The sequence below is a fragment of the Pantoea sp. BRR-3P genome, from assembly GCF_039621635.1.
Lineage (GTDB): Bacteria > Pseudomonadota > Gammaproteobacteria > Enterobacterales > Enterobacteriaceae > Pantoea > Pantoea floridensis.
Window position 1 is genome coordinate 2,129,965 of sequence record NZ_CP155066.1, and the last position, 227,833, is coordinate 2,357,797.

Here is a 227,833-nt window from a genome sequence, read left to right on the forward strand (position 1 = left end):
CAGCGTACCTGCAAGCCGTTGGCTCGACAATGTTGCCAGTTCGATGGGCAGCGTGATATCGCCTTTGTAGCCTTGCGTGGTCAAACCGCTAACGTCAAAACGCTCGGGCGCTGGCCAAAACCATCGCGCGTTGACCTCCGGCGTTTGCCAGCGGATTTCCGGCGCGACGCCGCCTTCGCCAGGGGTGCGCCAGTAGGTTTTCCAGCCGGGTTGCAGACGAATATCCAGCAGCAGTTGCTGCTTGTCGTTGAAGCTGGCGCTGCGCAGGCGCACCTCGGCGTGGCTATTTTGCGCATTGCGCAGCCAGCCGGTATCGGCGGCCTGCGCGGTCATCGCACAGCTCGCCAGCAGAAGCAGCAGGCTCCTGATTAATAAGTACATGTTGATATCTCCAGTAAATAACAGGGTTTACGCGATGCAGCGCGTCGTGTTATTCCCGGAAGACACAGAAGGTGAGATGCCGCCGTCGCAGCGGTGGAAACAGTAGTGTGCGGTGATAGCCGACAGACTTCGTGGCTGGCGTAAAGCTAGCCATTAACGCTAATAGCAACAGCAGAAAGGGCAATGCAGTATCAAGGAGCGGTGCCGTGCCGCCGAGGGATTTCGCGCTCAGTGCACAGGGCTTTTCGCTGCCGCTGGCATCGTCAACACATTGAGTTTGCCCGGAGGCGTTGATCTGCGGGAACGGCGCGAAGGGCAAATTGAAGCTGCGCTGGACGAGACAAAATGCCAGCACCAGACAAACCAGTGCCAGAATCCATTTTGCGCGTGATAGCGATATCGTCATGCCGCAGCCTCAGAGAAAAGTGCGGGCATTTTATGCATCTACAGCAGAAACACCAAGCTTTGCAGTGTAAACTTTTGTCTTTGTTGTACGGAGCGTTTTTGAGACGGTGGGCATGAATGCCCACCGTACGTGGCAAGCAACCTAATTACCGCACGCTTCACCGTCGGGTCGCCATTCATGGCGACCTCAATCATGCCATCTGGCTAAACAATATCATCCACGACGCCGCCATCAACGCGCAGCGCGGCGCCCGATGTGGCTGAGGCCTGTTTCGAACAGACATACACCACCATATTCGCGACCTCTTCCACCGTGGCAGCACGCTGAATCACCGAACTCGGGCGCTGCGCCATCACAAACTCTTTCGCTAAAACTTCCAGCGGCTTACCAGTGCGTTTCACTTCCTCTTCCATCATGGCGGCAAAACCGTCGGAAAGCGTTGGCCCCGGCAGCACGCTATTCACCGTCACCCCACTGCCCGCCGCCACTTTTGCCAGACCACGCGCCAGCGACAGCTGCGCCGTTTTACTGACGCCGTAATGCAGCATATCGGCGGGAATGTTGAGCGCCGATTCAGAAGAGATAAACACTACCCGTCCCCAGCCGCGTTTCACCATCTCCGGCAACAACGCGCGCGACAAGCGGACACCTGACATCACATTGGTTTGCCAGTAGGCATCCCAGGTTTCGTCATCCACCTCAAAGAAATCCTGCGGTCCGTAAATACCGGCGTTATTCACCAGAATATCGATCGGCGGCAAGCCGTTAAGCAGTTGCCTGACACCCTGCGCACTGCCGAGGTCGGCGATAACGGTATGGATTTTTGCGCCCGCCACCAGGCCGTTGAGCTTCTCGCGTGCACGGCTGACCGATGCTTCACTGCGTCCGTTCAGGACCACTTCCGCGCCGCTGGCGGCCAGACCTTGTGCGATGGCAAAACCTATGCCGCCGGTGGATGCGGTGACCAGCGCTGCTTTACCGTGTAAATCGATATTCATGAAGGTTTCCTCTGTGAGCGTAATCACAAAAGCCTGGTAGAAGCTCAGCGACACGCATTGACGAAACATGCGATTAATCGAAAGACACGGCAAAACACGCGCTTAATTTTCGTCTAATGGCAGCTGTTCAGGCCTCTCCTTTTGCCTGTTGCAGACAGGAATTTAACCTGATGCTGATAAAGCAGGCTGGGCAGCGATGGGCACTCGCAGCTGGCGTTGTAGCCAGGCAAAAGCCGCCGCTTCGTCCGGATCGCGCGCATCCAGTTGCAAAACCGGACCCAGCCCCATCGGCTGAGCGGTTTCCGCAAGCTTGCGCAGTTCCGGTAGATACTCCGCCCCCGGATGCCCGGGCATACGATCCGTCAAACGCGACTGATAACGCGTTACCGCATCATCCGGCGTAATCGCCAGCCACAGCTCCAGCACCCGCGTCACGTTCGCCTTTTGCAATCCTTGCAGCAGTACTTCACGCGGCTGAAAGCCAAACCAGGCGTCGATTATGTAGATGCAGCGCGTCGGCGCCTGCGCCACCACGTTCCAGATCGCCTGATAGGCCGCACAGCCCAGTTGTCGATTGCGCTGCCGATCCACCGGTGCAAAGCTGGCCATAAACGGCTCTTTCAGACCATCCAGCGTTAATACCGGAAAGCCAAACTGCTCTGCCAGTGCGCGGGTCAGCGTGCTTTTGCCGGAAGCGGGAATGCCGTTTACCAGCACGACGATTTTCTCTTCGCTATGGGTTGTCATAGGATATCTATCACCTCCGCAGCGCTGCTGGCGTTGCGCAGGCGCACCAGCGTCTCTTCATCTTCCAGCAGCGTGACAATCGCGCGGATGCCCTCTTCAATATGGGCGTTGCTGTCACGCGCACCGAACATAATCACGATGTCGGCTTTATCGCTGCCATCAAACGAAATCGGCTCATCCAGTACGATCATGCTGAAACAGTCTTTCAGCACGCCGGTTTCCGGCCGTGCATGAGGAATGGCAATGCCCTCCTCAAACACGTAATAAGCGCCGTGCTCCAGCGTGTTGGCGATAACCGCTTCCGGATAGCTGGCCTTGATGTAGCCGCCGTTGACCAGCGGCAGCGCGGCCAGCGCGATAACCTCGCGCCAGTCCATGGCGCTGATCCCGACCTGAATCGCACTCGCTTCCTGCAGCAGCTGTTTAATGCTCATACTGCCTCCTTAAAAGGATTTGCGAATGGTATTACGCAGTTCATCAATTTTAACGAACAGCGGATCAATTTCCTGACGGAAGCGGTGGCTTTTAGCAAAAAGCGTTAATGCGCGGTTATATTCCAGCATTAGTTGCTTTTGCGTATCTTTCGCCTGCGGATTATTCGCCAACTGTTGTTCCAGTTCGTTTATTTTACCGCTGATCGCTTCAGCCTGAAGATCTATTTCCTGTGAATCCTGGCTCTTATTTTCCAAGCCCTTTTTCAAGAATCCAAACATAGCGTCTCCTGCCCCGAATGGCGCCGGGCACCTCAGGTTATTACGTCATAAGTGATAAACTATTAGCGGAACAGCTGAATCTTTTCTACCAGAACATTGGTTACGGCATCGTTAGCCGGTACAAGGAAATTACGTACGCTGTCGTTAACTTTGCCTTTTTCGAATGTCTGTTTGCAGTTCGCTACCCATTGCACGTTCATCTCAGTTCCGACGTTCACTTTCTCAATACCACTGCGCACCGCCAGCCGCATATCTTCATCGCTCACCCCCGTGCCGCCGTGCAGCACCAGCGGTGTTTTCGTGGCGTCAGTGATTTCGGCGAGGCGCTGATGCTGAATGTGCGCTTTACCAGTATACAAGCCGTGTACGGTACCAATGGAGATGGCCAGCATATCCACGCCGGTTTCTTCCACAAAGCGCTTAGCATCATCGACCGTGGTGAAAGCCGTTTCGCTCATGGCGACGACTTTGCCGTCTTCTGAACCGCCAATCGCACCCAGCTCCGCTTCGACTGAGACATCCAGCGGACGCGCCATATCAATAACACGACGCGTATTGGCAATATTTTCTTCAATCGGTAAATGTGAGCCGTCATACATAATAGAGCTGAAGCCAGCATCCAGCGCAGTTTGAATCGCCGCTAAATCGGAACAGTGATCGAGGTGCAAACAGGTCGGGACATTGCGGCTCTCTGATAATGAGCGAATCGCATCCACCAATAATTTATGTCCGAGATATTTCGCGGTACCGGTAGATATCTGAATCATTAATGGGCTATTGGTTTTCTCTGCCGCGCTAAAAAAGGCCGGCAGCATTTCCAGACAGTGTAAATTAAAGGAACCGAGCGCTTTAAATTCACGTTCTTTTGCCACCTGTAACAGATCGGTAAAATTATAAAGTTTCATGGAGCTTTTCCTCATGGGATTTAGATTTCGTGGATTTTCCGTTAACAAACCAGGCGAGAAGCGTAATAAAGACAATAAACAGGGCGACGAACAGCCAGTTATTCTGGAACGCGTGGCCGAGCACCAGCCCGGTACTGATGACATCCGAATCACTGAAGGTCACGCCGGTGAAACCATAGCTTTCCAGCATCGGCACCAGAATCGCCGGCAGGAAGGTAATGAATAGACCGTGAACGAAGCCGCCGATCATCGCACCACGACGTCCACCCAGCGCATTGCCAAACACCCCTGCGGTGCCACCAGCAAAGAAGTTGGTCAGCAGCCCTGGCAGAATCATCGCCAGACCAAACATCGGGAACACCAGCATGCCAACCACCGAACCCAGGGTGGTGGCGAGGAAGCCCACGATCACCGCATTTGGGGCATAGGGGAACATCACCGGGCAGTCGAGCGCAGGTTTGGCATCGGGTACCAGGCGCATGGCAATGCCGCGGAAAGCCGGCACCAATTCATTCAGCAGCAGACGCACGCCGCTGTACAGCACGAACACGCCGCACACGAACTGAATTGACTGCATAAAGGCATACATCAGGTAGTTCATGCCGTTGCTGTACTGGCCGATAAATTCCGGACCGGCGGCAACCGCAGGAATCAGGTACATCGGCACCATCACCACGGCCATCGACAGGTAGGTGTCCTGCAGGAATTTAAAGTTGTCGGGCAGTTTGAGATCTTCGGTAGAGCGCGAGCCTTTGCCGACCACCTTCGCCACCGCCGCCGTCAGCAGATAGCCGATGGTACAGAAATGTCCGAGCGCCACGTCGTCGGAGTCGGTGATGCGGCGCACCACCGGTTGGGCTAGCGCAGGCATGACAACCGCCATAATGCCGCCAAAGATGCCGCCGGTAAGGATCAGAGGTAAGCCTGTTAGCCCCGCTTTATAGCCAATCACCGCACCAATCGTCGCCATCCACAGCAGCGCCTGACCGGTAAGGAAGATGTATTTGAACGGTGTCAGGCGCGCGATAATGATGTTGACGATAAAGATCACCAACAGCGTCAGCGCCACTTCTGAACCCAGCTCGCGGTTCGCTAACCCGGCGATGGCGGCAACGTCGGTGATATAACCCTGCATGCCAAAACCGTGGGTGAAAATGGTGTTCAGGAAAGTTAAGGTACCGACAATAATGTTGATACCGGCCATCATAATTAAGAAACCGAGCAGGGTTTTAAAGGTGCCTTCCACCACCTTGCCCGCCGATTTTTTTTGCAGTAGCAGACCAATCAGGGCGATAAAGGCAATCAGTATTGACGCCTGCCCTAATAGATCTTTTACCAGGAAGTCGATCACACTATTCATGATTAGCAACCTTTAAGTTACGTTCTTTCATAAACGCCACGATTTTTTCTTCAATTTCCGCTTTATCAGTCAGCTTGTTGAGAATAATCACCCGCTTAATTTGCTCCGGGCTGGCATCGGCATTTAACACATCAGCAAACGCTTTCTGAGTTAAAATCATGTCGGATTTAAAGGCGTTGGCTTCAGAAATAGTGGTGTGATCAATATCGGCTTCGATTTCGAGCTTCTTTAATACCGACTTAGCGCTCATCTCGATTGCGAAACTCGATCCAAGACCGCATCCACAGACACATAATATTTTCAGCATGGCTATTTCCTCACAGAATTTGCAGTTGTTTAGCGAGTTTATAATGATGCCCTTCAGTATCGACCAGGCGTTTTTTCATGCTTATTAAATCAATCGGAATCGGTCTATTACTGCCATTAATAATGACCGCTTTATTGCGCATTCCCGACTGAATACAACGCGCGACTTCACTGGCCATAATGGTGCCCTGATAAATCTCTTCACAGGTGGGATCGCCATTTCGCAGGCCATAACCGATAATAGTTTTACGAATACGTACGCCAATCAGCGGTTCAATTTGTTTTATTAAGGTATCGATGGCGCCCTGAAAGCCCGGTGAATATTCACGGGTATAGCCTTCCGAGCACAATATAATCACGCTGTTCTGCGCGGCCAGCCGCTGTGTGATGCGCTCGGCCAGTTCCTGCGGTGCAATCTGGCATTCAGGAATCAGCGCAAAATCCGCATTGGACTTGATCGCCGACTGTAACGTTAATTCACCACAATAGCCGCCGAGCAGCTCCACCATGAATACGCGGCCGGTTAACGCGCGGCCGGTATTGCGTAATTTTGCCACCTCTTTTAATACCTGCTCGCAGGCAGTGGAGAAACCAATACTGTAGTCACTGCCAAAGACGTCATTATCGATAGTCATACCCACGCCAAAACAGTTGACGCCAAATTCGCTCAGCGTGTGCAAAAATTGTAATGAACCGTCACCTCCCGCCATAATTACTACGTCAATACGCAGCGACTTGAGGTGTTTAGCAATGATTTCATATTCCGGGCGAATTAATTTCCTTGTCGTTCTTCCTGACTGCATTACCGGAATTGAAGCGATGGCGTAATCGACTAAATCACGTTGGGATATTTCCCGGTGATTGTTTTCCAGTAAACCAGGAATGCCGCCATTGAATAACACCATTTCCGCTTTTGTCAGACGGGATATTTGATAAACAAAGTTATTAATCCCGGTAACATCTCCACCGCTGATCACCATGCCAATTCTCATTGCCATCATCCTTCATGCTGTGCGTCTGATATTCATTCTTCCGATTAACCGCAGTGCTATTTGCAACGAATGTCACACTTTTGCCATGAATTTGCTGCCAGAGATCGTTGACACAGGGTTTTGATGAGTCTTTTTTGTGATTAAAATCACATTGCCAATTCTGATTAAAATATGAATTATTCATTTAAATCATAAGGTTATATTTACATTTATCTTTGCGCCCCGCTGCCCTTAATATCTTTACTGACGCTCTTTTTCTTTCACTCTATTTTGTGATTTCCCGCGCATTTTTATCGATTACGCGCGTTTATTCCGTGAAAGTTAAAGGGATAATGATTACGTGCGTTATTTCCGCATCCGTGCCAGTCAATGATTGACTCAATGCTGTTGCACTTGTCCAATATGAATGCAAATAATTAGCGAAGAAGAGAGAAGATGAGTATTCCGCAGGAGATGTTGCGTCACCTGGCTGGCGTGGTGGGTGAGAAACAGTTATTAACCCATGCCGATGATAAAGCCTGGTACATAAAAGGCTTCCGTGTGGGGCGTGGCGAAGCGCTGGCGGTGGTGTTACCGCAAACCCTGCTGCAGCTATGGCAGACACTGCAGGTTTGCGTCGCCCATGACGCCATTGTGCTTATGCAAGCCTCAAATACCGGCGTTACCGGCGGATCAACGCCCGACGGCAACGATTACGATCGCGATGTGGTGATCATCAGCACCCGCCAGTTAAAAGGTGTGCAGGTCATTGATCAGGCGCGTCAGGTCATTGCCTTCCCAGGTACCACCCTCACTGAACTGGAACAGACCTTACAGCCGTTGGGGCGTGAACCGCATTCTGTGATTGGCTCATCCTGCATCGGCGCGTCTGTGGTGGGCGGGATTTGTAATAACTCCGGCGGCTCACTGATTCGTCGCGGCCCGGCCTTTACTGAAAAGTCCCTGTTCGCGCGCATCCATGACGATGGCCGCTTAGAAATGGTTAATCATCTCGGTATTGCGCTGGGCGAAACGCCAGAGGCCATGCTGGAAGCACTGACGCAGCAGCAGTATCAAACCGGTGAACAACCTGACTGGCAGGGAAAGATTTGGGCCGAAGATTATGCCGATCGCCTGCGTGATGTCACCGCTGATTCCCCGGCACGTTTTAATGGCGACCTCCGTTATCTGCACGACAGTTCCGGCAGCGCCGGTAAAGTGGTGGTGTTTGCCGTGCGTTTGCCCACCTTTGAGGCCAGCACCGGTAGCGATACCTTTTACATCGGTACCAACGATGAGCATGTGCTGGTGGAACTGCGTCGCTATCTGTTGACCCGCATGAGCGAGCTGCCGTTACAGGCGGAATATATCCATCGTAACGCCTTTGATTTGACGGTGCGCTACGCCAAACATATGTATCTGGCGATACGTAAACTCGGTCCGCAGGCCATTCCGCAAATGATGACGAATAAAGCCAAATGGGATGTGCGCATCAGCCATTTGAAATTCCTGCCGCGCAATTTTGTTGATCGGATGCTGCAATGCTTTAATCAGCTCACACCGAGCTTTATCGCGCCGCGCATTATGGATTACCGCAGCGAGTATCAACACCATTTGATGATCAAAGTTGAGTCTCAGCAAAGCGCTGAGCTACACGTTCTGTTGCAGGCATTTTTTGCGGCTCATCAGGGCGGCTTTTTCCATTGCGATGCCCGTGAAGCGGCAGATGCCTTCCTGGTACGTTTTGGCGTTGGCGGCTGCACCATTTCCTACTGCGATGCGCTGGGTTATAACCCCAATGAGCGGTTGGTCGCCTTCGACGTGGCGCTGCGCCGTAATGATGATGCGTGGCGCCTGACGCTACCGGATCACCTGGCGGCACAGGTGCAGGTCGACTCGTGTTGTGGGCACTTTTTCTGTTTCGTGAATCATCAGGATTATGTACTGAAGCCGGGCTATGATGCCAAAGTGTTTAAGGAAGAGGTGAAGCGGTATCTGGAGCAGCGCGGGGCTAAATATCCCGCCGAGCACAACGTTGGACACCTCTATCAGGCTTCATGCGAGCATGTGGATCACTGGAAGCAGCTCGATCCCACCAACAGCTGTAATCCGGGGATTGGCAAAACCAGCAAGAAGAAGTTTTGGCGGGAAATGTAGCATCGGTAGCCAGGTCGCCATAAAGGGCGACCCTACGGTTATTTAGCGGGATTTCGTAGGGTGCGCATTCAAGCGCACCTGGTCACCATCAATGCGCATCCTGGCGGATTCATCGCGATTGAAACTCAGCAAACATCGATGCGATTATTTCGCGTATGCTTCGGTTGAGATGGTCAACGTCACGTCATCGCCTACCGCTGGCACATACTTATCCAGCTTGAAATCCGAACGCTTAATCACGCCAGTGGCATCAAAACCAATCGCCTCTTTTTTCACCATCGGATGCATGCCCTGCTGATTCAGCGTGGCATGCAAGGTGACCGGCTTGGTAATCCCTTTCAACGTCAGGTTACCTTCCACGTCGAATTTGTTATCACCCTTGGCTTCCACTTTGGTGCTGTGGAATACCGCTGAAGGATATTTTGCGGTATCGAAATACTCAGCACCGAGAAACTCTTTGGTCAATGCAGGTACGTGAGTATCAATTTGCGTAATCGGCAGCGTGACATCAACGCGCGACTGCTGCGGCTGATCCTTATCAAATACGATTGACCCTTTGCTATTCGGGATATCGGCCGTCGGGTGAGAGAAACCAAAGTGCGTCCAGGTCACGATGACCGAGGTGTGCGCCGGATCGAGGGCATACTGCATCGCTGCAGCCTGTGACAAGGGGGCATAAAGCGTAGCCGCCGCCAACAGTGGCAGCGCAAGACGGGTAATGTTTTTCACTCGCAGTTCCTTTTAGTTCGGGATAATGCAGTGAGTGTCGCCCTTTACCTGGTAACTAACCAGTGAAGAGATTTGCTGGTGACTGTCAAATATATTCAAATATATCAATGAGTAATAATCATCATACGATAAAATCACAGCGCGTAAGTAGCATGCACGTTGCTTTCATAGCCTAAAGGCTATAGGTTATTTATAGCAAAAAAGCTATGGGATGGCATTATGTGGGAAATTCTGACAACGGATGTTTTCGATAAGTGGTTCCTGGCGCAGAGTGAAGCACTGCGCCAGGATGTGTTAGCCGCGATGACTATTTTAGGTGAAATGGGACCCCAATTGGGACGCCCTTATGTTGATACGCTAAAAGGTAGCGATGTCCCTAACCTGAAGGAGTTGCGCATTCAGCATGCAGGTAACCCCATCAGCGCATTTTTCGCTTTTGATCCGGTGCGACGCGCTATTGTGCTATGCGCAGGGAATAAAACCGGCTGCAACCAAAAACAGTTTTACCGAACGATGATTCGCCTTGCTGAAACAGAATACCGTAAGCATGTGGCGCAGATGGAGGGATAAGATGTCTACTTTGAAAGAGTTACTGGAAAAACAATCACCTGAAAGCCAGCAGCGGATCGCTAAAAAAGTCGAGAAATTGCGCCAGGAGATTGCCTTGAGCCAGCTGCGTGAAGAACTCAATCTCTCGCAAACTGAATTGGCGCGTGTCATTGGCGTCTCGCAACCCACGCTGGCTAAAATGGAAAATCCCGGCAACGACCCGCGACTCTCCACATTAAAACGTTATGTTGACGCTTTGGGTGGTGAACTGCGTATTGACGTTACGTTGCCCAACGGCAAACACATCGCCTTTCAACTTTGATTAACCAAAATCAACCAGCGATGCCTTTCACGCAGCAGGTGATAGTGAAGGTGCTGTAGCTGCGGCAGCGTCAGTGCCTGGATGGCGGTGCGGTTAAGGATTGGTAAGCCAAGCTGCTGGCGCAGCGCTTCTTCCGCACGCTCGCTGTTGTCCTGGTTTACGCACTGCATCGCTAAGTTCGCCTGCCAGGCCGCGAGATGTGCCGCAGGAATAGCGGCGATTTCGGCAAGCATGTCTCGCATAAAACGTTTGCTGTGGCCAAGCAGCGTGCGCCATGGGATATTCGGCGACTGCAGCGCCAGCAGCAAACCATCAACATCCGCAACTCGCTGATAGCGCGCCGACACCACATAGCCAATTTGCTGCTCTACCCGCAGACGCTGGAAAAAGCGCGTTTCCAGCATCAGCGCCAGCGCACGTAACGCCGCGAGGCTGGCATCATCCTGCTGCAGCAGCGGCATAAACAGTAACAGCGCCTGATCGCTCCCGTCACAGGCAACCGGCATCACGCCGCGATGCAGCATGGCAGGTGGCGCATAGCGTGCCAGCGCGAGGGAGAATTCGCTGAGCAGATGGCCCACGCGCTGGCTTAGCGCACCCTCTGCGCCACACCACGCGACCAACCATTGTGGTGTTGACTGCGGCGGGATCAGTTTGCTGGGCAAAGCGGCCAGCAGCTGACGAATAACGATAGAGTGCGTTGTCTTGATGACCCGATCCTGCACCGGTGCATTAAGCGCCTGTAAAGCCTGATGCATGCTAAGCAAAGCGCGATCGGCGCAAGCAGGCAAATTAAGCACCAGCTGCCAGCTACCCTGTTTTTGCTGCCAGCTGCCGTTGCCACCGGCGTGGCGCAACTCAGCTAGCACCGGACGCAATAAGCGTTGCCGCGCCTGTGCTTCCTCGTCGCGCAACAGCTGATAAAACGCCGGGCGCAGCAGCAGCGTCTCAACCGATTGCACGGGCGCAATCACCGGCAGCGGCTGCGCCACTGGCGGTAAGCGAGGCAACGTTATCTCTGCTGACGCCGGATAAAAGTGAAACGTTGCAGGTTCGGTGGCGAGCCATTGTTCGGGCAACCATTCAGCCAGCTGCAGCGTAAATCCCTGTTTCTGCTGCGGCATACCCTTCAGCTGTTGCTGCGTGAGCAAACGCCTGCGTGGGCGGTGAGGTAACGCAGAGGCAAAGTCAGCCAGATTATCTGGAACCGTTAAGCCAGGCGCAAAACCGAGCGCCCGGCCGCGCAGCTGCTCCAGCGCGGACGAGGCGGCAAAATCCTGCTGTGCCAGCCGCGCATAGTGCTGATGCTGCCGCGCAGGTGCCTCTCTTAACGCGGTGAGATGCTGCCAGAAGTAGTGCTCGATACGTTGCGCCTGCGCGGGAGTAAGCTGCGGCGCACCAAAGCGCAGCGCCAGTAACGCGTGGTGCGTATCCTGCCATAGCCACTGGGCGTTAAAGGACTCACAGAGCCCTTCATGCCGCAGTTGCGCCATTAAGCCGCCGGGTGCTTCATCTTGCCAAAAGGCATTCAGCAAGGTGACGTTGTCACGAATGGTGGGTTCATCGCCGTCAATCAGCAGCGCCAGCCAGAAACTCTCTTCACCCGCCAGCTGCAGCAAACCATCGCCTGGCAGCAGTAAAGGTTCGATTGCCGCTGGAGTTGCACCACCCGTTAATAATCCGCTGCCAAACTGCGACGCCAGCTGCGCCAGTTCATCGAGCGATTGCGGACCTTGCAACCAAAGTTGCATGTTATCAGCGTGATACCAACGCTGATGAAATGTCTGTAACGCCGCCCGCAACTGCGTGACATCGTCACCAAATACCACGCGATTGCCTACGCGAAAGCGTTGAAAACGGCCTTGCAGCGCATCCAGTATCGCCGCTTCACACAGCGTGTCGGCATGGCTTTGCAGCAGCTGATACTCGGCATCAATCACCGCCGCTTCCTGCTGGATGGCCTGCGCACTCAGCAGCGGTGCCGCGAGCATATCGCACAGCCGCTGTACGCCCGCTGATAACGCCGCGGCCGGTAGCTGGCAAAAAAAGGCGCTGCGGCTCAGCTGCGTAGTGGCATTGACCTGGCCGCCCTGCTGCTGCACCCACGGCATGAAGCGATGGTCACCGCTGAAGTTTTCACTGCCGCAAAACAGCAGATGCTCAAGCAAATGCGCCAGCCCCGGCCAGCGATCCGGCTCATCGAGGCTGCCCGCCTGCACGCGCATTAGCACCGCCGCATTGCGTGCGCCGGGCTGATGGTGCAGATAACAGCGCAGGCCGTTGGCGAGCGTGATCTGGCGCGCGTTCATCAGGTGACGCGCTGCTTAAAGATCAGTTCGGAGTTGCTACGGTTACGGAACTGCAGCTGCTGGATTTTGATATCACTGCAGTTAGCCTGACGCCGCGCTTCAAGGATTTTGCCATGATGCGGTGACTTACTGCACACCGGATCGGTATTGTCCGCATCGCCGGTCAGCATAAACGCCTGGCAACGACAGCCGCCAAAGTCCTTCTCTTTCTCATCGCAGGAGCGGCAGGGTTCCGGCATCCAGTCAAAACCACGATAGCGGTTAAAGCCAAACGAGTTGTACCAGATGTCATCCAGCGTGCGTTCCAGCACCGATGGGAACTCAACCGGCAGCTGGCGCGCGCTGTGGCACGGCAACGCGGTACCGTCGGGCGTGACGCTAAGGAAGATCGATCCCCAACCGCCCATGCACGGTTTCGGCCGCTCTTCATAGTAATCCGGCGTGACGAACAACAGATTGGTCAGATTGCCACTGGCGCTCATGCGCTGACGATAATCGGCCACCACCGCTTCGGCATGGGCGATCTGTTCGCGCGTCGGCAACAATCCTTCACGGTTAAGCTGCGCCCAACCGTAGAATTGACAGGTCGCCAGCTCGACGTCATCGGCTTCCAGTTCGATACAGAGATCGATGATCTTGTCGATTTGATCGATATTGTGGCGATGCAGCACAAAGTTCAGCACCATCGGATAGCCATGCGCTTTCACCGCTTTTGCCATCTCCAGCTTCTGCTGGAAGGCTTTCTTCGACCCGGCTAGCGCAGCGTTCAGCGTTTCATCGCTGGCCTGGAAACTGATCTGAATGTGATCGAGGCCCGCGTCAGCAAAGGCGTCGAGTTTTTTTGCCGTCAGGCCAATGCCGGAGGTGATCAGGTTGGTGTAGAAACCGAGATCGCGCGCGGCGCGGATCAGCTCCGGCAAATCTTTACGCGTTAACGGTTCGCCGCCGGAAAAACCGAGCTGCACGCTGCCCATGGCACGCGCCTGGCGGAACACCTCAATCCACTGTTCGGTGGTCAGCTCTTTCTCCTGCTGGGAAAAATCCAGCGGATTGGAGCAATACGGACACTGCAGCGGGCAGCGATAGGTCAATTCTGCCAGCAGCCACAGCGGCGGCGTCACGGTTTTACTCGGGTTCACGACACAGTATCCATTTTTGTTCGATGGCAGATTGCAGGAACTCTTTCACGTCATCGCCTACGCCGCCCGCTTCCGGGAAGCGCGCATCCAGCGTGGCAACAATGGCCGCCACATCCTGTTTACCATCGACCAGTTCAAGGATCATCGTGGCGGTTTCGTTCAGCTTGGCCATGCCTTCCGGATAGAGCACGACATGGCTCTCCTGCGCCGCTTCCCACTGCATGCGGTAGCCACGACGGAAAGCCGGAATCAGATTATCTTTCATATCGTTATACCAACCTTGTGCTGTGCCAGGACACCCGATCGGTGACCGTGTGATAAGGCGGACGCTGCAGCGCATACGCCATGGTCATGGCATCCAGCATGGTCCAGAGAATATCGAGCTTAAACTGGAGGATTTCGAGCATGCGGTTCTGCTGCTCGGCCGTGGTAAACACCTCGAGCGCCAACGCCAGACCGTGTTCCACATCGCGATTCGCCTGGCTCAGGCGACTGCGGAAATAGAAGTAGCCTTCCTCTTTGATCCACGGATAGTGCTGCGGCCAGCTATCAAGGCGCGATTGGTGAATCTGCGGCGCGAACAGCTCGGTCAGCGAGCTGCACGCGGCTTCCTGCCAGTTGGCACGGCGCGCAAAGTTAACGTAGGCATCTACCGCAAAGCGCACGCCCGGCAGCACCAGCTTCTCTGAAAGTAAAACATCGCGGTCCAGCCCGACGGCTTCACCAAGCTGTAGCCAGGCTTCAATGCCGCCTTCGTGGCCGTTGCTGCCGTCGTGGTCGAGTATGCGCTGCACCCATTTGCGCCGCGTGGCGGGATCCGGGCAGTTGGCCATGATCGCCGCGTCTTTCAGCGGAATATTGGTCTGATAATAGAAGCGGTTCGCCACCCAGCCCTGAATCTGCTCGCGCGTGGCATTACCATTGTGCATCGCGATGTGGTACGGGTGATGAATGTGGTAGAACGCGCCTTTATCGCGCAGCGCCTGCTCAAAAGCGGCGGGCGCTAGTGCTTCGGTAATGATCACGATGCAAACTCCTGCAGATGAATCGCCATGCCATCCCAACTCACTTCAATGCCCTGCTGCGCTAAATAGTCGCGCTGCGGCGATTGCTCGTTAAGGATGGGATTGGTGTTGTTAATGTGAATCAAAATTTTGCGTTTGGCCGGCAGCGAGGCCAGCAGCGCCATTAAACCTTGTTCTTCGGCCAGCGCTAAATGCCCCATCGCCTTGCCGGTATTTTTGCCGACGCCGGTGGCGAGCAGCTCGTCATCTTGCCATACCGTGCCATCAATCAGCAGGCAATCGGCTTTTTCCAGCCAGGGCATGATCACCGCATCGGGCTCGCCGAGTCCCGGTGCGTACAGCAGCGTTTGGCCATTGGCGGTGTTTTCAATGAACAGCGCCACGTTGTGGCCCGGCAGCGGACGATCGCGATATGGCGAATACGGCGGCGCATTGCTGAGAATCGGAATCGCGGTGAACTGCAGGCTCGGGCACACATCGACGCGAAATGGCTCCAGCGGTGTTAAGGCATGATGCTGCAAGCCGCCGTTCCAGTGCTGCAACATAGTGAAAATCGGAAAGCCGCTGGTGAGATCGGCATGCACTTCCGGCGTACACCACACCTGGTGCGGACAACCTTCACGCAGGCTCAGCAAACCGGTGGTGTGATCGATTTGGCTGTCGGTGAGAATGATGCTGCCAATGGCCGTACCGCGCAGCACGCCCTTTTTTATCAATTCTGGGGTGTGGGCAATCTGCTGGCTGATGTCCGGCGACGCGTTGCACAGCACCCAATCCTCACCGTTATCACTGACGATGATCGAGGATTGCGTGCGCGCCTGCGCCTGAATAGTGCCGTTACGCAGGCCGCTGCAGTTGGCGCAGTTACAGTTCCACTGCGGGAAGCCGCCGCCAGCCGCTGAACCGAGGACTTTAATAAACATGAAATTTGACCAGAGAGAGAAAACAAAATGCCCGCACGAGCGGCGGGCAGAAGTCTTAGCGGTTGGAGATGTACAGAGTCACTTCCAGGCCCAGACGCAGGTCAATAAACGCAGGTTTTTTCCACATAATATTCTTCCTCTTATTCATTCAAAAATGCAGAGCACGCTCTGCTGGAGATCATTGCAGCTGTGACGTAGATCACATTGCAATCATGACGCGCGCAGATGTTGCGCCAATGTAGCGAGCAGATCAACCCTGATTCGGTAAGGGAATTGTGCTAATCCCGCCAAATCTGTTGCAACACGCGCTGCCAGTTGCCCCAGGCGAGCTGCTCAAGAGCCGTTTGATCGTAGCCCAGTGAGCGCAATAACGCATACAAGCGCGGTAATCCGGAAACATCTTTCAGCGCATCAGGCACGCTGATGCCATCAAAATCGGAACCCAGCGCTACATGATCGCTGCCCATTATCGCGATCAAATGCTCAACATGTTTAACAATTTCGATCAACGGCGTATCGCTATCGCGTTTGCCATCGCTGCGTAAGAAAGCGTTACCAAAATTCACACCTACCACGCCGCCGCTGTCACGAATTGCGCGCAGTTGGTCGTCAGTGAGATTGCGCGGCTGCGCGCACAGCGCATGCGCATTAGAGTGCGTCGCCACCAGCGGCGCCGATGAGAGGCGCGCCGTGTCCCAAAAGGCTTTTTCGTTCATGTGTGACATATCGATCAGCATGCGATGACGATTGGCCGCCGCAATCAGCTGCTCACCAGCCATCGTCAATCCTGGCCCGGTATCCGGCGAATGCGGAAAAGAGCCGCTAACCCCCTCACCAAAGCAATTAGGCAAATTCCAGAATGGCCCGATGCTGCGAACGCCAGCCTGATAGAACGCATCGAGCGCTGCGCCATCGACATCAAAACCGTCCGCGCCTTCGATATGCGCCACCAGCGCCAGCACTCCTTCAGCGCGGCAGGCGGCCATATCGGCGGCGTTGAGGCATAAGCGCGCCCGCCCGTCGGATTGCGCAGCCAGCGCTTTGAGAATATCGAGCTGCTGCCAGAGGATCGCCAGCGGCGACAGATTCTCCGCCGCCCGCAGCGGTGCCACCTCTTGCACATAGCGCGGCGGCGGCACAAACAGGGCGAACAGGCCACCGGCAAAGCCGCCCTGCTGCATACGCGGAAAATCGAGGTGGCCTTTTTCAATGCCGTGAAAGAATGCCTGGGCGGGCGCATCACGATGATGCAGCCAAAGGTTAAGCAGCAGGTCATTATGACCGTCGAAGGTAGTGAGTAACATGAGGCGATCTTTGGTGAAACAACATGCCACCATGCTACGCGCGCGCTGCGGTTTCGCCAAATGTGGGCGCACAAAGGGTTACGTGACGCAGAGGTTGTCAGTTACGCGCGGGTGGTTGTCAGCAATGCGCGAGCCGAGCAGCGTGCTGCCAGGCGAGACTCATCACAACACCACAAGGAGACTGTTATGCTCACTCAACCTGCTAGCAAATACCGCGCGTTTCCGGTTATCGATTTACCCGACCGCCAGTGGCCATCGCGTCAGTTGACGCACGCCCCGCGCTGGCTCTCCACCGATCTGCGCGACGGCAATCAGGCGCTCGCCACGCCAATGGACGGCGCGCGCAAGCTGGAGTTTTGGCAACTGTTACTGCGCTGTGGCTTCAAGGAAATAGAAGTGGCGTTTCCGGCAGCCTCGCAGACCGATTTTGATTTTGTGCGCCTGTTGATCGAGCACAATCACATTCCCAACGACGTAGCAATTCAGGTACTGACGCAGGCGCGTAGCGACCTGATCGATCGTACTTTTGAGGCGCTACGCGGTGCACCAAACGCCATCATCCATATGTACAACGCGACTGCGCCGCTGTTCCGCGAGCGCGTGTTCCGTCAAAGCAAAAGTGAAATCATTGCGCTGGCGTGCGCCGGTGCACGGCAGATTCGCGCCCGCTGTGAAGCACAAACCGCTACTGCGTGGACTTTCGAGTATTCACCAGAAACGTTCTGCTTTACCGAACCCGAATTTGCGCTGGAAATTTGCGAAGCGGTTGCCGCGATTTGGCAACCGGGTCCCACGCGCCCGATGATCATCAACCTGCCCGCGACCGTGGAGGTGAATACGCCCAACGTGTATGCCGATCAGATTGAGTATTTCTGTCGCCACTTCAGCCAGCGATCGCAGGTGTCGATCAGCGTGCACCCGCATAACGATCGCGGCACCGGCATCGCCTGTGCCGAGCTGGCTTTGCTGGCGGGAGCAGACCGCGTAGAAGGCTGTTTGTTTGGTAACGGCGAGCGCACCGGCAACGTTGATATCGTTACGCTGGCGCTCAATCTCTACACCCAGGGCGTTGCGCCGCAGCTCGATTTCAGCGATATCCAGCAGGTGCTGGAAGTGGTGACGCGCTGCAATCAGCTGCCGGTGCATCCGCGCCATCCTTACGCCGGTGAATTGGTGTTTACCGCGTTTTCCGGTTCGCATCAGGATGCGATTCGTAAAGGCTTTGCCGAACGCGCTGAACGGGAAGAAACAATGTGGCAAATGCCGTATCTGCCGCTCGACCCGCTGGATATCGGCTGTAGCTATGAAGCGGTGATCCGCGTGAACAGTCAATCGGGCAAAGGCGGTGCGGCATGGCTACTGGAACAGAACCACGGCCTGCAGCTGCCGCGCGCTTTACAGCAGGATTTCAGCCGATTAGTGCAGCAGCAAACCGACGGCCATGGCCAGGAGATGACGCATCACGCCCTGTGGCAGCTATTCTGCCAGCATTATGGTTTAACGCAGCCCGCACGGCGTTTGCTGGAAGCGGAAAGCCACAGCGACGACAAAGGCGAAACGCGTTTCAAAGCGCGATTGCAGCAAGGTGCGCAGCAGGTAACGCTGGAAGGTAAAGGCAATGGTTTGCTGTCCGCTGCCGTTTCCGCGCTGCATCAGCGCTATGACTTAGCCATCACCATTGAGGATTATCACGAACATACGCTGGGTAAACGCAGCGATAGCCGTTCGGTGAGCTACATCAGCTGTATTAACGCCCGCGGTGAACGGGCGTGGGGCGTGGGAATTGACAATGATGTGGCGTGCGCGTCATTGCAGGCGCTGCTCAACGCGGCGCACGCTTTTCTGCCGCAGGAAAGTAGTTCGCTGGCGTAACGCCGAGCACCCGGCGGAACATGGCGCTGAAGGCGCTTGGGCTGTCGTAACCGAGCTCAAGCGCCACCGTGAGCACGCTTTCTCCCTGAGCTAAACGGGTTAACGCTACGCTCAGGCGCGCGCGTCGTACCCAGTCGCTGAACTGCAAACCGGTTTCGCGACTGAAATGGCGCGCCAGCGTGCGTTCGGCTACGCAGAGTTCAGCGGCGGCGCGTGCCAGCGTCCAGTTTTCCCCCGGCGCGTGCTGAATGTGCTGACACAAACTCAGCAGCCGCCTGCTTTCCGGCAGCGGCAGGCCAAACGGCAGCACATCCATCACGCGGATTTCATCCAGAATCAGCTCATAAATGCGCTCAGCGCGACTGCCGGAACCGTACTGCTCCGGCAACGCCAGCGCGCTGACGATCAACTCGCGCAGCAGTGGCGAAATCTGCACCACCTGACAGCTGGCGGGCAGATCGGCGCGCGCCAGCGGATCAACAAACAGCGTGCGCGCCGCCACCGCGCCGACGATATGTAAAGCGTGGCGCGTTTCGGCAGGCAGCCAGACGCCGCGACTCGGCGGCACAATCCAGCTGCCGTGCTGGGTTTCAACTTTTACCACCCCGCTCAGCGTGTGAATCAGCTGCGCGCAAGCGTGGTGATGCCACGGCTCGGCGTCGCCATGTGCGTAATCATGCGCATACGGCACCAGCGGGCGATGCGTGAAGTCGAAATTGAGCCGCGCGCTCATGCTAGCGTTTCAGATATTGATAAACCGCCGCCAGATCCTGCTCACCATAACCGGCGTCCACCGCTTGCTGCCAGACGTCAACGATGTTTTCCAGCGCCGGTAGTTTGCTGTCGCCCGCCGCGTCCAGCGCCAGTTTGGCATCTTTCAGTGCCCACACCAGATGCATCTGTGGGGTGAAATCACCGCTGGCGATCATACCGAGTTTCATTTTGGCATACGGCGCGGCGAGTGGGCCGCCATCCAGCACTTTCCACAGATCGTCAGTGCTGAAACCGAATTCTTCCGCCAAACGGGTACTTTCCGCCAGGCTCTGCATCAGACCAATCAGCCAGCTATTCACCACCAGCTTCATGCGCGAGCTGGCACCCGCTGCGCCCAGCCACTGCGTACCTTTACCGATGGCAGCAAACACCTGCTCGGCGGCCTGCGCTTTGCTTTGATCGCCGCTCGCCATCACCAAAATTTGCGCATTTTCTGCCGGCGCTTTGGTACCGGAAACCGGCGCATCGATAAACACCACGTCCGGACGCGCGCTTTTGAATTCGGCGATCAGTTGATCGGTGGCTTCCACGCCGATGGTGCCCATCTGGCAAAGGGTTGCGCCCTGCTTAAGGTTGCTGCAGGCATCGTTCAACGCCTGTTGCGTAATAGTCCCATCAGCCAGCATGGCGATCACCACATCCGCGCCCTCAACCGCTTGTGCGGCGCTATCGGCTAAGGTGATGCCAGCGTCCAGCAGATCTTCGCCCCTGGCGCGCGTGCGGTTCCAGCCGCGTACCGTAAAGCCTTTTTTCAACAGGTTGGCGGCAAATGCATGACCCATTGCGCCCAATCCCAGTACCGCTACCACAGGTTGCTGACTCATCTATCCCTCTCTTTTATGCCTACAGACAAAACCGCCAGACTGACAGAATTTTCCTCACGCAGCCAGGCGAGAGATGCGATGAAAAAACATTTTCAACACCGCAAAGAGTAATAATCCGTCATACTATTAACGCTTTTCAAACAAATGAAAAAACGATTAACATACGCGCCATAAATGTTCCATTCGGTACATTCCACGCCCTTTTTTACGGTCTTTCATAATGAAAATAGCTTTACTGCGACAGGCTTCGTTGCTGATGGTGCCCGCAATGTTCCCGCTTGCTGTCATCGCGGCGGATGCAGGCAGCAATACCATGGTGGTGAGTGCCGCACCCGCGGCTTCCGGACTCTCTGAGCTGGATACGCCAGCAGCGGTTAGCGTGGTTTCCGGCGACGATATGCGCCACGCGGCACCGCGCGTGAATTTGTCTGAAAATCTCGCCAGCGTGCCCGGTTTGCAGATACAAAACAGACAAAATTACGCCCAGGACCTACAGATTTCGGTGCGCGGCTTTGGTTCGCGTTCCACTTTCGGCCTGCGCGGCATCCGCATGTATGTTGACGGGATCCCAGCCACCATGCCAGACGGCCAGGGCCAAACCTCCAATATTGATATCGGATCGATTGATCATATTGACGTGCTGCGCGGCCCGTTCTCGGCGCTTTACGGCAACTCTTCCGGCGGTGTGATTAACGTCGAAACCCAAACCGGTCAGCAGCCCACTACGCTGGAAGCCAGCAGCTGGTATGGCAGCTACGGCAGCTGGCGCAACAGTGTGAAAGCCAGCGGCGCAACCGGCGACGGCACGCACGCCGGCGACGTCAATTACACCGTTTCCGCCTCACGCTTTACCACGCACGGCTATCGCGATCACAGCTCGGCACAAAAAAACCTGGGCAACGCCAAACTCGGCGTGCGCATTGACGATGTCAGCACCCTGACGCTGTTGTTTAACAGCGTACACGTGGATGCGCAGGATCCGGGCGGCTTAACCGCCGATCAGTGGAAAGATAATCCGCGCCAGGTGGCCAGCAATGTGACCTTGTACAACGCACGTAAAACCGTCGATCAGACGCAAGCAGGCCTGCACTATCAGCGCCAGATGAGTGAAAACGACGATCTGAGCGTCATGATGTATGCAGGCGAGCGCGAGACCACACAGTACCAATCGATTCCTAAAAGTGCTCAGCAAAGCGCAGGCAATGCGGGCGGCGTGATTTCGCTGGCGCGTCATTATCAGGGCATTGATACGCGCTGGACGCACCGCGACGCGCTGTTCACCATCCCGGTGACGTTCACCGGCGGTGTAGACTATGAAACCATGACCGAAAAGCGTAAGGGCTATCAAAACTTCACCGCCAACGAGCTTGGCGTACAGGGCGATCTGCGTCGTAACGAGCGCAACCTGATGTGGAATCTCGATCCCTATCTGCAAACCGCGTGGCAGCTAACGGATAAACTGTCGCTGGATGCTGGTGTGCGTTTCAGTACGGTGAATTTTGACTCCAACGACTATTACGTGACCGCTACCGATCCGGACGACAGCGGCAACCGTCGCTACCATCGCTGGCTGCCGGCGGCGGCGCTGAACTACGCGATTGATAACAGCTGGAACGCCTACGTTTCTGCCGGACGCGGTTTCGAAACGCCTACGTTGAATGAGTTGTCCTATCGTGCCGCCAATCAGGCCGGCCTCAATTTAGATCTGCAACCGGCCACCAGCGAGACGGTTGAGCTTGGCAGCAAAAAACGTATTGGCAATGGTCTGTTAACCGCGGCGGTATTCCAGACGGATACCAAAAACGAGATCGTTTCCGATAGCAGCTTTGAGGGCCGCACCAGCTACAAAAACGCCGGTGAAACCCGTCGTCGTGGTTTAGAGCTGGGGCTGGATCAGCAATTCGGTGAAAGCTGGCGTTTTAAAGCCGCATGGACCTTGCTGGATGCCCGCTATCGCTCCAACGTCTGCGGCACTGAAAGCTGCAATGGCAACCGCATTCCAGGCATTGCGCGCAATATGGCGTATGCCGGATTGGCCTATGCGCCAGAACAAGGCTGGTATGCTGGAACAGATGTGCGTTACCTGAGCGATATCGCCGCTGATGATGAGAACGATGTGAAAGCGCCGTCTTACACCGTAGTGGGGGTAAATAGCGGTTATAAGTGGCTGGTACAGAACTGGACGTTGGATCTGTTTGGTCGCGTCGATAATCTGTTTGACCGCAATTATATTGGTTCGGTGATCGTCAACGAAAGCAACGGCCGCTATTACGAACCGGCGCCGGGCCGCAACTACAGCGTCGGTTTAACGGTGAGTTATGCGTTTCAGTAAATAAACGCGTTGCCACGATTGATATCCAGGTGCGCATGAATGCGCACCCTACAAAAACCCAGCTATATACACGTAGGGTCGCCATTCATGGCGACCGAAACTGTCTATTACTTCAACAACGCCAGCACGTCTTCCGTTGTGCCGGTTTCACCCAGGCGCGGGAAGATACGTTCAACGCTGTTTTTGTGCGTTTCGGCATTCAGGCAGGTCATGGCATCGGTTGCCAACGTGACGTTGTAACCGAGTTCATAAGCCTGACGCGCAGTGGACTCTACGCCAATAGCGGTAGCGATACCGCAGATGACCACCTGGGTAACGCCACGTTGCTGCAGCTGCTCATGCAGGTCGGTGTTGTGGAACGCGCCCCAGGTCTTTTTGGTGATGGTGATATCGCCGCGCTGCTGCGCCAAATCCGGCACTAATGTTGCCCAATCGGCTGGCAGATCGCCGCCGTGGCGAGGTTGTTCATTACGGCCTGGCGCGCCTCCCGCTACGTTAACCAGCACCACCGGACGTTTTTGCCCCCGGAAGGTATCGGCTAAACGCGCTGAGCGCTCAATCACCTCGTTGGCTTCTAACGGTGCCACGGGCAGCGCGACGATGCCGTTCTGCAGGTCAATCACAATCAGCGCGGTATTGTCATCAAGGGTAGTTAAAGCCATGTTGAGTCCTCTCAGGATTAATGGTCGGCAAGTCGTTGAAGTAAAGGAATGGCGGCCAGCAGCGTTTGCTGCTCGTGTGGCGTTAGCTGTGTAGCGATGCTCTCTACGAGCCAATCATCCCGCTGCGCGCGGTTGGCGGCGATAAGCGCTAAACAGGCGTCGGTGGGCTGATAGCGGGTTTTGCGGCCATCCAGCGGATCGACAGCACCCTGCACCATACCCAGCGCCTGTAAGCTGGCAACGGTCGCGCCCATTGATTGGGTTCGTACCGCTTCCCGAGCCGCTAATTCCGTCACCGTCATCGCACCGTCGCGCACCAGATAACCGAGCACCGAAACCTGCGGCCAGGTGAGATCGCCCGGTGGGGCCGATTCACGCAGGCGGCGCGCCAGTTTGCCATTGATGCTGCGCAGTAACGCGGCCGCGCTATTAAGGTCGCTCATGGCACCTTCTCCTTACTAATGAAGCGCGAGTATATAAATAGGAAGGCAAACTGTGTAGTTTACCTTCGTATCAATTTGTAATTGCGCGCGCTGTCGGCGGGTTTCGTGGGGTGCGGCATTTATGCGCAGCGGGTGTTAGCCGCGATAAATGGCGCCCCTATGGCCGCTGCAAATAGTGGATTAGGCTGTGAAAACGCAGCGGCGTGCTGAGCGGATTGCGATAGCTGTGTGGTTTATCGGCGGCGAACTGACTGGCCTCGCCGCACTGTAAGCGCCGCCATGTGCCGTCCAATCCCAACAGCAGCTCACCTTCCAGCACCACCACTTGCTCAATCACGCCACTTTCGTGCGCTGATGAATCGCTCTGCGCGCCAGCCGCCAGCATCACTTCCAACAGATCAAAACGTAGCGTCGCGTCGTACGGCAGCAGCGGTTTGACCTGCATCTGCGCGTTTGGCTGGCGGAAAGTCGCAGCGCTGCCCGGCGGCTGATCGCTGCCCTGCACAAAGAAAGAAAACGGCACATTAAAGCCGGTCGCGATCTTCCAGAGCGTCGCTATCGTAGGGCTTGATTCGCCGCGCTCAATCTGGCCAAGCATCGCCTTGCTTACGCCTGTGCGTTCCGCTGCCAGCGTCAGGCTCCAGCCATTCGCCTGACGCAGCTGTTTCAGCGCCAGACTCAGATGTTGATGCAGATTTTCCATGTGTTCTCCCCTCTTGCTGGCGCGCAGTGTAGCACTTGTGCGCTATAGCGTCCCATGCAAAAATGTGCGTTATAACGCACAAGAGGATGTAACCTGATGATTACTGCTACCCCGCGCAGCGCTTTCTCTTTTCCGATGCTGATTTCTGGCTTTATCGCCGTGCTGGTGGGTTACAGCAGTACGGCCGCGCTGATTTTTCAGGCCGCACAGGCGGCGGGCGCTGCGCCAGAACAGATTGGGGGCTGGTTTTCGCTGCTCGGCATCGGTATGGGGCTGGCTTCATTGGGTTTATCCGTTTGGACACGCATGCCGATTCTTGCAGCATGGTCCACGCCCGGCGCGGCGCTGCTCGCCACGAGCGTGCAAGGATTAACGCTGAATGAAGTGGTCGGCGTATTTGTCGCGACCAATCTGTTGATTGTACTTTCTGGCATTACCGGCCTGTTTGCCAAACTGATGAACCACATTCCGCAATCGCTGGCGGCCGCCATGTTAGCCGGCATTTTGCTGCGTTTTGGTATCGGCACGTTTAGCGGATTGCAGAGCCATTTCGCCCTGTGTGGCAGCATGTGTTTGGTCTGGCTGATAAGTCGACGCTGGCTGCCGCGTTACGCCATCCTGCTGGCGCTTGTCGCAGGGGTACTGGTGGCGCTGGGGCAACAAACCATCCATTTCCCGCCGCATGCGTTGGCCATCAGTTGGCCTGCGTTTATCATGCCGCAGTTTACGCTGGCATCGCTGATTGGCGTGGGTTTGCCATATTTCCTGGTGACGATGGCATCGCAGAACGCGCCAGGGATCGCGACCTTGCAGGCGCACGGTTACCAACCACCGGTGTCGGCGCTAACGGGCTGGACTGGCTTTATTGCTTTAGTTCTCTCACCTTTTGGCGGGTTTTCAGTGTGTATCGCCGCCATTACCGCCGCGATTTGCATGGGTGAGGATGTCGATCCGAATCCGGCACGGCGCTGGATGGCTGCGGCACTGGCAGGTGTTTTTTATCTGCTCACCGGCTTTACAGGCGGCTTAATTGCCGTGATGTTGAGCGCACTGCCGCCGGTGTTGATTGCCACGCTGGCAGGTTTGGCGTTATTAGCGACGCTTGCCGGCAGTTTGCAGCGCGCACTGGCCGAACCGCAGCAGCGGGACAGCGCGATTATCGCGTTTCTCATCACCGCCAGCGGCATTTCCCTGCTCGGCATCGGCTCGGCATTTTGGGGCTTGCTCGGCGGCGTACTCACTTATTTTGTTCTCACGCCGCGTTCTCGCGCTTAAAACTTCAACAACTTAGGTTTACACGCGGGAAAAACGCCCTGTTTTTCCCCCTTTATCAGCCGTTTGATTTTCCTGCATTTGGCTTAAGATCACTACCATCGCCAAAAACACACACTGTTCTGCCTCAGACAACCACCGATAAGGGCCCAACGAGTGGCAAAAACTTTTCTGCGCAGCGGCAATCTGGATACGGTACTGGCACTGGGTGAAAACGGCCAGCCCGTCTGGACCTCCGCGCTGCAAATCCGTGAAACCTTGCGTCTGCGCCGCCAAACTACGCTGGCCAACTGCCTGGCCATTCCGCAGGCCAATGAGCGCGGTGATCGCCTCGATTGGTACGCCCCTTTTAACGGCAAAGTAAAGTCCTGGCTTGGTGCCAGCGATCGCGAGCGCCGTGAGGCGCTGGAACTGCTGACGTTAAACCAGCAGGATCTTCAGGCGCTGAGCCTGCGTGCGCGTGATGCAGATAATCCTGCCCTGCGTCTTTTCGGTGCGTTGCTAAGCAAAACCCTGCAGTTCCCCGATCAGCAGTACGTTTATCTGGTGGATGGCAAGCCGGTGATTACCTTCTGGGGTTTTGTTGATCCTCAGGCGCGTTCGCGTGATGACGCGCTGGCTTGTCTGCGCGATACGCTTGAAGATGAGCTGCCGCCGCTGTTGCCAGAACCACCGACGGTTACGCCATTAGTGGTTGCGCCGGTTATTGCGCCGCTGATCGAAGTGCCTGCCGTGGCGGCCGAGCCGGTTGCTGAGCCGGAGCCAGAAGAAATCGCACCCGCAGAGGACGTTCCGCCGCCAGAACCGCAACCCGCAGCGCAACCTACCCCGCCTACCCGTCGCGGCCTGCGTCCATTGGCGCTGCTGCTGCCGATTGCGGCGGCGGTTGCCGCTGGCGTCGCCTTCTGGCTGCACAGTGCACCTGAACCCCAGACGCCTGCGGTGGCCGACGCGCCCGCCGTCGTCAGTGCGCCACCTGCGATTGTGTTAAAAGCGGTAAAATTGCCCGCCACGCTGCCACAAACTCACGCGACCGTGATCGTCGCTGCGCCGGAGGTTGCCCCCGTGAAACCTGAAGCCCCGCCGGAAGTGGTGGCTGAGCACACCGAACCGGCAAAAGCGGACGATCTGGTGATGACCACAGAAGATGCGCGTCTCGGCTCAGTGAAATTCATTAATGGTACCTGGCGCGTCACCTTGCGTCAGACCAATCTGCCCACCGGTAAGCCGCCCAGCCTGCGATATCAGATCAAAAATGGTAAAGGCACCGCCACCATTACCCAGGGCGACAACATCCGCTGCAAAGCCGATGTCACCGCCGCGATGACGACCGCCGGCACCATGGAAGTGCGCAGCCGCTATACTGCCAGCTGCAGCGATAAATCGCGCTACCGCATGCCGGAACTGGTGTGTAAAGCCGGTGATGGCATTGCCAGCTGTACTGCGCAATATGGCGCAGACCAGGTGTTCCCGTTGACGATTAAGCGTGAGAGTAAGTAAACATGTTGGCTCCCCTCATCGATGACAAACAGAAAATCACGCTGATTGAAGATAGCGGTGTGCAGTTTCTTGATTTCGGTTTGCGTTTGCCTGCGCTACAGGCACGCCGTCAGTTTGTGCGTCAGACGGCCAACGGCCCGCTGCTGCGCCTGAACGTTGACGGTAACAGCGGCAAGTTTCTGCTCTATCCGGAAGATGGCGGACCGGCAGAAGTGGTGCGTCCGGAATCGGATATCGCACTGGCCGATTCGCTGGCGCTGCTGGCCCATCAATGGCTGCCGCTGCCGGTGCTACGCTGCAACAGCGGACGCCGTTTTATTGGTGGACCGGATAACTGGGCGCGGCTGCATCTGGCGCCGCTCAGCCAGCCCGACGGCGCAGGCAACACCCATCGCATCACCCTTGCGTTCGATACACGTATCGTGCCGGAACAGGATGGCGGCGAGCAGCACGGTTTAAGTAAAGCCGATGCGCAGAACGGCGTCAGTTTCGCCCTTGCGTGGCATAACTATGAGCTGGGCGAATTCCTCGATCATACCTGGGTGGATGGCTGGCTGCGTGAAACCTTTACTCAGCAAGTGCATGCGCAAGAGTCACGTCGTGAGCAGGAAGTGAATCAGGCACTGCGTGAATTCGAGTATCAGGCGCACTACCTCAACCTGTTGGAACTGCTCGGTGAACAGCTTGATTTGGCGGAGATCACCCTGCATGCCGCGTCACACCAAACGCCGGCGGTGAATGTCGATATCATTCTGGATGTGGGCAACTCGCACACCTGCGGCATTCTGGTGGAAGACCACGCCGAAGAGAGCAACGGCCTGCGCCAAACCTATGAACTACAGCTGCGCGATCTTTCCGAGCCGCATCAGGTTTATAACGAACTGTTCGAAAGCCGCTTGGAGTTTGCCGAAACGAAGTTCGGCAAATCTAACTTCTCGCTGGAAAGCGGGCGTGAAAACGCCTTTATGTGGCCATCGCTGACGCGCGTGGGACGAGAAGCCAGCCGCCTGGCGCTGCTGCGCGCCGGTACCGAAGGCAGTACCGGTTTATCCAGCCCACGCCGCTATTTGTGGGATGAAGCACGTTATCTGCCGGGCTGGCGTTTCAACGCCAACGGCAGCAGCGATGAACCACAGGCCACCGCACTGCCGTTCACCCTCTTGATCAATGATGAAGGTCAACCGCTGCACGCGCTGGCAGAAGATGACCGCTTGCCGGTGTTCTCCGCCAGCTACAGCCGTAGCTCGCTGATGACCTTTATGCTGTGCGAACTGCTGGCGCAGGCGATGATGCAGATGAACAGCGTAGCGCAGCGTCAGCGGATGCCGCAAAGCCAGGCGCCACGCCAGCTGCGTCATGTGATTCTGACGCTGCCTTCCGCCATGCCGAAACCCGAGCGGGAAATTTTCCGTCGTCGCATGCAGGAAGCCATCGCGCTGGTGTGGAAAGCGGAAGGCTGGCATCCGGCTGAAGACGATTTCTCCGCCGTCAGCCAGACGAAAAGCCTGCGCCCGGTGCCCGATGTGCAAATGGAGTGGGATGAAGCCACCTGCGGTCAAATGGTATGGTTGTTCAACGAAACCCAGGTCAACTTTGCCGGTCGCGCCGAAGATTTCTTCAGCAGCATGGCGCGCCCGGATCGTCCGCGTGAAGCCGATGAACTGCCGGGCAAAAGCCTGCGCATCGCCTCCATCGATATTGGCGGCGGCACCACTGACCTGGCGATTACCCAATATCGCCTCGACGATGGCCAGGGCAACAACGTCAAAATTACCCCGCGCTTATTATTCCGCGAAGGTTTTAAAGTCGCGGGCGATGACATTCTGCTGGATGTGATTCAACTGTGGATTCTGCCGGCGTTGCAGCAGAGTTTGCAGAAAGCCGGCTTAACGCTGGCCGAACCGCTGATGAACAAATTGTTCGGCCACGACAGCCGCATGGATGGTCAGGCCACGCTGCGTCAGCAGGTGACGCTGCAGCTGTTTATTCCACTGGCGCAGGCGGTGCTTGAGCGTTATGAAAACTGGGATCCGCTCGACAGCCACAGCGAAATCAATGCGCTGTTTGGCGAGCTGGTACCGCAAAAACCGGCAAGCGCGGTGCTGGCGTTTGTAAATGGCGAAATTCAGCGCACGCTCGGTGGCGACAGCCGTTTCGATCTGCTCGACGTGCCGCTGGTGGTCAGCATGGCGCAGCTGCACGGCGAGTTCCTGCAACATCGTATGGCCATCATCCCAGCGCTGCGCGCCATGTGTGAAGTGGTGTCGCTTTATCAGTGCGATGTGCTGTTACTCACCGGTCGTCCATCGCGCTTCCCCGGCATTCAGGCGCTGGTGCGCCATCTGCAGCCGCTGCCGGGCAGCCGTATTTTGTCGCTGGAGGGCTATCACACCAGCGATTGGTATCCGTTTAACAAACAGGGCCGCATTGATAACCCGAAATCGACCGCGGCGGTGGGCGCGATGCTGTGCCTGCTGGCGCTCGATCTGCGCCTGAGCAGTTTCTGGTTCCGCGCCGGTGACTTCGAACCTTACTCCACCATCCGCTATCTTGGCGTGCTGGATGAAACGAGCGCGCTGAGCGACGATAACCTGTGCTACAGCGAGATCGATCTCGACCGCAGCGACTTCGCGCTGGATCGCAAAAGCAGCTTCCGCATCCGCGGCAATGTTTGCCTCGGCTTCCGTCAGCTGGAGAACGATCGCTGGCCGGCGTCACCGCTCTATAGTTTAAGCATTGTCGATCCGACGCTGGCGCGTCAGGTTGCCGGAGAGAGCGTGCTGCGCATTAAACTGGCAGTGCAGCCAGGACCGGATAATTTTGGCCCGGAGCGCTTAGTATTGAGCGATGCCCGCATGGATGACGGCACACGCGTGCCGCTGGAACAACTGAGCCTCAAACTGAACACGCTTTCTGCCACCGGCAACGCGAATGCGCAATATTGGATCGACAGCGGGAGCGTCTGCAAACGATGAGAACTGCCAAAAAAGCCTCGCCGGTTACGCCAGCGAAACGTCTGAGCCTGATGCAGGAAACGCTGGATGGCGCGCTGAACTGGGTGGAAACCCATCAGGCGCACGCGCCGCGGCTGGCAATGGAAGCCGAAACGCTGACGCTGCAGCTGCGTCGCGCACGCGTCGAAAGTCATGCGCTGGCGCGTCAGCTGGCGCGCCCGGTGACGCTGGCGCTGTTTGGTCAATCGCAGGCGGGCAAAGCCTGGCTGCTGAGTGAAATGGTTGGGGACGCGCAAGGTCAACTGATTGCGCGTCTTGGCGACAAGACCCTCAACTATTTCCAGAACATTAATCCCGGCAACGTCGATTTTGCCATCGCTACTCGCTTCAGCCACCAACGTGAAACCCAATCCAACGCCTGGCCGCTGGAGATGACGCTGCTGAGCGAAGTGGAGCTGATTCGTTTGATGCTGGCCTGCGCCAAAACCGAGGAGCAGCCCGATACGCCGCAGATTGACGCGGCACTGCAGCGTTTGCAGCGTCATCGTCAGGACGACGTACAACCTGGCCTGGACAGCGATGCGTTGATCACGCTGTGGGGGTGGAGCCGTCGCCACCATCGTCATGCAGAAGTATTGGATCGTCACTTCTGGCCGCAGGCGATTGCGCTGGCGCCGTGGCTGAGCGTTGACGATCGCGTACAGCTGTTTGCGCTGCTGTGGCCGGGCCAAAACGCGCTGAATGAAAGCCTGCGCAGCCTGATGCATTTGCGCCATCAGCTGCGTCACGCGCCGCGCGTGTTAGCGCCGCTCAGCCTGCTGGTAGACGATGCCGCGCTGCCTGCAGAAAAACTGATCGGCAACGACGCCGACTGGCAGGAGATGATCGAAGTTTGCCCGATCGTCGCCAATCGCGTAGGTAAAGCGCAGCATGTCCCGCTGGGTTTACTGGCGCTGCTGACGCTGGAAATCGCCCTGCCGCTCAGCTCGACGCCGCGCCAGGCATTGTATGATGACGCCGATATGCTGGAGCTGCCTGCGCCGGGCACGCCTGCCGATCGCACACAGCAGGACGAACTGGCGCAGTTACGCCAACGCGATCCCCTGCGCGCCACCCTGCTGGAGCAAAAACGTGCGCTGCTGCCCGGTTTGTACGCCGCGCGTCAAGGCATTGACCTGATGCTGATCTGCACCGCCGCCAGCCAGCGTCAGGACACCGATGTTGCTGCCAGCGCGCTGCGTGAATGGCACATGCATCAAACCGTAGCCGCCAGCGGTGAGAAGCCGCGCCTGATTTGGGCGATTACCCCGCATGACGCGCGTTATCAGCAGCAGCAGATTAACGTCGACGAAGCGGTTCAACGGCAAATTGGCCAGCCGGGGCAAAGCTGGGGATCGATGCTGGCACTCGATCGCGCCGGGGTTGATCGCATGGGCAGCTGGCTGCAGGATGAAATGCAGCCGGAAGCACGACGCGATCGCCTCGCGCTCCAGCTCAGCGCGCTGCAGCAAAAACTGGTGGAACGCCTGCAGCCGTGGACGGAATCCAGCGCGACGCCAGAACAGGCAGCGCGCAAACAGGCGATCTCCGATACGTTGCTGAAATGTTTGCAACATCGCACCGGTTTGCACGGCGAACTGCTGGAGCGTTTGCAGCCTTCGCGTGAAGCGGTGCGTCAACTGTGGCTGAGCCAAAGCAGCAGCAATCATAGCCAACACAGCGCCAAAACCGCCGCCGCCGAGCAGAGCTATTTCGGCATCGGTTTCGAGTTTGATCTGTTTAAAGACGAACCGGTGACGGCGGCTGAGCCGCGCAGTTCCGGTGGCCAGCGCGATCAGCAATTCCCGCAGCAGGTGTTTGCGCTGTGGCTGGAGCATTTGCGTCAGCTGCCGGAGAGCCGCAGCCTGCTGGCGCTGCTGAATGTCGATAAGCCCACGCTGGAGCTGCTGGTGGAAGAGCTGATCACCGCCAGCTTCCGCCTCAAGGTACTGAGCAAACTGCAAAGCACGCTTAACGAACCGGATGCGCAAGCCAGCGCACATGAAGCGCGCACCGATCGACAGGTGTCCCGCGCGATGACGGTACTGGGTGACTTTGTGGCGTGGCTAGGCTTTTTACAGCGTCCGGAAAGTGAACGTCCGGAAAGCCGCGTCAATCGTGGTCAGACGATTTTTGCTCGTCCGCCTGCGCCAAGCGTCAGTTTCTCGCCGGGGCAGCGTTTAACGCGTCTTTCGGCCGCTCCCGCCAATCATACGGCATACTACATCTATGACTGGCTGGTGGGGTTAAATTCGGTGATCGTCGAGAACAATGGCTACACCGGCGGCGGCGATCTGCCGGCCAATGCGCGTCAGATGTTAGCGATTTTGCTGCTGCCGCTGCACGCCTGATTTACCCTTTTCGTACCAGGCGCAGCTCGCCGTCCAATTGCTGCTGCGCCTCTTCCAACAATGCCAGTACGGGCGCGAACTCTGCACTTACGCTGGCATCCTCCGCATGTTGCAAAACGAGCGTTGCAGGCAGCGCCATGCCGCCAGTCAGCCAATCCCACAGCGCATCAAGGTTGTTGCCAAAATCATCTGTAGCCGCACTTTGCTGCACCAGCGCGCGGTAAAACGCCTGGCGATCCGGCAAGGTTTGAAAATCAAAATGGAGTGTCAACATGTTTAAGGCACCGGTTTGAAGCTGCGATAGTGATCGGTGGTGAGGAAGATCAGCCCATCCGATGAGTAAAGCAGACGATCGGCATCGCGGTGGCCGCAATCGTAATTCACATCGGCTTCATACCATTGCCTGCCCGCCTGCATCGGCAACCTTTTTTCACGGTTGCTAAAGCGATCGCCACCAATAGCGCGGCCCGGCAACACTTCACACAAATCGCCCTTGCCCGGGTTCCAGCCCTGACGACGCGCCTCATTTTTGGTGAGGTAAAGATCGGGTAATCGATGGTGCTGCTGCACCCAACGCGCCACGGTGTTGGCATCGGTGAGCTGAGAAATGTCGGGGTGACTGTTCGCCCATTTGTCGGACAAATGCGGTTTTAGCCCAAGCCATAGTGCGGCCAGGATCAGAATTAAGGCAATCCAGAGTTTCTTTGACATGGTGACATCCTGAATGACAGGACGCAGATAATAACAGATTTAAAACGGAGAAAAACGCGGGCCAGCATCGCTGGCCCTGGCGGGGGTATTACTGCATCGCGCTGGCGGATGGCGCAGCGTGACGGCGCCATGCTCCCGGCGCTACGCCATATTGGCGCTTGAAGCTGCGGTTAAACGACTGCTGCGAGTCGAAACCGAGTGAGATTGCCACGTTAAGAATCGGCTCATTGCTGGTGGTTAGCCTATCTGCCGATTTTTTCAGTTTTTTGTTACGGATGTATTCACCCAGCGGATAGCCGGTGTGCTCTTTGAACATACGCTGCAGGTGCCACTTCGAATAGCCCGCGCGCCCTGCTACGGTGTCCAGATCCAGACGTGCTTCAATGTTGTTATCAATCCAGTCGATCAGATCGTGAATAAATGCGTCGCTCATCATCCCATTCTCTCCCGTCGCCTTTGCGAACAGTATCAGTATCAGTTGCAATTACACTTTAAGGGTGACTGATGATGGCATTTAATGCAAGTTTTATTATTGCATTAAATGCCGCACTGCGCGTAGGGGCTTTGATCGCTTTGCAACTCAATGATCAAAACCGCACATAAAGTGTATCAGATATTCTTGCAGATGCAGTTTGCACAAGCCTACACTCGTCGCGTTTTAATGCAATCTTTAAAGTTGCAGATTTTTCGTACGTCTCCTTTCTTTTTCACCAACGCGGAATAACAACAATGCATCTGCAAACAAATGGGGTTCGTCGGGCAGTAAGCCTGTCAGGAGTGATGTTGCTGGGAAGCCTGCTGGCCGGTTGCGATCGCGGAGTGGCGCAAAACGCCCCGCCGCCGCCGCCCGAAGTGAGTGTCGCGCAGGTGGTTGAGCAAAAAGTCAGCCAATGGGATAGCTTCAACGGCCGTTTCGAAGCGGTGCAGAGCGTACAGCTGCGTCCGCGCGTTTCCGGCTATATCGATCAGGTTAATTATCGCGAAGGCGATGAAGTGAAGAAAGGCCAGGTCCTGTTTACCATCGACGATCGCACCTATCGCGCTACGCTGGAGCAGGCGCAGGCCGAGCTGGCAAATGCGCGTAGCCAGGCGGCGCTGGCACGCAGTGAATCGGCACGTACCGATAAGCTGATCGGCACCAATGTGGTGTCACGCGAAGAGTGGGAACAGCGTCGTTCTGCGGCGAATCAGGCGCAGGCCAACGTGCTGTCGGCACAAGCCGCAGTCGATATGGCGCAGTTGAACCTTGATTTCACCCGCGTAACCGCACCGATTGAGGGCCGCGCCAGCCGCGCGATGATCACCACCGGTAACCTCGTCACCGCGGGCGACAGCGCCAGCGTGCTGACCACGCTGGTGTCGCAGGATCGCATGTATGTCTACTTCGATGTCGATGAAGCCACCTATCTGCACTATCAGGCGATGGCGCGTAAAGGCGAAAATCGCGGATCGCTGCCGGTTGAGGTGGCGCTGACCGGTGAAGAGGGTTATCCGCATCGCGGTACCGTGGATTTCCTCGATAACCAGCTCACCGCCAGCACCGGTACCATCCGCATGCGCGCCTCGCTGGACAACCAGCAGCGTCAGTTCACGCCGGGCCTGTTTGCGCGCGTGCGCTTGCCGGGCAGCGCTGATTTCACCGCGCTGTTGATTGACGATAAAGCCGTGCTGACCGATCAGGATCGTAAGTACGTTTATGTGGTCGATGCGCAGGGCAAAGCCCAGCGTCGCGATATTCAGGCCGGTGATTTAGCCAATGGCCTGCGCATTGTGCAGCAGGGCCTCAAGCCCGGCGACAAGGTGATCGTTAACGGCTTGCAGAAAGTCTTTATGCCTGGCATGCCGGTGACCGCCCAACCGGTGGCGATGCGCTCCGCTCAATAACCTTCGAGACTGCCTTTTATGGATTTCTCCCGCTTTTTTATCGACCGACCGATCTTCGCCGCGGTGCTGTCGATCTTGATCTTTACCACCGGACTGATCGCCATTCCGCTGCTGCCGATCAGTGAATACCCCAACGTGGTGCCACCCAGCGTGCAGGTGCGCGCCGAATACCCGGGCGCTAACCCCAAAGTGATTGCAGATTCCGTGGCGACGCCGCTGGAAGAGGCCATCAACGGGGTGGAAAACATGATGTACATGAAGTCGGTGGCCGGTTCTGATGGCGTGCTGGTCACGACCGTGACCTTCCGTCCAGGCACCGATCCGGATCAGGCGCAGGTGCAGGTGCAGAACCGCGTAGCGCAGGCCGAAGCGCGTCTGCCGGAAGAGGTGCGCCAACTTGGCCTCACCACGCAGAAGATGTCGCCGACGCTGACGCTGGTAGTGCACATGTTCTCGCCGCACGGCAAGTACGATTCGCTCTATCTGCGTAACTACGCCACCCTGAAAGTGAAGGATGAGCTGGCGCGCCTGCCGGGCGTTGGTCAGATTCAGATCTTCGGTGCCGGTGAATACGCGATGCGCGTATGGCTCGATCCCAACAAAGTGGCGGCGCGAGGCTTAACCGCTTCCGACGTGGTTAGCGCGATGCAGGAGCAGAACGTGCAGGTCTCTGCCGGTCAGCTTGGTGCGGAGCCGCTGAAGAAGCAGAGTGATTTCCTGCTGTCGATCAACACCCAAGGTCGTCTTGAGAGCGAGGAGCAGTTTGGCAATATCATTCTGAAAACCGCCGACGACGGCACGCTGGTGCGCCTGCGCGACGTGGCGCGTATCGAGATGGGTTCCGGTAGCTATGCGTTGCGTTCGCAGCTGAATAACAAAGATGCGGTCGGGATTGGTATTTTCCAGGCGCCGGGTGCCAACGCCATCGACTTGTCCAACGCGGTGCGCGACAAAATGGCCGAGCTGGCCACCCGCTTCCCGGACGATGTGCAGTGGGCCGCGCCTTACGATCCCACCGTATTCGTGCGTGATTCGATCCGCGCTGTAGTGCAGACATTGTTTGAAGCGATTGTGCTGGTAGTGCTGGTGGTGATTCTGTTCCTGCAAACCTGGCGCGCTTCGATCATTCCCCTGCTGGCCGTGCCGGTTTCGGTGGTCGGTACCTTCAGCATCCTCTACCTGCTGGGCTTCTCGCTCAATACCTTGAGTTTGTTTGGCCTGGTGTTGGCGATCGGTATCGTGGTGGATGACGCCATCGTGGTGGTAGAGAACGTTGAACGTAATATCGAACAAGGTTTGTCACCCACCGCGGCGGCGCATCAGGCGATGCGGGAAGTATCAGGACCGATTATCGCCATCGCGCTGGTGCTGTGTGCGGTGTTCGTACCGATGGCCTTCCTGTCGGGCGTGACCGGTCAGTTCTACAAGCAGTTTGCTGTGACCATCGCCATCTCCACAGTGATCTCGGCGATTAACTCGCTGACGCTCTCTCCGGCGCTGGCGGCGCTGCTGCTGAAACCGCATAACGCGGCGAAAGATATGCCGACGCGCATTATTGATCGCCTGCTCGGCTGGCTGTTCCGTCCGTTCAACCGCTTCTTCCAGCGCAGTTCAGATGGCTATGAATCACTGGTGGGCAAAACGCTGCGTCGGCGCGGCGCGGTGTTTGGCGTTTACGTGCTGCTGCTGGCCGGTGCGGGCTTTATGTTCCATACCGTGCCTGGCGGCTTTATTCCGACGCAGGATAAGTTGTATTTGATTGGCGGCGTGAAAATGCCGGAAGGTTCTTCGCTGGCGCGTACCGATGAAGTGATTCGCAAGATGAGCGAAATCGGCATGAATACCGAAGGCGTGGCCTATTCGGTCGCTTTCCCCGGTCTGAATGCGTTGCAGTTTACCAACACGCCAAATACCGGCACGGTGTTCTTCGGCCTGAAGCCATTCAACGAGCGTAAGCGTAGCGCGGCGGAAATTAACGCGGAGATCAACGCCAAGATAGCTAAAATTCAGCAAGGCTTCGGCTTCTCAATTATGCCACCGCCGATTTTGGGTCTGGGACAAGGTTCTGGCTATTCGCTGTACGTGCAGGATCGCGCTGGACTGGGTTATGGGGCGCTGCAAACCGCCATCAATACCATGACGGGCGCAGTGCTGCAGACGCCGGGCATGATGTTCCCGATTTCCTCCTATCAGGCCAACGTGCCGCAATTGGATGTGCAGGTGGATCGTGACAAAGCCAAAGCGCAAGGCGTGTCGTTGACCGAGCTGTTCAGTACGCTGCAAACCTATTTGGGATCGTCGTACGTTAACGACTTCAATAAGTTTGGACGTACCTGGCGCGTGATGGCGCAGGCGGACGGTGATTTCCGTGATAGCGTGCAGGACATTGGTAATCTGCGTACCCGTAACGATCGTGGCGAGATGGTGCCGATTGGCAGCATGGTCAATATCACCACCACTTACGGCCCCGATCCGGTGATCCGCTACAACGGCTATCCGGCGGCGGACCTGATTGGTGATGCCGATCCGCGCGTACTTTCTTCAGCGCAGGCGATGCAAAAGCTGGAAGAGATGTCCACGCAGGTGCTGCCGAACGGGATGAATATCGAGTGGACCGATCTGAGCTATCAGCAATCGACGCAGGGCAACACCGCGCTGATTGTGTTCCCGGTGGCGGTACTGTTGGCCTTCCTCGTGCTGGCGGCGCTGTATGAAAGCTGGACGCTGCCGCTCGCGGTAATTCTGATCGTGCCGGTGACCATGCTCTCAGCGCTGGTCGGCGTGTGGCTGACCGGCGGCGATAACAACGTGTTTGTGCAGGTTGGCCTGGTGGTATTGATGGGGCTGGCTTGTAAGAACGCGATTCTTATCGTCGAATTTGCGCGCGAATTGGAGATGCAGGGCAAGAGCATTGTCGATGCGGCGCTGGAAGCCTGTCGTCTGCGTTTGCGCCCCATCGTCATGACTTCCATCGCCTTTATCGCCGGTACTATTCCGCTGATTCTGGGCGAAGGCGCGGGTGCGGAAGTGCGCGGCGTGACCGGAATTACGGTGTTCTCAGGGATGTTGGGCGTCACGCTGTTTGGTCTGTTCCTGACGCCAGTGTTCTACGTGACGCTGCGTAAGCTGGTGACGCGCAAGCAGCCACAAGCGGAAGTGCAGACGGCGTAAACGTTAAGTGTGAGATGAACAATCCGGGCCAAGGTGCCCGGATTTTTTATGGCTGGAGTTCGGCGAAAAAAAAGGTCGCCACGGATGGCGACCCTACGGGATTGGTGCGGTTTTAGCGACCTTTTTTACACAGGTCGGCGAGTTCGAGGTCGGGCAGCTCTTCACAATTGCTGGTGTCGTTATGCTTCAGCTCGGCCAGCGCATCCGCCACGGTGCGGGTTTCCAGCACTTTCAACGAGGCTTCTTCAGCCTCTTCAGCAATCGATTTGAAGTACCAACACAAGTTGGCGCTCACCAGGCAACGTGGAGCAACGTCCGGACGTGAGGCCCAGAGCTTTTTGTCCTCTATCACAGAGGTGTAGATGTCACGCAGCGTGATTTCAGCAGCCGGACGCCCCAAATGAATGGAGCCAGTGCGGCCAAGCGTTGAGACGATGATGCCATCTCGCGTGAGCGGAACCATCAGTTTCCGAATGAAACTGGGATTCGCTTCAAGACCATACGCCAAAATGGCACTGGTCGAGCGTTTACCCAATTGCTCCGCCATCGCTACGCTCAAAACCATCTGCAAAGCTGTCGGGAAGCGGTAATCAAGCATTTCTATATCCTGAGTTGCGGTTATCTTGTTGTTTTTATGCCGCGACAGTGAGTAATCAATGAGCAATAAATATAACAAACACTGTTGCTTTTTAGAAGGGCCAAATAGTACGACATGTGGTTATAACGCATGCCGGAGCGTCATTAAATAACCTTTATTATCAATAAAATAAATCAATATCAGATGCTTATTCCGCCTCAATTATCAGATGATGATAAAGGCATAAAATGCAAACTTGATCTCACTTACCGCACTATCAGTTCATCCTGTCCAGCGTTATCCGTTCTCAACTCCTCTACCAAACTTCATTCAAGACAAGGTGTTTCTATAGAAGAAACAATTCAATTATTTTTCTTTGTAAATTAAGTACCTATACTCTTTGACCAAAAGTGCGATTTGTGATGTTGATCACGATCAATATCGCGCAAATCGCCAATCGATTTAATGCTGTCAGACGAAGGCCGTTAGCGACATTTTTCAGCGAAAATTAAGTTCTGGTGAAAAATAAATTTCCCCGCTAGGCGAACGTTAAATACACCGTTCTTTCAGCATAAAAATTATGGAAATACAGAATGAAAACTTCATTGAAATTCGCTGTTATCGCTATCGCTGTTGCCACTTCGTTCAATGCGTTCGCTGATACGAAAATAAGTAATACGTTATCAGGGCCGTCCGCTGAATCATTTGGTCAGAATTATGTGAACGCTAAAAATGAAACCAGCCAAACAATGAGCAATTTTGGCAAATCATACATCGATGCTAAAAACGGCGTTCAGTCCTCTTATGTAAAAAACGATCCTACTGGCACACCTTTAGCAGCGGGTTCTATCAACGTCAGTGCGGGCAGCCTGCCAGCGAACACACCGGTTAACGTGCAATCGAATGATGGAAAAATAACCACTGTTGCGGCTTCGACTCTCTCTCCCGCGGTACAGGTCTCTGTTCCACATGTTGATGCCATCATCAACAGCCCGTCATTGAAAGGTGGACAACAAAGCCACGACCATGGACATACGCACAATGGTGGCCAGGGCAATGGTGAAAGCAACGCAGCGAACACTAACAGCGCACACGGCATGGGTGGGGCAAACCACATTGGCGGCGGCGCTGCACAATCAGGTAGCCAGAACGTCGGTCATTGGTGAGGCCATCACTCCTGATATGAAGCGTAAATTTAGAACCATTGAAAAAAGCATTAAGGCCGAACACCTGCAGCGTGGACAACGACTCATTGCGCATGAAGGTTTCACTCATCTGATTGATGGACTGGAGTGGGACGACAAAAATCAGGTTATTTCAGTGATAGTCGAAGGGCAGCGCTGGAAATATCGCTATTGGAACATCGTCTCTATTCAAATTCAGGAAGAAGAGGATGCGTCAGAAAGGAATGCGCTATGACAGCAAAAATATCTGTTGCCAAAGCCGCTGCGGTTGTTGTCCTTGCGCTGCTCATTTTGCTGGGGATCGTGCAGATGACATATTTACGCCATCTGCCGCATGGCAGCGATCTGTTCAACGCCGCACTGCTGGTTGAGCTGGTGAATGCCTTTCTCATGTGGAAATTCGCGACGGCGAGCAATTGCTGGACGCTCTATTCCTGCGCAACATTTTTCATTGTAATGATGATTATTGGCCTTTGTTTTATGGCATATGGCGAAAATATCACCGGATTGTCTTTTTTTACCGTCACCGGTATCGCAAAGCTGGTCTTAATAACTATCGGCAATCTGGTGGTTTGGGGGGCTCTGCTGACCCCGTTCCGTCTGAGCCGCCGTGCGACAGCATTGGCAGCGGCCAGATCGAAATTTTGATTTATATTTTCTCCTGCACTGCCAGGCTGGCGCGCGGGAGTTTTTGCTTTAATAGCACCACCAACAACACGTTACACAGCGCCAGCAGGCACAGTAACCACAGCGTGGCATTGGCACCAAGATGCTGGAAGACGTAGCCACCCACCAGCGGGGTTAAAGCCTGGCCGATCAACGCCGGGCGGGCCATCCGCCCTACCACTATCGCGTAAGCTTCGGGTTTCACCATTACCAGCGGCAAGGTTCCACGCACGATGGCACGTAAACCGTTGCCGGCGCCGTATAACACCATACTCAGCACGGCAAACTGCGGATAACACGCTAGCAGCAATAAGCCGAGCGCCACTAAGCCTACCGAGAAAAAAGTGGTCCAGATGGGATGACCACGCTTAAACGCGATATCGACAATACGCGAGCCAACCTGACACGGCCCCAGAATGGCGCTGATGGCTAAAGCCGACGTCAACGTGTGTCCGCTGGCTTGCAGCAACGCGATCAGCTGCACGGAGATGGCTGTCATGATCACTGAAGCGAGGGTGAATATGCTGCACAGCAGCCAGAACAGCGTTGAAGATAATTCGGTGCCATCAGCTGAGGTTTTGGGCTTTGCCGTAGAAATTTTAGGTTCTGGCGCGGGCAGCGCATAAAAATACGCAGGCAACACCAGCAGGCACAACATTCCCGCAAGGGTAAAACAGGCGCCGCGCCAATCCAGCCAGTGAATTAGCAGTGCAATGCCTGGCCACACAAGGGTGGTGCAGAAACCGGAAATCAGCGTGATGCCCGTGATAGCACCGCGCGCCTGGCCGCCATACAGCGTTCCAAGCGTGGCAAACAGCGCATCATAAAGGCCCATCGCCATACCGATACCGATGACCAGCCAGGCAAAAAGGAACAGCAACAGATTATGGCTTAGGCCCATAATGATCAGCCCCAGCGCCATCACCGCCCCACTCCCGGCGAGCAATAGACGTCCATAGGAACGGGAAATCAGACGGCCACTTAAGGGTGCCAGCAAACCGGAAACCAACATACCGAGTGATAACGCACCATAAACCCATTGTTGCGACCAGCCGGTTTCCGCCACGATAGGATTGGCCATTACCGCCATTAAATAGAAAGAACCGCCCCAGGAAAGAATTTGAACTAATCCCAGCGTAATGATAGCGGGAACAGGGGGCTTTGGCTGAGAGGTCACGACAGTTTTCCGTTAGCAGGCAAAGCATTGTTATAACACGCTAATCCTGGCGGAAAAATCCCGACCTTTCCTGCTCAGCAAAATTGTGCGCCCTTCTGGCAGATTGGCACCAGAGCGAGTATGCTTATTAGCATGTTGTAACTATAATGAGGTTTTTATGGCGCGCTATGATTTGGTGAGCGATTTACATGAATGTGTGAACGCATTGGAGCGGGGTTTAAATGCTTTACGCCAGCAAGTTGAACAGCAACCGTTGCTGATCGCCCGCGTGTTTAGCCTGCCGGAAATTGAAAAAGGCCGCGAAAATGATGAAATTGAACGCATTGCGGTGACGCAACATTTAGGTAAAACCGCGCGCGACATGGCGCTGGCCCACTACTGCCGCCTGTTTATGCAACATCAATCGGAAAAACTCAGCACGAAAGCCGCCGTGCGCTTGCCGGGTGCGATCTGTATTCAGGCCGACGGTGATATCCACGATCGCATCACCCAACAGGTGGCAGAAATCAATGCCCTCAAACTGCGGCTGGAACAGTTAATTACCGTAGAGTCCGGCTTACCAAGCGAGGCGCGCTTTGAGTTTGTCCACCAACATCTGCGCGGCCTGATTACTCTCAACGCTTACCGCAGCGTGACGCTACTCAATTCGCCGGATAGCCTACGTTTCGGCTGGGCGAATAAAAACATTATCAAAAATGTCACGCGGGATGCGGTGGTCGAACAGCTGGAACGCAGCCTGAAGGCCAATCGTGCCCAGGCACCGTGGACGCGGGAACAATGGGCGGAGAAAGTTCAGCAAGAACTGGAGGCGCTTCTCGCGTTACCGGTTGGCGCCAAACTGAAAATCAAACGCCCGGTAAAAGTACAGCCGATTGCTCGCGTATGGCGCGCCAGCGTTAAAAAGCAGGTCCAGCTTGCCTGCCCCTCTCCCCTACTGGTGCTGTGTCGCGATAAAACCCAGGTACCCATTTTGGGGGAACTGCTGAACTATGATGCGGAAAATGTCGCGTATCGCCACAAACCGTTGGCTCAGCCGCTACACCTGATCATTCCGCGCCTGCATTTATGGAGCGACAGGTTGGCATAAAAAAAGATCAAAATGCGTGCATCCAATTCGCCACCTTCTCTCGTATATCCAGATGTGAGCAACTTCTTCGCTCCCTTCTAAGAGGATTTATGATGAAAAAGCTAATGAGCATTGCAGTCGTATCCGGCACCTTACTGTTCACCGCGGGCGCATTTGCCGCCATGGACAATGGCTCGGTGATGGTAGGCGGAGCCGCGATGTACCCGCAAAAAAACATCGTCGAAAATGCGCTTAATTCCAAAGATCACACCACCCTGGTGGCGGCAGTCAAAGCAGCTGGCCTGGTAGAAACCCTCGAAGGCAAAGGGCCGTTTACCGTCTTTGCGCCAACCAATGCGGCTTTCGCTAAACTGCCTGCCGGCACCGTTGATAATTTGGTCAAACCGGAGAACAAAGCCAAACTGACCGCGATCCTCACTTATCATGTGGTGGCCGGTAAATACGACATGCAAGCGCTGGAGAAGAAAATTAAGCAAGGTGGCGGACATGCTGAGCTGAAAACCGTAAACGGCCAGCCGCTGTGGATCATGAACAATGGCCCGCACAACATTCAGCTGAAAGATGGTCAGGGCAATGTGGCAAATATCAGCACTTATGACGTCAATCAGAAAAATGGCGTAATCGATGTGATTGATACCGTATTGATGCCTAAGTAATTGCCTATACTCGGATTGGGCGTTTTAGCCAACCGGGATAAATATGGACGCAAAGCTGACTGAACGGCTAGAGAAATTATTGCCGGCGATCGCTAAGGGCGATCGCCGCGCTTTTGAGCAGCTTTATCGACTCACTTCACCGCACCTTTACGCCCTCGCCTTACGGATGTTGCGCCAGCAAGGTTGGGCTGAAGAGGTGCTGCATGACTGTTATCTCACCATTTGGAACCGCGCAGCATCTTATGATAGTGCCCTTAGCGCCCCAATGACGTGGATGACGCACATTGTACGTAATCGTTGTATTGACGGTTTGCGAAGTGGGCAAGCGCGCGCGGCACTGGCCACCGAGGTATTTAATGATGAGCTACAGATCGCCGAAGAACAGGATCGCAATAATTGGCACGATCCGGCGCAAGCCAATCGCCTGCGACACTGCATTAGCCACCTGAGCAGCGAACAGCAGCAAAGCATCACGCTCGCCTATTATCAGGGGATGTCACACAGTGATATTGCCGCCTGGCTGCAGCAGCCGATTGGCTCGGTAAAAAGCTGGATCCGCCGCGCGCTGGAGCATCTGCGGGAGTGTGTGGGCCTATGAACGATAGACAACAACGTGATGATGCGTTAGCCGCAGAATATGCGCTGGGAACATTAAGCGGCCTTGCGCGTTTGCGCTTCGCGAGAAGGCTGCACACTGAGCCGGAACTCGCGGCTAGCGTGGCGCGCTGGCAGACCTTGCTGGCAGGGCTCGATAGTCAGCTCGCGCCCATCACTCCGCCAGAAAAAGTGTGGAAAAAGATTACGCTCAGCTTGCCTGAGAAACCTGTGGTGCAGGCTAAACGCTCCTACGCTGGTTGGATGGTGGCCGCCAGTATTGCGGCGATTGCATTGATCGTTCAGCTTTTTTTGCAGCCCGCAACGCTCTCGCCATTAACCGTGTTGAGCGACACACAGCATCGTGAACGATGGGTGGTAAGTGCTGATAACAAACTTAAGCAACTGAGTTTGACGCCGCTGCATCCGATCGCGGTCGCCTCCAGCAATAGCCTTGAACTGTGGCTGATTCCGGCCGGCAAAGCGCCGATTTCGCTGGGCTTGCTCAACAGCAATACTGCCACCGCCATTGCGCTAAACGATCGCGAACTTACGGGCACGGGCATCATTGCCATCAGCCTGGAGCCGCAGGGCGGATCGCCTACCGGTCAGCCAACCGGACCGGTGTTGTACAGCGGGCAGCTGTAGCATAAAAAAAGGCCGTTCAGATGAACGGCCTTCATAACAGTTAGCGGCAGATTACTGCTTCATGCTGCCAACCATCTCCTCCGGACGTACCCACTCGTCAAACTGCTCTTCAGTGAGATAACCCAATTTCAGCGCCGAACCTTTCAGCGTCAGGCCCTCTTTATGGGCTTTCTTGGCGATTTCCGCCGCTTTGTCGTAACCGATATGGGTGTTGAGCGCGGTAACCAGCATCAGCGACTCGTTCAGCAACTGATCGATACGCTCGCGCACCGGCTCGATACCGATCGCGCAGTGGTGGTTAAAGCTGTCCATGCCGTCGGCCAGCAGGCGCACCGATTGCAGGAAGTTGTGGATCACCATCGGGCGGAAGACATTCAACTCAAAGTTGCCGGATGCGCCGCCAATGTTTACCGCAACATCGTTGCCCATCACCTGACAGCACAGCATCGTCAGCGCTTCGCACTGCGTTGGGTTTACTTTGCCCGGCATAATAGAGCTGCCCGGTTCGTTTTCCGGGATAGCGAGTTCGCCAATACCGCAGCGCGGGCCGGATGCCAGCCAGCGGACATCGTTGGCAATCTTCATCAGCGAGGCTGCCAGACCTTTCAGTGCGCCATGCGCGTGCACCAGCGCATCACAGGTTGCCAGCGCTTCGAACTTGTTCGGCGCGGTAACAAACGGCTGTTTGGTCAGTTCGGCCAGCGCTTTTGCTACGCGCACTGCGTATTCTGGATGCGTATTCAGGCCGGTACCGACGGCGGTGCCGCCGAGTGCCAGCTCCGCCACGTGTGGGATACTGTTTTCGATGTGCTTGAGATTGTGCTCCAGCATTGCGACCCAGCCGGAGATCTCCTGGCCCAGCGTCAACGGCGTTGCATCCTGCAGGTGGGTACGACCAATCTTAACGATGTCTTTAAATGCCTCGGATTTCTCACTCAGCGTCTTTTTCAGTACATGAATCTGCGGAATCAGCTGCTCCCGCACGGCGATGACCGCGGCCACGTGCATGGCGGTGGGGAACACATCATTCGAGCTTTGGCTTTTATTCACGTCATCATTCGGATGCACCAAACGGGACATGCCGCGCTCGCCGCCCAGAATTTCACTGGCGCGGTTAGCCAACACTTCATTCATGTTCATGTTGGTCTGGGTGCCGGAGCCGGTCTGCCAGATCGCCAGCGGAAACTCATCACTGTGCTTATCAGCCAGTACTTCGTCAGCGGCTTTCAAAATCGCTTCTGCACGATCGGCAGGCAGCAGGCCGAGATCCTGATTGACCTGAGCTGCCGCACGCTTGGTCAGCGCCAGCGCATGCACCAGTGCCACCGGCATCTTCTCGGTTGAGATTTTGAAATGCTCCAGCGATCGCTGCGTTTGTGCGCCCCACAACTTATCTGCCGGTACTTCGATCGGTCCCATTGAGTCTTTTTCAATGCGATTGGCTGCCATGACTACGTCTCCTTAGCTCAGATTTTGAGGTTTCCGCTCCCAACGCCTTCCCGCGGCGCTGCAGAACGAGCAAGATTGTCACATACAAGAATTTAACATTATGCGAGCCTATCGCGTTTATTGCACATGTTCGTGTATTTTCTATGGCACTTTCTGCTTTAATAAGCCTATTTACTTACGGTTATTAAGGGTAAACGATGCAAAAATTGAACAATTCGCTGCAAAATTACGCCTGGGGCAGCAAAACTGCACTGACTGAACTTTACGGCATTGAGAATCCGCAGGGATTGCCGATGGCAGAACTGTGGATGGGCGCGCACCCGAAAAGTCCTTCAACCGTGGAGATCAACGGTGAAGCGCGTTCGCTGCGTGAGGTGATTGATGCCGATAAGCCAGCGACGCTGGGCAAAGCGGTCGCTGAACGGTTTGGCGAGCTGCCCTTCCTGTTTAAAGTGCTGTGCGCCGATCAGCCGCTGTCAATTCAGGTCCATCCCAGCAAAGCCGCCGCTGAAGAAGGTTTTGCGCGTGAAAATGCGGCAGGTATTCCGCTCAGCGCCGCCGAACGCAACTATAAAGATGCCAATCATAAGCCGGAGCTGGTGTATGCGCTGACCTCCTTCCAGGCGATGAACGGCTTCCGCGAGCTGCATGAGATTGTCTCGCTGCTTGAACCAGTAGCCGGTGCGCATCCGCAAATCGCGCACTTCCTGGAAAATGCCAACGAAGCCAATCTGGCCAAACTGTTCGCCACGCTGTTGTCCTTGCAGGATGAGGCGAAATCGCGCGCGATTGGCGTATTGAAATCCGCGCTGAATGCCCGTGAAGGCGAACCATGGCAAACCATTAAAGCGATTGCCGTCGATTATCCGGACGATAGCGGGCTGTTTTCCCCGCTGTTGCTCAATGTCATCACGCTGCAACCAGGCGAAGCGATGTTCCTGTTCGCTGAAACGCCGCACGCCTATCTGAAAGGCGTGGCGCTGGAAGTGATGGCGAACTCCGATAACGTGCTACGCGCCGGTCTGACGCCGAAGTTTATCGATATCCCGGAACTGCTGGCTAACCTGAAATTCCACGCAAAACCGGCGGCGACGCTGCTGACGCAACCGCAGCGCGACGGCGAAACGCTGAATTTCCCGATTCCGGTGGAGGATTTTGCCTTCGCTATCCATGCGCTCTCAGCGGCGCCGCAGGCCCTGGCGCAAAACAGCGCTGCCCTGCTGTTTTGTATCGAAGGCCAGGCGGTGATTGAGAAGTCTGGTCAACAGCTGGTGCTGAAGCCGGGTGAATCCTGTTTTGTCGCCGCCGACGAGTCACCGGTGAGCGCAGCAGGTACCGGACGACTGGCGCGCGTGTTTAATACGCTGGAGTGATCCGGCTGACGCTTGCAGCATTAACTGCTATTCTTTCAAACTATTAATTTAAAACGCCTGCGGGCGTTTTTCTTCACCCGTCGCGCACCGACCAGCGGCGTGCGGACGCAAGGATAAGGACGACACAGCGATGAAAAAGACCAAGGTTGCCGTAGGTGTGATTGTGGCGCTCGGCGTGATTTGGACTGGTGCTTCATGGTTTACCGGTAAACAACTGGAAAGCCACATGGATGAGATGTTGCAGAATGCCAATGCGCAGCTGAACGCTTACGCGCCCAATAGCCGTTTGACGCTTAGCTATCAGGATTATCAGCGTGGCGTGTTCAGCAGTAAGACCAAACTGGTGGTGCAGGCCAGCTCGCAAACCAATGACAATCCGCTGTTGAAGCCTGGTCAAAGCATCGTGCTGAACGAGACCATCGATCACGGTCCTTTCCCGTTCGCCCAGCTGAAACGTGGCAGCCTGATCCCAAGCATGGCGTCAGTGCACACCGAGCTGGAAAACACCGATGCGGTGAAGAAGTTATTTGAACTGACTAACGGTAAATCACTGGTTAACGCGGATACCCGCGTGGGCTACAGCGGAGCCACCGACACCGATCTCAACCTGTTAGCCGTGGATTACAATAATGCGCAAACCGGCGATCGTCTGGCGACCAACGGCGGCACGCTCAACATCAGCGCCGACAGCAAAGGCGATAAAGTCAGCCTTGATGGCGATTTCTCCAGCATTGCGGTAACCAGTAAAAATCAGGTCGACATGCCGGTGCTATTCACACTGAATGGCCTGAAACTGAGCGGTGATACGCATCTCAGCCCGGAAGGCGTGCGCGTGGGCGATCAATCGGTTTCCCTCGATAAACTGAATGCCAGCATCAACGGCCAGGAAGGTCTCTCGCTGGAGAACCTGAAAACCACCTCTTCCTTCGATAATAAAGACGGCAAGATTGGCGGCAAGCTGGACGTCAACGTTGACAAAATCACCCTGCAGAAGCAGCCGTTTGGTGAAGCCAAACTGGCGATGACGTTCGCGCAATTCGATGCGCAGGCCGTGAAAGCCTTCTCCGACACCTACAATGCCCAGATGCAGGATCTGCTGAGCCAGCCGGGCGTAGCGGAAGATCCGATTCGCTATCAGGCCAGCGTGCAAACTATCCTGCGTAACAACCTGCCCACGCTGTTAAAAGGCTCGCCAACCTTAAGCATTGCGCCGCTGAGCTGGAAAAATGACAAGGGCGAAAGCAGCTTCACTCTGAACCTGGGCTTTAACGATCCGGCTACCGTGACCGGCGAAGCGCAAAGTTTGGGGGCCGCAGTGGATCGCGTGCTGAAAACCCTCGACGGCAAGCTGACGGTTAATATGCCAATGGCGACCGAAACCATGCGTCACGTTGGTTTGGCGGAAGGCTATCAGGGCGACGATGCGCAGAAATTGGCGGACCAGCAGGTGAAAGGTTTAGCGGCGATGGGCCAGATGTTCCGCCTGACGCAGCAGCAGGATGACAACATCGTTACCAGCCTGCAGTACGGCAACGGTCAGGTGACGATGAATGGCGATAAGATGACGCTTGAGCAGTTCCTGTCACGCTATATGCTGGGTGCGCCAACCAGCGAAGGTATGCCGGAGTAATCATTCGTGGGCGGTCGACCGGCCGCCCTTACGCTTCCCCACGCACCAGCTGGGGCGGCACGATCAAACTTTGTATTTCCGCTTCCGGCTGTGCCAGTCGCTGCATCATTCGTTCGGCCGCTCGCCTTCCCACGTCCCGCGCTTCGCTGCTGACAAAGGTCATGGTGGGATCGTGCAGCTCGCGCTGCGGATCGTCGTTGAATCCAACCAACGCCAGCTGCTGTGTGTAATAACTGTCTACCGCCCCTTCGCCAAACGTTCGCCCACAGCGCAGTGCACCAAAATAGCAGCCGAGCGCGGTGCTGCCGTTGTGCGCCAGAATCGCCGTGATGCCCGGATGTTGCCGTAATAACTCAAGCGTCAACGCCGAGACGCTTTGCTGACGATCGTCGCACTCAATAATCCAGTCAGATCGAAAAGGTAAGCCGTACTGCAGCAAGGTGGCACAATAGCCGCCAATCCGTTCAGCGCGCGTCAATGACGAACCTAATCCGCCCATCCAGGCGATGCGTTGATGTCCCTGTCGAATCAGATATTCGGTGGCCATACGCGCGGCCTGGCTGTTGTCGGGACGTAACGAATCGACATTGTCCAAACTGCTGGCGCGCGCGGCGCAGACTAAAGCAATGCTCTGCTCCTGCGCTAACGGTACCAGCGTTTCCGCCTGTGCTACCGCACCGCCGAGCACAATACCCTCCGCACCCTGCGCCACCAGCGTATCAAAGCACCGTTTAAGGTGCTGCCCATGCTGACCGCTTTGCGTTAGCACCAGCACTTTGCCCTGTTGCTCGAGCACTTCGCTGAGTCCAGCGGTCATCGCCGCATAAAACGGTTGGCTGAGATCGCGCACAATCAAGCCGATCACGCCGCTTTCACCACCGCGCAAAATGGATGCCGAGCGATTGCGGACGTAGCCGAGCTGTTCAATCGCCTGGTTGACGCGTGTGGCTGTGGCGGGTGAGATGCGCCCTTTTCCGGAGAGCACCAATGACACGGTTGAGACCGAAACCCCGGCGACCAATGCCACGTCATGAATAGTGGTTTTCTGCTGGGACATAGCGTTCCGTTACCAACGTCCAGATACAAAGGGCTAAAACGTTACACTGATTTCATCAAAAATAAAGTCTGCAATTAGTCACTCTTTGTGATTATAGCCACAAAAATAAGTGATAAAACGTTTTATCATCCTTGACCACATTGAACACCTTCCTTTTTATTGCCAGGAGAGAATATGCCCGCTAGCCGTCCTAAAATGTCGCTTTGGGAGTTTTTCCAAAGTCTGGGTAAAACCTTTATGTTGCCCGTCGCCCTGCTGTCGTTTTGTGGCATTCTGTTAGGGATTGGCAGTTCACTCAGCAGCCACGACGTACTTACGCTGATCCCACTGCTCGATCAGCCGCTGCTGCAGTACCTGTTTATCTGGCTGGCGAAGATCGGTTCTTTTGCCTTCAGCTACCTGCCAGTGATGTTTGCTATCGCGATTCCTCTGGGCATGGCGCGTGAGAACAAAGGCGTCGCGGCTTTTGCCGGCTTTGTCGGATATGCGGTGCTGAACCTGAGCATCAATTTCTGGCTCAACATCAATGGCATTCTGCCCACCACCGATGCGGCCGTGCTGAAAGCCAATAACGTCCAAAACATCCTTGGCATCCAATCGATAGATACCGGTATTCTCGGTGCGGTGATTGTTGGCATCGTGGTGTTCTGGCTGCACGAACGTTTCCATAACATTCGCCTGCCGGATGCGTTGGCGTTCTTTGGCGGGACGCGCTTTGTCCCGATCGTCACGGCGATGGCCATGGGCGTGCTGGGCTTAGTGGTGCCGCTAATTTGGCCATTCTTTGCGCGCGCCATTACCGGCCTTGGCTGGGTGATCAACAGCGCTGGTGAATTTGGCCCGATGATCTTCGGTACCGGTGAACGTCTGCTGCTGCCGTTTGGCTTACAACATATTCTGGTGGCGATCATCCGCTTTACCGATGCTGGCGGCACGCTGGATGTGTGCGGCAAAAGCGTCAGCGGCGCATTAACCATTTTCCAGGCGCAGCTTGCTTGTGCGGACACGCACGGCTTTGCCGAGAGCGCCACACGCTTCCTGTCACAGGGTAAAATGCCGGCCTTCCTCGGTGGCTTGCCGGGCGCAGCCTTGGCGATGTATCACTGCGCGCGCCCTGAAAATCGCCACAAGATTAAAGGCCTGCTGATTTCCGGCGTGGTGGCTTGCGTAGTAGGCGGCACCACGGAACCCCTCGAATTCCTGTTCCTGTTTGTCGCGCCAGTGCTGTATCTCATCCACGCGCTGCTGACTGGCTTAGGCTTTACCGTCATGGCGATACTCGGCGTCACCATCGGCAATACCGACGGTAACGTGATCGACTTCTTCGTCTTTGGTGTGCTGCATGGTCTCTCAACTAAATGGTATTGGGTGCCAGTGATTGCTGCGGTGTGGTTCGTGGGTTATTACGCCATCTTCCGTTTTGCGATCAGTCACTTCAACATCAAAACGCCGGGCCGCGAAGTTGAAACTAACAGCGTTGCGCAGCAGGTTAGCCGTGCGAGCGTAGGTAAATCTGGCTTTAATACGCCGGCGATTCTGTCAGCGTTGGGCGGCGTGGAGAACATCGCCTCGCTGGATAACTGCCTGACGCGCCTGCGTTTGACCGTCGTCGATATGAGCAAAGTGGATGACGCAGCGTTGAAAGCTAACGGCGCGATTGGCGTGGTGCACGTTAATCAAACTAACCTGCAAGTGGTGATGGGGCCGCAGGTACAGTCGGTGAAAGACGAGATGGCGCACCTGATGAGCGCAACGGTGTAATGATGCAGGATTTCGATTTTAATCACGTGGTCGATCGCCACGGCAGCTGGTGTACGCAGTGGGATTTCGTCGCCGATCGCTTCGGCGTGGCGGACTTACTGCCCTTCACTATCTCCGATATGGATTTCGCCACCGCCCCGTGCATTGTTGCGGCGCTCCGGCAGCGACTCGAGCATGGCGTGTTCGGGTACAGCCGCTGGCAGCACGCTGATTTTCTCTCCGCACTTCAGCACTGGATGCGCAGCCGTTTTCATACTGAAGTCCCGGCAGAATCATTCGTTTATGGTCCGTCAGTGATTTATATGGTGGCGCAACTGCTGCGCCACTGGACGCAGACCGACGATGAAGTGCTGATCCACACGCCCGCCTACGATGCGTTTTACAACACCATCAACGGCAATCAGCGTCACGTGCTGGAACTGCCGCTGCAGCGTCACGGTAACCAATGGGTTTGTGACATGGCACAGCTGGAAACGCTGCTGGCACGCCCGCGCTGCAAAGTGATGCTGCTTTGCAGTCCACATAACCCAACAGGAAAAGTGTGGCAATTGCAGGAGTTGCGGCAGATGGCGGCGCTGTGCGAACGGTACGGCGTCAAGGTTATCAGCGATGAAATCCATATGGATATGGTGCTAAGTGATATGCCACATACGCCATGGAGCCAGGTGGCAACTTCCGATTGGGCGCTGTTTACCTCGGCTTCCAAGAGCTTCAATATTCCGGCGCTGACCGGCGCGTGGGGCATCATTCCCAACGAGCACGATCGTCAGGTATGGTTTCGCGCGTTGAAGCAACAAGACGGCCTCTCCTCGCCGGCGGTGATGGCGATCGCGGCAACCATCGCCGCCTATCGTGATGGCGCACCGTGGCTGGATGCGTTGCGCGCTTACCTGCGCGGCAATATGCAACATATCGCCCTGCGCCTGAATGCTGAGTTTCCGCAGCTCAACTGGCAGCCGCCCGCTGCCACTTACCTGGCGTGGATCGATCTTAATCCGCTGGACGTTGATGAACAGGCGCTGCAACAGCGCCTGATACAGCAACACAAAGTAGCGATCATGCCTGGTTCGACTTACGGTACGGCGAGTCGCGGTTACCTGCGTCTCAACGCCGGTTGCCCGCGCAGCAAACTCGATGATGGGTTGGATCGGCTGATCGCCGGGTTAACATCGTTCTAAAATGCCACGGATGCTGATTAATTCAGCATCCGTTTTACTGTTTGCGCAAATCGCTGGCGCTGTTGCGCAAGATGTTTTTATAATCCTCTGCACTTTATGAAACTTAAGCGAGTGCGCCATGATTGATCTTAAACTCCCCCTCACCGACATTCACCGCCACCTTGATGGCAATATCCGCGCACAAACCATTCTCGATTTAGGTCGCCAGTATAATCTCGCGCTGCCCGCCGATTCACTCGATGCATTGCGTCCGCACGTGCAGGTTACCGCCAATGAGCCGGACCTGGTGAGCTTCCTGCAGAAACTGGACTGGGGCGTGAAAGTGCTGGGCGATCTTGATGCCTGCCGTCGCATTGCGCTGGAAAACGTCGAGGATGCGGCGCGTGCCGGTATTCATTATGCGGAACTGCGCTTCTCGCCGGGCTATATGGCGATGACGCACAACCTGCCGATTGCCGGCGTGGTTGAAGCGGTGATTGACGGCGTGCGTGCCGGTATTGAGCAATACGGTGTCGATGTGCGCCTGACGGGCATCATGAGCCGTACGTTTGGCGAAGAAGCCTGCCTGCGTGAGCTGGAAGGTTTACTGGCGCATCGCGATGGCATCACTGCGGTCGATTTGGCAGGCGACGAGCTTGGCTTCCCGGGCAGCGAATTCTTAAGCCACTTTAATCGTGCACGCGATGCCGGTTTCCGCATTACCGTGCATGCCGGTGAAGCGGCGGGCCCGGAGAGTATCTGGCAAGCAATTCGTGAACTGGGTGCTGAACGTATTGGTCATGGCGTTAAAGCGATTGAAGATCGCGCGTTGATGGATTTCCTGGCCGAGCAGCGCATCGGGATTGAATCTTGCCTGACGTCGAATATTCAAACCAGCACGGTGTCGTCGTTGAATAACCATCCGCTGAAAACCTTCCTGCAACACGGCATTCTCGCCACCATTAACACTGACGATCCGGCCGTTCAGGGCGTTGAGTTGGCACATGAATATGAAGTGGCGGCGCCGCAGGCAGGATTAACCGCTGAAGAGATGCGTCAGGCACAGGACAATGGCGTGACCATCGCGTTCCTGAATGATGCAGAAAAAGCAGCGCTGCGCGCACGCGTAGCGGGCTAAAACATTCCCTCTCCCGCATGCGGGAGAGGGTTAGGGTGAGGGATAAAGCGCACGGAGTCTTCTTTCCCTCACCCCGGCCCTCTCCCAAAGGGAGAGGGAGTAAAGCGAGTATCAGCGCTCCCAACGGAAAGGTAGTAAGCGATTATCGCAACGACATCGTCTGGCGCTTCTCGGCAGACTGCAAGCCCAGCTCGATCAACTCCATCACCTGAATCGCCTCTTCCGCCTGCACCGGATTGGCACCGGTACCCGCAATCGCATCGCGAATGCCTGCATAGTACGCCGGATAGTTGCCTGGCAGCGTTAGCAACTCTTTTTCGACCATCACATCGCCTTCCGCCAGCGTCAGCGTGCCGTTGCGCATGTCATAGCCCCAATCTTCCTGCGGCGGCCGTTCACCTGCTTTCAGACGATCTTCCTGCGGGTCAAGACCATATTTGACGTAGCTGCCGCGCGTGCCGTGTACCACGAAGCGCGCAGATTCTGCCGCCACCAGCATGCTGGCATGCAGCACCACGCGGCGGGTGGGATAGGTCAGCACCGCATGGAAGTAATCGGTGGTTTGTGCGCCTGGACGCAGCTCCGCCATATCCACATTGATAGCCACCGGCGTTCCGAACAGCTGCAAAGCCTGATCCAGCACGTGCGGTCCAAGATCGAACCAGATACCGCTGCCCGCACCTTTCATTTCGCGCCAGCGCTGACGCACTTCCGGACGGAAGCGGTCAAAGTGGGATTCAAAGTAGCGTACTTCGCCCAGCGTTCCCTCGTTAAGCAGATTTTTCAGCGTCAGGAAATCACTGTCCCAGCGGCGGTTATGGAACACTGATAGCAGCAGACCTTTGGCCTTTGCCAGCGCATCCAGTTCGCGAGCTTGTGACAACGTCACGGTAAAGGGTTTATCGACCACCACATGTTTACCGGCGTTCAGCGCCGCTTTGGCTAACGGGAAATGGGTGTCATTCGGGGTGGGAATAACAATCAGGTGCAGTGTCGGGTCATCCAGCAGCGCTTGTGGATCGGAAACCACCTGCACTGAAGGCCAGTCTGCATGCACTTTGCTGGCATCGCTGCTTGAGATCGCCGCCAGCTCAACATCCGGCGTACCGGCGATCAAGGGTGCATGAAAGGTTTTGCTGGCAAAACCGTAGCCAATCAGGCCGACACGTAATTTATCGCTCATTCTCATTCCTCTTGTTCGTTACCAGACTGATTTAAGACGAATCAGTCTATAAGAACAAGGCGGAATCACCTGAAAACTCAGGAAATAGCACTCCGTGCGGATTGCCAGCTCTCATGCGCCACTAAAGCATCCTGCGCATCCTGACTGCGGCGGCGGAAATCACTGGGGCTAACACCCACGCGTTTGCGGAACACGCGCGAGAAATAGAGTTGGTCATCGTACCCCACTTCACGCCCCACCGAGGCAATCGGTTCCTGGGTGGTTTGCAGCAGCAGCTTGGCGCGGATCACGCGCTGGTCCTCACGCCAGCGCAGTAGATTAATCCCCATCTGCTCACGGAACAGGTGTGCCAGACGTGACGGCGATAAACAGACGTGGCGCGCCACCTCTTCAATCTTCACCTCGCCCGCCAGATGATTGGTGACGTACTGACAGGCTTCAATCACGCGCGGATCGCGAATTTGCTGATGGCTGCGCGGATCCTCTTCCACTGCACGCAGCAGCAAACGCTCCAGCAGATTCATCGCCAATTCTTCGGCGAAACGGCGCCCGGAGTTGTGCGTCTGTTCGATACTGGCAAACAGGCGATCAAACTCGGCGCGCTGAGCTTCCGACAAACGTAACCGCCCGACGCCCTGACTTTCATCCTGCCACTGCAGCCAATCCGTCCAGTAAGCGCGTGGACGGAAATAGACCCAACGATGGAACCAGCACGGGCTATCCGGCGCGCGGCCATAATAGTGCGGCGTTTTCGGTTGAAACAGCAGCAAATCACCGGGTTCACAATCGAAAGCCGATTCACCATCGAACACGCGGCCCTGGCCCTTGATCGTCAGGTTCAGAATGTAGCCTTTCATGCCGTGCGGACGGTCAATAAAGAAATCCAGCGCGTCGTTGGCGTTAATCGGCGTCAATCCCGCCACCAGCCAGGCGTTAAAGGGATAACCCGGCAATAAGGGATTCTGCTGCTCACTCGGGGGTTCACGGTGGTACATAGTGCCCTCACTTTTCGCGTGAAATGCGCTGAGCGCGCCCTAAATGAGTCGCTCAGCCGGGGGTTATCAGGCGGCTTTATTTTTCTGTTTGTAACGGTCAAAAATCACCGCCGCTAACAGTATCAAACCGCGCACCACATACTGTGAGAATGGCGAGATATTCAATAAATTCATCGCATTCTCAACCGTACCGAGAATCAGCACCCCCGCCACCACGTAAGAAATTTTGCCGATGCCGCCTTTCAGCGAGACGCCGCCCAGCACGCAGGCCGAGATGACGATCAACTCATAACCGAGTGAGGTCATCGGCTGGCCGCTGGTCATGCGTGAAGCCAGAATGATCCCCGCCGCCGCCGACACCAAGCCGGACAGGATAAAGATAATGATGCGCGTACGCACCACCGGCACGCCCGCCAGACGGGCAGCCTCCTCGTTGCCACCTATCGCCAGCGTATTACGACCAAACGTTGTTTTATTCAGCAGGAAGCCAAACAGCACCATGGTCGCAATTGTAAGCCAGATGGGCGCGGGCACGCCGAGCCAGTTGGCGTAGCCCAGCGTAAAGAAGCGCTCATCTTCGATTCCCACCGCTTTACCGTCGGAGAAAATGTAGGCCAGGCCGCGCACAATCTGCATGGTGGCCAGCGTGGTGATTAAGGCGTTGATTTTCAGTCGGGCGATAACGAAACCGTTGATAAAACCCGTCGCCATGCCCAGCAATAAACCAGCTGCCACGCCAATCCACAGGCTTTCGGTCATGTTGATCACCACGGCGGTGACCACACCGGCGCAGGCGATCACTGAAGCCACAGACAGATCAAAGTCACCAGACGCCAGGCAGAACAGCATGCCGCACGCCACCATGCCGGACATCGACATCGCCAGGCCGAGCCCTTTCATGTTGATGATTGAACCAAAGTTCGGCACAAAAATGGCACAGACGATAAACAGCAGCGCGAACACCACCAGCATGCCGAAGTTGTCCCAAATTCGCCCCAGCTGCAAGCCATTGCGCTGTACCGGTGGCGTGTTGGAAGTGGTAGATGAAGCCATTATTGCTCTCCTTTACATCAGGCCACGGCGGCCGCTTGAGGGGTTTTCGGCATCGCCAGGCTCAGCGTCAGCTGCTCTGTGGCGGTATCGTGTGGCAATTCACCGGCAATTTCGCCTTCGCGCATCACCAGAATGCGGTCGGCCAGGCCCATCACCTCGGGCAGATCGCTGGAGGCAAACAGCACCGCAATCCCCTTCTTCGCCAGCTGATAAATCAAGTTGTAGATTTCGTGTTTGGCACCGACATCAATGCCGCGCGTCGGCTCATCCAGCAAAATCACGTTCATCTCTTCCGACAGCCAACGCCCCAGAATCGCCTTCTGCTGGTTGCCGCCGGAGAGGTTCATGATCAGCTGCTGCGGACCGGGCGTTTTGATGTTGAGCGAACGAATATGGATATCCGCGTTTTTCGCTTCCCAGCCCGGTTTAATCAGGCAGCCGGCGGTGAGATTGTGGCGACGCGCGCTGATGTTGATGTTATCGCGCACCGAATGCACCGGAATGATGCCTTCCGATTTGCGGTCTTCCGGGCACAGCATAATGCCGGCGCGGATCGCATCTATCGGCTGGCGAATATTGAGCTTTTTGCCATCCAGCGTCACCGTGCCGCCACGCAGTTTGGTGGCACCAAATAGCCCTTTCATTAGCTCGCTGCGTCCCGCGCCGACCAGACCAAACAGACCGACAATTTCACCCGCACGCACCGTCAGCGAAATCGGCATACGCACGCCTTTCGCCTCAACATTGTCCAGCTGCAGCCGCACCGGCCCCAATTCACGCGGCGCGTAACCATAAATATCCCCGAGATTGCGTCCCACCATCGCCTGTACCAGATCATCGTGATGGGTGTTTTTCATGTCGGTGAATGTGCGCACGTAGCGGCCATCTTTGAACACGGTTATGGCATCGCTAAGGGCAAAAATCTCCTCCATGCGGTGCGAGACATACAGCACGGTGCGGCCCTGCTCGCGCAGCTGGCGGATCACGCGAAACAGATGGTCGATTTCGCGCGCTGACAGCGAACTGGTGGGTTCATCAAAAGCGATGATGCGTGCATTACGCGCCAGTGCTTTAGCGATTTCCACCATCTGCCACTGACCCAGCGACAGGTATTTCAGCGGCATATCCGGGTCAATATTCATCCCCAGATTTTGCAGCTGTAACCCGGCTTCATAGCGCAGCAGTTTACGATTCACCAGCCCACGCTTGTGTGGCAGCTGGCCAAGATAGATGTTCTCGGCCACGCTCATTTCCGGCACCAGATGCAGCTCCTGGTAAATGATGGCAACGCCGGCATCCAGCGCATCCACCGTATTGTTGAAGCTCTTCGGCTGGCCTTTGATGCGAATTTCACCGCCGCTCGGCTGATAGCTGCCGCTGAGGATCTTTAACAGTGTCGATTTACCGGCACCGTTTTCCCCCATCAGCGCGTGCACTTCACCGGCGCGGCAGCTGAATGAGATGTCCTGCAGCGCTTTCACGCCCGGGAAGGTCTTGCTAATGCCATGAAACGAAAGAAATTCAGAATCTAAGTTCATGGTTACTCCTCAGTCATTGGCCGAGGTGCGCATAAATGCGCACCCTACAAAACCGCATCGTAGGGTCGCCATTAATGGCGACCGCTGATGCTTACTTCAGCCCTTTCTTATCCAGTTCGGCTTTGAAGTTATCGCGGGTAATCAGCACCACATCGGTGACTTCGGTGAACTTCGGCGGTTCCTGGTCTTTGGTGACCCAGTTGTAGAGCATTTCGCTGCTCTTATAACCGTGCACGTCCGGGCTTGGCAGCAGCGAGCCGTAGAAACCGGTGGCGGACCCTTTCGACAGCTCACTCACCGCATCCACGCCGTTGATGCCGATACCGATGACGTCCGGCGCTTTAAAGCCCTGACCTTCAGTCGCACGCACGCCGCCCAGCACGGTGTTATCGTTCATGCCGAGAATCAGCCAGTGTTTCACTTCCGGATGCTGCACCAGCAGCGAGTTGCCGGCATCAAACGCGCCTGGGATATCGTTGGATTTGGTCGGCACCTGATAGATCTGCTTTTCCGGGAAACCGGCGGCTTTCAGGGCGTCCATTGAACCGCTGGTACGACGACGCGCGGTGTCGAGCTCATTAGCCGTGATCGCCATCACGCCGGTCTCTTTCACATCCCAACCGCGTTTCTGCATCTCTTTGTAGAGTTCTTGTCCCTGGCGCTCACCAATTTTGGTCGCCGCCATCATCACTAACGGAACGGTATCCATTGGTTTGCCTTTGGCGGTGACGAACTGGTCGTCAACGGCAATCACTTTCAGACCATAACCGCGCGCTTTGGCGACAATCGCCGAACCCAGCTTAGGATCAGGCGTACAGATAACGAAGCCTTTCGCGCCGCTGGCGGCGAGGCTATCGATGGCGTTGAGGGTTTTCTCGCCGTCAGGCACCGCAATTTTGATCACTTCAAAGCCAAGATCCTTGCCCGCTTTATCAGCGAATTTCCATTCGGTCTGGAACCAGGGTTCCTCCGGTTGCTTAACGAGAAAACCGAGCTTCATGGTCTCGGCAATAGCGGATTGTGACATAACCGCGGCGAGGCCAACCGCCGCCAGCGCTTTAGTGAATTTATGCATGATGCTCTCCGGCACAATGGTGTTTTTGGCTGTTATTAAGTAATCGATGTAAACGCTACCAATCAAATTTACTTGTAGGGCAAGGCTGAAAATCAGTGCGTTAGCGCAACGGTTGTGCAAAGGCTGCGCAAACGCTGGGCTAGTTGTAGCGGGAATGGAAAGGAAAAATGTAGAGCGGTATCACATCCCAAAACGATGACAAAATCCTCCATATATTCAGCGAATTTAACCGGCCATTAACTTTTGCTATGGATCACACAACCTTACCGATGACAGAAAAGTGCATATTCTCAGCCGCTGATGACTAACCGCTAATTGCCCCCCATTCCAGGATAGAGCCAGATAACTCACACAGGAGAATCCCAATGGGTGCTGGCACCATAACAATTGGGCTGGATTTTGGCAGTGACTCGGTGCGCGCGTTGGCCGTGGATTGCCACAGCGGTAAAGAGCTGGAAAAAGCCGTCGTGAATTACGCACGCTGGGCCAGGGGGGAATTCTGCGATCCCCATAGCAACCGCTTTCGCCATCATCCGCAGGACTACATTGATGCGCTGGAACAGGCGATTGTGGCGGTGGTGAAGGCGTTAACACCGGAGCAGCGCGCTGCGGTTGTCGGCATCGGCGTCGATTCCACCGGATCCACACCGGCACCGATCGATCGCGATGGCAACGTGCTGGCGCTGCGTCCTGAGTTCGCCAGTAATCCGAATGCGATGTTTGTGCTGTGGAAAGATCACACCGCGATTGAGGAAGCCGAAGAGATCAATCAGCTGTGTCGCAGCGGTCGTTTCAACGACTACACCCGCTATATTGGCGGCGTATATTCGTCGGAGTGGTTCTGGGCCAAGATACTGCACGTGTCGCGCGCGGATGCTGCGGTGCGTGATGCGGCAGTGTCTTGGGTGGAACTGTGTGATTGGGTTCCCGCGTTGTTGAGCGGCACCACCGCACCGGCACAACTGCGGCGTGGACGCTGCGCCGCCGGGCACAAATCGCTATGGCATCCGGAATGGCAAGGCCTGCCACCGGCTGATTTCTTCAACGCGCTCGATCCGATCCTGAACGAAAAGCTCGACTCCCCGCTTTTCACTGAAACCTGGACCGCCGATATCCCGGTCGGCACGCTGAGTCGCGAGTGGGCGCAGCGTCTCGGCTTATCCGAACAGGTGGTGTTGTCGGGCGGTGCTTTTGACTGCCATATGGGCGCGGTTGGTGCTGGCGCGCAGCCTTATACGCTGGTGAAGGTGATTGGCACCTCAACCTGCGACATCTTAATCGCCGACAGCGACACCGTCGGCGACCGCGCCATTAAAGGCATTTGCGGCCAAGTGGATGGCAGCGTGGTGCCGGGCGCGATCGGCTGTGAAGCCGGTCAATCAGCATTTGGTGATATTTATGCCTGGTTCAGCCGCCTGCTGGGCTGGCCGTTGCAACAGGCCGCGCTGCAGCATCCGGAAATGCAGCCGCAGCTGGCCGCATTGCAAAAGGATCTGATCCACAATCTCACGGAAGCCTGGGCCGCTAATCCCCAGCTTAATCACCTGCCAGTGGTGCTGGACTGGTTCAACGGTCGTCGCACGCCGGATGCCAATCAGCGCTTAAAAGGGGTGATCACCGATCTCAATCTCGGTACCGATGCGCCTGCGCTGTTTGGTGGCCTTATCGCCGCCACCGCTTTTGGCGCGCGCGCCATTATGGAGTGTTTCGAGCAGCAGCAGATTCCGGTGCAGAGCATCCTGACGCTCGGCGGCATTGCACGCAAATCCCCCGCCATCATGCAGGCCTGCTGCGACGTAATGAACCGGCCGCTGGATATCGTCGCCTCTGACGAATGTTGCGCGCTGGGTGCCGCCATTTTTGCCGCCGTGGCTGCTGGCGTATATGCCGATGTACCTGCTGCGCAACAGGTAATGGCAAGTCCAATCGACGTGACGCTACAACCCAACGCCGAGCGCGTTGTGGTTTATCAGCGCCTTTATCAACGTTATCAACACTGGTGCCAGGCCGCTGAACCGCAGTATGCCGCACGCACCGCATCCGCTCAGTAAAGGAGAGATTTAATGGAACAGCACAACGCACAACAGGTGTGGTTTGTTATTGGCACGCAGCACCTTTACGGCGCGGAAACCTTGCGTCAGGTGGAGCAACACGCTCGCCAGGTGATGGAAGGATTAAATCAGGCTGGAACCTTACCGGTGCCGCTGGTGCTGAAGCCGCTGGTGAAATCACCCGACGAAGCGCTGGCCTTGTGCCGTGATGCTAATCACGACAATCAGTGCGTCGGCATCATTACCTGGCTGCACACCTTTTCTCCGGCCAAAATGTGGATTGGCGGCCTGAGCATCCTGAATAAGCCGCTGCTGCAATTCCATACCCAGTTCAACGCAGAAATTCCGTGGGACAGCATGGATATGGACTTTATGAACCTCAACCAAACCGCACACGGCGGCCGTGAATTCGGCTTTATCGGCGCGCGCATGGGTTTGCAGCACAGCGTGGTGACCGGCCACTGGCAGGATAAAACCAGCCAGCAGCGCATTGGACGCTGGATCAATGCTGCACTGGCGAAACAAGCCAGCCAGCAGCTGAAAGTGGCCCGCTTCGGCGACAACATGCGTGAAGTGGCGGTGACCGAAGGCGATAAAGTGGCGGCGCAGATTCAGTTCGGCTACTCGGTGAACGGCTGGGGCGTCGGTGATTTGGTCGAGGTGGTGAACAGCGTCAGCGATGGCGACGTCAACACGCTGATCGACGAATATGAGAGCCAATATCGCTTTAGCGAGGTGGCCGCCGTCAACGGGGATAAACGTCAAAACGTGCTGGATGCGGCGCGCATCGAACTGGGACTGAAGCGCTTCCTTGAAGCCGAAGGCTGCAAAGCCTTCACCACCAACTTCCAGACGTTGCATGGCATGACGCAGCTGCCGGGTTTAGCGGTGCAGCGCCTGATGGGCCAGGGCTATGGTTTTGCCGGTGAAGGCGACTGGAAAACTGCCGCGCTGCTGCGCATCCTCAAGGTACAAGCGGGCGCACGTGCGGGCGGGACCTCCTTTATGGAGGATTACACCTATCACTTTTCACCGGGCAACGATTTGGTGCTGGGCTCGCACATGCTGGAAGTGTGCCCGTCTATCGCCAAAGAGGAGAAGCCGCTGATTGATGTGCAGTTCCTCGGCATTGGCGCTAAAGCCGACCCGGCGCGCATGATTTTCTCTACGCCGGCAGGACGCGCGGTGAATGCCAGCGTGATTGATCTCGGCGATCGTTTCCGTTTGCTGGTGAATGTGGTGGATGCCATCGAACAGCCAAAACCGCTGCCGAAACTGCCGGTGGCGCGTGCGCTGTGGCGTGCGCAGCCGTCCCTGGCCACCGCCTCCGAAGCCTGGATTCTGGCCGGCGGCGCGCACCACACGGTGTTTAGCCAGGCGCTGGATTTGGATGATATGTATCTTTACGGCGAGCTGAACGGCATTGAAGTCGTGGTGATTGATGAAGAAACGCGTTTGCCGGCCTTTAAAGATGCACTGCGCTGGAACGAGGCGTATTACCGCTTAGCGCGTTGAAGTGAAATGGATTAACCAAGGCCGCGATAATTCGCGGCTTTTTTGTTGGCAGCGGTCGCCATAAATGGCGCCCCTACAAAAGTCGATCCGGAGTTCTGTAGGGTGCGCATTTATGCGCACCAGGTGTAAACAGCAATGAAATAGTCTACAAGGCCTTTCCTGGCCGGAGCACCCAATCCCACAGCCACAAGGCAAACCAGGTGGCCATAAATGGCCACCCTACGATGTTTCAGAAACAATGGGGTTTAGTACTTAAGAGATTAAACGCTTAACCGCCGCGTTCTGCTGGCGATCCCACATCACGGTCAGCAGACGTTGCAGCGCGATAAAAGCGAACAACAGAATGCCGATGGCGATTTTCGTCCACCACGAACTCAGGGTGCCATCAAAGTTAATCCAGGTCTGAATCAATCCCTGAATTAACACGCCGAATAGCGTGCCCAACACCGTGCCCACGCCGCCAGACAGCAAGGTGCCGCCAATCACTACCGAGGCAATGGCATCCAACTCGACGCCTAATCCCGCTAACGCATAACCCGCCGAGGTATAGATAGAGAACACAATGCCCGCCAGCGTCGCCAGCGTGGTCGATAACATATAAATCTTAATGGTGGTCGCGCGGGTTGAAACGCCCATCAGCTGCGCCGAGGTCAGGCTGCCGCCAATTGCGTACACCTGATTACCAAAGCGCGTGCGGTGCGCCAGAATAATGCCGCCGATCACCACTATCAGCATAATAACCGCCAGCAAACTGAGTCGGCCGCCGCCCGGTATCTTCCATGCCAGACTCGACAGCGTGGTATAGAGCGGATGGTCGATAGGAATCGAATTCTCCGACATCAGATAGCTACAGCCGCGCAGGAAAAACATCCCCGCCAGCGTAATGATGAAGGCCGGGATTTTCAGCGCATCAATCAGCCAGCCCATCATCGCGCCAAACAGCGCGCCCATCGCCAATACCAATGCAAACGCCAGCAGCGGATCGAGATGGTAATCGCCAATCACCCGCGCCAGGAACACCCCGCTAAAGGCAATCACCGCGCCCACCGACAAATCAATGCCGCCGGACAAAATCACAAAGGTCATCCCCACGGCAATAATCCCGAGGAAGGCGTTATCAGTGAGGATGTTGCAAATCACGCGCGTCGAGGCGAAACCGGGGAATTGACTGAGGCAGAATAGATAACCCGCGACAAACACCAGCAGCGTGATCATTAAAGGCAGATGACGTTTAATCATTTCGGGCGTCTCCGTTTTAGCATGGCAATAAAGCGAGGCGACTGCAGCAACAGCACGCACATCACCACCACCGCTTTCACCACCTGATTGAGTTCAGGCTGGAAGCCGGACAGTAGAATGCCGGTGTTCATTGATTGAATAATCAGCGCACCAATCAGCGACAGCACCAGATTAAACCGTCCACCCATCAGCGAGGCGCCGCCAATTACCACCGCCAGAATCGCATCCAGCTCCAGCCACAAACCGGCGTTATTAGCATCGGCACCGCGAATATCCGCCGCGACAATCATCCCCGCAACTGCCGCACACACGCCGCTGATAACATAGGTTGACATCACCACCAGCCAGCCATTGACGCCCGCATTACGTGCCGCGCGCAGATTGATGCCCACCGCTTCGATAAACAGCCCAAGTGCGGTTTTGCGCGTCAGCAGCCATACCAGCAACGCCACCAGCAGCGTAATCCACACCGGCACCGGCAGTAGCCACAGCGAACCGCTGCCGAACCACGCCAGGCTATCGCTATTAAAGGTGACAATTTGACCTTGGGTAATCAGCTGCGCCACACCGCGCCCCGCCACCATCAAAATCAGCGTGGCAACAAACGGCTGAATTTTGAGGAGCGCCACCAGTACGCCATTCCACAAACCACACGCCAGACCCGTGCCGAGCGTGGCCAGAATAATAAAAGGCAGACTGTGTCCCGCGACGGTTAAGGTCGCCGCCGTGGCCCCGGCTATCGCCATCACCGCACCCACGGACAAATCGATGCCGCCGGTGGCAATCACCAGCGTCATGCCAATGGCCAACAGCGCAACCGGCGCAGCACGATTGAGGATATCAATCGGACTACCGAACAGGCGCCCGTCCTGTATATGGATGGCAAAAAAGTTATTCGCCACCAGGCTATCCACCAGCAGCACCAGAATTAACGCAATAATCTGCGGCATCCCAGGCGGCAGCTTCGGCTTACGCCGTACGGGTTTTTCATGTGTCATAGGGGATTCAAGCATGTTGTGCTCCTCCATCGGCGATGGCATTGACGATGGATGCCACCGATAGCTGCTCTAGCGGGATTTCAGCCACCTGCTTCAAATCACGCATGATCAATACGCGATCGGCATAGCCCACCAGCTCTTCGAGTTCAGAGGAGATAACCAGTAGCGCCAGTCCGTCGGCGCATAAGGTCTCAATTAAGCGAATGATCTCAGCGTGCGCGCCCACATCAATGCCGCGCGTCGGCTCGTCGAGGATCAGGAATTGGGGTTTGGTTACCAGCCAGCGCGACAGCAGCACTTTCTGCTGATTGCCGCCGGACAGCAGCTCAACCGGCTGATCGGCATGCGGCGTGCGAATACCCAGACTTTTAATAAAGCGTTCAGCAATCTCCTGCTGCTCACGGCGTTTGATTGGCCGTAGCCAGCCGCGCTGCGCCTGCAGCGCCAGAATGATGTTTTCGCGTACCGAGGCAGCGCCGATAATGCCGTCAGTTTTACGATCTTCCGGGCAGAAGCCCATGCCGAGGCGTGATGCTTTCGCCGGTGTGCGAATGTTTTGCACCTTGCCTTTAATGGTCGCGGTGCCGCGATCGGCGCGGCGAATGCCAAACAGTACTTCCGCCGTTTCGGTACGACCTGAACCCAGCAAACCGGCCAAACCCACCACTTCGCCGGGCCGCACCTGTAAATTGAACGGTTCGATGGTGCCCTTCTTGCCATAATCTTCAAACGAAACGATTGGCTGGTTGCTGCGCAGCGTACTGCCCTGACGCTGTAAGGCGGTTTCCAGCAGCTCGCGGCCCAGCATCAGTTTGATCAGTTCAATCTGCGGCAGCGTGGCGGTATCCCGGGTGGCAATAAACTGCCCGTTGCGCAGCACGGTGATGCGATCGGTTATGCGGTAAACCTGGTCGAGAAAATGGGTGACAAAAATCAGGCTCATCCCTTTGGCTTTAAGCTGCGCCATCAGGGTAAACAGCATTTCAACTTCGCTGGCGTCAAGGCTGGCGGTTGGCTCATCCAGAATCAGTACCTGCGCAGAGAGATCCACCGCGCGACAAATCGCAATGATTTGCTGCATCGCTACCGAGTAGTGGCCGAGTGGGCGCGTCACATCGAGCGCAAAACCGTAATTGCGCATTAACGTATCCGCATCACGTACCATGCGTTTACGGTCGATCATGCCAAAACGGCGCGGTTCACGGCCAATATATAAATTATCCGCCACCGACATGTTCGGCAGCAGATTCACTTCCTGGTAAACGGTGCCTATGCCCATTTCCTGCGCATCGGCGGTATTGTGTGGCGTAATCGCCTTGCCATTGAGCGTAACTGTGCCGGCATCACGCGTATAGACGCCGGTCAGCACTTTGATCAGCGTGGATTTGCCCGCGCCGTTTTCGCCCAGCAATGCCATGATCTCGCCTTTGCGAATGCTGAACGAAACATTATCCAGCGCTTTCACGCCGGGAAAACCTTTGCTGACGCCGCTGATGGTCAGCAGTGCGGTTTCATCGGAGGTGCTCATCAGGTTCTACCTCGCCTTACGTCATCAAAAACCGCCCCGCAGGGCGGTTGCGGGGATCAGTAACCCATGCCTTTTTTGGTATCGAGCTGCGCCTGCGCGGAGTCGGGCAGATACAGTTTCGATTCGGTTTTGATGATTTTTGGCGGCAGCGTGCCGTCTTTCTTGAATTTCTCCAGGGCGTCAAAGGCCGGCCCCGCCATGTTTGGCGTTAACTCCACGTTGGCATTGGCTTCACCAGCCAACATCGCTTTATAGATATCCGGTACGCCATCAATTGAGCCGGTAAGGATATCTTTGCCTGGCTTCAGGCCCGCTTCTTTAATTGCCTGAATGGCACCGATAGCCATGTCATCGTTATGTGCGTAAACCATGCAGATATTTTTGCCGTTGTTTTCCGCCTTGATAAAACTCTCCATCACCTCTTTACCCTTACTGCGGGTAAAGTCTCCTGACTGCGAGCGAATCACTTTGATGTTGTTATGGCCGGCGATGGCTTCGGCAAAGCCTTTCTTACGGTCAATCGCCACGCTGGCGCCAACCGTGCCTTGCAGCTCAACGACATTACATTTTTTGTCAGCAACGGTTTTCACCAGCCAGTCGCCAATCAACTTGCCTTCCAGCACGTTGTCCGCGGTGACCACCGCCATGTAGAGGGACTTATCTTTCACCACGATAGCGCGGTCTAACAGGAACACCGGGATCTTGGCGTCTTTCGCTTCTTCGAGCACCGGTTCCCATCCCGTTTGCACCACGGGCGCAATGAAGATGGCATCGACACCCTGTGCAATGAAGGAGCGTACCGCTTTGATCTGGTTCTCCTGCTTCTGCTGACCATCAGCGATTTTCAAGGTGATACCGCGCTTCTGCGCTTCACTTTTCGCCACGTTGGTTTCCGCTGAACGCCAGCCAGATTCCGAGCCAACCTGTGAGAAGCCCACCGTCATATCAGCGGCAAGCACCGACGTACTCAGTGCCGAGCTCACCATGGCGGTTAAGAGTAAACGTTTCCACATAATTTCATTCCTCTGAAGGGAGTGTGCTGTAGGGGTACAAAACGCGAATTAAGCCTGGCCTAAAAGCGCGTAAACAAGCGCGACATACCTCACAAATCAGAGTGAATTAAAGGAGTTACGCGAATGGGTATAACTTATAAAGTCTAATCGTTATGGACAAAACGACTGGTGCTCAACGCTTCAGTCGTTAAATAAATGTAATAAACAGAATCGGTTATGCAGCAAAGTACTGGAAACGATTACAGCGAATACGTAAAGAATGGTTGTGGGCAGAACCCGCGAGGAATTATGAGATTTGTGATTATTCGCACAGATTGTGAATGACAGTTTCATTGCGTGTTCATGATTTTGCCAACCTGCTCGGAATAAATAACGAATTACCCGGCGACATTAGAGGAAAATACTATTATAGAGACGCACAAATAGCGGCCTTGATTAACAGGCCAATTATGGTGAGTTTTTCTCACAACCCCGGGTATCGCGCGTTTTAATTTGCCTGATATCGCGCAATAAATGCGCGTTAAAAAAGTTAAAAGGTCACAAAAGTGTCCTTTCATGAGCGAATTAGCGCATGTTGTCTGAATTTTGTATTTTTTTATAAGCAGCGTATGGACTCTGGCCGCCCGCTCCCTATACTTGGGCACTTCCGAGTACTTTATTTTTAAATGGCAATCATGACTGCATTAGATTACCTGCTGAAATTCCGTAAGGTGAATAATCTCGATAGTCTGGAAAAGCTCTATGACCATCTCAATTATTCGCTGACTGATGATAATGAGATCATCAATATGTATCGTGCGGCTGACCATCGACGTGCCGAATTGGTTTCAGGCGGTCGTTTGTACGATCTTGGACGCGTGCCTAAAACTGTATGGCGCTACGTGATCTAATTGATTCCCCCTCTCTTTATCTGCGCTTTTGCGTTGTCCAGGTCGGGCGTGTCCCGTTTGGACATGATACGCTCTGCATCGCCCTCTTTTCGCAAACAGGATCTTTGAGATGATCAAACAAGTGAATCCGCCACGTATTGCTGGCTGGCTGCTGCTGCCGCTGGCGTGGCTGATTATGACCATGCTCACCAGTGCGCTTGTCGTGGCGATGTATTTGAGCCCGCTATTTAATACCGAATTGCGTACTACGCTGTTTTCACACGGCGGCACGCTGCTGACGCAATGGTCCATTTCGTTGCTCACCGCTGCTGTCGTCTGGCTTTACAGCATTTGGGTGTGCTGGATTTTCTGTAAACGTTCGCAACGATTACCCCGCCATTACATCTTGTGGTTGCTGATGACCGTGCTGCTGGCGCTAAAAACCTTCGCGTTTACTCCGGTTGCGGACAGTAAAGCGATTCAGACATTGCTGTTGTCGCTGCTGGCTGCGGCAGTGTTTGTGCCCTATTTCAAACGCTCGCAACGCGTAAAACAGACGTTTATCCAGCCCGAATGACGCCAGTTTCGTCAGCAATTTAATTCTGAGTGCTCTCAACGACCACACAAGCGGCGTGAAGGTTGAGATGCACCTCTCAATTCCGGATAATAGACGCCTTTCGGCTTCCCAGGTTAAAAAATGACCGATTATTTACTTCTCTTTATTGGCACCGTGCTGGTGAACAACTTCGTGTTGGTCAAATTCCTCGGCCTTTGCCCATTTATGGGCGTGTCAAAAAAACTGGAAACGGCCATTGGCATGGGACTTGCCACCACTTTCGTGATCACGCTGGCGGCGATCTGCGCCTGGCTGGTGAATCATCTGATCCTGGTACCGCTCGATCTGGTTTATCTGCGTACCATGGCCTACATCCTGGTCATCGCGGTGGTGGTGCAGTTCACCGAAATGGTGGTGCGTAAAACCAGTCCGTCGCTCTATCGTTTACTGGGCATCTTCCTGCCGCTGATCACCACCAACTGTGCGGTGCTGGGTGTGCCGCTGCTGAGCGTCAACCTGAACCACACTTTCCTGCAGGCCGCGCTGTATGGCTTCAGTGCTTCACTCGGCTTCTCGCTGGTGATGGTGTTATTCGCCGGCATGCGCGAACGTTTAGTGCTGGCTAACGTCCCTGCACCATTCAAAGGCAATTCGATCGCGCTGATCACCGCAGGTTTGATGGCGCTGGCCTTCATGGGCTTCACCGGGCTGGTGAAATTCTAATGACCGCGATTTGGATTGCTATTGCGGTACTCGCGGCGCTGAGCCTGGTGTTTGGCGCCCTGCTCGGTTACGCCTCGCGTCGCTTCGAGGTGGAAGAAGATCCAATTGTTGAGCAGATTGATGCCATTCTGCCGCAGAGCCAGTGTGGTCAGTGCGGCTATCCCGGCTGCCGCCCGTACGCGGATGCGGTGGGTAATAACGGCGAGGCAATCAATAAATGTGCGCCCGGTGGCGAGCAAACCATGCTCAAGCTGGCATCGCTGCTCAACGTTGAACCACAACCGCTGGACGGCGGTGCCGAGGTGCTGGAGCCGATCCGTACCGTGGCGTGGATCGATGAAGCGAACTGCATTGGCTGCACCAAATGTATTCAGGCTTGCCCGGTTGATGCCATTGTAGGCGCCACGCGCGCTATGCATACGGTGCTGAGCGACGTCTGCACCGGCTGCAACCTCTGCGTTGCGCCTTGCCCAACCGACTGTATTGAGATGCGCCCGGTTGCCACCACCACGGCCAACTGGAAGTGGAATCTCGACACCATTCCTGTACGGGTGATCCCGGTAGAAACCCATGCTTAATTTGTTCAACCTGTTCCGCAAAGAGAAACTGTGGGATTTTCAGGGCGGCATCCATCCGCCGGAAATGAAAACCCAGTCAAACGGTACGCCGCTCAGCCAGCTACCGCTGCCTGAACGCTTTATTATTCCGTTGAAACAGCATATTGGCCATGAAGGCGAAATTTGTGTCACACCCGGTGACAAGGTGCTGCGCGGGCAGCCGCTGACGTTTGGCGGCGGACGCATGTTGCCGGTGCACGCGCCGACCTCCGGCACCATCGAAGCCATTGCGCCACATATGACGGCGCATCCTTCCGGTTTATCGGAGCTGTGCATTTTCCTGCGCGCCGATGGCGAAGACCGCTGGACCACGCTCGATCCGCAGCCCGATTATCGCGCGCTCTCACGTGAAGACGTCGTTAAGCGTATCCACGATGCCGGTATTGCTGGTCTGGGCGGTGCGGGCTTCCCCACCGCCACCAAACTGCGCGGCGGCCTGCGCGGCGTCAAAACGCTGATCATCAATGCTGCAGAGTGCGAGCCGTATATTACCGCCGACGATCGCTTAATGCAGGATTGCGCCGCAGAAGTGCTGGAAGGTTGTCGAATTCTCGCCTGGGTACTGCAGGCTGAACGGGTGTTGATCGGCATAGAAGATAATAAACCGGAAGCGATTGCCGCGCTGAAAAAGGCCTTAGGCGGCGATCGTGAACTGCAAATTCGCGTCATCCCCACCAAATATCCGTCCGGCGGCGCCAAACAGCTCACGCAAATTCTGACCGGACTCGAAGTGCCGCACGGCGGACGATCCACCGATATCGGTGTACTGATGCAGAACGTGGGCACCGCGTGGGCGGTGAAGCGCGCCATCGTTGAGGGCGAACCGATTACCGAACGCGTGGTAACGCTGACCGGTGAAGCGCTGGCGCGCCCGCGCAATGTGTGGGGACGGCTTGGTACGCCGGTTAGCCACCTGCTGCAGCACGCAGGCTTTACGCCAGGATCACGTCAGATGGTGGTCATGGGCGGTCCGCTGATGGGCTTTACTCTGCCATCGCTGGATGTGCCGCTGGTGAAGATCTCCAACTGCATTCTGGCCCCTTCCGCCAGCGAAATGGGCAACGATCAGGAAGAACAATCCTGCATTCGCTGCAGTGCCTGCGCCGATGCCTGCCCGGCCAAGCTGCTGCCTCAGCAGCTGTTCTGGTATAGCCAGGGCGGCGATCACGACAAAGCCCGCGCGCACCATATCGATGACTGCATTGAGTGTGGCGCCTGCGCCTATGTTTGCCCAAGTAACATTCCGCTGGTGCAATATTATCGCCAGGAGAAGGCTGAACTGCGCGCTATTGACCTCGAGGCGCAGCGCACCGCCGAAGCGAAGGCCCGTTTTGAAGCGCGGCAGATGCGTTTAGAACGCGAAAAACAGGCGCGTGAAGCCCGCCATGAGCAGGCTAAACAGCGCGTGGCGAGTAGCGATCAGGGTGAACGCGATGCTGCCGTGGCACGCATTAAAGCACGTCAGGAAAAAACGCCGGAACAAGATGCTGCCGAACGCGAAGCGCGTCACGCTCAGGCCTTAGCCCAGCAGGCCGAGAAACAAGCCGAAACTCAGGCGCTGAGCCGACAAGCTGTTGATCCGCGCAAAGCTGCGGTTGAAGCGGCGATTGCGCGCGCTAAAGCCAAAAAAGCCGGAGCGCAACCAGCTGAGATAGCGCCGGCCGCGGAGGCAGAAGTCGATCCGCGTAAAGCCGCAGTTGAAGCGGCGATTGCCCGCGCTAAGGCTAAAAAAGCCGCCGCCGCGCAACCGGCCGAAGCCACACCGGCGGCTGAACCCGAAGTCGATCCGCGTAAAGCCGCAGTTGAAGCGGCGATTGCCCGCGCTAAGGCTAAAAAGGCCGCCGCCGCGCCACCGGCCGAAGTCGCACCGGCGGCTGAACCCGAAGTCGATCCACGCAAAGCCGCAGTTGAAGCGGCGATTGCCCGCGCTAAAGCCAAAAAGGCGGCGGCTTCTGCCGCGCAGCCGTCAGAAGTATCAACACCGCCTGAAGTGGAGGCTGCTGCCTCTCCTGACCCCGCCGACCCACGCAAAGCGGCGATTGCCGCTGCGGTCGCCCGTGCCAAAGCGCGTAAAGCGCAGCAGCAGCCTTCGACGACTGAGGAATAAATGGCTTTTCGTATTGCAAGTTCTCCTTATACCCACAACCGCCGCAGCACCGGCAATATCATGCTGTTGGTGGTACTCGCCGCGCTGCCGGGCATGGCTGCACAGTGGTATTTCTTTGGCATTGGATTCCTGATTCAGGTTTTGCTGGCCATCGCCACCGCATGGGCAACCGAAGGGGCGATTCTGCGCCTGCGCAAAGCTCCGGTGGTGCCAACCCTGTCTGATAACTCTGCTCTGCTTACCGCGCTGCTGTTGGGTATCAGCCTGCCGCCGCTCGCGCCGTGGTGGTTGGTGGTGTTAGGCACGATTTTCGCCATCGTTATCGCCAAACAGCTGTACGGCGGCTTGGGGCAAAACCCGTTCAACCCAGCCATGGTTGGTTACGTGGTGCTGCTGATCTCCTTCCCGGTGCAGATGACCAGCTGGCTGCCGCCTGATAGCTTACAGGCCATCAAGCCCGGTCTGATGGATTCGCTCAGCATGATCTTCACCCACCACACGCTGGCCGGTGAGACCATGCAGCAGCTTCAGCTCGGCGCTGATGGGGTTAGCCAGGCGACACCGCTGGATACGTTCAAAACCGGTCTGCGTGCCGGACACAGCGCCGAACAGCTGCTGGCCGAGCCAATCTATACCGGCGTGTTAGCCGGCCTGGGCTGGCAGTGGATTAATCTCGGTTATTTATTGGGTGGCGTATTGCTGCTGGCAAAAAATGCCATTCGCTGGCATATCCCGGTAAGTTTCCTGGTTTCGCTGGCGTTCTGCGCCACGCTCGGCTGGCTGTTCTCGCCGGAATCGCTGAATTCACCGCTGATTCACCTGTTCTCCGGCGCCACCATGCTGGGTGCGTTCTTTATTGCTACCGATCCGGTAACGGCATCGACCACTAATCGCGGACGCCTGGTTTACGGCGCGCTGATTGGCCTGCTGGTGTGGCTGATTCGTAGCTTTGGCGGCTATCCGGACGGCGTCGCTTTCGCTGTATTGCTGGCTAACATTTGTGTGCCGCTGATTGATTACTACACCCAGCCGCGCGTTTACGGCCATCGCAAGGATTGAAGATGATCGAGGCTATTCGTAAAAATGCGGTAACGCTGGCAGCTTTTGCTGTGATTACCACCGGCGTGACGGCGGTGGTTAACTATGTCACGAAACCCACGGTAGAACATCAAACTGCACTGCAACAGAAAAATCTGTTAGATCAGGTGGTGCCGACCGATCTGTACGACAATCACATCCAGCAAGAGTGTTTTCTGGTGACTGATGCCGTGGCGCTCGGTAATGATAAGCCGCACCATCTCTATATCGCGCGTAAAGGCGACCAACCGGTGGCGGCGGCGCTTGAGACCACCGCGCCAGATGGCTATTCTGGGGCGATCCAGATGTTAGTCGGTGCCGATTTCCATGGCAAAGTGCTGGGCGTGCGCGTTGTTGAGCATCATGAAACGCCGGGGCTCGGCGATAAAATCGAACTGCGTATTTCCGACTGGATTAACAGCTTTAACGGCAAGGTGATCCACGGTGCAGATGATAAAAATTTTGCGGTGAAAAAAGACGGCGGTGAATTCGACCAATTTACCGGCGCAACCATTACGCCTCGCGCCGTGGTGAATGCCACTAAGCGCACCGCGCTGCTAATTGAAACACTGCCAGCGAAGCTCGCTTCGTTGCCTGAATGTGGAGATGCAAATGAGTGAAGCCAAAAATTTACTGGTCGGCGGACTGTGGAAAAATAACTCTGCGCTGGTCCAGCTGCTCGGCCTGTGTCCGCTGCTGGCGGTCACCTCTACCGCCACAAACGCCTTAGGCCTGGGTTTGGCAACTACGCTGGTGCTGACCATCACCAACAGCGCAATTTCAGCCTCGCGCCGCTGGGTGCCTGCGGAAATCCGTATTCCTATTTATGTCATGATCATTGCGTCAGTGGTGAGCTGCGTGCAGATGCTGATCAATGCCTATGCATACGGTTTGTATCAGTCGCTCGGCATCTTCATCCCGCTCATCGTCACCAACTGCATCGTGGTGGGCCGCGCCGAAGCGGTTGCGTCAAAAAGCAGCATTCCATTGTCCGCGCTGGATGGCTTTGCCATCGGCATGGGCGCCACCTGCGCGATGGTGACGCTGGGGTCGATTCGCGAACTGATTGGCAGCGGCACGCTGTTTAACGGAGCGGATCAGCTGCTAGGCCCGTGGGCCAAAGCGCTGCGCATTGAAGTCGTCCATTTTGATTCACCGATGCTACTGGCGATGCTGCCGCCGGGTGCCTTTATCGGCCTTGGCATGTTGTTGGCGGGTAAATACCTGATCGATCAGAAGATGAAACAGCGCGCGGCCCTTCGCGCCGCAGCACCAGACGTAGAGCCGCAGGGCGCAGCCGGGAAAGTGGTGTGAATAAAGAGAAACGTCACCAGATTTTGACGCGCCTGCGCGATGAGAATCCGCATCCAACCACCGAACTGAACTTCAGCTCGCCGTTTGAATTGCTGATCGCGGTACTGCTTTCCGCACAGGCGACGGACGTGAGCGTCAATAAAGCCACCGCTAAGCTCTATCCGGTGGCGAACACGCCGGCGGCCATATTGGCGTTGGGCGTCGATGGCGTGAAGGAATACATCAAAACCATCGGCCTGTTTAATAGCAAAGCCGAAAACGTCATCAAGACCTGCCGCATTTTGCTGGAGCAACACGCTGGCGAAGTGCCGGAAGATCGCGCGGCGCTGGAAGCGTTGCCGGGCGTGGGCCGCAAAACCGCCAACGTGGTGCTTAATACCGCGTTCGGCTGGCCGACCATTGCCGTTGACACCCATATTTTTCGCGTCAGCAATCGCACCCGTTTTGCCCCCGGCAAGAATGTCGAGGAAGTGGAAGATAAGCTGCTCAAAGTGGTACCCGCCGCGTTTAAGGTTGATTGTCATCACTGGCTAATTTTGCATGGCCGCTACACCTGCGTGGCGCGTAAACCGCGCTGCGGCTCCTGCCTGATCGAAGATTTGTGTGAGTTCGACGCCAAAACCGACCTGTGACACGCTGCCGATAGCCACGCAAAATCGTGCGCTGGTTGCAAGCGTTAGGCATTGCTTCCTTGCTCGAAAGCCAGCGTGCAGACATCGCCATCGCCGCGCGGCACTGCGATATCGTGTTTGATGCGGTCGGCGGGGACATCGGGCAATCGATTTGGCAAGCGCTGCCCACGGCGGCTGTTTGAGGCGCTTTGGCCGCTGTTACGTGTCAGTGATTGCGGTGAGGTAGAGATTTTCCCGCTGGCACAATGGCGCGAGGCGATCCACTGCTATCATCAATCGGGCCGGGATCGTAAGCCGTTGTTACAGCTATTGTAATAACGGTCGCCATGAATGGCGTAATGCCGCTCACTTAAGCAAAAAAATGCCTGTTTATGCAGGTGCGCATGAATGCGCACCCTACGAAAAACCGGCGATATTCACGTAGGGTCACCATTCATGGTGACCGATTCACGCTTAACTGACGAGCATTACGCCATGAATGGCGACCTTACGGCTGCTTTACGCGATTGTCGTCAGGTGTAGGTTTAGCCTGCGGCGGCCTGCAGCCAGGCGACCACCAGCGGCGATAACCGATTTTGTAGCGCCGCCCGCTCAGACTGGAATAACGTGGCGACGAAGAACGGGTGATCGGTTAACTCAATGCCGCGCACGTCGCCTTCAAGATCCCAGGAAGTCACCCGTAGATTTTGTGTCGCCAGTGCATCACTGAATTCCGCATTAACGCCAAAGTTGCAGTGATAGCCTTCATCACTCTGCAGGGCGCCATAAGCACGCGCAATGCGTGAGTCTGGCTGGAAGCTAACGGTACCGCGCTGTTCCACCAGCGAACAGGCCAGCGGCGCAATCACCCAGCGGCCAGCAGGATCGGTTTCGGCATGCGAGGCATCTGCCCAGCCCAGCACATTACGCGCGTACTCCACGATGGCATACTGGAAGCCCCCGCAAGATCCCAGAAAAGGCTTTCCGCTTTCACGCCCCCAACGCAGCGCGGCAAACACGCCTTCATCATTAAGATAAGGACTTCCCGGTACCAGCCAAATCGCATGGTAGTCGGCGAGGTTATGCTGCTCGAGTTCAGGCGTGGCAATCCAGTTTGCGTTGACGTTCAGGGAAAGGGCTTGTGCGGCAAGTTGTATAGCGGGAGGAATAGCCTGATGTGCTACGGCATTTGCACGGTAATCGCCAATCAGGGCGACACGAATCGACTGCGTCATGATTACGTCCTTTCAGGGAAAAAAGGAGGTTACAGCAAAGTTGCCACGCTGTCTAAATAGCAAAACCGGTTTCATTTTCTGCCTTTCGTTTCCACGCATTGCGTTTAAAGCAGCATCTTTATGCGGCATAAACCGCCTTAAGGTGAGGAAATATTCGACAATCGCCAGCGGCGCAAACGTTTACTTCTTTTGCCGATTTAATTAATTCGTGGTTTTGTGCGCAGGATCAATTAATTAGCGTTCTGGAATCTTTTGACTGCTTAATATGCTCATCAATCAATCTATTGTGCTTACATTGTGAGCATAGACAATAAAATAATTGGTATAAATTACGTACTTTAGCGTTATATTCCAAAAAACAGCGCAGAAGCAGTTTATATCAGGAAAAAGCGCTTACAGATCTCCATTTAGCATCTTTCTCCTGATATAATACCGCACAGCAAGATTTAACACTGATTTACAACTTTGTATAACGGCATTAACCCTACCTATTGCAAGTATTTCAGCGTGCAGAAAATGCTTGCCCTGATGGACTGATTCAGCCAAATTAGTCGCCGTTTTTCCTTTCTAATAACAATGTTGCGCGGGATTACCCAGCCCGACGCAGACTTAATTCCTGTCGCAAAACAGGCTATGTATAAACTGAGGTACATGTGTCAACTGCAAACAAACACACTGAAGGGGCGCCAAGCCTCAACGCTTTTAAGCAACCCAAAGCGTTTTATCTGATCTTCTCCATCGAGCTATGGGAACGTTTTGGCTACTACGGCCTACAGGCCATTATGGCGGTTTACCTGGTGAAGCAGCTGGGGATGTCCGAAGCGGACTCCATTACGCTGTTTACCTCGTTTAGCGCGCTGGTTTACGGTTTAGTCGCCATTGGCGGCTGGCTCGGTGATAAAGTGCTGGGCACCAAACGTGTGATCGTGCTGGGCGTTATTGTACTGGCGCTGGGCTACGCACTGATCGCTTTCTCCGGCCATGACACCTCAATGGTCTATATCGGCATGGCGACCATCGCCGTCGGTAGCGGCTTGTTCAAAGCGAACCCCTCCTCCCTGCTTTCGACCTGCTATGAGAAAGATGATGCGCGCCTCGACGGTGCTTTCACCATGTTCTACATGTCGATCAACATTGGTTCGCTGTTCTCCATGATGCTGACACCGTGGCTGGCGGCAAAATATGGCTGGGGCGCGGCGTTCTCGCTCTCCGTGGTGGGTCTGGTCATCACTCTGCTGAACTTCCTGTTCTGCCAGCGTCTGGTGAAGAATTACGGCTCCAAGCCTGATTTTGCTCCCTTGCAGATGGGTAAATTACTGATGACGCTGGTCGGCGTAGTGGCGTTGGTTGCGCTGGCGGCCTGGCTGCTGCATCACCAGAGCATCGCACGCATGACGCTGGGCGTGATTGCCGCGGGTATCGTAGTGATCTTCGCTAAAGAAGCCTTTGCTCTCAAGGGCGCTGCACGTCGTAAGATGATTGTCGCCTTCCTGCTGATGGTTGAAGCGATTGTGTTCTTCGTGCTCTATATGCAGATGCCAACCTCACTCAACTTCTTTGCTATCCGCAACGTTGAACACGCGATTCTTGGTATCACTTTTGAGCCAGAGCAGTTCCAGGCGCTGAACCCGTTCTGGATTATGCTGGCGAGTCCGATTCTGGCCGCGGTGTATAACAAGCTGGGTGACAAAATGCCGATGCCGCACAAATTTGCCATCGGTATGGTGCTGTGTTCAGGTGCTTTCCTGGTGCTGCCGTTTGGTGCCAAATTTGCCAATGACGCCGGGATCGTCTCTGTTAACTGGTTGATTATTAGCTACGCCCTGCAGAGTATTGGCGAGCTGATGATTTCCGGCCTGGGCCTGGCGATGGTGGCGCAGCTGGTCCCTCAGCGTCTGATGGGCTTTATCATGGGTTCATGGTTCCTGACTACCGCCGGTGCCGCGATGATTGCCGGTAAAGTCGCTAATCTGATGGCAGTGCCCGAAAACGTAACCGACCCGCACGCTTCGCTGGCCGTTTACAGCCAGGTATTCCAGCAGATTGGTATCGCCACCGGCGCAATCGCTCTTCTGATGTTGATCACTGCGCCGCTGCTTAATCGCATGACACAGGATGATGAACAAACTGAACTGAAACGCGCTAACGCGAATCAGTAAAATCAGAGCCGGGCATGTCCCGGCTTTTTTTCACCCACTCTCTCATCTTCCCATTGTTCGCATCCCCTTTAACGTTTTCTGCCGTCAACGCTTCGCTTTTCACTCACTTAACTTCATCATGACAGCTCACGGTTACCAGACGGGAACAATCATGGATAGGTTTGATGAGCTAGAGGTATTTGTTGCTGTCATTCAGCAAGGCAGCCTGGCGGGTGCCGCGCGTCTATTACAGCGATCGCCACCGGTTATTACCCGTACGCTGAATACGCTCGAAGCGCGTCTTGCAACGACCTTGATTGAGCGCACCACGCGCCAGTTGGCACCAACGGAAGCCGGCTGGCAGCTGTTTGAACAGGCACAACGTTTGCTAAGTGACTATCAGCGTGCCGTGGACAGCGCTCATCATAGTGGCCTGCACGGCCTGCTGCGGGTAACGGCGCCGGTGCAGTTCGGTCGCCGGCACGTTATGCCCTTAGTCAACGCCTTCTTGCAGCGGCATGCGGAAATGCAGATTGAAGTGGTGCTGAGCGACAGTTATCAGGATCTGATCGAAAACGCTCTGGATATCGCCCTGCGAATCGGCGAGCTGCAAGACTCCTCGATGGTGGCGCGTCAGGTTGGCAGCGTACGTTCAACGCTGGTTGCTAGTCCTGAGTATCTAACACGAGCTGGAACGCCAACGCATCCCACTGAGCTCGCGCAACATGCCATCGTGACGAGCCTGCGTCATACGCGTGAATGGCGTTTCGCCCAGGATTTGCGGGTGCGTATTGCGCCGCGTCTACGTGTAAATGATGTGGAGAGCCAACTGGAGGCCCTGCGTAGCGGCCAGGGTATCGGTCGTTTATTGTCGTATCAGGTTATTGACGATATCCATGATGGTAAGCTTTTGCATTTACTGCCTGAGTGGGAACCCGCACCGTTGCCGGTACAGTTGGTGACACAACGTGTTAAAAATATGACGCCCAAAGTCCGGCATTTTTGGGATTTTGCGCTCGAAAAGCTGCCGTTACTGCCCTGCTTTGCTGAATAAAAGCTGAAGGATAACCGCAAATCCTGAACGCGATCATTGGTAAAAATAGCGGGCAGACTTATGCTACCTCGATCGCAACATCACTTCAGGAGAAGCCTCGATGAAACTCTATTGCAAGCCCGGAGCCTGTTCACTTTCACCGCATATCGTCGCGCTTGAATGCGATTTGGACTTTACGCAGGTCAATGTCGATCTACAGAAGAAAGTTACCGAGCAGGGAGACGATTACTGGCAAATAAACCCGAAAGGACAAGTGCCGGCACTGCAGTTAGATGATGGCAGCATACTGACGGAAGGTGTGGCTATTGTGCAGTATCTGGCGGACCTCAAACCGGATCGCAATCTGTTGGCGCCGACGGGCAGCCTGACGCGCTACCACACCCTGGAGTGGCTTAGCTTTGTGAGTAGCGAATTGCACAAGAGTTTCAGCCCGCTGTTTCGCTCGGATACGCCAGAAGAGTACAAAAACATTGTGCGTGCACAGCTGGAGAAAAAGTATCAGGCGGTGAATCAGGCGCTGCAGGATAAGCAGTGGCTGTTAGGGCTGCGCTTCACCGTCGCGGATGTCTATCTGTTCGTGGTGACCCGCTGGGCTAAAGCTATCAAGTTGAATCTGAGTGGACTGGATGCGCTGGAAACCTGGTTTAGCCGCGTCGCGGAGCGCCCTGCGGTGCAAGCGGCGATGAAAGCAGAAGGTTTGGTGTAAACATTGATGCCAGGGTGCGCATGAACGCGCACCCTACGAAAACCCGGCTATATCCACCCAGGGTCGACGTGCATGGTGACCGATTCACGCCTAACTGAGCGGCATTAAATCACCGCACATTCTGTAGCGGCGCGATTTATCGCGCAATGAACTGCGCCGCGACAATGTGTGCGCTTAAAGCTTTTCGGCTGAGAAATGCTGGGTCGGCTTAGCAATTGCGTCCTGCGCCGCCACTAGCTGCAATTCATACTCGCCCATTTCGTGGGTTTTCAGCATCACCTCATATACCGCAGCGGTGATGTGCTCAAGTGCATCCTGCAGCGACTTACCGTGCAGCAGATCGACCAGCAGCAGACCGCTGGTAAGGTCGCCCACGCCCACCGGCTGACGCACGCCAAAGTCCACCAGCGGACGGCTGATGTGCCAGCACTCTTCGGCGGTGACCAGCAGCATTTCAAAACGGTCACTACGGCGTCCGGCACGCGCCAGATGCTTAACCAATACCACTTTCGGGCCCACCGCGATTAATTCACGCGCGGCAACCACCGCCTGCTCAATATTGGAGACTTCATGTCCACTGAGCATTTCCAGCTCGAGCAGATTTGGCGCGATAATATCGCTCGCAGGCAAGGCCATTTTGCAATGGAATTCCGCCACGCCCGGTGCCACGATACAGCCTTTTTCCGGATGCCCCATCACCGGATCGCAGAAGAACCATGCCTTCGGATTCGCCTCTTTGACCAGACGCACGATCTCCAGAATCTGTTCGCCCTGCTCGGCCGAGCCTAAATAGCCACTCAGCACCGCATCACAGGTTTTTAAACGATCGACAGCAGCGATACCTTTGACGATATCCGTCAAATGCGTAGCAGGCATCACGGTGCCGGTCCAGTGACCGTACTGCGTGTGATTAGAAAATTGCACGGTATTCAGCGGCCAAACGTTTGCGCCCATGCGGCGCATCGGGAATTCGGCGGCGCTGTTGCCGGCGTGTCCGTAAACAACGTGAGATTGAATTGCGAGGATATTTTTCATTATTGCCCTGTACTGCCTTGCCATGAAAAAAGGGCCGGTTGCCGGCCCTCAACGCTTACTGCCAGTTAATCAGGCAGTAATGTTTTTTACCGCGACGCAACAGCGTGAAGCGTCCAAACAGTTTATCGCTATCGCTGAAGCGGTACTCAGCATCTGACTGCTTTTCACCGTTAAGTGATACCGCGTTAGAACCGATCATGGTGCGTGCCTGACCGCGTGATGGTACCAACTCTGCTGCCACCAGCGCCTGCTGCAGGTCGTCTTCCGCATTCAGCGTAATGGTTGGCATACCGTCCTGCGCCAGCTGCTCGAAGTCAGCTTCGGTCATTGCGCTCAGGCTGCCTGAGAACAGGCTTTCGGTAATACGCTGCGCCGCCGTCAAACCGCTTTCGCCATGCACCAGACGCGTCACCTGCTCGGCCAATACATATTGCGCACGCGGTGCTTTACCGCTGTTTTTATCTTCTTCTTCCAGCGCATTGATCTCTTCAATACTCATGAAGGTGAAGAATTTCAGGAAGCGATAAACGTCGGCATCCGCCGTGTTGATCCAGAATTGATAGAACTTGTACGGACTGGTTTTCTTCGCGTCCAGCCACACCGCGCCACCTTCGGTTTTGCCGAACTTAGTGCCGTCAGATTTGGTGATCAGCGGTACGGTTAACCCCCAAGCCTGCTGCTGATGCAGACGGCGCGTCAGATCGATACCTGATGTAATGTTGCCCCACTGATCGGAACCGCCAATCTGCAGCACCACATCGTGACGCTTGTTCAGTTCGGCAAAATCATAACCCTGCAGTAGGTTGTAGGAGAACTCGGTGTACGAAATACCCTGATCTTCGCGATTCAGACGCTGTTTCACCGCTTCACGGTTGATCATCTGATTTACGGAAAAGTGCTTGCCAATGTCGCGCAGGAAGGTCAGCACATTCATGCCGCCAAACCAGTCATAGTTGTTAGCCGCGATGGCGCTGTTATCACCGCAATCAAAACTCAGGAATGGCGCAACCTGATTGCGGATTTTATCTACCCACTCACCCACGGTTTCCGCGGTGTTGAGTTTACGTTCTGCTGCTTTAAAGCTGGGATCGCCAATCAAGCCGGTGGCACCACCCACCAGCGCGACCGGCTTGTGTCCGGCATCCTGAAAACGCTTCAGGCAGAGCAGCGGCACCAGATGGCCCAAATGCAAGCTATCAGCGGTCGGATCGAAGCCGCAATAGAGTGCAATTGGCCCTTGCGCCAGTCGCTCTGCTAACGCTTCTTCATCCGTTACCTGGGCGACTAAGCCCCTTTCTTGCAATTGTTGTATCAGGTTACTGCTGGTCATCACTGACTCCAAATTGATCAGACTGCACCTTGGCTGGTACACAGCTTTCCGCCGACGCGCGGAGACGAAAAAAAAGAGGGCTATAGCATAAAGCGCTGACGCCAACTGCGCCAGCGTTGAAAGGCGTTAAAACGTAGTTTTACGGGGCTAAGCGGTCAATCGTCCAGCCATTTTCTGTGCGCTGGTAGAGGAAGCGATCGTGCAGGCGATGTTCGCCGCCCTGCCAGAACTCCATGGTATGAAATTTAACGCGGTAACCCCCCCAGAAACTTGGCAACGGCACTTCGCCCTGCTGGAATTTCTGTTTGAGTTCGAGAAACTTACCTTCCAGCACGCCACGTGCCGAGATGCGGCTCGATTGCTTCGACACCCAGGCGCCAATCTGACTGTCGCGCGGGCGGCTACTGAAGTACTTCAGCACGTCGAGCGGCGACAGTTTTTCCACTTCACCCAGCACCATCACCTGACGTTCCAGGAAGTGCCACGGGAAGTGCAGCGAGATGCGCGGGTTCTCAGCCAGCTGTAGCGCTTTGCGGCTGCCAAGGTTGGTGTAAAACACCATCCCTTTATCGTCGTAGTGCTTGAGTAACACAATACGCTGATACGGCTGACCGCTGCTGTCAACGGTAGCCACCGTCATCGCCGTTGGATCGGGCAGCTGTGCAGCACAGGCCTGCTGCAACCACTGCTCAAACAGCGCCAGAGGCGTTTCTGGCAAATCTTTACGTCGCAGCCCACCGCGGGTGTATTCACGACGCAGATGGGCAATATTTTGCAAGCTGTCACTGTCGCTCATGCTGTTTCTCATTCTCTGACGTTTACTTAACGGACGTATCCGCGTTCTGCAATGCACAATCATTAATCACGATTTTGTTGTTACGTTCAACAAAAGCGCTATCGCCTTTTGACCAGAAGACGTAGGTACCATCACTGTAGCGCGCGCCGGATGCGGCTTCGGTTTGTGTCAGCGTCAGCGGTTTGCCATCAAGAATAAAGCTTACCTGCTGCTTTGCGTTATCTTGCGTGACCGTCAGCGGCAGCGTGCCGCACTGGTAATGCAACTGCTGCGGCGTTTGCTCTGGTTTATGCAGCATGCCGCAACCGCTTAATATCGCAATGCTCGTCAGCACTATCACCCTTTTTTTCATGTTCACCTCTTAACGTATTGGTCGGGCATTGGCCGGATAAATCGCGCCCAATACACTCATTTGTTGTGCGCCGGTTACTGCCGGCAAGTTTCCCGGTAAACCATTCAGCGTGCGAAACGCCAGCCAGGCAAATGCCAATGCTTCCATATCATCACCGCGAATGCCCGCTTCGTCGGTGCTACCCACTTCAGTGCCTGGCAGGTGTGCTGAGAGACGCGCCATCAGCAGAGGGTTCCGACCGCCGCCGCCGCATACCATCAAACGGTCGCAGCCGTGATTAAGTTGCACCTGTTGCGCAATGGTCAGAGCCGTGAGTTCACTGAGTGTGGCCTGTACGTCCTGAGGAGCCAGCGCCGGAAAACGCTGCAATTGCTGTTCGATCCAACCGAGATTGAAGTATTCACGCCCGGTACTTTTCGGCGGCGGTAGTGCAAACCAGGGATCGCTCAGCATCAACTCCAGTAGTGCAGGAACCACCTGACCGCTACGCGCCCAGGCCGCATCTTTATCATAAGGCAGGCCTTTATTGCGCCAAATCCATGCATCAAGCAGCATATTGCCAGGACCGGTGTCAAAGCCGCGTACCGGTTGCCCGGGGATCAGCAGGGAGAGATTCGCGATGCCACCAATATTCAGCACCATGCGGCGCTCTACGCTATCCATTAGCAGCGCCTGATGAAAGGCCGGTACCAGCGGCGCGCCCTGCCCACCCAGCGCCATGTCACGACGGCGAAAATCACCAATCACCGTAACCCCGGTGGCGGCGACAATCTGATTGTTATCCCCAATTTGCAGGGTATTCGGCGCATCGCTTTGCGGCTCATGCCATACCGTTTGCCCGTGACAACCAATCGCCATGATGTCGCTGGCCTCGAGCGATTGTTGCTTCATCAGCGTCAACACTGCGTCGGCGAACAGCTTGCCTAAACGCGTATCGAGTTGCCCAAGTTGCGATAGCGTGAGCGGTTGTCCCTGGCAAATCGCCAACACCTGCTGCCGTATGTCCTGCGGTATGGGATGGCAGTAGCTGGCCTGCTGCGCCACCATCTGGCCATCAATCGCTGCCAGCACCACGTCTACACCATCAAGGCTGGTTCCAGACATCACGCCGATATAGCGTCCTGATTTCATCGCGGTTCACTCCCTTAACATCATCTGGGTTAAGCCTGGCAAATTACACAGGCTAATTCTATGATAAAATTCCGCTTTTCAGCGTCACTGCGCCATCTATTCCAGCGAAGAAATATTTTCGTCATGTAATTGAATTTTTGTTGAGGGGAGATGGTCTATGCTTCGCCCAGCCGCGTTTTGTTCGGACTTAGCGTCAATTACTAGCTTTCTGTCTTATACTCTTTGCAGTACAGGATGAGAACATGGTGTTATTTTGCATTAAGGAGCGTTCTGATGATTAAGCGTTATGTAGCCGTGGCATTAGCCGGCTTAACTCTGGCAGGTTGTGCCAACAACGACACCCTCTCCGGGGACGTTTACAGTGCCAACGAAGCCAAACAAGTACAAAGTGTTTCTTACGGTACGCTGGTATCGGTTCGTCCGGTAAAAATCCAGGGTGGCGATGAGAACAATGTGATTGGCGCGATTGGTGGTGCGGTACTGGGTGGATTCCTCGGTAACACCATTGGTGGCGGTGCGGGACGCAGTCTGGCGACTGCGGGCGGTGCAGTACTCGGTGGCGTAGCCGGTCAGGGCGTTCAGGGTGCAGTCAACAAATCTGACGGTGTTGAGCTGGAGATCCGCAAGGATGATGGCAACACCATCATGGTGGTTCAGAAGCAGGCCGCCAGCCGTTACTCGGTGGGTCAGCGCGTTGTGATGGCCTCCAACGGCAGCCAGGTTACCGTTTCTCCGCGTTAAGCAGGCAGATAAAAAAAACCGACGCTGGGCGTCGGTTTTTTTATTTCTCGCGGTTGTGAAATTCGAGAATGTTTTTTTCCAGTCGCGCAATCAGCGTCACCATCTGATTGATCTCCTCCAGGCTGATACCGGAGAGAATGTCATCGCGCGTCGCATCAATCACATTTTCGACCTGTTCAATGATAGGCTCAGCCTGCTTGGTCAGTTTGATACGCTTAGCACGGCGATCGTTGGCACAGGTAGCGCGCGTAATTAACCCCTTTTCTTCCAGCTGATCCAGCGTGCGCACCAGCGAAGGTTGCTCAATGCCAATCGCCTTTGCCAGCTGAATTTGCGACTGTTCTGGTGGAAGTTGATGAATGTTGTGTAACGTTACCCAGTGTGTTTGAGTCAACTCGAGCGGTTTCAAACGCTGATCGATTAACGCGCGCCAAATGCGCACTAAGCGAGATAGATCGGTTCCCAAGGGCGTATCCATTGCATCTCCTTATAATTAGCTTGCTAGCTATTAAGCCAGATTTTACACTATTCTGCGAGTTTACTGGGCAAATTACAAATCCCACCCCGGACGAAACGCTTGCTGTCTAGACTCTATTGAGATGATTCCCGGTCAAAAAGGATGATGACACGTGTCCCTAACCGCTTTTTCCACCAGCGCACCGCTAACCGATCTGGTTTTCGGCGCCTCGCTATTTTTTCCACCGCTGTTTAAAGCGGTACTGCTCGGTTTCTTTTTCTGGCTGCTGATCCACCCGCTATTGCGTGGCTGGATGTACTCCGGCGATGTCTGGCATCCCACGTTAATGGATCTTTCCCTCTTTGTACTTTGCGTTGCGAGCGCATTGTGGTTACTGAGCCTCGGATAAATCACTATGAAATTCAACCCTTTTAAATACTTTTCAACCGTAGTGATCTTTGCACTGGCTTTACTCGCGGGATGGTGGATGTGGAATTACTACATGCAATCGCCGTGGACGCGCGACGGCAAAGTGCGCGCCGAACTGGTTGATATCACGCCCGAAGTTTCAGGACGCATTGTGGCGCTTGAGGTGCGAGATAATCAGTTTGTGCACAAAGGCGACACGCTGCTCAAGCTCGATCCCGTGCCATGGCAGATTGCCGAGGCGAACGCCGAAGCGCAACTGGCTAAAGCGCAGGCCGATCTCGCCAAGGCGCAGCATGAAGCTAATCGCCGTGCGAGCCTGCCGCGCAATGTGATTTCAGCGGAGGATATGGACACATCGCGCTTAACTGCCAATGCGGCGGCAGCCACAGCGAAAGCTGCGCAGGCCAGTCTCAATCAGGCGCGCTGGAACCTCGATCAAACGACCATCACCGCGCCCACCGATGGCTGGATCAGCAACCTGACGCTGCGCACCGGCAACTATGCCAGCGCCGGCACGCCGCTGTTCGCATTAGTCGATAGCCACTCTTATTACGTGATGGGTTATTTCGAAGAGACTAAATTGCGTCACATCCAACCCGGCGCGGCGGCAAACATTGTGTTGTACAGCAACGGTGCACGCTTAAAAGGCCAGGTGGAAAGTATTGGCCGTGCGATTTATGACCAGAGCGTCGCCAGCGATGGTGGCCTGGTGCCCGATATTAAGCCCAACGTGCCCTGGGTGCGTCTGGCGCAGCGCGTGCCGGTACGTATTCGTTTGGACGCGCTGCCGGATGGCATGGCGCTGGTCGCAGGCACCACCTGCACCATTTCTATTGCCCACTGAGGCCGCGATGAATTTTCAGTGGCTGGCCTGGCAAAATTTACCCTGGATAAAAGCAACCGGTGGCGAGTGGCGCTACGCGTTGCGCAACGCTATTGCGATGTGCCTGGCATTGACCATCGCCTATGCGCTGCAACTTGACGAGCCTTATTGGGCGATGACCTCGGCGGCGGTAGTGAGTTTCCCCACCGTTGGCGGTGCGATCAGTAAAAGTTTGGGACGTATTGTCGGCAGCCTGCTTGGTGCCTCAGCGGCGTTGTTGATTGCCGGGCATACACTAAACGAACCCTGGCTATTTGCCTTTTTCATGGCCGGCTGGCTGGCATTTTGCACCTGGATTGCCAATCACTACCAAAATAACGTCGCTTATGCGTTCTCGCTGGCGGGCTACACCGCCGCTATTATTGCCTTTAGCAGCGTAAATATCACCGACGTGACCCAGCTGTGGGATATCGCCCAGGCGCGTGTCTGTGAAGTCATCTCAGGCATTCTGTGCGCCGGACTCATGATGATGATTCTGCCCAGCACGTCTGATGGCAGCGCACTGATGAGTTCGCTGCGCCAGATGCATGCGCGCCTGCTGGATCATGCGGTGCTGCTATTGCAGCAGGGCAGCACCGATAACGTCCGTACCGCGCATGAGAATGTCATCAGTCAGATTTTGACGATGAACCTGCTGCGTATCCAGGCATTCTGGAGTCATTACCGCTTCCGCCGGCAGAACAACGTGCTGAACTATGTGCTTCATCAGCAACTGCGACTTACCAGCGTCCTTTCCAGTCTGCGCCGGATGCTGCTGAACTGGCCCGATGCGCCACCGGAACTCTACAATGCGATGTCTCAGCTGTTGCAAGAGCTCGCCGCACCGCAGTGTGATAAGTACCGGCTGGCGCTGATCCTGCGCGGCATTACGCCGCCCGCGACCGGCGATTTTCGCCAGCGCGCCTTTGTACAGCGCCTGCGCTATTTTTGCTGGGTATACCTCAATGTAAATCGCTGGATTCGTTTAATTGAACGCGCCGACGCTGATACCCGCTTCCAGCCGCCATATGCCCCTTCGCTGGCGCGCGAGAGTGACAGCGCAGAAGCCGGCTGGAGCGCATTACGCACTTTTAGCGTGATCATGCTCGGCTGCGCCTTTTGGATCATCACCCAGTGGGATGCAGGCGCTGCCGCGCTAACGCTGACGGCGATTGCCTGCGTGCTCTACTCCTCCGCGCCTTCGCCGAGTGGTAGCGTATCGCTTCTGCTGAAAACCTTGCTATGGCTATCCGTGTTTAGCTTTGTGCTGCAGTTTGGCCTGATGGTACAGATTAGCGCGCTGTGGCAATTTTTACTGGTGCTCTTCCCGCTGCTCATCACTTTGCAGTTATTCAAATTGCAGCAGAAGAAGCGCGCAGGCATGTGGGGGCAATTTATTGTTTTTATGGGATCGTTTATTGCCGTTACCAATCCGCCGGATTGGGATTTTCAAAGCTTCCTGAATGATAATCTGGCCAAAGTGTGCGGGGTATTATTAGCGTGGTTAGCCTTTCAGGTATTGCGTCCCAGTTCCGATGCACGCCGCAGCCGTCGCCATATTCGCGCCTTGCGTCATGCCTTCCTCGATCAGTTACGTCGCCATCCACGGCTGAGTGAAAGCCATTTTGAATCGCAGATTTATCACCACATTAGTCAGCTAAGCAGTAGCCGCGATGAGCAGGCACGAGTCTGGCTGTTGCGCTGGGGCGTGGTGCTGCTGAACTGTTCGCACATTGTCTGGCAACTCCGCGAATGGCAGCCCGCATCCGCGACCTTAACTCAGATGCGCGATAGCGGCCTGCAGGATTTACAGCGCATTATGAGCCTGCGTGGCGTACATCACACTGCGTTACAAGCCACGCTGGATGAGTTGGAAACGATGATTAATCAGCTTCAACGGCAGCCGGAGAGCGAAGCCAACACTCTGGCCGGTATTTTGTGGCGGCTGCGCTGTTCACTTGCACAGTTAGCGCAGGCAGTACCGGATTGATCACTGGCAATACTGGCTGGTTTGACGGTTGAAATCGTCCTGCAACTGTTGCAGCGATTTCTGACCTTCAAACCGGGTTTTATCCTGTTCGGACATGGGCTCGATCACCAGCGCCCTCTCTTCAGAAGAGTAGATAAAACGTCGATTCAGCGTGCTCCCCGTGAAACTTTTACCCTCAATGGCACCACAAACTACCGTCATTGCATGACGATACGTTTCACTGCGGACAAAATTGGTTTCGGTGGCGCTACGAAATACATTTTCACAGCCCTGGGCTTTTAGACGCTCAACGGTGTGCTGAGTCAACCATTCGCGACCGCGGGCAATATTTTCACAGCTGCTGCGTAGCGGATTAGTATCGATGGTGCGCTGCAATTGCCGGCTGGCATCCAGACGCAGCTGCGTGTCATTCGGCTGATCGCATCCTACCAACAATAAACATAACAGCATCATCCCACGCGTTTTCATTCCTGCCCCTGCACGTTTTATTCCTGAATCAATATCATAGGACGGAAAAAACGCAGAGAGTAGCAACAAAATGGGTCAACTTTTTTCAGGCGCGATTAATGAGGGCGACAAGGCGCTGCCGCCCCAGCCGTTAAATGACGCCGCAGGCGAAACGTGCCCCGCCGCCGCCGAGCGGTTGCGGATGGTCGGCATGATTATCACCGCCAACGTGCACCATTAACGCTTTACCTTTGATTTCACTGAGAGATTTAATGCGTGGTGCAACCACGGGATAATCCGCTTTGCCATCTTCCGTGACGAACAGCGCGGGCAGATCGCCCAGATGCCCATCGGCATATGGCCCAAGATGTTTGCCGCTGTTTTGCGGATCGAGGTGTCCTCCCGCCGCGCCGGCCGCTACCGTTTTGCCATCGGACTCACCCGGTTCGCAGCTACCTTTGGCGTGCACATGGAAGCCATGAATGCCCGGCTTCAGGCCGGTTAAGGCGGGCGTAAATTGCAGACCATAGGGTGTTTCGCTAATGGTGACTTTACCTATGGCCGCGCCAATGCCTTGCGCCGTGGTTTGATGCAGCGTGACTTCTTCAGAGGCAGCTTGCGCGCCAGCGGCGCAGGCCAGAGCAAGCATAACAATCAGGGTTTTCTTCATAACGTCTCCTTACGGTTGAGATACTCACTAAGCCTGGACCGCTTTCATCCAGGCTGCCGTAATTTGACGCAGTTTTACGCTTCAGGGCACATCGTAGCCGATTGCGGCTTTACGAATACGGAACCACTGTTGGCGATCAAGCGTTAACTGGCTTGCTGCCACCGCTTCGGTAACGCGTTCGGTTTTACCTGAGCCGATAATCGGCAGTGGACGACTTGGCAGTTTCATCACCCACGCATACACCACCTGCTCGATATTGCGCGCGCCAATTTCCTGCTTCACCTGTTCAAGCTCATCACGCAACGGTTGATAATGCGGATCGTTAAACAGTCGGCCGCCGCCCAGGCACGACCATGCCATGGGGCGAATACGTCCCTGCTGGCACTGATCGAGCGAACCGTCCAGCAGCGCGGTTTGCTCCAGCGGTGAAATTTCCAGTTGGTTGGTGACCAAACTGAAAGGTAAGCGCGATTGCAGCAGTGTGAATTGGGAAGGCGTGAAATTAGAAACGCCAAAATGGCGCACCTTGCCGCTCTGATGCAGTGCAACAAAGGCTTGGGCAATTTCATCCGCGTCCATCAACGGATCGGGACGGTGAATGAGCAGGAGATCGAGGTAATCAGTATTGAAATGACGCAGTGAGTTTTCGGCACTGTGCAGAATATGGCTGGCTTCGGTAATGTAGTGACCGATACGGTGTTCTGGTTTTGCACGCGTTGCAATACCGCACTTGGTGACGATCTGCAGTTTTTCGCGTAATCCCGGCGCCAGCCGCAGCGCAGCGCCAAAGGCGGCTTCACACTGATAATCGCCATAAATGTCGGCGTGGTCGACGGTGGTGACGCCGAGAGAAAGATGGTGCTCAATGAATTGCACGACCTGCTGTGGCGTCATGCCCCACTCCATCAAGCGCCAGTAGCCCGCGATCAGCGGTGAAAAAGACGGTCCCTGCGGTGCAATTAGTTGCGGTTGTAACATGGTTAAACTCCCTCAATCACAAATCCAGATGGCGAAAGCAGGAGTATAACGGAACGGCAATCCAGCGCTTTGTTAAAACAGCTCTGGTTGTTGCGGATCATGATCTTCATCGAGTTTCTGCTGGCGATGCAACCGCAGCCAGCGTTGACGGCATAAACGCAGCACATCTCGCTTTTGCGCATCGGTGAGTTTCATCCAGTTAAAGCGCTCTTCCCGGCTGCGCAAACAACCACGACAATAGCCACGCGCATCACTTTGGCAAATGCCACGGCACGGGCTGGGAACAGGAAAAAACTCTAATTGTTCGGCCACATCCACTCCGGAATTAACATCTGGTTGCACAGCGATCACAGCTTGATGACATAGTACAAAGAGTAAACGTTAATTGCTCGCAATCAATACATCGCCGCACTTCGTAACCACTGTTTACCAAATATCCAGCAAGATGATGTTTTAGATTGGGTATGTTTAACCTTGGTTAAGGTTTTCCTCATATTGTCTTCATACGATTGTCACACTACTCCCTACCGTTGAGTTTTCATGAGATTCCCGAACACACTGCAGTGCGGCACCAGCGGGTTTAACCTAATTGCTGCTCTGTTCTTTGCATTCGTACTGAATGCACTTTTCTTGCTGCGCGCCTGGGAAATGATTCCCTACGATCATCTTCACGACTATCTGTTTGCCGCCAGTATTCCAGTCGTCCTCGCCTGCGCTTTTTATTTTCTTTTCTCGCTTGCTGCATGGCCTTATATCCGTAAGCCATTGCTGATTGTGCTGGTCTTCATCAGCGCCGCCGCCAACTATTTCATGCACAGTTTCGGCACGGTTATCGATGCCAATATGATGCAAAATGTCTTTGAATCGGATCCGCAAGAAGCCGGGGCATTGATAAGCAGTCGCTATGTGGTATGGATGTTTTTAATGGGCGTGATACCGGCCGTCGTCCTCTGTTTAGTGCGCATTCGTCGGGGACAACGTTGGTGGTGGAATCTATTACAACGGCTGGTCAGCGCGTTGGGCGCGATATTATTGATTCTGCTGATGGCGGTACTGTTTTACAAAGATTACGCCTCGCTGATCCGCAATAACAAAGGTCTGGTGAAAATGATCACGCCAGCCAATATCGTCAGCGGTACTGGCCATTATATCGATCAGCGCTATCTGCAAGGTGACCAGGCGCTGGTGAAAATCGGACAGGATGCACACAAAGGCCCGTTAATGAGCGCAGCAGCCAAAAAAACGCTGGTGGTATTAGTGGTGGGTGAAACCGCGCGTGCGGAGAATTTTTCACTCGGGGGCTATGGGCGAGAAACTAACCCAGAACTGAAAAAACAGCAGGTGATCTATTATCCAAATGCCACCTCCTGTGGTACAGAAACCGCCATTTCAGTGCCCTGTATGTTTTCGAATATGCCACGCGTGCACTATGACGCGAATCTGGCGCATCATCAGGAAGGCGTGCTCGACATCCTTGCCCACGCTGGTGTCAGCGTGCTATGGCGTGAAAATGACGGTGGCTGTAAAGGCGCCTGCGATCGTGTACCGCACACGGACATGACCCAATGGAAATTGCCGGAATATTGTCATGACGGTTTCTGTCAGGATGATGTGCTGCTGCACCGCCTTGATAACTATATTGCTGGCTTACACAACGACGGGATGATTGTGCTGCATCAGATGGGCAGCCACGGTCCAGCCTATTATCAGCGTTACCCCGCGCAGTTCCGCCGGTTTACACCAACCTGTGACAGCAACCAAATCCAGGATTGCGACCATCAGGCGCTGGTCAATACGTACGACAATTCGCTGCTCTACACCGACGATATGGTCAGCCGCACCATCGATAAACTGAAAGGGCTAAGCGACCGCTTTAATGTGGCGCTGATTTATCTCTCTGACCATGGCGAATCACTCGGCGAACGCGGCATGTATTTGCACGGTGCGCCCTATCTTTTTGCCCCAACCCAGCAAACGCACATCCCTCTGCTGCTGTGGATGTCACCCGGCTATGCCGCCGCCTTGCACATCAACGCATCCTGTTTGCGCCAGCAAGCAGCGGACGCGAAAGTCTCGCAGGACAATCTCTTCCATACGGTGCTTGCCATGTTTAACGTGCAAACACAGGCGTACCAGCCGCAGCTGGATATGATCAGATCGTGCCAAAGCTGAGCCGGACAGTTGCATTAGACTGACTGGTCTAATAACCTGCGTGCCATGAATAAGACATCGCAACGCATCGACACCCGTGAACATCTGCTCGCTACTGGCGAGCAGGTTTGTTTGCAGCGCGGTTTTACCGGCATGGGGTTGATCGAGATGCTGGCGCTGGCAGACGTCACCAAGGGCTCGTTCTATCACTATTTCCGCTCAAAAGAAGCGTTCGGCGTGGCGTTGCTTGAACGCTACTTCGCCAACTTTTTACAGCAGATTGAACAGCAATTAAACCAGCCGGGTCTTACGCCGACTGAGCGTCTGTTACAGCATTTTCGTTATGCCGAAACGCTGTTTATCGAGCAGGGCCATATTGTGGGTTGCCTGGGCGTGAAATTGTCCGCAGAGGTGTGCGATCTCTCCGAGCCGATGCGTGATGCATTGCAGCATGGCGCTAATGCGATTATTGCCGCCTACACGCGCTGCTTAACCGAGGTAGCGGCTGAGCAGCCGTTGCCTTTTAACCAAACGCCGCAGCAGCTGGCACAGCGTTGTTACTTACTTTGGCTGGGTGCCAGCTTACAAAGCAAGATTTCCCGCGAGCCTGGCCCCATTAGCCTGGCTCTTGAAACTATCGAACAGTGGCTGATAAGTCGCTGATTTTTAAAAAACCGCAGTTACTAGACGACCGGTCTTCCCAGAGGAGTCATTATGGCGAGTAAGCAGTTGTTCTCCCCACTGAAAGTGGGCGCGATTACCGTACCAAACCGCATTTTCATGGCCCCGCTGACGCGCCTGCGCAGTATTGAACCGGGCGATATCCCCACGCCGCTGATGGCTGAATATTATCAGCAGCGTGCCAGTGCCGGTTTGATCATCACCGAAGCAACCCAGATCTCTTTCCAGGCGAAAGGCTATGCCGGTGCGCCGGGTCTGCACACTGAGCCGCAAATCGCCGCCTGGAAATTAATTAATGAAGGTATCCACGCTGCGCACGGTCACAGCGCCGTACAGCTGTGGCATACCGGCCGTATTTCTCACAACAGCGTGCAGCCAGAAGGTAAAGCGCCGGTGGCACCAACCGCGCTGGCCGCAGGCACCCGCACCTCTTTGCGTGCCGCCGATGGCAGCGTTTATCGTGAGGATACGTCGCTGCCACGCGAACTGTCGGTAGCTGAAATTCAGCAGATTGTGAAAGATTTTGGCCAGGCGGCGGCAAATGCACGCGAAGCGGACTTTGACCTGCTAGAACTGCACTCTGCACACGGTTATCTGATGCATCAGTTCCTCGCGCCAGACTCAAACCAGCGCAACGATGAATACGGCGGTTCCATCGAGAAACGTGGCCGTTTCGCACTGGAAGTGGTGGATGCGGCGATTGCCAACTGGTCGGCCGATCGCATCGGCATCCGTATTTCGCCTATCGGCGCCTTCCAGAACCTGGAAAATGGCCCGGAAGAAGAGAAAGCCGCACTGTGGTATATCGCGGAACTGGGCAAACGTGGCCTGGCGTATCTGCATCTCTCCGAGCCAGACTGGGCGGGTGGCCAGCCTTACAGCGATGCCTTCCGCGAGAAAGTGCGTGCGCTGTTCCCTGGCGTGATCATCGGCGCTGGCGCTTATACCGTCGAAAAAGCCGACGATCTGATCGCGCGCGGCCTGATTGATGCCGTGGCCTTTGGTCGCGACTTTATCGCTAACCCGGATCTGGTGGCGCGTCTGCAGCAAGATGCCCCACTCAACCCGCAGCGTCCAGAAAGCTTCTACGGCGGCGGAGCAGAAGGGTATACCGATTATCCAACGCTGTAAGTAATGGCTGCCGCTGTGGATAGGCGGCAGCGTTGTTTCATCAGTGTGTATACTAAGTTGTCTTGTCATTCACTGATGACGTTTTAAAAAAGAGGATGTTATGCGTTTACTTCACACCATGTTACGCGTTGGCGATTTGCAACGTTCAATCGATTTCTACACCCGTGTGCTAGGCATGCGCGTGCTGCGTCAGAGCGAAAACACCGAGTACAAATACACCCTTGCGTTTGTTGGCTACACCGAAGAGAGTGAAGGCGCGGTGATTGAGCTTACTTACAACTGGGGCGTGGATAAATACGACCTCGGCAATGCTTACGGTCATATCGCGCTGGGCGTGGATAACGTGGCTGACACCTGCGAGCGTATCCGCAGCGCTGGCGGCAACGTGACGCGTGAAGCGGGCCCGGTAAAAGGCGGCTCCACCATTATTGCGTTTGTTGAAGATCCAGACGGTTATAAAATCGAGCTGATTGAAAACAAACATGCCGGTCACGGCCTCGGCAACTAATGTTGCTTGTCAGCCTGCTTATTTGCGGGCTGACTTCCCTCTCCTGCTGCACCCTCCTGCGATTTTTGCCATAATGCGCGCTGCCCTATTTATTGCCATGAGATCCTGATGTCTGAATCGAACGCTTTAAACGCTCTCCACCAACGCTTCCGCGGTTTTTATCCTGTAGTGATCGACGTCGAAACGGCCGGTTTTAACGCGCAAACCGATGCGCTGCTGGAAATTGCGGCCACCACGCTCAAGATGGATGAAGATGGCTGGTTGCATCGTGATGAAACGCTGCATTTCCACGTGGAACCGTTTGAAGGCGCCATTCTTAATCCAGCGGCGCTGGCGTTTACCGGTATCGATCCCACTAATCCGCTGCGCGGCGCCGTAAGTGAATACGAAGCCCTGCATGCCATTTTCAAAATGGTGCGCAAAGGCACAAAAGACAGCGGCTGCAATCGCGCCATTATCGTGGCGCATAACGCCACTTTCGATCTCAACTTCGTGATGGCAGCCGCCGAGCGTGCCAGCCTGAAGCGCAATCCCTTTCACCCTTTTGCCACTTTTGATACGGCCGCGTTAAGCGGTTTAGTGTTCGGGCAAACGGTGTTGGCGAAAGCCTGTAAAGCGGCAGGAATGGATTTTGATAGCACTCAGGCGCACTCGGCACTGTATGACACCGAGCAAACCGCAACGCTGTTCTGCGAACTGGTGAACCGCTGGAAGCGCCTTGGCGGCTGGCCGCTGGCTTTTGATGAAGCGCCGAAGGAAGACGCATCGTCCGAAGAGTAAAAGAAAAGGCCGACATCGTTGTCGGCCTCCTTCATTATTCCGCTTCTTTATACTTCTCTGCGGTTTCTTTCAGCAGGGGCTGAAGTTCGCCGCGCTGGAACATCTCAACGATAATGTCGCAGCCGCCAACCAGTTCACCATCTACCCACAATTGCGGGAAGGTTGGCCAGTTAGCGTACTTAGGCATTTCAGCGCGGATATCCGGGTTCTGCAGAATGTCCACGTAGGCGAAACGCTCACCACACGCAGAAAGCGCCTGCACGGCTTGCGCCGAGAAACCGCAGCTTGGCAGCTTTGGCGAACCTTTCATGTACAGCAGGATCGGGTTTTCTGCGATCTGACGCTGAATTTTTTCAACAGTACTCATTATTGCCTTCCTTAAAGCTTCACTTCGTGTTTGTTTATTGTAGCGATTTCGCTCCCGTACTGAAAACGGGATTTTACGTTAGCGTCGGGTAATCGCCATGTTTGTTAAGTTGGGCCGCCACAAATAACATTTTCATATCATTATTAGGCATGACTAAATTAATAATTAGCAATAGTTTCGCTGCGTTAACCAGCTGAATTAGTTCATTTTTGCGACAGAATCAATCTGGTAACAGTTTAATGGAAAAAGGCCTTACCTTTTGCAAAAAAAGTGGATTAGAATTGCCTCGGCGCTGATCGTTTGATCAGATTACTCTCACTCTGCCGCAGTCTGTTTGTTTCCAGCCTGCTGAACCTAAAACCGGATTATGCGTTTACTGATTACGCTTTTCATACTGGCTTTTGCCCAACTGTTCTTTAACGTGGCCTCTGCGTCTCCGCATGCGCCGGTTAATGCCAGCTCGCAAAAAGCAGAGAAAAAGAGCGCACGTGAAGACGAGCGCCGCAAACGACGTCCGGTGAAAACCACTACGAAAAAATCGCGGCTGCCTGCCGTCCAAAAACTCAAAATTAAAAAACAGGCAAAGCCAGAAATCGCACTGACTAAAACCAGCCGCAAAAAATCCCTGCTAAAACCCACGACGAAGAAATATGGTCATCAACGACAGATAAAAAAAGCCGCAGACGTCGACGTTGATGATGAAGCATTGCCGCTCACCGGCATCAAAATGAGCAAGGCGCATCGCCAGCGTTATCAAAAGGCGCGTGAAACTGCGATGACAAAATTAATGGGCCAGCTCGGCAAACCTTATCAATGGGGCGGCACCTCCCCGCATACCGGCTTCGACTGCAGCGGCCTGGTGTGGTACGCCTATAAAGATTTGGTGAAGTTCAAGTTCCCGCGCACCGCCAATGAGATGTATCACCTGCGCGATGCTGCACCAATTAAGCGTGAAATGCTGGAAAAAGGTGATTTGGTGTTCTTCCGCATCAATAATCGTGGTACTGCCGATCATGTTGGCGTGTATCTCGGAAATGGCAAATTCATTCAGTCGCCGCGTACCGGCAAAGATATTCAGATTAGCGCGTTGGGTGAGGATTACTGGCAGAAACACTATGTTGGGGCGCGTCGTATGATGACGCCGAAAACCATTCGTTAGTTGTTGCGCAACGCGCAGAAAAAAGCCGGACGCTGCATTGAGCTGCTCCGGCTTTTTTTATTAATGCATGATTGCAGTAAAGCTAAAGGCAATAATCATTAACAGAGCACCAACGGTTGTCATTAGCGCCAGCTTCAAATCCGTACTCATTACTCCTCCTTAGTCACACATTTCTTAGGGTTAAAGCGATTTTCGCACAGCGATGGGCAAAAATCTCGTGTTATCCGCCCGGGCTTGCTAGAATCGCCGCCTTTCGTTGCGCAACACATTTTGTGCAGGCTGTGTTTACAGCGCGATAAAGTGATTTTGTCTGCTAAACCACACCGTTTTGCCCCTTATTTTGGGCGATAAAAGCATTAGCAGACGCAAACGTTTAACAATATACTTATCAGTAAGTTGCGATAAGCCCAGGAGTACCATTTTCATGGCAACAATTAAAGATGTGGCAAAACGCGCGGGTGTTTCGACCACCACGGTTTCGCATGTCATCAACAAAACGCGTTTCGTAGCAGAAGAGACGCGTAACGCCGTATGGGAAGCGATCAAAGCATTGCACTACTCGCCAAGCGCCGTGGCGCGTAGCCTGAAAGTCAATCACACCAAAACGTTGGGCCTGCTGGCGACCTCCAGTGAAGCGCCCTATTTTGCCGAAATTATTGAAGCGGTAGAAAATCACTGCTTCGATCGCGGCTATACGTTGATTCTGGGTAACGCGCATAACGACTTACAAAAGCAGCGCGCTTATCTCTCCATGATGGCGCAGAAGCGTGTCGATGGATTGCTCGTGATGTGTTCAGAATACCCCGATGATTTGCTGCAAATGCTTGAAGAAAATCGCAATATCCCGATGGTTGTTATGGATTGGGGCGCTTCGCGCGGCGATTTTACCGATACCGTGCAGGATAATGCATTCCAGGGTGGCTATCTCGCTGGGCGATATCTGATTGAACGTGGTCACCGCGACATTGGCGCAATTCCGGGGCAATTGGAGCGCAATACCGGCGGCGGACGCCATGCCGGTTTCCTTCAGGCGATGAATGAAGCGGGCATCACTGTGCGCCCGGAATGGATCGTTCAGGGCGACTTTGAACCGGAATCGGGTTATCAGGCGATGCAGCAAATCCTTAATCAGAAACAGCGCCCCACCGCCGTGTTCTGCGGTGGTGACATTATGGCGATGGGCGCAATTTGCGCAGCAGATGAAATGGGTTTGCGCGTGCCGCAGGATATCTCAGTGATTGGCTATGATAACGTGCGCAACGCGCGTTATTTCACGCCCGCCCTGACCACCGTGCATCAGCCTAAAGCCGAATTAGGTGAAAAAGCTTTGGAGATGCTGCTCGATCGCATCACCAGCAAGCGTGAAGAGCCACAAACCATTGAGGTTCAACCCACGCTGATTGAGCGCCGCTCCGTGGCAGACGGGCCATTCCGCGACTATCGTCGCTAGTGTGTCACTTCGCTGAGCCATTCGTGGTTCAGCGTTTCGGCATCCCCGAGATAGGCTAATAGCCAATCCAGCGCCGGCGACGCGCGCTGTTCTGACCAGCTAACGCAGCAGGGGCTGTCTGGAAAGGCCTGCGGCAATTGCAGCTCCACCAACGCGTGGTTATCCAGCAGCGGTCGAGCTAAATGGCCCGGCACCATCCCAACGCACAATCCTGCCTGCAAGCAGTCGAGCCCGGTTTCCCATTCTGGCACCACCAGGCGCCGCTGATTATCGAGCGTCCATGTCATGCGGCGCGGCAACGCTCGCGAGGTATCTTCTAGCACCAGCGAAGGCCATGCCCGCAGAGTTTCATCATCCAGTTCAACGCTACTGACTAAAGGATGATGAGGACTCACGACACAGCGCCAGTTAAGCGCCCCCATATCCTGAAAAGCAAAACGTCCCCCAACCGGAATTGCCTGAGTGGCGCCAATCGCGACATCAACGCGTCCATCAGCTAACGCGTCCCAGACGCCATTAAACACTTCATAACTGATGATCAACTCCATGTCCGGGAAATGGCGATAGAAGTCCTTCACTAATTGCCGCGTACGCTGCGGTTTTACAATACAGTCAATGGCGATGCTCAACTCACCGCGCCAGCCATTGGCCAGCTGCTGGCACTGCCTGCGGGTGGCGAGCATTTTTTTGATAACAGATCGTCCTTCACGCACAAAATGCTCACCTGCCGGTGTCATTACCACTTCCCGATGCTGGCGCTCAAAGAGCGGTACCGCCAGCCAGGTTTCCAGTTGGCGTACGGTATAGCTGATGGCAGAAGGCACACGGTGCAACTCCTGCGCCGCGGCGCTGAAGCTGCCGGTTCGCGCTACGGCATCTACCACTTCAAGCGCGTATTCTGACCACATGAATTCACCTTCAAAAAATTTAACAGCACTGTGCAAATATTAGCGTTTCACAAAGCGTGTTGCATCCTTTTACACTCCCCCGCGTTCAACCTGCCCATAAGAGAAATAACATGTTGTCGTCTAAAGCATTTATGCCCTACCTTGCCGTGCTCAGCATGCTCGGCTTTCTTGCCACGGATATGTATTTACCCGCCTTTGGCGATATGCAACGTGATTTTGCCACTGCACCGGGCACCATCAGTGCCAGCCTGAGTCTGTTCCTTGCCGGCTTTGCTTGTGCGCAGGTCTTTTGGGGACCGCTGTCAGATCGCTACGGTCGTAAACCTATTCTGCTGGCGGGCTTAGCCATCTTTGCACTTGGCTGTCTTGGTATGCTTTGGGTGACCGATGTACGCCTGATGCTGGCGTTACGTTTTGTGCAGGCGATTGGGGTATGTGCTGCAGCGGTGAGCTGGCAGGCATTAGTCGTTGATCGCTATCCAAAAGCACAGGCTCATAAAGTTTTTGCCACGATTATGCCGCTGGTCGCCTTGTCACCGGCGCTCGCTCCGCTGCTGGGAGCCTGGCTAATCAGTCACTTCCACTGGCGCAGCATTTTTATCACCCTCACGTTTGTCGCGGTGGTATTGCTGGTTGGCACGCTGCGGTTAACCTCGCCGAAACGCGAAAACGTTGCTAAGAGCACCCAGCCCGGCTGGCTAACTTTACTTAGCACGCGAGTGTATAGTGGTAACGTCTTGATTTATTCAGCCTGCTCCGCAAGTTTCTTTGCCTGGCTGACCGGTTCGCCCTTTATTCTCGCCGCCGCCGGCTTAACGCCTGCCGATATTGGGCTGAGCTATATTCCTCAAACCATCGCCTTTTTAATGGGCGGATTTGGCTGCCGCGCGCTGCTCAACCGCTATCAAGGCGCTCAATTGTTGCCATGGTTGCTGGTGCTTTACAGTTTGAGCATCCTTAGCCTGTTTGTGGTGGCATTAATGCCAGCAACGCCACTGTTTGCATTGCTGATGCCTTTCTGCGGCATGGCGCTCGCTAATGGCGCAATCTATCCCATTGTGGTGGCTAGCGCGCTCTCTCCTTTCCCGCATGCGACCGGGAAAGCAGCAGGTTTGCAAAACCTTTTCCAGCTAGGTCTGTGTTTTGTTGCCAGCCTGCTGGTCTCTGCTGGATTAGCGCATGCGCTCTACAACACCACACTTGTCATGGTAGCAACCGTCGCACTCGCTTGGGTTGGCTTTGTCTGCCAACGCGGTGTAAGCGCACAAAGTGATATTGCCCACACTTCCCGTCCCTGCGAAGATAATCATTAAGGCAACGATTATCGTTAGCAAACTAACGATAAGCCGTTGAATATTGACCCACGTGAGCATATAATCACTGGGTCAGTATTTCTGCTATAAATCAATAATATAAATGTAATACCTTTACGACTCTGTCGTGGGATGGCGTCTGCACGATGCTGCTGTGTTGCGTCAAACTGTTCAATTCAAAAGCATACCTCTGTAAAACGTCGGATTTCTGGCGCACGGAATTTCCGTGAGTTCTCTCACAGCTCTTGAGAAATTGACTATTCTATTTCTCAGGTTCAGATCGGAAGGTGATGGAGAAGCTATGAGTTCATCTGTTATAGAAGAAGTGAGCCTTGAAGAAAACCACTGGTATCGTATCGTCAATGAACTGCTAGAGCGCGCTGATATTGCAGTGAATGGCACTCGTCCCTGGGATATTCAGGTAAAGCATCCAGATTTTTTTAAACGCGTCCTGGAAGAAGGTTCACTGGGCTTAGGTGAAAGTTACATGGATGGTTGGTGGGAGTGCGAACAGCTCGATATGTTCTTCCATCGCGTATTGAAACACCATCTGGATAAACAATTACCGCGTCATTTCAAAGACACGCTGCGAATTGCAGCGGCACGTCTTACTAATTTACAGTCGAAAAAGCGTGCCTGGATTGTCGGTAAAGAACATTACGATTTGGGTAATGATCTTTTCTCACTGATGCTCGATCCCTATATGCAATATTCCTGTGGCTACTGGAAAGATGCGGACACGCTGGAAAATGCGCAGCAGGCAAAACTGGATATGATATGCCGTAAGCTGCAACTTGAGCCCGGCATGACACTTCTCGATATTGGCTGCGGCTGGGGCGGATTAGCGGAATATGCCGCACGTAATTATGGCGTGAAGGTGCATGGCGTTACCATTTCTGCCGAGCAGCAGAAATTGGCACAGCAACGCTGTGAAGGATTAGACGTTACGATTTTGCTGCAGGATTATCGCGATCTTAATCAGCAATATGATCGTATTGTTTCCGTCGGCATGTTTGAACACGTCGGGCCGAAAAACTATGCCACTTATTTTGAAGTTGCCGATCGCAACCTAAAACCAGACGGCATATTTTTACTGCACACCATTGGTGCCCTCAGCACGGATATGAACGTTGATCCGTGGATTGACAAATATATCTTCCCGAACGGTTGTCTACCGTCTGTTCGACAAATCGCCGAAGCCAGTGAGCCTCATTTCGTTATGGAAGATTGGCATAACTTTGGCGCAGATTATGATACGACGCTAATGGCCTGGCATGAACGATTCCAAATTGCCTGGCCACAGCTGGCCGAGAAATATGGTGAACGGTTTAAACGCATGTTCGACTATTATCTCAATGCTTGCGCGGGTGCATTCCGCGCGCGTGATATTCAGCTTTGGCAGGTCGTATTCAGTCGCGGTAAAGAGGGTGGTTTGCGCGTAGCGCGTTAATTATCTGATGAAAAAATCAAGGCGCCAAATGGCGCCTTTTTTATTGCGTTATTCTGTGCTATCCGCGTGAATTAAGGCCGCTTCTCGCTGAGCCAGTACGCGTTCAACGGTATCCACAATCGCCTGGGTATGGGGATCGATCTCAATGTTGACCTTTTGACCCAATCTCTTGGCGCCCAGGGTGGTACGCTCTAATGTTTCTGGGATGAGGTGGACACAAAACTTGCTTTTAGTGACATCGCCTACCGTCAGACTTATTCCGTCTATTCCCACAAAACCTTTATGCAGAATATATTTTATCTGGCTGGCGTCCTGCAATTTAAACCAGATTTCGCGATTATTTTCTGACTGGATTATTTTGCAGATCTCCGCCGTGGTCATAATATGACCGGACATTAAATGGCCGCCAATTTCATCACTGAACTTCGCCGCACGTTCAATATTCACCACATCACCAGCGCTTAATTCGCCAAGGTTGGTGATGCGCAGTGTTTCTTTGATCAAATCAAAGCTAACAAGATCGCCCTTAATCTCTGTCACGGTCAGGCAGCAGCCGTTATGCGCCACTGATGCGCCCAGCGCCAGACCCGGCAAGAGATCTGCGGGTAAACGTACAGTATGAGTGCGAAACAGCTCTTTTTCTTCAATGGCAACAATCTCAGCCGTGCCTTGCACAATTCCAGTAAACATAATCTCAGCCTCTGCAAAGTTTGCGTCAGTTTATCACAGCTTGTCAGCCACAGCTTAATTTGGCGGAGTTCAAACTTTACACAAATAACGAAACAAAATGCGAACAACGTTTGGCGGAAGCCATCGCGACCGCTACACTATGCCGCGCATTCTTTGGGGATTTCTCCCCGCTCTCTTCTTAAATTAAGCAGGTGTTACGTGCAGAAGTATTTTACAGAAGCGCGTCAATTGCTGGCCCTTGCGATCCCGGTCATCCTTGCTCAGGTGGCTCAGACTGCAATGGGATTTGTAGATACTGTTATGGCCGGTGCGGTAAGCGCCACGGATATGGCCGCCGTTGCTGTCGGCACCTCTATCTGGCTTCCCGCCATTCTGTTTGGCCATGGTCTACTGCTGGCTTTGACGCCCACCGTTGCGCAACTCAACGGTTCAGGACGACGTGAACGCATCGCGGAACAAGTGCGTCAGGGATATTGGATGGCGATCGGCGTCGCACTATTAATTATGGTGGTGCTGTGGAACGCCGGCTACTTGATTAACACCATGCATGATATTGATCCTGCGTTGGCCGCGAAAGCCGAAGGGTATCTGCATGCGTTGCTGTGGGGAGCGCCCGGTTATCTCCTCTTCCAGGTAATGCGTAACCAGTGTGAAGGCTTGTCGAAAACCAAGCCTGCGATGCTGCTCGGCTTCCTCGGATTAATGGTGAACATTCCTCTTAACTATGTATTCATCTATGGTCACTTTGGCATGCCGGCATTGGGCGGGGTTGGATGCGGTGTTGCAACGGCTTCGGTCTATTGGGTAATGTTCCTGGTGATGCGCTTTTGGGTAAAACGCATGGCGAATATGCGCGATATCCGTATGAACGCACGCTGGTCTGCGCCTTCAAGAGCTATCCTGTCTCGCCTGTTCACGCTGGGCTTGCCGGTGGCTTTAGCGCTGTTCTTTGAAGTGACCTTGTTTGCCGTCGTCGCTCTGCTGGTGTCACCGCTCGGTATTGTCAAAGTCGCGGGTCATCAAATTGCGCTTAACTTCAGCTCGCTGATGTTTGTCTTGCCGCTGTCGCTGGGTGTGGCAACGACCATTCGTGTTGGCTATCGGCTGGGGCAAGGATCGACCGAACAGGCGCGGGTCGCCGCATGGACTGGACAGGGTGTAGGCATCAGCATGGCGGTGCTCACGGCAACGTTTACCGTGATCTTCCGTCATGATATCGCTGCGCTGTATACCGCGAATCCGGAAGTGATTACCCTTGCCGCGCAGCTGATGCTGCTGGCGGCTCTCTATCAGTTCTCCGACTCGATTCAGGTGATTGGCAGCGGCATACTGCGTGGTTATAAAGACACCCGTTCCATCTTCTTCATCACCTTTATTGCTTACTGGGTGCTGGGTTTGCCCGTGGGTTATGTGCTGGCGATGACAGATTGGGTATTACCGAAGCTCGGTCCTGCCGGATTCTGGTGCGGCTTTATTGTCGGACTCACCTCGGCAGCCGTAATGATGATTTGGCGTATACGTCGTTTACAGCGCTTGCCCGCGCAGGTCATTCTGGCACGTGCTGCGCGCTAAGTTCCTGAACGTGCATTATTTGCTTCCCAGCGGCGAAAAAAACGACGCATAGCACAGTTGCTGGTCAGTCACCGGGGAAAATCGCTTTTTCCCCTTGCCAGCATCACGGCCTGCCGTTAATATTCGTCCCCGCTGTCGCCCTGACAGCGTGTTGCGCTCTTAGCTCAGTTGGTTAGAGCACCACCTTGACATGGTGGGGGTCGATGGTTCGAGTCCATTAGAGCGCACCAAGTGCGTCCGTAGCTCAGTTGGTTAGAGCACCACCTTGACATGGTGGGGGTCGGTGGTTCGAGTCCACTCGGACGCACCAATTACTGAATTTTCTGAATGCGCTCTTAGCTCAGTTGGTTAGAGCACCACCTTGACATGGTGGGGGTCGATGGTTCGAGTCCATTAGAGCGCACCACTCTGGTTTATCTCCTTGCGCAACACCCTTTTCTTGATCTGCATCGTTTTTCTGGCACCGCTTTTATATTGGTTTTCGTATACTTAGCGACTATACTATGCCGCGTTGTTCCACCTGAAAGGTTTCAGCGCTAACGTGCCTATGCAAACAACTCACATAATTTGCGCAACACTGCTCAGCCAGTTCTCTCGCGTACTGCATAACTTCTCTGCACGCTTTGCTTTCGTCTCCTATTCTTATTTCTGTGAAATCCGTTCCAACACCATACACATTCTCACTTCGGTGCCGTATGCATCGAATTCCGACCTTTATCATCCATCACAACTTACAGAAAACCTGACATGAAAAAGACCAAAATCGTTTGTACTATCGGCCCAAAAACCGAATCTGAAGAGATGCTGACCCAATTGCTGGAAGCAGGCATGAACGTTATGCGCCTGAACTTCTCTCATGGGGATTACGCCGAGCATGGTCAACGCATTACTAATATGCGTGCCGTTATGGAAAAAACCGGTCGTCAGGCCGCCATTCTGCTGGACACCAAAGGCCCAGAAATTCGCACCATGAAGCTGGAAGGTGGCAATGATGTGTCGTTGAAAGCGGGCCAAACCTTCACCTTCACCACCGATCAATCGGTAATTGGTAACAGCGAACGTGTTGCCGTGACCTACGCCGGTTTCACCGAAGATTTGAAAATTGGTAACACCGTGCTGGTCGATGATGGCTTGATCGGTATGCAGGTAACGGAAGTCACTGAAAATACCGTGGTATGTAATGTACTGAACAACGGTGATTTGGGTGAGAACAAAGGCGTTAACCTGCCGGGTGTTTCCATTCAGCTGCCTGCGCTGGCCGAAAAAGATAAACGCGACCTGATCTTCGGCTGCGAGCAGAACGTTGATTTTGTTGCAGCATCCTTTATCCGTAAGCGCTCTGACGTGCTGGAAATCCGTGAACACCTGAAAGCTCACGGCGGCGAGCACATTCAGATCATCTCGAAAATCGAGAACCAGGAAGGCTTGAACAACTTCGACGAAATCCTGGAAGCCTCTGACGGCATCATGGTGGCACGTGGCGACCTGGGCGTTGAAATCCCGGTTGAAGAAGTGATCTTCGCGCAGAAGATGATGATCAAAAAATGTAATAAAGCACGCAAAGTGGTTATCACCGCAACGCAAATGCTGGATTCCATGATCAAAAACCCACGCCCTACCCGCGCGGAAGCAGGCGATGTGGCTAACGCCATCCTTGATGGTACCGATGCGGTAATGCTGTCTGGCGAGAGCGCAAAAGGCCGTTATCCGCTGGAGTCGGTTACCATCATGGCAACCATCTGTGAGCGTACCGATCGCGTGATGAAATCCCGCATCGATTCACTGCAGGACTCACGTAAACTGCGCATCACCGAAGCGGTGTGCCGTGGCGCGGTGGAAACTGCCGAGAAGCTGGAAGCTCCACTGATTGTTGTAGCCACCGAAGGTGGTAAATCAGCGAAAGCTATCCGTAAATATTTCCCGGATGCCACCATTCTGGCGCTGACCACCAATGAAACCACTGCTCGCCAGCTGATTCTGAGCAAAGGCATCGAAACGCATCTGGTTAAAGAAATTGCCTCAACTGATGATTTCTACCGCATTGGAAAAGAAATGGCGCTGGAAAGCGGATATGCGCAAAAAGGCGATGTTGTGGTAATGGTATCAGGTGCATTAGTACCAAGCGGAACGACAAACACCGCTTCTGTGCACGTACTCTGATTACCTACTGAATATTTATTTAAAAAGCGCCTTTTACAGGCGCTTTTTTTATTCCTCGGGTAATACAAATAGTAGAAATTTCCAATCGAAATTAACTATTCAAAATCTCGTATGATTAAGGTTAGTCCGATTAAATCTCTCTGTTTTAGCTAATTATTTTCATCATCTTCTGTTAAATGCTGTTTCTTTGAGCGAACGATCAAATTTAAGCATGTTCTCATCAAAAATTTATTCTCAACTCAAAAAGCTTTGTGTAATACTTGTAACGCTACATGGAGATTAACTCAATCTAGAGGGTATAAAGAATGAATCGTACTAAACTGGTACTGGGCGCGGTAATCCTGGCTTCAACTATGCTGGCTGGTTGCTCAAGCAACGCTAAAATCGATCAGCTGTCTTCAGACGTTCAGACTCTGAACGCTAAAGTTGATCAGCTGAGCAACGACGTGAACGCAATCCGTTCTGACGTTCAGGCTGCTAAAGATGACGCAGCTCGCGCTAACCAGCGTCTGGACAACCAGGCTCACTCTTACCGTAAGTAAGAGTTCTGGTTTGAAAAATGGTGCCCATGTGGCACCATTTTTTTTGTCTTGATTCTGTGATGCGCTGGCCCGAATTTAAGGTTGCGTCACCGCTTCACCTTTGGCCTCGACAATCTTTGTCTGCTCCGAACCCCTTCCCTGCTGTATCTCTGCCTCATCCGTTACCGGCTCTCCGCTGCTCACTAACACCGGCATACCAGAACGGCGCGTTATCGCCTCCTTGATCAGGGCCGTATCGCTCCCCGCGCTCTTAATGAAAGATTTCAGCGCAGTGGATTGTGCAATCGGCATCGTTTGCGGATCGTCCTGCTCATTGCGCGACAAGGGCTGATGCACCTCAACGTAACGCTTACCGTCAGGTTCGATCGCATACTTGATTGGCTGGTTGATGACCTGCACGCGCGTTCCTTTTGGCACGCTATTAAACAGTGCTTCGATATCATCAGGACGCAGACGAATGCAGCCCGAGCTCACTCGCATACCAATCCCGAAATCCGCATTGGTACCGTGAATCAGGTACTGCCCGGTACCGCGCGCCAGACGCATGGCAAACAGGCCCATGGGATTATCCGGTCCTGCTGGCACCACGCCAGGTAAGGTGATGCCCTCTTTGGCATAGCGTTTGCGGATATTGGTGGTCGGTGTCCAGGTTGGATTTGGGATTTTCTGGCTAATGCTGGTGACCATCGTCGGCGTCATTGCGCCCAACTGACCGATACCAATCGGGTAGACCACGACACGATCTTCGCCTTTGGGATAGTAGTAAAGCCGCAGCTCAGCAAGATTAATGACGATTCCTTCACGTGGCGCATCGGGAAGCAGCATCTGTAGCGGTACGGTCAATTGGGTGCCCGCTTTCGGCAGCCAGGGATCGACGCCAGGATTGGCCTCTAGCATGCCAAGTAAGCCTATCTTGTAATGCGCTGCAATGCGCTCTAGCGGCCTTTTGTCATCAGGTACGATGGTCAGGGTATTCTCGCCAATTAAACGGCTGTTATCGGCAGGCAGGGGATATTCCGTTGCAAATGCAGGTGCAGAGAGTCCGCAACAGGACAACAGCAATGCACCGGCTAAACGTAAGGCAGGTTTCATGCAATTTTCTCTTTGTCGGATAGAACAGACCCCGGTCATGCCGGGGTCTGGAGAGTGTAACTTAGCTGAGGCTCTGAGCGTTATGTCGGATCGCGCGAATCATCGCTTCAAGCCCCTGCGAACGCGAGGGGGTGAGATGTGAGGTTAGCGCTAATTCGCCGAACCAGTGACGCACATCGAGATCGAGAATCTCCGGCGCCTTAAGCCCTTGATACAGGCTAAATACCACTGCAATCAAGCCTTTAACAATGGCAGCATCACTATCACCTTCGAAAGCGATGGTACCATCCGCCTGTGGTGTCATGCGTATCCACACCTGGCTCTGACAACCTGAAATTACGTATTGAGGCTGCTGTAAGCTTTCGGAGGATTCTGGTAATTTCCCACCGAGTTCAATGATGTAGAGGTACTTCTCTTCCCAGTTTGCGCAACGATTAAAGTTACGCACCAGTCTCTCTTTATCTGGCAAATTCGCCATGAATCACTCCTGAAATCTGCTCAACCACCCAGCAGACGATGAATACGGGTTAAACCTGCGGCCAGACGATCGGCTTCCTCTTCGGTATTGTACAACGCGAAGGAGGCACGACACATTGCCGGCACCGCATAATGACGCATCAGCGGCATCGCGCAGTGATGGCCAGTGCGGATCGCAATACCGTATTGATCAAGGAAGCTGCCAACGTCAAACGCATGATGCTTGCCGAGGTTAAAGGCAATCACACCGCTGCGGCTTTCCGGACCATAAATAATCAGATCCGGTACCGACGCCAGCTTATCCAACGCATAGCGCATGAGCATTGATTCGCGCTGATGAATCACATCAAGGCCCAGCTCGGTGATCCAGGTTAACGCTGCACCAAGACCGATGATGCCGCCGGTATTGGGCGTACCCGCTTCAAAACGCCACGGCGCAGTATTCCAGGTGGTGCCCGTTGGCAACACAACCTCAGAAATCATCGAACCGCCGCCTTCCCATGGTGGCATAATCTCTTGCAACGCTTTACGCGCGTACAGCACACCAATGCCAGTCGGACCATAAATTTTATGGCCTGAGAACGCGTAGAAATCGCAGTCAATATCCTGCACATCCACCGTGTGATGCATCACCGCCTGCGCGCCGTCCACCAAGGTGACTACGCCGGCCGCTTTCGCCTGCGCGACGAGGGCTTTCACCGGGTTAACCGTGCCGAGCACGTTAGAAACGTGAGTCACCGCCAACAAACGGGTACGGCTGTCGATCAAGCCGCTCAGCTGCTCCAGCGCCAGTTCACCCTGCGCATTAAGCGGCAGTACGCGAATCTCTGCGCCGGTGCGCTGTGCCACCATCTGCCACGGCACGATGTTCGCATGATGCTCCATCTCGGTAACGATGATGTTATCGCCCGGCTGCAGCTGACTGCCACCCCAGCTGTTCGCCACCAGATTGATAGCTTCAGTGGTACCTTTGACAAAGATGATCTCTTCGGGCGTAGCAGCATTGAGGAAACGCGCCGCCTGATGACGTACGTTCTCCATGTCGGTGGTCGCCTGCGCGCTCAGCGAATGGATACCGCGGTGCACGGCTGCATAGCCGTGCTGATAGAAATAACTTTCCGCATTGATGACCGCGAGCGGGCGCTGTGCGCTGGCCGCGCTATCAAGGTAGGCCAGCGGATGTCCGTTGACCTCACGTTTCAGAATCGGAAATTCCGCTCTGATGCGTTCGAGATCGAAACTCATGACTCAACTCCCGGGATACGCGCGGCAATGCGCTGCAGCACCACCTGACGCAGTACCGGATTCTCCAGCGTTTCGGTGAGTTCAGCGGCAAAAGCATGAATGATCATACGCTGGGCGGCAGTCTCATCGATGCCGCGCGAGCGCAGATAGAACATCTGCTCTTCATCAATACGACCAATGGTCGCACCGTGGCTGCACTTCACGTCATCAGCATAGATTTCCAGCTGCGGCTTGGTGTCCACTTCCGCCAAACGGCCCAGCAACAGGTTATTGTTGGTCATTTGGCCGTCGGTTTTCAGCGCGTGAGGTGCCACTTTAATCATACCGTTAAACACCGCACGCCCTTTGTCGCGCGCGATAACTTTGTGCATCTGACGGCTAATGCAGTGGCCTTTATTGTGCTCGAGGTAGCTGCGGGTATCGCACACTTCCTGATTCACCGGCAATGACAAGCTATTAATCGCCAGATTGGTATTTTCGCCATTCAGCTGCGCACTGGTGTTGTGGCGCGATAAGCCGGCCCCCAGCAGGAAGCTGGTGGTTGACACATTCGCATCACGGCCCATCACCACGTCATTGTGCGCGAAGTGGTAAGCCTTCTCGCTCTCGAATGACAGTTTGATATGCTGCAGTTTAGCGTTATCGGCCACGTCGAAGGTAAAACGTGCGCCGGTAAAATGCGCCACATCATTCAGAGTGACGTAGTGTTCAATCACTTCCGCTTCTGCGCTGGCTTCCAGCTGCAGATGGTGACGATGATGCACGGTAGTAGTGCCTGCATCCTGACCGCTGGTAATGTGCAGCAGATAAAGCGGTTTGGCCGCTGATTTGCCACGCGCCAAACGAATCGTCGTGGCCTCTTCTGCCAGGCTTTCGGTCAGATGCAGGAACACTTCCGGCTGAATCGGTGCCGGCAACGGACGACGATCGGAGGCTTGCGCATGTTGAATCTCAAACAGGCCAGTATCGCGACTGCTTAACTCGGCATGGAAACGGCCATCAACAAACACCAGACGCACCGCATCAATTGGCAATGCCAGCGCATCAACCTGTTCCGCGCTCACGTCCTGCGGCTGAGGCAGCACAAACTGCTGCGCCAGCAGACCATCAAGCGGCGTGTACTTCCAGTTCTCATGCTTACGCGTCGGCAGGCCGACACGCATCAGTTGCTGCCAGTGCTGCTGTGCCTGCAGTGAACGGACTTCACCGCGCGATTCAAACAGATGATGCCACTGCTGCAGAGCGTTATCACTCTTGGTCGGTAAGCCAGCCATAGCCTTGCTCCTCCAACTGTTTAACCAGTGAGAAATCGCCAGACTTAACGATTTTACCCTGATACAGCACGTGTACATGATCTGGCTTGATGTAATCCAGGATGCGCTGGTAGTGCGTAACGATGATGAAAGAGCGCTTACCGTCGCGCAGGCTGTTCACGCCTTCTGCCACGATTTTCAGCGCATCGATATCCAGACCGGAGTCGGTTTCATCAAGGATGCACAGCTCAGGTTCCAGTGCCGCCATCTGCAGGATGTCATTACGCTTCTTCTCACCACCGGAGAAGCCGACGTTTACTGAACGGGTCAGCAGATCTTCCGGCATCTTCAGCAGCTGGATTTTGTCTTCGATAAAGTCCTGGAAGTCAAAACGATCCAGCGGCTCCTGTTCACGGTATTTACGCACCGCATTGACGGAAGTCTGCAGGAAGAACTGGTTGCTGACGCCCGGGATTTCTACCGGATACTGAAACGCCATGAAGATGCCTTCACCGGCACGCTCTTCGGGCTCCAGCTCCAGCAGATCTTTGCCCTTAAAGGTGACCGAACCGCCAGTGACTTCGTAATCTTCACGGCCAGCCAGCGTTGCTGACAGCGTACTTTTACCGGAACCGTTCGGTCCCATGATGGCATGGACTTCACCCGGCTTAACTTCAAGGTTCAGACCGCGCAAAATCTCTTTGTCTTCAACGCTAACCTGCAAATCTTTAATGCTTAACATACTCTTTCCTTCACATTGCTTCCGGCAACGGGCATCAGCCCACACTGTGCTCAAGGCTGATAGCTAACAATTTTTGCGCTTCCACGGCGAATTCCAGTGGCAGCTCGGAGAAAACGTCTTTACAGAAGCCGTTGACGATCATTGAAATCGCATCTTCTTCGCTAATGCCACGCTGCAAGCAGTAGAACATCTGATCTTCACCGATGCGCGAAGTGGTCGCCTCGTGCTCCAGATGTGCCGTGTTGTTGCGCGTTTCCACGTACGGGAAAGTGTGCGCGCCGCACTCAGCACCAATCAGCATCGAATCACATTGGGTGAAGTTACGCGCGTTGGTGGCGGTTGGCATGATTTTCACCAGGCCGCGATAGGTGTTCTGGCTCTTACCGGCAGAAATCCCTTTTGAGATGATGGTCGACTTGGTGTTTTTACCAATGTGAATCATCTTAGTGCCGGTATCCGCCTGCTGGCGACCTGCGGTCAGGGCAACGGAATAGAACTCACCAATCGAGTAATCACCGCGCAGGATGCAGCTAGGATATTTCCAGGTGATCGCTGAACCCGTTTCGGACTGCGTCCAGGACATCTTACTGTGATCGCCTTCGCACAGCGCACGTTTGGTCACGAAGTTGAGGATACCGCCCTCGCCTTCACCGCCCGGGAACCAGTTCTGTACGGTGGAATATTTCACTTCGGCATTTTTGTGGATAATCACTTCTACTACGGCTGCGTGCAGCTGATAGGTGTCACGCACTGGCGCGGAGCAACCTTCGATGTAGCTGACGTAACTGTCTTCATCGGCCACCAGAATAGTGCGTTCGAACTGACCGGTTTTTGCCGCATTGATGCGGAAATAGGTCGACAGCTCCATCGGACAACGTACGCCTTTCGGGATGTAAACGAAGGTACCGTCGGAGGCCACAGCGGAGTTCAGCGCAGCAAAGAAGTTATCGTTTGGCGGCACGACCGTGCCAAGATACTTCTGTACCAGCTCAGGATGATCGTGAATCGCTTCGCCGAAGGAGCAGAAAATGATGCCCTGCTCGGCCAGCTTGTCGCGGTAAGTTGTTGAGACGGAAACGGAGTCGAAAATAGCGTCGACCGCGACTTCACGTCCTTCACGCACCGGAACACCTAATTGGTTGAAAGCATCTTCTACTTCCTGAGTTAAATAATCGCTGGACGCGACGCTGCCGGAAGTTTGGGTAGCGCCGGGTTCAGACGCACAGCTGTCGTCGCAGTTGCCGCAGGACGGCGCGGAGTAGTAGCTGTAATCCTGATAATCCAGTTTTTCGTAGTGCGCTTTCAGCCAGTGCGGCTCTTCCATCTGTTCCCAGGCGCGGAACGCCTTCAGACGGAATTCAAGCATCCATTCAGGTTCGTTACGTTTGGCCGAAATCGCGCGCACCACATCTTCATTGATGCCGTGGGCAAATTCGTCGGTTTGTAACTGGGTAAAGAAGCCCTCTTTATAATTGAGCTTGCCTTCCCACATTTGTACATCGTCAGATGCTTCGCTGTGTCGTGACATATTTCACTTACTCGACGCCAAAGCTCTCACCGCACCCGCAGGCGTGTTGAGCTTTAGGGTTGTTGAATTTAAAAATCTGGTTAAGACCTTCGCGGACATAATCCAGCTCGGTACCGTCAACAAACGGCATCGCCTGAAGCGGCACAAACAGTTTTGCGCCAAACTGCTCAAACTGCAGGTCGTCATCGGCAGGCTCTTTCACCAGGTCCATAACGTACCCAAAACCGGCACAGCCGGACGTTTTCACACCCAGTTTCAAACCCTTGACTTCAGGGTCTTGTTCTACCAGGTTAAGAATCTGTTTCGCTGCCGATTCGGTCAGCGTGAGCCCTTTCCAGACGAAATCTTCGGGTGAAAAAGAGTCGGCATTAACTGATGACATTGTGCTACCTCATAAGTCTGGGCCTTTTCAGGCTATCCCCCTATGGTAGTGATATCAGATATCACTTCAACCTCTTGTTTTGCAGGGATAATCATCTCGTGCTATTTTTACTGCTGCTTTATTAAGCATAGTCGCTTCAAAGCAGATTGACGGCGGCATTCCCGTGCACACCACTGCAACGTAACCCCTTAAATTGGCGCAAAATTTTATAAATCAATTTTACGTTTCATTCATAATTGATAGGTTACGCCTTTCTAGTATGTAAAGAAATTGTTATTGCCGATTTTATTAACAGGCAGAGGGAATCAATAAAATTCACGGCGGGAATTGCATTCCTGACACGGTTGAATATGATAATGATTATCATTAACCTATTTAAGGTGGCGATATGACGCTTACCGTCTCAGCCTGGTTACAACATAAAATCGACGACTATAAGTTTGCGGTGCGCGATATCACCGTGGACTTCTATATGGCTCAGGCAAAGCTCAACCGTACCGATTGCACCCTCGAACAGCTGCGCCGTTTCAACGACACCTGTCTCGACATGGCAGAAATCTGTGAGATAAATGGTGACGACCACAGTTTTTTGCACGCCATGGGTAAGCTCCATCACCGCTTAGTCCAGGAGATGGGCAATGCCGATCGTGACCGTTTATTTCGCATTCAGGCCTATCAACTGGCGCGCCTGTCATTAACACGTTTGTGTCATCAACTGGCGCTCAGCGGCGAGTGGGATCAAGCTACCCGCCTGCAGAGTGATTTCGTCCGTCACGCAGGCTGGATATTCTAATCCAGCTTTGTGACGACTCCTACAATTTGTTTACATCATTTCCAGTAATGCTTGCAACGGATGACGCATCCCGTTGCCTTCCGCGCGCTTCACCTGACTGCGACAGGAGAAGCCGGTAGCCAGGCAGCGTTGTCGTGGCAGCTTTTGCAGCTGTGGATGCCATGACAGCTCGTAAATCCCCAGCGAATTCTCCAGATTTTTACTTTCATGGCCGTAAGTACCTGCCATGCCGCAACAGCCTACGTTGACGTTCTCCAGCTTCGCGCCAAAGCGAGCAAAAATGCCCTGCCACTGATTCGGCGTGGACGGCAGTGCCGTTACCTCGGTGCAGTGCGCGAACAGATACCAAGCCTCGCCGCTGGCAGTTTGCACCGCACGCTCAGCCAGCGCCGTGTGCAGCCATTCGTGCACCAGCTGCACGTTAAACTCACCGCGCTGCTCACCCAGCACCTGATTGTACTCATCGCGATAACAAAGCACGGTTGCCGGATCGACGCCCACCATTGGCACGCCAAGTTTCGCCACGCGATTGAGGAAATCTGCGGTTTTACTGGCGGTACGCGCAAAGCGCTGCAGGAAGCCTTTTACATGCTGCGCTTTGCCATTGGGAGAGAACGGCAGTAACACCGGGCGATAACCGAGCTTTTCGATCAGCTTGACGAAATCGGTCACCAGCTGCGCTTCGTAATAGCTGGTAAAGGGATCCTGCACCACCAGCACACAGTTTTCACGTTGTGTGGTCTCCATTGCCTCTAGCTGCTCCAGCGTGAGGTTCATCGCCGGATGACCGCTCAACTGTTGCTTGAGGCTCGGTGATGACAGCAGCGGCAAATCCACCATGCCAATGTGCGTTTTACTGATATCGCGCATCCACGGCTGTTTCAGGAAGAAGTTGAACACCTTAGGGGCTTTCGCCATCAACGGCGCATAACTCTCAACGGTTGCCACCAGATGATCGCTCACTGGACGCAAATAGCGGGTGTGATAAAGCTGCAAAAAGCGCGAACGGAAATTCGGCACATCAATCTTGATTGGGCACTGCGTCGAACAGGCTTTACAGGCCAGACAACCCGACATCGCCTCTTTTACCTCATGGGAGAAGTCATATTCCCCTTTCTTCGCGTGCCAGGAATTACGCGTGCGTTGAATCAAGGTGCGCAGGCTGGCCCCCTGTTTGGGCAAAGCATGTTCCAGTTGCAGAGGATCAACCCCCTGCTCAGAGAGCAAACGTAACCATTCACGCGTTAACGTGGCGCGGCCTTTCGGCGAATGAATGCGATTACGGGTAATTTTCATCGACGGGCACATCGGGCTGTTCACGTCAAAATTGAAGCACAAACCGTTGCCGTTACACTCCATCGCACCGCGCCACTCATTGCGCACCGTGACGGGAATCTGACGATCGTAGGTACCGCGTTTCACCGCATCCACCTGCATCATTGGTTCGTTGCTCTTCAGCGGTGTGCAGATCTTGCCAGGATTGAGGCGGTTGTCGGGATCGAACGCCGCTTTAATACGACGTAGCTCATTGAACAGCGTTTCACCGAAGAATGCCGGGCTGTACTGTGCGCGGAAACCTTTGCCGTGCTCGCCCCACAATAAACCGCCGTAGCGGGCGGTTAGCGCGACCACTTCATCGGAGATCTGCTTCATCAACAGCTCCTGCTGCGGATCGCACATATCCAGCGCCGGACGCACGTGCAACACGCCCGCATCCACGTGGCCAAACATGCCGTAACTCAGGCCGTGGCTGTCGAGCAGCGCGCGAAACTCAACGATGTAATCGGCCAGCTGTTCTGGCGGTACCGCCGTATCTTCAACAAACGGTATCGGCTTAGCGCGCCCTTTGGCGTTACCCAGTAGGCCCACCGCTTTTTTGCGCATGTTATAGATGCGCTCAATGCCGGCCACATCGTTACACAGCTGATAACCAATGACGCCGCCGGATTGCTGCAGCATTAATGCATCCAGACGCAGGCACAGCGTGGCAATTTGCTGCTCGATCAGTTCGGCATCATCACCGGCAAACTCCACGATGTTCAGGCCCAGCATCTCTTTGTCTGGCACATCGGTAATCAATTCATGCACCGAGTGCCAGACGATATCTTCACGCGCCAGGTTCAATACTTTCGAGTCAACCGTTTCCACCGACAGCGCTTTGGCTTCCACCATAAAAGGTGCATTGCGTAACGCCGAGTCGAACGAATCATATTTGATATTCACCAAACGACGCACTTTGGGAATGGGCGTGATATCCAGGCGCGCTTCAGTGATAAAGGCCAGCGTACCTTCCGCACCGCATAACAGGCGCGTGAGATCGAAGGTTTGCAGATCATCGCTGAACACATGCCGCAGATCGTAACCGGTGAGAAAGCGGTTCAGCTTAGGGAATTTTTCCAGAATCAAACTGCGCTGTTCACGGCAGCGCGTTAATACCTGCTGATAGATGCGCCCTTCAGCGGTTGGCGTGCTCGCCAGCTGTTCTGCCAGTTCGGTTGGCATCGCGCGCGTATCGAGGATATCGCCGCCTAACAGCACCGCGCGCAGCCCTTCGACGTGATCGGAGGTTTTGCCATACACCAGCGAACCTTGCCCGGAGGCGTCAGTATTGATCATGCCACCCAAGGTGGCGCGGTTACTGGTAGAGAGTTCCGGCGAGAAGAAGAAGCCGTAAGGTTTTAGCCACGCATTAAGTTGGTCCTTCACCACGCCCGCTTCAACCCGCACCCAACCCTGTTCGGTGTTGATTTCGAGGATGCGGTTCATGTAGCGCGACATATCAACCACGATGCCCTGATTAAGCGATTGCCCGTTAGTACCGGTGCCACCACCACGCGGGGTGAAGACCAGGCTATTAAAGCGCGCTTCTGCGGCCAGACGCGCAATTAGCGCCACATCAGCCGTCGATCGCGGAAACAGCGCCGCATCAGGCAGCAGTTGATAAATACTGTTATCGGTGGATAGCGACAGGCGATCGGCATAGCTGGTGGCCGTATCGCCAGTGAACCCTTGCTCTTTTAAGGACTGCAGGAATGTCAGCACCAGTTGAACGAGGCCCGGTGCCTGAGAAATCTGTGGGATCATTATTGAGTGACCGAGATGTTGTAAACGTTTGCGTCGTGATTTTTTTCAGCCCTTGGTTTTATCATACTTTTTTGCCGCACGCTGTTTTTTCAGGAAAGCGCATGGCCGCCGCTGCTTTTCCTGTTTAATTTCCCGGAAATAGATCATCATTAATTAGGGCCGTTCAGCCCCACTCTGAAGGATTCAATCGAGGTTAAATGTTGTGATGAAAAGCCTGCAACGCGGTATGGATTTACCGCAAATGCTGTTCTCGTTGATGTTCATTCTGATCATGATCGTCGCCTGTCTGTGGGTGGTTCAGCCGTTTATTCTGGGCTTCGCCTGGGCCAGCATGGTGGTGATCGCTACCTGGCCATTGATGATCCGCCTGCAACAGCTGATGTGGGGAAGACGCTCGCTGGCGGTTATTGCCATGACGCTACTGCTCTTACTGCTGTTCATTATTCCTATCGCTCTGCTGGTAAGCAGCTTAATTGATAACAGCGCGCCGGTGATCGCCTGGGCAACGCAACGCCATTTGGTGATGCCCGATTTTGCCTGGCTACGTGACATTCCTTATGGTGGCAACAAGCTTTATTCGAGCTATCACAAATTAGTGGATGGCGGAGGATCGGCGATGTTGAGCCAGGTACAACCCTATATAGGTCGTACTACCGGCTTCTTTGTGGCGCAGGCCGGACACTTTGGCCGCTTCATGATGCATCTCGTCGTAATGTTGCTGTTCAGCGTGCTGCTGTATTGGCGCGGGGAGCAAGTTGGGCAAGGCATCCGACATTTTGCTTACCGTATGAGTGGTCGCCGCGGTGATGCCGCCGTGCTGCTGGCAGGTCAGGCGATTCGTGCCGTGGCGCTTGGCGTGGTGGTCACGGCGCTGGTACAGGGCGTGCTCGGCGGCATTGGCCTTGCCATTTCCGGTATCCCCTATGCCACATTATTAACCGTGCTGATGATTCTGACTTGTCTGGTGCAACTCGGCCCGCTGGTGGTGTTAGTCCCGGCCATTATCTGGCTGTACTGGAGCGGTGATACCACGTGGGGCACCGTGCTATTAGTCTGGAGTTGCGTGGTAGGCACATTGGATAGCGTGCTGCGGCCGGTACTGATTCGTATGGGCGCGGATTTGCCGATGATCCTGATTCTTTCCGGCGTCATTGGTGGCTTAATTGCCTTTGGCATGATTGGGCTGTTTATTGGTCCCGTAGTGCTGGCGGTCTCTTATCGCCTGGTAACGGTGTGGATGCATGAAGCACCCGAGCCGGATGATGATATGCAAACGGCTATCGAAGCGCTTGACGATCACGAAGAACACCCACATTAAGTTTTGTCGCGCACCGTTGTAGGGTCGCCGCGCGTGAATGGCGACCCGCTTTACCCCGCCCCGTAAGCATTACGCTCTGCAAAGTAACATTGCAATTTCTCCGCTTTAGATTGGCCTTACTTTAACCGGCCTAATGCCACTTCATCGTCATCGGTCATTACCCTGCAGGAATTATTTTTTTTCATAAGCGATTTTTAAGAAAAAACGATGTTTTAGCGGCTTTAGCGGGGTTTGGCTAATGGAATGATTATTTTTCGGACTGAATCAAGGGGGTACACCGATGAAAATGACCATGAAAGATTATCAGCTTTAAACTAATAAGAGGATTCTTAAAGACGCCACAAGGCCTGATGAATAACATGTTTCCTATGTTTGAAATCAAGCTACTGATTTCTAAACAACCTTATTCCCCTGAGTAAAGTGAAGAATTGCTGTGTGTAGTCTTTGCCCATCCCCTGTGATGGGCTTTTTTTTGCCTGTTTTTCACGTAAAAAGATAAGGCCAGCAGCGCTGGCCTTAATGATTTCATTAAGAACACATTAGATTCACCTCTAACGTGTCTTTATTCCTCTTGATCAGTGTTTCGCGGCGTTCAGTTCTGCCAGACTCAGCCATGTCTCTACTACCGTGTCTGGATTGAGGGACAGGCTGTCAATGCCCTGCTCCATCAGCCACGCGGCAAAATCCTGATGATCAGATGGACCCTGACCACAGATCCCCACGTATTTACCTTGTTTCTTCGCGGCTTTAATGGACATGGAGAGCAATGCTTTGACGGCATCATTACGCTCGTCAAACAGCGCTGACACCACGCCGGAGTCGCGATCCAAACCCAGCGCCAGCTGCGTCATGTCGTTGGAACCAATCGAGAAGCCATCAAAGTGCTCGAGGAACTGCTCTGCCAGCAAGGCATTTGAAGGGATTTCACACATCATAATGACCTTCAAACCGTTTTCGCCGCGCTTCAGGCCATTTTTCGCCAGCTCCGCAACCACCGCTTCGGCCTGATCCACTGTACGCACGAAGGGGATCATGATTTCGACGTTGGTCAATCCCATTTCATTGCGCACACGTTTCACCGCCTCACACTCCAGCTTGAAGCAGTCGCGGAAGCTGTCAGCCACATAGCGGCCGGCGCCACGGAATCCCAGCATCGGGTTCTCTTCTTCCGGTTCATAACGCTCGCCGCCCACCAGGTTAGCGTATTCGTTAGTTTTGAAATCAGAGAGACGAACGATAACGCGCTTCGGCGCAAACGCCGCCCCCAGGGTGGCAATCCCTTCTGTCAGACGACCGATGTAGAACTCAATTGGATCATCGAAACCTTTCATCATCTGGCGAATCTGCTGCTGCAGCTCAGGCGTTTGCTGGTCGAACTCCAGCAGCGCTTTCGGATGCACGCCAATCATGCGGTTAATGATGAACTCCAGACGCGCCAGACCCACACCTTCGTTCGGCAAGCAGGCAAAGTCGAAGGCGCGATCGGGGTTACCGATGTTCATCATAATTTTCAGCGGCAGATCCGGCATGGTATCCACCTGCGAGCTGGTGACTTCAAAGTCCAGCAGTTCACCATACACATAACCGGTATCACCCTCGGCACAGGACACCGTCACCTTCTGACCATCTTTCAGATGGTCGGTTGCATCACCACAGCCCACTACGGCAGGGATGCCCAGTTCACGGGCGATAATGGCCGCATGACAGGTTCGTCCACCGCGATTGGTCACGATCGCTGAGGCTTTCTTCATAATCGGTTCCCAATCGGGATCGGTCATGTCAGTGACCAGCACATCGCCTTTTTCAATGCGGTGCATTTCACTGATGTCATGGATAACTTTAACTTCACCGGCACCGATGCGATGGCCTATGGCGCGTCCTTCTACTACGACCTTGCCCTTGCCTTGCAGCGTATAGCGCTCCATCACCTGACCGTTAGATCGCACTGTTTCCGGCCGCGCCTGCACAATAAACAGCTTACCGGTGTGGCCATCTTTCGCCCACTCAATGTCCATTGGGCGCTTGTAGTGCTGCTCAATTAGCACCGCCTGACGCGCCAGCGCCTGCACTTCGTCATCGGTTAAACTGAAGCGATCGCGCTGCTCTTGCTCGACGTCTTCAATGCGCACCTGCTCGCCATGTTCCTGTGAATCGGCGTAGACCATGCGCAGCTTTTTCGAGCCCATGGTACGGCGCACAATCGCTGGGCGATTGGCTGCCAGCGTCGGTTTATGCACGTAGAACTCATCCGGGTTGACAGCGCCTTGCACTACCATCTCACCCAAACCGAACGCCGAGGTGATAAACACCACCTGATCAAAGCCCGATTCAGTATCAATGGTAAACATCACGCCGGACGATGCGAGATCCGATCGTACCATCCGTTGAATACCTGCAGAGAGCGCGACGCCGCGATGGTCGTAGCCCTGATGCACACGGTAAGAGATGGCGCGATCGTTAAATAAGGAAGCAAATACGTGCTTAACCGCGATAATCACCGCGTCATAGCCCTGCACGTTCAGGAAAGTCTCCTGCTGACCGGCAAATGAGGCATCGGGCATATCTTCGGCGGTGGCCGACGAACGCACAGCGAAGGAGGCTTCGGCATCATCAGCAGAGAGTTGTTCGTAGGCACTGCGAATCGCCGCTTCCAGCTCAGGCTGGAATGGCGTGTCCACCACCCATTGACGAATCTGTTTACCCGCTTGCGCGAGCTCAGCAACATCATCAACATCCGTTTTATCCAGCAAATCATAAATGCGCTGGTTCAGTCCGCTTTGATCGAGAAACAGATTAAACGCGTAAGATGTGGTCGCATAACCGTTGGGAACGGAAACACCCAGCGACGACAAATTCGTAATCATTTCTCCGAGGGAAGCATTCTTGCCCCCCACCCGATCAACATCATGCATGCCAAGCTGGTTGTACCAGAGCACTAGCGACTGTTGGTCTTGAATGGACATTGAGATTATCCTTTTAAATGATTGGTTCACATATGGAACATTTTGCTATTCGCAGAAATAGCTTGGCACAACCCATAAATAAAGACTAAGTGTTGAATCGTTAAAGCAGGAAAAGAGCGGCAAAATAGGATTAGTACCCAGAATTAATGATGTTGCGCAAACGGCCGATTTAACGCTAACAAACTGCTATATCGTTATTTTTCCCTTTTTCAGAGGGTTAGCCATTGATTTACGTTGCGCAACGCCTGCAAACTTTATTTCATGCGCGAAAAAGAAAATGCGCGAAAATAACGCTTTTCAAAACAGCATTTCATCTAATATTGATTATCAACGTGCTCATTTTCGCCAACGAGCAGTAAACAGTATGGATATTTCATTTCTTATCACTTTAAAATGAAATAGTAAGGTTGATGATATCTGTCATTTATAGACATGAGGGTTAAGCAGACTATGAGCACTGAACGTAGCGTCTTCTACATTTCTGATGGTACCGCCATCACTGCCGAAGTGCTGGGGCACGCGGTGCTTTCACAGTTCCCGGTTATCACCAACAGCGTCACGCTACCCTTTGTGGAGAATGTTCAGCGTGCACAAGCCGTGAAAGCGCAGATTAATGCACTCTATCAGCAGAGCGGCGTGCGGCCGCTGGTATTCTTTTCGATTGTCACGCCCGATGTGCGTGAAATTATCCTGGAGAGCGAAGGCTTTTGTCAGGATATCGTTCAAGCGTTGGTGGCACCGTTACAAAGCGAATTAGGTGTGGCTTCGATGCCGGTGGCGCACCGTACGCATGGTTTGACTGCCAGTAACCTTGGCAAATATGACGCGCGCATCGCGGCAATCGACTATACCCTCGCGCATGACGATGGCATTTCCCTGCGCGGCCTTGAAGATGCACAGGTAATTTTGCTTGGCGTGTCGCGCTGCGGTAAAACGCCCACCAGCTTGTACCTGGCGATGCAGTTTGGCGTGCGGGCCGCTAACTATCCGTTTATCGCCGATGATATGGACAATTTGAAGCTGCCGCCGGCGCTGCGTGCGCATCAGCATAAATTGTTTGGATTAACTATCGATCCGGAACGTCTGGAAGCGATTCGTCAGGAGCGTGCGGAAAATACTCGTTACGCTTCGCTGCGCCAATGTCGTCTGGAAGTGGGAGAAGTAGAAGCGCTCTTCCGCACCAACCAAATTCGTTACCTCAACAGTACCAACTATTCGGTGGAAGAGATTGCCACCAAAATCCTCGATATCATGGGCCTGAGTCGTAGCATGTATTAACTGCCTTCTGTAGGGTCGCCATTTATGGCGTAATGCTGCTCACTTAAGCAAATCATTGCCTGATTATGCAGGTGCGCATGAATGCGCACCCTACGAAAACCCAGCTCTGTAAACGTAGGGTCGCCATTTATGATGACCTCATCGGTATTACGATCGTAAAGCCTGGCTTCCGTCTTGTTTTAAGACCTTTGTTTTTAGCAGGTTGAATTCGCAGGCTAATGGTTTATTGTGATCACCATCACTTCCCGGTATTTCACCGCTGCGAAGAACCATTTTTTGAGAATCCGAATGAACAAGACTGATGAACTGCGCACTGCGCGCATCGGCAGCCTGCTGACTCCAGCTGCGCTCGCGCATGAACATCCTATTTCGGCGGAAATCGCCGCCAACGTTACTGCGGCCCGTCAACGTATTGCACGTATTCTGACCGGCGAAGATACGCGTTTGCTGGTCATTATTGGCCCCTGCTCGCTACACGATCCTAAAGCAGCGATTGAATACGCTAAACGTCTGAATGAACTGCGTGAACGTCATCAGGATCGGCTAGAGATCGTGATGCGCGCCTACTTCGAAAAACCGCGTACCGTGATTGGCTGGAAAGGTCTTATTTCCGATCCCGATCTGGATGGCAGCTACGATGTGAATCGCGGCATCGCTATCGCACGTAAACTGCTGTTGGATATCAACGCGCTGGGCATGCCGACCGCCACCGAATTCCTGGATATGGTGATCGGCCAGTTTATTGCCGACCTGATTAGCTGGGGCGCCATTGGTGCTCGCACCACTGAAAGCCAGATACACCGTGAGATGGCTTCAGCGCTCTCTTGCCCGGTGGGTTTCAAAAACGGCACCGATGGTAACGTGCAAATCGCGGTTGATGCGATTCGCGCCGCGCGCGCCAGTCATATGTTCCTGTCGCCGGATAAAAACGGTCAGATGACCATTTATCAAACCAGCGGCAATCCACATGGTCATGTCATTCTGCGCGGCGGTCGTCAGCCAAACTATCACGCTGAAGACGTGGCGGCGGCGGCGGCCAACCTGCGCGATTTCAATCTGCCAGAACAGCTGGTGATCGACTTCAGCCATGGCAACTGCCTGAAACAGCATCGTCGCCAACGGGATGTCGCCGATGATGTGGCGGCGCAAATCCGCGCCGGTTCACGAGCGGTCGCGGGCGTGATGATTGAGAGTTTCCTGCAGGAAGGGAACCAGAAAGTGGTCAGCGGCGAAACGCTGATCTATGGTCAGTCAATCACCGATCCGTGTCTCGGCTGGGAAGAGAGCGCTGAGGTGCTGGAGAAACTGGCTGCCGCAGTCGACAGCCGCTTTAATTAACGCCTAGCTCGAACAACTTACCTCAAGCGTTTTGCCCCACTCAGGCGGCCGTTGGCGCAGCTCCGCGCTCACGGCCGCATCGCTATAGGGTTGTTGCAGTGCGTTATGCAGCTTTTCTAATGCGCCCGTTTCACCTTTCTCTACCTCTTCAATCACCTGCTGCGCCAGATAATTGCGCAATACCAGCGCTGGATTGGCCGCCTTCATCACCGCCTGACGCTGCTCGTCGCTAGCCTGATCGCGTAACAAGCGCTGGCGGTAATCGCTATACCAGCCATCAAAAGCGGCGCGGTCGATAAACTCATCACGCAGCGGCGAGCGGGTTTCATCCTGCTGCGTCTCGCTAAGCATGCGGAAAGTCAGCGTGTAATCGCTGCGCTCTGCCGTCATCAGCGCCAGCAAGCCGGTCAGGATGGTGTTGTCGTTACTCTCCGCGGTCAGCAAACCGAGTTTGGCACGCATCTTCTCACCCCAAACGCGCATCAACTCGCTTTCATAATGGCTTAGTGCCTGCTTGAGCTGCTCGGTGGTCATCAGGCCGGATAACGCGTGAGCCAGGCGATTCAGATTCCACAGACCAATCATTGGCTGATTTTCGAAGGCGTAGCGCCCCTGGTAATCGCTGTGATTGCAGATGTAACCGGGCTGATAGTCGTCAAGGAATCCATAAGGCCCATAATCCAGCGTCAAGCCAAGAATCGACATGTTATCGGTATTCATCACGCCATGCGCAAAGCCAACGCTTTGCCAAAGTGCTATTAATCCGGCCGTGCGTTTAACGATATCGGTAAACCACAGCAGGTAGCGATCGGCCTCATCCTGCAGGTGGGGCCAGTGATGGCGAATAGCGTAATCCGCCAGCATGCGTACCTTGTCCTGCTCGCCGCCGTAATAAAAGTGTTCAAAATGGCCGAAACGCAAATGGCTCTCGGCGATACGCATTAGCATCGCGCCGCGCTCCTGGGTTTCACGCAGTACGGGCTCATCACCAATCGCTAATGCCAGCGCACGCGTGGTAGGAATGCCAAGGTGGTGCAACGCCTCTGATGCGAGAAACTCGCGCACGCTGGAGCGGATGACGGCGCGTCCGTCACCCATACGCGAATAAGGCGTTAGCCCCGCGCCTTTCAAGTGCCAATCAAGCTTGCGTCCATTCGCCAGCTGTTGCTCGCCGAGTAAGATACCGCGTCCATCACCCAACTGTCCGGCCCAGACGCCAAACTGATGGCCACTGTAGACCTGCGCCAGCGGCGACATACCCGGCAGCATTTCACGTCCTGACCACACGCCATGACCGCTGCCCTGAAACAGAGCATCATCTAACCCCATCTCCTTTGCCAGCGCAGCATTGTGGTAAAACAGTCGTCCTCCCGCCAGCGGCGTTGGGTCCAGTGCGGTGTAGAATCCAGCTAATTCTTGCTGCCAGCTATTCGTAAATTGCATCGATACTCCTGAAGGTGCACTTAGATAAGGCACCAGCATTGAGTTTTTAACATAAGGAAGAGTGTAACGCTGACGCTGCCAGGATGACAGGTGAAAGGATTACTGCTGAGAAGGCGTGTGTAAATTAAGATCGGAATAAATGAGATCGCTTAATCGGTCGGCTTTTACCACCGGAAACAGGCTACCCTGCAGATGTGCGCCGCGAAGCGTGGTCATTTTTTCCAGCATCAAATTATCATCAATGCCGCAAATAATAATTTGCTCGGCGAAATCCGAAAAGTTATCGATAACCGTCTGAATAAATGGCGTAAAGGATGCACGTTTAGCCAACTCTTGAATAAAGGTTTTATCCAGTTTTAGCACGCTAAACAGATTATCGTACACCGCGGTTGCCGGTGCTTTTCCTGCACCAAATTGAGAAAGCGATAAGCGGAATTCCCGCTGTAAAGCCGCGAGCAACGGTTGCTCTTTACCCAATGATAATTGTGGAAATGCTTCACTGATATCTAAAACAAGAAAAGAAATTTGTTTGAATTTCCTTAACAAAAACTCGCTGGATAAAAGCGTATTTGCCATCGAATCATCAATACGAACCAAAGCGATAATTTGATTAAGCTCAAAAAAGTCGCGGTACTTTTCCAGCAATGAAAGCTGGCTCTGGAGCAAACGCAATTGCTGAGCATCATCTAACTGTGGCAACAGCAGATCCTGAGGCAGCGTAATAGGCGCGCTATCATGAACAAATTGCGTAACCAGCTCCACCGCGGTCAGTTGGCCCGTCGGAGAGTATGCTGGATAAAACCAGGTTTCCGACTGATAGTCGGCAGATAAATGGACTTTCATTTTACAAGCCAGAGGCAGTGGCAATTAGCGCATCGTATATCAACGAAAACAGTCAGGCAATAGGACCAAACGTTAGAAGAGAAGACGTTTTTTGTACTATTACGCTGTTTTAAGCCGTAAATAACACTTAAGCCAAATAGCCGGGGTTAATGTCCATACCAATTAAATAAACTTAGCTTTATTTTTAGTATTAAATCAATGGCGGGTAAAGTGCCATTTTAAATGATAGTTAAATATCGGCACAATTCGGAATTAATTCAGGGTGGGATAACCTTTCTTTTTTCGCGCCTTTTAACGCACAAGTAAACCGCGTTTAGATGCGACGCGCCTGCCAAAATACTTTACGCCAGTAAACATTATCCAGCGAAGAGCGAATCACACCCTGGCTGGTAGAGGCGTGAATAAAGGTATTGTCTGTATCATAAATACCCACATGCAAACCATTTTCACCGCTGCCGGTTTTAAAGAACACCAAATCGCCTGGCAGCAGTTCATCCTTGTCGATGCGCGTACCAATATCGGTCTGATCGATCGTTGAGCGCGGCAGCTGCATATCAAATTTATCGCGGAAAGTGAGATAGACAAAGCCAGAACAATCGACGCCACCGCGACTAAGACCGCCATAACGATACGGCGTTCCCCGCCAGCGGCTCAGCTGATCGTTAAGTTGGGCAATGACGGTGATGGAGTCAGACAGGCGACCATTGGGTGGCGGCGCGTGATGGCTACAGCCCGCCAACAACAGTGCCAGAATAAAAATCAGTAGCCGCATCAGTGTTTTCCTTCATCCCTCGCTCGGCAAACACTTTAGCGGCAAAGCGCCTCAGCGTGCAATAAGGTCTCAGGGAATAAACAGCAGCGGCCCTTGTGGGGTATCGATTTGCTCAAACGTGGTTTGGTAGAGCGGCGCTAATTGGGCTGCGGTTAACACCTCTTTGCCGCTTCCCTGGCGCACGACGTTGCCTTGGTGCATTAACCACACACGATCGGCATGGCGCAAGCTGTGATTGAGATCGTGCCCGCTGGCAACAATCGCCAGACCGCTGTGACAAAGTTCTGCCAGCAACCTGTCAACAGCCCGCTGCTGTGCCACGTCCAGTGCACTCATCGGCTCATCCAGCAGCAATACTTTCCCGCGTGGATTGAGCTGCGGATGAATTTGCATAACCACCGCCGCCAGGCGTACGCGCTGCCACTCCCCGCCGGAAAGCTGCGTTAGGCTGCGCAATAATTTGTCTTGCAGGCCGAGCTGGTCTAACACATCGTGCAAAATAGCGTCCGCTTGTACCGCCTCCGTGGCAGCGTGCATGCGTAAATAGTGCCATACCGGCATTTGTCCCGGCGCTATCTGCTGCTGTGGCAACCAGCCACGCAGCTGCGCCAGTGCAGCACCGCTCATGGCGGACAGCGGCTTGCCATCCAGCAGAATCGTACCCTGACTTGATAGCAGGCCAGAAAGCACAGTCAGCAAAGTGCTTTTCCCTGCGCCGTTCGGCCCGACCAGATGCACCAGCTGACCGGCATTGACGTTCAGGTCAACGGGAGCCAACCGTCCTGGGACGCTGACTCCCTGACACTGCAATACCATTTACCCGGCCAGCGCCTGCTCAATGCTTTTCAGGATAATAGGATCGTCTGGCGTCATATCCGGCGAGAAGCGCGCAATCACTTTGCCCTGCTTATTGATGAGGAATTTCTCGAAATTCCACAGGATGTCGCCCGGCGCTTTCGGCGCGCGGCCTTTGCTCTCCATCCTCTCAAGGAAACCGCTGCCTTCCGGGCGTTGCGCCACCGGTTGCGCCGCAGTCAATTGGGCATATAAAGGATGACGATGCTCGCCGTTAACGTCGGTTTTATCGAACATCGGGAAGGTCACACCATATGTGGTGCTGCAGAAGGTTTTAATCTCTTCATTGCTGCCCGGCTCTTGCTCGAGGAATTGATTACACGGAAAGCCCAGTACGCTGAAGTTCTTATCCTGCCAGGCCTTCTGAAGCGATTCTAGCTGCTCATACTGTGCCGTCAGGCCGCATTTTGATGCCACATTCACTACCAGCAACACTTTTCCTTCATATTCCGCCAGCGTGGTTTTTTCGCCGTCTAACGTAACCAGTTCTGTTTGATAAATGCTCATAGTCGATTCCTGTTGTTGATAACAAGTTGCCAGCCAAAGCTAGCGCGAAGACTTCACTAATAACACGATAAACAGCGGCGCGCCGAGCGTGGCAGTGACGACACCAATTGGCAGTTCAGCGGAGGTGAGCACCAGCCGCGCAATGATATCCGCGCCAAGTAGCACACCCGCACCGGCCAACGCCGCGGCGGGCAGCAGATAACGATGATCGCTAAACCCACTCAGCCGCAATAAATGCGGGATCACCAGGCCAACAAAACCAATCGCACCGGCCATCGCCACACTCACGCCGACCAGCCATCCCATCGCCAGTACCAGAAGATTGCGCCACAGCAGCAGAGGTAATCCCAACTGACGCGCCGAGGTTTCGCCCAGCGCCAGTAAATTCAGCGTTCGTACGGTAGTTAGCAGCAATAGCGTTACCGGCAGCAGCGCCAGCATCATCCCGCCATAGCGCCAGTCAATGCCGCTGAAGCCGCCCATCATCCAGTACATCAGCTGGCGCAGATCGAGACTGGTGCTAAAGTACACCGCCCACGTCATGATGGCGCTACAGATAATGCCCAGCGCCACGCCGGTTAGCAGCAAACGGCTCACTGACAGCTGTTTATGGGCAAAATGCAGCAGGATCAACGTGATCAGTAAGGCTCCCACCATCGCCGCCAGCGCTAAGCTCCAGAGCGAACCGTTGCCGAGCATCACGCCTAATACCAATCCAATGCCTGCACCGTTGGAGACGCCAAGTAAACCCGGTTCAGCCAGTGGATTATTAAACAGCGCCTGCATCACTACCCCGCACACCGCCAGCGCCGCGCCCACCAGTAGCACCGCCAGCGTGCGCGGCATACGCAGTTGCCAGACGAACAGCTCGCCACGGGTCGAAAACCATTGGCCAGGAGAAATCCAGCTATCACCGGCACACAGGCTAAGTCCGATGAGCAGCATTAATAGCACGCTAAGTGCGATGAGCCAGCACTGACTGCGGCGATTTGCCTGACGGGCAAGCTGATCCAGCAGAGTCATAGGTAAGATTGGCTGAGAAAACAGAGATTTGATTGTAGTGGGATTGCAGCAAAAAGAAAGCGGCGCTGTGCAGGCGCCGCTGGAAGTGCATTACTGATGCGGGGGAATTGGCTGACCGTGATTATCATGCTGCTGATGATCATCGTGCTGATCGTGGCGCTGCTGCGGATGCGGCTGACGCGAATTCTCCTTGTGCGACCCATTGCCCGGATGCTGCGCCTGCCAACCGTTACCATTCCAGTAGCCGTGCGGACCCTTGGTGCCAATGCGCTGATTGTGATGCTGCTTCCACCACGTTGGCGCACGCCAGTCGTAGCCATCCCAATAGTAGCCGCGCTTATCCTGATCGCCGATATGAATCGAAACGCCCGGCGAATTGATATTAACGGACACGTTGGCGCTTGCCAGCAGCGGCATCCCTAATAGGATGCTTAATAAAAGTGCTGTCTTTTTCATCAGCGAAACCTCTTGTAATGTGATGGCGCTGTTATAACAAATAGCTTGCAGCGGTCACTATCAGCGGGTCCCGATTTTCGTCATATTTTCTGCATACTTACGAAATCCTTACATCATGTATAAATCATGCAGAACGGCCAATTTTCAGGCAAAAAAAAGGCCGCTAAGCGGCCTTTTTGTCGTACTGAAATTAGTCAGCATCCTTGGGTGTCGCGTTCTCGACGCGACTTTTCAACTTCTGTCCCGGACGGAATGTCACCACTCGGCGCGCGGTGATAGGAATATCTTCCCCCGTCTTCGGGTTACGGCCCGGACGCTGGTTTTTGTCACGCAGATCAAAGTTACCAAATCCGGACAGCTTTACCTGTTCTCCGTTTTCCAACGCGCGGCGAACCTCTTCAAAAAAAAGTTCCACCAACTCTTTGGCATCGCGTTTGCTCAACCCGAGTTTTTCAAACAGGTACTCTGACATTTCAGCTTTTGTAAGCGCCATAGGTTCAATCCCTCAAGGTTGCCTGGAATCGCTCTTTTAATGCCGCAACGCATTTGGCAACGGTCGCGGCAATCTCCTCTTCTTCGAGTGTCCGGCTGGTATCCTGCAAAATTAGGCTAATCGCCAGGCTCTTTTCGCCTTCGTTTACGCCCTTACCACGGTACACGTCAAACAAGTTTACGCCAACTACCTGATTTACGCCAACTTTCTTACACTCCGCAATGATATCTGCTGCAGGCACGTTTTCAGCCACCACAACGGCGATATCACGACGGTTTGCCGGGAAGCGGGAAATCTCGCGCGCATCAGGCAGGACGCGGTCTGCGACCTTATTCCAAAGCAGTTCAAACACTAAGGTGCGACCGTTAAGATCCAGCTTACGTTCCAGCTCTGGATGAACCACCCCGATAAATCCGATTCGTTCGCCGCGTAAATAAATTGCGGCACTTTGTCCTGGATGCAGCGCCGGATTGGCTTCCGCACGGAAGGAAATCTCATCAAGTTTACCGGTCAAATCCAGCAGCGACTCTAAATCGCCTTTCAAATCATAGAAGTCAACCGTCTGACGCGCCAGATCCCAATGCTCTTCGTAGCGATTACCGCTTAAAACACCGGCCAGCATAAGATCCTGGCGAATGCCCAGATCGGCCTGTGTATCAGGAACAAAGCGCAAGCCGCTCTCAAACAGGCGTACACGCCCCTGCTGACGGTTTTGGTTGTACACCACCGCACTTAGTAAGCCGGTCCACAGCGACAGACGCATCGCCGACATATCACTGGAGATGGGGCTTGGCAGAATCAGCGCTTCTTCGCCCGGATGCAGCAACTGCTGTACCTTCGGATCAACGAAGCTGTAGGTAATCGCTTCCTGATAGCCTTTATCGACCAACAGATTTTTCGCACGCTTCAACGACAAATCAGCTTCACGATGCTGAGTCATGATCAGGCTGGCTTTAACCGGCACATCAGGAATGTTGTTGTAGCCGTAAATACGCGCGACTTCTTCCACTAAATCCTCTTCGATGGCCATATCGAAACGCCAGCTTGGCGCAACGGCTTGCCATTCACCCTTGCCGATTGTCACTTCGCAGCCGAGACGCGTCAGGATATCCGTCACCTGCTCGTCGGCAATGACGTGACCAATTAAGCGGTCTAACTTTTCACGACGCAGCGTAATGGTGGCGCGCGGCGGCAGTGCACTGGCGTCAGTTTGATCGATCACCGGGCCCGCCTCGCCACCACAAATATCCAGCAGCAGCTGCGTGGCGCGTTCAATCGCCTTGTGCTGTAGCGCCGGATCGACGCCACGCTCGTAGCGATGCGAGGCATCGGTATGCAGACCCTGACGACGCGCGCGGCCGGTAATTGCCAGCGGATCAAAATAGGCACATTCGAACAGGACGTTTTGCGTCTCTTCGTTGACGCCAGAATGCTCGCCACCAAAGATGCCACCCATCGCCAGCGCTTTGTGGTGATCGGCAATCACCAGCGTATCGCTGCTCAGTTTGGCTTCGGTGCCATCCAGCAACGTCAGCACTTCGCCCTCTTTCGCCATGCGCACCACGATGCCGCCTTCGATGCGATCGAGGTCAAACGCATGCATCGGTTGGCCCAGTTCCAGCAGCACATAGTTAGTGATATCGACGACAGGATCGATTGAGCGAATGCCGCAGCGACGCAGCTTCTCACGCATCCACAACGGCGTGGCGGCTTTTACATTCACCCCTTTCACCACGCGGCCAAGGTAGCGTGGGCACGCGGCGGTCGCATCGACGCGAATCGGGAACGTATCGGCGATGGTCGCGTTAACCGGCTCAATGGCCGGTGCAGTCAACGGTAATCCGTTCAGCACCGCGACGTCACGCGCAATACCGATGATGCCGAGGCAATCGGCGCGGTTTGGCGTCACGCTAATTTCGATGGTGTTGTCATCCAACTGCAGATAGCTACGGATGTCGGTACCAACCGGTGCATCGGCAGGCAGCTCAATGATGCCGCTGTGATCGTCGGAAATACCCAGTTCCGAGAATGAGCACAACATGCCTTCAGAGGGTTCACCGCGCAGTTTTGCCGCTTTGATTTTGAAATCACCCGGCAGTACCGCGCCAACGGTGGCAACCGCGACTTTCAGACCCTGACGGCAATTTGGTGCGCCACAGACGATATCCAGCAGGCGATCTCCACCGACGTTGATTTTGGTAACGCGCAGTTTGTCAGCATTAGGATGTTGGCCGCACTCAACCACTTCACCCACGACAACACCGTGGAACGCACCGGCAACCGGCTCCACGCCGTCGACTTCAAGTCCGGCCATGGTGATTTGCTCAGACAGCGCAGCGCTATCCAGGGCTGGATTTACCCATTCGCGTAACCAGAGTTCACTGAATTTCATTGGATAACCTGCCCTTATTTAAATTGTTTGAGGAAACGTAAATCATTTTCGAAGAAGGCGCGCAGATCGGTCACACCGTAGCGCAGCATGGTGAGACGCTCCATGCCCATGCCAAAGGCAAAGCCGGAATACACTTCCGGATCGATGCCCACATTGCGCAATACATTGGGATGTACCATCCCACAGCCCAGCACTTCCAGCCACTTGCCGTTTTTACCCATCACGTCTACTTCAGCAGAGGGTTCGGTAAACGGGAAGTAAGAAGGACGGAAGCGGATTTGCAGATTCTCTTCGAAGAAGTTGTTCAGGAAATCATGCAGCGTGCCTTTCAGGTTGGTGAAGCTGATGTCTTTATCGACGATCAAACCTTCCATCTGATGGAACATCGGCGTGTGCGTCTGATCGTAGTCGTTACGATAAACGCGTCCTGGCGCGATGATGCGGATTGGCGGCTGCTGATTTTTCATGGTACGAATCTGCACGCCTGAGGTTTGGGTACGCAGCAGACGCGTGGCATCAAACCAGAAGGTGTCATGGTCGGCACGTGCCGGGTGATGGCCCGGAATGTTTAATGCATCGAAGTTGTGATAATCGTCTTCGATTTCAGGCCCGGTTACCACCGCAAAACCCAATTCGCCAAAGAAGTTTTCGATACGATCGATGGTACGCGTCACCGGATGCAAGCCGCCATTCTCAACGCGGCGACCCGGCAATGACACATCGATAGTTTCGGCAGCCAGACGCGCGTTGAGCTCGGCGCTTTCCAGCGTCTCTTTACGGGCAGTGAGACGGTCTTGCACCTGCTGCTTGGCGTCGTTGATAACCGCACCTGCGGCCGGGCGCTCTTCTGCCGGCAATTCACGCAGGGTGGTCATTTGCAGCGTCAGGTGCCCTTTCTTACCCAGAAATTCGACGCGCACGGCGTCCAGAGCAGCGATATCCGCCGCCTCGTCGATGGCGGCCGTGGCACGGGCCACCAGGTCTGCGAGTTGGGACATGATTTCCTCTTCTTCCAGCCGGGCTGGTCAGTTCTCGTTGGGATCGTGTGATCCGATTAAGTGTCGCCAGAAACAAAAAAGCCTCCACGAGGGAGGCTTTCAGCGCGATTTTTCGTTTCTTTTCTTAATGCGCAAAAGCCCCTGATGTTCAGGCGCTAAAGTAAAAAAAGAAACGGAAAATTGCAGCATGCATGCTTGCGTTACCTGGTAATGATAGAAAACGCACTATTGAAATGCGCAGCGGCCAAAATGTCAATCTTTTGCGTGAGTTGCAGGCAATAAAAAAGGGAGCAAGCTCCCTTTTTCAACTGACTTACGCCAGAGCTGATTTTGCTTTTTCAACAAGTGCAGTAAATGTCACTTTGTCGAATACAGCGATGTCAGCCAGAATCTTACGGTCGATTTCAATAGAGGCTTTTTTCAGGCCATTGATGAAACGGCTGTAAGAGATACCGTTCTGACGAGCCGCAGCGTTGATACGTGCGATCCACAGTTGACGGAACTGACGCTTACGTTGACGACGGTCACGGTAAGCATACTGACCAGCTTTGATAACAGCCTGGAAAGCAACGCGGTATACACGTGAACGTGCACCGTAGTAGCCTTTAGCTTGTTTTAAGATTTTCTTGTGACGTGCGCGAGCAATTACACCACGTTTAACGCGAGCCATGTGAGCTCTCCTATATCATATTCTGTGACGCCTTATACCCTGCAAGCCAATGGCTGTTACGCAACGTTTTCAGGCAAATTTATAAAAAGTTTACTTATGCGTACGGCAGGCAGGCAATAACCAGACCCAGATCGCCTTTAGACACCATGCCTTTCGGACGCAGGTGACGTTTACGCTTAGTAGACTTTTTAGTCAGAATATGACGCAGGTTTGCGTGCTTACGCTTGAAGCCACCAGAAGCGGTCTTCTTGAAGCGCTTAGCGGCGCCACGTACAGTTTTAATCTTTGGCATTTTTACAAATATCCACTTCGCATTGTTAATAAAATGAATCAGATAGGCGAATAAAAATCCGCACAACGCAAGCGCTGCGCGGTTTTATTACTTGAAGGCCTACTGCTTCTTCTTAGGAGCGAGCACCATGATCATCTGACGACCTTCGATCTTCGAAGGGAAGGATTCGACAATCGCCAAATCCATGTCTTCACACAGGTCTTTACGGACGCGGTTAAGCACTTCCATACCGATCTGCTGGTGCGCCATCTCACGACCGCGGAAACGCAGCGTGATTTTGGCTTTATCGCCCTCTTCCAGAAAGCGAATCAGGTTGCGTAGTTTGACCTGATAGTCGCCATCATCGGTACCAGGACGGAATTTGATTTCCTTAACCTGGATAACTTTCTGCTTCTTCTTCTGTTCCTTAGAAGACTTGCTCTTTTCATAAAGGAACTTGCCGTAATCCATAATACGGCAAACCGGCGGTTCGGCGTTCGGGCTGATTTCAACTAAATCTACGCCAGCTTCTTCAGCTTTCTCAATGGCTTCACGCAAGGTGACAATGCCAAGTTGCTCACCGTCTACGCCAGTTAAGCGCACTTCGGTGGCTCGGATTTCGCCGTTGATACGGTTCGGACGTGTTGGTTGTACTCGTTTTCCGCCTTTAATAACCTGTTTCCTCTAATTGGTGAAGATGTCGGCTGCGAATCTCTTGTTGCAGCTTCTCAACAAACACATCTACGTCCATGCTCCCAAGGTCTTTACCACGGCGGGTGCGCACGGCAACTTTGCCTGCTTCCACCTCTTTGTCACCGCAAACCAGCATATAAGGGACGCGACGTAATGTGTGCTCGCGGATTTTAAAGCCTATCTTCTCGTTTCTCAAGTCTGCTTTGACACGAATGCCCGCATTCTGCAATTTCTTTGTCAATTCGCTGACATATTCTGACTGACTATCGGTGATATTCATCACCACAGCCTGCACCGGCGCCAACCAGCTCGGGAAGAATCCTGCGAATTCTTCGGTCAGGATGCCAATAAAGCGCTCCATCGAACCGAGAATTGCACGGTGAATCATTACCGGTGTCTGGCGATCGTTGTTTTCGCCTACATAAGTAGCGTCCAGACGCTTAGGCAGGGAGAAGTCTAGCTGAACGGTGCCACACTGCCAGGCGCGATCGAGGCAATCGTACAGGGTAAACTCAATTTTCGGGCCATAAAATGCACCTTCTCCCGGCTGATATTCGAATGGAATCTCATTCTCTTTCAGGGCTTCTGCTAAATCTACTTCCGCACGGTCCCACATTTCGTCGGTTCCGATACGTTTTTCCGGACGGGTCGACAGTTTCACCACGATTTTTTCAAAACCGAAGGTGCTGTACATGTCGTATACCATACGGATACAGCTGTTCACCTCATCACGTACCTGATCTTCGGTACAGAAGACATGAGCATCATCCTGAGTAAAGCCACGCACGCGCATCAGGCCATGCAACGCACCTGAAGGTTCGTTACGATGACAGCTACCAAATTCCGCCATACGCAGCGGCAGGTCACGATAGGATTTCAGACCTTGGTTAAAGATCTGCACGTGGCCTGGGCAGTTCATGGGCTTGATGCAATATTCACGGTTCTCGGATGAGGTGGTGAACATCGCTTCTTTGTAGTTTTCCCAGTGACCCGTTTTTTCCCACAGCACGCGGTCCATCATAAACGGACCTTTCACTTCCTGATAGTCGTACTCTTTCAGCTTGGTACGCACAAACACTTCCAGCTCGCGGAAGATGGTCCAGCCGTCATTGTGCCAGAACACCATGCCCGGCGCTTCTTCCTGCATGTGGTAGAGATCAAGCTGCTTACCGATTTTACGGTGGTCGCGTTTTGCCGCTTCTTCCAGGCGCTGCAAGTAAGCAGCCAGCTGCTTTTTATCCGCCCAGGCCGTACCGTAAACACGCTGCAGCATTTTGTTATCGCTGTTGCCGCGCCAGTAAGCCCCGGAGATTTTCTGCAGTTTGAAGTGATGGCAGAAACGCATGTTCGGCACGTGCGGACCGCGGCACATGTCGATATATTCTTCATGATGATACAGGCCAGGACGATCGTCATGGCTGATGTTCTCGTCAAGAATGGTGGTTTTGTAGCTTTCGCCACGCTCAGCAAACACATCACGTGCTTCCTGCCAGCTCACCTTCTTCTTAACCACATCGTAATTGCTTTCAGCCAGCTGGTGCATACGCTTTTCCAGCAGCTCAAGATCTTCCTGCGTTAAGGTGTGGTCCAGATCAACGTCATAATAGAAACCGTTATCAATCACCGGGCCGATAGCCATCTTGGTATTTGGCCACAGCTGCTTAATCGCATGCCCTAACAGGTGCGCGCAAGAGTGACGAATGATTTCTAAACCGGCTTCGTCTTTAGCGGTAATAATCGCTACCTGAGCATCTTCGGTGATCGGATCAACCGCATCAACCAATTCGCCATTCACGCGACCGGCGATACAGGCTTTCGCCAAACCCGGCCCAATATCCAAAGCGATATCCATTACGCTGACGGGACGGTCAAAGCTGCGCTGGCTGCCATCAGGAAGAGTAATTACTGGCATTTCATATCCTTAATTGCAGTGGTAAGCCACACGAAAGCCTACATGCAACAATCAGTTTGGTAATAAGTAACCCGGCGTAATGTCAGACCCACGTTGTCGGAATGACGCCAGGAATGTAAAGCGGCGATGATAATAGCAGCTTTCGCTGCCGATCAAAACCCGTGCAGAGATTCGCTAAGCTAAAGAGAAATAAAAAAAACCGCCGCGAGGCACAGGCCTGGCAGCGGTGATTTATATCGGGCTCGCTTACATTGCGTATGAGAGCTGGATCGTCGTTTTGGTATCAGTACGATCCGGTGCAGATTCTGGCGGATTGTTATTCCAGGTCACGTTGTAACCCAGTTTCAACGCAAAGTGGTCATTAATCGCCACCTGCAGCGCAGTTTCTGAGTTCAGCGTGGTGTCTTCACCGAAGCTGCTCAGCACAGATACACCCTGAATAAATTTGGTGGTATCCGTCAGCTGCCATTGATAGCTCACCGCACCGTAACCCAGCGCTTTGGTTTCATGTCCGCCATCATGGAAGTCGTCGTAACGCACACCTGGACCGACTTCAGCACGCAGTGAGTGAACAGGACCGTTAAGGATCTGACGACCATAACCGGCAGTCAGTACATCGCGTGAGTCATAACCGTTGAAACGGTCACTCAACCAGCTTGCCTGGCCAAACAGGTAATCGGCGCTGTTGAGGTTATAACGACTACGGCCACCAATGTTGTAGGTCTCAGACGAACGCTCATCATTTGAAGAGTTGTTCGAAGCGTTGCCCCACAGACTCAATGCGGTATTGGTTTGGTACCATGTCATATTGGTAGCAGCACTCAGCGACGAGCTGGTGGTGTTACCGGTTTGAGCCAGATAACCCGCTGATAGATTGCCTTCAAACGGTTTTTTTGCCGTGGAAGGGTCATCCATAGAGGTGAAAACGGCGTTATCTGCAAATGCCTGGTGACAAAATGCTCCAGCAGAGAGCAATAAAACAGCGGACAGCTTGTTGAAGGCTTTCATTAAAAGTAACCCGTACGACAGTTTAAAAAACGAAGAGTTTGAAGCGTTTCTCCGGCCAAGCAATGCAATTTAGCGTAAGTTTTGTAAAAAAGCATGTACTCACAAAAAAAGCCTAAAAAGTCGCTGAAGCGCTTATTTAATGGGAATCTTCCCATTTTCGCTGCGCATTATAGGAGGCAATTAATTAAATAGCAGCCCAAAAGCCACAAGAATTTTCCGAACCTTATTGACGAAGATTTACCCTCCACTTAGCAGCGTTAAATCGCCTAAAATTCGCTCTATGTTGCCTGCTGGTCTACGCTGAAATCTGTTCGATAACAATGAGGTGAATAATGAGCGACCATGATGTCAAACGTTACATTGTCACGTTGAAGTATCAAGAAAATGGATTGGGTGACCTCCAGTCGGTTAACAGTGCAATGATCAATGCTGGATTTAGCACCACTCTCAGCGATGATGACGGCCATCCACACGAACTGGGAACCAATAGCTTCGGTTTCGTCAGTGCTTTAGAGGAACGTGAAGTGGCAGAGCAAGCGGCGGGCTATGCCGAAATTGCCTTGAAACATAAACCTGAGGTTAAAATCACGACGCTGGAAGCTTTTTTGAAAGAACAATCCTGACTCATTGCAAAAAACGGCATCGACGTCAGGTTTGCTGAAGTTTTGCGCGTTACAATCGAACTTACACAGCGAATAAAGAGGATTACCCGATGTGGTCAGCCATTAGTCGACTGTTAAGCGAGTACGCCGGCGATGCCGACATTACCGAACGTCAGGAACTGCCCGGCGGCGATGTCCATCCGGCATGGCGCATTCGTTATGGCGAGTTAGATGTGTTCGTTAAATGCAACACTCGCGATATGCTCACCCTATTTAGCTGGGAAGCGGACCAGCTTGATCTGTTAGCGCGCACGCAGACCGTACGGGTGCCAAAAGTGTATGGCGTCGGTAACGATCGCGACACCAGCTTCCTGCTGCTGGAGTACATCTCGCCCGAGCCGTTCAATCATCAAAGTGCTTTTCAGCTCGGCCAGCAATTAGCGCATCTGCATCAATGGAGCGAGCAACCGCAATTTGGCCTCGATTTCGACAACAACATCACGACCACACCACAACCTAATAGCTGGCTACGCCGCTGGTCGGTGTTTTTCGCTGAACAACGCATCGGCTGGCAGCTGCAGTTAGCAGCGGAAAAAGGCGTGCATTACGGCGATACCGAACTGATTGTTGATTGCGTACAGCGCGCGCTGGCCAACCATCACCCGCAGCCTTCTTTATTGCATGGCGATTTATGGCCAGCCAACTGTGCGGGCAGCGCGAACGGGCCCTGGCTCTTTGATCCGGCTTGTTATTGGGGCGATCGTGAATGCGACCTGGCGATGCTGAGCTACTACGCCGATCTTCCGCGTGAGATTTTTGATGGCTACCAGGCTGTGTGGCCGCTGGCGGACGGTTTCTCGCAGCGACAGCCCGTTTATCAGCTCTATTACCTGCTCAATCGCGCCAATGTCTTTGGCGGCAACTGGACCGGCGCAGCGCAATTGGCCGTCGGCCAGTTGTTAGATGAAGATGTATTGGGAGAACGTCAGGCCAGACCGGCCTGACGCTTTACAACATACCGAGCAGCTTCAGCACGAAGTATCCGGCGATAGCGATAATGACGGGCAAAATATAGAGCGGAAAAATCTGTAAGAAAATGGTGTGACGCGGTATGTGGATTTTATCTTCCAGCTGCACACGCGTTCGCCCTTCACTTCCTTTGGCCTGCTCCAGAATCAACTGATCCTCAATACCTTCTTTAATGTGGCGTGACTGACGCCACATGCGTGCGCCTGAAGCCTGTAACGCGATGCCAACAAAAATCAGAATGTAGATCAGCCAAAAGCCCACATTCGTGCCGCCGTGAAATTCCGGTATCGGCGAGTTCTGCCAAAACACGTTAAGAAACGGCGTATTGAATTTCACCATATCGACCATCACATGCACAAAATCGAGCATCACCGCATCAATGCCGGGCTGCTTTTCACTGTGCTTAAACATATAACCCAGTAGCGAAATAAGGGTGGACAGCAATGCAGGTATAAAAATCACCCAACCAGCCACGCGCTTAAGGATGGCGATGCGGCCAGCCTGTTGGTAAGTCATGGAGTCTCCCTGAACTGATCATCGTTTTGCCTAAGTCTACCTGCACTATCGCAATTTTTCCTGAAAAATGCGTAACCTGCCGTAAGTCGGCTTTTTTGAGCACTCGTGCTAAGGTAAGCAAAATGTCTTAGGGAGCAGTTTTATGTCATACCGTCGTCCTGTTTTGGCCGCCATCTTTGATATGGACGGATTGTTGATTGACTCTGAACCGTTATGGGATCGGGCTGAGTTGGATATTTTCGCCAGCCTCAATGTGAATATCACCCGCCGCCATGAATTACCGGATACGCTAGGTCTGCGCATCGATCAAACCGTGCGCATGTGGTTTGAAGCGCTGCCCTGGAGCGGTCCGGACCAGGAGGAAGTGACAAAGCGCATCATTGCGCGTGCGATCGCGCTGGTTGAAGAGACGCGTCCGCTGCAGCCGGGCGTGGAGCAGGCACTGCAACTGTGCCAGCAGCAAGGTTTGAAAATCGGTCTCGCCTCCGCTTCGCCCCTGCACATGCTGGAACGCGTGCTGGAGATGTTCGACCTGCGCAGCTACTTTGACGTGCTGGCTTCAGCCGAAGCGTTGCCCTACAGCAAACCGCACCCGCAGGTTTACCTGGATGCGGCAGCCAAACTGGGGATTGATCCCTTGAACTGCGTAACGCTGGAAGACTCGTTCAACGGCATGATCGCCACCAAAGCGGCACGCATGCGTTCGATTGTAGTACCTGCGCCCGAACATCGTGATGATGCGCGCTGGTCGCTGGCGAATGTTATTCTTGATGATTTAACCCAGCTCAAACCCGAGCATCTGCACGGTTAACCGTCGCCCGCTGAACGCGGGCTTTTTTATGCAATTTGATCAACCGCTCAAATAAATAAAACATCGTTTCATTTTTATTGAATTCACATCCCATCCTGCCTAAGATGCCCAAAGACCCGCATCGGGACCACTTCCTTTGACTCTTGAGAGGCCTGAGATGGACGTTCGTCAAAGCATACACAGCGATCACGCCAAAACCCTCGACACCGCCGGTTTACGCCGCGAGTTTCTCATCGAGAAAATTTTCGACGCCGACAATTACACCCTCACCTACAGCCATATTGACCGCATCATCATCGGTGGCGTAATGCCGGTGCACACAGCAGTCACTATTGGCCATGAAGTCGGCAAGCAGTTAGGCGTCAGTTACTTCCTCGAACGCCGCGAGCTCGGCGTGATTAACATCGGCGGACCGGGCTTAATTGAAGTAGACGGCAAAACCTGGGAGATTGGCCAGCAGGAAGCACTGTATGTTGGGCAAGGTGCGCAGAGCGTGATTTTTCGCAGCAGCGATGCCCATCATCCCGCGAAGTTTTACTACAACAGCGCACCGGCGCACACGCGTTATCCAGACAAAAAAATCACCCTCAACGAAGCGGTTAAAGCCACGCTGGGCGATGCCGCCACCTCGAATCGTCGCACTATCAATAAATTCATCGTGCCGGATGTGTTGCCTACCTGCCAGCTGACCATGGGCTTAACCCGCCTCGATGACGGTAACTTGTGGAATACCATGCCGTGTCACACGCATGAGCGCCGCATGGAAGTCTATTTCTACTTTGATATGGCCGATGACAGCGCGGTATTCCACATGATGGGCCAGCCGCAAGAGACGCGTCATTTGCTGGTGCACAATGAGCAGGCGGTGATTTCCCCCAGCTGGTCGATTCATGCTGGCGTCGGTACGCAGCGTTATACCTTTATCTGGGGGATGGTAGGTGAAAACCAGGTGTTTGATGACATGGACCACGTCAACATCAGCGCGCTGCGCTAACAAGGAGCAATCATGATACTCAATGCATTTAATCTGGAAGGCAAAGTGGCGCTGATTACTGGCTGCAATACCGGACTGGGCCAGGGCATGGCGCTCGGTTTAGCGCAGGCGGGTTGTGACATTATTGGCGTCAACCGCGCGGGGCCTGACGATACCCAAGCTAAAGTCGCGGCGCTAGGACGCCGCTTCTGGTCGATACAGGCCGATCTCACACAATCTTCCGTGGTTCCACACGTTGTTGAACAGGCGGTAGCCCACGCCGGTCGTATTGATATTCTGGTCAACAACGCTGGCATTATTCGCCGCGAAGATGCGCTTAATTTCAGCGAAAAAGATTGGGATGATGTGATGAACATTAACAGTAAGAGTCTGTTCTTCCTGTCGCAGCGGGTGGCGCGTCAGTTTATCGCGCAAGGCCATGGCGGCAAGATCATCAATATTGCCTCAATGCTCTCGTTCCAGGGCGGCATTCGCGTGCCCTCCTATACCGCCTCGAAAAGCGCGGTGATGGGCTTAACACGCCTGATGGCAAATGAATGGGCAAAACACGGTATCAACGTCAACGCCATTGCGCCGGGTTATATGGCGACCAATAATACTGAGCAGTTGCGCAGTGATGAAGCGCGCAATGAGGAGATTTTAGGCCGTATTCCTGCCGGACGCTGGGGCATTCCTGACGACATGATGGGGCCGATTGTCTTCCTCGCCTCAAGCGCTGCAAACTACGTGCACGGTTACACGCTGGCTGTCGACGGCGGATGGTTAGCACGCTAAGCTAACCCCTTATTTTCCCGCGTCATTGTGGCGCGGGAAAGCAGAAATTATTAACGCTTCGTTACAGCGTCACCATTCTCATTTACTGGATAAATCCCTATACTGGATGCATCGACAGTTTTATGCAGCCAGGTTCCATCATGACGGCCGAAGGCCATATCATTTTTGCCATTGCCAGCGCCATTTTTGCCAAGCGTGCGGAACTGACGCCAGTCCTGGCCAGCGCCGACTGGTGGCATTTGGTGCCTGCTGCATTGCTAACCTGCCTGCTTCCCGATATCGATCACCCTAAATCCGTGTTAGGCCAGCGGCTAAGGTGGCTATCGCACCCCATTGCCCGCGCTTTTGGTCACCGCGGCTTTACTCACAGTTTACTGGCCGTGGCGGTGGGGTTGTGGCTATTCCAGATTAACGTGCCTGCCGACTGGTTTTTGCCCGCTGATGTGCTGCAAGGCATGACGCTTGGCTATCTCAGCCACATCGTGGCCGATATGCTCACCCCCGCAGGCGTGCCGCTGCTGTGGCCCTGCCGTTGGCGCTTCCGCTTACCAATTCTTAATAGTCAAAAAGGTAACCAACTTGAACGCGCGCTTTGTCTCGCGCTGGTCGGTTATGCCTTATGGTTCCCGCCCGGAATGCCCTCTTTTGGTGCCAATGGCTGGCCGGAACAACTGTTCAATACGCTACAAAATGGCGTCGGTCGCATGGTTAATGGTCGAAACGGTCAATAACCACTCAAATACAGCGATAAAGTTATAAAACATTCTTTTTGGGTATAAGCCCGCCCAACGCTGAACTGATAACATTCTAAATATTCCCTAACGGGGACTTACTGTTATCCGCACCATCATAATCTGCTGGCGCGGCACACTCTGGAGTTGAGCATGGATTTTCCCCTAATCATTAATATTGTGGCGTTTATCGCGCTACTGATTCTGTTGAATCGCATTGGCAACCAAAGCTGGAGCCTATCAAAGCGCGTGCTGACCGGTCTGGTATTAGGCGTGGCCTTCGGTCTGGCGCTGCAAACCATCTACGGCGAAAACAGCGCCACGGTAAAAGCGTCAATTGGTTGGTTCAATATCGTCGGTAATGGCTACGTTCAGCTGTTGCAAATGATTGTGATGCCGCTGGTTTTCGCTTCGATTCTGAGCGCCGTTGCGCGTCTGCATAATGCCTCATCGCTGGGTAAAATCAGCGTGCTAACCATTGGCGTGCTGCTGGTGACAACCGCGATTTCCGCGCTGGTCGGCGTACTGGTTACCGGCCTGTTCGGCCTAAGCGCTGAAGGTCTGGTACAGGGTGCGCAGGAAACCGCGCGTCTGAGTGCGATTCAAAGCAACTATGTTGGCAAAGTAGCTGACCTCAGCACGCCGCAGCTGCTGCTGTCGTTCATTCCGAAAAACCCGTTTGCCGATCTGGCCGGTGCCAACCCTACTTCCATCATTAGCGTGGTGATTTTCGCTGCCTTCCTCGGCGTGGCGGCGCTGCAACTACTGAAAGATGACAAGGTCAAAGGCGAGCGCGTGCTGGTGGCGATCGATACTCTGCAATCCTGGGTGATGAAGCTGGTACGTTTGATCATGAAGCTGACGCCGTACGGTGTGCTGGCGTTGATGACCAAAGTGGTGGCCGGCTCCAATCTGCAGGACATCATTAAGCTGGGTGGTTTTGTTGTTGCATCGTATCTCGGTCTGGCCATTATGTTTGCCGTGCATGCCCTGCTGCTGTCGGTCAACGGTATCAATCCAATGCGCTTCTTCCGTAAAGTGTGGCCGGTGATCACCTTCGCTTTCACCAGCCGCTCCAGCGCCGCGAGCATTCCGTTGAATGTGGAAACGCAGACGCGTCGCCTCGGCGTACCCGAATCCATTGCCAGCTTCTCTGCATCGTTTGGTGCCACCATTGGTCAAAACGGGTGTGCGGGCTTGTATCCGACGATGCTGGCGGTGATGGTTGCTCCTACGGTTGGCATTAATCCCTTCGATCCGATGTGGATTGCCACGCTGGTGGGTATCGTGACGCTGAGTTCCGCCGGTGTGGCGGGCGTCGGTGGCGGTGCAACGTTTGCCGCGCTGATCGTGTTGCCGGCGATGGGCCTGCCGGTCACGCTGGTCGCGCTGCTGATCTCCATCGAGCCGCTGATTGATATGGGCCGTACCGCGCTCAACGTTAATGGCTCAATGACGGCCGGTTCACTTACCAGCCGCTGGCTCGGTTTGACCGACAAAAAAGTGTTAGAGAGCGACGAACATGCTGAATTGGCGCACCGCTAACGCACCGCATTAACACAACGGCAGGCCAATGGGCCTGCCGTTTTTTTATGTCCTTTTCTCCCCAATTCCACCCAATCATGGCGGCTGTGTCAGGAAAGCGTTAAGCATAGTAAACAGAGGAAAAATCGACCGCTTTTCGCTTGAGTTTTGCCGCCAGAAGGCCAATTCTGCTGCTAATCACAGCAGGAGAATCACCGATGAAAAATGTTATCGCCTCGGTGCTGGCGTTAACCTTATTAACACCAGCTATCAGTCATGCGTATCCCGGCGGTTGGGGCCCTGGTCCGCATTGGGGGAGAGATCCCCATTGGGGAAGAGGCCCGCATTGGGGTGGGCCTGGCCCGCTACGCTTCTTACCTGAAGCGGCAACGGCGGTGCTGATTGGCGGACTCACCTACTACATGCTGAATGGCAGCTACTATCAGCGTCAGGGCGACACTTACGTGGTAGTACAACCGCCTGACAGCCCGCCCGCTGGCGGCATGCGCGTGCTCGATTTCAATGGCAAGCGCTACTATGTGCAGGAAGGCCATTACTACCAGCGCGAAATCGGCGGCAGCTATATTGAAGTGCCTCGCCCTTACGGCTTATAAGCCTACAACGAAAAACGGCCCGTCAATGACGGGCCGTTTATTATTCTGCTGCGCTTATTGCGCCGCTTGCGGGTCGGTATCGTAATCCTTACAGCTCTGGAAGCCGTAATTCATCACGCGACCGGTATCGTTATAGCTCACGAAGTAGGTCTGCGGTTTACCGTCACGCTCGCCAATCACGTAAGTCTGGCAGGTACCGCGCGCATGAACCATGGTGATTTCGGTTGAGGCTGGACCCGCGATCTGACGCACTTGATCACGCGTCATGCCTTTTTTCACATCCTTTACCACCGGCTTGGTTACGTAGCTTTCAGCTTTGTCATAAGTCGTACAACCCGACAGGGCTGCCAGCGTCATAGCGGCAGCGATACATCCCATCACTTTATTCATGTTGTTGTTCCTCGTTTTTTTGTCCATGTGAAGTAAGCCTGGAACATAAATCCAGATTTATCAACTTTATGGGATAAATTTCACCAAAATCTTAAGCGTCAGGTTTTCGTAAAAATGCTGTGTTGATGCGCCAGGGTTCGTATAATCACCCGCGAAAAAATACCGATAGCAATGAATTAAGACTGAGGATAAATGACACCTGCACCTTCTCACCGCCTGGTTTATGCCATTACGCTGGGGCTACTCGCGGCACTCGGGCCACTTTGTATCGATCTTTATCTACCTGCGCTGCCGGAACTGGCGCGCGATCTGCACACCGAAACGGCCACGGCGCAGCTGAGCCTAACGGCAGGTTTGCTCGGTTTGGGGGCCGGTCAGCTGCTGTTTGGACCAATGAGCGACAAATTTGGTCGCCTCCGTCCGTTACTGTTATCGCTGATATTGCTGTTTATTGCCTCGATTGGCTGCGCGCTGGCAAAAGATATCAACGCGTTGCTGGTGGCTCGTCTGTTTGAAGGATTGGCCGGTGCGGGCGGCGCCGTGCTGTCGCGCGCCATTGCCCGCGATATGTACAGCGGCCATGAATTAACGCGTTTCTTTGCTCTGCTGATGCTGGTCAACGGCCTGGCACCGATTGGTGCGCCGGTGCTGGGCGGCGCGTTAATGACGGTGCTTAACTGGCGCGGCATTTTCGTGGTGCTCGGCTGCATTGCCATTGTGTTAATTTTCCTCACGCGCTGGAAGCTGCATGAAACCTTACCGGCCGAACGTCGTAGCCAGGGCTCGATTTTTTCAGCGTGGGCAGCACTGGGCCAGGTGGTGACGCATCGTCAGTTCATGGGCTTTTGCCTGACGCAGGGTTTCATGATGTCCGGTATGTTTGCCTACATCGGGGCGTCACCGTTTGTGCTGCAGCAGCTTTACGGACTCACGCCGCAAGCATTCAGCTTCTGCTTCGCCGCCAACGGCCTCGGCCTGATTATTGCATCCCAAACCAGTGCACGCCTCTGCCCGCTGTGGGGAGAATATCGCGTGTTGAAAGGCGGTCTTACGCTGGCGTTTGTGGCGTCAAGCTGTTTACTACTGGCTGGACTAACAGGCGCCGCGCTGCCGATCCTGCTGGTGGCCCTGTTCTTCACCATTGCCAGTAATGGCGTGATTGCCACTACAGCCTCCTCCCTGGCAATGCAGAGCCAGGGACATCGTGCGGGCAGCGCATCGGCGGTTATCGGCGTGTGTATGTTTACCTTTGGTGCCATTAGCGTGCCAATCACCGGCCTGGGCGGCACCTCGGTGGTGAGCATGACGGGCACGATTTTTGGCTGCTTCATGCTGGCGATTGTGTCGTTCAATATATTGGTACAGAAATCAAAAAGCGCCTGATTTGTAAGCTTTTAACTTCGGCAATAATCCGTGCGGCTTGTTGTTTGGGGGCAGAGGCGTTAGCTTTAGCAGATGATTCGCATTGTGCCGTCAGGCTACTGACTTGAGGAGAGGTCCATGTCATTGCAACAGGAAATCATTGAAGCCCTTGGTGTTAAGCCCGTTATTGACCCGCAGCAGGAGATCCGCGTCAGCGTTGATTTCCTGAAATCCTATCTGCAAGCCCACCCGTTTTTGAAAACGCTGGTCCTCGGTATCAGCGGTGGCCAGGATTCCACGCTTACCGGCATTTTGTCACAAACGGCAATTCGCGAACTGCGTGCAGAGACCGGCGATAATGACTACACCTTTATCGCCGTACGCTTGCCGTATGGCGTGCAGGCCGATGAGCAGGATTGTCAGGATGCGCTGGCATTTATCCAGCCGGACCGCACGCTGGTGGTGAATATTAAAGAAGCGATCCTGGCCAGTGAACGTGCATTGAAAGAGGCGGGTATTACCGTTTCAGATTTCGTGCGTGGCAATGAGAAAGCCCGTGAGCGCATGAAAGCGCAGTACAGCATTGCCGGCATGACCAAAGGTGTGGTGGTAGGAACGGATCATGCGGCTGAGGCGATCACCGGCTTCTTCACAAAATACGGCGATGGCGGCAGCGATATCAATCCGATCTTCCGCTTGCACAAAGGCCAGGGCAAACAGCTGCTGAAAACGCTCGGCTGCCCGGAACATCTCTATCTGAAGCATCCGACGGCCGATCTGGAAGATGATCGCCCCGGCTTGCAGGATGAAGTGGCGCTTGGTGTCACCTATCAGCAAATCGACGCTTATCTGGAAGGCAAAACCATTGATGCCGCCGCGGCAAAAACCATTGAAGGCTGGTATCTGAAAACCGAGCACAAACGTCGTCCGCCGATTACCGTGTTCGACGACTTCTGGAAGAAGTAAGCGCTCCTCCTTTCCCGCCGTCTATGCGGGAAACTTTCTCCTCCCCGCTGACTGGCGAGAAAAAGCACACTTTGATACACTGGATGGACAACCAGTAATCGGAGTGTGCTTTGGTCAGACGTGCAGCCAGCCACCGCCTCGATTTCGATGCGGCAGCAATCTATCAATATCCCGAACATCTACGTCAATGGCTGGAAGGGTTACCTAACCAGCCAGGCGTGTATACCTTCCATGGCGAAAATGAAAATCTGCCGTTGTATATCGGCAAAAGCGTTAACCTGCGCAGTCGGGTCATGGCGCATTTTCGTACGCCAGATGAAGCCAGCATGCTGCGTCAGGCGCGGCGCGTGACCTGGATCCCCACCGCAGGAGATGTCGGTGCGCAGCTGCTGGAAGCGCAAATGATCAAAACTCAGCAGCCGCTATTCAACAAGCGACTTCGTAAAAATCGTCAGCTCTGTTCGCTGCAATTAGGCGACGGCGCGCCGCAGGTGGTTTATGCGAAGGATCTCGACTTCTCCCGTTCGCCCAATCTTTATGGCCTGTTTCGCAGCCGCTTTGCCGCGCTGGAGAAACTGAAAACACTTGCCGATGAGCAGCGCTTGTGTCACGGCCTGCTGGGACTGGAATCGTTGCGTCCGGGGCGAGGTTGTTTTCGTGCGGCGCTTAACCGCTGTGCCGGCGCGTGCTGCGGAAAGGAGTCGGTTGCTGCGCATCAGCAGCGTCTGCATGCCGCCTTAGAGCAGATGCGTATCCTGTGCTGGCCGTGGCAAGGTCCGGTTGGCATGGTGGAGCGCGGTGCCGATATTACGCAAATCCATGTGATCGATCACTGGTTCTGGCTGGGTTCGGTGAGTAGCGAAGCCGAAGCGCGCCAGCTGCAGCGTGCCTCGCACGGCTTTGATCATGATGGCTACAAAATTCTCTGCCGTCCGCTGCTCTCAGGCGTGTTCCCGCTGATCGAGCTATAAAAAAACCGCCAACGTTGCCCAAAGCATCGAACGCAATGGACAACGTCGGCGGTCTCTATTCAGTTAGCGAAAATGCTTATTCAGCATCAGCCGGCGCTGGCGGGGTTTTGCCATCGTGCGGGCCTTTTTCCGTTAAGCGTTTCTCAAAGTTCGCGTTGTACTGTTTTTTCTGTTCTGGCGTCAGCACGTTATAGATTTTGTTCTGGGTTTCCATCATCTGCAGAGCGCGATCTTTCGCGTTCGCGGTCATCTTCTCGGCCTGCGCTTCGGCTTTCGCGCGGTCAAAGGTATCGGAAGCGATGATGGCATGGTCAGCACGACGCTCTTCCAGCGACGGGCGTTTCATCTCTTTATGGCTATCTCGCAGGATAGTTTTGATTTGCGCTTTCTGCGCATCCGTCAGATTCAGTCCTTTAAACATCATCTCCATGCCGTGATGGCGCATCGGCGGCTTGTGCATCGGTTTTTCACTGCCCGCTGGCGGCGGAGTCAGGTTGTCTGCCGCAGCATGGACGATATTTGCAGCACCAAGAGCCATTGCGGTAGCCAGGAAAACAGAAGTTAATTTACGCATAATATTGTCCTTACTTATCAGTTTAATGACGACAGCCTGTGTCGCGTCTTCGGAAACAAGCATACGACGCTGAACGTCAACTACTCAGAGGCTGAGTAAAGCCCTGAAAGCATAAAAGACAAAAATCAGGCAATCATGGAGAGAAAGCGAAGAAATGCGTGAGGAATTGAAAAAGTTTATGACAATCAAAGGAAAAAGGCAGGAATTAAGGAGGAGTGTAACGGCATTGTCGGTTTTCAGAAAGGGAAATGTGGGCGGTGCCAGCGTCATCTCCGAAATGTCCCTCTCCCATCGGCGGGAGAGGATTAGGGTGAAGGTGAAAGCACATTAAAGCGCCAGCGCCTGCGTCTGCTCATTCTCTTCCACCAGCATCAGTCCTGCACGTAATCCTGGTGCAACGTGAGGATTGGGAAACAGCACAAATTCGCGCGCTTGCTGCACGTAATAGCGCGTGTCGCCCTCCTCTGCCAGCAGCGTGCCCTGCGGGAAGGCGGTAAAGTTCAAGGTTTCCGGCCCCATATGCAGGACAAACTTCTCACCGTGGCGGGTAATTTGCTGCGCCACGCGATAATGACGCGGACGTTCACGCACTTCCGGCAACGTCTCGCCATACAGCAGCGCCGCCAGCGCCTGCTGTACCCCAGCAAACTGGCTCAAATCATTTTCACCAAAAGGTAAAGCTTTTCCCAGCTCCAGCGTGCAGCTCGCCGCATCATGGTGTTCACAGCTGTAATGGGTAAAGGTCCCGCCGGGGGAACGATGGAACACCAGCGCTTCCAGTTCCGCCGCCGCTAACCAATGCATAAATTCTTCAGGCCACGGATTCGGATTGAGCGGCATCACGCCAAATCGCGCATGATATGAGCCGCGAATAGCAGTATGCAGATCGAGATGCCAGCGCACTTCATGATCGAGGCAGGCACGCCAGAAATTCTCCAGCTCCTGCTCCAGCTGTAACACACGCTGCGCTTCCGGCACATCAGCCACCTGCTGCCAGCGTCCGCCAAACAGCCGGTTGATATCGTATTGCTGATAGCGTTTACCGCTGCGTAACGCCGCGGGATTACCTAAAATCACCAGCAGGCGCACCGCTAGCGGCTTTTCACCTTTTAACAGCGGCGTCAGCAATAGGTTGAGAATTTCAACCGGCGCGGTTTCATTGCCGTGAATGCCAGCGGAAAGCACCAAAGCCTGCTGCGTCGCGGTATGCGGTGTGAGGGACAACAGTCCCTCATTATGCCATTGCCAGCGGAGATGTTCGTTGCTGCCCTCTTTTTGCTGTGGCGGCACACCAGACAGTGTCTGCTGTAAAAAATCCTGCATGTTCACTCCTTTTTTAACGACGTGGGGCGAACCTCTCGCCCCGGCGTTAACGCTGAAACGCGTAGACACTGCCTAAGTCTAGCAGCTGCGTCAGCTCATCCAGCGCAATGCGCCCTTCACGCAGAAGCTGCGGATCGGCTAAATCCGCCTGGGTTAAGCGATCGCGATAGTGACGGTCAACCCAATCATTCAATGTGGCGAACAGACGATCGTTCATCAGTACGGCTGGATTCAGCGCCTGGCGCTCAGCTTCCGTTAACACCACGCGCAAGCGTAAACATGCTGGACCGCCACCGTTAAACATACTTTCTCGCAGGTCAAACACGCTAAGTTCACGAATGGGGCCGCCGCTCTCCACCAGCTCACTGAGATAGCGCCACACGCCAGCATGTTGACGCGACTCTTCCGGCAGCACCAGCAGCATGCCACCCTCAGCACGTTGTAACAGCTGGCTGTTAAACAAATACGTATTTACTGCATCGCTAACCGAGACGCTATCACGCGGCACTACAATCGGCTGGAAACCGCTGACGCGCGCGGCGAGATCGTTGAGCAGTTGCGGTTGATTAACAAATGCATCCTGATGGCAGAACAGCACCTGCTGATTACTCACCGCAATCACGTCGTTATGGAATACGCCCTGGTCAATAACCGCTGGATTCTGCTGGGCAAACAGCGTGCGCTCAGGGTTAAGCTGATGCAAACGCGCCACCGCTTCGCTGGCCTCACGCGTTTGCCGTGCCGGATAGCGTGCAGGTGTGGCACCCTGCTGCTGGCCATCACGACCATAGATAAACAATTGCACGCCAGCTTCACCATAGTCAGCGCCAAAGCGATTATGATTCGCCGCACCTTCATCACCAAACTGCGCCACCTGTGGTAACGCATCGTGCACGCTGAAGTGCTGCGTGTCGCGGAAAATGGCGCGCAAAAGATCGGCCGTTTCCGGCGCTTCGATAGCGCGGTGGAATTTGTTATTGAGGTTGGCGATAGTGAAATGGACGCGACCATCGGCGCTGTCAGCCGAGGGAGAAACCGTAGCGGCATTCGCCACCCACATAGCTGAAGCCGAGCTAGCCGACGAAAGCAGTTGCGGTGCCTGCTTTGCCGCTTGCGCCAGCACTTGCTCATCGCTGCCGCTAAAGCCAAGTTGACGCAGCAGCGGCAGATTAGGACGCTCATGCGGCGGGATGACCCCCTGCACGTAGCCCATATCAGCCAGCGTTTTCATCTTCAGCAACCCCTGTTTCGCCGCCAAACGCGGATTCGAAGGTTGCAGCTGATTGCGCGTCGACGCCTCATTACCAAACGACAGCCCGGCATAATGGTGCGTCAAACCGACCAATCCATCAAAGTTGGCTTCAAACGCTTTCATTATTTTGCTCCCTGTGGCGAGAAATCGAGTCCCGGCGACAAGCTGGCAGGCATTGCCAGACTTGGACTTTCCAGCGAGGCCATCGGCCAGGCGCAGTAATCTGCTGCATACCACGCACTGGCGCGGTGGTTGCCCGAGGCACCAATGCCACCAAATGGCGCGGTGCTGGCCGCGCCGGTGAGCGGTTTGTTCCAGTTAACAATCCCGGCGCGCGCCTCCAGTAACAGTTGATCAAACTGCGCGCGCTGCGGTGAAATCAAGCCGCATGACAAGCCATAGCGAGTGTTATTGGCGATAGCAATCGCCTGTTCAAAGCTGTCATAGCGAATCACCTGCAGCAGCGGACCAAACACCTCCTCATCGGGGAGGTCAGCAACATCCGTCACATCAATAATGCCCGGGGTGATGATTGCGCTGTCACGATCCGGCCAATGCATCGCCAGTAACACTTTGCCGCCGCGTTCAACGTGCTGCTGCCAGGCGGCAAAAATCTGTCCGGCCGCCGCTGGCGAGATGACGCTGCCCATAAATGGCTGCGGCTCTGCGTTCCACGCGCCAGGCTGCAGGCGTGCGGACACCTCGACTAAACGTTGCAGGAAGGCATCACCTGCCGCACCCCGCTTCACCAGCAGACGGCGTGCACAGGTGCAACGCTGTCCAGCAGTAATAAAGGCCGACTGAATGGCAATATGCACCGCGCCATCGCGATCGGCAGGATCATCGACAATCAACGCGTTGTTGCCGCCCATCTCCAGCGCCAGCATTTTTTCCGGCTGACCGGCAAACTGACGATGCAGGTGGTATCCAGTGGCGGCGCTGCCGGTAAACAGCAGGCCATCAATTTGTGACGCGTTCGCCAGCGCCTGACCCGTTTCACGGCCGCCCTGCACCAACGCAATCACTCCTGCGGGTAATCCCGCTTGCTGCCACAGCTCAACGGTTTTTTCGGCGGTTTTAGGCGTCAGTTCGCTCGGCTTAAACACCACACAGTTACCTGCCAGCAGCGCAGGTACAATATGACCGTTTGGCAGATGGCCGGGGAAATTGTAAGGACCAAACACCGCCAGCACGCCGTGTGGACGATGGCGCAGTGAGCTTTCACCTTCCGCCTGCTCGCCGGTGCGACTGTGGTAAGCCTTAATTGAAATGGCAATTTTATTGATCATCGCCTGCACTTCCGTCAGGGTTTCCCAGCGCGGCTTGCCGGTTTCCTGCGCGATGGTTTCCGCCAGCGCGGTTTTATGGCTTTCGAGTAAACGCGCAAAGCGCTCTACCCGTTCCTGACGCTGCGTAAAAGGCATTCTAGCCCACTGCGGGAACGCCGCGCGCGCCGCTTCACAGGCTGCCGCTACTTGCTCACCGCTGGCGGCCTTGCCCTGCCACAGTGTCTCGCCGGTAACCGGATTGTTTTTGCTCAAGGCGTCAGCGCCGCCGGTCACCCATTGACCATTAATAAAATGCGTCATGCTTTTTTCTCCTCGCGACACAGCGTGACCACACGCAGCTCATCGCCATTGTTACAGTGCAGCGCCGTGCGCTGGCGCTCATTAAGACGCACCACGCCGGAAGCGATATCTACCGGCAGCATCGCTACCCGGAAATGTTGGTAATCTGCATTGGCCACCAGGCAAAGCGGCCAGCTCTCCTCGGCTTCTCCCTCGGCGGCATGCAGTAGCCGACTCTTGCGAATGGCGCGGATGCGATCGATTTCGCACTCCAGCGTGGGGCCGCCGTCAAAGATGTCGACATAGTTGAGGTAGCGGAATCCTTCTGCCTCCAGCACCGCGCGCGCCGGTGCCGTTTTGGGGTGCACCTCGCCAATCACTTTTTGCGCCGCTTCAGACAGGTAGTGAATGTAGAGCGGATGTTTCGGCATTAGCTCGGCGATAAACGCTTTCTGTCCGGTGCCGCTGAGGAAGTCCGCTTTACTGAACTCCATGGAGAAGAAGCGGCTACCTACGCTATCCCAAAATGGCGAATGCCCGTTGTCATCGCTGACGCCACGCATCTCCGCGACAACACGTTTCATAAAGCGATCGCGGAAGTTAGCCATAAACAGAAAGCGCGATTTCGATAGCAGATGACCATTCTTGCCATCGCGATAATCGGGATCGAGAAACAGGGTACACATCTCGCTGCTGCCGGTGTGATCGTTGCTCAGCGATAGCGTGGGCAAACTGGCGTAAACGTTAAGTTCTTTCGAGGCATGCACCTGCGTCCCCACGCGGAAGTTATACCAGGGATCCTGCAAGCCAACGGCGACCTCAATGGCACAGATGCCGACGGCGCGATTGTCTTCGCTGTCGGCCAGCACGAACACATAGCCTTGTTCGGCACGCGGCAGCGCGCCTTGCCAGGTGAGCAGCGAACGCTCAATGCGGGCTTTGAGCGTATCGCTATCCGCAGGCAGCGAGGTTAAGCCGCCTCCGGTTTTGCCCGCCAGCGACAATAACTGCGCAAGATCGTCACGTTCGACGGGGCGAATGACCATCATGATGTGGCTCCTTTGAGCACGCGTTCACAGGCACGTTCGAAGCGTGCCAATCCTTCCTTCACCTCACGCTCGCTGATGTTGAGCGCGGGCGCAAAGCGCACCACGTTGGCGCCAGCAATCAGAACCATTACGCCCTCTTCGGCGGCAGTAAGGTTGAACTGTTTGGCTTTACCGGCGAAGTCGTCATTGAGTACCGCGCCAATTAACAAGCCAAGGCCGCGTACTTCTTTAAATACCGGCAGACGCTGATTCAACTCTTGCAGCGCGGCGACAAACCATTGATGACGCTCGGCCACGCCCGCCATGAAATCAGGCTGATTGATCAGCTCCATCACTTTTCCCGCCACGGCACCGGCCAGCGGGTTGCCGCCATAGGTGGTGCCATGCGTACCCACGCCCATCACCTGCGCCAAATCTTCGCGCGTTAACATGGCACCAATCGGGAAGCCGCCACCCAGCGCTTTAGCGGTGGTGAGCACATCTGGCGTCACACCGTAGTGCATGTAGGCATACAGCGAACCGGTACGGCCTACGCCGCTCTGTACCTCATCAAAGATCAGCACCGCGTGATGTTTATCGCACAGTTCACGCAGACCGCGCAGGAAGGAAGGGTCGGCAGGCAGCACGCCACCTTCACCCTGGATAGGCTCGACGATCACCGCGCAAGTTTGATCATTAATTAACGCCGCCGCTGACGCCAAATCGTTAAAGACTGCATGGTCAATCGCCGGAGGCAGCGGAGAAAAATCGCGGGAGTAAGCTGGCTGCCCACCCGCAGTCACGGTGAACAGCGTGCGGCCGTGGAAGGCATTCTTAAACGCCACGATGCCATTTTTCTCGGCCCCGAAACGATCGTGTGCCGTTTTACGCGCCAGCTTAAGTGCCGCTTCATTCGCTTCAGCACCGGAGTTACAAAAGAACACGCGGTCGGCAAAAGTGACATCAATCAGCTGTTTGGCAAGACGCAGGATCGGTTCATTGGTGTAGCCATTCCCGGTATGCCACAATTTACCGGCTTGCTCAGTCAGCGCCTGTTGTAACGCAGGATGTGCATGACCCAGCGCGTTAACGGCAATGCCGCCGGCAAAATCGATATACTCTTTTCCCTGCTGATCCCACAGCGTCGAGCCCTCAGCGCGTACCGGTACAAAAGCCGCCGGAGCATAAACCGGCATCATCCATTGATCGAAATCGTGACGCGAAACCTGCAGTGACATAGCCCGTTCTCCTGCTTCACATTTAGCAAAGCCTTTGTTTTAAAATTGTTAAAAATGTTAAGTGACCGCTCTACTGTATATTGCAGTTAGCGTGCCAGCCAGCAGGGAAAATGCATAAATGCCTGGACACTACGAAATATCAATAACTTAATCACCACCACTACTCACATAAATTGCATAAAAAGTGAATAAATGTCTGATGAACGTTGAACGCCAGAGATTTATTTAGCGGATTTATGCATCTGCAAAATGAAATATTGCTTTTGTGATCGCACAGGAAATATTTCGCCAAAAAGGCGCAGCTGAAGCACTTTTTTGGGGCATACATGCTCGCGCGTGGTGCAAATAAAGATAAAAAGTGGGTCGAACCGGGCGTGCTCAATGTCAGAGTGTTTTAACAATTGCGTGGCAGGGTTGAATATTATTTAAGCAGGCATGCGTTTATCCAACGTTCAATATCATTTCATGACGAAGGTTATTATCATAATGGAAATAAACAGACACAAAGCCATGAACCAAGTAATTACCCTGCTAATGATTAGCCAGATTTGAATATTTCCTTTCGAACAATAATGCATAGGCTTGTGCTATTTAACCAACAATGAATTTAAGATATTTACGCATCTTTAATTTATAAAAATTGCACTAATATCAATTAACTAAGTATTAGTTCTAGTTTTAACCCTTGCTTATTATGGATAAGTTTCTCCAATGTAAAATTCCGCATAATGGAATTAAAGATTAAAAATCACACAAAAAGCCAATTGGAAATATTTAGTTACATATATTGCACTGTCGATCTTGAACCTTTTGTGTCATTTTCTTTTCACCCCAAAGCTGGGGATAAAATTAAAAAATATCACAGGGTAAAAATTAAATGATGAAGCGCTCCTTACTGGCAGCAGTGATGCCTTTACTGCTGGGACTTTCTACGGCTCAGGCCGCCGAAATCTATAACAAAGATGGCAATAAGCTGGATCTGACCGGCAAAATTAACGTCTCGCATCTGTTTTCTGATAACGATGCGGCCGATGGTGATAATTCGTCTTATACCCGTCTGGGCTTTAAAGGCGAAACCAAAATTAATGACCAACTGACCGGATATGGTCAGTGGCAGTACCAGTACAGCTTGAGCAACTCTGAAGGCACCGACGCGCAGACAGGCAACAAAACCCGTCTGGGCTTTGCCGGTCTGAAGTTTGGTCAGTTCGGTTCCGTGGATTATGGTCGTAACTATGGCCTGATCTATGACGTGCTGGGCTATACCGATATGCTGCCATTCTTCGGCGGTGATTCCGGTTATACCGATGCATTTCTTTCTGGCCGCTCGGGCGGCGTGCTGACCTGGCGCAATAAAGATTTCTTCGGTCTGGTAAAAGGCTGGAGCGTGGCCGCTCAGTATGAAGGTAAAAACGATCGCACCGATCCGAGTGTCGCCGTGCGCCGTTCGAATGGGGATGGCTACGCGCTCTCTACCTCCTATGATTTCGATTTCGGTTTGAGTTTGGTCGGCGCATACGCCAGCCTGGATCGCACCAATGCGCAGAACCTGGCCACACGTGGTGAAGGCGAGAAAGCACAGCACTGGACTGCCGGCCTGAAATACGATGCTAACCAGATCTACCTGGCCACCATCTACGGCGAAACGCTGAACGCCACGCCAATTAGCGGTGGCTTTGCGAACAAAGCAGTGAACTTTGAAGCGGTTGCGCAGTATCAGTTCCTGAACGGCCTGCGTCCCTCTGTTGGCTATGTCTCGTCGAAAGGCAAAGACATTGAAAATATTGGCGATGCTGACATCTTTAAATACGTTGCAGTCGGCGTAACCTACTACTTCAACAAAAACATGTCCGTGTACAGCGAATATAAAATCAACCTGTTGAAAGACAACAATGCGCTGAATATTCCAACTGACGATGTGACCGCGGTAGGTTTGGTGTATCAGTTTTAACCGGCAGTACCCTCATGGCATCTTCGGCTAGTGTCGGCTGAAGATGAGCAAAGGGCAGCGCAAGCTGCCCTTTTTTGTTTTCTCAGGGTGCCAGCAAATTAAAGCGGCTCTCCTGGTCCTGATCCAGCGAGAATGGCGGCTGCAGCTGTAGGATGATTTCATTCGATGTGACGTGATTCTGCTTAGTGTCCTCCAGCATCACCGACAAGCGATAACTGTTGCGAGCCCCTGGCGAGCTATCCCACGCGGGGATAATCACGCTCCAGCCCTGTGGATCATTCGGATTCGCGCCTGGCGTCAGGCTCAGCGCCTGGGTATCGCCCTGCCACAGCACTTTCGCGATGGGATTGGTGCTACGAATCTGCAATTTAAGCGGCAAACTTTCCCCGCCATTCAGCTGCCACGGCGGCGTAGCGAGAAATACCGATAGCGTTTTACGCTGACGGAACTCCAGCACCGGCGTGGTGGAACGCGTGACATTATCGTAGCGGCTGCCGCGCAGCGAGTGTGCTTCCGCAACGTTATTGGGGCTCAACTGCTGGCTCAGCGCCACACCAAAACGGTAGTTGAGGCGTAAGCCCAGCTGATCCTGACTTTCACCGGTATCACTGGTTTTATGGCTGGCCGACAGCGTGACCAGCGGCACCGGCGTATAGGTCACACCAAACGTCAGCGCTGAAGGATTATGGTAGCGGTTACCGGAACTAAAGAGATCAACGTCATCCCCCAGATATTGCTGCCAGCTGACCGATGCGCCTAACTGACGATACTGAGGCAAATAGCCCTGCGTGGTGAAGTCATAGCCACGCGCCAGACGCTGCTGCTGGAAGGGATCGCGATCCTGCCACCCTGACAGCGGGGTGTAATAATTGGCGGAAAAACGCAGATAATCGCCCCACGCTTCCGTTCCCAGCGAGGCACGTTGCTGCCCGCTATTGAACATACGATCGACAAAACCGTTATAACCCAGCAACCATTTACCCGCGACCCAGCGCTGGCCAAGGCCAACGTTGCCCACCAATCCATCATCGGTCTGATGAAACCCCACTTGGCTGAACGTCAGATAACGGTAGTTATCGGCCCAGGGTGTCAGCAGTGAGGCGCCGCTACCGTTGAAGTTTCCGTCGATATCGACGTTAAAGTCGATCTGCGCTCTGCCATAAGGTGACAGCAGCGACTGCCCTTCATCCACCAGCCGACTTCCCACCTCATCGCGGAAATGATTAAAAGCCCAGAGGCTGGCTTGCTGGCTCAGGGCATTATCATCACTGCTGTTCTGGCTGGCTTCGCCAATACTTTTCGCGATGGTCGCCAGTTTTTTATCGAATGCCGCCGTTTCGTCCTGGTAGCCCAATGCTGGCAACGCATCGGCCATTTTCTGAAAACGTGTGGGATCGCTAAACGGCGTATCCGAGAGTTTAGTATCGGTAATCAGCGCCAGAGCGGGCGTGGCAGCGGCCAGTAAGGATATGCCAGAAACGTAACGCACGCTTTTGAGTGATAGCAAAGTAGATAACATAGTCAAAAATAGGGTTCGGCTCAGCTCATAATTAGAGGTAGATCACAAAATTGCATCTGTCTACCCTAGCACATTCTGCGCTAAGTGCCGGGGATGTCGGGTGCGGATTAGGACAATGACGAGCCGGGGACAACGATTTTGCTGAGCGGAAGGGTTAAGAAAACGTGCGGCATCGTGAGGTTACGGCACGCGTTGACCAGGTGGGCATAAATGCCCACCCTACGCAGTTTTGTAGGGTGGGCATTTATGCCCACCGCTAGCCAAAAATTAAAACCCTAAGCTATCCAGCAGGTCATCAACCTGATCCTGGTTCGCCACCACGCCGGGTGCATTGGCATGGATCTGCGGACCATTCAGCAGGCTATTGCCCTCTTTACGGGCCGCCGCGTTCGCTTCTGGCATGTTTTCCAGCAGCACCATCAGCAGTTGACGTTCGATCTCCTGAATCACATCCATCATGCGCTTGATCACCTGACCGGTAAGGTCCTGGAAATCCTGTGCCATCATGATTTCGAGCAACTGCTTATTGGTATACGACGTGTGTCCCGGAACGTCAGTCAGGAACTGGCGCGTATCCGAAACCAACTCGCGCGCATCGGTCAGTTCAATCGGATTTTCAAACCACGCGTCCCAGCGGCCTTTCAGCTGGTTGGCGTTGGCTTCCATTTGGTCCTGGTGTGGCTGCGCGGCTTCAACGCAGTTCAACGCACGTTCAGCCGCCTGCGCCGTCATTTGCACAACATAGTCCAGACGATCGCGCGCGTCAGGAATCGCTTCCGCCGCTTCAGCAATCGCCTGGTCTAACCCGAGCTCACGCAGACTGTCACGCAGCATGCGCGTCAGTGAGCCGATGCGGGTAATAATGTCGTGTGCCGAGGCTTCTTCGGTTGATTTCGGAAGGTCGCTCATCACATCTCCTTACATACCCAGTTTTTCGAATATTTTGCCTAACTTCTCTTCCAGCGTGGCGGCAGTGAACGGTTTCACTACGTAGCCACTGGCACCCGCCTGTGCTGCCGCGATGATGTTTTCTTTCTTCGCTTCGGCGGTCACCATCAGCACCGGCAGTTTACTCAGCGCGGCATCTGCACGAATGGTCTGCAGCAGTTCCAGACCGTCCATGTTGGGCATGTTCCAATCAGAGACCACGAAATCAAAGCCGCCAGCACGCAGTTTGGTCAGCGCATCCACGCCGTCTTCTGCTTCTTCGACGTTATTGAATCCCAGCTCTTTTAGCAGGTTACGGACGATACGACGCATCGTATTGAAGTCATCCACCACCAAAAAGCGCATATTTTTATCAGCCATATCTACTCCTGTGTTGTCTCGTCCAGCAGGACGGGCTCGTTAAATTCGCAATGCCTGTCCGGCGCTAATTTTCGCCAGCATGTGCTGACTGATGTGGCCTAAATCGACCACTTCACTGGTGCCGCCCATCGCAATCGCTTCGCGCGGCATGCCAAATACCACGCAGCTGGCTTCATCCTGGGCGATGGTCCAGGCACCCGCGCGATGCATTTCCAGCATCCCGGCCGCGCCGTCATTCCCCATCCCCGTCAGGATCACCCCAACCGCATTTCGTCCTGCATGGATCGCCACCGAACGGAACAACACATCCACCGAGGGCTTGTGTCGGTTCACCGGCGGACCGTCATTCAGTTTCACCACATAGTTGGCGCCACTGCGCCCCAGTTCCATGTGCATTGCGCCCGGCGCGATATAGGCATGGCCCGGCAAAATACGCTCGCCATCCTCCGCTTCTTTCACGGTGATCTGGCACAGCTTGTTCAGCCGCTCGGCAAACGAGCGGGTAAACCCTGGCGGCATATGTTGCGTAATCAGTAGCGCCGGGCTGGTGGCCGGCAGCGGCTGGAGTACGTGGCGAATCGCCTCGGTGCCGCCGGTGGAAGAGCCGATGGCAATCAGCTTTTCGCTACTCAGCAGTGGACCGGCCTTAAGCGTCACCGGCATCGGCGAGGCCGCACGCGCATGCAGCTTGGCGCGCGCTGCGGCGCGAATCTTATCGGCAATCATCTGGCTATAGGCCAGCATGCCTTCGCGGATGCCGAGCTGCGGTTTGGTGACGAAATCCACCGCGCCTAACTCCAGCGCGCGCAGCGTCACTTCAGAGCCTTTGCCGGTCAGTGAAGAGACCATCACCACCGGCATCGGACGCAGGCGCATCAGCTTCTCAAGGAAGTCGAGGCCATCCATGCGCGGCATTTCCACATCCAGCGTTAACACCTGTGGGTTGTATTGTTTGATTAAATCCCGTGCCACCAGCGGATCTGGCGCACTCGCGACCATCTCCATATCGGGATGGCTGTTGATGATTTCCGTCATCAGCTGACGCATTAGCGCAGAGTCATCCACGCACATCACGGTGATTTTGCTCATCGTCTTTCCTTGCTCAGTCCATAGACTGTCTGTCCACGCAGCCAGAACTCTTTGCTGATCTGACTAAAGTTCTCTGAATGCCCGGCAAACAGCAGGCCGCCGGGTTTCAGCAGGGGCACGAAACGGCGCAGAATCTGTTCCTGCGTCTCTTTATCGAAGTAAATCATCACGTTGCGACAAAAAATGGCGTCGAACGGACCGGGCAACGCCCAGTCATGAGCCAGTAAATTCAGTTGCGTATAGTTCACCATGTTGGCGAGGTCAGGACGCACGCGCACCATGCCTTCGTGCGGACCGGTACCGCGCAGGAAAAAGCGCTGCAGCTGCGACTGCGACAAGGTGCGCAGCTCTTCCTGGCGATAGACGCCGGCAACGGCTTTTTCTAACACCTGCGTATCGATATCGCTGGCATGCACCTGGAACTTGCCCGGGCCGGTGCCCAGCGTTTCTGCCAGCGTCATGGCAATGGAGTATGGCTCTTCGCCCGTTGAGGCGGCCGTGCTCCAGACGCTGTAATTACCCGTACGCTTGCGCGCATGTTCCGCGAGGATCGGAAAGTGGTGCGCCTCGCGGAAGAAGGAGGTCAGGTTGGTGGTCAGCGCATTGATAAATGCCTGCCACTCCGCACTGTTTTGGTCCTGTTCCAGCAGCGCCAGATAGCGGCCAAAGTCATCAATATTCAGCATACGCAGGCGACGCACTAAACGGTTGTAAACCATCTCGCGCTTATGGTCGGCCAGCACAATGCCCGCTCGCTGATAGATCAGCTGGCTAATACGACGAAAATGAGTATCCGAGAGCGGTAAACGCTGCACCATTTGCGAGAGCAGCGTTGTCGCTTCACTTTGATCCAATAACGTCGATTTCTTCATTTCAGGTCACCCGGCAACAAACTGATTAAATTGTGATACTGCGGTTGCTACTGTGCTGCCAGTCGCGCCATGCTTAGGGGCCGCCCTGCGGCGGCCACAAGGGTTAAAAGGTTTCCCAGTTATCGTCAGAGCTACGTGCGCCTGCGGGTTGTGCCAGTGTTTTTGGCGCTACCGAACGCAAATTTTTTGCCGCTGTAGATACGTTAACGGCCTGAACGACAAATTCTTTACCAATATTGAACACCGCAACCGACTGTTTCAGTCGACTTGCCTGATCTTCCAGCGCGGCGGCGGCAGTGGCAGACTCCTCAACCAACGCGGCGTTCTGCTGCGTGACGCGATCCATCTCATTCACCGCCAGTCCAACCTGATCGATACCACGACTCTGCTCGTCCGACGCCGAGGCGATTTCGCCCATGATGTCGGTGACGCGCGTGACCGCATTCACGATATGCGTCATGGTTTCGCCAGCGCTCTCTACCAGCACTGAGCCGGTGTTGACGCGGCTAACCGAGTCTTCAATCAAGGCTTTAATCTCTTTGGCCGCTTGCGCACTGCGCTGTGCCAGGCTGCGCACTTCACCCGCCACCACAGCAAAACCACGGCCCTGCTCACCGGCGCGCGCGGCTTCAACCGCTGCGTTCAGTGCGAGGATGTTGGTCTGGAAGGCGATGCCATCAATCACGCTAATGATGTCAGCGATTTTCTTCGAACTGCCGGTAATCTCTTTCATGGTAGTAACCACGCCATCCACCACTTTGCCGCCCTGCTGCGCAGTTTCTGAGGCGGTTAGCGCCAGCTTCGATGCCTGGCGGGCGTTTTCCGCGTTCTGTTTCACCGTGGCGGTAAGCTGCTCCATGCTGGCCGCTGTCTCTTCCAGCGAGGCCGCCTGCTGCTCGGTACGCGAGGAGAGATCGTTATTGCCCATGGCGATTTCGCTGGCACCGGTATAAATGGCATCGGAGCCATCACGTACGGTACGCACCGTACTCGCCAGCGCTTGCTGCATCTCTTGCAGCGAAGTGAGCAACTCGCCAATCTCATTGCGCACGTTGATTTCCACCTGCTGCGTCAAGTCACCGCGGGCGATATGACGGATATGCTCGATGCTCTGCTTCAGCGGACGGATCAGCACGCTGCGCATGCCGCTCCATACCAACGCAATCATCAGCAAGGTCACCAGCAACGTGCCAACCACCAGCATGATGGATTGGCTGTAGGCCGCGTTATTGGACTCCACCCCTTTATTGGCCAGCACGATGTTGTAGGCCATCCACGCGTTGTAATCTTTAGCAAATTTGTCCTGGAATCCTTGCGTCGGCTGATCGACAAATCCTTTGAAATTCCCGCTTCCCAGGAAATCGATCAGCTCGCTCAGCGCCCTACGATAGGCGTTGTAGTTGGCCTGCAGCGTCAGTACGTTTTCCGCCGTTTTGCCCTTTTCGGACAAATTGGCGTTAAATTCGGCGAACCCCGCATCCGCGTTTTTCAACTCCTCACTTGCCAGCGCCACCAGATCTTTTACGGTAGCGCCCGATCCCGCCTGCTGGCTGTCCAGCAGATAGCGGATCCCCGCACGGTTCAGCGTATTACGCGCCTGCACCAGCGATACCCATGAGGTGCCCATCGCCCGCTGCAGCGTGCTGAGACGCTGGTTATAGGCAAAATTATCTTTATCGGCTTTCACCGTGGAATAGAACACTCCCCCCGAAAACAGCTGCAGTAAGGCAAACAGCGCCAGCACAAACAGCAGGCCGGAAACAACACGAATACGACTAAACATAAACACCTCATTGGTTGGCGGAACGCTCCTGTTATCGGCGTATGCGAGGGGATCTTTATGTGTGTTCGTAGAGGGAAAGAGGAAGGAGGTCGCCATCAATGGCGACCCTGCAGGTGAAGTACCGGTTTCGTAGGGTCGGCATGTATGCCGACCTGCTACTCCGCGTTAAAACGTTTCCCAGTTACCGTCGCTGACCGGCGCGGCACCCACTTTGCGCGGCGCGTTGATGACCTGACGCGCGAGGGGAGTTTTGACCGGCTGAGCCTGCGATGCACGCGGAATGCGGAACACCGACACCGACTGGCTGAGACGGCTGGCCTGCTCTTCCAGCGAAGCGGCAGCGGCGGCGGACTCTTCAACCAGCGAGGCATTCTGCTGCGTGACGCGATCCATCTCGGTTACCGCTTGCCCTACCTGGTCGATGCCACGGCTCTGCTCATCGGAAGCCGAGGCAATTTCACCCATGATATCGGTGACACGCGTCACCGCGCCGACGATATCATTCATGGTTTCACCAGCGGTGCCCACCAGCTGAGAGCCGTTATTCACGCGATTAACTGAATCTTCAATCAGCCCTTTGATCTCTTTCGCCGCCTGGGCGCTGCGCTGTGCGAGGTTACGCACTTCACCGGCCACCACCGCAAAGCCACGGCCCTGCTCACCGGCACGCGCCGCTTCCACTGCCGCGTTCAGTGCCAGGATATTGGTCTGGAAGGCAATGCCATCGATCACACTGATAATATCGGCGATTTTCTTCGAGCTACCGGCAATGTCATGCATGGTACGGACAACGCCGTCTACCACTTCTCCACCTTTGCGCGCGGTATCAGAAGCGCTTAGCGCCAGCTGTGATGCCTGACGCGCATTCTCGGCGTTCTGTTTCACCGTGGCAGTCAGCTGTTCCATGCTGGCAGCCGTTTGCTCCAGCGACGCGGCTTGCTCTTCGGTACGCGCCGACAGATCGTTGTTCCCGGCAGAAATTTCGCTGGCCCCCGTGAAAATGGCGTCGGAACCATCACGCACATTGCTTACGGTGCTAACCAGCGACTGCTGCATCTCATGCAGGCTGCTCGCCAGCTGGCTCATTTCGTTACGTCCTTCCACCGCAATGGTTTGGGTAAGATCGCCCGCCGCGATATGACGAATATGTCCCAGTAATTGATGCAGCGGCTGGATCAGCACGCTGCGCAGGCCAAACCAGCAGCCGATAATGACCACCACGACAACCAGCGCAACCGCCGCCAATAGCCACATCATGGTCTGGAAAGCACGCTGATTTTGCGCCACGCCTTCCGCTGCCAGCTCACTTTGCGCGCTGCGCCACTCTTCGTAGGTGGCTTTCATTGCCACCTGTTTGGTTTCGATATTTTGCGCAAACATGCCTTGTAGATCGTTCGCCTTCAGGCGTTCCAGCATCGCTTTCAGCCCGTCGTTAAACGCAGCGTAGTTGGCTTCTAACTTATCGCGCAGCGCCTGCGGCAAGCCCGGCGTGGCGGGCAAACTGGCATAACGCTGATAATGGCCCGCGGCGACATCGAGCTGTTTTTCGGTTTGCGCAATCAGCGCGCCGAGCTGACCGCCGTTAGCCTGCGCGGCCATGGTGCCTTGCATACGCAACATGGCGCGATTCAGTACCGTGCGCGTTTGATTCAGTTCGATCCAGGCATCGGACATCGCCGCCACGTTGTTGCTTGAGATCTGCGCAACGGCAAATGCCTCTTTATCCTTTTGTAATGCGGACCAGAACAGGCCGCCAGAAAGTAACTGCAAAGCACCAAAAACCAGCAATACGACGATTAAACTGGTCACAACATTGATTCGTTTTAACATGGGGTCTCCAGAAATGTGTTTCGGCTCCCCCAGTTATCGACCGGCAATCTGAATTTTTCAGGGTGCCTACACGAGTTTACGAATTAAAATTCTGTGTTTTAGTGTGATTGCAGTGTTTTATAACTAAAGAAATTAACACTAAAAAAAATGCGCCTTTATCGGGTGAGCGATAAAGCCGCATTTTCAGGGGTGTTCTGGTCGCCATAAATGGCGACCCTACGGGTCAATTGTGTCCGGTCGGCATTGATGCTGACCGGACTTTCAGCGAATTAAAACGTTTCCCAGTTACTGCCGCCTGCCGCGGCGATCACCGCTTTACGCGGTGCGCTGAGGGTTGGCGGCGCAATCTGCGGGTGACGCATACCCGCAGTTGCCTGCGGCGACGAAGATGCAGCACGCGGCACGCGGAACACCGCCACCGACTGGCTCAAGCGGCTCGCCTGCTCTTCCAGCGAGGCCGCCGCTGCGGCAGACTCTTCCACCAGCGAGGCGTTCTGCTGCGTGACGCGATCCATCTCCGTCACGGCCTGGCCGACCTGATCGATGCCGCGGCTCTGCTCATCTGACGCCGACGCAATTTCTCCCATGATATCGGTGACGCGTGTGACCGCATTGACGATATCGCTCATGGTTTCACCGGCGGTGCCCACCAGCTTCGAGCCTGAATTGACGCGGTTCACCGAGTCCTCAATCAAGGCTTTAATCTCTTTCGCCGCCTGAGCGCTACGCTGCGCCAGATTACGCACCTCACCCGCGACGACCGCAAATCCGCGCCCTTGTTCCCCGGCACGCGCGGCTTCTACCGCAGCGTTCAGTGCCAGAATATTGGTCTGGAAAGCGATGCCGTCAATCACGCTGGTGATATCGGCAATTTTCCTCGAACTACCGGCGATGTCGCTCATGGTACGCACCACGCCCTGCACCACATCGCCCCCCTTCTGTGCGGTTTCTGACGCGCTCAGCGCCAGCTGCGACGCCTGACGCGCATTTTCCGCGTTCTGTTTTACCGTTGCGGTTAGTTGTTCCATGCTGGCCGCGGTCTGCTCCAGTGAGGCAGCCTGCTCTTCAGTACGCGCCGAGAGATCGTTATTACCGGCGGAAATCTCACTGGCTCCGGTAAAAATGGCATCCGAACCGTCGCGCACATCACTCACCGTACGCACCAGCGACTGCTGCATATCATGCAGGCTGGCCGCCAGCTGGCTCATCTCATTACGGCCCGTCACAACGATGTGCTGGGTGAGATCGCCCTGCGCGATATGCTGGATGTGTTGAATATTCCCGTTGAGCGGGATAATCAGGATTTTGCGCATGCCAAACCAGCACAGCACAATCACGGCCACCACCAGCGCCATGACCGCGCTCAGCAGCCATATCATGTGCTGATACGCCAGGCTGTTGGCCGCCGCGCCCGCCGCCGTTAAACGGTCCTGGTCGGCACGCCACTGGCGGTACTCTTTCAGGAATGCACTCTGGCTTGGCGCCACCGGGACCTTGCCGGCCTGCACTAAATCTTTTGCCACCAGCGCATCCTGCATCTGAGCCAGCGCGCGCGCGTAAGCTGAATAGGTATCATCAACCCGCTGATTCAGCGCAGCATCCTGTCCCGGCGTATCCGGCGTGGCTTTAAACAGCTGGTAGTTATCCGTCGCATCTTTCTGGAAGGCTTTGCTGTCTTCATACAAGCCCGCCACATCCGCTTCACTGCCGCTGAGCTTGCTGGTTGCCATGCGGAGCTGGATGCGGGTTAATACCACGCGGCTTTGATTCAGACTCATGAAGGCATCGTTGATGGCGGCGATATTTTTGCTCGCCAGCTGTGAAACGTTAAAACTGTTTTTGTCATCGCTCAGCGCTTTGAAAAACAGCGAGCCGGACGACAACTGCAGAAAACCAAATACCAACAACACCAGCAATAAACTGGTCACAACGCGGATTTTCGTAAACATAGCTTGCCCTGGAAAATGAAGAAAAATCGTACAGAGCAGTTATCGACTGAGCGGCTGGAATATTGAGGAAAAACGCGGGTATTTTACTGTTTTCTTGTTTACTAACAAAGAATTAGTTCACAGACGTGATGATAACGGGCCGCCGCAGCGACCCGTTGATTTCTTACGCGGAGCGCAGGTTGTCCACCAGCGCCATCTCTTCGCTGCTCAGCAGCTTTTCGATGTCGACCAGAATCAGCATACGTTCACCCAACGCGCCAAGGCCGGTGAGGTATTCGGTAGACATGGTGACAGCAAATTCCGGTGCCGGGCGAATCTGCTCTTGCGTCAGCGACAGCACATCCGAAACGCCGTCAACCACAATACCCACCACGCGCTGAACCAGATTCAGCACGATCACCACGGTATTTTCGTTATATTCCACATCCGGCTGCGAGAATTTCACTCGCAGGTCGATAATTGGCACGATCACGCCGCGCAAATTGGTGACGCCTTTGATGAACTCTGGCGTATTGGCGATGCGGGTGACCTGATCGTAACCGCGGATCTCCTGCACTTTCAGAATGTCAATGCCGTACTCTTCGTCACCCAGAGTGAAAACTAAGAATTCCTGGCCAACGGTTTCGCCAGCGATTTTGGTCACGGTTGCCATGTCAGTCATTTTTTTACCCTTTGGTTATCTATTACGCTGCGGCACCGGCCACACGTTTTTCACGGTTCAACGATTGCAGTGCTGAGACATCCACAATCAGCGCCACGCTACCATCGCCAAGAATGGTGGCGGCTGAGATGCCCGGCACTTTGCGATAGTTGCTTTCAAGGTTCTTCACTACCACCTGATGCTGCCCAATCAGCTGATCGACCAGTAGTGCGTAGCGACGGCCTGCGCTTTGCAGGATCACCACGATGCCTTGCGTGGCGTCTGTTTTGGCGTTCTCTACCTCAAACACATTCCACAGCTCCACCAGCGGCAGATATTCGCCACGCACTTCCAGCACGCGCTCGCCGCCGGCCAGCGGTTTCAACTCTTCGGCGGTTGGCTGCAGCGATTCCATCACCGCGTTGAGCGGCAGAATGAACACTTCATTCGCCACGCGCACCGACATGCCATCAAGGATCGCCAGCGTCAGTGGCAGCAGAATGCGAATGGTGGTGCCTTTACCCTGCTTCGAGGAAATTTCGACGTGGCCGCCCATCTCCTGAATATTTCGTTTCACCACGTCCATGCCCACGCCACGGCCTGACACGTCGGTAACCTGCTCGGCGGTGGAGAAGCCCGGGGCGAAGATCAACATGCCGACTTCTTCATCGCTCATGCTTTCGCTGACCGGCAAGCCGGATGAGAGCGCTTTGGCCAGGATGCGTTCGCGGTTGAGACCGGCACCGTCATCGATCACTTCGATGCAGATATTGCCGCCCTGATGTTCCGCAGACAGCGTGAGATTACCGACCGCGGTTTTGCTGGACGCGAGGCGTTTCTCCGGGGTTTCGATGCCGTGATCGAGGCTGTTTCGCACCAGGTGCGTTAACGGATCGATGATGCGTTCGATCAAACTCTTATCCAGTTCAGTCGAGCTGCCGAGTAGCGTGAGCTCCACTTCTTTGCCCAGCTTGCTGGCCAAATCGCGTACCAGGCGTGGGAAGCGGCTGAAGACGTACTCCATCGGCATCATACGAATCGACATCACCGATTCCTGCAAATCGCGGGCGTTGCGTTCCAGCTGTCCCATGCTATTCAGCAGGTCACCGTGTGCCACCGGATCCAGCGCGCCAGAACGCTGCGCCAGCATCGATTGGGTGATCACCAGTTCGCCCACCAGGTTAATCAGCTGGTCAACTTTTTCCACCGCCACGCGAATGCTGCTGGATTCGCTCACTTTCGCCGGTGCCGCTGCACGCTTAGGCTCGCGTTTCGCGGCGGGGGTAATCTCGGTCACGGTGGCAGTTTGTACCGGTGCCGGTTCCGCGACCACCGCGTCGGCCATCGGCGTCTCGGCAGCAGCGGGGGCGCGCTCTTGCGGGAAGAGGATTTGTGCTTCTTCCAGCACAAAACAGAGCACGGCGACGATGTCATCCTGGCCCACGCCATCAATCGTGACCTCGAGTGAATTCGCGCTCTTTATCACATTGCTGACCGTGCCAAGGTTGCCGAGCTCTTCCAGCATTAGCTCCGGTTCTTTTTCTTTCAGATCAACCAGCTGCAGGCGCAGGCCTGAGGTAGCAGCCGGCGCAGCGATGGCCACCACCTCGGCGATTTTTGCCGCTTCAGGCGCGATGCCTTTTGCTTCCAGGGCCAGCTGGCGCAGCGCTTCGCAGATGTATTTAAAACTTTCTGCATTCGGCTCCTGCGCCGTTTTATAGGCATCGAGCTGTTCTTGCATAATATCTTTGGTTTCCAAAAACAGGTTGATGATATCGGTGCTGAGCTGCATCTCGCCGCGGCGCGCACCATCCAGAATGTTTTCCAGGATGTGGGTGGTTTCCTGTAAAACCGTAAAGCCAAACGTACCGGCGCCCCCTTTGATGGAGTGGGCGGCGCGGAAAATGGCATTCAACTGCTCGGAATCGGGCTCCTGGGGATCGAGTCCCAACAGGTGTTGCTCCATATCCGCTAACAGCTCATCGGCTTCATCAAAAAACGTCTGGTAAAAATCGCTGATGTCCATGCTCACGGGATCACCTCGGCTGTGAGGGTTGGTCTGGTGTCACCGCGCCAGCCGCCGGTGTGGCCACTGCCGCAGGTGTCGCTGTCGCAGCCGGCGCAGCCGGTGTCGCAGTGGAACCTGTCGGAGCAGTCGGCGCAGCCGGTACAGCAGGTGCGGTAATGTCGGGAATAATTTGCGCCGGGTCGCTCACCTGTACGGCATCGCTCTCGGCATTCTCTTTTTCAATCGCCGCTTCGGTGTCGTGATTCAACACCAGCAGGCTAATGCGGCGGTTGACTGCATCATTAGCACCACGGTTTTTCAGCTTCATGGTGTCGGCCATACCGACCACACGCAGCATTTTGCTGCCGTCCAACCCACCGACCATTAACTCACGACGTGAGGCATTGGCACGATCTGCCGACAGTTCCCAGTTGCTGTAGCCACGATCGCCGTTGGCATACTGGATATCGTCGGTGTGGCCTGACAGGCTAATTTTGTTGGGAATATCGTTCAGTACCGGAGCGATGGTGCGCAGAATATCGCGCATGTAAGGCTCAACTTCCGCACTGCCGGTTTTAAACATCGGGCGATTCTGGCTATCGATAATCTGAATACGCAGCCCCTCCTGCACCATATTAATGATCAGGTGCGGACGCAGTGCTTTCAGGCGCGGATCGGCTTCAATCAGCTGGTCGAGTTTTTCACGCAGACGATTCAGGCGAATCTCTTCCAGCTTTTTTTTCTGCGCATCCATATCAACGATTTTCTTCACTTCTCCCTTCTGCTGCGTGGGATCGTCACCGCCGCCAGGGATCGGGCTTTCACTGTCGCTGCTGCGCTGGCCGCCGGTTAATGCCACCCGCAGCGGGGTTTTGAAGTATTCCGCAATTTGTACCAACTCTTTGGGGCTGGAGATGGAGAGCAGCCACATCACCATAAAGAACGCCATCATCGCCGTCATAAAGTCGGCATAGGCAATCTTCCACGAACCGTGGCTGCCATGGTGACCTTTATGTTTGCGCTTTTTAACCAGCACAATGGGGCGATTGCCAGCTTTCATGAATTCTCATCCGAAGTTTGTTTCGCCGGGTTCTTCGCGTTACGCACATGCTCTTCCAGTTCGGTAAACGACGGGCGCTCGGCGGAATACAACGTTTTGCGACCAAACTCGACCGCAATCTGCGGCGCGTAGCCGTTCAGGCTGGAGAGTAATGTCACTTTCACGCACTGCATCATCTTGGTGGTTTCGGCACATTTCTGACGCAGCACGGATGCCAGCGGCGAGATAAAGCCGTAGGCGAGCAGGATGCCGAGGAAAGTACCGACCATCGCATGGGCCACTAATGCCCCTAACTCTGCCGCAGGACGATCGGCCGAGGCCAGCGCGTGAACCACGCCCATTACCGCCGCCACGATGCCGAAAGCCGGTAAGCCATCACCCACCGCGGATATACTTTGCGCTGGTACTTCACACTCGTGTTCGTAAGTTTCGATCTCTTCATCCATCAGGGCTTCGATTTCGAATGCATTCATATTTCCACTAACCATTAAACGTAAATAGTCGGTAATAAAGTCCACCAACTGTTTATCGGACAAAATACGTGGATAGTTAGCAAAAATTTCACTCTGGTTCGGGTCTTCAATATCGCGTTCTAATGACAGCATGCCCTGCTGGCGTGATTTCGCCATCAGTCGATAAAGCAGCGCCATTAAATCCATGTATACGGCTTTGTTATATTTCGAGCCGCGCATTAACAATGGCAACGCTTTTAATGTCTTCTTGATCGACTTGCCATTATTGCCGACTAAAAAGGCACCAATACCGGCCCCGCCGATAATCAGCAGCTCCGACGGTTGATAAAGCGCACCTAAATGTCCACCGACCATCATGTAGCCGCCCAACACGGAGCCGACGACCACGATATAACCCAGAATAATCAGCACAAAAAATCCTTACGTCCGTAACGTGTTGATGGAAGTTAAGCCAGAGAGCCGCAGGTGTTATTCGCTAATCGCAGGCAAAAAAAAAGCAGCGGTATTAACCGCTGCTGGATGTTTTCCACGATGCGAACAAACTTAAACGGCGCGTTTAACCTGTTCATCCAGCAGTTGTGGAAAGGTATCGGCAGAATCTGCAGAAAGTTTACGTCTTTTTACGGCACGTGATGGCGGCTGGCACAGGCTGCAGACAAAGCTGCCGACTGGCTGGTGTGCGTGGTTGATAAAGCTACCACCGCAGCACTTACAGTCAGAAAGTTCCAGCATGCCGCTTTCAACGAATCGCACCAGGGTCCATGCGCGCGTCAGCGCCAACAGCGGGCCCTCGTCCGATTGCGGACACTGCTCAAGGTATAAACGATACGCTTTGATCACCGCTTCAACGCCGCTGCTTAATCCGGTTTTTAACAGGAACTGCCAGGCGTTACAGAACATAGAGGAGTGGATATTTTGTTCCCAGGTCATGAACCAATCGGTTGAGAATGGCAGCATGCCTTTCGGTGGGGGTGCACCGCGTAATTCTTTGTACAATTTAATCAGGCGTCCGCGGCTCAATTGCGTTTCGCTCTCGAGCATTTGCAGACGCGCGCCCAATGTAATCAGCTCCATTGCCAGCTGAATATCGCGCGCTTCCTGAACAATACTTTTTTCACTCATTAAACGGCCCTCTTCTTCGCAGAAACGTCATCTTTCGACGCGTTACGCAGTAAGCGGCTGGATAATAAAATACCGGTGTGGATTTGCTGCAAGTCATCCACGCGTGACTCTTGGGTCAGACGATTAATATGGTTGTGATCGGTAAAGCGGAACTGGCAAACCAGTTGATTGGTTTCCGCTAATTTTACCATCTCAGGTAAAGTTAATTGTGACAATGCATCCGCCATCGATTCATCGATGCCTAAACGAAACATTGCTGAAGCTTTTTCCTGGTTAATTAAACGCTGAGCAAGAAGCAAATATGACAAATTGATGTCATATATATGTTTTAGTAATTCTGATGTACCCATTTTTTTCCATCCTGATAGACGCGACACATATACGGCCACAGAATTAAATGTTCTATGGTTCGGGCTGCTGGTTGGTAAATCTAAAGATGGCAAAAAAATAATCAGGCTTGAGCCAACGCGTTCCTGACCGTTTCATTTCCTGTCAGGACACTGATCAGTAGTAATCAAAACTCCAGGCCATTCTTTGCTTGAGTTGTAACCATCTTCCGTGACGTCTGCTTACAGTTTTTTAAGACTATTCCGAAAACAAGGCAAATCTATATCGTCTGATTTCGACATACAACGTGAGTGGCGCGAAATTTTAGATAAAGTGTGATCTGCGTCACACTTTTAAGGCAAATTTTTTTCTGAAACCTTCAGCATCGCTTTTATGTTGTGCGTTTTTTGTACGAATTCGAATTGTTTCCTTAATATTTCATCGATGCGCCACCGGTTTTAGTCTCTGCCGGAGATTGCCATTACCACACGATCAGTTATCTGCCCATCTGCACTATTAGTGCTATATCCCTCTGTAATAGCCGTTATATGCAGGATAATACTCCGAAACAGAGCGAAATTATTCGCTTCTAAATTAATCACTTACAGGGAATATTGCCTGCAAGCACCATTACTATGCCGCAAGCGAAGCGTGAAGACTGGGCGCGCTGCGCCAGGGAACTGTCAGTAGATCGTAGGGAGTGTTTAGCGTACGACAGGGTATGTAACAGAGCGTTACATTAGAGAATTGAATGAATCAGCGGATTTGCGGTTTATCTCACGATAACTATCGGCGTGCCACGACGAATCTTTAGGGTTGCGACAAAAAAAAGCGCTTTTTGCCGTTTGACCGCCTGCTTTTTAACCAAAATGTGCTTTTTTTCTGATGTGTCAGCCCATTACGGCATTAAGAAATGAAATCGATTTCGTCAGGTTATGGTGGCGCGTGAAAACGCTTTGCAGTACAGCGGGCAGCAGGACACGATTCAGGCTAATAAAGTGGCAGGCTGCAAATGGAGAGCGGGTAGTTTGTGGGGTATGCGATGCGATGCGTGTAGGGCCACCATTGTTGGCGGCCCTGCATGACCAAAGGGTCTGTCTTACGCTAATTTGGGAAAGGTAGCGACTTTATTTACCGTACCGTGATCTTCACTACGCACCGGCAAGGTATTCAGATCTTTCAGGAAGCTTTCACGCCAATGTGAAATGTCCTGTTTGCGCAACACGGCCATCATGTCGTTGTAGCGCGAAATACGCTCGGTACGCGGCATGGTCAAGGCGCGATCCAGCGCGGCCGCTACGTCATCACGATCGTAAGGGTTAACGATCAGCGCGGACGTCAGCTCCTGCGCCGCACCGGCAAAGCGCGATAGCACCAGTACGCCTGGGTTATCGGGGTCCTGCGCCGCAACATACTCTTTCGCCACCAAATTCATCCCATCACGTAATGGCGTTATCAAGCCAACGTTGGTCAGGCGGAAGATCTTCATTAACAGGCGGCGATCGAAGTGCTGGTTGAGATAATAAAGCGGCGTCCAGCCCAAGGTGCCGTATTTACCGTTAATGCGCCCCGCTTCGGTTTCCAGCTGGTGACGAATGTCCTGATACGCCTGCACATCACCGCGTGAGGTTGGCGCAATCTGCGAGTAACGCACTTTGCCGCGATGCTGCGGGAAATTCGCCAGCAAGGCTTCGTATGCCAGAAAACGCTCTGGCAGACCTTTTGAATAGTCCAGACGCTCGCAGGCAATAATATTTTGCAAATCACCCAGATCGCGTTTCATCGCGGCCATCTTCGGTGGCAATGGTCCTTCAGCCATCTCTTTAATGGTGTCCGGCTCGATACCAATGGGATACACCTCGGTCATAAAGGTGTTGCCAAAGGCACGGTGCTTTTTCTCACCTTTATTCTGCAACTGCGTTAGCTGGCTCAGGCTATCAAGGAACGCAACGCGATCGGATTCTGTCTGGAATCCCAGCAGATCGTAATCGCTCATCATCTCCAGCAGTTCCTGATGCGGCGGCAGAGCGTTGAAGATCTCTGGCGTCGGGAACGGAATATGCAGGAAGAAGCCAATGCGGTTATTAATGCCGAGTTTACGTAGCTCGGCAGCAAACGGCAGCAGATGATAATCGTGGATCCACAGAATATCGTCCGGCTGCAGCAGCGGTTTTAGGCGCTGCGCCAGTAAGGTATTTACCCGACAGTAACCGTCCCAGGCTTCACGTTGATACTCAACCAGATCAAGGCGATAGTGAAAGGCCGGCCAAATCACGGTATTCGAAAACTGGAGATAATATTGATCGTAATCGTTCTGATTGAGCGGCAATGACGCGTAGGTAATTCCGTTATGCTCGAGCTGCGTGAGCTCTTCATCCTCATCTTCACCAGAGAACTCGCTAATCTCTCCGTTCCAGCCAAACCATAATCCTCCGGTATCTTGCAGTGCATCCAAAATACCGACAGCAAGTCCGCCTGCGCTGGCCTTGCTGCCATCGGGAATAGCGATACGGTTAGATACGACGACTAAACGACTCATAACCTAAACTCCTTACCAACATTGTCATGTTCTAGTTGTAATAATAGTTGTTCAAGCCAGTGCCACACTGCCTCAACGCTGTTCAGACGATAGCGTGCGTGGCTGGCACCTTCACCGACTTTGACAGAAATCCCCTGCATCGCGTTCACCGCGAGAAATCCCTTTTCATCTGTCAGGTCGTCTCCCACAAATACCGGAATACGTCCGATAAAGGGGGCTTCCTGCATAAACTCACGCACCGCGGCACCTTTATCAATGCCCTGCGGTTTCAGTTCTACGACACATTTTCCTGGCTGAAGCGCCAGCTCGGGAAAACGTGTTACGGCATCTTCCGCCAGCTGCATAATGGCGTTTTCGTACTGCGGCGCATTGCGATAGTGCAGCGCGAAAGCCATACCCTTGACTTCCAGCAGCGTGTCGGGCCATTGATCCAGCGTTTGCTGCAGCTCAGTTTGCAAGGTATGGGCGATATCGCCCGGCAAGCTGTGTCGATGGACGTGTCCGCTGGCATCACGCCGCTCAGCGCCGTGCACGCCGGCCGCTGGCGCTTCAAGTGGCGCAACCAGTTCATCCAGTTGCGCAATCGGGCGTCCAGAGACCAGTGCTAACGCGCCGTGGCTAAGATTGGAAATGTGTTGCAGGTGCTGGCGAACCGAGGCGGGAATTGAAACCGACTCGGGCTGCGACTGAATCGCCGCCAGCGTACCGTCGACGTCAAAAAAGAAGGCATAAAGTCCGCCGCTCAACGACGGCAACGTGTTGTTCTGATTAACCGCGGGGGTCACGACTCTCCTCCTGTATCCTGGGGTTTCGCTTCTGTGGACGTTCGGGGACAGGTTGAATGAGAGAGGCGGTTAAAAACCGCAGAATGGCGTGCGAGGAGATTTTGCCGACAACACGGTATTTCGATAGTTAACTCCCCACAAACAAACATGATCTGGACTCACATGGCAACCTGACAGCGAACATCGTCAGCTTTAAGTGTAGACGTAGATCACGATATTGCCAGATGCATACGGCTTCGCTATAGGATAAGTGGCCGTTTTAAGCTTCAGGCAGGAAAAAAATTGCGTCCGTGGCTTTTCAGGCGCTTCGCTTAGTTTTGTGACTGCCGCAACCTCGTCGGACACCACCATGCCGGCAAACATTTCCCAGATTAAGCCGACTTGATTCGGCGGCAAAGATTGTCATATGGTGCGTCTACCGCGCGGTCACAGTGCGGAGTTACGGCTCTTGAGAGCATAAATCAGCGCATTGAGATGACTTCAGGCAGGAATCAGGATGATGGAAAACCGATCAACTTCACATTTTGGCCATGTCAGGGTGGGAGGTAGAAAATGATGCCGCAAAACTACAGCCAGCGCGTTCACTTCTATTACTGCATTTTGATTGCGCTGAAAATCAATGCCAAAACGAAAAAGTCGGGTGGAGTACGCGGTAAGAATAACTTTCTGCTTAAGTGGCTGCGCAATGCGCAGAACAACACCATTTTCCCTCCGGATATCACCAGCGAAATAGAGTGGTTGCGCGGCAAGATTATCAGTTCCGGCCCCGATACCGATTTGGAACCCATGCTGCAATATGTTTATGACACCGCAAAACGCGCCGAGAATATGCGTCTAGGTTCCTGATCGCCCCCGCCAACGCTGGCTGCATCGCTGGCAGCCTTTCGCCATTTCCGCCCTGCGCACTCTTCGACTCTCCGTTACTTTCCTCTCACTTGCGCGTCGCCAGTCCAGCAGGCGGGAAACAGCGCTTTTATTGAGAAAACGCAATATAAACATCCCTTTTACCCCGTAGATCTAAATAGGGTTAAATCATTTTATCTTGATGATTTTAATCAAAAAAAATAAAATATGGCATCTACGTGAAGGTAATTAACATGATTAACAGAATGATCCTCAATGAAACGGCTTACTTTGGTTCGGGTGCTATCAACGCCATTGTTGATGAGATTAACAAGCGCGGTTTTACCAAAGCGCTGGTGGTCACGGATAAAGATCTGATCAAGTTTTCTGTCGCCACCCGCATTACCGACCTGCTGGCGCAAAACGGCCTGGATTATGAGGTTTATGATCGCGTGATCCCCAATCCAACCGTAGAGGTGGTACACGCGGGCGTCACTGCATTTCGCCGTGCGGGCGCGGATTATCTGATTGCCGTGGGCGGTGGCTCGCCGCAGGACACCTGCAAAGCCATCGGCATGATGATTGCTAATCCCGAATTTACCGACGTGCGCATGCTGGAAGGTGGTGCCGCCACGCGCCATCCCTCGGTGCCAATTATTGCTGTGCCCACCACATCCGGCACGGCTGCAGAAGTCACGATCAATTACGTCATCACCGATGAAGAGAAGAAACGCAAATTTGTCTGCTACGATCCGCATGACATCCCGGCGATCGCTATTATCGATCCCGACATGATGGCCAGCATGCCAGCCAGCCTGAAAGCGGCAACCGGCGTAGACGCACTGACCCACGCCATTGAAGGATTTATTACCCGCGGCGCCTGGGAACTGACCGACATGTTCCATCTCAAAGCGATTGAGATTATTGGCCGTTCGCTGCGTGATTCCGTGAAAGGTGTGTCAGCCGGCGTGGCCGATATGGCGCTGGGGCAATACATTGCTGGTATGGGCTTTTCCAATGTCGGACTGGGGCTGGTACACGGCATGGCGCACCCGCTGGGCGCTTTTTATGGCACACCGCACGGTATCGCCAACGCCGTGTTGCTTCCGCATATTATGGCTTTCAATGCGGAATATACCGGTGAGAAATACCGCGATATCGCGCATGCGCTGGGTATCAAAGGCGCCTATGAATGTTCTTTGTCGGAGGCGCGTACGCTGGCGATTGACGCCGTGACCCGCCTCAATCGTGACATCGGTATTCCGCTCAAATTACGCGATATCGGTATGCGGGTGGAGGATGCCGCAGCATTGGCCGCGGCCGCCTATGACGATATTTGCACCGGTGGAAATCCCCGCGAGTGTAGCGTTGAGATGATTAAATCACTCTATCTTGAGCTTTTCTGATCGCAAAAATAAAAGCAGCTGTAATTTATTATGGCTGCTGTCTATTTATTCCTCTCCGTTTTTATTACCTGCTGGCAGATTAATCCGGAAAGTTACCGATATCATCCATCACGCCGCCTTTAAGCGCGTAGCTGTCGAGGGATGTGCCATAGTTTGTGTTGGCATGAATAAAAGGATCCCTCGCTATGTTTGGTTTTTTAACGTCTATGTTCGGTAGTCCAGAGGCGCTGGTGCAAGTGATGACTCGCCAGGATATTCAGGAATCGATACAGGAAGGCGACAGAATAATTATCGATGAAGATGGTAACGCCTCGGTAAATGCATTGAGCCCTGAAGTACAGCGCGATTTTGCTCAGCATGTCATGACGTTGAAGGATATTTAAATGGGTACCGCAATATTTATGGTCATGATGGTATGCGGCTACTGGTATACCAGTCGTGATATGTCGAGTCGCTTAAAGATTAAGCGTTCGTTCGGCTGGGATGTCTATTTTCTTATTGCACTTTATGGCTGCATATTTGTGCTACAAGGCGTGCTGGCAACGGGAATAATCTGGCTCATATTGCTTATCGCATCGGGGGTGAACAACGCTTTTGCGCTGTCGTCGATGGAGAATGTTCACTGGAATGTCGATTTCATGACCTGGAGTTTTTTAGGCATTCAGGCACCGGTCGTATTGATGCTGGCCTTCGCCATTCTGTTTTGTATGTATCGCTCTAACTGGGCTGTCAGCGCACGCCTTAATCCGGGCAGCCGCAAAGAGCTTTATCAGCGACTTTCGCGCTCTAATGGCATTGAGCAGCTATTACTGCAGTGCATGGAAGAAGGTGAATTAGCCTGGGTGACGCTGAAATCAAAGCGTATATATATTGGTATGATTCATGCCGCTACGTTCGAATATGCCAACACGGCAAATATTGTGTTGATTCCGATGCTCAGCGGTTATCGCGACGCCCGTACGCTGAATCTGGCGATCGAGCATAACTACAGTAAGTGGTACCACAATCACAGTATTGATTTCTCTTCCACGCCGAAAAGCGCGCTGGAATTTCGTAAAGTGATTATGGTGCACCAGATAGAAAGCCTGTCACTTTTTGATCCTGCCAGCGCCAGCGCATTAGCGATGGATAAGCAAAGCGGGAGTAAACGTAAATGGCTGAAGCGATCCGTCGCGAAACGTGGCTATCCGTGATTTAAGCGACTCAGTTCAACATGTGCTGGCTTACTCTCTGCATAGGTTTACGCTATATGAAGCCAGCTCCTCTTGCTATCAACTTAGAATAATAAGGGCATGATGATGGACTTTAAAAAGTTCGAAGCTATTCTGCATTTGCGCAAAGAAATGCATTTCACGGGAATTGAGTTGCAACACCGTGAAAATAAAAGTGAATTCTATGCGCTGGGTATGAATAATCATACGCAGAGTCAGCTTTATATTTGCACGCTTTCTAATGAAAGCTCCTCACAAGCCCAGCTGAAGCAGTTTCGCACCTGGTTACACAGATTTAACATTGATAGAGCGAAACAGAAAGCGGCGCTATTGAAAAAAGAGTAAATTTTTTCACGATAATATTTTGGCTTAACCCGCGCATTTATCACACATTATCGCTTAATTAACGCTTCGCTTATTTATTCCTTCCCTCAACACAACGCACGAAAAAGGTATCGCCGTCTATTTCCCTATGCCAGACTGTATATATATACAAGCATCGGAGGTGATGTTGAGAGATGAAAACCGTCCAACACCGGACCTTTATGCGCTCATCGGTATGGCCGTCGCGGAGTTCATCAGGGAGGAGCGCGTTTTCAAAGCGCATGATATTTCTTTATCGCTTCATGTAATGAAGTCAGGGACAAAGGATAAAGAGTTGCGGCGCCTGTGCGATGCCGCGATGCGGTTACTGGCAGGTATGATGCACTAAATTGCCCCCCACGGCTGGGGGGGCAAAAATCAACTATCAGGCATCGTCTGGCGTATAGCCCACAACGATTTCCAGCGTTCTACGCAGGATATCGCCTTCAGCATCGGTATCCGCAGATTCCAGTGCCATAATCAGGCAGAGAATGATCGATTTATTACTGACGCGCCCTTCAGTGGCCAGCACGTGGCGAATAACTCTATCCAATACTGCCGATTCATGCTTTAGGCTGCTGTCTGCATTGCGAAAATGCTCTGCCAACTCAATGTCAGGCAGTGCAGAGTAGAGGTCGTGATTTTCCGACATGATTCCAGTCCCGTACTGATAGCGATACGTTCAAATGATAATTCACTAAACACGAGGCAAACGCTTAATGCTTGCGGTTGCTGCCAGACTGTTCCTTATCACCAAATAGCGGCAGAACATTGTCCCTGTTTGGTTGCTCTTCCCGCAGTTTCTTACCCGCCAGGATGCTGTTACGCACATCGGTAATAGCGGCGATAATCGCTTCACGCTGTTCGTGGTCGGTGCTCTGCTCTTTCATACATATAAGCTGATCAATCAGCGCTTGAGTATTTACCGGCCCCGCCTTTTGCAACAGCACTAGCGCCGCTTCCCCGATTATTTCATCGATTATTTTCTGGTATTCACTTCTATTCATAACGAATCTCTGAATGCCGCTTCGCCCTCAACCCGGCACACGGCAAAATGGGTGCGCTACACAAGTCAGTGTAGCGCAGTACAGCCTGTCACAGGTCATACACAAGGAAGTGCGTTATCAGAGTAAAGTCTTATAGTTGTACAACCTGGACGTCAAATCAGTTCTTAGCTTTCACGTTCGAACAACAGACCGATCAACTGATGATAATGGTGCTCTTCTTCCGCATTGGAAGCGAGTTCAAGTCTGCGCAGAAGCTTGGTGCAAAGCGATTTGCGGTTCAGATTACGTCCTTCACGCAGGATTTCGACCACAACCTGTCCTAATGTTTCTTGCTGCGATGGCAGAGACGCTTTGCTGAAATAGTTGGCAATGGCCTCGACTGAACTTGGCGTATATCCGTTCTGACGCATAATTGACCCCAATAAATTAAAATGTTAGGTCAGCTGACCTAATGAAAGTTGTACAGGTTAATCTAAAGCTGTACAAAAAGCTTACTGAACTTATACGGGGGTGTTTGTTGCAAAAAGTGCTAATGGGAGCGGATTCGGATAATTGGAAACTTATTATTTCCAAATTCGTGAGCCCAGCGCCGGCAGCGACCGGCGCGTGAGCCCTGTGGCGTCAACTGTCGTCTCCATCCGCAGAGGGCATTCTAACGCTCCCTTCCTGTCGACTCAGGCCACGTAACGCCGAATGGGCGCGATTATCGCTTTCTGCCGGCTGACGATGCGCCATTAACCATTGGCGGGCATGCGCAATGCGCTCCAGCCGCTGACGACTTTTCTCGTTTTCCGACATGCGCGCAAGTTCGGCCAGCAGCGAGTAGACGTTGACTTCCTCGCGACGTACCAGCAAGGCGTAGGCCGCTTCACCGATAATTTTAGGTTGCGAATCTGACATCTTTTACCTCCTGAGAATATGGGCTTACGCTTGCTTCTCAGTGTTAACTATAGATCATCGGCTTCCCGCCTTACGCAGCGCGTGCTGCAACGATACTGCGGTATTATCGGGTAATGGTTGTCAGTTAAGACATGAAAACCCTCATTACCGAGAGCACACCTTGTAGCGGCGCAATGTATTGCGCGATAAATCGCGCCGCTACGGAAGGTGCGGTGATGTGAGACGGCGCTTAACTGTTCGGCATTACGGTATTATCGGGTCATTGAGTAAGAAGATAAAGATCGACGCCGATGCTGCGCGCATTTGTTAACAGTAATCGCCTGTTTTCTTGGGTTTTTGTTACTAACACGCTATGGTAAGTGCCCTTCGGTCATGATTGTGATGACCGACGATAAGGTTAATAACAAGAATGAGAAAGGATAGCTGGCATGGAGTTCACCATACGTAAAGCCCAGGCGGAGGATGCAGAGCTGCTGCACCAGCTGGGACGCATGACCTACAGTGCGCATTTCAAGCATATGTGGGTTTCCGCAGAAGAACTGGATGCCTTTATCGACAAAGAGTACGGCCTCATCGAGCTTGCCAGCAGTCTGGCCGCACCGAATGAGAGCTGGCTTATCGCCGAGACGGACAAACCCATTGGCTTTGCCAAAGTCACCTGGAACACACCGGTACCGGATTCAGGCATGAGCGGCGCACTGCTGAACAAGCTGTATCTCAACCCGGAAGAAACCGGCAAGAATTACGGCAGATGGATGTTCGAGAGCATTATTAATGAGGCACGCGATAAGCGCGAAGGCTACTTGTGGCTGGAAGTATTAGGCGAGAATGTCCGCGCACGTAAGTTCTATGAAGCCTTCGGCATGCAACACATCAAAGACATTCCATTCATCACCGCTTCGCAGCAGAGCACGCTGCAGATTTTGGGGATGATGATTTAGCCTTCGTATCCCGTTTATGGCTTGCCTCTGCATGGGCAAGCCGCGGACTTTCACTAAAATTAAATTCCCTTTCCTGCCAAGTGTTTTGCAGATAGTCGCCGGTACTGGCTTGATCAACCTGCCCACTCGATATTACTGTATACACATACAGTAATAATTTGAGATCGCAGCCATGCAGTTTTATCAGCCCGCGGAAATCCGCGCCATTGTAGACTTCCCTTTATTCATTAGTCGGGTGCCCTGTGGCTTTCCCTCACCGGCTCAGGACTACGTTGAACAGCGCATCGACCTCAACCACTTTTTAGTGGATCACCCCAGTTCAACCTACTTCATCAGAGTAAGCGGTGATTCCATGATTGAAGGCGGTATTGCGGAGGGGGACCTGCTGGTGGTAGACAGCTCCCCCAAGCCCAGGCACGGCGATATTGTGGTCGCCTCTCTCTCGGGTGAATTCACCGTCAAACAACTTATGCTGCGGCCCTACCTGCACCTCAAACCCATGAATGCGGCCCATGCGATCATCCCCATTCCCGATGTGGATCAGTTCGAAGTCTTCGGCATCGTCAAACACGTGATCAAAACGTTGGGCCGCTAATGTTCGCCTTAGTGGACGTGAACTCTTTCTACGCCAGCTGCGAAACCGTGTTTCGCCCGGATCTGCGCGGCAAACCGATTGTGGTGCTGTCCAACAACGACGGCTGTATTATTTCGCTGAGTAAAGAAGCCAAAAAGCTCGGCATTAAAATGGGTGCGCCCTACTTTAAACATCGCGAAGAGTTAACGCGCCATAACGTGGTGGTGTTCTCCTCCAACTATGCGCTTTATGGCGATATGTCGCGGCGCGTGATGGAGACGCTGGCGCTGATCTCCACACGCGTCGACGAGTACTCCATTGATGAAGCCTTTGTTGATGTCACCGGCATCGACGCCTGTATGACGCTAGAACAGCTGGGGCGGGATATTCGCGATCGCATCTATCAGGACACGCATCTGCGCGTGGGGGTCGGTATTGCCCCCACCAAAACCCTCGCCAAACTGGCCAACTGGGCCGCCAAGCGCTGGACCAAAGCCGAGAATGTGATGGATCTTTCCGCACCGCTGCGCCAGCGTGAATTGATGAAGCGGGTCAAGGTTGAAGAGGTATGGGGTGTCGGTCGCCGCTTATCGAAAAAGCTCAATCTCATGGGCATTGATACCGCGCTGCAGTTAGCTGAAACGCCCACAGCGTTGATCCGCAAACACTTCGGCGTGGTTCTGGAGCGCACCGTACGTGAATTATGCGGTGAGCCTTGCCTGGCGTTTGATGAGGTGGTCCCGAATCGGCAAAATATATTGTGCTCGCGCTCGTTTGGCGACCGCATTACCGACTATCACGATATGCGCGAGGCTATTGCCAATTACGCTGCCCGCGCCGCCGAAAAGCTGCGCAGCGAGCGGCAATATTGTCGCCATATTGGCACCTTTATTCGCACCAGCCCACACGATCCGCATCATCCCTATTATGCGAATGCCGCTAGCCAGACGCTTATTACGCCAACTGCCGATAGTCGTGACATCATTCAAGCGACGCTCAACTGTTTGGATCGCATCTGGGTTCCCGGTAAGCGCTACATGAAAGGCGGCGTGATGCTGGGGGATTTTTTCAGCGATGGCGTGGCGCAGTTCGACCTGTTTGCCGAATATCAGCCGCGTCACAACAGCGAGCAGCTAATGGCACTGATCGACAAGATGAACGCCCACCAGCGCGGTGCGTTATGGTTTGCCGGACAGGGTATCCAGAAGCCCTGGGCAATGAAGCGTGAGATGCTTTCACCGGCATATACAACACGTTTATCCGATCTTCCCGTGGCAAAGTAACCTTGATGCGCTTCGCTTTATTGACGCCTATCGCTAAATAATCGAGGCCAATTATTTCTCATGAATGGGTTATTACCAGCCAATGCAAATTGTTAATAAGGTAACGTTAACCATTTCCTTTCCCTTGAATTAATAACAGGCCAATGCGATATTCTGGCGATATCATCCTTCCCCTACACCGTTAAATTTGATTAACACCCGGAGGCAGTATGTCGAGTGAAGAGAGAGTGAAAGAACTTGAAGAGAACGTAAACAGGCTGGAAATCGAAGTTGCTGCCTTGCGCGAACTGATGATCAAGCAAGTTGCGGTAAATAACATCACCTTTAAGGGAAAATATGATGAGGTTATCATTCAGCTAGCAAAAGAATATGAAGAGCGCGGGTTAGAGGATGAGCTAAATAGCCAAATGCACGAAGCGCTTCGTCAATATATCAACTATCAGCTGCCGACGGTGGAATAAGCCAGAGACGAGAATGTCAGTCGGTTACTCCCTTCTCTGCTCTGGCAACGCCGGCATATCGATCCCTTGCGCACGATTACGCCCGCCACGCTTCGCCCTATACAAAGCATGGTCGGCATGCTCCAGCAGTTTTACTGCGGAAACCATGGCGGGCGTGGACGTCGTGGCGCAGCCGGCGCTAAGCGTCACGTGACCGAGCGGTGAAGAAGCATGGGGCAGCTTCATCATCCTCACGGCTTCTACCGCGCGGTTAGCCAGCGCTATCCCCTCATCGAATGCGGTATCCGGCAAGATAAGCGCAAACTCCTCCCCACCGTAGCGGGCCGCCATATCCGATCGCCTCACGGATAACGAAGCCAGTAGCTCACCTATCACCTTCAACCCTTCATCTCCCGCAATGTGTCCGTAGGTGTCGTTGTAATGTTTGAAAAAATCGATATCGATCATGATGAGCGAAAGGGGTTTACCGCTTGCGGCCGCGTTGCCCAGCGCTTCACGGAGGAAGCGATCGAATTCCCGGCGATTCGCTAACCCGGTAAGCCCGTCAATATGTGCGAGCTTGTCCAGCGACAGATTGGCCTTGTGCAGCTCATCTCGTAGGCTGGTCAGTTCCTGCTGATAGCGCAATACGCGCCGTGCATGACGCAGCTGAAACGTCCCCAGTAATAAGATGGTCAACAGCAGAATCAGGCTGAGGATAATGTCCTGCCCCCGCCCATTAATCCAAATGCTAAAGAGATCGTCGGCGTTGTAACCCGCGGCGACGATGATCGGATAGCGATCAGAACGCGCAAAGCCAAAGATCCGCGCTTGCCCGTCCAGCGCCGCCTTCCATTGACCGCTGCCGCGATCCATTTTGGCGAGCATATGCTGAAACAGCGGACTTGAGGAGAGATCTTTACCAATGTAACTGTCTGGCATCGGACGGGCATAAAGCACGGTGCTGTCGGACAACATTAATACCAGCACATCGCGTTTGCCGAGCTCGTAGTAGCTGTAAAAACGACGGAAGTAATCCACCTTTATGGTCGCCAACAATACCCCTTTGAATCCGCCACTGGCATCGCTCACCCGCAGGGATACGGGGATTACCAGATCGCCCGTGCTGCGGCTGCGAATCACCGGGCCAATGTGCAGGTTATTGCGTCGGTTGCTGCGCTGATAAGTAAAGTATTCACGATCGGCGTTATTGATGTTGCTGGGCACGCGATCGGCAGAGGTCGCGATCCATGTGCCGTCCGCATCGTAATAAAACAGTCCGTGCAGTTGCGGCAGGCGGTGCTGCAACTCACGCATAGTATGGCTCAGATCCGCCCCCTGAATCCCTGTCGCCAACTGCAGTTGCAGATCGCGCTGTATCTGTCTCAGCGAAAGTTCTGCCTGGAGAAAGGTATCTTCCGCCTGGCGCGACTGCGACACGGCGAGATTCATCGCCGTTTCCTGCGTTTGATGCACCGTGGCCAGCCAGTCTTCCCGTAGCGTCCAAAGACTCATACCGACCACCGTGAGGATCAGGAAGAGACCGGACAGCACAATGCTTTTCAGCAGGCCAGATTCGGTGTTGACCTTTTTATCCATTTTCCTTTTTAACGGCATTGTGTCCTCTGTTTTAAGCCCACAACAGAGTTAAGCATGTAAATAACAGAGGGGAAGTTGATAGTGGATAAATCAGCGAGTGAAGGTGAACTATCAGATTAGTCTCTGCGGATAATCGGCTGGGATGAAATATCAATACAACCGCTTAAAACGCCGCGGTGACTCGCAGATAATGGCAGGTTAGCGCGCCATCACTACCGCCTATGACCGTTACAAGCGAGTACGGTAGTATGAGTCGACCACTTTCCGTGGTCGACTCATACCGCACGCGTTACATACGCGATCGTTGGGCCAGCGCTATGCGGGCTTTTTTATGATGGCTTCAGAGCATGACTAATGCCCTGAGCCGCGAAGATCAGCGCCAGATGGCTGAGCCCCTGAGGCATATTCCCTCGCCATGACTGCGTGCGGACATCATACATTTCATTGAAAATGTCGACGTTACCCTGACGATTAAGCGCGACCAAAATCTCTTCCATCATCGCTTCTGCACCGGCGCCATCGCCCATGGCCGCCCAGGCTTCCACCATCCAGAAAGAGCACGCCAGGAAAGTACTCTCCTCTTTATCTACGTTGCTATAGCGATAAAGCATCGCACCGTTATTCCCCAGTTCGCGCCGGATTACGCGATAAGAGGAGAGCATCCTTTGCGGATTAACGCTGTTGCCATAATGGTGCATCAGCGTCAGCGCGGCATCGACCTGCTCATCACTGCCCACATAAAAGGTATAGCTCTGCAGCGTCTCAGACCAGCAGTGCGTTTCGATCCAGTGGCTAATGCGGTCACGTTCTCGCTTCCAGCGTTCAACCCAGGTGGGCTCAATGTATTTCTTTTCGGCCAATACCACCGCACGATCTAAAGCCAGCCAGCATGCCATCTTCGAATGGGTATAGTGCTGTTCTTCCGGCAACTCCCAAATGCCAGAATCCTTCTGGCGCCAGCTATCCGCACAGCAGTTTGCCAGCTCACCCAGCAGGCGCGCGGTGGTGAGGTCCAGCACGTGTCCGGCCTCCACGAAGCCCTGCGCCGTGGCCAGCATATCGCCGTACATGCTGAGCTGAACCTGATCGCGCGCGTTATTACCAATACGCACCGGCTGCGAATCCTGATAGCCGCGTAACGCTGGATAGCGCTCCTCAGGGACTTTCTCACCTTCCAGGGTGTAGCAGGCGCGGAGCCGTACGCCATGATCGATGATGGTCTGCGTGAGCCAGGAGAACGCGGCTTTACAATCTTCCAGCGCGCCCAGGCAAATAAAGGCTTTAATGATCAGACAGGCATCGCGTACCCAGGCGTAGCGGTAGTCGTAGTTCTTCTCTTTGCCGATACCTTCAGGCAGTGATGTGGTGGCGGCCGCCGCCAGCGCGCCCGTCGGCGAGTACCAGAGAAATTTCAACGACAGCGCCGAACGTATCACCAGCGGCGCATAACGGCCGCTATAGCTCAGGCTGTTGACCCAGTCACGCCATGCCGTGTCGCTGGTTTCGATGCGGCCATCAATGGCATTCATGTCCGGAACCGCCAGCGGCTCTTTTTCCGTTACCAGCAGGGCACAAAGCGAACGTGCGCCTTTGCTCACGGTGAGCGTGCCGGTCACTAATTCATCGTCGATATGATCGAGAATAATGTCTTCACTGGTGCGCAGCATCGCCATCAAATCGGCAATGTGATACACCTTGCCCTGTGCGCTGTCCGCAATCCACGGGGAACGCGTCTCGGCGGCGGTGCCGAAGCGCAGCGTAATTCTTAAGGTCACCTCACCTGCCAGCCCCTCAATACGCCTGGCCAGTTCACTCCAGGGTAAGCGCCCTGCCAGCGTGCTATTGATCGATTCTGTTAGCAGCACCGACCCGCTATCGGTATCGAAACGGGTCTCAAGCACATTACTTTTTTCGCGATAGTTGCGCGTGACGCGGTAATCCGCCACGGGGACGATCTGAAAGAAACCGCCAATCTGTGGATCAAGTATTTGGTCAAAAAGGGGTTTTGAATCGAGATTAGGTGCGCACCACCAGTCGATAGAACCATCTGGCGCAATAAGCGCCACGGATCGTCCTTCCCCAATTGCCGCATAGTCACCCAGTCCGGCGAATCCATTAATACGTTGCGGATGAGAATATTGCTGATTTTCCAAAATGGTTTTCCTGAAGAGTTTAACAATGTGGACGCCGAATGCAGCCACTAAATAACTGCCACGATCAAGGCTAGTTCAGATTTCAGAATAAAAATGAAAATCACACGTTAACGCGATAATCAGGAATAACTGGTTACCTTAATAAATGATTTCGGGTGATACTTAAATTCACCTTTAATCCAACTTATCAGGAAGGATATTTCTTAAAATCCTCATCATGCTCGACTTTCAAATAAACAATGCTAAACCTGAAAGTGAAATAATATTTTTGCGGGAGAGGACAGATGAAGAAGATATGGATTGGGTTAACGTTGGCGGCCGCACTAAGCTGTTCTGTGATGGCCTCGCAAGGCGTGTTTGAGATTAAGCCAATGGTGACCGACGCCCACACTCACCAGCCGGAAAAATAGCCTGCAGAGGGCGGAGCAATTCACTCCGCCCACGGCTTTTATGCCGCTACAGTCAATGCTTTCTTACTGCGCGACCAGACCCGGTGGGACGCCATTACGGTCAGGAAATCATCCATCAATGTTCCCTCCGCTTTGGCGGCTTCCACCAGCCCCTCCTCCGTTTCACTGTCCTGCACGTTGAACTGCGCTTTAAACCGACGCGCATCGCCGCTCAGACCAATCGCTTTGAGGTGTTTATAGGCTTCCAGCAAGAAATAGCGCGCATCACCGCTGAGCAGTAACGCATCGATATTGCCATCAGGCACAATCACCGCGTCGAAGGTGAGCGAAGGAAGTCCGGTAAAGGTCGCGTCAATCGGCAGAACGGAACCATCATCGGCCAGCACTTGCCCCATATGCGCGGCCAGCAGTTTAGCATGCACACCTTTTGCCTTCAGTGCCTGAAGGATGGCAAGAACGTCGGCTGCTTTCGTGCCGTCACTGAGCAGTAAGGCCACCTGGCGACCTTTAACGTCACCACTCGGCTGCGCATACAGACTCAGGCTTTCATCTTTTTGCAGGCCATTCACATCTTTTGGCGGCGCCGTCTTAAGCTGCTCATCGCTCAGCTTGAGGCCCAGATTTTTCGCCACGCCTTGCGCCAGGTTGACATCGATTTGCAGCAGATGATCAACGACGCGCTCACGGATATAAGGACGCGCCACCTTACTGAGCTCAAACGAGTAAGCGCCAATAATATGTTGCTGCTCTTCCGCTGTCTGGCTCAGCCAGAACAGCCTTGGCTGGGAGTAGTATTCACCAAACGACGGACTGCGCTCGCGTACTTTGCTGCCTTCCACCCGCTCCTGATAGCTTTCGAATCCACCCTGCTTGGCCGCCGGAGGGACTTCGCGCGGCCAGTTATTGTTGATCGAGTTGGGTTCATAGTTGGCCGGGTTAGTGTCGATTTCCGTACGATGCATGCCCTGTCGCTGGAAATTATGGTAAGGGCAAACCGGACGGTTAATCGGGATCTCATGGAAGTTGGGGCCACCGAGGCGGCTAATTTGCGTATCGGTGTAGGAGAACAGTCGTCCCTGTAGCAGCGGATCGTTGGTGAAGTCCAGTCCCGGAACAATGTGTCCCGGATGGAACGCTACCTGCTCGGTTTCCGCAAAGAAATTGTCTGGATTGCGATTGAGTACCATTTTACCGACCAGCTCAACCGGTACCAGCTCTTCAGGAATGAGTTTTGTCGCATCAAGAATATCAAAATCGAATGTAAACTCGTCTTCCTCAGGTATTAGCTGCAGGCCTAATTCGTATTCCGGGTAATCACCGGCTTCAATCGCTTCCCACAGATCGCGGCGGTGGAAATCGGGATCGCGGCCCGTAAGCTTCTGTGCTTCATCCCACAACAGCGAGGCTTTGCCGGCAACCGGTTTCCAGTGGAATCGCACGAAGGTGGCTTTACCCTCCGCGTTAATCAGGCGGAAGGTATGAATGCCGAACCCTTCCATGGTGCGATAACTGCGCGGAATACCGCGATCGGACATCGCCCAAATCACGTTATGCAACGTCTCAGGCTGCAGCGACACATAGTCCCAGAAAGTGTCATGTGCGCTCTGTCCCTGTGGAATTTCGTTATGCGGCTCGGGTTTTACCGCGTGAACAAAGTCCGGGAATTTGTGCGCATCCTGAATGAAAAATACCGGGGTATTGTTGCCGACCAAATCAAACACGCCCTCATCGGTGTAAAACTTGGTGGCGAATCCACGGATATCACGCACGGTATCGGCCGATCCGGCGCCCCCCTGCACGGTGGAAAAGCGCACGAAGACAGGTGTGGTTTTGTCGGGATCGCTGAGAAAGCCGGCTTTGGTCAGGGCTTCTAACGAACGATAGGGCTGGAAATAGCCGTGTGCGGCTGAACCACGCGCATGGACGATACGCTCTGGGATACGTTCATGGTCAAAATGCGTGATTTTTTCACGCATGATAAAGTCTTCCAGCAACGTTGGCCCACGCGAACCCGCGGTAAGCGAGTTCTGATCGTTTGCAATCCGCGTGCCCTGGTTGGTCGTAAGCCCGGCGTTTTCGCCATTTTTACGATACTCATCAAGCTGCTCAAGTTTCGCGTTTTGCGTCTCGGGGGCTTTAATGCTGCCCGGTGCAGTGGGCTGTTTGCCCGGTGGCGTCGGTTCTGCCGCAGGTTTATGTCCTCCGCCCTGCGGCGCTAAATCCCCTAATCCCGGTTGAGATGTTTCAGGCCCTTTATGCGGGGCGGTATGTTCTAAATTCTGTTCTTTTTTTTCTTTCGACATGTCACATGCTCCTTCAGGTTAAGACCCCATTAACTGTAGAGCATAAAATCAGAAAGATTGCCGCTTCATGTCTAAATGATGCGCGAATGAATCAATAACATTGATTTAAAGAGGCGTAATTTTAAACGAAGCGTTTAATTATTTTTTTAGACTTACTCGTTCAGTCACTAAATACCCGTTTCGCTTAGGTTGACTTGACGCAAATAATAGCTTGTCAGAGTGGATTAATCAGGGACATCTCTTTTCTGGTTGCAGGCCGGGTTAATCGTCACGGTCGACATCGCGTAAAGGATGGCGACCGTGGCGCCACAAGCGGGCAATTTAGGGTTTAAGGATAACCTTGGTCCAGCCATCGTCGCGATCGTCAAAATGACGGTAGCCGTCGGGCCCCTCTTCCAACGATAAGCGATGAGAGATAATACTGCCCGGCTGAGCTTTATCTGTTGCAATTAGCCGGGCTAACTGGCGGTTATACGCTTTTACATTCGCCTGGCCAGTACGAATTGACTGCCCTTTAAACCAGAAGCTACCAAAATCAAACGGCATTTTACCGACCTTTGCCAGCTCACTGGCTGCGTTTGGATCCTGCGGAATAAATACCCCCACCACGCCAATACCGCCGGTTGCTTTGGTCGAGGCGACCAGGCTATTCATCGTCGCGCTATTGTCTTCATGTCCATGCCGATTACAGCATTGGTAGCCCACACATTCGCAGCCGCAATCCGTACCACGGCCATTGGTCAGCGCAAGAATTTTCTCAACGGCATCTTCCCCCACGGCATTGATTGCCGTAGCGCCCATTTTCTCTGCCAGCGCAAGACGGTCGGCATGCGTATCCACCACGAAGACCTGTGATGCCCCTTTGATCACGGCGGAATGGGCCGCCATCAAGCCTACTGGCCCGGCCCCATAAATGGCTACACTATCGCCGGGCCGCATACCTGCGAGTTCGGTCGCATGCCAGCCGGTGGGGAAGATATCTGACAACATGACATAATCCTCCTCCTTCTCTTGCGCATCCGAAGGAAGCACAAGGCAATTGAAATCGGCAAAAGGCACCCGCAGCAGCTCGGCCTGGCCCCCTTCCCAGGCGCCCATCTCGGCAAATCCATAGGCAGCCCCCGCTGTGCCCGGATTGGCTGTCAGGCAGAAGCCGGTTAAGCCTTTTTCACAGTTTTCACAGAAACCACATCCGACATTAAAAGGCATGCAAACGTAGTCTCCGACCTTGATACGTTCTACTCCGCTGCCAACTTCAATCACCTCTCCAAGATTTTCATGACCAAAAATACGCCCCTCTTCGAAGCTGGTACGCCCTTCATACATATGTAAATCTGAGCCGCAGATATTCGTGGTCGTAATACGAATCAGCGCATCTGTTGGGCGGACAATTTTGGCATCCGGTACATTTTTTACCGATACATCAAAAGGTCCGTTATAGACGATAGCTTTCATGCGTTATTGTCCTAATTAATGGGATTTAATTTTAGGTGTGCTAATAAGCGCACCGCGAATGAAATGGCTCGCTTATCCCGATTGATAAAAAAGTCACCTTTATACCCTGGCATAAATACTCAGAAGTGGCGTTTGTTATTACCGGTGCGCTTGCAGTGCAATCGTGAATATTTGTGCCAGACTTAATCCAGCATGAACGAATAAATCCATGGAGAGACGATGAAACCTATTATTTTGGCTTCGGTAATAATGATGTTTAGTTTAGGTGTGAGTGCCGCTGAAGGTGGATTCAAAGCCGGGGAAACCCCGCCGCCGCAGAATAAACAGGATGCGGGTTACAAAGGTTCTGAAGATACCGGACAGACCGCAATATCCCAAATACGGGATTTCCGTCAGGGAGGATACGTTACGCTGGAGGGATATATCGTCGAAAAATTAAAAGGTGACAGTTACAAATTTCGCGATAACACCGGAAACGTAACAATTATCGCAGATGCAAAGGCCTTTAAGGGAAAAACCTATTCGGCAGATGACAAAGTCCGCGTCAGCGGAAAAGTGTATGGTCACGGGGAACAAACCACATTAAAAGTCGCGCGTATTGATGAGCCCTGAAAACCGAGAGTGAAAGGATGAAAAATCTGCACCGAAGGGCTTAGCGGTGCAGATTTTCTTTGGCGCCGATTTCATTAGCCTGCGGTTTTGAGCAAAGCGCGCAACACCACTTCAAGTTCCGTCTCACCCATTACCCGTTCTGCCTGCGGCTTTTCAAAGCAGATCCACTCCTCATTGAAGCCATCGATCATCCGCATGCGCGGTAAAGGATGCTGATGCCCCTGCGAACGAAAAATCGCTTCCCACGCATCACGCTCGACGGCTTCCGCAACCACCGGGCGCCCTAGAATGGAGGCAAACGTGTTAGCAATGTCGTTGGGTGTCACGCGCTGCGGGCCTTCTAACTCAACAATGCGTTTCCCCTGCCACTCTTGCTGCAGCAACATTGCGGCCAGGGTGCCGACATCAGCGGTGGCGATCATCGGTACCGCTTTATCCAGCGGATGCAAATAGCTGTGAATCACACCATTATCACGCGCAGAGACGACATCTAATGCGCAGTTCTCCATAAACCAGCCCGGACGCAGGAAAGTAACCGGCAGATCCAGTGCATTGAGCGCCTGCTCCAGCAGGGTACGCTGGGTTAACAGGTTCGTTTTCTCGGCCTGAGCACCAATGGTCGAGAGGCAAACCACTTTCTCAGGCGATGCGCAACGAATAGCCTGGACCACTGCATCAATGATGAGGCGGGCGGCGGGAAATCCCGGCGCGGGATCAAAATCCGACGGGGGAAGAATGAACACGCCAGTCGCACCGTTAAACGCATCGGCCAATGCGCTGGCATCTCTCATTTCGGCAAAGGCAACCTCACAGCCCAGGTCCTGCCACTGGGCAGCCTTACTGACATCTCGCATTACGCCGCGCACGGGAAGATTGTTGCTGAGTAAGGCGCGCGCAACTGCGCCGCCAACCTTTCCGGTAATACCAGTGATCACATACATGGGTTAATTTCCTGTTTGCTTAAAGAAACGGTACGGACGGCAGTATAGGAAACCCGGTTAATTGACAGAATGCACATCGACTCATTACTTTGATGACATAGAATCACCCTGCGTATGTGAGAAATTTTGATGAGCATTGATGGCCGTTTGTTGTCAAATATCAGCGTGTTAGCCGCTATCGTACACAGCGGCAGTTTTGCTCGCGCGGCTGACGCGCTCAATTTGTCGCCCTCTGGCGTAAGTCGTGCGGTGACACGTCTGGAAACCAGCATCGGCGTACGACTGTTTGACAGAACCACCCGCGCCGTCACCCTGACAGATGAGGGGCGGACACTGTATGAAGAGATAAGCCCATTGCTGGCGGGCATTGGCGATGCGGTGAGTCTGGCCTCCGGCGCTTCCACCGCGATACATGGGCGGCTGCGCATTAATGTTGATCCCTTTTTCTCACGCCACATTCTGGCGCCGCATATTGATAGGTTTATGCAGCGCTATCCGGAGATTGCTCTGGAGCTGGTGGTGCGCGATCGGCTTGGCGATATGGTGGCTGAAGGTTTTGATATTGCCGTGCGCTTTGGGCATCCACCCACGTCTTCGCTGGTTGCACGCAAGCTACTGGAGACGCGCACGGTGACGGTCGCATCGCCAGACTATGTGCGTCAGCATGGCCAACCTGCCACACCTGACGATCTGGCTCATCACGCCTGTATCCAGATGAAAAGCACCATGACCGGGTTGCCGCTCGAGTGGGAGTACCGTTTAAATGGCGACGTGGTTGCGGCCAAAATTTCCAGCCGCCTGATGGTCAATGAATCCGGCACGCTGCTCGCGGCCTGTCTGGCGGGTGCCGGTATTGCGCGCATCAAAGCCAGCGGTATTGAAACGCTGCTTGCTGAAGGCCGCTTAGTAGAATTACTCACCGAATGGCAAGGCGAGCGTTTTCCGCTTTACGCCTTGTATCCTTCGCGGCACCTTCCCCCTGCCAAAGTGCGTGCCTTCATCGACTTTGTTATCCAGCTACTGAACGCTGAGCGTCAATGAACGCGCTTTTGCCGCCTTACGCCGCCTGCCACTCCGCGACGAGCGTTTTCACTAGCTCTGCCGCAGGCATCTCTCGCGCCAGTGCAGCGCCCTGACCGGCCCACTGAGCACCAAATCCATGATCACCTTTGGCCGCTGCAGCGGCAGCCAGCGCTTTGCCTAGCGCGTAGGCCAGCGGATAAGGCGGAATGGAATCCTGCGCAAATCCACGCGCCAGGTGGCAAAAATCGTTAGTGATACATCTGGCCGAACGGCCAGAGATGGCCGCAATAATCTCGGTGCTATTGGCCTGCTCGCTGTTTAACGCTTGGCGATAAGCCGCATTGGCGGCTGATTCCGGGCACAAGATAAACGCGGTACCTAACTGTACGCCCGCCACGCCCAGCTTGAGCATGGCAGCAATTCCCGCACCATCCATCACCCCACCCGCGGCAATTAATGGCAGGCGCGAAACCTTGCGAAGCGTTTGTACCAGCGTAAAGGTGCTGAGCTGCTGATCTTCATCTGCAGGATTAAACATCCCGCGATGTCCCCCGGCCTCAATGCCCTGCGCGACAATAAAATCGATGTCGGCGGCTTCGATAGCCTGTGCTTCAGCAAGGCTGGTTGCGCTCGCAAGCGTAATAATGCCGCGGCTTTTTAATCGCTGCACAAATGCGGCGGAAGGTAACTCGAAATGGAAACTCACTGCGGCAGGTGCGTTAGCCAGCAGCACCTCCAGCATCGCGTCGTTATCGAGGAAAGTTTGATAAATCTCCGACAGCGACGCGGGCAGCGCCGCATCATAACGCTCAAATACGGGCTGGAAGCGTGTAATCCACGCCTGTTCTAACTGCGCATTGCGCTGTACCGGCGCGTGACAAAAGACGTTGACGTTAATGGGCGCGGAGGTCAGAGAACGTGTTTTACGGATCATGATATCCGCCTGCTGCGGCGTTGAAGCACCTACGCTGATCGATCCCAGCGCGCCGCTATTACTGACCGCCGCCGCCATTTCCGGCGTGGAGACGCCCGCCATCGGCGCCTGGATAATCGGATAGGTAAGATTGAGCGTCTGACACAAAGAAGGGTTCATCATTTACCTGCTTAATTCGCTATGCGTTACCACGTTAAAGCCCTCTTCACTCTGGGGCGCAACGAAGTAGCTGCTGATCAGCGCAAACTGCGCATCGGTTGCGGCGAAGTCATGCTGCCCGCTGGCGTTGCGCGCATGCAGGCGTGTTTTACACACGTCATCGGGCACATCAAGATAATGGAGCTGATGCTCTGCCCCGGCGCTATGGATCACCGCCTTCATCCACTGCCGTTGATTGACAGTATTGGCTGGAAAATCCAGCACGACCGAAACGCCACGCTGCAACAAGGCGATCAGGTGCGGCGTCATCGCGTTACGCAACTTACCCGCACAACGCAAATAATCAGCCACATCATGCATCTCTTCGGCAAACAGATGCGCCAGCCACGCATCCTCGCTGACGATCACCGCACCCGTATGCTGCGCCAGCTGATGGGCCAACGTTGATTTCCCGGCAGCAATTTTGCCACAGAGCAGATGTAAGGTCGGGCGGGATGTCGATGCGCACACAGATTCCATAAAACGGCTCCAGATAAGATGACGCATTAACATGCCGCGAAATTGCCGCCCAGTAAAGGCTGGCAGCTACACTTAGAACATCGCTACCTAGAACAGGAGAAACCCGATGCATAAAATTGACTTTCCGGTCAGCAAAGCGCGGAAATATCTGGAGCCGGGTCCGGTGGTGTTAGTGAGTTCTCAGTATGAGGATCGACGCGACATCATGACGCTCGGCTGGCACACCATTCTGGAATTTTCGCCGTCGCTGGTTGGCTGCATGATCGCTGGCGGCAACCACAGCCATGACCTGATCCGCCAGAGCGGCCAGTGCGTGATCAACGTCCCATCGGCGGATCTGGTCGACAACGTGGTGGCGATTGGTAATAGCCACGGCGATCGCCTTGATAAGTTTGATGCCTTTAAACTGACGCCTGAACCGGCAAGCGTGGTCAATGTCCCGTTAATTAATGAGTGTTTTGCCAGCTTTGAGTGTCAGCTGTATGACGATTCGATGGTGAATAATTACAACTTCTTCATTTTCGAGATCGTTAAAGCGCATGTCACCGAAACGCCAGAGTTTCCGCCCACGTTGCACTACACGGGCGAAGGCCGCTTTAGCGTGATGAGCAAATTACTGCTCGATAAGCGCGATGACTTTAAGCCAGAAATGTTAATTTAACTGCTTGAATTGCTATAGGCTTGACCCCACTTTGATGCTTTCGCCCTGACAGGAGTAAAAAACAATGGCAACCGAATATGCGGTGATCGCAGGTGGCTGTTTCTGGTGTACCGAAGCAGTTTTTAAAGATGTGATTGGCGTGGAGTCAGTCGAGAGCGGTTATACCGGCGGCGCACGTCCGAATCCGACTTATGAGCAAGTGTGCAGCGGCGCTACGGGCCACGCGGAGGCGATTCGCATTGGTTTCGATCCGGCGCAGGTGAGCTATGGCGATCTGCTGGATATCAGCTTTGCTACCCACGATCCAACCCAGCTGAACCGCCAGGGTAACGATATTGGCACGCAATACCGTTCGGCGATTTTCCCCGCCAACCCCGAGCAGGAAGCCGAAGCGATTGCCGCCATTGCGCGCGCGCAGGAAGGCCTGAGCGATCCGGTGGTGACCACCATCGAGCCGCTGAAAGAGTGGTATGCGGCGGAAGGATATCATCAGGATTATTGGGAAGGTGCCGGGCAGCGCAACGGTTACTGCATGGCGGTGATCCCACCGAAATTGCAGAAGCTGCGTAAGAGCTTTGCTAATCGCGTTAAATCGAGTTAATTCCGAACCCCAGGTGCGCGTACATGCGCACCCTACACAATCAAACCCGGCACGATGCCATGGATGAGAGTACGCGACCTTCCCTCTATTATCCGTCATACTAAGCGCCCTCTTCTCTACCGAGAGCGATCATGTCTTCTTCACAGCAAGGAATCGCGGCGCGTAAGCAGCCGATGAAGCTTAATACGCTGGTTACCCTGATGCTCAGCGCGGTCATTGTGCTGGTGCTGCTCAGCGTGCACATGTTTTATTTTTTCCAGATTGGCGCCTCAACCCGCGCGCAGCTGGAAGATAAAGCCATGGCGGTGGCGCGCACCCTGGCGGATTCGCCCGAAATACAGCGCGCGTTAGCCTATCCGCCCAATGGTACGCGCATCCAACCGATTGCCAAAGCCGTTGAGGAGAGCAATAACCTGTTGTTCATCACGGTGACCAATATGGACGGCATCCGCTATTCGCATCGCAACCCTGAACTGATTGGTAAACACTTCATCGGTGAAGATATTGAGCCGGCCCTGCACGGCCATGAGAACGTCTCGGTGAATCAAGGTTCACTGGCGAAAGCGCTACGCGTCTTCACCCCGGTTTTCAATGCGCAGCATCAGCAGATTGGCGTGGTGGCGATTGGCATCTCGCTGGATGCCGTCACCGTGCAGATCAACCAGAGCCGCTGGAGTATCCTGTGGACCATTTTTATTGGTACGCTGGCGGGCGCTATCGGTACCTTTATCCTGGTACGCGTGCTGAAACGCATTCTGTTTGGTCTTGAACCCTACGAAATTTCGACGCTGTTCGAACAGCGCCAGGCGATTCTCAACTCGCTGAAAGAAGGCGTGGTGGCAATGGACGACCAGGCGCAGGTGACGCTGGTGAATCAGGCGGCACGTTCGCTGCTTAACGATCCGATGGCCAGCGGCATGATGAGCGGCGACCGTATTTATGATGCTTCGGTGATCAACGATCATCTGCAGCATGTGTTGCACAACGGGAGAGCGCGCCGTGATGAAGAGCTTAATGTGAATGGGCGCGTATTACTGAGCAATACCGTACCGGTGCGAAATCAGGGGCGGATTATCGGCGCCGTGTGTACCTTCAGGGATAAAACAGAAATCAGTCAGCTAATGCAGCGCCTGACGGGCATGGTAAACTACGTTGATGCGCTGCGTGAACGTTCGCACGAGTTTATGAATAAGCTGCATGTGATTTTAGGCCTGCTGCACATGAAAAATTACGCGCAGGTAGAAGCCTATATTCTCAAGACCGCCAACAATTATCAGACCGAAATTGGCTTCCTGCTCGATAAAATTAAGTCGCCGGTGATTGCGGGTTTTCTGTTGAGTAAAATTAATCGCGCGTCAGATTGTGGTCATCGCCTCACGATCAGCGATGCCAGTTTCTTGCCTGACAGCGGCAATGAGCAACAAATGGCGGCCCTGATCACCGTGATCGGCAATCTGATTGAGAACGCCCTTGATGCGCTCAGCGAGCAGGTTGAGGGTGAGATCCACGTCATGCTGCATTATCAGAATGGCTGGCTGACGTGTGAAGTGAGTGACGACGGTCCCGGTATTGAAGCTGAACGCCTGAATACCATTTTCGAAAAAGGCTTCTCTACTAAAGGTGAAAATCGCGGCGTCGGACTGTTTTTGCTGAAGCAGCAAACGGAAAACCTCGGCGGCAGCGTGAGCGTAGAGTCTGAAGCCGGGGTATTTACCCAATTTTTAGTCCAACTTCCCTGGGATGGAGGAAACCAATCCGCATGATCAATGTGCTAGTGGTCGACGATGACGCCATGGTCGCCGAGCTGAATCGCGCTTATATCGGCCAAATACAGGGCTTTAACTGCTGCGGCACCGCCTCGACGCTGAAGCAGGCCAAAGAGATCCTGTTTAACAGTGATACCGAGGTCGATCTGGTGCTGCTGGATATCTATATGCAGCAGGAAAATGGTCTCGATCTGTTGCCGGAATTGCGCACGGCGCAGAGCGCAGTCGAAGTGATCATCATTTCGTCCGCCGCGGATGCGGAGAATATCAAAACTTCGCTGCATTACGGCGTGGTGGATTATCTGATCAAACCATTCCAGTTCCCGCGCTTTGAAGAGGCGCTGACCGGTTGGCGACAGAAGAAATCGCTGATGGACAATCAGCATTACTATCAGCAGTCCGATGTTGATTTGCTGATTCACGGCAGCCCGGCAACGCAGCACGACAATAAGCGACTGCCAAAAGGCTTAACGCCGCAGACGCTGCGCACGCTGTGTCAGTGGATTGATGCCCATCCAGGTCACGAATTCTCAACCGATGAGCTGGCGGCGGAAGTGAATATTTCGCGCGTGTCCTGTCGTAAATATCTGATTTGGCTGGCGCAGATTAATATTCTGTTTACCAGCATTCACTATGGCGCGACCGGTCGACCGGTATATCGCTATCGCCTGCAGCCGGAGTACCATTCGCTGCTGCAGCAATATTGTCAGTAACGCAGCTGCCAGGCGAAATCGCGCTGCTGGAACTGGAAGTGGCGCGGCGAGGAGCAGATAATCTGCCGATCGCGCGTGACAAATACCGCATCGATGTCGGGCTGGTCAGCGAGATACGCCAGCCCTTGCTCTACGCCCATGCCATACAACAGCGTGGTATAGATATCACCATCAATTGAGCGATCGGAAATCACCGTCACGCTCAGCAATTCGTTATCGAGCGGATAACCGGTTTGCGGATCAAAAATATGGTGCCAGCAGCGCCCATCCAACTCAAAATAGCGCTCATAAATCCCCGACGTCACCACCGATTTTCCCTGCACCTGCAGCACGCCTAACAGTTCATCGTCGCGGCCAAACGGCTTTTTCAGGCCGATGCCCCAACCTTGCGGCTCATGCGGCGGCGAGCCCAGCGTTTGTACGTTGCCGCCCAGATTGATTAGCGCCTGCTGCACGCCCTGTTGGCGCAGAAATGCCTGCACGCGATCGGCGATATAGCCTTTGGCGATGGCACCCAGATCGATCTCCATGCCCGGCTGCTGCAGAAATACCGAGCAATCGGCGGAATTAAGCACCACCTGATGCGGATCGGTCAGTTTCAATAGAGCAGCAATCTCGTTTGCCGGCGGCACTGCGCGCCCCTGAAATCCAATTTTCCAGCGCTTCACCACCGGCCCGATAGTGAAATTAAACGCGCTTTCCGGCAGCAAACTCACGGCGTGTGCCACGCTGATTAAGGCAAATACCGGCTCGCTCACCACCACCGGATGATGACCAGCCGCCTGATTGATCGACATCACTTCAGATTCAGCGCGATTAACGGTGAAGAGATTTTCTTGCTGTTTAATGAGTTGAAAAACCTGGCGGGCTAACGTGGGATTGTCATCGAAGAGTTTAAGCAGAATGGGCGAACCCATGAGCACGGCAGAGTAAGAAAAGACGCCAGCGGTCATTGTGCATGCCTCTAAAGAAAATGATGCCCGCACGAGGCGGGCATCTTTACAGCTTAGTGTCCTAGCGCCAGTTTAGCGGCATTGTGACCGGCTTTGATACCAAAGATGATGATATCTGCCACCGCGTTACCGCCGATGCGGTTTGCACCGTGGATGCCGCCGACCACTTCACCTGCCGCCCACGCGCCTGGAATCACCGCTTTCTGTGCATCCAGCACCGCAGTATCGGTGTTGATGGTGACGCCGCCCATGGTGTGGTGCACGCCCGGTGCGATACGAATCGCAAAGTACGGACCTTTATTCAGCGGATGACGCAGCGCCGTTTTACGGCCAAAGTCTTCGTCATCCTGCTTCGCCACGAACTCATTGTAACGACCCAGCGTGGTTTGCAGCGCTTCCTGATCCATGTTGAGTTTCACCGCCAGCTCGTGCGGAGTGGGTGCGCTGATCACGAAACCTTTGGCGATATATTCATCCGCCGCTTTGTTATTGGCGCGTACCTGCTCATCAAACACGATCCATGCGCTCTTCTCTGGCAGCGCAATGATCTCAGCAGAGACTTTGTCACGGGTTTCCATTTCGTTATAGAAACGCTTGCCCGCCTGGCTAACCAGAATCGCCCCGCCGCCGCGCATCGCTTCGGAAATCAGGTACGAGGTGGTTTGTTCAACCGTTGGGTGAATCTGGATTTCGCCCATATCGACGGTATCCGCACCAATGTGCTGCAGCATGGCGATGCCACTACCGGTTGCGCCTTTATGGTTCGTGGTGACGAAACCATCCAGCTCAGGGCGATACTTCACCACCATTTCGCGGTTAGCACTGAAGCCGCCGGTCGCCACAATCACGCTTTTCGCGTTGATGATGCGGCTATCGTTGTACTCATCCACTACTTTCACGCCGGTGACCGCACCGTTTTCCATCAAAATTTCGGCGACCGACGTTTCCAACAGCACTTCGATATTGCGCTGATTAACGTTCTTCACCAGGCCGCTGATCAGGAAACCACCCACCGCTGAGCGATCTTCCGGACGGTGCGTACGATCGATGCTCATACCGCCGGTGATGGTGATGTCGCACAGTTCAATCTGTTTCGCCGCCAGCCACTCAATCGCTTCGGGCGCTTGCTCAACGAACTCGCGCAGCAGCACCGGGTTGTTTTTGAATTTGCCGCCTTTCAGCGTCTCTTCGTAGAACAACTCTTTGCTGTCTTCAATGCCTTTCAGCTTCTGATAACGGGTTTCTGCCGCGTTCATGCCGACCGACGCTTTGATGGTGTTACCGCCGATGGTGGGCATCTTCTCGATGATCACGACGCGTGCGCCATCGTCATGCGCCTGAATCGCCGCCGCCAAACCGGCACCACCGGTTCCGACTACTACCACATCGTAATTGACCGGCGCGTTCGGGTTGCCGCCCTCTTCAATCACATACTCTTTGCTCGAGGTGGTCATGGCGCGGGATACCGCTTTCTTCAGCGCTTCACTCTGCGTGGTGGCGCCGGTGATGGCATCAACGTGTGGACTGTTCGCCACCAGAATGCGTTCACGCAGGCTTTCAAAGGTGCTGGTGAAATCGACGTCGAGGCTCGGGTCCGGCACCAGCGAGATATCGGTGATACGGTCGGTGTCGAGCGTGACGTTGATTTTCAGCTTCAGCGCTTCGGCTTCCACTTTCGCCTGATAAACGCCGGCTTTGTATTTACGACCGGTATCGCTGACGTCACGGATCATGGCATCCACCAGCGAGAAGCGCCACAGCGGTTCTGGGATGGTGAGCGCTTCGCGCTTGGTGCTGTCGATGTACAGCTCCATGTGCTCATTCTTCATGACACGGTCGGTCCAGTCGGGATACGCAATGCAGGCTTTACCTACCGCGACCAGATCAAAGCCATGCTCCAGCGCATTCTCCGCGTCTTCTTTATTCACCACACCGCCAACGCCAATCACCGGCACTTTTGCCAGGTTAGGTGAGCGCTGTGCCAGATATTTGGTGATTAACGGGGTCGGATCTTGCGTGTCGACAATAGACGGACGCAGCAGCTGGCCGACAGAGAAGTGCACATAGTCCAGACCACGTTCCGCCAATTTCTCCAGCAGATAAAGCGTGTCATCCCAGCGGATGCCAGGGACTTCCAGCTCTTCCGGTGAGAAGCGATAACCAATAATGAAATCCGCCGCGGCGAAGCGGTCAGCCATTTTGTGGGTAATCTCTAGCACTTCCATTGGGAAACGGGCGCGGTTATCGCGGCTGCCGCCCCATTTGTCGTCGCGCTGGTTGGAATTGGGCGAATAGAACTGCTGAATTAAATAGGTGTTGGCACCATGGATTTCGACACCGTCGAAGCCGGCTTTAATGGCACGGTTCACCGCATCACCAAACTTGGTGATCATCACGTCGACTTCTTCTGCGGTCAACGCCTGCGGCTTGGTTGCACCCTCACGCGGCGCCGCAATGGCACTTGGCGCGACCGGCGTTTTACCGCCAATCAGCGCAGGTTCCACCATACGGCCGCCATGATAAATCTGCAGAATCGCTTTTGAACCCTGCGATTTGATGGCATGCGCAATTTTTGCCAGACCGGGGATTTTGTTATCGCTATCGATACCGAGCGCGCCGGGGAACGCCGGACCACGGTTATCGACAAAACAGCATTCAACAATGACGGTACCGATGCTGCCGGCACGTACGCGGTAATATTCGACAAGGTCACTGGTAACACCGCCGTCAAAGTAACCGGTACAGGTGGTCATCGGTGCCATAACCAGGCGGTTTTTAAGCACTGCACCTTTCGGTAACGTAAGCGGATTAAGAATCGGGGTGAGCGTATTCATGATGAGCAACTCCAAAATTAAGAAACTTTGTATTCAATTCTTTGGCGGTTCGGAGATTTTATAATTATTTAAGTGGTCCGATTTCATGGTGTAAATATACCATTTTATTTAGTTACATAACCTTATTCGTTAGTTATATAAGTTTTACCTTTGGAAATAATATTTGATGCTCATGTCTCAAAGCTTCGCTTCGCTAAGTTTTAACCAATACTTGACAAAAATCAACTTTTTCCTTACATTTAAAACAAATCCAGTCTTATCATAAAGATAAAATGCCTCCTTCCGCTCTTTTTTGCTTGATTTTTGGCGTTTCGTTAACACCGCACGGTTATTTTTCACCTAATGGTTCGTTTATTAATGCACGCATGCTTAAAGCAAAAAAACCACTAATAAATTTTATTGATCTGGATCAAAATAGATATTTTAATTAATCGCATCATAGCCACATTCAATTGATAATTCGCGTATCAAATTTTCCTGAAAGCGATTTATTTAAAAGCCAGTTTTAAATGTCACGACTAATCTGTTAAAAGAGTTTTGTAACTAAAAAAATCGGATTGATTCGGGGCGTACAAACGCATTCTCCATAACTTGCAGACCAAAACTATGAACACACAAACAACCCAGAGTGAATCCCTACAAGCGCCGCCTGCGGCGCCGGGGAAAAAGAACCGCCTGATCATGTTGTGCCTGCCAATTATTGTGGCCGTGCTGTTGCTGCTGGTTCCCACCCCTGCGGGACTGGAACCTTATGCGTGGCACTTCTTCGCTATTTTTGTCGGCGTGATTGTCGGGCTGATCTTCGAGCCATTGCCGGGCGCCGTTATCGGCTTAACCGGCGTGGTGGTGATTGCGCTGTTCAGCCAATGGGTGCTGTTTAGCCCGGCGGAACTGGCCGATCCCAAGTTCAAAACGGCGGCGCAGTCGTTCAAATGGGCAGTAAGTGGCTTCGGCAACTCTACGGTCTGGCTGATCTTCGGTGCCTTTATGTTCGCCGCGGGCTACGATAAGACCCAGTTTGGCCGCCGTCTGGCGCTGATTCTGGTGAAATATCTCGGCCGTCGCAGCCTGACGCTCGGTTATGCCATTACCTTCGCCGATCTGCTGCTGGCGCCGTTTACGCCTTCAAACACGGCGCGCAGTGGCGGTACTATCTACCCCATTATCGCTAACCTGCCGCCGCTGTACGGTTCAAAACCGAACGATCCGAGCGCGCGTAAAATTGGTTCTTATCTGATGTGGGTAGCGATCACCGCCGCCTGTATCACCAGTTCCATGTTCCTCTCAGCACTGGCTCCTAACCTGCTGGCGCTGGCGCTGGTGAAAAGCGTGGTCGGTTTCGATATCTCCTGGGGCATGTGGTTCCTCGCCTTCCTGCCGCTGGGCGTGCTGCTGATTCTCACCATGCCGCTGCTGGCTTACTGGCTCTATCCGCCAGAAGTGAAAGTGAATGATGAAGTGCCACGCTGGGCCACCGCTGAGCTGGGTAAACTGGGCAAACTGAAACGCAATGAAATCCTGCTGCTGGGCTTTGTTGTTGCCGCACTGATGATGTGGATCTTCGCTACCGCGTGGATTGAGCCAGCCATGGCCGCGCTGTTGGTTATTGTGCTGATGCTGTGGACTGGTGTTCTGAACTGGAATGACATCACCAGCAATAAAGCGGCATGGAACACCTTCGCTTGGTTCGCCACGCTGGTTGCGCTGGCTGATGGTTTAGCCCGCGTTGGCTTCATCGCCTGGCTGGGTAAAGAGGGTGCCATGTTACTGCAGGGCTATGACCCACAAGTTTCTGCTGTGGTCCTGCTGGTTGCCTTCTACCTGTTGCACTACCTGTTTGCCAGCACCACGGCGCACACCACCGCACTGCTGCCTGCCATGCTGACCATTGCAGCATCAATCCCAGGCATCAACATGCCGGTATTCTGTCTGATGATGTGTGTTTCTTTAGGTGTGATGGGCATTATTACGCCATACGGCACCGGCCCAAGCCCGATTTATTACGGCAGCGGCTATCTGCCAACTAAAGATTACTGGCGTCTTGGTACCATCTTCGGTGCGTTATTCTTGGTTCTGCTGATGGTTGTCGCCTATCCATGGATGGTGATGATGTTCTGATGATGTTGCTTCGGTGTTAAAACGGAGCCGCGCATTACCGTGAAAATGTTATGATACTCGCCAGTCAGCCCCTGCGGAGGGCTGGCGAGAGAAAACCAAATAACAGATCGCCTAATTTGTCGCCCGTCATGCTGGCGGGCAACACGAAGCTAAGTGAGCCAACATGTCGAACAAACCCTTCTATTATCAAGATCCCTTTCCTCTCGCCAAAGATGATACCGAATACTATCTGCTGAGCCGCGATTACGTCTCCGTGGCCAACTTCGATGGTGAAGAAGTGCTGAAAGTGGATCCCAAAGCGCTGACGCTGCTGGCAAAGCAGGCATTTCACGATGCTTCCTTCATGCTGCGCGCCTCGCATCAGGCACAAGTGGCATCGATCCTCGCCGATGACGAAGCCAGCAAAAACGATAAATACGTTGCCCTGCAGTTCCTGCGCAACTCTGAGATTGCCGCGAAAGGCGTACTGCCAACCTGCCAGGATACCGGCACCGCGATCATCATGGGTAAAAAAGGCCAGCGCGTCTGGACCGGCGGTGGCGATGAAGCCGCGCTGTCGCAAGGCGTCTACAACACCTTTATCGAAGATAACCTGCGCTATTCCCAGAACGCCGCGCTGGATATGTATAAAGAGGTGAATACCGGCACCAACCTGCCGGCACAGATCGACCTCTACAGCGTCGACGGCGACGAATACAAATTCCTGTGCATCGCTAAGGGTGGCGGTTCCGCTAACAAAACCTATCTGTATCAGGAAACTAAAGCGTTGATTACCCCTGCGAAGCTGAAGAACTACCTGGTCGATAAAATGATGTCGCTGGGTACTGCAGCCTGTCCGCCATACCACATTGCCTTCGTTATTGGCGGTACCTCAGCGGAAAGCACGCTGAAAACCGTTAAGCTGGCATCAACGCACTACTACGATTCACTGCCGACCGAAGGTAATGAGCATGGTCAGGCTTTCCGCGACGTACAGCTGGAAGAAGAGCTGCTGAAAGCGTCGCAGGAACTTGGCCTGGGCGCGCAGTTTGGTGGTAAATACTTCGCGCACGATATCCGCGTGGTACGTCTGCCGCGTCACGGCGCCTCCTGCCCGGTTGGCATGGGCGTCTCCTGCTCCGCAGACCGTAATATCAAAGCCAAAATCAACCGCGAAGGTATCTGGATTGAGAAGATGGAAGACAATCCTGGCCGCTACATCCCGGAAGAACTGCGCCAGCAGGGCGAAGGTGAAGTGGTTCATGTTGACCTGAACCAGCCAATGAGCGAGATCCTGAAGCTACTGTCGGCCTATCCTGTCTCAACCCGTCTGTCACTGAATGGTACCATCATCGTGGCGCGCGATATTGCGCACGCCAAGCTGAAGGAGCGTATTGATAACGGCGAAGGTTTGCCGCAGTACATCAAGGATCATCCGGTTTACTACGCGGGTCCGGCCAAGACGCCAGAAGGCTATGCTTCCGGTTCACTCGGCCCAACGACTGCGGGTCGTATGGATTCTTACGTTGATTTGCTGCAGGCGAACGGCGGCAGCATGGTGATGCTGGCCAAAGGCAACCGCAGCAAACAGGTTACCGATGCGTGTCACAAACACGGCGGTTTCTACCTCGGCAGCATTGGTGGCCCGGCAGCCGTGCTGGCGCAGCAAAGTATTAAGAGTCTGGAATGCGTGGAGTATGCCGAACTGGGCATGGAAGCGATCTGGAAGATTGAAGTGGAAAACTTCCCGGCGTTCATTCTGGTGGATGACAAAGGTAACGACTTCTTCCAGCAGATTCACAATAACTGCGCGGCCTGCGTGAAGTAACCCTTTACCTGCCTCAAACTAAAATCCGCGGCTCAATGGCTGCGGATTTTTTCGTTTCTCATCATCTACGTGGGCCTACACACCACACATTTGCACGTCTAACAGCATATCCACATCGTCGTCATTCTGACCAATCACGTAAATTGCCTGACGCCCTGGCAAATTCACGGTAATGATGTTTTGTTCCTCGGCATCCAGCACTTCATCGTGCAGTTCCGCAAAGTCATACAGCGTATTCATCTTTTCTCCTTAAAAGCAGTGCATCACTTTACTCGCTCTGAGTTATTACTATCGGCAAGACCTGGCTTAATTTCATGAGGAAAAATCTGTATTCGTGATTCAGGCACTGTGACACGCCTAAATGACGCTGTGATGACGACGGCAGCGGTTCGCCCCGCTGCCGTCGTCGATTAGAAGAAGCCCAGCGGTTGCGTGCTGTAACTCACCAGCAGATTTTTGGTCTGCTGATAATGATCGAGCATCATTTTGTGGGTTTCACGGCCAATCCCCGATTTCTTATAGCCACCAAACGCCGCGTGCGCTGGATAGAGGTGATAACAGTTGGTCCACACACGTCCAGCTTTAATCGCGCGTCCCATACGATAGGCGCGATTAATATCCCGCGTCCATACGCCTGCACCCAGGCCGTAAATCGAGTCGTTGGCGATGGCGAGCGCTTCCGCTTCATCTTTGAAGGTGAGCACGCCAACCACCGGCCCGAAGATCTCTTCCTGGAACACGCGCATGCTGTTATCGCCTTTCAGCAAGGTCGGTTGGATGTAGTAGCCGCTGGCAAACTCCTCGCCGATTTTCTCCACCCCGCCACCGTGCAGCACTTGCGCGCCCTCTTGCTGCGCAATTTCCAGATAGGAGAGGATCTTGTCGAACTGCTGCTGCGACGCTTGCGCCCCAATCATGGTTTCGGTATCCAGCGGATCGCCACGTTTGATGGTTTTGATGCGTTTCATTACCGCCGCCATAAACGGCTCGAAGATCGACTCCTGCACCAGCGCGCGTGATGGGCAAGTACACACTTCGCCCTGATTGAGAAAGCCGAGTACCACGCCTTCTGCCGCCTTCTCGATAAAGCTCTCTTCGGCATCCATGATGTCTTCGAAGAAAATGTTTGGCGATTTACCACCCAGCTCGACGGTTGACGGAATCAAACTTTTCGCGGCCAGCTCGAGAATATGGCCACCGGTTGCGGTGGAACCGGTAAAGGCGATTTTGGCGATCCCCGGATGCGACGCCAGCGCTTCGCCGGCCTCTTTGCCGTAGCCGTGGACCACGTTAATCACGCCTGGCGGCAGCAAATCCTTGATCACCTCCATAAACAGCGTAATCGACAGCGGCGTTTGTTCGGCGGGTTTTAGCACCACACAGTTGCCTGCGCCGAGCGCCGGAGCCAGTTTCCACGCGGCCATCAGCAGCGGGAAGTTCCACGGGATAATTTGGCCCACCACGCCGAGCGGTTCGTGAAAGTGATAGGCGGCGGTGAATTCATCAATCTCTGCGGCGGTGCCTTCCTGTGCCCGCACGCAACCGGCGAAATAGCGGAAGTGATCGACCGCCAGCGGAAGGTCGGCCGCCAGCGTTTCGCGCACTGGTTTACCGTTATCCCAGGTTTCATTGACCGCGATGTATTCCAGATTCTCTTCAAGGCGATCGGCAATTTTGAGCAGCACCAGTGAACGTGCCTGCGGTGAGGTTTTGCCCCATGCATCGGCCGCCGCCTGCGCCGCTGCTACGGCGTTATCGATATCCGCACGATCCGAACGTGGAAACTCGCCAATGGTTGAAGCATTAATCGGTGAGGTGTTGACGAAGTAATTACCGTTCACCGGCGCAACAAATTCGCCGTTGATAAAGTTGCCATAACGCGATTGCAAAGTAATGAGAGAACCTTGTTCTCCTGGAGCAGCGTAACGCATGGTATTCCTCCTTGCGGGACTGAGTGGCTATTAACAACTGTGAAACTTGTTATTAACATTGAGCGATCAATGCCAGCCTGTCAGATCGCAGAGCCGGAAACTGTGACCTCACCGTGGGAATCCGGCGCAATAGACGGTGCGATGCGCGATAAACAAGGCGCTTAACCGATCGGCATGACGTTATTTATTGCGCGCTTTTGCGCAACAGGCGCCAGATAATTCCGAGTTTTCCCGGTGATGCTGCAAAAAACGAAACATAGGCGAAATATGCGGTCAATATGAAGCAGGATACTAACCAGGAGAAACAGATGTTGGCTTCAGCCCTGACGTTAATGCGCGCCAAAGCGAACTTTGTTCAGCAATTTATCCGCAACCCGCGCAAAATGGGCAGCATCACGCCCTCTTCCGCCGCGCTGTGCCGCACCATGTGTGATGCGGTGAATTGGGATCACAGTTTGCGTATCGCTGAACTCGGCGCCGGTGACGGCGTACTGACGCGCCATTTGCTGGCCCGCATGTCGCCGCAAGCCCAGTTGGATGTGTTCGAAATTAGCCCGGAGCTGGTTAAAAGCCTGCGCGGCTTACCGGACCCGCGCATGCAGGTGCGCGCCTGTTCTGCGGAGTATCTTTCCGGCGAATATGATGTGATTTTTTCTGGTTTGCCGCTGCTGTCATTGCCACCGGCAACGCGCGATAACATTTTGAATGCGGTGCATGATGCGCTGGGTCCACGCGGCGTATTTGTGCAGTTTCAATACACCTCGTTTACCCAGCCTAATTTGTCACGCTACTTTACCTGGGAGCGCCAACGCGTGCTGAAGAACATGCCACCCGCATGGGTTTACCGCTGCACGCGGCATTACGCACCTTGAGCCTGCACGCGCGGCTGCAGCCGCGTTTGCTGCCAGAAGCTGCGCAACAGTTCACGTGACCAATCTTCGCCTGTTAATGGCGTGCCGTCATCGCTGATGCCAGCCGGTAAACAGGCAGTCATGATGCTGCGGGTAAACTCGGGATGAAATTGTACCGACAGCGCCTGCGGTGAATAACGCAAAATCTGGCAGCCATCGAGCGCCGAACTCGCCAGCACCTGCGCATGGGGCGGCGGCGTTAATACCGATTGGCGATGTGACAGCCACGCCTGGAATTCACCCGGCAAAGGGGCCAGCCACGGATCGCTTTTTGCCCAGTCGCTACACGTGAGCGGTTTGAGCCCACGCTCCCAACCATTCGGGTTATCGCCCACTTTGCCTCCCAGCGCATATGCCATCAGCTGATGGCCGTAGCAGACGCCAAGCAGCGGCAATTCGGATTCGAGCGCGCCCCGGATCCATGCCGCAGTACGTTCGCTCCAGTCGGCGTGATCGGTCACCATCGCCCAGGAACCGCTGAGAATCGCACCGCTGACGCGGTCAAACGCCGGAAAATCATCGCCAAGATGCGGACGCACAATCACATAATCATCGGGCTGCAGTTGCAGCGCGTCGATAAACCACTGAGGTTGTTCACCAATTTGCGCCACAACCTGCTGCGGCGGAACGTCGAGTTGAATCAGGGCAAGGGGTAAAGCGCGGGTCTGTGTCATGCCGAATACGTTCCTCATAATGGTCGTGTTTCGGACATCCACTTTGCCAGTAAATCAGCGACATGTCTTATTTTTTTCCTGCATAAGCGCATGCGCGAAAGAAAAAATTTTGCCGCCTGTGCCCGAAGTCATCACCTTCATGCCATCATTAGGCGGAGCTTATTTTGATTAATCCGTGAAGGAAGACATTGTGGCAGTGCGGCATTTTTTTATGGTTCTGATGGTGGTTTCCATCTGGGCCTTCAACAACGTGGCGGTAAAGTGGGGATTACTGGAACTTCCGCCGCTGTTTCTTACCTGGATGCGCTTTGTGGTGGTGGCGATGGTGCTGATCCCCTTCTGCCGCATCACCCGCCAGCAACTCCCCTGGCTGCTGACGCTGGCGTTCACCTTCGGCTTTATGCACTTCTCGCTGCTGTTTGTTGGCATGCGCTACACCGATGCCGGCACCGGAGCCATCGTGGTGCAACTCGGTACGCCGATTGCCATGCTGCTGGCGATGGTAATATTAAAAGAGAAACTGCGGCTGGTGCAGTTGATAGGTATCGCCATTTCGTTAAGCGGCGTGGCTGTGCTCTCGGGCAGTCCAACCATTCCTGCCTGGTGGGTGTTGTGTATCTTACTGTGCAGCGCCTTTGGCTGGGCAATCAGCAATATGATTGTAAAAAAATCGCCGCCGATCAAACCTCTGACGCTCACCGGTTGGATCTCCTTCCTCGCCGTGCCCATCGTTGGCGCGGCTTCCTGGCTCACTGAATCACAGCAGTTTTATGCGCTGAGCCACGCGGGCTGGCGCGGCTGGTTTGGCATTCTTTACAGCGCTATCGCCTCGTCTATTGTGGCCTATACGCTGTGGTACGCCTTACTGAAGAAATATAACGTCAACCTGATCATGCCCTACTCGCTGCTGACGCCGGTGCTGGCGGTGCTGATGGGCGTGCTGGTGCTCGGCGATAGCATGAACAGCTTTAAAATTCTCGGCGCTTCGCTGGTGATTTTAGGTACGGCAATTGCGGTGATTAACCTGCGCAACCTGCGCATGCACGCGCGGTTTCCGCGTTTACGCCGTCGTTAAATTCGCTCTGCTATGCTTGAGTTTCGCGCGTTATCCGGAGACTCAACATGGATTATCAACGTGCTGCCGCGCTGTGGCAGCAAATGTGGCAGGGATTGCGTGGCGCGGACCCGCTTCCCACGCTCACTTTTCTCCAACCCGATACCTTCGCCTCTGCCTTCGCCGTTAGCGAACTTGCGGCCACCAGTATTGGCCTCGCTAGCCAGGCGCTGAGCGATTTACTTGGCCAATCCCGGCCGGTGAGCGTCAATGTACGCCTCGCTTCACGCTGGTTTCAACACAGCGTTGTCCCCTTGAATCGTCCACCTGCCGCGCTTTGGGATGAATTTGCCGGTGATTATGCCAGCGCCGACGGGTGGATCCGCCTGCATACCAACGCCGCGCATCATCGGGCGGCAATGGAGCAGGTGCTTGGCCAACAGGCCAACCGAGCCGCTCTGGCGCATGCCGTGGCGCGCTGGCCCGCCGCCGCGCTGGAACAGGCGGTGATTGAGGCAGGCGGCTGCGCCGCGCAGATGCGCAGCGAAGCGCAATGGCTGCAGCACCCGCAAGGCAGCGCGGTGCAACAGGAACCGCTGATCGCCCAGCAGGCCAGCGACGCAGCGCCAACGCCAGATTGGCCATTATCGCCCGCGCGGCCGCTGCTCGGCGTACGCGTGCTGGACCTCACGCGGATCATTGCCGGCCCGGTGGCGACACGCTTTCTTGCCAGCCTTGGCGCAACGGTGCTGCGCATCGATCCGCCGAACTGGCAGGAGCCGACGCTGGAAGAAGATATCACCTACGGCAAACGCTGCGCGCGTCTCGACCTCAAATCCCGCGCGGGCCGCGAACAGCTGTGCCAGCTATTGCAGCACAGCGATGTACTGGTACACGGTTACCGCGCTGATGCGTTGGAAAAATTGGGGCTGGATGCGGATGCCCGACGCCAGCTGGCGCCAGGGCTGGTGGATGTCAGTCTGAATGCGTGGGGATGGAGCGGCCCGTGGCGCAACCGGCGCGGATTCGATAGCCTGGTGCAGATGGGCTGCGGCATTGCCGAGCAAGGCATGCGCTGGAGCGGCAGCGGCAAGCCGACACCGCTGCCGGTGCAAGCGCTCGATCACGCAACCGGCTATCTGATGGCGGCGGCGGTGCTGGAAGGTTTACGTCAGCGTCTTACGCAAGGGGTGGGCTGGCAGGCACGTTTGTCACTGGCCCGCACCGCGCGTCTGTTGCAGCAGCACGGCGCCGCACCGGGAAATCGGCAAAACGGTATTCATGCACAGCACGATGACGCACTTAGCACCATTGAGATTAATCAGTGGGGGATTGCAGAGAGATTGCGTGCCGCGGCATATCTGCCCGGCACGCCAATGATCTGCGCTACGCCAGGCGTGAAGCTCGGCAGCAGCGCAGCAAGCTGGTGATACTCAGGCGTCGTCGCCCTGCTCTTCGTTCAGCTCGTCGTACATCGCCTGAATCGCTTCCCGGCTGAGCGCCGCCAGCGTGCGATAAAATGCCGTGGTAGCGTGAGCTTCCACTTTGCCAAGGAAGGCGCCGCACCACGGCAGCAGATACTCGTCGAACAGCGCCAGCTGCGCAGCGGATTCATCCTCTGCCGACTGATCTTCCAGCCACGATGCCGCCAGCAGCAGCACGCCGAAATGATCGGCCGGTGCGTCGCTCAGCGGCATGCCACGTGCGCTAAGAAATGCGCGCACGTCCGCTTCAGCGACACCGTTCGGCCACTGTGACGCATACGGCGGAACGCTGCACTCGCCGCCAACAAACAGCGCGTTATAGTCAGCAGCCAGCGCCTGCGGATCGCTATTCTGCTGCAAACGCGACAACAGTTCGTCCTGCTCTAGCGGCCACTGCTGTTGCAGTTTGCCTTCACGTAGCAGAGTGAATAGCGGCACCAACAGCGGATCCTGAGGTTGACGATTAAACAGCGAACCGATGACGCGGCAGAGAATGGAAAACTCATTCATGCAACAGAATTCCTTGAGGCAAAAAAGTTAAAAATCAGCAAATTCAGCAATGTGTTTGCCGGTGCGCTGTTCGAGGAAATCGAGCAGGCGACGCGGCGTGACATTTAACACGCGATCTTCAGGAAAATCCACTTCGCGGGTGATGCGAAGGCAGTGTTCGAAATGTCCGAGCGTGAATGCCGTATGCGAATCAGAACCAAACGCCAGACGACCACCCGCATCGCGCACCGCTTCCGCAATGGCGCGGCAGTTTGGTTCGCTGCCCGGACGCGAATGGGTGAACGAGGAGTTATTGATCTCCAGCGCCACATCGTAATGCGCCGCAGCTTCAGCAATTGCGCGGATATCCACCGGGAACTTCGGGTTGCCGGGATGCGAAATAATATGCACCTGCCCGCCCGCCATCGCCGCAATCATCGCTTCGGTGTGATGCGCTTTATCGCGCGGCGCATACACCGGTTCATGGAAGCCCGCCACGATCAAATCCAGCGCGTCCAGCATCGGGCCGCTGCAATCAATTTCGCCCTGCTGATTTTTAATGTTGGCTTCAATACCGCGCAACACGCCGACGCCATCAATCACGCGTGGCCAGATACGCATGTTGACAAAGTGCCAATAATGCGGCGCATCGGCCATATCCGGACCGTGATCGGTAATCGCAAACAGTTTCAAGCCGTTTTGTTTCGCCTGAGCGACATAATCATGCAGCGTGCTGTAAGCATGGGTACTGGCGACGGTGTGCATATGTAAATCAACGGGATACATCTTCATCTCCTGACTCAATGTGAATTAATAACCGCGTCGGCGATCGACCAAACCGCTCGGCTGTTGGCCTTGCTGCACAGCAAGTATGGCAGCCGCAATGTAATCCATCGCCTCACCCGGTAAAGTAATGGCCGCAGTATGTGGCGTAATTGTGACATGCGGATGAGACCATAACGGATGATCCTGCGGCAGCGGCTCGGTCTGGAACACATCCAGCGCTGCGGCGGCAAGCTTGCCGCTGTTCAACGCGGCCAGCAAATCGGCTTCTACCACATGGGCACCGCGCGCCAGATTAAGGAAACAGGCACCGTGCGGCAACACGCGCAGCAATTGGCTATCGATTAAGTTCGTGGTCTCCGGTGTGGTGGGCAGCAGATCGATCAGCACCTGGGTGCCATCGAGGAAAGCATTCAGCCGATCGCGTCCGTGGAAACTCTGCACGCCGTCAATCTGTTTGGCGGAGCGGCTCCAGCAGCGCAACGGGAATCCCCACTGACGCAGGCTTTCCAACACGCTGCGGCCAAGGACACCCGCGCCCAACACGCCAATGGTGAAGTTTTCGCGATCGATAGCGTCAAGCTCCTGCCACTGCGCCCGCTGTTGCTGCTGACGGTATTCAGCGAAACGGCGGAACCACCCCAACACGCACCAGTTGGCATACTCCTGCATCTGACGCGCCATGCCGGTGTCTTCCAGGCGGAACAGCGGCACGTCATCAGCTAGCATCTGGGGATTGTCGCGCAGCTGTTTGAGGATTTCGTCTACTCCTGCCCCCATCGCAAACACGCCTTTTAGCTCACGCCCCGCCAGCATCTCAACGGGCGGGGAACGTACCACCGCATAATCGGCCGGCGCATTGTCGCCCGGCTGCCACTGGCGCACGCGCGCTTCGGGTAAACGTTGCTGCAAACCGTCCAACCAGCTTTGCGGCGCCAGCGACGGGTGATACCAGATAATCTCCATACTGCTCTCCTTTTTTTGCCTTCAGCCTCAGGCAAATAGCGATACAGGGCAAGCAAAAACCGTCGCCTCACGCAATTTCTCGCGTGATTAATTCAGGATGCTTCACATTTCCACCGCTATGCGAGGCTAAGCGGCGCGATAACGACTAAAGTTGTTCGGGTGGTCAATGCGTTAGCACACCACCTTTTCGGACAAGGAGAAAAACCGATGATAAAAAATGCCGTATTTACGCCCGCGCGTCTGACTTTTTTATTGAGTGCCGCGCTGCTGGCGGGTGCCAGCGCCGCACACGCCGATGACCAAAGCCGCATGCTAAGCAACCAACCGCAGCCACCGGATGTGCGCCTGGGACCGTTGTTCAATGCGGTACAGCAGGCTAAATTTTACCCTGATCAGAAAACCTTCGCCGACGCGGTACCGAAATCGAATCCTTCTTCGATTCTGGCCGACTGGCAGATGCAAAAAGGCCAGCGCAATTTTGATCTCAAGCATTTTGTCGATAGCAACTTTACGCTGCCACAAGAGCAGGACAAATATGTGCCGCCCTCCGGTCAAAGCCTGCGCGAACACATTAATGGATTGTGGCCGGTGCTGACGCGCACCGCACAGAGCGCCAGCCAGTACGATTCACTGCTGCCGCTGCCGAAACCCTACGTAGTGCCAGGCGGACGTTTCCGCGAGGTTTATTACTGGGATAGCTACTTCACCATGCTGGGCCTGGCCGAGAGCGGCCACTGGGATCGCGTGCAGGATATGGTGGAGAACTTCGCTACCGAGCTCGACAAATATGGCCATATTCCTAACGGCAACCGCAGCTACTATCTCAGCCGCTCGCAGCCACCGTTCTTCAGTTTAATGGTTGACCTGTTAGCGACGCATAAAGGTGATGATGTCTATCGCCAATACCTGCCGCAGCTGCAGAAAGAGTACGACTACTGGATGGCGGATAGCGACAAAGTGGCGCCCGGCCAGGCCAGCAAACGTGTTATCAAACTTAGCGATGGCACGCTGCTGAACCGTTATTGGGACGATCGTGATGCGCCGCGTACCGAATCCTGGCTGGATGACGTGACGACGGCGAACAAAGCGCCAGAGCGTAATAAGCAGCAGGTGTATCGCGACCTGCGTGCGGGCGCGGCTTCAGGCTGGGATTTCAGTTCGCGCTGGTTTACCGATGCGCATAATCTGGCCTCAATCCGCACCACCCAGCTAGCGCCGGTCGATCTCAATAGCCTGCTGTTCCATCTTGAGCAAACGCTGTCCAAAGCAGCAAAACTGGACAAGCAGGATGACAAAGCCAAAGCGTTTGCGGCGGATGCGGAAAAACGTCAGGCGGCTATCAATCGCTATCTGTGGAACGACAAACAAGGCTGGTATGCCGATTACGACTTCCAGAAAAAGCAGATTCATCCACAGCTGACGGCGGCGACGCTGTTCCCGCTTTACATGCAGGTGGCGAGCGATAAGCAAGCCGAACGCACCGCTTCCGCAGTCGAGAAACAGCTGCTGAAGCCGGGCGGTTTGGTAACGACCACGGTAAATAACGGCCAGCAATGGGATGCGCCAAACGGCTGGGCACCGCTGCAATGGGTTGCGGTGGAAGGTCTCGAGCATTATAAGCAACCGAAGCTGGCACAGCAGATTGGTCAACGCTTCCTGCAAAACGTACAGGCGACGTATGACAAGGAGCATAAGCTGGTTGAGAAGTACGTGGTTGAAGGCGCTCAGTTGGGCGGCGGTGGCGGCGGTGAATATCCGTTGCAGGATGGCTTTGGCTGGACCAACGGCGTGACGCTGAAACTGCTCGACAAATATTGCCCGAAAGACAAAACCTGTAATAGCGCCGGCGATATTCCCAATATGCCGGCGTTGACCAGCGTTAAGTAAGTTATTTCCTCATCGGTTCCCGGTGCGCATCAATGCGCACCCTACAAAAACCACTTCATCCTGTCGTAAGGTCGCCATTCATGGCGACCAAGCTTGCGCTTAATCCACCAACCTCATGCCATAAAAGGCAATCCACTCGCCACTCTGTGCCTTTTTCTCACAACCTTCTTACAACAAATTCACACCTTGAAACACCCGCATTAAAAGATAATAATTCTCAATCTAATATCGATACCTATTCCCATTAATAACAACAGGAACCCTCATGACATCGCTGTTTACCCTGAAACGTGGCCGCATGCTGTGCGCACTTGCGTTGGCATTACCCGCCGCAACCTTCGCTGAAGAATCGATTGTTGTCACGGCTCAGCCGCAAGAGAGCGCAACATCACCCACGCAAGGCTATCTCGCCACGCGCAGCAGCGGTGCCAGTAAAACCGATCAGCCGTTGATCACGACGCCGCAGTCCATTTCGGTGGTGACGCGTCAGCAGATGGAAGATCAGGGCGCACAGGATCTCAATCAGGCGCTCGGTTACACGCCAGGCGTATTCACCAACTTTGGCGGTGCCGCTACGCGCTACGACACCATCGCCCTGCGTGGATTCCACGGTGGCGATGTTGATAACACCTTCCTCGATGGCCTGCGCGTCATGAGCGATGGCGGCAGTTTCAACATCCTGCAGGTGGATAACTGGTTTCTCGATCGCATTGATGTGATAAAAGGCCCCTCTTCCGCGCTCTACGGCCAAACCGTACCTGGCGGCCTAGTGAATATGGTGAGTAAGCGTCCGCAGTTCGCTGAAGAGGGCCATTTCCGCCTTTCGACCGGCACCAACGCCACCAACAGCGCCGCGTTTGATTACACCAACGCCATCAACGATCAGTGGGCATTCCGCTTAACCGGCATCACGCGTAACAGCGATACCCAGTACGATCACACCCGTGAAGAGAAGTATGCGATTTCACCGCAGCTGATGTGGCAGCCGAGTGAAGACACCAATTTAGTCTTGCGCGCCTATCTGCAAAAAGATCCTTCTGGCGGCTATCACGGTTCGGTGCCGGCTGAAGGTACGCTTTACAGCCACAATGGCCGTAAGCTGAGCGACAGTTTCTACGAGGGCGACAGCGCCTACGATCAGTTCAAGCGCCACGAACAGATTTATAGCTATGACTTCTCACATCGCTTTAACGATGTATGGTCCGTGCATTCTACCGGCAGCTATAGCCATTCGAATACCGCGCTTGATCAGGTGTATCAAATTGGCTGGAATGCCACCAATCCGGACCTGCTGAATCGCTATTTCTCCGGCGAACGTTCTTCACTGAGCGCATGGGCTAACGACAACCAATTGCAGGCCGATTTCGCGACGGGCGCCGTGCAGCATCGCGTGACGCTGGGTGCCGAGTATCATCGCTACAAAAATGACATTACCGAAGCCAGCGGAGCCGCCAGTTCGCTGAATGCCTGGAACGGCGATGAAGTGGGCATCATGCCGGACTTCGCCTGGACCTCGCAAACGCGCCGCTACTATCAAACCGGCCTGTATTTACAAGATGAGCTGCAGCTCGATCGCTGGCATCTGGATCTTTCCGGTCGCTATGATCGCATCGTGTCGGAAAACGGCACCAGCCGTCGTCAGGACGATCACATCAGCGGACGCGCCGCACTGCTGTATGCTTTCGAAAATGGCGTATCGCCTTACGTCAGCTGGAGCCAGGCGATTACGCCAGCGTCATTAACCGATCCTAATGGTAATCAGCTGAAACCGACCACTTCCGAGCAGTATGAGGCGGGTGTGAAATATCAGCCGGTCGGGACGCGCGATATGTACACCATCGCCTTATACGATTTGACCCAGGATGATGTCGCCAACCGTAACGTGCTGGACGGTACTTATACGCCATCGGGCAAAGTGCATTCACAGGGTATTGAGCTGGAAGCACGCAATCAGCTGACCTCGCGTTTCAGCACCATCGCCGGTTACACGTTGAATCACCTGCGCTTCAAAGATTCCGTGGACGGCAACGATGGCCATACGCCGTATGTCACGCCGAACAGCATGGCGTCTTTATGGGGTCATTATCAGTTTGATTATGGCTTAAGCGCCGGTGCCGGTGTGCGCTATATCGGCAAACAGTGGGCAGATAACGAAAACACCACGCGTTTGCCATCCGTAACGCTGTTTGATGCATCGGTACGCGCGGATCTTGGTGCGTGGAATTCACAGCTGAAAGGCGCCTGGCTGCAGGTCAATGCCAACAACCTGACGGATAAAAAGTATCTGGCGGCCTGTTATGGCACCGGCTATTGCTATCGCGGCGCCGAGCGCACCGTAATGGCAACGGTAGGCTACGACTTTTAACCTGACATAAAAAAATCCGCCATCCCTGCAAGGATGGCGGATTTCATTAAATCATTTTTGCGTTGTTAACTTCGAACTTTGCGGTAAATCCACAGCACCACGATGGCACCAATTACCGCCACCACGAAACTGCCGAAGTTGAAACCGTCAACTTTACCGAAACCAAACAGGGTACTGATCCAGCCACCGACCACCGCACCTACCACACCCAACACCACGGTGATGATAAAGCCGCCGCCATCTTTGCCCGGCATAATCCACTTAGCGATGATACCGGCAATCAGACCAAAAATAATCCATGAAAGAATACCCATGTACTGCTCCTTACGTTATTAATCAATGTGTTCACCGCAACAAGTATAGACGGGATTTTTTGATCTGCCTCGCAAATTGTCGCAGTAAGACATCGTTGGCATGTTAAAGCTTAGCGTAGCGGTGCCGATAACTGACGGATAACTTTAGCGCGCGTAAAACAATAATCGGATAAGTGGAGCAGGACGTGGGTGAAGCCGATAAAGAACAATATCTCAAGCGAGGCACATTAGCGGTTTTGGGGGTCATGAAGGACCTGCTGCGTTTTCAAACGCCGCTGATGGTGAGTTTCTCACGTGGGCAGTTTATCAGCCGCCTGTTGGCAGCCGATGAGGACCAGGTGATCTTTGACCTTGGCAGCAACGCGCTTGATAACGATTTAGCGCTGCAGGGGGGCGAAGTGAATATCGCCGCAGAAACACACGGTGCGAAAGTGGAGTTTGGCCTCAGCGGTTTACAGCGTATCGACTTCGAAGGATTGCCTGCTTTCGCCGCCTCGCTGCCCGACCTGGTGTGGCAGATTCAGCGCCGCGAATTTTTCCGCGTAAACGCGCCGCTGGAGCCCGTTTTTTATTGCCACAGTCAATGGCCCGACGGCCGTACTGCGCGTTTCCGTCTGCAGGACCTGTCACTGGGCGGCGTTGGCGTGCTGTTGGACGAAGCGCTGCCTGAGGGTCTGAATCGCGGCGATACCTTTAAAAATCTCCGCGTTGACCTGGCGGAATATGGTCACTTCGAGGTGACTGCGCAGTTGCTGCACATTGGCGAACGTAGCATCGTTACCAGCAAGAATGAAACCCGCGTGACGCCACGCCTGAGCTTCCGCTTTACCGCCATCGAGCCCCTTCAGGAACGTCAGCTGCAGCAGGTGATTTTTGCGCTGGAGCGTCTGGCGCGTGATAAAGCGAATCGATTCCAGTAACCCAGGTGCG

At 54.2% G+C, this 227,833-nt stretch carries 219 protein-coding genes, 3 tRNA genes, 1 other RNA gene and 1 other annotated feature (1 of these 224 cut by a window edge); of the genes, 99 read left to right on the plus strand and 124 right to left on the minus strand.

Annotated elements, in window-relative coordinates:
* The 10 genes from AAGR08_RS09795 to AAGR08_RS09840 all read right to left on the minus strand — a co-directional run.
* Positions 1-381: the 5' portion of a protein-disulfide reductase DsbD domain-containing protein gene (locus AAGR08_RS09795; protein WP_345826757.1), read on the minus strand. The gene continues 1,620 nt to the left of window position 1, outside the view; the window shows 381 of its 2,001 coding nt (coding positions 1-381); its start codon is at positions 379-381; the stop codon falls past the left edge of the window.
* Positions 382-430: 49 nt separating this feature from the next.
* Positions 431-787: a hypothetical protein gene (locus AAGR08_RS09800; RefSeq protein ID WP_345826758.1), complete on the minus strand. Its 357-nt coding sequence runs from the start codon at positions 785-787 to the stop codon at positions 431-433.
* Between the two features lie 203 nt (positions 788-990).
* A complete protein-coding gene (locus tag AAGR08_RS09805; RefSeq protein ID WP_345826759.1) occupies positions 991-1,785 on the minus strand; it encodes an SDR family oxidoreductase in 795 nt (264 codons plus the stop codon).
* A 162-nt stretch (positions 1,786-1,947) separates the two neighbouring features.
* On the minus strand, positions 1,948-2,532 hold the full coding sequence (locus tag AAGR08_RS09810) for a glucokinase (protein ID WP_345826760.1): 585 nt from the start codon (positions 2,530-2,532) through the stop codon (positions 1,948-1,950).
* A complete protein-coding gene (locus tag AAGR08_RS09815) occupies positions 2,529-2,966 on the minus strand; it encodes a PTS sugar transporter subunit IIA (RefSeq protein WP_345826761.1) in 438 nt (145 codons plus the stop codon). Before AAGR08_RS09815 ends, AAGR08_RS09810 begins: the two co-directional genes overlap by 4 nt.
* 9 nt (positions 2,967-2,975) lie before the next feature.
* Positions 2,976-3,245 carry a hypothetical protein gene (locus AAGR08_RS09820; protein ID WP_097097427.1) on the minus strand — a complete coding sequence of 90 codons (270 nt, stop codon included), beginning with the start codon at positions 3,243-3,245 and terminating at the stop codon, positions 2,976-2,978.
* A gap of 62 nt (positions 3,246-3,307) precedes the next feature.
* Entirely contained in the window at positions 3,308-4,150 is an 843-nt protein-coding gene (locus AAGR08_RS09825) for a class II fructose-bisphosphate aldolase (RefSeq protein ID WP_097097428.1), read from the minus strand.
* Entirely contained in the window at positions 4,137-5,510 is a 1,374-nt protein-coding gene (locus tag AAGR08_RS09830) for a PTS sugar transporter subunit IIC (RefSeq protein ID WP_097097429.1), read from the minus strand. Before AAGR08_RS09830 ends, AAGR08_RS09825 begins: the two co-directional genes overlap by 14 nt.
* Positions 5,503-5,817, minus strand: a complete 315-nt coding sequence (locus AAGR08_RS09835; RefSeq protein WP_034827292.1) for a PTS sugar transporter subunit IIB — start codon at positions 5,815-5,817, stop codon at positions 5,503-5,505. Before AAGR08_RS09835 ends, AAGR08_RS09830 begins: the two co-directional genes overlap by 8 nt.
* A 10-nt stretch (positions 5,818-5,827) precedes the next feature.
* Positions 5,828-6,808 (minus strand): 6-phosphofructokinase, encoded by a 981-nt coding sequence (locus tag AAGR08_RS09840; RefSeq protein WP_345826762.1) that lies wholly within the window; start codon positions 6,806-6,808, stop codon positions 5,828-5,830.
* 435 nt (positions 6,809-7,243) lie between these two features.
* Here AAGR08_RS09840 and dld point away from each other — a divergent pair, with 435 nt between their 5' ends.
* Entirely contained in the window at positions 7,244-8,944 is a 1,701-nt protein-coding gene (gene dld, locus AAGR08_RS09845; protein ID WP_345826763.1) for a D-lactate dehydrogenase, read from the plus strand.
* Between the two features lie 144 nt (positions 8,945-9,088).
* On the opposite strand, the gene AAGR08_RS09850 is transcribed toward dld, so the two are convergent.
* Positions 9,089-9,673, minus strand: coding sequence for a YceI family protein (locus tag AAGR08_RS09850; RefSeq protein ID WP_345826764.1), 585 nt, complete (start codon positions 9,671-9,673; stop codon positions 9,089-9,091).
* Between the two features lie 219 nt (positions 9,674-9,892).
* On the opposite strand from AAGR08_RS09850, the gene AAGR08_RS09855 reads away from it, so the two are divergent.
* Together AAGR08_RS09855 and AAGR08_RS09860 are read left to right on the plus strand one after the other, a co-directional pair.
* Positions 9,893-10,243, plus strand: a complete 351-nt coding sequence (locus AAGR08_RS09855; RefSeq protein WP_345826765.1) for a type II toxin-antitoxin system RelE/ParE family toxin — start codon at positions 9,893-9,895, stop codon at positions 10,241-10,243.
* Between the two features lies 1 nt (position 10,244).
* Complete coding sequence (locus AAGR08_RS09860) at positions 10,245-10,544, plus strand: helix-turn-helix transcriptional regulator (protein WP_007891812.1); 300 nt, start codon at positions 10,245-10,247, stop codon at positions 10,542-10,544.
* Here AAGR08_RS09860 and pqqF read toward each other — a convergent pair.
* The 7 genes from pqqF to AAGR08_RS09895 all read right to left on the minus strand — a co-directional run bounded on the left by pqqF (position 10,535) and on the right by AAGR08_RS09895 (position 17,244).
* Positions 10,535-12,853, minus strand: a complete 2,319-nt coding sequence (gene pqqF, locus AAGR08_RS09865) for a pyrroloquinoline quinone biosynthesis protein PqqF (protein ID WP_345826766.1) — start codon at positions 12,851-12,853, stop codon at positions 10,535-10,537. The two genes, AAGR08_RS09860 and pqqF, sit on opposite strands and share 10 nt — an antisense overlap.
* Entirely contained in the window at positions 12,853-13,992 is a 1,140-nt protein-coding gene (gene pqqE, locus AAGR08_RS09870; protein ID WP_097097434.1) for a pyrroloquinoline quinone biosynthesis protein PqqE, read from the minus strand. Before pqqE ends, pqqF begins: the two co-directional genes overlap by 1 nt.
* Positions 13,979-14,257: a pyrroloquinoline quinone biosynthesis peptide chaperone PqqD gene (pqqD, locus tag AAGR08_RS09875; protein ID WP_097097435.1), complete on the minus strand. Its 279-nt coding sequence runs from the start codon at positions 14,255-14,257 to the stop codon at positions 13,979-13,981. Before pqqD ends, pqqE begins: the two co-directional genes overlap by 14 nt.
* A gap of 4 nt (positions 14,258-14,261) precedes the next feature.
* Entirely contained in the window at positions 14,262-15,017 is a 756-nt protein-coding gene (pqqC, locus tag AAGR08_RS09880) for a pyrroloquinoline-quinone synthase PqqC (RefSeq protein ID WP_345826767.1), read from the minus strand.
* Positions 15,014-15,940 (minus strand): pyrroloquinoline quinone biosynthesis protein PqqB, encoded by a 927-nt coding sequence (gene pqqB, locus AAGR08_RS09885; RefSeq protein ID WP_097097437.1) that lies wholly within the window; start codon positions 15,938-15,940, stop codon positions 15,014-15,016. The genes pqqC and pqqB overlap by 4 nt, the downstream gene beginning before the upstream one ends.
* A gap of 55 nt (positions 15,941-15,995) precedes the next feature.
* A complete protein-coding gene (gene pqqA / locus AAGR08_RS09890; RefSeq protein WP_002905689.1) occupies positions 15,996-16,067 on the minus strand; it encodes a pyrroloquinoline quinone precursor peptide PqqA in 72 nt (23 codons plus the stop codon).
* Between the two features lie 151 nt (positions 16,068-16,218).
* On the minus strand, positions 16,219-17,244 hold the full coding sequence (locus tag AAGR08_RS09895; RefSeq protein ID WP_345826768.1) for a dipeptidase: 1,026 nt from the start codon (positions 17,242-17,244) through the stop codon (positions 16,219-16,221).
* A 186-nt stretch (positions 17,245-17,430) separates the two neighbouring features.
* On the opposite strand from AAGR08_RS09895, the gene leuA reads away from it, so the two are divergent.
* Positions 17,431-19,116 (plus strand): 2-isopropylmalate synthase, encoded by a 1,686-nt coding sequence (leuA, locus tag AAGR08_RS09900; RefSeq protein ID WP_345826769.1) that lies wholly within the window; start codon positions 17,431-17,433, stop codon positions 19,114-19,116.
* Here leuA and AAGR08_RS09905 read toward each other — a convergent pair.
* Positions 19,067-19,849 (minus strand): helix-turn-helix transcriptional regulator, encoded by a 783-nt coding sequence (locus AAGR08_RS09905; RefSeq protein WP_097097439.1) that lies wholly within the window; start codon positions 19,847-19,849, stop codon positions 19,067-19,069. The two genes, leuA and AAGR08_RS09905, sit on opposite strands and share 50 nt — an antisense overlap.
* A gap of 1 nt (position 19,850) precedes the next feature.
* Positions 19,851-20,714, minus strand: a complete 864-nt coding sequence (locus AAGR08_RS09910; protein WP_345826770.1) for an NAD(P)-dependent oxidoreductase — start codon at positions 20,712-20,714, stop codon at positions 19,851-19,853.
* 220 nt (positions 20,715-20,934) lie between these two features.
* Here AAGR08_RS09910 and pqqU point away from each other — a divergent pair, with 220 nt between their 5' ends.
* Positions 20,935-23,046, plus strand: coding sequence for a TonB-dependent receptor PqqU (pqqU, locus tag AAGR08_RS09915; RefSeq protein WP_345826771.1), 2,112 nt, complete (start codon positions 20,935-20,937; stop codon positions 23,044-23,046).
* A gap of 107 nt (positions 23,047-23,153) precedes the next feature.
* On the opposite strand, the gene AAGR08_RS09920 is transcribed toward pqqU, so the two are convergent.
* The 3 genes from AAGR08_RS09920 to AAGR08_RS09930 form a co-directional block, all read right to left on the minus strand.
* A complete protein-coding gene (locus tag AAGR08_RS09920; protein ID WP_345826772.1) occupies positions 23,154-23,708 on the minus strand; it encodes an isochorismatase family protein in 555 nt (184 codons plus the stop codon).
* 17 nt (positions 23,709-23,725) lie between these two features.
* Positions 23,726-24,151, minus strand: a complete 426-nt coding sequence (locus AAGR08_RS09925; RefSeq protein WP_097097443.1) for a MarR family transcriptional regulator — start codon at positions 24,149-24,151, stop codon at positions 23,726-23,728.
* Positions 24,152-24,308: 157 nt separating this feature from the next.
* Entirely contained in the window at positions 24,309-24,854 is a 546-nt protein-coding gene (locus tag AAGR08_RS09930; protein WP_345826773.1) for a helix-turn-helix domain-containing protein, read from the minus strand.
* 96 nt (positions 24,855-24,950) lie between these two features.
* Between AAGR08_RS09930 and AAGR08_RS09935 the strand changes: the two genes are divergently transcribed.
* The 4 genes from AAGR08_RS09935 to AAGR08_RS09950 all read left to right on the plus strand — a co-directional run bounded on the left by AAGR08_RS09935 (position 24,951) and on the right by AAGR08_RS09950 (position 32,970).
* Positions 24,951-26,129: a benzoate/H(+) symporter BenE family transporter gene (locus AAGR08_RS09935; protein ID WP_099686946.1), complete on the plus strand. Its 1,179-nt coding sequence runs from the start codon at positions 24,951-24,953 to the stop codon at positions 26,127-26,129.
* 153 nt (positions 26,130-26,282) lie between these two features.
* The gene (locus AAGR08_RS09940) at positions 26,283-27,626 is read left to right on the plus strand and encodes an SrfA family protein (protein ID WP_345826774.1); all 1,344 of its coding nucleotides are present in this window, start codon (positions 26,283-26,285) and stop codon (positions 27,624-27,626) included.
* 2 nt (positions 27,627-27,628) lie between these two features.
* The gene (locus AAGR08_RS09945; protein ID WP_345826775.1) at positions 27,629-30,601 is read left to right on the plus strand and encodes a virulence factor SrfB; all 2,973 of its coding nucleotides are present in this window, start codon (positions 27,629-27,631) and stop codon (positions 30,599-30,601) included.
* Positions 30,598-32,970: a virulence factor SrfC family protein gene (locus AAGR08_RS09950; RefSeq protein ID WP_345826776.1), complete on the plus strand. Its 2,373-nt coding sequence runs from the start codon at positions 30,598-30,600 to the stop codon at positions 32,968-32,970. The genes AAGR08_RS09945 and AAGR08_RS09950 overlap by 4 nt, the downstream gene beginning before the upstream one ends.
* 1 nt (position 32,971) lies before the next feature.
* Here AAGR08_RS09950 and AAGR08_RS09955 read toward each other — a convergent pair whose 3' ends face one another.
* The 3 genes from AAGR08_RS09955 to AAGR08_RS09965 all read right to left on the minus strand — a co-directional run bounded on the left by AAGR08_RS09955 (position 32,972) and on the right by AAGR08_RS09965 (position 34,117).
* Positions 32,972-33,244, minus strand: coding sequence for a barstar family protein (locus AAGR08_RS09955; protein ID WP_345826777.1), 273 nt, complete (start codon positions 33,242-33,244; stop codon positions 32,972-32,974).
* Positions 33,245-33,246: 2 nt separating this feature from the next.
* The gene (locus tag AAGR08_RS09960) at positions 33,247-33,681 is read right to left on the minus strand and encodes a ribonuclease domain-containing protein (RefSeq protein WP_097094035.1); all 435 of its coding nucleotides are present in this window, start codon (positions 33,679-33,681) and stop codon (positions 33,247-33,249) included.
* A gap of 88 nt (positions 33,682-33,769) precedes the next feature.
* Positions 33,770-34,117, minus strand: a complete 348-nt coding sequence (locus tag AAGR08_RS09965) for a helix-turn-helix domain-containing protein (protein WP_097094036.1) — start codon at positions 34,115-34,117, stop codon at positions 33,770-33,772.
* A 293-nt stretch (positions 34,118-34,410) separates the two neighbouring features.
* Here AAGR08_RS09965 and AAGR08_RS09970 point away from each other — a divergent pair, with 293 nt between their 5' ends.
* Both AAGR08_RS09970 and oqxB read left to right on the plus strand, forming a co-directional pair.
* Positions 34,411-35,565: an efflux RND transporter periplasmic adaptor subunit gene (locus tag AAGR08_RS09970; protein ID WP_097094037.1), complete on the plus strand. Its 1,155-nt coding sequence runs from the start codon at positions 34,411-34,413 to the stop codon at positions 35,563-35,565.
* Positions 35,566-35,583: 18 nt separating this feature from the next.
* A complete protein-coding gene (gene oqxB, locus AAGR08_RS09975) occupies positions 35,584-38,736 on the plus strand; it encodes a multidrug efflux RND transporter permease subunit OqxB (protein WP_097094038.1) in 3,153 nt (1,050 codons plus the stop codon).
* A 112-nt stretch (positions 38,737-38,848) separates the two neighbouring features.
* On the opposite strand, the gene AAGR08_RS09980 is transcribed toward oqxB, so the two are convergent.
* Positions 38,849-39,334 (minus strand): Rrf2 family transcriptional regulator, encoded by a 486-nt coding sequence (locus AAGR08_RS09980; RefSeq protein WP_008110154.1) that lies wholly within the window; start codon positions 39,332-39,334, stop codon positions 38,849-38,851.
* Between the two features lie 572 nt (positions 39,335-39,906).
* Here AAGR08_RS09980 and AAGR08_RS09985 point away from each other — a divergent pair.
* Genes AAGR08_RS09985 through AAGR08_RS09995 form a run of 3 tightly spaced genes read left to right on the plus strand, consistent with a single transcriptional unit; the run spans position 39,907 to position 41,145 of the window.
* Positions 39,907-40,479, plus strand: coding sequence for a hypothetical protein (locus AAGR08_RS09985; protein WP_345826778.1), 573 nt, complete (start codon positions 39,907-39,909; stop codon positions 40,477-40,479).
* 16 nt (positions 40,480-40,495) lie between these two features.
* A complete protein-coding gene (locus AAGR08_RS09990) occupies positions 40,496-40,732 on the plus strand; it encodes a hypothetical protein (RefSeq protein WP_097094040.1) in 237 nt (78 codons plus the stop codon).
* Entirely contained in the window at positions 40,729-41,145 is a 417-nt protein-coding gene (locus tag AAGR08_RS09995) for a hypothetical protein (RefSeq protein ID WP_345826779.1), read from the plus strand. The genes AAGR08_RS09990 and AAGR08_RS09995 overlap by 4 nt, the downstream gene beginning before the upstream one ends.
* Before the next feature lies 1 nt (position 41,146).
* Here AAGR08_RS09995 and AAGR08_RS10000 read toward each other — a convergent pair whose 3' ends face one another.
* Entirely contained in the window at positions 41,147-42,340 is a 1,194-nt protein-coding gene (locus AAGR08_RS10000) for an MFS transporter (RefSeq protein WP_345826780.1), read from the minus strand.
* Between the two features lie 157 nt (positions 42,341-42,497).
* Here AAGR08_RS10000 and tus point away from each other — a divergent pair, with 157 nt between their 5' ends.
* The 4 genes from tus to AAGR08_RS10020 all read left to right on the plus strand — a co-directional run bounded on the left by tus (position 42,498) and on the right by AAGR08_RS10020 (position 45,325).
* On the plus strand, positions 42,498-43,427 hold the full coding sequence (gene tus / locus AAGR08_RS10005; RefSeq protein WP_345826781.1) for a DNA replication terminus site-binding protein: 930 nt from the start codon (positions 42,498-42,500) through the stop codon (positions 43,425-43,427).
* A 92-nt stretch (positions 43,428-43,519) separates the two neighbouring features.
* Positions 43,520-44,083 carry a fasciclin domain-containing protein gene (locus AAGR08_RS10010; RefSeq protein ID WP_097094044.1) on the plus strand — a complete coding sequence of 188 codons (564 nt, stop codon included), beginning with the start codon at positions 43,520-43,522 and terminating at the stop codon, positions 44,081-44,083.
* A 43-nt stretch (positions 44,084-44,126) separates the two neighbouring features.
* A complete protein-coding gene (locus AAGR08_RS10015; RefSeq protein WP_345826782.1) occupies positions 44,127-44,681 on the plus strand; it encodes a sigma-70 family RNA polymerase sigma factor in 555 nt (184 codons plus the stop codon).
* A complete protein-coding gene (locus AAGR08_RS10020; RefSeq protein ID WP_345826783.1) occupies positions 44,678-45,325 on the plus strand; it encodes an anti-sigma factor in 648 nt (215 codons plus the stop codon). The genes AAGR08_RS10015 and AAGR08_RS10020 overlap by 4 nt, the downstream gene beginning before the upstream one ends.
* A gap of 51 nt (positions 45,326-45,376) precedes the next feature.
* On the opposite strand, the gene fumC is transcribed toward AAGR08_RS10020, so the two are convergent.
* The gene (gene fumC, locus AAGR08_RS10025; RefSeq protein ID WP_345826784.1) at positions 45,377-46,774 is read right to left on the minus strand and encodes a class II fumarate hydratase; all 1,398 of its coding nucleotides are present in this window, start codon (positions 46,772-46,774) and stop codon (positions 45,377-45,379) included.
* A gap of 197 nt (positions 46,775-46,971) precedes the next feature.
* Here fumC and manA point away from each other — a divergent pair, with 197 nt between their 5' ends.
* Positions 46,972-48,147, plus strand: a complete 1,176-nt coding sequence (gene manA, locus AAGR08_RS10030) for a mannose-6-phosphate isomerase (protein WP_345826785.1) — start codon at positions 46,972-46,974, stop codon at positions 48,145-48,147.
* A 130-nt stretch (positions 48,148-48,277) separates the two neighbouring features.
* Positions 48,278-49,777, plus strand: a complete 1,500-nt coding sequence (locus AAGR08_RS10035) for a YdgA family protein (protein ID WP_345826786.1) — start codon at positions 48,278-48,280, stop codon at positions 49,775-49,777.
* 28 nt (positions 49,778-49,805) lie between these two features.
* Here AAGR08_RS10035 and malI read toward each other — a convergent pair whose 3' ends face one another.
* Positions 49,806-50,834, minus strand: coding sequence for a Mal regulon transcriptional regulator MalI (malI, locus tag AAGR08_RS10040; protein WP_097094050.1), 1,029 nt, complete (start codon positions 50,832-50,834; stop codon positions 49,806-49,808).
* Between the two features lie 174 nt (positions 50,835-51,008).
* Here malI and malX point away from each other — a divergent pair, with 174 nt between their 5' ends.
* From malX to add, 3 genes are all read left to right on the plus strand, one after another.
* Positions 51,009-52,595, plus strand: a complete 1,587-nt coding sequence (gene malX, locus AAGR08_RS10045; protein ID WP_097094051.1) for a maltose/glucose-specific PTS transporter subunit IIBC — start codon at positions 51,009-51,011, stop codon at positions 52,593-52,595.
* Positions 52,595-53,773 carry a MalY/PatB family protein gene (locus tag AAGR08_RS10050; RefSeq protein ID WP_345826787.1) on the plus strand — a complete coding sequence of 393 codons (1,179 nt, stop codon included), beginning with the start codon at positions 52,595-52,597 and terminating at the stop codon, positions 53,771-53,773. Before malX ends, AAGR08_RS10050 begins: the two co-directional genes overlap by 1 nt.
* 118 nt (positions 53,774-53,891) lie before the next feature.
* Positions 53,892-54,890: an adenosine deaminase gene (add, locus tag AAGR08_RS10055; RefSeq protein WP_345826788.1), complete on the plus strand. Its 999-nt coding sequence runs from the start codon at positions 53,892-53,894 to the stop codon at positions 54,888-54,890.
* A 142-nt stretch (positions 54,891-55,032) separates the two neighbouring features.
* On the opposite strand, the gene AAGR08_RS10060 is transcribed toward add, so the two are convergent.
* The 5 genes from AAGR08_RS10060 to AAGR08_RS10080 form a co-directional block, all read right to left on the minus strand.
* Positions 55,033-56,073: an oxidoreductase gene (locus AAGR08_RS10060; RefSeq protein ID WP_097094054.1), complete on the minus strand. Its 1,041-nt coding sequence runs from the start codon at positions 56,071-56,073 to the stop codon at positions 55,033-55,035.
* 77 nt (positions 56,074-56,150) lie between these two features.
* Positions 56,151-57,068, minus strand: a complete 918-nt coding sequence (gene araC, locus AAGR08_RS10065) for an arabinose operon transcriptional regulator AraC (protein ID WP_345826789.1) — start codon at positions 57,066-57,068, stop codon at positions 56,151-56,153.
* A 66-nt stretch (positions 57,069-57,134) separates the two neighbouring features.
* Positions 57,135-58,121 (minus strand): L-arabinose ABC transporter permease AraH, encoded by a 987-nt coding sequence (araH, locus tag AAGR08_RS10070; protein ID WP_345826790.1) that lies wholly within the window; start codon positions 58,119-58,121, stop codon positions 57,135-57,137.
* Between the two features lie 17 nt (positions 58,122-58,138).
* Positions 58,139-59,659 (minus strand): L-arabinose ABC transporter ATP-binding protein AraG, encoded by a 1,521-nt coding sequence (gene araG / locus AAGR08_RS10075; RefSeq protein ID WP_097094057.1) that lies wholly within the window; start codon positions 59,657-59,659, stop codon positions 58,139-58,141.
* Between the two features lie 91 nt (positions 59,660-59,750).
* Positions 59,751-60,734, minus strand: coding sequence for an arabinose ABC transporter substrate-binding protein (locus tag AAGR08_RS10080; protein ID WP_097094058.1), 984 nt, complete (start codon positions 60,732-60,734; stop codon positions 59,751-59,753).
* Between the two features lie 365 nt (positions 60,735-61,099).
* On the opposite strand from AAGR08_RS10080, the gene AAGR08_RS10085 reads away from it, so the two are divergent.
* Both AAGR08_RS10085 and araA read left to right on the plus strand, forming a co-directional pair.
* On the plus strand, positions 61,100-62,785 hold the full coding sequence (locus AAGR08_RS10085; protein ID WP_345826791.1) for a ribulokinase: 1,686 nt from the start codon (positions 61,100-61,102) through the stop codon (positions 62,783-62,785).
* A 12-nt stretch (positions 62,786-62,797) separates the two neighbouring features.
* A complete protein-coding gene (araA, locus tag AAGR08_RS10090) occupies positions 62,798-64,300 on the plus strand; it encodes an L-arabinose isomerase (protein ID WP_097094060.1) in 1,503 nt (500 codons plus the stop codon).
* A gap of 252 nt (positions 64,301-64,552) precedes the next feature.
* On the opposite strand, the gene yjfF is transcribed toward araA, so the two are convergent.
* The 4 genes from yjfF to ytfQ are packed head-to-tail and all read right to left on the minus strand — an operon-like array spanning position 64,553 to position 69,078.
* The gene (gene yjfF, locus AAGR08_RS10095) at positions 64,553-65,539 is read right to left on the minus strand and encodes a galactofuranose ABC transporter, permease protein YjfF (RefSeq protein ID WP_345826792.1); all 987 of its coding nucleotides are present in this window, start codon (positions 65,537-65,539) and stop codon (positions 64,553-64,555) included.
* On the minus strand, positions 65,536-66,552 hold the full coding sequence (gene ytfT / locus AAGR08_RS10100; RefSeq protein WP_097094062.1) for a galactofuranose ABC transporter, ATP-binding protein YtfT: 1,017 nt from the start codon (positions 66,550-66,552) through the stop codon (positions 65,536-65,538). Before ytfT ends, yjfF begins: the two co-directional genes overlap by 4 nt.
* Positions 66,545-68,065: a sugar ABC transporter ATP-binding protein gene (locus tag AAGR08_RS10105; RefSeq protein ID WP_345826793.1), complete on the minus strand. Its 1,521-nt coding sequence runs from the start codon at positions 68,063-68,065 to the stop codon at positions 66,545-66,547. Before AAGR08_RS10105 ends, ytfT begins: the two co-directional genes overlap by 8 nt.
* Before the next feature lie 56 nt (positions 68,066-68,121).
* The gene (gene ytfQ / locus AAGR08_RS10110) at positions 68,122-69,078 is read right to left on the minus strand and encodes a galactofuranose ABC transporter, galactofuranose-binding protein YtfQ (protein WP_097094064.1); all 957 of its coding nucleotides are present in this window, start codon (positions 69,076-69,078) and stop codon (positions 68,122-68,124) included.
* Between the two features lie 674 nt (positions 69,079-69,752).
* Here ytfQ and ydgT point away from each other — a divergent pair.
* The 10 genes from ydgT (at position 69,753) to AAGR08_RS10160 (ending at position 77,155) form a co-directional block, all read left to right on the plus strand.
* The gene (ydgT, locus tag AAGR08_RS10115) at positions 69,753-69,968 is read left to right on the plus strand and encodes a transcription modulator YdgT (protein WP_097094065.1); all 216 of its coding nucleotides are present in this window, start codon (positions 69,753-69,755) and stop codon (positions 69,966-69,968) included.
* Between the two features lie 109 nt (positions 69,969-70,077).
* Positions 70,078-70,524, plus strand: coding sequence for a DUF2569 domain-containing protein (locus AAGR08_RS10120; protein ID WP_345826795.1), 447 nt, complete (start codon positions 70,078-70,080; stop codon positions 70,522-70,524).
* 120 nt (positions 70,525-70,644) lie between these two features.
* Entirely contained in the window at positions 70,645-71,226 is a 582-nt protein-coding gene (rsxA, locus tag AAGR08_RS10125) for an electron transport complex subunit RsxA (RefSeq protein ID WP_007893776.1), read from the plus strand.
* Positions 71,226-71,804, plus strand: coding sequence for an electron transport complex subunit RsxB (rsxB, locus tag AAGR08_RS10130; RefSeq protein ID WP_345826796.1), 579 nt, complete (start codon positions 71,226-71,228; stop codon positions 71,802-71,804). The genes rsxA and rsxB overlap by 1 nt, the downstream gene beginning before the upstream one ends.
* Positions 71,797-73,950 (plus strand): electron transport complex subunit RsxC, encoded by a 2,154-nt coding sequence (rsxC, locus tag AAGR08_RS10135; protein WP_345826797.1) that lies wholly within the window; start codon positions 71,797-71,799, stop codon positions 73,948-73,950. The genes rsxB and rsxC overlap by 8 nt, the downstream gene beginning before the upstream one ends.
* On the plus strand, positions 73,951-75,009 hold the full coding sequence (gene rsxD, locus AAGR08_RS10140; RefSeq protein WP_345826798.1) for an electron transport complex subunit RsxD: 1,059 nt from the start codon (positions 73,951-73,953) through the stop codon (positions 75,007-75,009). It abuts the gene before it with no gap.
* A 2-nt stretch (positions 75,010-75,011) separates the two neighbouring features.
* Positions 75,012-75,647: an electron transport complex subunit RsxG gene (rsxG, locus tag AAGR08_RS10145; protein ID WP_345826799.1), complete on the plus strand. Its 636-nt coding sequence runs from the start codon at positions 75,012-75,014 to the stop codon at positions 75,645-75,647.
* Positions 75,640-76,341 carry an electron transport complex subunit E gene (locus AAGR08_RS10150; RefSeq protein WP_097094071.1) on the plus strand — a complete coding sequence of 234 codons (702 nt, stop codon included), beginning with the start codon at positions 75,640-75,642 and terminating at the stop codon, positions 76,339-76,341. Before rsxG ends, AAGR08_RS10150 begins: the two co-directional genes overlap by 8 nt.
* Positions 76,338-76,973 (plus strand): endonuclease III, encoded by a 636-nt coding sequence (nth, locus tag AAGR08_RS10155; RefSeq protein WP_097094072.1) that lies wholly within the window; start codon positions 76,338-76,340, stop codon positions 76,971-76,973. Before AAGR08_RS10150 ends, nth begins: the two co-directional genes overlap by 4 nt.
* 26 nt (positions 76,974-76,999) lie before the next feature.
* Positions 77,000-77,155 (plus strand): hypothetical protein, encoded by a 156-nt coding sequence (locus AAGR08_RS10160; RefSeq protein WP_345826800.1) that lies wholly within the window; start codon positions 77,000-77,002, stop codon positions 77,153-77,155.
* Between the two features lie 342 nt (positions 77,156-77,497).
* Here AAGR08_RS10160 and AAGR08_RS10165 read toward each other — a convergent pair whose 3' ends face one another.
* Positions 77,498-78,187, minus strand: a complete 690-nt coding sequence (locus tag AAGR08_RS10165; RefSeq protein WP_345826801.1) for a CTP synthase — start codon at positions 78,185-78,187, stop codon at positions 77,498-77,500.
* 653 nt (positions 78,188-78,840) lie between these two features.
* On the opposite strand from AAGR08_RS10165, the gene dtpA reads away from it, so the two are divergent.
* From dtpA to gstA, 3 genes are all read left to right on the plus strand, one after another.
* Positions 78,841-80,346, plus strand: a complete 1,506-nt coding sequence (gene dtpA, locus AAGR08_RS10170) for a dipeptide/tripeptide permease DtpA (RefSeq protein ID WP_345826802.1) — start codon at positions 78,841-78,843, stop codon at positions 80,344-80,346.
* A 151-nt stretch (positions 80,347-80,497) separates the two neighbouring features.
* Positions 80,498-81,379, plus strand: coding sequence for a LysR family transcriptional regulator (locus tag AAGR08_RS10175; RefSeq protein ID WP_345826803.1), 882 nt, complete (start codon positions 80,498-80,500; stop codon positions 81,377-81,379).
* 100 nt (positions 81,380-81,479) lie between these two features.
* Positions 81,480-82,085, plus strand: coding sequence for a glutathione transferase GstA (gstA, locus tag AAGR08_RS10180; protein WP_097094076.1), 606 nt, complete (start codon positions 81,480-81,482; stop codon positions 82,083-82,085).
* Positions 82,086-82,259: 174 nt separating this feature from the next.
* Here gstA and pdxY read toward each other — a convergent pair whose 3' ends face one another.
* The 5 genes from pdxY to anmK all read right to left on the minus strand — a co-directional run bounded on the left by pdxY (position 82,260) and on the right by anmK (position 86,729).
* On the minus strand, positions 82,260-83,123 hold the full coding sequence (gene pdxY / locus AAGR08_RS10185; protein WP_345829891.1) for a pyridoxal kinase PdxY: 864 nt from the start codon (positions 83,121-83,123) through the stop codon (positions 82,260-82,262).
* A 52-nt stretch (positions 83,124-83,175) separates the two neighbouring features.
* On the minus strand, positions 83,176-84,450 hold the full coding sequence (tyrS, locus tag AAGR08_RS10190) for a tyrosine--tRNA ligase (RefSeq protein WP_345826804.1): 1,275 nt from the start codon (positions 84,448-84,450) through the stop codon (positions 83,176-83,178).
* 139 nt (positions 84,451-84,589) lie between these two features.
* Complete coding sequence (gene pdxH / locus AAGR08_RS10195) at positions 84,590-85,246, minus strand: pyridoxamine 5'-phosphate oxidase (RefSeq protein WP_097094079.1); 657 nt, start codon at positions 85,244-85,246, stop codon at positions 84,590-84,592.
* Positions 85,247-85,268: 22 nt separating this feature from the next.
* The gene (locus AAGR08_RS10200; protein ID WP_097094080.1) at positions 85,269-85,598 is read right to left on the minus strand and encodes an MliC family protein; all 330 of its coding nucleotides are present in this window, start codon (positions 85,596-85,598) and stop codon (positions 85,269-85,271) included.
* Positions 85,599-85,607: 9 nt separating this feature from the next.
* Positions 85,608-86,729, minus strand: coding sequence for an anhydro-N-acetylmuramic acid kinase (anmK, locus tag AAGR08_RS10205; protein WP_345826805.1), 1,122 nt, complete (start codon positions 86,727-86,729; stop codon positions 85,608-85,610).
* Between the two features lie 273 nt (positions 86,730-87,002).
* Between anmK and slyB the strand changes: the two genes are divergently transcribed.
* Complete coding sequence (gene slyB, locus AAGR08_RS10210; RefSeq protein ID WP_097094082.1) at positions 87,003-87,470, plus strand: outer membrane lipoprotein SlyB; 468 nt, start codon at positions 87,003-87,005, stop codon at positions 87,468-87,470.
* Between the two features lie 40 nt (positions 87,471-87,510).
* On the opposite strand, the gene slyA is transcribed toward slyB, so the two are convergent.
* On the minus strand, positions 87,511-87,948 hold the full coding sequence (gene slyA / locus AAGR08_RS10215) for a transcriptional regulator SlyA (RefSeq protein ID WP_007892783.1): 438 nt from the start codon (positions 87,946-87,948) through the stop codon (positions 87,511-87,513).
* Positions 87,949-88,099: 151 nt separating this feature from the next.
* Here slyA and AAGR08_RS10220 point away from each other — a divergent pair, with 151 nt between their 5' ends.
* The 3 genes from AAGR08_RS10220 to AAGR08_RS10230 are packed head-to-tail and all read left to right on the plus strand — an operon-like array spanning position 88,100 to position 91,208.
* Positions 88,100-88,336: a DUF1656 domain-containing protein gene (locus AAGR08_RS10220; RefSeq protein ID WP_097094083.1), complete on the plus strand. Its 237-nt coding sequence runs from the start codon at positions 88,100-88,102 to the stop codon at positions 88,334-88,336.
* 6 nt (positions 88,337-88,342) lie between these two features.
* Positions 88,343-89,200 carry an HlyD family secretion protein gene (locus tag AAGR08_RS10225; protein WP_345826806.1) on the plus strand — a complete coding sequence of 286 codons (858 nt, stop codon included), beginning with the start codon at positions 88,343-88,345 and terminating at the stop codon, positions 89,198-89,200.
* A 7-nt stretch (positions 89,201-89,207) separates the two neighbouring features.
* Complete coding sequence (locus tag AAGR08_RS10230; RefSeq protein ID WP_345826807.1) at positions 89,208-91,208, plus strand: FUSC family protein; 2,001 nt, start codon at positions 89,208-89,210, stop codon at positions 91,206-91,208.
* Here AAGR08_RS10230 and AAGR08_RS10235 read toward each other — a convergent pair whose 3' ends face one another.
* The 4 genes from AAGR08_RS10235 to AAGR08_RS10250 form a co-directional block, all read right to left on the minus strand.
* Positions 91,209-91,676 carry a hypothetical protein gene (locus AAGR08_RS10235; RefSeq protein ID WP_345826808.1) on the minus strand — a complete coding sequence of 156 codons (468 nt, stop codon included), beginning with the start codon at positions 91,674-91,676 and terminating at the stop codon, positions 91,209-91,211.
* Positions 91,677-91,806: 130 nt separating this feature from the next.
* Entirely contained in the window at positions 91,807-92,325 is a 519-nt protein-coding gene (gene sodC, locus AAGR08_RS10240) for a superoxide dismutase [Cu-Zn] SodC (RefSeq protein WP_345826809.1), read from the minus strand.
* An 81-nt stretch (positions 92,326-92,406) separates the two neighbouring features.
* The gene (locus AAGR08_RS10245) at positions 92,407-93,303 is read right to left on the minus strand and encodes an aldo/keto reductase family oxidoreductase (RefSeq protein ID WP_345826810.1); all 897 of its coding nucleotides are present in this window, start codon (positions 93,301-93,303) and stop codon (positions 92,407-92,409) included.
* 72 nt (positions 93,304-93,375) lie between these two features.
* Complete coding sequence (locus tag AAGR08_RS10250) at positions 93,376-93,615, minus strand: DUF1289 domain-containing protein (protein ID WP_097097546.1); 240 nt, start codon at positions 93,613-93,615, stop codon at positions 93,376-93,378.
* A 228-nt stretch (positions 93,616-93,843) separates the two neighbouring features.
* On the opposite strand from AAGR08_RS10250, the gene eptA reads away from it, so the two are divergent.
* The 5 genes from eptA (at position 93,844) to rnt (ending at position 98,554) form a co-directional block, all read left to right on the plus strand.
* Positions 93,844-95,475 (plus strand): phosphoethanolamine transferase EptA, encoded by a 1,632-nt coding sequence (gene eptA / locus AAGR08_RS10255; RefSeq protein WP_345826811.1) that lies wholly within the window; start codon positions 93,844-93,846, stop codon positions 95,473-95,475.
* 45 nt (positions 95,476-95,520) lie between these two features.
* Positions 95,521-96,117, plus strand: coding sequence for a TetR/AcrR family transcriptional regulator (locus tag AAGR08_RS10260; protein WP_345826812.1), 597 nt, complete (start codon positions 95,521-95,523; stop codon positions 96,115-96,117).
* 51 nt (positions 96,118-96,168) lie between these two features.
* Positions 96,169-97,266: an alkene reductase gene (locus AAGR08_RS10265; RefSeq protein ID WP_097094091.1), complete on the plus strand. Its 1,098-nt coding sequence runs from the start codon at positions 96,169-96,171 to the stop codon at positions 97,264-97,266.
* Between the two features lie 100 nt (positions 97,267-97,366).
* Positions 97,367-97,774, plus strand: coding sequence for a lactoylglutathione lyase (gene gloA, locus AAGR08_RS10270; RefSeq protein WP_007892766.1), 408 nt, complete (start codon positions 97,367-97,369; stop codon positions 97,772-97,774).
* Positions 97,775-97,882: 108 nt separating this feature from the next.
* On the plus strand, positions 97,883-98,554 hold the full coding sequence (rnt, locus tag AAGR08_RS10275; RefSeq protein WP_345826813.1) for a ribonuclease T: 672 nt from the start codon (positions 97,883-97,885) through the stop codon (positions 98,552-98,554).
* 34 nt (positions 98,555-98,588) lie between these two features.
* Here the strand turns inward: rnt and AAGR08_RS10280 are convergent, their stop codons facing one another.
* Positions 98,589-98,924 (minus strand): Grx4 family monothiol glutaredoxin, encoded by a 336-nt coding sequence (locus tag AAGR08_RS10280; protein ID WP_175501675.1) that lies wholly within the window; start codon positions 98,922-98,924, stop codon positions 98,589-98,591.
* A gap of 364 nt (positions 98,925-99,288) precedes the next feature.
* Here AAGR08_RS10280 and AAGR08_RS10285 point away from each other — a divergent pair, with 364 nt between their 5' ends.
* On the plus strand, positions 99,289-100,080 hold the full coding sequence (locus tag AAGR08_RS10285) for a C40 family peptidase (RefSeq protein ID WP_345826814.1): 792 nt from the start codon (positions 99,289-99,291) through the stop codon (positions 100,078-100,080).
* Positions 100,081-100,140: 60 nt separating this feature from the next.
* On the opposite strand, the gene AAGR08_RS10290 is transcribed toward AAGR08_RS10285, so the two are convergent.
* Positions 100,141-100,230, minus strand: a complete 90-nt coding sequence (locus AAGR08_RS10290; RefSeq protein WP_097094094.1) for a YnhF family membrane protein — start codon at positions 100,228-100,230, stop codon at positions 100,141-100,143.
* Between the two features lie 274 nt (positions 100,231-100,504).
* On the opposite strand from AAGR08_RS10290, the gene purR reads away from it, so the two are divergent.
* Positions 100,505-101,530: an HTH-type transcriptional repressor PurR gene (purR, locus tag AAGR08_RS10295; RefSeq protein ID WP_097094095.1), complete on the plus strand. Its 1,026-nt coding sequence runs from the start codon at positions 100,505-100,507 to the stop codon at positions 101,528-101,530.
* On the opposite strand, the gene punR is transcribed toward purR, so the two are convergent.
* Entirely contained in the window at positions 101,527-102,438 is a 912-nt protein-coding gene (gene punR / locus AAGR08_RS10300; protein ID WP_097094096.1) for a DNA-binding transcriptional activator PunR, read from the minus strand. The two genes, purR and punR, sit on opposite strands and share 4 nt — an antisense overlap.
* Before the next feature lie 110 nt (positions 102,439-102,548).
* Here punR and punC point away from each other — a divergent pair, with 110 nt between their 5' ends.
* Positions 102,549-103,751 carry a purine nucleoside transporter PunC gene (gene punC, locus AAGR08_RS10305; RefSeq protein WP_345826815.1) on the plus strand — a complete coding sequence of 401 codons (1,203 nt, stop codon included), beginning with the start codon at positions 102,549-102,551 and terminating at the stop codon, positions 103,749-103,751.
* A gap of 301 nt (positions 103,752-104,052) precedes the next feature.
* The gene (gene cfa, locus AAGR08_RS10310; RefSeq protein ID WP_097094098.1) at positions 104,053-105,201 is read left to right on the plus strand and encodes a cyclopropane fatty acyl phospholipid synthase; all 1,149 of its coding nucleotides are present in this window, start codon (positions 104,053-104,055) and stop codon (positions 105,199-105,201) included.
* A gap of 48 nt (positions 105,202-105,249) precedes the next feature.
* Here the strand turns inward: cfa and AAGR08_RS10315 are convergent, their stop codons facing one another.
* Positions 105,250-105,891: a riboflavin synthase subunit alpha gene (locus tag AAGR08_RS10315; RefSeq protein ID WP_097094099.1), complete on the minus strand. Its 642-nt coding sequence runs from the start codon at positions 105,889-105,891 to the stop codon at positions 105,250-105,252.
* 198 nt (positions 105,892-106,089) lie between these two features.
* On the opposite strand from AAGR08_RS10315, the gene AAGR08_RS10320 reads away from it, so the two are divergent.
* The 6 genes from AAGR08_RS10320 to AAGR08_RS10345 all read left to right on the plus strand — a co-directional run bounded on the left by AAGR08_RS10320 (position 106,090) and on the right by AAGR08_RS10345 (position 110,165).
* A complete protein-coding gene (locus AAGR08_RS10320) occupies positions 106,090-107,463 on the plus strand; it encodes an MATE family efflux transporter (protein WP_345826816.1) in 1,374 nt (457 codons plus the stop codon).
* A 153-nt stretch (positions 107,464-107,616) separates the two neighbouring features.
* Positions 107,617-107,693, plus strand: a tRNA-Val gene (locus tag AAGR08_RS10325).
* Positions 107,694-107,696: 3 nt separating this feature from the next.
* Positions 107,697-107,773 (plus strand) — tRNA-Val (locus AAGR08_RS10330).
* Between the two features lie 19 nt (positions 107,774-107,792).
* Positions 107,793-107,869: transfer RNA gene (locus AAGR08_RS10335), tRNA-Val, on the plus strand.
* A gap of 341 nt (positions 107,870-108,210) precedes the next feature.
* The gene (gene pykF / locus AAGR08_RS10340) at positions 108,211-109,623 is read left to right on the plus strand and encodes a pyruvate kinase PykF (RefSeq protein WP_097094101.1); all 1,413 of its coding nucleotides are present in this window, start codon (positions 108,211-108,213) and stop codon (positions 109,621-109,623) included.
* A 305-nt stretch (positions 109,624-109,928) separates the two neighbouring features.
* Complete coding sequence (locus tag AAGR08_RS10345) at positions 109,929-110,165, plus strand: major outer membrane lipoprotein (RefSeq protein ID WP_007892735.1); 237 nt, start codon at positions 109,929-109,931, stop codon at positions 110,163-110,165.
* Positions 110,166-110,240: 75 nt separating this feature from the next.
* On the opposite strand, the gene AAGR08_RS10350 is transcribed toward AAGR08_RS10345, so the two are convergent.
* From AAGR08_RS10350 to sufA, 7 genes are all read right to left on the minus strand, one after another.
* Positions 110,241-111,257, minus strand: coding sequence for a L,D-transpeptidase family protein (locus AAGR08_RS10350; RefSeq protein ID WP_345826817.1), 1,017 nt, complete (start codon positions 111,255-111,257; stop codon positions 110,241-110,243).
* Between the two features lie 61 nt (positions 111,258-111,318).
* Positions 111,319-111,735, minus strand: coding sequence for a cysteine desulfuration protein SufE (gene sufE / locus AAGR08_RS10355; RefSeq protein ID WP_097094103.1), 417 nt, complete (start codon positions 111,733-111,735; stop codon positions 111,319-111,321).
* A 20-nt stretch (positions 111,736-111,755) separates the two neighbouring features.
* Positions 111,756-112,979 carry a cysteine desulfurase SufS gene (gene sufS, locus AAGR08_RS10360; RefSeq protein ID WP_345826818.1) on the minus strand — a complete coding sequence of 408 codons (1,224 nt, stop codon included), beginning with the start codon at positions 112,977-112,979 and terminating at the stop codon, positions 111,756-111,758.
* Entirely contained in the window at positions 112,976-114,253 is a 1,278-nt protein-coding gene (gene sufD / locus AAGR08_RS10365; RefSeq protein WP_097094105.1) for a Fe-S cluster assembly protein SufD, read from the minus strand. The genes sufS and sufD overlap by 4 nt, the downstream gene beginning before the upstream one ends.
* Positions 114,228-114,974 carry a Fe-S cluster assembly ATPase SufC gene (gene sufC, locus AAGR08_RS10370; RefSeq protein WP_008102973.1) on the minus strand — a complete coding sequence of 249 codons (747 nt, stop codon included), beginning with the start codon at positions 114,972-114,974 and terminating at the stop codon, positions 114,228-114,230. Before sufC ends, sufD begins: the two co-directional genes overlap by 26 nt.
* 34 nt (positions 114,975-115,008) lie before the next feature.
* A complete protein-coding gene (sufB, locus tag AAGR08_RS10375; RefSeq protein ID WP_097094106.1) occupies positions 115,009-116,502 on the minus strand; it encodes a Fe-S cluster assembly protein SufB in 1,494 nt (497 codons plus the stop codon).
* Positions 116,503-116,509: 7 nt separating this feature from the next.
* Entirely contained in the window at positions 116,510-116,884 is a 375-nt protein-coding gene (gene sufA / locus AAGR08_RS10380) for a Fe-S cluster assembly scaffold SufA (protein ID WP_097094107.1), read from the minus strand.
* Positions 116,885-117,272: 388 nt separating this feature from the next.
* On the opposite strand from sufA, the gene AAGR08_RS10385 reads away from it, so the two are divergent.
* The gene (locus AAGR08_RS10385) at positions 117,273-117,677 is read left to right on the plus strand and encodes a hypothetical protein (RefSeq protein ID WP_345826819.1); all 405 of its coding nucleotides are present in this window, start codon (positions 117,273-117,275) and stop codon (positions 117,675-117,677) included.
* A 30-nt stretch (positions 117,678-117,707) separates the two neighbouring features.
* On the opposite strand, the gene AAGR08_RS10390 is transcribed toward AAGR08_RS10385, so the two are convergent.
* Positions 117,708-120,761 (minus strand): FAD-binding and (Fe-S)-binding domain-containing protein, encoded by a 3,054-nt coding sequence (locus AAGR08_RS10390; RefSeq protein ID WP_345826820.1) that lies wholly within the window; start codon positions 120,759-120,761, stop codon positions 117,708-117,710.
* A gap of 205 nt (positions 120,762-120,966) precedes the next feature.
* Between AAGR08_RS10390 and ydiK the strand changes: the two genes are divergently transcribed.
* Together ydiK and rprA are read left to right on the plus strand one after the other, a co-directional pair.
* Entirely contained in the window at positions 120,967-122,079 is a 1,113-nt protein-coding gene (gene ydiK / locus AAGR08_RS10395) for an AI-2E family transporter YdiK (protein ID WP_097094110.1), read from the plus strand.
* 368 nt (positions 122,080-122,447) lie between these two features.
* Positions 122,448-122,555, plus strand: an RNA gene (rprA, locus tag AAGR08_RS10400) — antisense sRNA RprA.
* Positions 122,556-122,654: 99 nt separating this feature from the next.
* Here the strand turns inward: rprA and ppsA are convergent.
* Entirely contained in the window at positions 122,655-125,042 is a 2,388-nt protein-coding gene (gene ppsA, locus AAGR08_RS10405; RefSeq protein ID WP_097094111.1) for a phosphoenolpyruvate synthase, read from the minus strand.
* Positions 125,043-125,492: 450 nt separating this feature from the next.
* Between ppsA and AAGR08_RS10410 the strand changes: the two genes are divergently transcribed.
* Together AAGR08_RS10410 and AAGR08_RS10415 are read left to right on the plus strand one after the other, a co-directional pair.
* Positions 125,493-126,320 carry a pyruvate, water dikinase regulatory protein gene (locus tag AAGR08_RS10410; protein ID WP_097094112.1) on the plus strand — a complete coding sequence of 276 codons (828 nt, stop codon included), beginning with the start codon at positions 125,493-125,495 and terminating at the stop codon, positions 126,318-126,320.
* A 288-nt stretch (positions 126,321-126,608) separates the two neighbouring features.
* Positions 126,609-127,658, plus strand: a complete 1,050-nt coding sequence (locus AAGR08_RS10415) for a 3-deoxy-7-phosphoheptulonate synthase (RefSeq protein WP_345826821.1) — start codon at positions 126,609-126,611, stop codon at positions 127,656-127,658.
* 3 nt (positions 127,659-127,661) lie between these two features.
* Here the strand turns inward: AAGR08_RS10415 and AAGR08_RS10420 are convergent, their stop codons facing one another.
* The 16 genes from AAGR08_RS10420 to AAGR08_RS10495 all read right to left on the minus strand — a co-directional run bounded on the left by AAGR08_RS10420 (position 127,662) and on the right by AAGR08_RS10495 (position 141,994).
* Positions 127,662-129,101, minus strand: a complete 1,440-nt coding sequence (locus tag AAGR08_RS10420) for a protein adenylyltransferase SelO (RefSeq protein WP_345826822.1) — start codon at positions 129,099-129,101, stop codon at positions 127,662-127,664.
* 99 nt (positions 129,102-129,200) lie between these two features.
* A complete protein-coding gene (locus tag AAGR08_RS10425; RefSeq protein ID WP_097094115.1) occupies positions 129,201-129,944 on the minus strand; it encodes an EAL domain-containing protein in 744 nt (247 codons plus the stop codon).
* A gap of 313 nt (positions 129,945-130,257) precedes the next feature.
* A complete protein-coding gene (locus AAGR08_RS10430; protein WP_097094116.1) occupies positions 130,258-130,716 on the minus strand; it encodes an NlpC/P60 family protein in 459 nt (152 codons plus the stop codon).
* A 69-nt stretch (positions 130,717-130,785) separates the two neighbouring features.
* Positions 130,786-131,532 carry a vitamin B12 ABC transporter ATP-binding protein BtuD gene (gene btuD / locus AAGR08_RS10435; protein WP_345826823.1) on the minus strand — a complete coding sequence of 249 codons (747 nt, stop codon included), beginning with the start codon at positions 131,530-131,532 and terminating at the stop codon, positions 130,786-130,788.
* The gene (locus AAGR08_RS10440) at positions 131,533-132,078 is read right to left on the minus strand and encodes a glutathione peroxidase (protein WP_345826824.1); all 546 of its coding nucleotides are present in this window, start codon (positions 132,076-132,078) and stop codon (positions 131,533-131,535) included.
* A 39-nt stretch (positions 132,079-132,117) separates the two neighbouring features.
* Positions 132,118-133,101, minus strand: coding sequence for a vitamin B12 ABC transporter permease BtuC (btuC, locus tag AAGR08_RS10445; RefSeq protein WP_345826825.1), 984 nt, complete (start codon positions 133,099-133,101; stop codon positions 132,118-132,120).
* Between the two features lie 90 nt (positions 133,102-133,191).
* Positions 133,192-133,557, minus strand: a complete 366-nt coding sequence (locus AAGR08_RS10450; RefSeq protein ID WP_345826826.1) for a DUF2502 domain-containing protein — start codon at positions 133,555-133,557, stop codon at positions 133,192-133,194.
* Positions 133,558-133,747: 190 nt separating this feature from the next.
* On the minus strand, positions 133,748-134,050 hold the full coding sequence (gene ihfA, locus AAGR08_RS10455; protein ID WP_007892687.1) for an integration host factor subunit alpha: 303 nt from the start codon (positions 134,048-134,050) through the stop codon (positions 133,748-133,750).
* A gap of 4 nt (positions 134,051-134,054) precedes the next feature.
* A complete protein-coding gene (gene pheT / locus AAGR08_RS10460; RefSeq protein WP_345826827.1) occupies positions 134,055-136,442 on the minus strand; it encodes a phenylalanine--tRNA ligase subunit beta in 2,388 nt (795 codons plus the stop codon).
* 14 nt (positions 136,443-136,456) lie between these two features.
* Positions 136,457-137,440: a phenylalanine--tRNA ligase subunit alpha gene (gene pheS, locus AAGR08_RS10465; RefSeq protein ID WP_007892680.1), complete on the minus strand. Its 984-nt coding sequence runs from the start codon at positions 137,438-137,440 to the stop codon at positions 136,457-136,459.
* Positions 137,441-137,511: 71 nt separating this feature from the next.
* Positions 137,512-137,638: a sequence feature (Phe leader region), on the minus strand.
* Positions 137,589-137,633, minus strand: coding sequence for a pheST operon leader peptide PheM (gene pheM / locus AAGR08_RS10470; RefSeq protein ID WP_121626058.1), 45 nt, complete (start codon positions 137,631-137,633; stop codon positions 137,589-137,591). (Overlaps the previous feature by 45 nt.)
* Before the next feature lie 115 nt (positions 137,639-137,753).
* Positions 137,754-138,110 (minus strand): 50S ribosomal protein L20, encoded by a 357-nt coding sequence (rplT, locus tag AAGR08_RS10475; RefSeq protein WP_007892678.1) that lies wholly within the window; start codon positions 138,108-138,110, stop codon positions 137,754-137,756.
* Between the two features lie 94 nt (positions 138,111-138,204).
* Positions 138,205-138,402 carry a 50S ribosomal protein L35 gene (rpmI, locus tag AAGR08_RS10480; RefSeq protein WP_004157374.1) on the minus strand — a complete coding sequence of 66 codons (198 nt, stop codon included), beginning with the start codon at positions 138,400-138,402 and terminating at the stop codon, positions 138,205-138,207.
* A gap of 99 nt (positions 138,403-138,501) precedes the next feature.
* The gene (infC, locus tag AAGR08_RS10485; RefSeq protein ID WP_036621995.1) at positions 138,502-139,053 is read right to left on the minus strand and encodes a translation initiation factor IF-3; all 552 of its coding nucleotides are present in this window, start codon (positions 139,051-139,053) and stop codon (positions 138,502-138,504) included.
* Positions 139,049-140,986 (minus strand): threonine--tRNA ligase, encoded by a 1,938-nt coding sequence (thrS, locus tag AAGR08_RS10490; RefSeq protein WP_097094122.1) that lies wholly within the window; start codon positions 140,984-140,986, stop codon positions 139,049-139,051. The genes infC and thrS overlap by 5 nt, the downstream gene beginning before the upstream one ends.
* Positions 140,987-141,232: 246 nt before the next feature.
* Positions 141,233-141,994 (minus strand): DUF481 domain-containing protein, encoded by a 762-nt coding sequence (locus tag AAGR08_RS10495; RefSeq protein ID WP_097094123.1) that lies wholly within the window; start codon positions 141,992-141,994, stop codon positions 141,233-141,235.
* A gap of 332 nt (positions 141,995-142,326) precedes the next feature.
* On the opposite strand from AAGR08_RS10495, the gene ghoS reads away from it, so the two are divergent.
* Positions 142,327-142,617, plus strand: a complete 291-nt coding sequence (gene ghoS / locus AAGR08_RS10500; protein ID WP_345826828.1) for a type V toxin-antitoxin system endoribonuclease antitoxin GhoS — start codon at positions 142,327-142,329, stop codon at positions 142,615-142,617.
* Positions 142,618-142,706: 89 nt separating this feature from the next.
* Positions 142,707-143,600, plus strand: coding sequence for a fructosamine kinase family protein (locus tag AAGR08_RS10505; protein WP_097094125.1), 894 nt, complete (start codon positions 142,707-142,709; stop codon positions 143,598-143,600).
* Between the two features lie 4 nt (positions 143,601-143,604).
* Here the strand turns inward: AAGR08_RS10505 and AAGR08_RS10510 are convergent, their stop codons facing one another.
* Entirely contained in the window at positions 143,605-144,141 is a 537-nt protein-coding gene (locus AAGR08_RS10510; protein ID WP_345826829.1) for a YniB family protein, read from the minus strand.
* Positions 144,142-144,283: 142 nt separating this feature from the next.
* Between AAGR08_RS10510 and hxpB the strand changes: the two genes are divergently transcribed.
* From hxpB to AAGR08_RS10540, 6 genes are all read left to right on the plus strand, one after another.
* Positions 144,284-144,952: a hexitol phosphatase HxpB gene (gene hxpB / locus AAGR08_RS10515; RefSeq protein ID WP_345826830.1), complete on the plus strand. Its 669-nt coding sequence runs from the start codon at positions 144,284-144,286 to the stop codon at positions 144,950-144,952.
* Between the two features lie 157 nt (positions 144,953-145,109).
* Positions 145,110-145,946, plus strand: coding sequence for a 5-dehydro-4-deoxy-D-glucuronate isomerase (kduI, locus tag AAGR08_RS10520; RefSeq protein ID WP_345826831.1), 837 nt, complete (start codon positions 145,110-145,112; stop codon positions 145,944-145,946).
* Positions 145,947-145,958: 12 nt separating this feature from the next.
* On the plus strand, positions 145,959-146,720 hold the full coding sequence (gene kduD / locus AAGR08_RS10525) for a 2-dehydro-3-deoxy-D-gluconate 5-dehydrogenase KduD (protein ID WP_345826832.1): 762 nt from the start codon (positions 145,959-145,961) through the stop codon (positions 146,718-146,720).
* 140 nt (positions 146,721-146,860) lie between these two features.
* Positions 146,861-147,451: a metal-dependent hydrolase gene (locus tag AAGR08_RS10530; protein WP_097097547.1), complete on the plus strand. Its 591-nt coding sequence runs from the start codon at positions 146,861-146,863 to the stop codon at positions 147,449-147,451.
* 153 nt (positions 147,452-147,604) lie between these two features.
* Positions 147,605-148,996, plus strand: coding sequence for an L-cystine transporter (locus AAGR08_RS10535; RefSeq protein WP_097094130.1), 1,392 nt, complete (start codon positions 147,605-147,607; stop codon positions 148,994-148,996).
* Between the two features lie 197 nt (positions 148,997-149,193).
* Positions 149,194-149,589 (plus strand): DUF6515 family protein, encoded by a 396-nt coding sequence (locus AAGR08_RS10540; protein ID WP_097094131.1) that lies wholly within the window; start codon positions 149,194-149,196, stop codon positions 149,587-149,589.
* Positions 149,590-149,643: 54 nt separating this feature from the next.
* Here AAGR08_RS10540 and osmE read toward each other — a convergent pair whose 3' ends face one another.
* A complete protein-coding gene (gene osmE, locus AAGR08_RS10545) occupies positions 149,644-149,979 on the minus strand; it encodes an osmotically-inducible lipoprotein OsmE (protein ID WP_007892614.1) in 336 nt (111 codons plus the stop codon).
* A 192-nt stretch (positions 149,980-150,171) separates the two neighbouring features.
* Between osmE and AAGR08_RS10550 the strand changes: the two genes are divergently transcribed.
* From AAGR08_RS10550 to cho, 3 genes are all read left to right on the plus strand, one after another.
* Entirely contained in the window at positions 150,172-151,362 is a 1,191-nt protein-coding gene (locus AAGR08_RS10550) for a multidrug effflux MFS transporter (protein WP_097094132.1), read from the plus strand.
* A gap of 117 nt (positions 151,363-151,479) precedes the next feature.
* Positions 151,480-152,307 carry an ammonia-dependent NAD(+) synthetase gene (gene nadE, locus AAGR08_RS10555; protein WP_097094133.1) on the plus strand — a complete coding sequence of 276 codons (828 nt, stop codon included), beginning with the start codon at positions 151,480-151,482 and terminating at the stop codon, positions 152,305-152,307.
* A gap of 110 nt (positions 152,308-152,417) precedes the next feature.
* Positions 152,418-153,278, plus strand: coding sequence for an excinuclease Cho (gene cho / locus AAGR08_RS10560; protein WP_097094134.1), 861 nt, complete (start codon positions 152,418-152,420; stop codon positions 153,276-153,278).
* 76 nt (positions 153,279-153,354) lie between these two features.
* On the opposite strand, the gene spy is transcribed toward cho, so the two are convergent.
* From spy to AAGR08_RS10590, 6 genes are all read right to left on the minus strand, one after another.
* Positions 153,355-153,852 (minus strand): ATP-independent periplasmic protein-refolding chaperone Spy, encoded by a 498-nt coding sequence (gene spy, locus AAGR08_RS10565; protein ID WP_097094135.1) that lies wholly within the window; start codon positions 153,850-153,852, stop codon positions 153,355-153,357.
* 327 nt (positions 153,853-154,179) lie between these two features.
* Positions 154,180-155,175 carry a succinylglutamate desuccinylase gene (gene astE / locus AAGR08_RS10570; RefSeq protein ID WP_345826833.1) on the minus strand — a complete coding sequence of 332 codons (996 nt, stop codon included), beginning with the start codon at positions 155,173-155,175 and terminating at the stop codon, positions 154,180-154,182.
* A gap of 46 nt (positions 155,176-155,221) precedes the next feature.
* Positions 155,222-156,550, minus strand: coding sequence for an N-succinylarginine dihydrolase (gene astB, locus AAGR08_RS10575; RefSeq protein ID WP_345826834.1), 1,329 nt, complete (start codon positions 156,548-156,550; stop codon positions 155,222-155,224).
* Positions 156,550-158,016, minus strand: coding sequence for a succinylglutamate-semialdehyde dehydrogenase (astD, locus tag AAGR08_RS10580; RefSeq protein WP_097094138.1), 1,467 nt, complete (start codon positions 158,014-158,016; stop codon positions 156,550-156,552). The genes astB and astD overlap by 1 nt, the downstream gene beginning before the upstream one ends.
* A complete protein-coding gene (astA, locus tag AAGR08_RS10585; RefSeq protein ID WP_097094139.1) occupies positions 158,013-159,044 on the minus strand; it encodes an arginine N-succinyltransferase in 1,032 nt (343 codons plus the stop codon). Before astA ends, astD begins: the two co-directional genes overlap by 4 nt.
* The gene (locus AAGR08_RS10590; protein WP_345826835.1) at positions 159,041-160,261 is read right to left on the minus strand and encodes an aspartate aminotransferase family protein; all 1,221 of its coding nucleotides are present in this window, start codon (positions 160,259-160,261) and stop codon (positions 159,041-159,043) included. Before AAGR08_RS10590 ends, astA begins: the two co-directional genes overlap by 4 nt.
* An 877-nt stretch (positions 160,262-161,138) precedes the next feature.
* Between AAGR08_RS10590 and AAGR08_RS10595 the strand changes: the two genes are divergently transcribed.
* Positions 161,139-162,212: a porin gene (locus AAGR08_RS10595; RefSeq protein ID WP_097094141.1), complete on the plus strand. Its 1,074-nt coding sequence runs from the start codon at positions 161,139-161,141 to the stop codon at positions 162,210-162,212.
* Positions 162,213-162,294: 82 nt separating this feature from the next.
* Here the strand turns inward: AAGR08_RS10595 and AAGR08_RS10600 are convergent, their stop codons facing one another.
* The 16 genes from AAGR08_RS10600 to otsB form a co-directional block, all read right to left on the minus strand.
* A complete protein-coding gene (locus AAGR08_RS10600; RefSeq protein ID WP_176519183.1) occupies positions 162,295-163,731 on the minus strand; it encodes a YchO/YchP family invasin in 1,437 nt (478 codons plus the stop codon).
* A gap of 267 nt (positions 163,732-163,998) precedes the next feature.
* The gene (cheZ, locus tag AAGR08_RS10605) at positions 163,999-164,640 is read right to left on the minus strand and encodes a protein phosphatase CheZ (protein ID WP_097094142.1); all 642 of its coding nucleotides are present in this window, start codon (positions 164,638-164,640) and stop codon (positions 163,999-164,001) included.
* 9 nt (positions 164,641-164,649) lie between these two features.
* Complete coding sequence (cheY, locus tag AAGR08_RS10610; protein ID WP_007892562.1) at positions 164,650-165,039, minus strand: chemotaxis response regulator CheY; 390 nt, start codon at positions 165,037-165,039, stop codon at positions 164,650-164,652.
* Between the two features lie 39 nt (positions 165,040-165,078).
* Positions 165,079-166,128, minus strand: coding sequence for a chemotaxis response regulator protein-glutamate methylesterase (locus AAGR08_RS10615; protein ID WP_097094143.1), 1,050 nt, complete (start codon positions 166,126-166,128; stop codon positions 165,079-165,081).
* Entirely contained in the window at positions 166,125-167,000 is an 876-nt protein-coding gene (gene cheR, locus AAGR08_RS10620; protein ID WP_097094144.1) for a protein-glutamate O-methyltransferase CheR, read from the minus strand. Before cheR ends, AAGR08_RS10615 begins: the two co-directional genes overlap by 4 nt.
* A 103-nt stretch (positions 167,001-167,103) precedes the next feature.
* Positions 167,104-168,783, minus strand: coding sequence for a methyl-accepting chemotaxis protein (locus tag AAGR08_RS10625; RefSeq protein ID WP_345826836.1), 1,680 nt, complete (start codon positions 168,781-168,783; stop codon positions 167,104-167,106).
* A 165-nt stretch (positions 168,784-168,948) separates the two neighbouring features.
* Positions 168,949-170,613 carry a methyl-accepting chemotaxis protein gene (locus tag AAGR08_RS10630; protein WP_345826837.1) on the minus strand — a complete coding sequence of 555 codons (1,665 nt, stop codon included), beginning with the start codon at positions 170,611-170,613 and terminating at the stop codon, positions 168,949-168,951.
* 269 nt (positions 170,614-170,882) lie between these two features.
* On the minus strand, positions 170,883-172,562 hold the full coding sequence (locus AAGR08_RS10635) for a methyl-accepting chemotaxis protein (RefSeq protein ID WP_345826838.1): 1,680 nt from the start codon (positions 172,560-172,562) through the stop codon (positions 170,883-170,885).
* 163 nt (positions 172,563-172,725) lie between these two features.
* The gene (cheW, locus tag AAGR08_RS10640) at positions 172,726-173,223 is read right to left on the minus strand and encodes a chemotaxis protein CheW (protein WP_097094148.1); all 498 of its coding nucleotides are present in this window, start codon (positions 173,221-173,223) and stop codon (positions 172,726-172,728) included.
* 22 nt (positions 173,224-173,245) lie between these two features.
* Positions 173,246-175,228 (minus strand): chemotaxis protein CheA, encoded by a 1,983-nt coding sequence (cheA, locus tag AAGR08_RS10645; protein WP_345829897.1) that lies wholly within the window; start codon positions 175,226-175,228, stop codon positions 173,246-173,248.
* A 10-nt stretch (positions 175,229-175,238) separates the two neighbouring features.
* Positions 175,239-176,270: a flagellar motor protein MotB gene (motB, locus tag AAGR08_RS10650; RefSeq protein ID WP_097094150.1), complete on the minus strand. Its 1,032-nt coding sequence runs from the start codon at positions 176,268-176,270 to the stop codon at positions 175,239-175,241.
* Positions 176,267-177,154 carry a flagellar motor stator protein MotA gene (gene motA, locus AAGR08_RS10655; protein WP_097094151.1) on the minus strand — a complete coding sequence of 296 codons (888 nt, stop codon included), beginning with the start codon at positions 177,152-177,154 and terminating at the stop codon, positions 176,267-176,269. The genes motB and motA overlap by 4 nt, the downstream gene beginning before the upstream one ends.
* Before the next feature lie 132 nt (positions 177,155-177,286).
* Positions 177,287-177,865 carry a flagellar transcriptional regulator FlhC gene (gene flhC / locus AAGR08_RS10660; protein ID WP_097094152.1) on the minus strand — a complete coding sequence of 193 codons (579 nt, stop codon included), beginning with the start codon at positions 177,863-177,865 and terminating at the stop codon, positions 177,287-177,289.
* Positions 177,865-178,215, minus strand: coding sequence for a flagellar transcriptional regulator FlhD (gene flhD / locus AAGR08_RS10665; protein ID WP_008102850.1), 351 nt, complete (start codon positions 178,213-178,215; stop codon positions 177,865-177,867). The genes flhC and flhD overlap by 1 nt, the downstream gene beginning before the upstream one ends.
* A 1,076-nt stretch (positions 178,216-179,291) precedes the next feature.
* The gene (otsA, locus tag AAGR08_RS10670; protein ID WP_345826839.1) at positions 179,292-180,731 is read right to left on the minus strand and encodes an alpha,alpha-trehalose-phosphate synthase; all 1,440 of its coding nucleotides are present in this window, start codon (positions 180,729-180,731) and stop codon (positions 179,292-179,294) included.
* Positions 180,728-181,516 carry a trehalose-phosphatase gene (otsB, locus tag AAGR08_RS10675; RefSeq protein ID WP_345826840.1) on the minus strand — a complete coding sequence of 263 codons (789 nt, stop codon included), beginning with the start codon at positions 181,514-181,516 and terminating at the stop codon, positions 180,728-180,730. Before otsB ends, otsA begins: the two co-directional genes overlap by 4 nt.
* A gap of 555 nt (positions 181,517-182,071) precedes the next feature.
* Between otsB and AAGR08_RS10680 the strand changes: the two genes are divergently transcribed.
* The 6 genes from AAGR08_RS10680 to AAGR08_RS10705 all read left to right on the plus strand — a co-directional run bounded on the left by AAGR08_RS10680 (position 182,072) and on the right by AAGR08_RS10705 (position 185,688).
* Positions 182,072-182,362: a hypothetical protein gene (locus tag AAGR08_RS10680; protein WP_097094155.1), complete on the plus strand. Its 291-nt coding sequence runs from the start codon at positions 182,072-182,074 to the stop codon at positions 182,360-182,362.
* 251 nt (positions 182,363-182,613) lie between these two features.
* Positions 182,614-183,765: a lactaldehyde reductase gene (gene fucO, locus AAGR08_RS10685; protein ID WP_097097549.1), complete on the plus strand. Its 1,152-nt coding sequence runs from the start codon at positions 182,614-182,616 to the stop codon at positions 183,763-183,765.
* A 185-nt stretch (positions 183,766-183,950) separates the two neighbouring features.
* Positions 183,951-184,148 (plus strand): hypothetical protein, encoded by a 198-nt coding sequence (locus AAGR08_RS10690; RefSeq protein WP_097094156.1) that lies wholly within the window; start codon positions 183,951-183,953, stop codon positions 184,146-184,148.
* Positions 184,149-184,958: a hypothetical protein gene (locus AAGR08_RS10695; RefSeq protein WP_097094157.1), complete on the plus strand. Its 810-nt coding sequence runs from the start codon at positions 184,149-184,151 to the stop codon at positions 184,956-184,958.
* Between the two features lie 99 nt (positions 184,959-185,057).
* Entirely contained in the window at positions 185,058-185,321 is a 264-nt protein-coding gene (locus AAGR08_RS10700) for a hypothetical protein (protein WP_320204453.1), read from the plus strand.
* 163 nt (positions 185,322-185,484) lie between these two features.
* Positions 185,485-185,688 carry a hypothetical protein gene (locus tag AAGR08_RS10705; protein WP_141400220.1) on the plus strand — a complete coding sequence of 68 codons (204 nt, stop codon included), beginning with the start codon at positions 185,485-185,487 and terminating at the stop codon, positions 185,686-185,688.
* 36 nt (positions 185,689-185,724) lie between these two features.
* Here AAGR08_RS10705 and AAGR08_RS10710 read toward each other — a convergent pair whose 3' ends face one another.
* From AAGR08_RS10710 to AAGR08_RS10725, 4 genes are all read right to left on the minus strand, one after another.
* Positions 185,725-185,991 (minus strand): biofilm development regulator YmgB/AriR family protein, encoded by a 267-nt coding sequence (locus AAGR08_RS10710; RefSeq protein WP_097094160.1) that lies wholly within the window; start codon positions 185,989-185,991, stop codon positions 185,725-185,727.
* A gap of 64 nt (positions 185,992-186,055) precedes the next feature.
* A complete protein-coding gene (locus AAGR08_RS10715) occupies positions 186,056-186,346 on the minus strand; it encodes a hypothetical protein (RefSeq protein WP_097094161.1) in 291 nt (96 codons plus the stop codon).
* A gap of 164 nt (positions 186,347-186,510) precedes the next feature.
* The gene (ycgZ, locus tag AAGR08_RS10720; protein ID WP_097094162.1) at positions 186,511-186,756 is read right to left on the minus strand and encodes a regulatory protein YcgZ; all 246 of its coding nucleotides are present in this window, start codon (positions 186,754-186,756) and stop codon (positions 186,511-186,513) included.
* A gap of 211 nt (positions 186,757-186,967) precedes the next feature.
* Entirely contained in the window at positions 186,968-187,246 is a 279-nt protein-coding gene (locus tag AAGR08_RS10725) for a hypothetical protein (RefSeq protein ID WP_097094163.1), read from the minus strand.
* Positions 187,247-187,674: 428 nt separating this feature from the next.
* On the opposite strand from AAGR08_RS10725, the gene AAGR08_RS10730 reads away from it, so the two are divergent.
* The 4 genes from AAGR08_RS10730 (at position 187,675) to AAGR08_RS10745 (ending at position 190,505) form a co-directional block, all read left to right on the plus strand.
* Positions 187,675-188,187, plus strand: a complete 513-nt coding sequence (locus tag AAGR08_RS10730) for a GNAT family N-acetyltransferase (RefSeq protein WP_345826841.1) — start codon at positions 187,675-187,677, stop codon at positions 188,185-188,187.
* Between the two features lie 172 nt (positions 188,188-188,359).
* The gene (gene umuD, locus AAGR08_RS10735; protein ID WP_097094165.1) at positions 188,360-188,782 is read left to right on the plus strand and encodes a translesion error-prone DNA polymerase V autoproteolytic subunit; all 423 of its coding nucleotides are present in this window, start codon (positions 188,360-188,362) and stop codon (positions 188,780-188,782) included.
* The gene (gene umuC, locus AAGR08_RS10740; RefSeq protein WP_345826842.1) at positions 188,782-190,044 is read left to right on the plus strand and encodes a translesion error-prone DNA polymerase V subunit UmuC; all 1,263 of its coding nucleotides are present in this window, start codon (positions 188,782-188,784) and stop codon (positions 190,042-190,044) included. The genes umuD and umuC overlap by 1 nt, the downstream gene beginning before the upstream one ends.
* Before the next feature lie 209 nt (positions 190,045-190,253).
* Positions 190,254-190,505, plus strand: a complete 252-nt coding sequence (locus tag AAGR08_RS10745) for a hypothetical protein (protein ID WP_345826843.1) — start codon at positions 190,254-190,256, stop codon at positions 190,503-190,505.
* A 24-nt stretch (positions 190,506-190,529) separates the two neighbouring features.
* Here the strand turns inward: AAGR08_RS10745 and AAGR08_RS10750 are convergent, their stop codons facing one another.
* Entirely contained in the window at positions 190,530-192,101 is a 1,572-nt protein-coding gene (locus AAGR08_RS10750; protein ID WP_345826844.1) for a sensor domain-containing diguanylate cyclase, read from the minus strand.
* 311 nt (positions 192,102-192,412) lie between these two features.
* Positions 192,413-194,236 (minus strand): glycoside hydrolase family 15 protein, encoded by a 1,824-nt coding sequence (locus AAGR08_RS10755; protein ID WP_345826845.1) that lies wholly within the window; start codon positions 194,234-194,236, stop codon positions 192,413-192,415.
* A gap of 284 nt (positions 194,237-194,520) precedes the next feature.
* Between AAGR08_RS10755 and AAGR08_RS10760 the strand changes: the two genes are divergently transcribed.
* Positions 194,521-194,646 (plus strand): hypothetical protein, encoded by a 126-nt coding sequence (locus tag AAGR08_RS10760; protein WP_320204454.1) that lies wholly within the window; start codon positions 194,521-194,523, stop codon positions 194,644-194,646.
* A gap of 38 nt (positions 194,647-194,684) precedes the next feature.
* Here AAGR08_RS10760 and katE read toward each other — a convergent pair whose 3' ends face one another.
* Together katE and AAGR08_RS10770 are read right to left on the minus strand one after the other, a co-directional pair.
* A complete protein-coding gene (gene katE, locus AAGR08_RS10765; protein ID WP_345826846.1) occupies positions 194,685-196,949 on the minus strand; it encodes a catalase HPII in 2,265 nt (754 codons plus the stop codon).
* A 321-nt stretch (positions 196,950-197,270) separates the two neighbouring features.
* Positions 197,271-198,404 (minus strand): glutathione-independent formaldehyde dehydrogenase, encoded by a 1,134-nt coding sequence (locus AAGR08_RS10770; protein ID WP_345826847.1) that lies wholly within the window; start codon positions 198,402-198,404, stop codon positions 197,271-197,273.
* A 219-nt stretch (positions 198,405-198,623) separates the two neighbouring features.
* On the opposite strand from AAGR08_RS10770, the gene AAGR08_RS10775 reads away from it, so the two are divergent.
* A complete protein-coding gene (locus AAGR08_RS10775; RefSeq protein ID WP_097094172.1) occupies positions 198,624-199,016 on the plus strand; it encodes a NirD/YgiW/YdeI family stress tolerance protein in 393 nt (130 codons plus the stop codon).
* A 74-nt stretch (positions 199,017-199,090) separates the two neighbouring features.
* Here AAGR08_RS10775 and AAGR08_RS10780 read toward each other — a convergent pair whose 3' ends face one another.
* Complete coding sequence (locus AAGR08_RS10780; protein ID WP_345826848.1) at positions 199,091-199,957, minus strand: NmrA family NAD(P)-binding protein; 867 nt, start codon at positions 199,955-199,957, stop codon at positions 199,091-199,093.
* A gap of 129 nt (positions 199,958-200,086) precedes the next feature.
* On the opposite strand from AAGR08_RS10780, the gene AAGR08_RS10785 reads away from it, so the two are divergent.
* Positions 200,087-200,998, plus strand: coding sequence for a LysR family transcriptional regulator (locus AAGR08_RS10785; protein WP_345826849.1), 912 nt, complete (start codon positions 200,087-200,089; stop codon positions 200,996-200,998).
* A gap of 16 nt (positions 200,999-201,014) precedes the next feature.
* On the opposite strand, the gene AAGR08_RS10790 is transcribed toward AAGR08_RS10785, so the two are convergent.
* Together AAGR08_RS10790 and AAGR08_RS10795 are read right to left on the minus strand one after the other, a co-directional pair.
* Positions 201,015-202,073 (minus strand): nitronate monooxygenase, encoded by a 1,059-nt coding sequence (locus tag AAGR08_RS10790; RefSeq protein ID WP_345829898.1) that lies wholly within the window; start codon positions 202,071-202,073, stop codon positions 201,015-201,017.
* Positions 202,074-202,076: 3 nt separating this feature from the next.
* Positions 202,077-202,592, minus strand: coding sequence for an ATP-binding protein (locus AAGR08_RS10795; RefSeq protein ID WP_097094175.1), 516 nt, complete (start codon positions 202,590-202,592; stop codon positions 202,077-202,079).
* Between the two features lie 106 nt (positions 202,593-202,698).
* Between AAGR08_RS10795 and AAGR08_RS10800 the strand changes: the two genes are divergently transcribed.
* The 4 genes from AAGR08_RS10800 (at position 202,699) to dcuR (ending at position 206,333) form a co-directional block, all read left to right on the plus strand.
* Positions 202,699-203,253 carry a flavin reductase family protein gene (locus tag AAGR08_RS10800; RefSeq protein ID WP_345826850.1) on the plus strand — a complete coding sequence of 185 codons (555 nt, stop codon included), beginning with the start codon at positions 202,699-202,701 and terminating at the stop codon, positions 203,251-203,253.
* Between the two features lie 64 nt (positions 203,254-203,317).
* Positions 203,318-203,854 (plus strand): peptide-methionine (S)-S-oxide reductase MsrA, encoded by a 537-nt coding sequence (msrA, locus tag AAGR08_RS10805; protein WP_097094177.1) that lies wholly within the window; start codon positions 203,318-203,320, stop codon positions 203,852-203,854.
* Positions 203,855-203,985: 131 nt separating this feature from the next.
* On the plus strand, positions 203,986-205,617 hold the full coding sequence (locus AAGR08_RS10810; RefSeq protein WP_345826851.1) for a sensor histidine kinase: 1,632 nt from the start codon (positions 203,986-203,988) through the stop codon (positions 205,615-205,617).
* Positions 205,614-206,333, plus strand: coding sequence for a two-component system response regulator DcuR (gene dcuR / locus AAGR08_RS10815; protein WP_097094179.1), 720 nt, complete (start codon positions 205,614-205,616; stop codon positions 206,331-206,333). The genes AAGR08_RS10810 and dcuR overlap by 4 nt, the downstream gene beginning before the upstream one ends.
* Here the strand turns inward: dcuR and AAGR08_RS10820 are convergent.
* The 3 genes from AAGR08_RS10820 to AAGR08_RS10830 form a co-directional block, all read right to left on the minus strand.
* Positions 206,327-207,286 (minus strand): FAD:protein FMN transferase, encoded by a 960-nt coding sequence (locus AAGR08_RS10820; protein ID WP_345826852.1) that lies wholly within the window; start codon positions 207,284-207,286, stop codon positions 206,327-206,329. The two genes, dcuR and AAGR08_RS10820, sit on opposite strands and share 7 nt — an antisense overlap.
* Before the next feature lie 53 nt (positions 207,287-207,339).
* Positions 207,340-210,120: a flavocytochrome c gene (locus AAGR08_RS10825; RefSeq protein WP_097094181.1), complete on the minus strand. Its 2,781-nt coding sequence runs from the start codon at positions 210,118-210,120 to the stop codon at positions 207,340-207,342.
* 177 nt (positions 210,121-210,297) lie between these two features.
* Entirely contained in the window at positions 210,298-210,459 is a 162-nt protein-coding gene (locus tag AAGR08_RS10830) for a hypothetical protein (protein ID WP_176519114.1), read from the minus strand.
* A 267-nt stretch (positions 210,460-210,726) separates the two neighbouring features.
* On the opposite strand from AAGR08_RS10830, the gene AAGR08_RS10835 reads away from it, so the two are divergent.
* Both AAGR08_RS10835 and fumA read left to right on the plus strand, forming a co-directional pair.
* Complete coding sequence (locus tag AAGR08_RS10835; protein WP_345826853.1) at positions 210,727-212,238, plus strand: anion permease; 1,512 nt, start codon at positions 210,727-210,729, stop codon at positions 212,236-212,238.
* A gap of 163 nt (positions 212,239-212,401) precedes the next feature.
* Entirely contained in the window at positions 212,402-214,045 is a 1,644-nt protein-coding gene (gene fumA / locus AAGR08_RS10840) for a class I fumarate hydratase FumA (RefSeq protein ID WP_097094183.1), read from the plus strand.
* A gap of 75 nt (positions 214,046-214,120) precedes the next feature.
* On the opposite strand, the gene AAGR08_RS10845 is transcribed toward fumA, so the two are convergent.
* Together AAGR08_RS10845 and AAGR08_RS10850 are read right to left on the minus strand one after the other, a co-directional pair.
* Positions 214,121-214,285, minus strand: a complete 165-nt coding sequence (locus AAGR08_RS10845) for a hypothetical protein (RefSeq protein WP_176519115.1) — start codon at positions 214,283-214,285, stop codon at positions 214,121-214,123.
* A 170-nt stretch (positions 214,286-214,455) separates the two neighbouring features.
* On the minus strand, positions 214,456-215,976 hold the full coding sequence (locus AAGR08_RS10850) for an aldehyde dehydrogenase family protein (RefSeq protein ID WP_097094184.1): 1,521 nt from the start codon (positions 215,974-215,976) through the stop codon (positions 214,456-214,458).
* Between the two features lie 308 nt (positions 215,977-216,284).
* Between AAGR08_RS10850 and AAGR08_RS10855 the strand changes: the two genes are divergently transcribed.
* Complete coding sequence (locus AAGR08_RS10855; RefSeq protein ID WP_097094185.1) at positions 216,285-216,848, plus strand: methyltransferase; 564 nt, start codon at positions 216,285-216,287, stop codon at positions 216,846-216,848.
* Here AAGR08_RS10855 and AAGR08_RS10860 read toward each other — a convergent pair.
* Complete coding sequence (locus tag AAGR08_RS10860) at positions 216,836-217,561, minus strand: glutamine amidotransferase (RefSeq protein ID WP_097094186.1); 726 nt, start codon at positions 217,559-217,561, stop codon at positions 216,836-216,838. The genes AAGR08_RS10855 and AAGR08_RS10860 overlap by 13 nt on opposite strands.
* 190 nt (positions 217,562-217,751) lie before the next feature.
* Between AAGR08_RS10860 and AAGR08_RS10865 the strand changes: the two genes are divergently transcribed.
* Both AAGR08_RS10865 and AAGR08_RS10870 read left to right on the plus strand, forming a co-directional pair.
* On the plus strand, positions 217,752-218,636 hold the full coding sequence (locus AAGR08_RS10865; RefSeq protein WP_345826854.1) for an EamA family transporter: 885 nt from the start codon (positions 217,752-217,754) through the stop codon (positions 218,634-218,636).
* Positions 218,637-218,683: 47 nt separating this feature from the next.
* On the plus strand, positions 218,684-220,045 hold the full coding sequence (locus tag AAGR08_RS10870) for a CoA transferase (RefSeq protein WP_345826855.1): 1,362 nt from the start codon (positions 218,684-218,686) through the stop codon (positions 220,043-220,045).
* A 3-nt stretch (positions 220,046-220,048) separates the two neighbouring features.
* Here the strand turns inward: AAGR08_RS10870 and AAGR08_RS10875 are convergent, their stop codons facing one another.
* From AAGR08_RS10875 to ghrA, 3 genes are read right to left on the minus strand one after another with little or no spacing between them, the layout of a single operon-like run.
* Positions 220,049-220,609 carry a molecular chaperone gene (locus AAGR08_RS10875; protein WP_345826856.1) on the minus strand — a complete coding sequence of 187 codons (561 nt, stop codon included), beginning with the start codon at positions 220,607-220,609 and terminating at the stop codon, positions 220,049-220,051.
* 27 nt (positions 220,610-220,636) lie between these two features.
* Positions 220,637-221,374 carry a phosphatase gene (locus AAGR08_RS10880; RefSeq protein ID WP_097094190.1) on the minus strand — a complete coding sequence of 246 codons (738 nt, stop codon included), beginning with the start codon at positions 221,372-221,374 and terminating at the stop codon, positions 220,637-220,639.
* Positions 221,375-221,398: 24 nt separating this feature from the next.
* Complete coding sequence (ghrA, locus tag AAGR08_RS10885) at positions 221,399-222,337, minus strand: glyoxylate/hydroxypyruvate reductase GhrA (protein WP_345826857.1); 939 nt, start codon at positions 222,335-222,337, stop codon at positions 221,399-221,401.
* A 207-nt stretch (positions 222,338-222,544) separates the two neighbouring features.
* Between ghrA and treA the strand changes: the two genes are divergently transcribed.
* Both treA and AAGR08_RS10895 read left to right on the plus strand, forming a co-directional pair.
* The gene (treA, locus tag AAGR08_RS10890; RefSeq protein ID WP_345826858.1) at positions 222,545-224,224 is read left to right on the plus strand and encodes an alpha,alpha-trehalase TreA; all 1,680 of its coding nucleotides are present in this window, start codon (positions 222,545-222,547) and stop codon (positions 224,222-224,224) included.
* A gap of 265 nt (positions 224,225-224,489) precedes the next feature.
* Positions 224,490-226,589 (plus strand): TonB-dependent siderophore receptor, encoded by a 2,100-nt coding sequence (locus AAGR08_RS10895; protein ID WP_345826859.1) that lies wholly within the window; start codon positions 224,490-224,492, stop codon positions 226,587-226,589.
* A 65-nt stretch (positions 226,590-226,654) separates the two neighbouring features.
* Here AAGR08_RS10895 and AAGR08_RS10900 read toward each other — a convergent pair whose 3' ends face one another.
* Positions 226,655-226,903 carry a GlsB/YeaQ/YmgE family stress response membrane protein gene (locus AAGR08_RS10900; protein ID WP_008102737.1) on the minus strand — a complete coding sequence of 83 codons (249 nt, stop codon included), beginning with the start codon at positions 226,901-226,903 and terminating at the stop codon, positions 226,655-226,657.
* A gap of 185 nt (positions 226,904-227,088) precedes the next feature.
* Here AAGR08_RS10900 and AAGR08_RS10905 point away from each other — a divergent pair, with 185 nt between their 5' ends.
* Positions 227,089-227,823, plus strand: a complete 735-nt coding sequence (locus tag AAGR08_RS10905) for a flagellar brake protein (RefSeq protein WP_097094194.1) — start codon at positions 227,089-227,091, stop codon at positions 227,821-227,823.
* Positions 227,824-227,833: the final 10 nt, after the last annotated feature.

Excerpts from the sequence above, each read along its gene's own strand:
- AAGR08_RS09800 (WP_345826758.1), bottom strand. The coding sequence starts at position 787 with ATGACGATATCGCTATCACGCGCAAAATGGATTCTGGCACTGGTTTGT.
- AAGR08_RS09805 (WP_345826759.1), bottom strand. The coding sequence starts at position 1,785 with ATGAATATCGATTTACACGGTAAAGCAGCGCTGGTCACCGCATCCACC.
- AAGR08_RS09810 (WP_345826760.1), bottom strand. The coding sequence starts at position 2,532 with ATGACAACCCATAGCGAAGAGAAAATCGTCGTGCTGGTAAACGGCATT.
- AAGR08_RS09815 (WP_345826761.1), bottom strand. The coding sequence starts at position 2,966 with ATGAGCATTAAACAGCTGCTGCAGGAAGCGAGTGCGATTCAGGTCGGG.
- AAGR08_RS09820 (WP_097097427.1), bottom strand. The coding sequence starts at position 3,245 with ATGTTTGGATTCTTGAAAAAGGGCTTGGAAAATAAGAGCCAGGATTCA.
- AAGR08_RS09825 (WP_097097428.1), bottom strand. The coding sequence starts at position 4,150 with ATGAAACTTTATAATTTTACCGATCTGTTACAGGTGGCAAAAGAACGT.
- AAGR08_RS09830 (WP_097097429.1), bottom strand. The coding sequence starts at position 5,510 with ATGAATAGTGTGATCGACTTCCTGGTAAAAGATCTATTAGGGCAGGCG.
- AAGR08_RS09835 (WP_034827292.1), bottom strand. The coding sequence starts at position 5,817 with ATGCTGAAAATATTATGTGTCTGTGGATGCGGTCTTGGATCGAGTTTC.
- AAGR08_RS09840 (WP_345826762.1), bottom strand. The coding sequence starts at position 6,808 with ATGAGAATTGGCATGGTGATCAGCGGTGGAGATGTTACCGGGATTAAT.
- dld (WP_345826763.1), top strand. The coding sequence starts at position 7,244 with ATGAGTATTCCGCAGGAGATGTTGCGTCACCTGGCTGGCGTGGTGGGT.
- AAGR08_RS09855 (WP_345826765.1), top strand. The coding sequence starts at position 9,893 with ATGTGGGAAATTCTGACAACGGATGTTTTCGATAAGTGGTTCCTGGCG.
- AAGR08_RS09860 (WP_007891812.1), top strand. The coding sequence starts at position 10,245 with ATGTCTACTTTGAAAGAGTTACTGGAAAAACAATCACCTGAAAGCCAG.
- pqqF (WP_345826766.1), bottom strand. The coding sequence starts at position 12,853 with ATGAACGCGCGCCAGATCACGCTCGCCAACGGCCTGCGCTGTTATCTG.
- pqqD (WP_097097435.1), bottom strand. The coding sequence starts at position 14,257 with ATGAAAGATAATCTGATTCCGGCTTTCCGTCGTGGCTACCGCATGCAG.
- pqqB (WP_097097437.1), bottom strand. The coding sequence starts at position 15,940 with ATGTTTATTAAAGTCCTCGGTTCAGCGGCTGGCGGCGGCTTCCCGCAG.
- AAGR08_RS09895 (WP_345826768.1), bottom strand. The coding sequence starts at position 17,244 with ATGTTACTCACTACCTTCGACGGTCATAATGACCTGCTGCTTAACCTT.
- leuA (WP_345826769.1), top strand. The coding sequence starts at position 17,431 with ATGCTCACTCAACCTGCTAGCAAATACCGCGCGTTTCCGGTTATCGAT.
- AAGR08_RS09905 (WP_097097439.1), bottom strand. The coding sequence starts at position 19,849 with ATGAGCGCGCGGCTCAATTTCGACTTCACGCATCGCCCGCTGGTGCCG.
- AAGR08_RS09910 (WP_345826770.1), bottom strand. The coding sequence starts at position 20,714 with ATGAGTCAGCAACCTGTGGTAGCGGTACTGGGATTGGGCGCAATGGGT.
- pqqU (WP_345826771.1), top strand. The coding sequence starts at position 20,935 with ATGAAAATAGCTTTACTGCGACAGGCTTCGTTGCTGATGGTGCCCGCA.
- AAGR08_RS09920 (WP_345826772.1), bottom strand. The coding sequence starts at position 23,708 with ATGGCTTTAACTACCCTTGATGACAATACCGCGCTGATTGTGATTGAC.
- AAGR08_RS09925 (WP_097097443.1), bottom strand. The coding sequence starts at position 24,151 with ATGAGCGACCTTAATAGCGCGGCCGCGTTACTGCGCAGCATCAATGGC.
- AAGR08_RS09930 (WP_345826773.1), bottom strand. The coding sequence starts at position 24,854 with ATGGAAAATCTGCATCAACATCTGAGTCTGGCGCTGAAACAGCTGCGT.
- AAGR08_RS09935 (WP_099686946.1), top strand. The coding sequence starts at position 24,951 with ATGATTACTGCTACCCCGCGCAGCGCTTTCTCTTTTCCGATGCTGATT.
- AAGR08_RS09945 (WP_345826775.1), top strand. The coding sequence starts at position 27,629 with ATGTTGGCTCCCCTCATCGATGACAAACAGAAAATCACGCTGATTGAA.
- AAGR08_RS09950 (WP_345826776.1), top strand. The coding sequence starts at position 30,598 with ATGAGAACTGCCAAAAAAGCCTCGCCGGTTACGCCAGCGAAACGTCTG.
- AAGR08_RS09955 (WP_345826777.1), bottom strand. The coding sequence starts at position 33,244 with ATGTTGACACTCCATTTTGATTTTCAAACCTTGCCGGATCGCCAGGCG.
- AAGR08_RS09960 (WP_097094035.1), bottom strand. The coding sequence starts at position 33,681 with ATGTCAAAGAAACTCTGGATTGCCTTAATTCTGATCCTGGCCGCACTA.
- AAGR08_RS09965 (WP_097094036.1), bottom strand. The coding sequence starts at position 34,117 with ATGATGAGCGACGCATTTATTCACGATCTGATCGACTGGATTGATAAC.
- AAGR08_RS09970 (WP_097094037.1), top strand. The coding sequence starts at position 34,411 with ATGCATCTGCAAACAAATGGGGTTCGTCGGGCAGTAAGCCTGTCAGGA.
- oqxB (WP_097094038.1), top strand. The coding sequence starts at position 35,584 with ATGGATTTCTCCCGCTTTTTTATCGACCGACCGATCTTCGCCGCGGTG.
- AAGR08_RS09980 (WP_008110154.1), bottom strand. The coding sequence starts at position 39,334 with ATGCTTGATTACCGCTTCCCGACAGCTTTGCAGATGGTTTTGAGCGTA.
- AAGR08_RS09985 (WP_345826778.1), top strand. The coding sequence starts at position 39,907 with ATGAAAACTTCATTGAAATTCGCTGTTATCGCTATCGCTGTTGCCACT.
- AAGR08_RS09990 (WP_097094040.1), top strand. The coding sequence starts at position 40,496 with ATGAAGCGTAAATTTAGAACCATTGAAAAAAGCATTAAGGCCGAACAC.
- AAGR08_RS09995 (WP_345826779.1), top strand. The coding sequence starts at position 40,729 with ATGACAGCAAAAATATCTGTTGCCAAAGCCGCTGCGGTTGTTGTCCTT.
- tus (WP_345826781.1), top strand. The coding sequence starts at position 42,498 with ATGGCGCGCTATGATTTGGTGAGCGATTTACATGAATGTGTGAACGCA.
- AAGR08_RS10010 (WP_097094044.1), top strand. The coding sequence starts at position 43,520 with ATGAAAAAGCTAATGAGCATTGCAGTCGTATCCGGCACCTTACTGTTC.
- AAGR08_RS10015 (WP_345826782.1), top strand. The coding sequence starts at position 44,127 with ATGGACGCAAAGCTGACTGAACGGCTAGAGAAATTATTGCCGGCGATC.
- AAGR08_RS10020 (WP_345826783.1), top strand. The coding sequence starts at position 44,678 with ATGAACGATAGACAACAACGTGATGATGCGTTAGCCGCAGAATATGCG.
- fumC (WP_345826784.1), bottom strand. The coding sequence starts at position 46,774 with ATGGCAGCCAATCGCATTGAAAAAGACTCAATGGGACCGATCGAAGTA.
- manA (WP_345826785.1), top strand. The coding sequence starts at position 46,972 with ATGCAAAAATTGAACAATTCGCTGCAAAATTACGCCTGGGGCAGCAAA.
- AAGR08_RS10035 (WP_345826786.1), top strand. The coding sequence starts at position 48,278 with ATGAAAAAGACCAAGGTTGCCGTAGGTGTGATTGTGGCGCTCGGCGTG.
- malI (WP_097094050.1), bottom strand. The coding sequence starts at position 50,834 with ATGTCCCAGCAGAAAACCACTATTCATGACGTGGCATTGGTCGCCGGG.
- malX (WP_097094051.1), top strand. The coding sequence starts at position 51,009 with ATGCCCGCTAGCCGTCCTAAAATGTCGCTTTGGGAGTTTTTCCAAAGT.
- AAGR08_RS10050 (WP_345826787.1), top strand. The coding sequence starts at position 52,595 with ATGATGCAGGATTTCGATTTTAATCACGTGGTCGATCGCCACGGCAGC.
- add (WP_345826788.1), top strand. The coding sequence starts at position 53,892 with ATGATTGATCTTAAACTCCCCCTCACCGACATTCACCGCCACCTTGAT.
- AAGR08_RS10060 (WP_097094054.1), bottom strand. The coding sequence starts at position 56,073 with ATGAGCGATAAATTACGTGTCGGCCTGATTGGCTACGGTTTTGCCAGC.
- araC (WP_345826789.1), bottom strand. The coding sequence starts at position 57,068 with ATGTACCACCGTGAACCCCCGAGTGAGCAGCAGAATCCCTTATTGCCG.
- araH (WP_345826790.1), bottom strand. The coding sequence starts at position 58,121 with ATGGCTTCATCTACCACTTCCAACACGCCACCGGTACAGCGCAATGGC.
- araG (WP_097094057.1), bottom strand. The coding sequence starts at position 59,659 with ATGAACTTAGATTCTGAATTTCTTTCGTTTCATGGCATTAGCAAGACC.
- AAGR08_RS10080 (WP_097094058.1), bottom strand. The coding sequence starts at position 60,734 with ATGCATAAATTCACTAAAGCGCTGGCGGCGGTTGGCCTCGCCGCGGTT.
- AAGR08_RS10085 (WP_345826791.1), top strand. The coding sequence starts at position 61,100 with ATGGGTGCTGGCACCATAACAATTGGGCTGGATTTTGGCAGTGACTCG.
- araA (WP_097094060.1), top strand. The coding sequence starts at position 62,798 with ATGGAACAGCACAACGCACAACAGGTGTGGTTTGTTATTGGCACGCAG.
- yjfF (WP_345826792.1), bottom strand. The coding sequence starts at position 65,539 with ATGATTAAACGTCATCTGCCTTTAATGATCACGCTGCTGGTGTTTGTC.
- ytfT (WP_097094062.1), bottom strand. The coding sequence starts at position 66,552 with ATGCTTGAATCCCCTATGACACATGAAAAACCCGTACGGCGTAAGCCG.
- AAGR08_RS10105 (WP_345826793.1), bottom strand. The coding sequence starts at position 68,065 with ATGAGCACCTCCGATGAAACCGCACTGCTGACCATCAGCGGCGTCAGC.
- ytfQ (WP_097094064.1), bottom strand. The coding sequence starts at position 69,078 with ATGTGGAAACGTTTACTCTTAACCGCCATGGTGAGCTCGGCACTGAGT.
- ydgT (WP_097094065.1), top strand. The coding sequence starts at position 69,753 with ATGACTGCATTAGATTACCTGCTGAAATTCCGTAAGGTGAATAATCTC.
- AAGR08_RS10120 (WP_345826795.1), top strand. The coding sequence starts at position 70,078 with ATGATCAAACAAGTGAATCCGCCACGTATTGCTGGCTGGCTGCTGCTG.
- rsxA (WP_007893776.1), top strand. The coding sequence starts at position 70,645 with ATGACCGATTATTTACTTCTCTTTATTGGCACCGTGCTGGTGAACAAC.
- rsxB (WP_345826796.1), top strand. The coding sequence starts at position 71,226 with ATGACCGCGATTTGGATTGCTATTGCGGTACTCGCGGCGCTGAGCCTG.
- rsxC (WP_345826797.1), top strand. The coding sequence starts at position 71,797 with ATGCTTAATTTGTTCAACCTGTTCCGCAAAGAGAAACTGTGGGATTTT.
- rsxD (WP_345826798.1), top strand. The coding sequence starts at position 73,951 with ATGGCTTTTCGTATTGCAAGTTCTCCTTATACCCACAACCGCCGCAGC.
- rsxG (WP_345826799.1), top strand. The coding sequence starts at position 75,012 with ATGATCGAGGCTATTCGTAAAAATGCGGTAACGCTGGCAGCTTTTGCT.
- AAGR08_RS10150 (WP_097094071.1), top strand. The coding sequence starts at position 75,640 with ATGAGTGAAGCCAAAAATTTACTGGTCGGCGGACTGTGGAAAAATAAC.
- AAGR08_RS10165 (WP_345826801.1), bottom strand. The coding sequence starts at position 78,187 with ATGACGCAGTCGATTCGTGTCGCCCTGATTGGCGATTACCGTGCAAAT.
- AAGR08_RS10175 (WP_345826803.1), top strand. The coding sequence starts at position 80,498 with ATGGATAGGTTTGATGAGCTAGAGGTATTTGTTGCTGTCATTCAGCAA.
- gstA (WP_097094076.1), top strand. The coding sequence starts at position 81,480 with ATGAAACTCTATTGCAAGCCCGGAGCCTGTTCACTTTCACCGCATATC.
- tyrS (WP_345826804.1), bottom strand. The coding sequence starts at position 84,450 with ATGACCAGCAGTAACCTGATACAACAATTGCAAGAAAGGGGCTTAGTC.
- pdxH (WP_097094079.1), bottom strand. The coding sequence starts at position 85,246 with ATGAGCGACAGTGACAGCTTGCAAAATATTGCCCATCTGCGTCGTGAA.
- AAGR08_RS10200 (WP_097094080.1), bottom strand. The coding sequence starts at position 85,598 with ATGAAAAAAAGGGTGATAGTGCTGACGAGCATTGCGATATTAAGCGGT.
- anmK (WP_345826805.1), bottom strand. The coding sequence starts at position 86,729 with ATGAAATCAGGACGCTATATCGGCGTGATGTCTGGAACCAGCCTTGAT.
- slyB (WP_097094082.1), top strand. The coding sequence starts at position 87,003 with ATGATTAAGCGTTATGTAGCCGTGGCATTAGCCGGCTTAACTCTGGCA.
- slyA (WP_007892783.1), bottom strand. The coding sequence starts at position 87,948 with ATGGATACGCCCTTGGGAACCGATCTATCTCGCTTAGTGCGCATTTGG.
- AAGR08_RS10225 (WP_345826806.1), top strand. The coding sequence starts at position 88,343 with ATGAAATTCAACCCTTTTAAATACTTTTCAACCGTAGTGATCTTTGCA.
- AAGR08_RS10230 (WP_345826807.1), top strand. The coding sequence starts at position 89,208 with ATGAATTTTCAGTGGCTGGCCTGGCAAAATTTACCCTGGATAAAAGCA.
- AAGR08_RS10235 (WP_345826808.1), bottom strand. The coding sequence starts at position 91,676 with ATGAAAACGCGTGGGATGATGCTGTTATGTTTATTGTTGGTAGGATGC.
- sodC (WP_345826809.1), bottom strand. The coding sequence starts at position 92,325 with ATGAAGAAAACCCTGATTGTTATGCTTGCTCTGGCCTGCGCCGCTGGC.
- AAGR08_RS10245 (WP_345826810.1), bottom strand. The coding sequence starts at position 93,303 with ATGTTACAACCGCAACTAATTGCACCGCAGGGACCGTCTTTTTCACCG.
- eptA (WP_345826811.1), top strand. The coding sequence starts at position 93,844 with ATGAGATTCCCGAACACACTGCAGTGCGGCACCAGCGGGTTTAACCTA.
- AAGR08_RS10260 (WP_345826812.1), top strand. The coding sequence starts at position 95,521 with ATGAATAAGACATCGCAACGCATCGACACCCGTGAACATCTGCTCGCT.
- AAGR08_RS10265 (WP_097094091.1), top strand. The coding sequence starts at position 96,169 with ATGGCGAGTAAGCAGTTGTTCTCCCCACTGAAAGTGGGCGCGATTACC.
- gloA (WP_007892766.1), top strand. The coding sequence starts at position 97,367 with ATGCGTTTACTTCACACCATGTTACGCGTTGGCGATTTGCAACGTTCA.
- rnt (WP_345826813.1), top strand. The coding sequence starts at position 97,883 with ATGTCTGAATCGAACGCTTTAAACGCTCTCCACCAACGCTTCCGCGGT.
- AAGR08_RS10285 (WP_345826814.1), top strand. The coding sequence starts at position 99,289 with ATGCGTTTACTGATTACGCTTTTCATACTGGCTTTTGCCCAACTGTTC.
- AAGR08_RS10290 (WP_097094094.1), bottom strand. The coding sequence starts at position 100,230 with ATGAGTACGGATTTGAAGCTGGCGCTAATGACAACCGTTGGTGCTCTG.
- purR (WP_097094095.1), top strand. The coding sequence starts at position 100,505 with ATGGCAACAATTAAAGATGTGGCAAAACGCGCGGGTGTTTCGACCACC.
- punR (WP_097094096.1), bottom strand. The coding sequence starts at position 102,438 with ATGTGGTCAGAATACGCGCTTGAAGTGGTAGATGCCGTAGCGCGAACC.
- punC (WP_345826815.1), top strand. The coding sequence starts at position 102,549 with ATGTTGTCGTCTAAAGCATTTATGCCCTACCTTGCCGTGCTCAGCATG.
- cfa (WP_097094098.1), top strand. The coding sequence starts at position 104,053 with ATGAGTTCATCTGTTATAGAAGAAGTGAGCCTTGAAGAAAACCACTGG.
- AAGR08_RS10315 (WP_097094099.1), bottom strand. The coding sequence starts at position 105,891 with ATGTTTACTGGAATTGTGCAAGGCACGGCTGAGATTGTTGCCATTGAA.
- pykF (WP_097094101.1), top strand. The coding sequence starts at position 108,211 with ATGAAAAAGACCAAAATCGTTTGTACTATCGGCCCAAAAACCGAATCT.
- AAGR08_RS10345 (WP_007892735.1), top strand. The coding sequence starts at position 109,929 with ATGAATCGTACTAAACTGGTACTGGGCGCGGTAATCCTGGCTTCAACT.
- AAGR08_RS10350 (WP_345826817.1), bottom strand. The coding sequence starts at position 111,257 with ATGAAACCTGCCTTACGTTTAGCCGGTGCATTGCTGTTGTCCTGTTGC.
- sufE (WP_097094103.1), bottom strand. The coding sequence starts at position 111,735 with ATGGCGAATTTGCCAGATAAAGAGAGACTGGTGCGTAACTTTAATCGT.
- sufS (WP_345826818.1), bottom strand. The coding sequence starts at position 112,979 with ATGAGTTTCGATCTCGAACGCATCAGAGCGGAATTTCCGATTCTGAAA.
- sufD (WP_097094105.1), bottom strand. The coding sequence starts at position 114,253 with ATGGCTGGCTTACCGACCAAGAGTGATAACGCTCTGCAGCAGTGGCAT.
- sufC (WP_008102973.1), bottom strand. The coding sequence starts at position 114,974 with ATGTTAAGCATTAAAGATTTGCAGGTTAGCGTTGAAGACAAAGAGATT.
- sufB (WP_097094106.1), bottom strand. The coding sequence starts at position 116,502 with ATGTCACGACACAGCGAAGCATCTGACGATGTACAAATGTGGGAAGGC.
- sufA (WP_097094107.1), bottom strand. The coding sequence starts at position 116,884 with ATGTCATCAGTTAATGCCGACTCTTTTTCACCCGAAGATTTCGTCTGG.
- AAGR08_RS10385 (WP_345826819.1), top strand. The coding sequence starts at position 117,273 with ATGACGCTTACCGTCTCAGCCTGGTTACAACATAAAATCGACGACTAT.
- AAGR08_RS10390 (WP_345826820.1), bottom strand. The coding sequence starts at position 120,761 with ATGATCCCACAGATTTCTCAGGCACCGGGCCTCGTTCAACTGGTGCTG.
- ydiK (WP_097094110.1), top strand. The coding sequence starts at position 120,967 with ATGAAAAGCCTGCAACGCGGTATGGATTTACCGCAAATGCTGTTCTCG.
- ppsA (WP_097094111.1), bottom strand. The coding sequence starts at position 125,042 with ATGTCCATTCAAGACCAACAGTCGCTAGTGCTCTGGTACAACCAGCTT.
- AAGR08_RS10410 (WP_097094112.1), top strand. The coding sequence starts at position 125,493 with ATGAGCACTGAACGTAGCGTCTTCTACATTTCTGATGGTACCGCCATC.
- AAGR08_RS10415 (WP_345826821.1), top strand. The coding sequence starts at position 126,609 with ATGAACAAGACTGATGAACTGCGCACTGCGCGCATCGGCAGCCTGCTG.
- AAGR08_RS10420 (WP_345826822.1), bottom strand. The coding sequence starts at position 129,101 with ATGCAATTTACGAATAGCTGGCAGCAAGAATTAGCTGGATTCTACACC.
- AAGR08_RS10425 (WP_097094115.1), bottom strand. The coding sequence starts at position 129,944 with ATGAAAGTCCATTTATCTGCCGACTATCAGTCGGAAACCTGGTTTTAT.
- AAGR08_RS10430 (WP_097094116.1), bottom strand. The coding sequence starts at position 130,716 with ATGCGGCTACTGATTTTTATTCTGGCACTGTTGTTGGCGGGCTGTAGC.
- btuD (WP_345826823.1), bottom strand. The coding sequence starts at position 131,532 with ATGGTATTGCAGTGTCAGGGAGTCAGCGTCCCAGGACGGTTGGCTCCC.
- AAGR08_RS10440 (WP_345826824.1), bottom strand. The coding sequence starts at position 132,078 with ATGAGCATTTATCAAACAGAACTGGTTACGTTAGACGGCGAAAAAACC.
- btuC (WP_345826825.1), bottom strand. The coding sequence starts at position 133,101 with ATGACTCTGCTGGATCAGCTTGCCCGTCAGGCAAATCGCCGCAGTCAG.
- AAGR08_RS10450 (WP_345826826.1), bottom strand. The coding sequence starts at position 133,557 with ATGAAAAAGACAGCACTTTTATTAAGCATCCTATTAGGGATGCCGCTG.
- ihfA (WP_007892687.1), bottom strand. The coding sequence starts at position 134,050 with ATGGCGCTTACAAAAGCTGAAATGTCAGAGTACCTGTTTGAAAAACTC.
- pheT (WP_345826827.1), bottom strand. The coding sequence starts at position 136,442 with ATGAAATTCAGTGAACTCTGGTTACGCGAATGGGTAAATCCAGCCCTG.
- pheS (WP_007892680.1), bottom strand. The coding sequence starts at position 137,440 with ATGTCCCAACTCGCAGACCTGGTGGCCCGTGCCACGGCCGCCATCGAC.
- rplT (WP_007892678.1), bottom strand. The coding sequence starts at position 138,110 with ATGGCTCGCGTTAAACGTGGTGTAATTGCTCGCGCACGTCACAAGAAA.
- rpmI (WP_004157374.1), bottom strand. The coding sequence starts at position 138,402 with ATGCCAAAGATTAAAACTGTACGTGGCGCCGCTAAGCGCTTCAAGAAG.
- thrS (WP_097094122.1), bottom strand. The coding sequence starts at position 140,986 with ATGCCAGTAATTACTCTTCCTGATGGCAGCCAGCGCAGCTTTGACCGT.
- AAGR08_RS10495 (WP_097094123.1), bottom strand. The coding sequence starts at position 141,994 with ATGAAAGCCTTCAACAAGCTGTCCGCTGTTTTATTGCTCTCTGCTGGA.
- ghoS (WP_345826828.1), top strand. The coding sequence starts at position 142,327 with ATGAGCGACCATGATGTCAAACGTTACATTGTCACGTTGAAGTATCAA.
- AAGR08_RS10505 (WP_097094125.1), top strand. The coding sequence starts at position 142,707 with ATGTGGTCAGCCATTAGTCGACTGTTAAGCGAGTACGCCGGCGATGCC.
- AAGR08_RS10510 (WP_345826829.1), bottom strand. The coding sequence starts at position 144,141 with ATGACTTACCAACAGGCTGGCCGCATCGCCATCCTTAAGCGCGTGGCT.
- hxpB (WP_345826830.1), top strand. The coding sequence starts at position 144,284 with ATGTCATACCGTCGTCCTGTTTTGGCCGCCATCTTTGATATGGACGGA.
- kduI (WP_345826831.1), top strand. The coding sequence starts at position 145,110 with ATGGACGTTCGTCAAAGCATACACAGCGATCACGCCAAAACCCTCGAC.
- kduD (WP_345826832.1), top strand. The coding sequence starts at position 145,959 with ATGATACTCAATGCATTTAATCTGGAAGGCAAAGTGGCGCTGATTACT.
- AAGR08_RS10530 (WP_097097547.1), top strand. The coding sequence starts at position 146,861 with ATGACGGCCGAAGGCCATATCATTTTTGCCATTGCCAGCGCCATTTTT.
- AAGR08_RS10535 (WP_097094130.1), top strand. The coding sequence starts at position 147,605 with ATGGATTTTCCCCTAATCATTAATATTGTGGCGTTTATCGCGCTACTG.
- AAGR08_RS10540 (WP_097094131.1), top strand. The coding sequence starts at position 149,194 with ATGAAAAATGTTATCGCCTCGGTGCTGGCGTTAACCTTATTAACACCA.
- osmE (WP_007892614.1), bottom strand. The coding sequence starts at position 149,979 with ATGAATAAAGTGATGGGATGTATCGCTGCCGCTATGACGCTGGCAGCC.
- AAGR08_RS10550 (WP_097094132.1), top strand. The coding sequence starts at position 150,172 with ATGACACCTGCACCTTCTCACCGCCTGGTTTATGCCATTACGCTGGGG.
- nadE (WP_097094133.1), top strand. The coding sequence starts at position 151,480 with ATGTCATTGCAACAGGAAATCATTGAAGCCCTTGGTGTTAAGCCCGTT.
- spy (WP_097094135.1), bottom strand. The coding sequence starts at position 153,852 with ATGCGTAAATTAACTTCTGTTTTCCTGGCTACCGCAATGGCTCTTGGT.
- astE (WP_345826833.1), bottom strand. The coding sequence starts at position 155,175 with ATGCAGGATTTTTTACAGCAGACACTGTCTGGTGTGCCGCCACAGCAA.
- astB (WP_345826834.1), bottom strand. The coding sequence starts at position 156,550 with ATGAAAGCGTTTGAAGCCAACTTTGATGGATTGGTCGGTTTGACGCAC.
- astD (WP_097094138.1), bottom strand. The coding sequence starts at position 158,016 with ATGACGCATTTTATTAATGGTCAATGGGTGACCGGCGGCGCTGACGCC.
- astA (WP_097094139.1), bottom strand. The coding sequence starts at position 159,044 with ATGATGGTCATTCGCCCCGTCGAACGTGACGATCTTGCGCAGTTATTG.
- AAGR08_RS10590 (WP_345826835.1), bottom strand. The coding sequence starts at position 160,261 with ATGTCACTGCAGGTTTCGCGTCACGATTTCGATCAATGGATGATGCCG.
- AAGR08_RS10595 (WP_097094141.1), top strand. The coding sequence starts at position 161,139 with ATGATGAAGCGCTCCTTACTGGCAGCAGTGATGCCTTTACTGCTGGGA.
- AAGR08_RS10600 (WP_176519183.1), bottom strand. The coding sequence starts at position 163,731 with ATGTTATCTACTTTGCTATCACTCAAAAGCGTGCGTTACGTTTCTGGC.
- cheZ (WP_097094142.1), bottom strand. The coding sequence starts at position 164,640 with ATGAGCGACCTTCCGAAATCAACCGAAGAAGCCTCGGCACACGACATT.
- cheY (WP_007892562.1), bottom strand. The coding sequence starts at position 165,039 with ATGGCTGATAAAAATATGCGCTTTTTGGTGGTGGATGACTTCAATACG.
- AAGR08_RS10615 (WP_097094143.1), bottom strand. The coding sequence starts at position 166,128 with ATGAGCAAAATCACCGTGATGTGCGTGGATGACTCTGCGCTAATGCGT.
- cheR (WP_097094144.1), bottom strand. The coding sequence starts at position 167,000 with ATGAAGAAATCGACGTTATTGGATCAAAGTGAAGCGACAACGCTGCTC.
- AAGR08_RS10625 (WP_345826836.1), bottom strand. The coding sequence starts at position 168,783 with ATGTTTAGTCGTATTCGTGTTGTTTCCGGCCTGCTGTTTGTGCTGGCG.
- AAGR08_RS10630 (WP_345826837.1), bottom strand. The coding sequence starts at position 170,613 with ATGTTAAAACGAATCAATGTTGTGACCAGTTTAATCGTCGTATTGCTG.
- AAGR08_RS10635 (WP_345826838.1), bottom strand. The coding sequence starts at position 172,562 with ATGTTTACGAAAATCCGCGTTGTGACCAGTTTATTGCTGGTGTTGTTG.
- cheW (WP_097094148.1), bottom strand. The coding sequence starts at position 173,223 with ATGACTGACATGGCAACCGTGACCAAAATCGCTGGCGAAACCGTTGGC.
- cheA (WP_345829897.1), bottom strand. The coding sequence starts at position 175,228 with ATGGACATCAGCGATTTTTACCAGACGTTTTTTGATGAAGCCGATGAG.
- motB (WP_097094150.1), bottom strand. The coding sequence starts at position 176,270 with ATGAAAGCTGGCAATCGCCCCATTGTGCTGGTTAAAAAGCGCAAACAT.
- flhC (WP_097094152.1), bottom strand. The coding sequence starts at position 177,865 with ATGAGTGAAAAAAGTATTGTTCAGGAAGCGCGCGATATTCAGCTGGCA.
- flhD (WP_008102850.1), bottom strand. The coding sequence starts at position 178,215 with ATGGGTACATCAGAATTACTAAAACATATATATGACATCAATTTGTCA.
- otsA (WP_345826839.1), bottom strand. The coding sequence starts at position 180,731 with ATGAGTCGTTTAGTCGTCGTATCTAACCGTATCGCTATTCCCGATGGC.
- AAGR08_RS10680 (WP_097094155.1), top strand. The coding sequence starts at position 182,072 with ATGCCGCAAAACTACAGCCAGCGCGTTCACTTCTATTACTGCATTTTG.
- fucO (WP_097097549.1), top strand. The coding sequence starts at position 182,614 with ATGATTAACAGAATGATCCTCAATGAAACGGCTTACTTTGGTTCGGGT.
- AAGR08_RS10690 (WP_097094156.1), top strand. The coding sequence starts at position 183,951 with ATGTTTGGTTTTTTAACGTCTATGTTCGGTAGTCCAGAGGCGCTGGTG.
- AAGR08_RS10695 (WP_097094157.1), top strand. The coding sequence starts at position 184,149 with ATGGGTACCGCAATATTTATGGTCATGATGGTATGCGGCTACTGGTAT.
- AAGR08_RS10700 (WP_320204453.1), top strand. The coding sequence starts at position 185,058 with ATGATGATGGACTTTAAAAAGTTCGAAGCTATTCTGCATTTGCGCAAA.
- AAGR08_RS10705 (WP_141400220.1), top strand. The coding sequence starts at position 185,485 with ATGTTGAGAGATGAAAACCGTCCAACACCGGACCTTTATGCGCTCATC.
- AAGR08_RS10710 (WP_097094160.1), bottom strand. The coding sequence starts at position 185,991 with ATGTCGGAAAATCACGACCTCTACTCTGCACTGCCTGACATTGAGTTG.
- AAGR08_RS10715 (WP_097094161.1), bottom strand. The coding sequence starts at position 186,346 with ATGAATAGAAGTGAATACCAGAAAATAATCGATGAAATAATCGGGGAA.
- ycgZ (WP_097094162.1), bottom strand. The coding sequence starts at position 186,756 with ATGCGTCAGAACGGATATACGCCAAGTTCAGTCGAGGCCATTGCCAAC.
- AAGR08_RS10725 (WP_097094163.1), bottom strand. The coding sequence starts at position 187,246 with ATGTCAGATTCGCAACCTAAAATTATCGGTGAAGCGGCCTACGCCTTG.
- AAGR08_RS10730 (WP_345826841.1), top strand. The coding sequence starts at position 187,675 with ATGGAGTTCACCATACGTAAAGCCCAGGCGGAGGATGCAGAGCTGCTG.
- umuD (WP_097094165.1), top strand. The coding sequence starts at position 188,360 with ATGCAGTTTTATCAGCCCGCGGAAATCCGCGCCATTGTAGACTTCCCT.
- umuC (WP_345826842.1), top strand. The coding sequence starts at position 188,782 with ATGTTCGCCTTAGTGGACGTGAACTCTTTCTACGCCAGCTGCGAAACC.
- AAGR08_RS10745 (WP_345826843.1), top strand. The coding sequence starts at position 190,254 with ATGTCGAGTGAAGAGAGAGTGAAAGAACTTGAAGAGAACGTAAACAGG.
- AAGR08_RS10750 (WP_345826844.1), bottom strand. The coding sequence starts at position 192,101 with ATGCCGTTAAAAAGGAAAATGGATAAAAAGGTCAACACCGAATCTGGC.
- AAGR08_RS10760 (WP_320204454.1), top strand. The coding sequence starts at position 194,521 with ATGAAGAAGATATGGATTGGGTTAACGTTGGCGGCCGCACTAAGCTGT.
- katE (WP_345826846.1), bottom strand. The coding sequence starts at position 196,949 with ATGTCGAAAGAAAAAAAAGAACAGAATTTAGAACATACCGCCCCGCAT.
- AAGR08_RS10770 (WP_345826847.1), bottom strand. The coding sequence starts at position 198,404 with ATGAAAGCTATCGTCTATAACGGACCTTTTGATGTATCGGTAAAAAAT.
- AAGR08_RS10775 (WP_097094172.1), top strand. The coding sequence starts at position 198,624 with ATGAAACCTATTATTTTGGCTTCGGTAATAATGATGTTTAGTTTAGGT.
- AAGR08_RS10780 (WP_345826848.1), bottom strand. The coding sequence starts at position 199,957 with ATGTATGTGATCACTGGTATTACCGGAAAGGTTGGCGGCGCAGTTGCG.
- AAGR08_RS10785 (WP_345826849.1), top strand. The coding sequence starts at position 200,087 with ATGAGCATTGATGGCCGTTTGTTGTCAAATATCAGCGTGTTAGCCGCT.
- AAGR08_RS10790 (WP_345829898.1), bottom strand. The coding sequence starts at position 202,073 with ATGAACCCTTCTTTGTGTCAGACGCTCAATCTTACCTATCCGATTATC.
- AAGR08_RS10795 (WP_097094175.1), bottom strand. The coding sequence starts at position 202,592 with ATGGAATCTGTGTGCGCATCGACATCCCGCCCGACCTTACATCTGCTC.
- AAGR08_RS10800 (WP_345826850.1), top strand. The coding sequence starts at position 202,699 with ATGCATAAAATTGACTTTCCGGTCAGCAAAGCGCGGAAATATCTGGAG.
- msrA (WP_097094177.1), top strand. The coding sequence starts at position 203,318 with ATGGCAACCGAATATGCGGTGATCGCAGGTGGCTGTTTCTGGTGTACC.
- AAGR08_RS10810 (WP_345826851.1), top strand. The coding sequence starts at position 203,986 with ATGTCTTCTTCACAGCAAGGAATCGCGGCGCGTAAGCAGCCGATGAAG.
- dcuR (WP_097094179.1), top strand. The coding sequence starts at position 205,614 with ATGATCAATGTGCTAGTGGTCGACGATGACGCCATGGTCGCCGAGCTG.
- AAGR08_RS10820 (WP_345826852.1), bottom strand. The coding sequence starts at position 207,286 with ATGACCGCTGGCGTCTTTTCTTACTCTGCCGTGCTCATGGGTTCGCCC.
- AAGR08_RS10825 (WP_097094181.1), bottom strand. The coding sequence starts at position 210,120 with ATGAATACGCTCACCCCGATTCTTAATCCGCTTACGTTACCGAAAGGT.
- AAGR08_RS10835 (WP_345826853.1), top strand. The coding sequence starts at position 210,727 with ATGAACACACAAACAACCCAGAGTGAATCCCTACAAGCGCCGCCTGCG.
- fumA (WP_097094183.1), top strand. The coding sequence starts at position 212,402 with ATGTCGAACAAACCCTTCTATTATCAAGATCCCTTTCCTCTCGCCAAA.
- AAGR08_RS10845 (WP_176519115.1), bottom strand. The coding sequence starts at position 214,285 with ATGAATACGCTGTATGACTTTGCGGAACTGCACGATGAAGTGCTGGAT.
- AAGR08_RS10850 (WP_097094184.1), bottom strand. The coding sequence starts at position 215,976 with ATGCGTTACGCTGCTCCAGGAGAACAAGGTTCTCTCATTACTTTGCAA.
- AAGR08_RS10855 (WP_097094185.1), top strand. The coding sequence starts at position 216,285 with ATGTTGGCTTCAGCCCTGACGTTAATGCGCGCCAAAGCGAACTTTGTT.
- AAGR08_RS10860 (WP_097094186.1), bottom strand. The coding sequence starts at position 217,561 with ATGACACAGACCCGCGCTTTACCCCTTGCCCTGATTCAACTCGACGTT.
- AAGR08_RS10870 (WP_345826855.1), top strand. The coding sequence starts at position 218,684 with ATGGATTATCAACGTGCTGCCGCGCTGTGGCAGCAAATGTGGCAGGGA.
- AAGR08_RS10875 (WP_345826856.1), bottom strand. The coding sequence starts at position 220,609 with ATGAATGAGTTTTCCATTCTCTGCCGCGTCATCGGTTCGCTGTTTAAT.
- AAGR08_RS10880 (WP_097094190.1), bottom strand. The coding sequence starts at position 221,374 with ATGTATCCCGTTGATTTACATATGCACACCGTCGCCAGTACCCATGCT.
- ghrA (WP_345826857.1), bottom strand. The coding sequence starts at position 222,337 with ATGGAGATTATCTGGTATCACCCGTCGCTGGCGCCGCAAAGCTGGTTG.
- treA (WP_345826858.1), top strand. The coding sequence starts at position 222,545 with ATGATAAAAAATGCCGTATTTACGCCCGCGCGTCTGACTTTTTTATTG.
- AAGR08_RS10895 (WP_345826859.1), top strand. The coding sequence starts at position 224,490 with ATGACATCGCTGTTTACCCTGAAACGTGGCCGCATGCTGTGCGCACTT.
- AAGR08_RS10900 (WP_008102737.1), bottom strand. The coding sequence starts at position 226,903 with ATGGGTATTCTTTCATGGATTATTTTTGGTCTGATTGCCGGTATCATC.